The sequence below is a fragment of the Citrobacter sp. RHBSTW-00029 genome (assembly GCF_014104295.1).
Classification (GTDB): Bacteria; Pseudomonadota; Gammaproteobacteria; order Enterobacterales; family Enterobacteriaceae; genus Citrobacter; species Citrobacter youngae.
This window is the reverse complement of sequence record NZ_JABXRT010000001.1, coordinates 1035342-1261406: the sequence shown is the minus strand read 5'-3', so window position 1 is coordinate 1261406 and position 226065 is coordinate 1035342. Positions and strand designations below refer to the sequence as shown.

General features: G+C 50.1%; 252 protein-coding genes, 7 tRNA genes, 3 pseudogenes and 1 riboswitch (1 of these 263 cut by a window edge). Of the genes and pseudogenes, 116 read left to right on the top strand and 146 right to left on the bottom strand.

Annotated features, from left to right (window positions below; all coding sequences use genetic code 11):
- Positions 1-221: 221 nt before the first annotated feature.
- From HV041_RS06150 to HV041_RS06100, 11 genes are all read left to right on the top strand, one after another.
- A complete protein-coding gene (locus HV041_RS06150) occupies positions 222-593 on the top strand; it encodes a hypothetical protein (RefSeq protein ID WP_001515608.1) in 372 nt (123 codons plus the stop codon).
- A 56-nt stretch (positions 594-649) separates the two neighbouring features.
- Positions 650-1477: a DUF2303 family protein gene (locus HV041_RS06145; protein ID WP_182294082.1), complete on the top strand. Its 828-nt coding sequence runs from the start codon at positions 650-652 to the stop codon at positions 1475-1477.
- Between the two features lie 128 nt (positions 1478-1605).
- Positions 1606-2145 (top strand): HD family hydrolase, encoded by a 540-nt coding sequence (locus HV041_RS06140; protein WP_182294081.1) that lies wholly within the window; start codon positions 1606-1608, stop codon positions 2143-2145.
- The gene (locus HV041_RS06135) at positions 2133-2309 is read left to right on the top strand and encodes a hypothetical protein (RefSeq protein WP_001253786.1); all 177 of its coding nucleotides are present in this window, start codon (positions 2133-2135) and stop codon (positions 2307-2309) included. Before HV041_RS06140 ends, HV041_RS06135 begins: the two co-directional genes overlap by 13 nt.
- 135 nt (positions 2310-2444) lie before the next feature.
- Positions 2445-3137, top strand: a complete 693-nt coding sequence (locus tag HV041_RS06130; RefSeq protein WP_182294289.1) for a hypothetical protein — start codon at positions 2445-2447, stop codon at positions 3135-3137.
- Positions 3134-3298, top strand: coding sequence for a hypothetical protein (locus HV041_RS06125; RefSeq protein ID WP_182294080.1), 165 nt, complete (start codon positions 3134-3136; stop codon positions 3296-3298). The genes HV041_RS06130 and HV041_RS06125 overlap by 4 nt, the downstream gene beginning before the upstream one ends.
- Positions 3295-3579, top strand: a complete 285-nt coding sequence (locus HV041_RS25000) for a hypothetical protein (protein ID WP_226814011.1) — start codon at positions 3295-3297, stop codon at positions 3577-3579. The genes HV041_RS06125 and HV041_RS25000 overlap by 4 nt, the downstream gene beginning before the upstream one ends.
- A 3-nt stretch (positions 3580-3582) precedes the next feature.
- On the top strand, positions 3583-3876 hold the full coding sequence (locus tag HV041_RS06115) for a hypothetical protein (protein WP_182294079.1): 294 nt from the start codon (positions 3583-3585) through the stop codon (positions 3874-3876).
- A complete protein-coding gene (locus HV041_RS24995; protein ID WP_226814012.1) occupies positions 3873-4238 on the top strand; it encodes a hypothetical protein in 366 nt (121 codons plus the stop codon). Before HV041_RS06115 ends, HV041_RS24995 begins: the two co-directional genes overlap by 4 nt.
- Before the next feature lie 38 nt (positions 4239-4276).
- The gene (locus HV041_RS06105; RefSeq protein ID WP_182294078.1) at positions 4277-4504 is read left to right on the top strand and encodes a DUF4224 domain-containing protein; all 228 of its coding nucleotides are present in this window, start codon (positions 4277-4279) and stop codon (positions 4502-4504) included.
- Positions 4504-5514: a tyrosine-type recombinase/integrase gene (locus HV041_RS06100; protein WP_182294077.1), complete on the top strand. Its 1011-nt coding sequence runs from the start codon at positions 4504-4506 to the stop codon at positions 5512-5514. The genes HV041_RS06105 and HV041_RS06100 overlap by 1 nt, the downstream gene beginning before the upstream one ends.
- 126 nt (positions 5515-5640) lie before the next feature.
- Here HV041_RS06100 and HV041_RS06095 read toward each other — a convergent pair.
- The 6 genes from HV041_RS06095 to uvrY all read right to left on the bottom strand — a co-directional run bounded on the left by HV041_RS06095 (position 5641) and on the right by uvrY (position 9182).
- Positions 5641-5727 (bottom strand) — tRNA-Leu (locus tag HV041_RS06095).
- A gap of 12 nt (positions 5728-5739) precedes the next feature.
- Positions 5740-5813 (bottom strand) — tRNA-Cys (locus tag HV041_RS06090).
- 52 nt (positions 5814-5865) lie between these two features.
- A tRNA-Gly gene (locus tag HV041_RS06085) sits at positions 5866-5941 on the bottom strand.
- A gap of 151 nt (positions 5942-6092) precedes the next feature.
- Positions 6093-6641: a CDP-diacylglycerol--glycerol-3-phosphate 3-phosphatidyltransferase gene (gene pgsA, locus HV041_RS06080; protein WP_003030490.1), complete on the bottom strand. Its 549-nt coding sequence runs from the start codon at positions 6639-6641 to the stop codon at positions 6093-6095.
- Positions 6642-6696: 55 nt separating this feature from the next.
- Positions 6697-8529 carry an excinuclease ABC subunit UvrC gene (uvrC, locus tag HV041_RS06075; protein ID WP_182294076.1) on the bottom strand — a complete coding sequence of 611 codons (1833 nt, stop codon included), beginning with the start codon at positions 8527-8529 and terminating at the stop codon, positions 6697-6699.
- Complete coding sequence (gene uvrY, locus HV041_RS06070) at positions 8526-9182, bottom strand: UvrY/SirA/GacA family response regulator transcription factor (protein WP_048211324.1); 657 nt, start codon at positions 9180-9182, stop codon at positions 8526-8528. The genes uvrC and uvrY overlap by 4 nt, the downstream gene beginning before the upstream one ends.
- Before the next feature lie 350 nt (positions 9183-9532).
- On the opposite strand from uvrY, the gene HV041_RS06065 reads away from it, so the two are divergent.
- Both HV041_RS06065 and HV041_RS06060 read left to right on the top strand, forming a co-directional pair.
- On the top strand, positions 9533-9646 hold the full coding sequence (locus tag HV041_RS06065; protein WP_101743137.1) for a hypothetical protein: 114 nt from the start codon (positions 9533-9535) through the stop codon (positions 9644-9646).
- Positions 9643-9867, top strand: a complete 225-nt coding sequence (locus HV041_RS06060) for a DUF2594 family protein (RefSeq protein ID WP_005127733.1) — start codon at positions 9643-9645, stop codon at positions 9865-9867. Before HV041_RS06065 ends, HV041_RS06060 begins: the two co-directional genes overlap by 4 nt.
- A 66-nt stretch (positions 9868-9933) precedes the next feature.
- On the opposite strand, the gene sdiA is transcribed toward HV041_RS06060, so the two are convergent.
- The 8 genes from sdiA to HV041_RS06020 form a co-directional block, all read right to left on the bottom strand.
- Entirely contained in the window at positions 9934-10656 is a 723-nt protein-coding gene (sdiA, locus tag HV041_RS06055) for a transcriptional regulator SdiA (RefSeq protein ID WP_048211322.1), read from the bottom strand.
- Between the two features lie 231 nt (positions 10657-10887).
- Entirely contained in the window at positions 10888-11640 is a 753-nt protein-coding gene (gene tcyN / locus HV041_RS06050) for an L-cystine ABC transporter ATP-binding protein TcyN (protein WP_005127735.1), read from the bottom strand.
- The gene (gene tcyL / locus HV041_RS06045) at positions 11637-12305 is read right to left on the bottom strand and encodes a cystine ABC transporter permease (protein ID WP_061068102.1); all 669 of its coding nucleotides are present in this window, start codon (positions 12303-12305) and stop codon (positions 11637-11639) included. The genes tcyN and tcyL overlap by 4 nt, the downstream gene beginning before the upstream one ends.
- Before the next feature lie 21 nt (positions 12306-12326).
- Positions 12327-13313, bottom strand: coding sequence for a D-cysteine desulfhydrase (dcyD, locus tag HV041_RS06040; protein WP_115643231.1), 987 nt, complete (start codon positions 13311-13313; stop codon positions 12327-12329).
- 155 nt (positions 13314-13468) lie between these two features.
- On the bottom strand, positions 13469-14269 hold the full coding sequence (tcyJ, locus tag HV041_RS06035; RefSeq protein ID WP_005127738.1) for a cystine ABC transporter substrate-binding protein: 801 nt from the start codon (positions 14267-14269) through the stop codon (positions 13469-13471).
- 100 nt (positions 14270-14369) lie between these two features.
- Positions 14370-14921 (bottom strand): flagella biosynthesis regulatory protein FliZ, encoded by a 552-nt coding sequence (fliZ, locus tag HV041_RS06030; protein ID WP_040232441.1) that lies wholly within the window; start codon positions 14919-14921, stop codon positions 14370-14372.
- A gap of 57 nt (positions 14922-14978) precedes the next feature.
- Positions 14979-15698: an RNA polymerase sigma factor FliA gene (gene fliA / locus HV041_RS06025; RefSeq protein ID WP_005127740.1), complete on the bottom strand. Its 720-nt coding sequence runs from the start codon at positions 15696-15698 to the stop codon at positions 14979-14981.
- Between the two features lie 162 nt (positions 15699-15860).
- Entirely contained in the window at positions 15861-17345 is a 1485-nt protein-coding gene (locus tag HV041_RS06020) for a FliC/FljB family flagellin (protein WP_005127741.1), read from the bottom strand.
- A 255-nt stretch (positions 17346-17600) separates the two neighbouring features.
- Here HV041_RS06020 and fliD point away from each other — a divergent pair, with 255 nt between their 5' ends.
- The 4 genes from fliD to amyA all read left to right on the top strand — a co-directional run bounded on the left by fliD (position 17601) and on the right by amyA (position 21354).
- Positions 17601-19004, top strand: coding sequence for a flagellar filament capping protein FliD (gene fliD / locus HV041_RS06015; RefSeq protein WP_048211317.1), 1404 nt, complete (start codon positions 17601-17603; stop codon positions 19002-19004).
- A 15-nt stretch (positions 19005-19019) separates the two neighbouring features.
- Positions 19020-19427 (top strand): flagellar export chaperone FliS, encoded by a 408-nt coding sequence (gene fliS / locus HV041_RS06010; RefSeq protein ID WP_005127744.1) that lies wholly within the window; start codon positions 19020-19022, stop codon positions 19425-19427.
- Positions 19427-19798: a flagella biosynthesis regulatory protein FliT gene (gene fliT, locus HV041_RS06005; protein WP_048211316.1), complete on the top strand. Its 372-nt coding sequence runs from the start codon at positions 19427-19429 to the stop codon at positions 19796-19798. Before fliS ends, fliT begins: the two co-directional genes overlap by 1 nt.
- A gap of 68 nt (positions 19799-19866) precedes the next feature.
- Positions 19867-21354, top strand: a complete 1488-nt coding sequence (gene amyA, locus HV041_RS06000) for an alpha-amylase (RefSeq protein ID WP_121584785.1) — start codon at positions 19867-19869, stop codon at positions 21352-21354.
- Positions 21355-21394: 40 nt separating this feature from the next.
- On the opposite strand, the gene yedD is transcribed toward amyA, so the two are convergent.
- On the bottom strand, positions 21395-21808 hold the full coding sequence (gene yedD / locus HV041_RS05995) for a lipoprotein YedD (RefSeq protein WP_121584786.1): 414 nt from the start codon (positions 21806-21808) through the stop codon (positions 21395-21397).
- 137 nt (positions 21809-21945) lie between these two features.
- Between yedD and yedE the strand changes: the two genes are divergently transcribed.
- The 3 genes from yedE (at position 21946) to HV041_RS05980 (ending at position 25005) form a co-directional block, all read left to right on the top strand.
- Complete coding sequence (gene yedE / locus HV041_RS05990) at positions 21946-23199, top strand: selenium metabolism membrane protein YedE/FdhT (RefSeq protein ID WP_323604746.1); 1254 nt, start codon at positions 21946-21948, stop codon at positions 23197-23199.
- Positions 23196-23429: a sulfurtransferase-like selenium metabolism protein YedF gene (gene yedF / locus HV041_RS05985; protein WP_000790504.1), complete on the top strand. Its 234-nt coding sequence runs from the start codon at positions 23196-23198 to the stop codon at positions 23427-23429. The genes yedE and yedF overlap by 4 nt, the downstream gene beginning before the upstream one ends.
- 289 nt (positions 23430-23718) lie before the next feature.
- Complete coding sequence (locus HV041_RS05980) at positions 23719-25005, top strand: hypothetical protein (RefSeq protein WP_182294075.1); 1287 nt, start codon at positions 23719-23721, stop codon at positions 25003-25005.
- An 89-nt stretch (positions 25006-25094) separates the two neighbouring features.
- Here HV041_RS05980 and fliE read toward each other — a convergent pair whose 3' ends face one another.
- Entirely contained in the window at positions 25095-25409 is a 315-nt protein-coding gene (gene fliE / locus HV041_RS05975; protein ID WP_005127749.1) for a flagellar hook-basal body complex protein FliE, read from the bottom strand.
- 216 nt (positions 25410-25625) lie between these two features.
- Between fliE and fliF the strand changes: the two genes are divergently transcribed.
- The 14 genes from fliF (at position 25626) to rcsA (ending at position 37130) form a co-directional block, all read left to right on the top strand.
- Positions 25626-27305: a flagellar basal-body MS-ring/collar protein FliF gene (fliF, locus tag HV041_RS05970; RefSeq protein ID WP_048211312.1), complete on the top strand. Its 1680-nt coding sequence runs from the start codon at positions 25626-25628 to the stop codon at positions 27303-27305.
- Entirely contained in the window at positions 27298-28293 is a 996-nt protein-coding gene (fliG, locus tag HV041_RS05965) for a flagellar motor switch protein FliG (RefSeq protein ID WP_048211311.1), read from the top strand. The genes fliF and fliG overlap by 8 nt, the downstream gene beginning before the upstream one ends.
- Positions 28286-28993: a flagellar assembly protein FliH gene (gene fliH, locus HV041_RS05960; protein WP_048211310.1), complete on the top strand. Its 708-nt coding sequence runs from the start codon at positions 28286-28288 to the stop codon at positions 28991-28993. Before fliG ends, fliH begins: the two co-directional genes overlap by 8 nt.
- On the top strand, positions 28993-30363 hold the full coding sequence (gene fliI, locus HV041_RS05955) for a flagellar protein export ATPase FliI (RefSeq protein ID WP_005127755.1): 1371 nt from the start codon (positions 28993-28995) through the stop codon (positions 30361-30363). Before fliH ends, fliI begins: the two co-directional genes overlap by 1 nt.
- Positions 30364-30384: 21 nt before the next feature.
- Positions 30385-30828, top strand: coding sequence for a flagellar export protein FliJ (gene fliJ, locus HV041_RS05950; RefSeq protein WP_005127756.1), 444 nt, complete (start codon positions 30385-30387; stop codon positions 30826-30828).
- The gene (fliK, locus tag HV041_RS05945) at positions 30825-32042 is read left to right on the top strand and encodes a flagellar hook length control protein FliK (protein WP_121584788.1); all 1218 of its coding nucleotides are present in this window, start codon (positions 30825-30827) and stop codon (positions 32040-32042) included. The genes fliJ and fliK overlap by 4 nt, the downstream gene beginning before the upstream one ends.
- Before the next feature lie 104 nt (positions 32043-32146).
- Entirely contained in the window at positions 32147-32614 is a 468-nt protein-coding gene (fliL, locus tag HV041_RS05940; RefSeq protein WP_048211308.1) for a flagellar basal body-associated protein FliL, read from the top strand.
- A gap of 4 nt (positions 32615-32618) precedes the next feature.
- A complete protein-coding gene (gene fliM / locus HV041_RS05935; protein WP_005127760.1) occupies positions 32619-33623 on the top strand; it encodes a flagellar motor switch protein FliM in 1005 nt (334 codons plus the stop codon).
- Positions 33620-34033, top strand: coding sequence for a flagellar motor switch protein FliN (gene fliN, locus HV041_RS05930; protein WP_005127761.1), 414 nt, complete (start codon positions 33620-33622; stop codon positions 34031-34033). Before fliM ends, fliN begins: the two co-directional genes overlap by 4 nt.
- Positions 34034-34035: 2 nt before the next feature.
- Positions 34036-34410 carry a flagellar biosynthetic protein FliO gene (gene fliO / locus HV041_RS05925; protein ID WP_048211307.1) on the top strand — a complete coding sequence of 125 codons (375 nt, stop codon included), beginning with the start codon at positions 34036-34038 and terminating at the stop codon, positions 34408-34410.
- A complete protein-coding gene (gene fliP, locus HV041_RS05920) occupies positions 34410-35147 on the top strand; it encodes a flagellar type III secretion system pore protein FliP (protein WP_048211306.1) in 738 nt (245 codons plus the stop codon). Before fliO ends, fliP begins: the two co-directional genes overlap by 1 nt.
- Positions 35148-35156: 9 nt before the next feature.
- Positions 35157-35426 carry a flagellar biosynthesis protein FliQ gene (gene fliQ, locus HV041_RS05915; RefSeq protein ID WP_003030425.1) on the top strand — a complete coding sequence of 90 codons (270 nt, stop codon included), beginning with the start codon at positions 35157-35159 and terminating at the stop codon, positions 35424-35426.
- 8 nt (positions 35427-35434) lie between these two features.
- Positions 35435-36220 carry a flagellar biosynthetic protein FliR gene (gene fliR / locus HV041_RS05910; RefSeq protein WP_048211305.1) on the top strand — a complete coding sequence of 262 codons (786 nt, stop codon included), beginning with the start codon at positions 35435-35437 and terminating at the stop codon, positions 36218-36220.
- 286 nt (positions 36221-36506) lie between these two features.
- Positions 36507-37130, top strand: a complete 624-nt coding sequence (gene rcsA, locus HV041_RS05905; protein ID WP_048211304.1) for a transcriptional regulator RcsA — start codon at positions 36507-36509, stop codon at positions 37128-37130.
- Between the two features lie 47 nt (positions 37131-37177).
- On the opposite strand, the gene dsrB is transcribed toward rcsA, so the two are convergent.
- Positions 37178-37366: a protein DsrB gene (gene dsrB, locus HV041_RS05900; protein WP_005127768.1), complete on the bottom strand. Its 189-nt coding sequence runs from the start codon at positions 37364-37366 to the stop codon at positions 37178-37180.
- A gap of 162 nt (positions 37367-37528) precedes the next feature.
- On the opposite strand from dsrB, the gene yodD reads away from it, so the two are divergent.
- The gene (gene yodD / locus HV041_RS05895; protein WP_048211303.1) at positions 37529-37756 is read left to right on the top strand and encodes a YodD family peroxide/acid resistance protein; all 228 of its coding nucleotides are present in this window, start codon (positions 37529-37531) and stop codon (positions 37754-37756) included.
- A 206-nt stretch (positions 37757-37962) separates the two neighbouring features.
- Here the strand turns inward: yodD and HV041_RS05890 are convergent, their stop codons facing one another.
- Positions 37963-38145, bottom strand: coding sequence for a DUF2158 domain-containing protein (locus HV041_RS05890; RefSeq protein WP_061068109.1), 183 nt, complete (start codon positions 38143-38145; stop codon positions 37963-37965).
- A gap of 77 nt (positions 38146-38222) precedes the next feature.
- Complete coding sequence (locus HV041_RS05885) at positions 38223-39134, bottom strand: DUF808 domain-containing protein (RefSeq protein ID WP_048211301.1); 912 nt, start codon at positions 39132-39134, stop codon at positions 38223-38225.
- A 178-nt stretch (positions 39135-39312) separates the two neighbouring features.
- Here HV041_RS05885 and yedA point away from each other — a divergent pair, with 178 nt between their 5' ends.
- On the top strand, positions 39313-40233 hold the full coding sequence (gene yedA, locus HV041_RS05880) for a drug/metabolite exporter YedA (RefSeq protein WP_061068110.1): 921 nt from the start codon (positions 39313-39315) through the stop codon (positions 40231-40233).
- On the opposite strand, the gene HV041_RS05875 is transcribed toward yedA, so the two are convergent.
- The 3 genes from HV041_RS05875 to HV041_RS05865 all read right to left on the bottom strand — a co-directional run bounded on the left by HV041_RS05875 (position 40225) and on the right by HV041_RS05865 (position 42872).
- Positions 40225-40692, bottom strand: coding sequence for a very short patch repair endonuclease (locus HV041_RS05875; protein ID WP_101743177.1), 468 nt, complete (start codon positions 40690-40692; stop codon positions 40225-40227). The genes yedA and HV041_RS05875 overlap by 9 nt on opposite strands.
- A complete protein-coding gene (locus tag HV041_RS05870) occupies positions 40673-42103 on the bottom strand; it encodes a DNA cytosine methyltransferase (protein ID WP_121584789.1) in 1431 nt (476 codons plus the stop codon). Before HV041_RS05870 ends, HV041_RS05875 begins: the two co-directional genes overlap by 20 nt.
- A gap of 73 nt (positions 42104-42176) precedes the next feature.
- Positions 42177-42872, bottom strand: a complete 696-nt coding sequence (locus HV041_RS05865) for a phosphohydrolase (protein ID WP_121584790.1) — start codon at positions 42870-42872, stop codon at positions 42177-42179.
- A gap of 439 nt (positions 42873-43311) precedes the next feature.
- Here HV041_RS05865 and ompC point away from each other — a divergent pair, with 439 nt between their 5' ends.
- Positions 43312-44493 carry a porin OmpC gene (gene ompC / locus HV041_RS05860; protein WP_115601809.1) on the top strand — a complete coding sequence of 394 codons (1182 nt, stop codon included), beginning with the start codon at positions 43312-43314 and terminating at the stop codon, positions 44491-44493.
- A 591-nt stretch (positions 44494-45084) separates the two neighbouring features.
- On the opposite strand, the pseudogene HV041_RS05855 reads toward ompC, so the two are convergent.
- Positions 45085-46644: pseudogene (locus HV041_RS05855) on the bottom strand (EAL domain-containing protein).
- A gap of 262 nt (positions 46645-46906) precedes the next feature.
- Here HV041_RS05855 and HV041_RS05850 point away from each other — a divergent pair.
- Positions 46907-47050 (top strand): annotated as a pseudogene (locus tag HV041_RS05850) (DinI-like family protein); the annotation flags it as partial.
- 68 nt (positions 47051-47118) lie between these two features.
- On the opposite strand, the gene HV041_RS05845 reads toward HV041_RS05850, so the two are convergent.
- The 31 genes from HV041_RS05845 to HV041_RS05700 all read right to left on the bottom strand — a co-directional run bounded on the left by HV041_RS05845 (position 47119) and on the right by HV041_RS05700 (position 70349).
- Entirely contained in the window at positions 47119-47634 is a 516-nt protein-coding gene (locus HV041_RS05845) for a tail fiber assembly protein (protein WP_086523761.1), read from the bottom strand.
- Between the two features lie 2 nt (positions 47635-47636).
- Positions 47637-48902 (bottom strand): phage tail protein, encoded by a 1266-nt coding sequence (locus tag HV041_RS05840; protein ID WP_182294074.1) that lies wholly within the window; start codon positions 48900-48902, stop codon positions 47637-47639.
- Positions 48895-49458 (bottom strand): phage tail protein I, encoded by a 564-nt coding sequence (locus tag HV041_RS05835; RefSeq protein WP_137379073.1) that lies wholly within the window; start codon positions 49456-49458, stop codon positions 48895-48897. The genes HV041_RS05840 and HV041_RS05835 overlap by 8 nt, the downstream gene beginning before the upstream one ends.
- Positions 49448-50368: a baseplate J/gp47 family protein gene (locus tag HV041_RS05830; protein WP_182294073.1), complete on the bottom strand. Its 921-nt coding sequence runs from the start codon at positions 50366-50368 to the stop codon at positions 49448-49450. Before HV041_RS05830 ends, HV041_RS05835 begins: the two co-directional genes overlap by 11 nt.
- A complete protein-coding gene (locus HV041_RS05825) occupies positions 50352-50705 on the bottom strand; it encodes a GPW/gp25 family protein (protein ID WP_101743195.1) in 354 nt (117 codons plus the stop codon). The genes HV041_RS05830 and HV041_RS05825 overlap by 17 nt, the downstream gene beginning before the upstream one ends.
- 39 nt (positions 50706-50744) lie before the next feature.
- A complete protein-coding gene (locus HV041_RS05820) occupies positions 50745-51863 on the bottom strand; it encodes a contractile injection system protein, VgrG/Pvc8 family (RefSeq protein ID WP_182294072.1) in 1119 nt (372 codons plus the stop codon).
- Position 51864: 1 nt separating this feature from the next.
- A complete protein-coding gene (locus HV041_RS05815) occupies positions 51865-52080 on the bottom strand; it encodes a tail protein X (protein ID WP_086523767.1) in 216 nt (71 codons plus the stop codon).
- Positions 52055-52525 carry a phage tail protein gene (locus HV041_RS05810; RefSeq protein ID WP_101743198.1) on the bottom strand — a complete coding sequence of 157 codons (471 nt, stop codon included), beginning with the start codon at positions 52523-52525 and terminating at the stop codon, positions 52055-52057. The genes HV041_RS05815 and HV041_RS05810 overlap by 26 nt, the downstream gene beginning before the upstream one ends.
- On the bottom strand, positions 52522-54225 hold the full coding sequence (locus tag HV041_RS05805; RefSeq protein WP_137379072.1) for a hypothetical protein: 1704 nt from the start codon (positions 54223-54225) through the stop codon (positions 52522-52524). Before HV041_RS05805 ends, HV041_RS05810 begins: the two co-directional genes overlap by 4 nt.
- A 102-nt stretch (positions 54226-54327) precedes the next feature.
- On the bottom strand, positions 54328-54627 hold the full coding sequence (locus HV041_RS05800) for a phage tail assembly protein (protein WP_115643213.1): 300 nt from the start codon (positions 54625-54627) through the stop codon (positions 54328-54330).
- Between the two features lie 57 nt (positions 54628-54684).
- Positions 54685-55191, bottom strand: a complete 507-nt coding sequence (locus HV041_RS05795) for a phage major tail tube protein (protein ID WP_086523770.1) — start codon at positions 55189-55191, stop codon at positions 54685-54687.
- A complete protein-coding gene (locus HV041_RS05790; protein ID WP_086523771.1) occupies positions 55188-56657 on the bottom strand; it encodes a phage tail sheath C-terminal domain-containing protein in 1470 nt (489 codons plus the stop codon). The genes HV041_RS05795 and HV041_RS05790 overlap by 4 nt, the downstream gene beginning before the upstream one ends.
- A gap of 38 nt (positions 56658-56695) precedes the next feature.
- Positions 56696-57313 (bottom strand): phage baseplate assembly protein V, encoded by a 618-nt coding sequence (locus HV041_RS05785; protein ID WP_182294071.1) that lies wholly within the window; start codon positions 57311-57313, stop codon positions 56696-56698.
- On the bottom strand, positions 57306-57860 hold the full coding sequence (locus tag HV041_RS05780; RefSeq protein WP_182294070.1) for a hypothetical protein: 555 nt from the start codon (positions 57858-57860) through the stop codon (positions 57306-57308). The genes HV041_RS05785 and HV041_RS05780 overlap by 8 nt, the downstream gene beginning before the upstream one ends.
- 11 nt (positions 57861-57871) lie before the next feature.
- Complete coding sequence (locus HV041_RS05775) at positions 57872-58528, bottom strand: hypothetical protein (protein WP_115643208.1); 657 nt, start codon at positions 58526-58528, stop codon at positions 57872-57874.
- A gap of 1 nt (position 58529) precedes the next feature.
- The gene (locus HV041_RS05770) at positions 58530-58886 is read right to left on the bottom strand and encodes a head-tail joining protein (RefSeq protein ID WP_137345671.1); all 357 of its coding nucleotides are present in this window, start codon (positions 58884-58886) and stop codon (positions 58530-58532) included.
- A complete protein-coding gene (locus HV041_RS05765) occupies positions 58886-59221 on the bottom strand; it encodes a capsid cement protein (protein WP_101701292.1) in 336 nt (111 codons plus the stop codon). Before HV041_RS05765 ends, HV041_RS05770 begins: the two co-directional genes overlap by 1 nt.
- A 72-nt stretch (positions 59222-59293) precedes the next feature.
- Positions 59294-61396, bottom strand: coding sequence for a ClpP-like prohead protease/major capsid protein fusion protein (locus HV041_RS05760; RefSeq protein WP_182294069.1), 2103 nt, complete (start codon positions 61394-61396; stop codon positions 59294-59296).
- Positions 61353-62864, bottom strand: coding sequence for a phage portal protein (locus tag HV041_RS05755; protein WP_182294068.1), 1512 nt, complete (start codon positions 62862-62864; stop codon positions 61353-61355). The genes HV041_RS05760 and HV041_RS05755 overlap by 44 nt, the downstream gene beginning before the upstream one ends.
- An 8-nt stretch (positions 62865-62872) precedes the next feature.
- A complete protein-coding gene (locus tag HV041_RS05750; protein WP_053389961.1) occupies positions 62873-63088 on the bottom strand; it encodes a hypothetical protein in 216 nt (71 codons plus the stop codon).
- Complete coding sequence (locus HV041_RS05745; RefSeq protein ID WP_182294067.1) at positions 63085-65202, bottom strand: phage terminase large subunit family protein; 2118 nt, start codon at positions 65200-65202, stop codon at positions 63085-63087. Before HV041_RS05745 ends, HV041_RS05750 begins: the two co-directional genes overlap by 4 nt.
- Before the next feature lie 3 nt (positions 65203-65205).
- Positions 65206-65712, bottom strand: a complete 507-nt coding sequence (locus tag HV041_RS05740; RefSeq protein WP_115644301.1) for a DUF1441 family protein — start codon at positions 65710-65712, stop codon at positions 65206-65208.
- Between the two features lie 289 nt (positions 65713-66001).
- Positions 66002-66175: an addiction module toxin, GnsA/GnsB family gene (locus tag HV041_RS05735; RefSeq protein WP_003841960.1), complete on the bottom strand. Its 174-nt coding sequence runs from the start codon at positions 66173-66175 to the stop codon at positions 66002-66004.
- 203 nt (positions 66176-66378) lie between these two features.
- Positions 66379-66609: a hypothetical protein gene (locus HV041_RS05730; protein WP_101743208.1), complete on the bottom strand. Its 231-nt coding sequence runs from the start codon at positions 66607-66609 to the stop codon at positions 66379-66381.
- A 73-nt stretch (positions 66610-66682) separates the two neighbouring features.
- The gene (locus HV041_RS05725) at positions 66683-66871 is read right to left on the bottom strand and encodes a cold-shock protein (RefSeq protein ID WP_115644299.1); all 189 of its coding nucleotides are present in this window, start codon (positions 66869-66871) and stop codon (positions 66683-66685) included.
- Between the two features lie 10 nt (positions 66872-66881).
- A complete protein-coding gene (gene cspG, locus HV041_RS05720) occupies positions 66882-67094 on the bottom strand; it encodes a cold shock protein CspG (protein WP_003841958.1) in 213 nt (70 codons plus the stop codon).
- 372 nt (positions 67095-67466) lie between these two features.
- Entirely contained in the window at positions 67467-68003 is a 537-nt protein-coding gene (locus tag HV041_RS05715) for a DUF2514 domain-containing protein (RefSeq protein ID WP_182294066.1), read from the bottom strand.
- Positions 68000-68548, bottom strand: coding sequence for a lysozyme (locus HV041_RS05710; protein ID WP_182294065.1), 549 nt, complete (start codon positions 68546-68548; stop codon positions 68000-68002). Before HV041_RS05710 ends, HV041_RS05715 begins: the two co-directional genes overlap by 4 nt.
- Positions 68520-68798: a phage holin gene (locus HV041_RS05705; protein ID WP_001568784.1), complete on the bottom strand. Its 279-nt coding sequence runs from the start codon at positions 68796-68798 to the stop codon at positions 68520-68522. Before HV041_RS05705 ends, HV041_RS05710 begins: the two co-directional genes overlap by 29 nt.
- Before the next feature lie 155 nt (positions 68799-68953).
- Positions 68954-69139 (bottom strand): hypothetical protein, encoded by a 186-nt coding sequence (locus HV041_RS24990; RefSeq protein WP_249424101.1) that lies wholly within the window; start codon positions 69137-69139, stop codon positions 68954-68956.
- Positions 69136-70349 (bottom strand): IS3 family transposase gene (locus HV041_RS05700; RefSeq protein WP_182294064.1). Its coding sequence is split into 2 segments (ribosomal slippage): positions 69136-70055 and positions 70055-70349, totalling 1215 coding nucleotides; the frame shifts between segments, so codons are not numbered across the junction. Before HV041_RS05700 ends, HV041_RS24990 begins: the two co-directional genes overlap by 4 nt.
- A 399-nt stretch (positions 70350-70748) precedes the next feature.
- Between HV041_RS05700 and HV041_RS24885 the strand changes: the two genes are divergently transcribed.
- Positions 70749-70919, top strand: a complete 171-nt coding sequence (locus HV041_RS24885; protein ID WP_162835200.1) for a YnfU family zinc-binding protein — start codon at positions 70749-70751, stop codon at positions 70917-70919.
- A 407-nt stretch (positions 70920-71326) separates the two neighbouring features.
- On the opposite strand, the gene cspA is transcribed toward HV041_RS24885, so the two are convergent.
- On the bottom strand, positions 71327-71542 hold the full coding sequence (gene cspA / locus HV041_RS05695) for an RNA chaperone/antiterminator CspA (RefSeq protein WP_040230721.1): 216 nt from the start codon (positions 71540-71542) through the stop codon (positions 71327-71329).
- A 296-nt stretch (positions 71543-71838) separates the two neighbouring features.
- Between cspA and cspF the strand changes: the two genes are divergently transcribed.
- Positions 71839-72051, top strand: coding sequence for a cold shock-like protein CspF (gene cspF / locus HV041_RS05690; RefSeq protein ID WP_072041427.1), 213 nt, complete (start codon positions 71839-71841; stop codon positions 72049-72051).
- Positions 72052-72337: 286 nt separating this feature from the next.
- On the opposite strand, the gene HV041_RS05685 is transcribed toward cspF, so the two are convergent.
- The gene (locus HV041_RS05685; protein ID WP_052463721.1) at positions 72338-72769 is read right to left on the bottom strand and encodes an antiterminator Q family protein; all 432 of its coding nucleotides are present in this window, start codon (positions 72767-72769) and stop codon (positions 72338-72340) included.
- Between the two features lie 14 nt (positions 72770-72783).
- On the bottom strand, positions 72784-73590 hold the full coding sequence (locus tag HV041_RS05680; protein ID WP_249424100.1) for a DUF968 domain-containing protein: 807 nt from the start codon (positions 73588-73590) through the stop codon (positions 72784-72786).
- A 135-nt stretch (positions 73591-73725) separates the two neighbouring features.
- Here HV041_RS05680 and HV041_RS05675 point away from each other — a divergent pair.
- A protein-coding gene (locus tag HV041_RS05675) for an IS3 family transposase (protein WP_148735742.1) occupies positions 73726-74939 on the top strand; the annotation gives its coding sequence in 2 pieces (ribosomal slippage) (positions 73726-74020 and positions 74020-74939; 1215 coding nt in all).
- A gap of 142 nt (positions 74940-75081) precedes the next feature.
- Here HV041_RS05675 and HV041_RS05670 read toward each other — a convergent pair.
- From HV041_RS05670 to HV041_RS05620, 11 genes are all read right to left on the bottom strand, one after another.
- Positions 75082-75441 carry a RusA family crossover junction endodeoxyribonuclease gene (locus tag HV041_RS05670; RefSeq protein ID WP_137379063.1) on the bottom strand — a complete coding sequence of 120 codons (360 nt, stop codon included), beginning with the start codon at positions 75439-75441 and terminating at the stop codon, positions 75082-75084.
- A gap of 2 nt (positions 75442-75443) precedes the next feature.
- Positions 75444-75644 (bottom strand): hypothetical protein, encoded by a 201-nt coding sequence (locus HV041_RS05665; protein ID WP_137379062.1) that lies wholly within the window; start codon positions 75642-75644, stop codon positions 75444-75446.
- Between the two features lie 128 nt (positions 75645-75772).
- Positions 75773-76018: a hypothetical protein gene (locus HV041_RS05660; RefSeq protein WP_137379061.1), complete on the bottom strand. Its 246-nt coding sequence runs from the start codon at positions 76016-76018 to the stop codon at positions 75773-75775.
- Between the two features lie 43 nt (positions 76019-76061).
- The gene (locus tag HV041_RS05655) at positions 76062-76295 is read right to left on the bottom strand and encodes a DinI-like family protein (protein ID WP_032943871.1); all 234 of its coding nucleotides are present in this window, start codon (positions 76293-76295) and stop codon (positions 76062-76064) included.
- A 229-nt stretch (positions 76296-76524) separates the two neighbouring features.
- A complete protein-coding gene (locus tag HV041_RS05650) occupies positions 76525-77484 on the bottom strand; it encodes a DUF523 and DUF1722 domain-containing protein (RefSeq protein ID WP_137379060.1) in 960 nt (319 codons plus the stop codon).
- Positions 77485-77740: 256 nt separating this feature from the next.
- Positions 77741-78079 (bottom strand): DUF977 family protein, encoded by a 339-nt coding sequence (locus tag HV041_RS05645; RefSeq protein ID WP_016150447.1) that lies wholly within the window; start codon positions 78077-78079, stop codon positions 77741-77743.
- 5 nt (positions 78080-78084) lie between these two features.
- Entirely contained in the window at positions 78085-78501 is a 417-nt protein-coding gene (locus tag HV041_RS05640) for a PerC family transcriptional regulator (RefSeq protein WP_048221169.1), read from the bottom strand.
- A gap of 19 nt (positions 78502-78520) precedes the next feature.
- The gene (locus HV041_RS05635) at positions 78521-79261 is read right to left on the bottom strand and encodes an ATP-binding protein (RefSeq protein WP_048235132.1); all 741 of its coding nucleotides are present in this window, start codon (positions 79259-79261) and stop codon (positions 78521-78523) included.
- 2 nt (positions 79262-79263) lie between these two features.
- The gene (locus tag HV041_RS05630) at positions 79264-80064 is read right to left on the bottom strand and encodes a DUF1376 domain-containing protein (RefSeq protein WP_094169096.1); all 801 of its coding nucleotides are present in this window, start codon (positions 80062-80064) and stop codon (positions 79264-79266) included.
- Between the two features lie 54 nt (positions 80065-80118).
- Entirely contained in the window at positions 80119-80673 is a 555-nt protein-coding gene (locus tag HV041_RS05625; protein ID WP_071698683.1) for a toxin YdaT family protein, read from the bottom strand.
- A gap of 2 nt (positions 80674-80675) precedes the next feature.
- Positions 80676-80906 (bottom strand): YdaS family helix-turn-helix protein, encoded by a 231-nt coding sequence (locus HV041_RS05620; protein WP_071698699.1) that lies wholly within the window; start codon positions 80904-80906, stop codon positions 80676-80678.
- A gap of 89 nt (positions 80907-80995) precedes the next feature.
- Here HV041_RS05620 and HV041_RS05615 point away from each other — a divergent pair, with 89 nt between their 5' ends.
- From HV041_RS05615 to HV041_RS05590, 6 genes are all read left to right on the top strand, one after another.
- A complete protein-coding gene (locus tag HV041_RS05615) occupies positions 80996-81433 on the top strand; it encodes a helix-turn-helix domain-containing protein (RefSeq protein WP_079223866.1) in 438 nt (145 codons plus the stop codon).
- Between the two features lie 207 nt (positions 81434-81640).
- Positions 81641-81853 carry a hypothetical protein gene (locus HV041_RS05610; protein WP_086523794.1) on the top strand — a complete coding sequence of 71 codons (213 nt, stop codon included), beginning with the start codon at positions 81641-81643 and terminating at the stop codon, positions 81851-81853.
- A gap of 48 nt (positions 81854-81901) precedes the next feature.
- Complete coding sequence (locus HV041_RS05605; protein WP_225622103.1) at positions 81902-82240, top strand: Rrf2 family transcriptional regulator; 339 nt, start codon at positions 81902-81904, stop codon at positions 82238-82240.
- A gap of 141 nt (positions 82241-82381) precedes the next feature.
- Positions 82382-84853, top strand: a complete 2472-nt coding sequence (locus tag HV041_RS05600) for a 3'-5' exoribonuclease (protein ID WP_182294063.1) — start codon at positions 82382-82384, stop codon at positions 84851-84853.
- 70 nt (positions 84854-84923) lie between these two features.
- Entirely contained in the window at positions 84924-85166 is a 243-nt protein-coding gene (locus HV041_RS05595; protein ID WP_072041425.1) for a DUF4224 domain-containing protein, read from the top strand.
- A complete protein-coding gene (locus HV041_RS05590; RefSeq protein ID WP_052463722.1) occupies positions 85141-86184 on the top strand; it encodes a tyrosine-type recombinase/integrase in 1044 nt (347 codons plus the stop codon). Before HV041_RS05595 ends, HV041_RS05590 begins: the two co-directional genes overlap by 26 nt.
- Positions 86185-86250: 66 nt before the next feature.
- Here the strand turns inward: HV041_RS05590 and HV041_RS05585 are convergent.
- Positions 86251-86340 (bottom strand) — tRNA-Ser (locus tag HV041_RS05585).
- A 93-nt stretch (positions 86341-86433) separates the two neighbouring features.
- On the opposite strand from HV041_RS05585, the gene mtfA reads away from it, so the two are divergent.
- The gene (gene mtfA, locus HV041_RS05580; RefSeq protein ID WP_121584795.1) at positions 86434-87231 is read left to right on the top strand and encodes a DgsA anti-repressor MtfA; all 798 of its coding nucleotides are present in this window, start codon (positions 86434-86436) and stop codon (positions 87229-87231) included.
- A gap of 99 nt (positions 87232-87330) precedes the next feature.
- Positions 87331-87406: transfer RNA gene (locus tag HV041_RS05575), tRNA-Asn, on the top strand.
- A gap of 42 nt (positions 87407-87448) precedes the next feature.
- Here the strand turns inward: HV041_RS05575 and cbl are convergent.
- Both cbl and nac read right to left on the bottom strand, forming a co-directional pair.
- Positions 87449-88399, bottom strand: a complete 951-nt coding sequence (gene cbl / locus HV041_RS05570) for an HTH-type transcriptional regulator Cbl (protein ID WP_121584796.1) — start codon at positions 88397-88399, stop codon at positions 87449-87451.
- Positions 88400-88500: 101 nt separating this feature from the next.
- On the bottom strand, positions 88501-89418 hold the full coding sequence (gene nac, locus HV041_RS05565; protein WP_101742071.1) for a nitrogen assimilation transcriptional regulator NAC: 918 nt from the start codon (positions 89416-89418) through the stop codon (positions 88501-88503).
- Between the two features lie 326 nt (positions 89419-89744).
- Here nac and HV041_RS05560 point away from each other — a divergent pair.
- The 4 genes from HV041_RS05560 to HV041_RS05545 all read left to right on the top strand — a co-directional run bounded on the left by HV041_RS05560 (position 89745) and on the right by HV041_RS05545 (position 94721).
- A tRNA-Asn gene (locus HV041_RS05560) sits at positions 89745-89820 on the top strand.
- Between the two features lie 217 nt (positions 89821-90037).
- Positions 90038-91354 (top strand): shikimate transporter, encoded by a 1317-nt coding sequence (shiA, locus tag HV041_RS05555; protein WP_061068116.1) that lies wholly within the window; start codon positions 90038-90040, stop codon positions 91352-91354.
- 118 nt (positions 91355-91472) lie between these two features.
- A complete protein-coding gene (locus tag HV041_RS05550) occupies positions 91473-92927 on the top strand; it encodes an AMP nucleosidase (protein ID WP_005128994.1) in 1455 nt (484 codons plus the stop codon).
- 15 nt (positions 92928-92942) lie between these two features.
- The gene (locus tag HV041_RS05545) at positions 92943-94721 is read left to right on the top strand and encodes an aminopeptidase P family protein (protein WP_121584797.1); all 1779 of its coding nucleotides are present in this window, start codon (positions 92943-92945) and stop codon (positions 94719-94721) included.
- A gap of 55 nt (positions 94722-94776) precedes the next feature.
- Here HV041_RS05545 and ptsG read toward each other — a convergent pair whose 3' ends face one another.
- The 14 genes from ptsG to yceD form a co-directional block, all read right to left on the bottom strand.
- Positions 94777-96210 carry a PTS glucose transporter subunit IIBC gene (gene ptsG, locus HV041_RS05540; RefSeq protein WP_005128998.1) on the bottom strand — a complete coding sequence of 478 codons (1434 nt, stop codon included), beginning with the start codon at positions 96208-96210 and terminating at the stop codon, positions 94777-94779.
- Between the two features lie 293 nt (positions 96211-96503).
- On the bottom strand, positions 96504-97301 hold the full coding sequence (locus tag HV041_RS05535; protein WP_121584798.1) for a metal-dependent hydrolase: 798 nt from the start codon (positions 97299-97301) through the stop codon (positions 96504-96506).
- 10 nt (positions 97302-97311) lie between these two features.
- Positions 97312-98316 (bottom strand): DNA polymerase III subunit delta', encoded by a 1005-nt coding sequence (gene holB, locus HV041_RS05530; protein WP_048211241.1) that lies wholly within the window; start codon positions 98314-98316, stop codon positions 97312-97314.
- Entirely contained in the window at positions 98313-98954 is a 642-nt protein-coding gene (gene tmk, locus HV041_RS05525) for a dTMP kinase (RefSeq protein ID WP_048211240.1), read from the bottom strand. The genes holB and tmk overlap by 4 nt, the downstream gene beginning before the upstream one ends.
- The gene (yceG, locus tag HV041_RS05520; protein WP_061068119.1) at positions 98944-99966 is read right to left on the bottom strand and encodes a cell division protein YceG; all 1023 of its coding nucleotides are present in this window, start codon (positions 99964-99966) and stop codon (positions 98944-98946) included. Before yceG ends, tmk begins: the two co-directional genes overlap by 11 nt.
- Positions 99967-99968: 2 nt before the next feature.
- Positions 99969-100778 (bottom strand): aminodeoxychorismate lyase, encoded by an 810-nt coding sequence (gene pabC, locus HV041_RS05515; protein ID WP_061068120.1) that lies wholly within the window; start codon positions 100776-100778, stop codon positions 99969-99971.
- A gap of 130 nt (positions 100779-100908) precedes the next feature.
- The gene (gene fabF, locus HV041_RS05510) at positions 100909-102150 is read right to left on the bottom strand and encodes a beta-ketoacyl-ACP synthase II (protein ID WP_005129014.1); all 1242 of its coding nucleotides are present in this window, start codon (positions 102148-102150) and stop codon (positions 100909-100911) included.
- An 86-nt stretch (positions 102151-102236) separates the two neighbouring features.
- Positions 102237-102473: an acyl carrier protein gene (gene acpP / locus HV041_RS05505; RefSeq protein WP_000103754.1), complete on the bottom strand. Its 237-nt coding sequence runs from the start codon at positions 102471-102473 to the stop codon at positions 102237-102239.
- A gap of 155 nt (positions 102474-102628) precedes the next feature.
- Complete coding sequence (fabG, locus tag HV041_RS05500; RefSeq protein ID WP_003036255.1) at positions 102629-103363, bottom strand: 3-oxoacyl-ACP reductase FabG; 735 nt, start codon at positions 103361-103363, stop codon at positions 102629-102631.
- A 12-nt stretch (positions 103364-103375) separates the two neighbouring features.
- Positions 103376-104305 carry an ACP S-malonyltransferase gene (gene fabD, locus HV041_RS05495; RefSeq protein ID WP_061068121.1) on the bottom strand — a complete coding sequence of 310 codons (930 nt, stop codon included), beginning with the start codon at positions 104303-104305 and terminating at the stop codon, positions 103376-103378.
- 15 nt (positions 104306-104320) lie between these two features.
- Positions 104321-105274, bottom strand: a complete 954-nt coding sequence (gene fabH / locus HV041_RS05490) for a beta-ketoacyl-ACP synthase III (RefSeq protein WP_005129019.1) — start codon at positions 105272-105274, stop codon at positions 104321-104323.
- A 78-nt stretch (positions 105275-105352) separates the two neighbouring features.
- Positions 105353-106432 (bottom strand): phosphate acyltransferase PlsX, encoded by a 1080-nt coding sequence (gene plsX / locus HV041_RS05485; protein WP_071887359.1) that lies wholly within the window; start codon positions 106430-106432, stop codon positions 105353-105355.
- A gap of 122 nt (positions 106433-106554) precedes the next feature.
- Positions 106555-106728 carry a 50S ribosomal protein L32 gene (gene rpmF, locus HV041_RS05480; protein ID WP_003036242.1) on the bottom strand — a complete coding sequence of 58 codons (174 nt, stop codon included), beginning with the start codon at positions 106726-106728 and terminating at the stop codon, positions 106555-106557.
- A 16-nt stretch (positions 106729-106744) separates the two neighbouring features.
- On the bottom strand, positions 106745-107266 hold the full coding sequence (gene yceD, locus HV041_RS05475) for a 23S rRNA accumulation protein YceD (RefSeq protein ID WP_003036239.1): 522 nt from the start codon (positions 107264-107266) through the stop codon (positions 106745-106747).
- 197 nt (positions 107267-107463) lie between these two features.
- Here yceD and HV041_RS05470 point away from each other — a divergent pair, with 197 nt between their 5' ends.
- On the top strand, positions 107464-108048 hold the full coding sequence (locus tag HV041_RS05470; protein WP_048211235.1) for a nucleoside triphosphate pyrophosphatase: 585 nt from the start codon (positions 107464-107466) through the stop codon (positions 108046-108048).
- A 116-nt stretch (positions 108049-108164) separates the two neighbouring features.
- Here HV041_RS05470 and rluC read toward each other — a convergent pair whose 3' ends face one another.
- Positions 108165-109118 (bottom strand): 23S rRNA pseudouridine(955/2504/2580) synthase RluC, encoded by a 954-nt coding sequence (gene rluC, locus HV041_RS05465; protein ID WP_168216503.1) that lies wholly within the window; start codon positions 109116-109118, stop codon positions 108165-108167.
- Between the two features lie 699 nt (positions 109119-109817).
- Here rluC and rne point away from each other — a divergent pair.
- Entirely contained in the window at positions 109818-113078 is a 3261-nt protein-coding gene (gene rne / locus HV041_RS05460; protein WP_121584800.1) for a ribonuclease E, read from the top strand.
- Between the two features lie 41 nt (positions 113079-113119).
- Here rne and HV041_RS05455 read toward each other — a convergent pair whose 3' ends face one another.
- The gene (locus HV041_RS05455) at positions 113120-114055 is read right to left on the bottom strand and encodes a LysR family transcriptional regulator (RefSeq protein WP_116360495.1); all 936 of its coding nucleotides are present in this window, start codon (positions 114053-114055) and stop codon (positions 113120-113122) included.
- 111 nt (positions 114056-114166) lie between these two features.
- On the opposite strand from HV041_RS05455, the gene HV041_RS05450 reads away from it, so the two are divergent.
- A complete protein-coding gene (locus tag HV041_RS05450; protein ID WP_119922042.1) occupies positions 114167-115366 on the top strand; it encodes an MFS transporter in 1200 nt (399 codons plus the stop codon).
- A gap of 78 nt (positions 115367-115444) precedes the next feature.
- Here HV041_RS05450 and flgL read toward each other — a convergent pair whose 3' ends face one another.
- The 11 genes from flgL to flgB all read right to left on the bottom strand — a co-directional run bounded on the left by flgL (position 115445) and on the right by flgB (position 125296).
- Entirely contained in the window at positions 115445-116398 is a 954-nt protein-coding gene (gene flgL / locus HV041_RS05445) for a flagellar hook-associated protein FlgL (RefSeq protein WP_048211231.1), read from the bottom strand.
- A gap of 14 nt (positions 116399-116412) precedes the next feature.
- Positions 116413-118071 carry a flagellar hook-associated protein FlgK gene (gene flgK / locus HV041_RS05440; protein ID WP_048211230.1) on the bottom strand — a complete coding sequence of 553 codons (1659 nt, stop codon included), beginning with the start codon at positions 118069-118071 and terminating at the stop codon, positions 116413-116415.
- Positions 118072-118135: 64 nt separating this feature from the next.
- A complete protein-coding gene (flgJ, locus tag HV041_RS05435; protein ID WP_121584801.1) occupies positions 118136-119086 on the bottom strand; it encodes a flagellar assembly peptidoglycan hydrolase FlgJ in 951 nt (316 codons plus the stop codon).
- On the bottom strand, positions 119086-120162 hold the full coding sequence (locus HV041_RS05430; protein WP_005129044.1) for a flagellar basal body P-ring protein FlgI: 1077 nt from the start codon (positions 120160-120162) through the stop codon (positions 119086-119088). Before HV041_RS05430 ends, flgJ begins: the two co-directional genes overlap by 1 nt.
- A gap of 33 nt (positions 120163-120195) precedes the next feature.
- Positions 120196-120894 (bottom strand): flagellar basal body L-ring protein FlgH, encoded by a 699-nt coding sequence (gene flgH / locus HV041_RS05425; RefSeq protein ID WP_003836756.1) that lies wholly within the window; start codon positions 120892-120894, stop codon positions 120196-120198.
- A 57-nt stretch (positions 120895-120951) separates the two neighbouring features.
- On the bottom strand, positions 120952-121734 hold the full coding sequence (gene flgG / locus HV041_RS05420) for a flagellar basal-body rod protein FlgG (protein WP_005129045.1): 783 nt from the start codon (positions 121732-121734) through the stop codon (positions 120952-120954).
- 13 nt (positions 121735-121747) lie between these two features.
- Positions 121748-122503, bottom strand: coding sequence for a flagellar basal body rod protein FlgF (locus HV041_RS05415; RefSeq protein ID WP_005129046.1), 756 nt, complete (start codon positions 122501-122503; stop codon positions 121748-121750).
- A gap of 20 nt (positions 122504-122523) precedes the next feature.
- Positions 122524-123735, bottom strand: coding sequence for a flagellar hook protein FlgE (flgE, locus tag HV041_RS05410; protein WP_040230673.1), 1212 nt, complete (start codon positions 123733-123735; stop codon positions 122524-122526).
- 26 nt (positions 123736-123761) lie between these two features.
- Entirely contained in the window at positions 123762-124460 is a 699-nt protein-coding gene (gene flgD, locus HV041_RS05405; protein ID WP_040230672.1) for a flagellar hook assembly protein FlgD, read from the bottom strand.
- An 11-nt stretch (positions 124461-124471) separates the two neighbouring features.
- On the bottom strand, positions 124472-124876 hold the full coding sequence (flgC, locus tag HV041_RS05400; protein ID WP_005129054.1) for a flagellar basal body rod protein FlgC: 405 nt from the start codon (positions 124874-124876) through the stop codon (positions 124472-124474).
- 3 nt (positions 124877-124879) lie between these two features.
- A complete protein-coding gene (gene flgB / locus HV041_RS05395; protein WP_003036189.1) occupies positions 124880-125296 on the bottom strand; it encodes a flagellar basal body rod protein FlgB in 417 nt (138 codons plus the stop codon).
- 157 nt (positions 125297-125453) lie between these two features.
- Here flgB and flgA point away from each other — a divergent pair, with 157 nt between their 5' ends.
- The 3 genes from flgA (at position 125454) to flgN (ending at position 126926) form a co-directional block, all read left to right on the top strand.
- A complete protein-coding gene (gene flgA / locus HV041_RS05390) occupies positions 125454-126113 on the top strand; it encodes a flagellar basal body P-ring formation chaperone FlgA (protein ID WP_005129055.1) in 660 nt (219 codons plus the stop codon).
- 93 nt (positions 126114-126206) lie between these two features.
- A complete protein-coding gene (gene flgM, locus HV041_RS05385; RefSeq protein WP_005129057.1) occupies positions 126207-126500 on the top strand; it encodes a flagellar biosynthesis anti-sigma factor FlgM in 294 nt (97 codons plus the stop codon).
- A gap of 3 nt (positions 126501-126503) precedes the next feature.
- Positions 126504-126926 (top strand): flagella biosynthesis chaperone FlgN, encoded by a 423-nt coding sequence (flgN, locus tag HV041_RS05380; protein ID WP_048211225.1) that lies wholly within the window; start codon positions 126504-126506, stop codon positions 126924-126926.
- A gap of 88 nt (positions 126927-127014) precedes the next feature.
- Here flgN and murJ read toward each other — a convergent pair whose 3' ends face one another.
- The 4 genes from murJ to rimJ all read right to left on the bottom strand — a co-directional run bounded on the left by murJ (position 127015) and on the right by rimJ (position 130966).
- A complete protein-coding gene (gene murJ, locus HV041_RS05375) occupies positions 127015-128550 on the bottom strand; it encodes a murein biosynthesis integral membrane protein MurJ (RefSeq protein WP_003036176.1) in 1536 nt (511 codons plus the stop codon).
- Between the two features lie 223 nt (positions 128551-128773).
- Complete coding sequence (locus HV041_RS05370) at positions 128774-129697, bottom strand: Gfo/Idh/MocA family oxidoreductase (RefSeq protein WP_115643185.1); 924 nt, start codon at positions 129695-129697, stop codon at positions 128774-128776.
- 1 nt (position 129698) lies between these two features.
- Positions 129699-130346 (bottom strand): YceH family protein, encoded by a 648-nt coding sequence (locus HV041_RS05365; RefSeq protein ID WP_048211222.1) that lies wholly within the window; start codon positions 130344-130346, stop codon positions 129699-129701.
- 35 nt (positions 130347-130381) lie between these two features.
- Complete coding sequence (gene rimJ, locus HV041_RS05360; RefSeq protein ID WP_005129064.1) at positions 130382-130966, bottom strand: ribosomal protein S5-alanine N-acetyltransferase; 585 nt, start codon at positions 130964-130966, stop codon at positions 130382-130384.
- A 260-nt stretch (positions 130967-131226) separates the two neighbouring features.
- On the opposite strand from rimJ, the gene mdtH reads away from it, so the two are divergent.
- The 9 genes from mdtH (at position 131227) to HV041_RS05315 (ending at position 138147) form a co-directional block, all read left to right on the top strand.
- Positions 131227-132435 carry a multidrug efflux MFS transporter MdtH gene (gene mdtH, locus HV041_RS05355; protein ID WP_048211221.1) on the top strand — a complete coding sequence of 403 codons (1209 nt, stop codon included), beginning with the start codon at positions 131227-131229 and terminating at the stop codon, positions 132433-132435.
- 116 nt (positions 132436-132551) lie between these two features.
- Positions 132552-133112 (top strand): lipoprotein, encoded by a 561-nt coding sequence (locus tag HV041_RS05350; RefSeq protein WP_061068127.1) that lies wholly within the window; start codon positions 132552-132554, stop codon positions 133110-133112.
- A 105-nt stretch (positions 133113-133217) separates the two neighbouring features.
- The gene (gene pyrC / locus HV041_RS05345; RefSeq protein WP_121584802.1) at positions 133218-134264 is read left to right on the top strand and encodes a dihydroorotase; all 1047 of its coding nucleotides are present in this window, start codon (positions 133218-133220) and stop codon (positions 134262-134264) included.
- Positions 134265-134338: 74 nt separating this feature from the next.
- The gene (gene dinI / locus HV041_RS05340; protein ID WP_048211218.1) at positions 134339-134584 is read left to right on the top strand and encodes a DNA damage-inducible protein I; all 246 of its coding nucleotides are present in this window, start codon (positions 134339-134341) and stop codon (positions 134582-134584) included.
- A 339-nt stretch (positions 134585-134923) separates the two neighbouring features.
- Positions 134924-135178, top strand: coding sequence for a biofilm formation regulator BssS (gene bssS, locus HV041_RS05335; RefSeq protein WP_003036154.1), 255 nt, complete (start codon positions 134924-134926; stop codon positions 135176-135178).
- 279 nt (positions 135179-135457) lie between these two features.
- Positions 135458-136576 (top strand): N-methyl-L-tryptophan oxidase, encoded by a 1119-nt coding sequence (gene solA / locus HV041_RS05330; RefSeq protein ID WP_121584803.1) that lies wholly within the window; start codon positions 135458-135460, stop codon positions 136574-136576.
- Between the two features lie 52 nt (positions 136577-136628).
- Positions 136629-136742, top strand: a complete 114-nt coding sequence (locus HV041_RS05325; protein WP_003846814.1) for a YceO family protein — start codon at positions 136629-136631, stop codon at positions 136740-136742.
- Positions 136743-137003: 261 nt separating this feature from the next.
- Entirely contained in the window at positions 137004-137570 is a 567-nt protein-coding gene (locus HV041_RS05320; RefSeq protein ID WP_121584804.1) for a cytochrome b, read from the top strand.
- A gap of 1 nt (position 137571) precedes the next feature.
- Positions 137572-138147, top strand: coding sequence for a YceI family protein (locus HV041_RS05315; protein WP_048211216.1), 576 nt, complete (start codon positions 137572-137574; stop codon positions 138145-138147).
- A 47-nt stretch (positions 138148-138194) separates the two neighbouring features.
- On the opposite strand, the gene HV041_RS05310 is transcribed toward HV041_RS05315, so the two are convergent.
- Complete coding sequence (locus tag HV041_RS05310; RefSeq protein ID WP_040230660.1) at positions 138195-139247, bottom strand: rhodanese-related sulfurtransferase; 1053 nt, start codon at positions 139245-139247, stop codon at positions 138195-138197.
- A gap of 219 nt (positions 139248-139466) precedes the next feature.
- On the opposite strand from HV041_RS05310, the gene HV041_RS05305 reads away from it, so the two are divergent.
- Together HV041_RS05305 and mdtG are read left to right on the top strand one after the other, a co-directional pair.
- On the top strand, positions 139467-140387 hold the full coding sequence (locus HV041_RS05305; RefSeq protein WP_005129093.1) for a Kdo(2)-lipid IV(A) acyltransferase: 921 nt from the start codon (positions 139467-139469) through the stop codon (positions 140385-140387).
- Positions 140388-140541: 154 nt separating this feature from the next.
- Positions 140542-141762 (top strand): multidrug efflux MFS transporter MdtG, encoded by a 1221-nt coding sequence (gene mdtG, locus HV041_RS05300; protein WP_005129095.1) that lies wholly within the window; start codon positions 140542-140544, stop codon positions 141760-141762.
- Between the two features lie 93 nt (positions 141763-141855).
- Here the strand turns inward: mdtG and HV041_RS05295 are convergent, their stop codons facing one another.
- A complete protein-coding gene (locus HV041_RS05295; protein ID WP_121584805.1) occupies positions 141856-143187 on the bottom strand; it encodes a sensor domain-containing diguanylate cyclase in 1332 nt (443 codons plus the stop codon).
- Positions 143188-143849: 662 nt separating this feature from the next.
- Between HV041_RS05295 and HV041_RS05290 the strand changes: the two genes are divergently transcribed.
- Positions 143850-144230 (top strand): MysB family protein, encoded by a 381-nt coding sequence (locus HV041_RS05290; RefSeq protein WP_061068133.1) that lies wholly within the window; start codon positions 143850-143852, stop codon positions 144228-144230.
- Here HV041_RS05290 and HV041_RS05285 read toward each other — a convergent pair whose 3' ends face one another.
- The 3 genes from HV041_RS05285 to mdoG all read right to left on the bottom strand — a co-directional run bounded on the left by HV041_RS05285 (position 144231) and on the right by mdoG (position 148589).
- Entirely contained in the window at positions 144231-144458 is a 228-nt protein-coding gene (locus HV041_RS05285) for a YceK/YidQ family lipoprotein (protein ID WP_048212561.1), read from the bottom strand. It lies immediately after the preceding gene.
- Positions 144459-144532: 74 nt separating this feature from the next.
- Positions 144533-147061 carry a glucans biosynthesis glucosyltransferase MdoH gene (mdoH, locus tag HV041_RS05280; protein ID WP_040230656.1) on the bottom strand — a complete coding sequence of 843 codons (2529 nt, stop codon included), beginning with the start codon at positions 147059-147061 and terminating at the stop codon, positions 144533-144535.
- Positions 147054-148589 carry a glucans biosynthesis protein MdoG gene (gene mdoG / locus HV041_RS05275; protein ID WP_121585491.1) on the bottom strand — a complete coding sequence of 512 codons (1536 nt, stop codon included), beginning with the start codon at positions 148587-148589 and terminating at the stop codon, positions 147054-147056. Before mdoG ends, mdoH begins: the two co-directional genes overlap by 8 nt.
- Positions 148590-148860: 271 nt before the next feature.
- On the opposite strand from mdoG, the gene mdoC reads away from it, so the two are divergent.
- On the top strand, positions 148861-150021 hold the full coding sequence (gene mdoC, locus HV041_RS05270) for a glucans biosynthesis protein MdoC (RefSeq protein WP_048211212.1): 1161 nt from the start codon (positions 148861-148863) through the stop codon (positions 150019-150021).
- A gap of 20 nt (positions 150022-150041) precedes the next feature.
- Here mdoC and HV041_RS05265 read toward each other — a convergent pair whose 3' ends face one another.
- The 6 genes from HV041_RS05265 to csgB form a co-directional block, all read right to left on the bottom strand.
- Positions 150042-151529 carry a phospholipase D family protein gene (locus HV041_RS05265; RefSeq protein ID WP_086523385.1) on the bottom strand — a complete coding sequence of 496 codons (1488 nt, stop codon included), beginning with the start codon at positions 151527-151529 and terminating at the stop codon, positions 150042-150044.
- Positions 151465-152007, bottom strand: a complete 543-nt coding sequence (ymdB, locus tag HV041_RS05260) for an O-acetyl-ADP-ribose deacetylase (protein WP_101742051.1) — start codon at positions 152005-152007, stop codon at positions 151465-151467. The genes HV041_RS05265 and ymdB overlap by 65 nt, the downstream gene beginning before the upstream one ends.
- Positions 152008-152107: 100 nt before the next feature.
- Positions 152108-152428 carry a type 1 fimbrial protein gene (locus HV041_RS05255; protein WP_048211209.1) on the bottom strand — a complete coding sequence of 107 codons (321 nt, stop codon included), beginning with the start codon at positions 152426-152428 and terminating at the stop codon, positions 152108-152110.
- A gap of 151 nt (positions 152429-152579) precedes the next feature.
- Positions 152580-152912, bottom strand: coding sequence for a curli assembly chaperone CsgC (csgC, locus tag HV041_RS05250; RefSeq protein ID WP_121584806.1), 333 nt, complete (start codon positions 152910-152912; stop codon positions 152580-152582).
- Between the two features lie 60 nt (positions 152913-152972).
- Positions 152973-153422, bottom strand: a complete 450-nt coding sequence (gene csgA / locus HV041_RS05245; protein WP_048211207.1) for a curli major subunit CsgA — start codon at positions 153420-153422, stop codon at positions 152973-152975.
- A gap of 40 nt (positions 153423-153462) precedes the next feature.
- Positions 153463-153918: a curli minor subunit CsgB gene (csgB, locus tag HV041_RS05240; RefSeq protein WP_048211206.1), complete on the bottom strand. Its 456-nt coding sequence runs from the start codon at positions 153916-153918 to the stop codon at positions 153463-153465.
- A 760-nt stretch (positions 153919-154678) separates the two neighbouring features.
- On the opposite strand from csgB, the gene csgD reads away from it, so the two are divergent.
- Genes csgD through csgG form a run of 4 tightly spaced genes read left to right on the top strand, consistent with a single transcriptional unit; the run spans position 154679 to position 157030 of the window.
- Positions 154679-155329 (top strand): biofilm master transcriptional regulator CsgD, encoded by a 651-nt coding sequence (gene csgD / locus HV041_RS05235; RefSeq protein WP_005129125.1) that lies wholly within the window; start codon positions 154679-154681, stop codon positions 155327-155329.
- 4 nt (positions 155330-155333) lie between these two features.
- Positions 155334-155732, top strand: coding sequence for a curli production assembly/transport protein CsgE (csgE, locus tag HV041_RS05230; protein ID WP_061068136.1), 399 nt, complete (start codon positions 155334-155336; stop codon positions 155730-155732).
- 25 nt (positions 155733-155757) lie between these two features.
- Positions 155758-156171: a curli production assembly/transport protein CsgF gene (csgF, locus tag HV041_RS05225; RefSeq protein ID WP_005129126.1), complete on the top strand. Its 414-nt coding sequence runs from the start codon at positions 155758-155760 to the stop codon at positions 156169-156171.
- A gap of 25 nt (positions 156172-156196) precedes the next feature.
- On the top strand, positions 156197-157030 hold the full coding sequence (csgG, locus tag HV041_RS05220) for a curli production assembly/transport protein CsgG (protein ID WP_048211204.1): 834 nt from the start codon (positions 156197-156199) through the stop codon (positions 157028-157030).
- 45 nt (positions 157031-157075) lie between these two features.
- On the opposite strand, the gene HV041_RS05215 is transcribed toward csgG, so the two are convergent.
- The 4 genes from HV041_RS05215 to ghrA form a co-directional block, all read right to left on the bottom strand.
- The gene (locus HV041_RS05215) at positions 157076-157558 is read right to left on the bottom strand and encodes a DUF1097 domain-containing protein (protein WP_048211203.1); all 483 of its coding nucleotides are present in this window, start codon (positions 157556-157558) and stop codon (positions 157076-157078) included.
- Positions 157559-157659: 101 nt separating this feature from the next.
- Positions 157660-158214 (bottom strand): molecular chaperone, encoded by a 555-nt coding sequence (locus tag HV041_RS05210; RefSeq protein WP_005129133.1) that lies wholly within the window; start codon positions 158212-158214, stop codon positions 157660-157662.
- Positions 158215-158237: 23 nt separating this feature from the next.
- A complete protein-coding gene (locus HV041_RS05205; protein WP_048211201.1) occupies positions 158238-158975 on the bottom strand; it encodes a phosphatase in 738 nt (245 codons plus the stop codon).
- 116 nt (positions 158976-159091) lie between these two features.
- Positions 159092-160030, bottom strand: coding sequence for a glyoxylate/hydroxypyruvate reductase GhrA (gene ghrA / locus HV041_RS05200; RefSeq protein WP_040230648.1), 939 nt, complete (start codon positions 160028-160030; stop codon positions 159092-159094).
- A gap of 236 nt (positions 160031-160266) precedes the next feature.
- Here ghrA and HV041_RS05195 point away from each other — a divergent pair.
- Positions 160267-160354: transfer RNA gene (locus tag HV041_RS05195), tRNA-Ser, on the top strand.
- A gap of 170 nt (positions 160355-160524) precedes the next feature.
- Complete coding sequence (gene yegS, locus HV041_RS05190; protein WP_061068138.1) at positions 160525-161424, top strand: lipid kinase YegS; 900 nt, start codon at positions 160525-160527, stop codon at positions 161422-161424.
- 21 nt (positions 161425-161445) lie between these two features.
- Here yegS and fbaB read toward each other — a convergent pair whose 3' ends face one another.
- The gene (gene fbaB / locus HV041_RS05185) at positions 161446-162498 is read right to left on the bottom strand and encodes a class I fructose-bisphosphate aldolase (RefSeq protein WP_005129139.1); all 1053 of its coding nucleotides are present in this window, start codon (positions 162496-162498) and stop codon (positions 161446-161448) included.
- Positions 162499-162750: 252 nt separating this feature from the next.
- On the opposite strand from fbaB, the gene HV041_RS05180 reads away from it, so the two are divergent.
- From HV041_RS05180 to HV041_RS05170, 3 genes are read left to right on the top strand one after another with little or no spacing between them, the layout of a single operon-like run.
- Positions 162751-164028 carry a nucleoside permease gene (locus HV041_RS05180; protein ID WP_182294062.1) on the top strand — a complete coding sequence of 426 codons (1278 nt, stop codon included), beginning with the start codon at positions 162751-162753 and terminating at the stop codon, positions 164026-164028.
- Positions 164025-165029: an ADP-ribosylglycohydrolase family protein gene (locus tag HV041_RS05175; protein ID WP_048211197.1), complete on the top strand. Its 1005-nt coding sequence runs from the start codon at positions 164025-164027 to the stop codon at positions 165027-165029. Before HV041_RS05180 ends, HV041_RS05175 begins: the two co-directional genes overlap by 4 nt.
- A complete protein-coding gene (locus HV041_RS05170) occupies positions 165026-165991 on the top strand; it encodes a PfkB family carbohydrate kinase (protein WP_121584808.1) in 966 nt (321 codons plus the stop codon). The genes HV041_RS05175 and HV041_RS05170 overlap by 4 nt, the downstream gene beginning before the upstream one ends.
- Here HV041_RS05170 and HV041_RS05165 read toward each other — a convergent pair.
- Genes HV041_RS05165 through thiM form a run of 3 tightly spaced genes read right to left on the bottom strand, consistent with a single transcriptional unit; the run spans position 165965 to position 168348 of the window.
- Complete coding sequence (locus HV041_RS05165) at positions 165965-166711, bottom strand: GntR family transcriptional regulator (RefSeq protein ID WP_005129153.1); 747 nt, start codon at positions 166709-166711, stop codon at positions 165965-165967. The genes HV041_RS05170 and HV041_RS05165 overlap by 27 nt on opposite strands.
- A gap of 51 nt (positions 166712-166762) precedes the next feature.
- Positions 166763-167563 carry a bifunctional hydroxymethylpyrimidine kinase/phosphomethylpyrimidine kinase gene (gene thiD / locus HV041_RS05160; protein WP_048211195.1) on the bottom strand — a complete coding sequence of 267 codons (801 nt, stop codon included), beginning with the start codon at positions 167561-167563 and terminating at the stop codon, positions 166763-166765.
- A complete protein-coding gene (thiM, locus tag HV041_RS05155; RefSeq protein ID WP_048211194.1) occupies positions 167560-168348 on the bottom strand; it encodes a hydroxyethylthiazole kinase in 789 nt (262 codons plus the stop codon). The genes thiD and thiM overlap by 4 nt, the downstream gene beginning before the upstream one ends.
- A 204-nt stretch (positions 168349-168552) precedes the next feature.
- Here thiM and HV041_RS05150 point away from each other — a divergent pair, with 204 nt between their 5' ends.
- The 14 genes from HV041_RS05150 to HV041_RS05085 all read left to right on the top strand — a co-directional run bounded on the left by HV041_RS05150 (position 168553) and on the right by HV041_RS05085 (position 179206).
- Positions 168553-169791: an integrase family protein gene (locus HV041_RS05150; protein ID WP_182294061.1), complete on the top strand. Its 1239-nt coding sequence runs from the start codon at positions 168553-168555 to the stop codon at positions 169789-169791.
- Between the two features lie 383 nt (positions 169792-170174).
- On the top strand, positions 170175-171722 hold the full coding sequence (locus HV041_RS05140) for a hypothetical protein (protein ID WP_182294060.1): 1548 nt from the start codon (positions 170175-170177) through the stop codon (positions 171720-171722).
- A 627-nt stretch (positions 171723-172349) separates the two neighbouring features.
- The gene (locus HV041_RS05135; RefSeq protein ID WP_075849084.1) at positions 172350-172817 is read left to right on the top strand and encodes a DUF5681 domain-containing protein; all 468 of its coding nucleotides are present in this window, start codon (positions 172350-172352) and stop codon (positions 172815-172817) included.
- Positions 172814-173164 (top strand): hypothetical protein, encoded by a 351-nt coding sequence (locus HV041_RS05130; protein WP_075849082.1) that lies wholly within the window; start codon positions 172814-172816, stop codon positions 173162-173164. The genes HV041_RS05135 and HV041_RS05130 overlap by 4 nt, the downstream gene beginning before the upstream one ends.
- A complete protein-coding gene (locus HV041_RS05125) occupies positions 173161-173751 on the top strand; it encodes a hypothetical protein (RefSeq protein WP_181599100.1) in 591 nt (196 codons plus the stop codon). The genes HV041_RS05130 and HV041_RS05125 overlap by 4 nt, the downstream gene beginning before the upstream one ends.
- A gap of 69 nt (positions 173752-173820) precedes the next feature.
- A complete protein-coding gene (locus HV041_RS05120) occupies positions 173821-174237 on the top strand; it encodes a hypothetical protein (RefSeq protein WP_220471083.1) in 417 nt (138 codons plus the stop codon).
- Complete coding sequence (locus HV041_RS05115; RefSeq protein WP_181599098.1) at positions 174237-174434, top strand: hypothetical protein; 198 nt, start codon at positions 174237-174239, stop codon at positions 174432-174434. Before HV041_RS05120 ends, HV041_RS05115 begins: the two co-directional genes overlap by 1 nt.
- Positions 174409-174678, top strand: a complete 270-nt coding sequence (locus tag HV041_RS05110; RefSeq protein ID WP_181599097.1) for a hypothetical protein — start codon at positions 174409-174411, stop codon at positions 174676-174678. Before HV041_RS05115 ends, HV041_RS05110 begins: the two co-directional genes overlap by 26 nt.
- 25 nt (positions 174679-174703) lie before the next feature.
- Positions 174704-174838: a hypothetical protein gene (locus HV041_RS25180; RefSeq protein ID WP_256435912.1), complete on the top strand. Its 135-nt coding sequence runs from the start codon at positions 174704-174706 to the stop codon at positions 174836-174838.
- Between the two features lie 39 nt (positions 174839-174877).
- Complete coding sequence (locus tag HV041_RS05105; RefSeq protein ID WP_182294058.1) at positions 174878-175585, top strand: phage baseplate protein; 708 nt, start codon at positions 174878-174880, stop codon at positions 175583-175585.
- Complete coding sequence (locus HV041_RS05100; RefSeq protein WP_181599095.1) at positions 175582-175767, top strand: hypothetical protein; 186 nt, start codon at positions 175582-175584, stop codon at positions 175765-175767. The genes HV041_RS05105 and HV041_RS05100 overlap by 4 nt, the downstream gene beginning before the upstream one ends.
- A 319-nt stretch (positions 175768-176086) precedes the next feature.
- Entirely contained in the window at positions 176087-177313 is a 1227-nt protein-coding gene (locus HV041_RS05095; RefSeq protein WP_182294057.1) for a hypothetical protein, read from the top strand.
- Position 177314: 1 nt separating this feature from the next.
- Positions 177315-177497, top strand: a complete 183-nt coding sequence (locus tag HV041_RS05090) for a hypothetical protein (protein ID WP_181510718.1) — start codon at positions 177315-177317, stop codon at positions 177495-177497.
- Between the two features lie 179 nt (positions 177498-177676).
- Positions 177677-179206: an AAA family ATPase gene (locus HV041_RS05085; protein WP_182294056.1), complete on the top strand. Its 1530-nt coding sequence runs from the start codon at positions 177677-177679 to the stop codon at positions 179204-179206.
- A gap of 555 nt (positions 179207-179761) precedes the next feature.
- Here HV041_RS05085 and HV041_RS24985 read toward each other — a convergent pair.
- Positions 179762-181222: a DEAD/DEAH box helicase family protein gene (locus tag HV041_RS24985; protein WP_048221071.1), complete on the bottom strand. Its 1461-nt coding sequence runs from the start codon at positions 181220-181222 to the stop codon at positions 179762-179764.
- A gap of 101 nt (positions 181223-181323) precedes the next feature.
- Positions 181324-181530, bottom strand: coding sequence for a hypothetical protein (locus tag HV041_RS05075; RefSeq protein WP_008324553.1), 207 nt, complete (start codon positions 181528-181530; stop codon positions 181324-181326).
- A 259-nt stretch (positions 181531-181789) separates the two neighbouring features.
- On the opposite strand from HV041_RS05075, the gene HV041_RS05070 reads away from it, so the two are divergent.
- On the top strand, positions 181790-182293 hold the full coding sequence (locus tag HV041_RS05070) for a hypothetical protein (protein ID WP_008324552.1): 504 nt from the start codon (positions 181790-181792) through the stop codon (positions 182291-182293).
- Between the two features lie 764 nt (positions 182294-183057).
- Here HV041_RS05070 and HV041_RS05065 read toward each other — a convergent pair.
- Complete coding sequence (locus HV041_RS05065; RefSeq protein ID WP_182294055.1) at positions 183058-183282, bottom strand: hypothetical protein; 225 nt, start codon at positions 183280-183282, stop codon at positions 183058-183060.
- A 171-nt stretch (positions 183283-183453) separates the two neighbouring features.
- Between HV041_RS05065 and HV041_RS05060 the strand changes: the two genes are divergently transcribed.
- The 6 genes from HV041_RS05060 (at position 183454) to HV041_RS05035 (ending at position 187845) form a co-directional block, all read left to right on the top strand.
- The gene (locus HV041_RS05060; RefSeq protein ID WP_008324549.1) at positions 183454-183801 is read left to right on the top strand and encodes a hypothetical protein; all 348 of its coding nucleotides are present in this window, start codon (positions 183454-183456) and stop codon (positions 183799-183801) included.
- Between the two features lie 9 nt (positions 183802-183810).
- The gene (locus tag HV041_RS05055) at positions 183811-184125 is read left to right on the top strand and encodes a hypothetical protein (protein ID WP_046275909.1); all 315 of its coding nucleotides are present in this window, start codon (positions 183811-183813) and stop codon (positions 184123-184125) included.
- Positions 184126-184340: 215 nt separating this feature from the next.
- Positions 184341-184916: a recombinase family protein gene (locus HV041_RS05050; protein ID WP_049014278.1), complete on the top strand. Its 576-nt coding sequence runs from the start codon at positions 184341-184343 to the stop codon at positions 184914-184916.
- A 314-nt stretch (positions 184917-185230) separates the two neighbouring features.
- A complete protein-coding gene (locus HV041_RS05045) occupies positions 185231-185491 on the top strand; it encodes a type II toxin-antitoxin system HigB family toxin (RefSeq protein ID WP_049014279.1) in 261 nt (86 codons plus the stop codon).
- Positions 185492-186700, top strand: coding sequence for an ImmA/IrrE family metallo-endopeptidase (locus HV041_RS05040; protein ID WP_182294054.1), 1209 nt, complete (start codon positions 185492-185494; stop codon positions 186698-186700).
- Between the two features lie 17 nt (positions 186701-186717).
- A complete protein-coding gene (locus tag HV041_RS05035) occupies positions 186718-187845 on the top strand; it encodes a beta family protein (RefSeq protein WP_049014284.1) in 1128 nt (375 codons plus the stop codon).
- A 79-nt stretch (positions 187846-187924) separates the two neighbouring features.
- On the opposite strand, the gene HV041_RS05030 is transcribed toward HV041_RS05035, so the two are convergent.
- Both HV041_RS05030 and HV041_RS05025 read right to left on the bottom strand, forming a co-directional pair.
- On the bottom strand, positions 187925-189442 hold the full coding sequence (locus HV041_RS05030; protein WP_088731933.1) for an SIR2 family protein: 1518 nt from the start codon (positions 189440-189442) through the stop codon (positions 187925-187927).
- A gap of 141 nt (positions 189443-189583) precedes the next feature.
- A complete protein-coding gene (locus HV041_RS05025) occupies positions 189584-190885 on the bottom strand; it encodes a tyrosine-type recombinase/integrase (protein WP_088731931.1) in 1302 nt (433 codons plus the stop codon).
- A gap of 67 nt (positions 190886-190952) precedes the next feature.
- Positions 190953-191048, bottom strand: a riboswitch (TPP riboswitch).
- Between the two features lie 205 nt (positions 191049-191253).
- Here HV041_RS05025 and HV041_RS05020 point away from each other — a divergent pair.
- The gene (locus HV041_RS05020) at positions 191254-191586 is read left to right on the top strand and encodes an RcnB family protein (RefSeq protein ID WP_086523387.1); all 333 of its coding nucleotides are present in this window, start codon (positions 191254-191256) and stop codon (positions 191584-191586) included.
- A gap of 58 nt (positions 191587-191644) precedes the next feature.
- Here HV041_RS05020 and HV041_RS05015 read toward each other — a convergent pair whose 3' ends face one another.
- From HV041_RS05015 to apbC, 6 genes are all read right to left on the bottom strand, one after another.
- Positions 191645-192652, bottom strand: coding sequence for a hypothetical protein (locus HV041_RS05015; RefSeq protein ID WP_121584810.1), 1008 nt, complete (start codon positions 192650-192652; stop codon positions 191645-191647).
- Between the two features lie 12 nt (positions 192653-192664).
- Entirely contained in the window at positions 192665-195145 is a 2481-nt protein-coding gene (locus tag HV041_RS05010; RefSeq protein ID WP_121584811.1) for a fimbrial biogenesis outer membrane usher protein, read from the bottom strand.
- A gap of 12 nt (positions 195146-195157) precedes the next feature.
- A complete protein-coding gene (locus HV041_RS05005) occupies positions 195158-195841 on the bottom strand; it encodes a fimbria/pilus periplasmic chaperone (protein WP_086523388.1) in 684 nt (227 codons plus the stop codon).
- Positions 195842-195888: 47 nt separating this feature from the next.
- The gene (locus HV041_RS05000) at positions 195889-196437 is read right to left on the bottom strand and encodes a fimbrial protein (RefSeq protein WP_182294053.1); all 549 of its coding nucleotides are present in this window, start codon (positions 196435-196437) and stop codon (positions 195889-195891) included.
- Positions 196438-196714: 277 nt separating this feature from the next.
- The gene (locus tag HV041_RS04995; protein WP_075551362.1) at positions 196715-196996 is read right to left on the bottom strand and encodes a DUF2574 family protein; all 282 of its coding nucleotides are present in this window, start codon (positions 196994-196996) and stop codon (positions 196715-196717) included.
- 263 nt (positions 196997-197259) lie between these two features.
- Positions 197260-198369, bottom strand: coding sequence for an iron-sulfur cluster carrier protein ApbC (gene apbC, locus HV041_RS04990; protein ID WP_048211189.1), 1110 nt, complete (start codon positions 198367-198369; stop codon positions 197260-197262).
- Between the two features lie 164 nt (positions 198370-198533).
- Between apbC and metG the strand changes: the two genes are divergently transcribed.
- Positions 198534-200567, top strand: coding sequence for a methionine--tRNA ligase (metG, locus tag HV041_RS04985; RefSeq protein ID WP_048211188.1), 2034 nt, complete (start codon positions 198534-198536; stop codon positions 200565-200567).
- A 115-nt stretch (positions 200568-200682) separates the two neighbouring features.
- Here the strand turns inward: metG and HV041_RS04980 are convergent, their stop codons facing one another.
- The 3 genes from HV041_RS04980 to HV041_RS04970 are packed head-to-tail and all read right to left on the bottom strand — an operon-like array spanning position 200683 to position 203601.
- A complete protein-coding gene (locus HV041_RS04980; protein ID WP_005129173.1) occupies positions 200683-201153 on the bottom strand; it encodes a DUF1456 family protein in 471 nt (156 codons plus the stop codon).
- A 46-nt stretch (positions 201154-201199) separates the two neighbouring features.
- Positions 201200-201919: a two-component system response regulator BtsR gene (btsR, locus tag HV041_RS04975; protein ID WP_005129174.1), complete on the bottom strand. Its 720-nt coding sequence runs from the start codon at positions 201917-201919 to the stop codon at positions 201200-201202.
- Positions 201916-203601 carry a sensor histidine kinase gene (locus tag HV041_RS04970; RefSeq protein WP_048211187.1) on the bottom strand — a complete coding sequence of 562 codons (1686 nt, stop codon included), beginning with the start codon at positions 203599-203601 and terminating at the stop codon, positions 201916-201918. Before HV041_RS04970 ends, btsR begins: the two co-directional genes overlap by 4 nt.
- A 225-nt stretch (positions 203602-203826) precedes the next feature.
- Here HV041_RS04970 and mlrA point away from each other — a divergent pair, with 225 nt between their 5' ends.
- Positions 203827-204558 (top strand): HTH-type transcriptional regulator MlrA, encoded by a 732-nt coding sequence (gene mlrA, locus HV041_RS04965; protein WP_048211186.1) that lies wholly within the window; start codon positions 203827-203829, stop codon positions 204556-204558.
- Positions 204559-204609: 51 nt separating this feature from the next.
- Entirely contained in the window at positions 204610-204717 is a 108-nt protein-coding gene (locus HV041_RS04960; protein ID WP_003027354.1) for a protein YohO, read from the top strand.
- Here the strand turns inward: HV041_RS04960 and HV041_RS04955 are convergent.
- The 5 genes from HV041_RS04955 to bglX form a co-directional block, all read right to left on the bottom strand.
- On the bottom strand, positions 204698-205429 hold the full coding sequence (locus HV041_RS04955; protein ID WP_048211185.1) for an ABC transporter permease: 732 nt from the start codon (positions 205427-205429) through the stop codon (positions 204698-204700). The genes HV041_RS04960 and HV041_RS04955 overlap by 20 nt on opposite strands.
- Complete coding sequence (locus HV041_RS04950) at positions 205413-206360, bottom strand: ABC transporter ATP-binding protein (protein ID WP_121584812.1); 948 nt, start codon at positions 206358-206360, stop codon at positions 205413-205415. The genes HV041_RS04955 and HV041_RS04950 overlap by 17 nt, the downstream gene beginning before the upstream one ends.
- Positions 206353-207546 carry an ABC transporter permease gene (locus HV041_RS04945; protein ID WP_165712394.1) on the bottom strand — a complete coding sequence of 398 codons (1194 nt, stop codon included), beginning with the start codon at positions 207544-207546 and terminating at the stop codon, positions 206353-206355. Before HV041_RS04945 ends, HV041_RS04950 begins: the two co-directional genes overlap by 8 nt.
- Complete coding sequence (locus tag HV041_RS04940) at positions 207534-208451, bottom strand: ABC transporter substrate-binding protein (RefSeq protein WP_048211182.1); 918 nt, start codon at positions 208449-208451, stop codon at positions 207534-207536. The genes HV041_RS04945 and HV041_RS04940 overlap by 13 nt, the downstream gene beginning before the upstream one ends.
- A gap of 194 nt (positions 208452-208645) precedes the next feature.
- Complete coding sequence (gene bglX / locus HV041_RS04935; protein WP_075551361.1) at positions 208646-210943, bottom strand: beta-glucosidase BglX; 2298 nt, start codon at positions 210941-210943, stop codon at positions 208646-208648.
- A gap of 232 nt (positions 210944-211175) precedes the next feature.
- Here bglX and dld point away from each other — a divergent pair, with 232 nt between their 5' ends.
- Positions 211176-212888, top strand: coding sequence for a D-lactate dehydrogenase (gene dld, locus HV041_RS04930; RefSeq protein WP_101741576.1), 1713 nt, complete (start codon positions 211176-211178; stop codon positions 212886-212888).
- 64 nt (positions 212889-212952) lie between these two features.
- On the opposite strand, the gene pbpG is transcribed toward dld, so the two are convergent.
- Both pbpG and HV041_RS04920 read right to left on the bottom strand, forming a co-directional pair.
- On the bottom strand, positions 212953-213900 hold the full coding sequence (pbpG, locus tag HV041_RS04925; protein WP_048211180.1) for a D-alanyl-D-alanine endopeptidase: 948 nt from the start codon (positions 213898-213900) through the stop codon (positions 212953-212955).
- Between the two features lie 179 nt (positions 213901-214079).
- Positions 214080-214667: a Yip1 family protein gene (locus HV041_RS04920; RefSeq protein ID WP_005129189.1), complete on the bottom strand. Its 588-nt coding sequence runs from the start codon at positions 214665-214667 to the stop codon at positions 214080-214082.
- A 162-nt stretch (positions 214668-214829) separates the two neighbouring features.
- Between HV041_RS04920 and HV041_RS04915 the strand changes: the two genes are divergently transcribed.
- Positions 214830-215405 carry a DedA family protein gene (locus tag HV041_RS04915; protein ID WP_121584814.1) on the top strand — a complete coding sequence of 192 codons (576 nt, stop codon included), beginning with the start codon at positions 214830-214832 and terminating at the stop codon, positions 215403-215405.
- 30 nt (positions 215406-215435) lie between these two features.
- Here the strand turns inward: HV041_RS04915 and mdtQ are convergent, their stop codons facing one another.
- A complete protein-coding gene (gene mdtQ, locus HV041_RS04910; RefSeq protein ID WP_048211178.1) occupies positions 215436-216875 on the bottom strand; it encodes a multidrug resistance outer membrane protein MdtQ in 1440 nt (479 codons plus the stop codon).
- 168 nt (positions 216876-217043) lie between these two features.
- Between mdtQ and HV041_RS04905 the strand changes: the two are divergent.
- A pseudogene (locus HV041_RS04905) lies at positions 217044-217336 on the top strand (SAM-dependent methyltransferase); the annotation flags it as partial.
- Positions 217337-217395: 59 nt separating this feature from the next.
- Here the strand turns inward: HV041_RS04905 and dusC are convergent.
- On the bottom strand, positions 217396-218340 hold the full coding sequence (gene dusC, locus HV041_RS04900) for a tRNA dihydrouridine(16) synthase DusC (RefSeq protein ID WP_048211177.1): 945 nt from the start codon (positions 218338-218340) through the stop codon (positions 217396-217398).
- Between the two features lie 215 nt (positions 218341-218555).
- Between dusC and HV041_RS04895 the strand changes: the two genes are divergently transcribed.
- From HV041_RS04895 to preA, 7 genes are all read left to right on the top strand, one after another.
- Entirely contained in the window at positions 218556-218954 is a 399-nt protein-coding gene (locus HV041_RS04895) for a CidA/LrgA family protein (RefSeq protein ID WP_005129194.1), read from the top strand.
- Positions 218951-219646, top strand: coding sequence for a CidB/LrgB family autolysis modulator (locus tag HV041_RS04890; protein WP_048211176.1), 696 nt, complete (start codon positions 218951-218953; stop codon positions 219644-219646). The genes HV041_RS04895 and HV041_RS04890 overlap by 4 nt, the downstream gene beginning before the upstream one ends.
- A gap of 148 nt (positions 219647-219794) precedes the next feature.
- Positions 219795-220679, top strand: coding sequence for a cytidine deaminase (gene cdd, locus HV041_RS04885; RefSeq protein ID WP_005129196.1), 885 nt, complete (start codon positions 219795-219797; stop codon positions 220677-220679).
- Positions 220680-220842: 163 nt separating this feature from the next.
- Positions 220843-221562, top strand: a complete 720-nt coding sequence (gene sanA, locus HV041_RS04880; RefSeq protein ID WP_048211175.1) for an outer membrane permeability protein SanA — start codon at positions 220843-220845, stop codon at positions 221560-221562.
- A 2-nt stretch (positions 221563-221564) separates the two neighbouring features.
- Positions 221565-221804 carry a DUF2542 family protein gene (locus HV041_RS04875; RefSeq protein ID WP_048211174.1) on the top strand — a complete coding sequence of 80 codons (240 nt, stop codon included), beginning with the start codon at positions 221565-221567 and terminating at the stop codon, positions 221802-221804.
- Positions 221805-222037: 233 nt separating this feature from the next.
- Positions 222038-223279: an NAD(P)-dependent oxidoreductase gene (locus tag HV041_RS04870; protein WP_121584816.1), complete on the top strand. Its 1242-nt coding sequence runs from the start codon at positions 222038-222040 to the stop codon at positions 223277-223279.
- Entirely contained in the window at positions 223273-224508 is a 1236-nt protein-coding gene (gene preA, locus HV041_RS04865) for an NAD-dependent dihydropyrimidine dehydrogenase subunit PreA (RefSeq protein ID WP_121584817.1), read from the top strand. The genes HV041_RS04870 and preA overlap by 7 nt, the downstream gene beginning before the upstream one ends.
- A gap of 57 nt (positions 224509-224565) precedes the next feature.
- Here the strand turns inward: preA and mglC are convergent, their stop codons facing one another.
- Positions 224566-225576, bottom strand: a complete 1011-nt coding sequence (mglC, locus tag HV041_RS04860; RefSeq protein WP_003027393.1) for a galactose/methyl galactoside ABC transporter permease MglC — start codon at positions 225574-225576, stop codon at positions 224566-224568.
- A 15-nt stretch (positions 225577-225591) separates the two neighbouring features.
- Positions 225592-226065, bottom strand: partial view of a galactose/methyl galactoside ABC transporter ATP-binding protein MglA gene (mglA, locus tag HV041_RS04855; protein ID WP_048211171.1) — the 3' end only. Its footprint extends 1047 nt past the window's final position; the window shows 474 of its 1521 coding nt (coding positions 1048-1521); its start codon lies off the right edge, out of view — the gene reads right to left on this strand; the stop codon is at positions 225592-225594.

Sequence of the window (226065 nt, the reverse complement as noted above, 5' to 3'; positions counted from 1 at the left end):
GAATACTGCGTGAAGTGTTGGCGGTACCAGTTACATCCCATCAATTAGCTGGTACCGCCCTTTTTACACAACAGAAAAGGGTATCACCGTGTGACGGGCTCATAACCCAATCCACCCGGGCAAGAGGATGGCGATTGCAGTCGCCTACAAATGCAGGTGCCCTTCTCTGTTGTGTATGGAGAAAGTTCGGCGGTGGCAGCCGCCTTAACGAGGGTAAAACCATGAGTAATGACCGCATGACCGTAGTGCCAGATTTTCTTGGCGAACTGGATGCCGGCGTCTTCATGAACAAAATCGCGGCAGCACTTAATACCACCGCGCTTGGCGTTCTGAACAACGGCAACAAAGGCAAAGTAGTCCTCACCTTTGATTTTGAGCGCATGGGAAACTCCGTCGAAGAGAAGCGCGTCAAGATCAAGCACAAGCTGAACTACAGCACCCCGACACCGCGTGGTAAAGCCTCCGAAGAGGACACAACCGAAACCCCTATGTGGGTCAACAAAGGCGGGAAGCTCACCATCCTGCAGGAAGATCAGGGGCAACTATTCGGGATCACCGGCGCGGTGGATGGAAAGCTTAAAGCGGCTCAGTGATCCGCAGCAACAAACTCACTGATACCACTTCGAACATCAGCAATTAAGGAATTTTTATGTCTCAGTTAGACAGCGGCACATTCAAGCAGGTCAAAGACCTGGTTCTTTCCGGTTATCACCTGAATGATATTCATGGCCTGGCTTGCCCGACCGCATTACTGCCAGATGGTACTGCCGTTGAAAGCCTCGAGCGCTTTTCTCTGGAGCGTTTCCGCTTTCGTGGCGCAATGACCACAACCAGTATTGACGACTTCGCACGTTATTCTAAAGGTTACGCCAGCGCTAGCGAGCCAGCTCGTTGCTTCATTGACGCTGACAACATGACCGCCCGTTCAGTGTTCAACATCGGCACCCTGGATAATCCAGGTCACGCCGATAACGTTGCTTCAATCACCCTGAAGAAAACCGCCCCGTTCCGAGCGTTACTGCAGATCGATGGTCAACGCCTGAAGCAAAAGCAAATCGCGGAATGGCTGGAAGACTGGAGCGATTACCTGCTGGCGTTTGATGCTGATGGCAATACGATGCAGATTTCACAGGCGGCTCAGGCTGTGCGTCGTATCACTATTCAGCAAGCAACACAGCAGGACCATGAAACTGGTGATTTCGCTGGTAAAAAATCTCTGATGCAAAGCGTTGAAGCAAGCAGCAAAGACGTAATGCCTGTGGCGTTCGAGTTCAAATGTGTGCCGTATGAAGGTCTGGGTGAACGCCGCTTTAGCTTGCGTAACAGCCTGCTGACTAGCGATGAACCCTGCTTTGTTCTGCGCATCGTCCAGTTGGAAGCCCAGGAAGAAGCGATCGCCAACGAATTCCGTGATTTGCTGATCAGCAAGTTCGACGGTGAATCAGTGGAAACTTTCATCGGTAACTTTAAAGCGTAATTGCTCTGCATTAAATCCCCGGCGCCGCGGGGATTTATTGAAGCGTAATTCAATTAATTATCGCCACCCGGCGAGGGATTCGTACAACCAAAATCTGCGCGGTGCAGCGCGCTAATATGGAGAAAACCATGAGCTATATTCAGACATTATCCGGCAAACATTTTAATTACCTCGATATCCAACAGGACGATATCGTGATCGAAGATATCGCCACCGCGTTGTCTCATATCTGCCGCTTTGCAGGGCATCTTCCTGAGTTTTACAGCGTCGGCCAGCATAGCGTTTTAACCAGCCACCTCGTTCCGCAGGAGTTTGCATTAGAAGCACTGCTTCATGATGCCGCCGAAGCCTACCTGCAGGATATCCCCTCGCCTCTTAAGCGCCTGCTACCGGATTACCAGGTGATCGAAGCTCGCGTAGACGCAGCTATTCGCCAGAAATTTGGCCTACCGACGGAACAACACCCAACTGTGAAATATGCCGATCTGGTGATGCTCGCCAGCGAACGCCGCGATTTTGAGGTTGACGAAGGTTCCGTGTGGCCATGCCTCGAGGGAGTTATCCCAACGGATTTATTCATTATCAATCCAGTCCGTCCTGGCCAGTCATACGGCATGTTCATAAATCGCTTTAACGAGTTGATGGAGCAGCGCCAATGCGCCGCATGAAGGTAAAAGAACTCGTAGCGGAGGCTTTTGCCTCCGTTGCTGAACTGCCACCAAAGCATGCACCGCTTATGCGCGAAGTCGCCACCAGACTGGACGCTACGTTCGCAGCATTAAAAGAGTCTCTGGTGCAACTGGAACAGGAACGTAAAGGTAAAACACCATGACCGTATTTGAATATCTCCAGGCTCATCCGAATACCACCAGCGGTGAAATCGCCAAAGGTATGAACTTGGGTGCAGTAACAGCCTAACCATGATGTTTAACCAGCTGTTGAGTAAAGCCAGGAAAGGAACAGTCCAATGACCACTATCGGAAAACCGACATACGAAGAACTAGAGAAAAAATGTGCATTGCAGCAATCAAAACTGGCTGCGATTAACGAGTTGATGAGTGTCGTGGAAAAGGCCAGTGATATCGCAAAAGCTGGTATCGAAGAGCTGCAATCACAAAACGCAGACCTTGCAGTACAGCTCGCTAACGCCGAGAGCAAGTGCAGGGATCTGGCGGCGGAGAATTCGGGGCTGAAATCCGGGCAGTCATTTTTCATGTACAGCGATGAAACGGGATTTGAAATTCATAAAGCCCAGGATGCAGCCATTGCATCTGCCAAAGACATGATCGCTGTATGTCGCGAAGAGGCGGCGCAAGACGGTTGGCCGGAAGATGCCGACACCATCTGCTGGGGGGTGATTATGCAGAAAGCGATAGAAATGGATTTCGAAAAACCTTCCGAGCAAAACGGCTGGATTGGCTGGTCTGAATACAAGCTTAGCCCTGATATCGAAACCCCAGCAACCGACGCTTTCCTAGCTGAAGTGCGGGCGCAGGGTGTGGAAGCTTTGGTATTGCGCCGCAAAACTGCTGCAAGAATTGCTAGAGAACGTGATGATTTACGTGCTGCTGATGATCTCGAGGGTGAAGCCTGCCGCGCTCAGATGTTTGCTGATGATATTCGCCAGGAGGCCAGACTTCGCAAAGGAGTCGCGCTATGAGCGATTACATGAAGCCAGGTGAAGTCCGCTGCTGGAAATGCGGAGAGTGGATATTCAGCAACGAACTGGAGAGCGCTGACGGATTTTGCCCTAATTGCTCAGCAGAAATTTGCACTGATGAACCGCCATATATCAACGATGAGCAGGAGACTGCTCAATGACAGCACTCAACAAACAGGCGCTGCGTGAAGAATTCCAGCTCATGCAAGACCATTACAGCGACCCGGCAGACCGCAAGCGCCAGGTGATTTACATCGCCGCAGAAGCGCTGCTGGATGAGCTGGAAGTCAAAGACTCCACGATAGCAGAACACCGCAAGGTGCTAAACAGCCTAGCAGCTGTAGCCCGTCGCTACCTTCCGGATTATGACGAGCATCCTGAAATTCAGGCCGCTGACGAATTACTTGATACCGCCGCTGGCATTGGCGTGAAGGGGGATTGAGCTATGTGGCGAGGAACAAATCGCGGCGGCAGCCAGATGATACTCACTTCCTACGAATACGACCCGGAAACCAAAAAATCAAAGTCTGCTTATCTCCTACGGCATCACAGCAAAGTTAAGCAAACAACGCTTGAGCAAAAACTTGTTGTTGAGAACGATGCGTTTGGTCGGTTTAAACCGATGGTCGAGCTTGCCGACTTTCCTGAAAGATTAAGCGAACGAGAAGCGATGCTGAAGCTGGCCGACTGGCTACACCGACTTGGCGTGGCGATTGAAGATAACTGGAGTACACCATGACAACCAACAAACTACCTGAATGGCGCAAGTCGCTAAACGAGGCTGTAGAAAACTATCAATCCACTCGCGCCTGGTATGAAGAAAATCAGGACAGCCCATCAGCCGAGCAGGATATGGACGCGGCGGCGGGTGAGATTGAAAAGTTGATAAAACAGTATGGGGTGCTCATCGTTTTAAATTTGCTGGATGAGATAGACGAGCTACAGGAACACCGCAAGGCTGATAGCCAAGCGCAAGCCACGCTAAATCGCCTTGCTGTGATTCTTCACGGCTCAGAGGTTGATTTAAACCTGCTAACGGCAACGGCTCAATCGCTGATGGATCGTTGCAAGGCTGGCAACTCTTCAGTAGCTACAGAATGAAGTAACCGGATGCAGCCGGTTTAAGTGGAGAACTATCTATGAGCGGACAGAACCAACGTTTTCTTACTCCTGATGACCTCTATCAATTAACTGGTTATCGTCGCCCTTCCCTACAGTGTAAAGCTCTGAGTGATAGTGGGGTATTTTTTATCCTACGTAAGGACGGCAGACCAGGAACAACATGGGATCATGTATCAAACCCGGTTGGCCTTAAGTTGATAGTGAACAATCCAGAGGAAGAAGAACCAAACTTTAAGGATATGTAATGTCTAGAGCTCGCAAAAACCCTGAGGATAACTGGATGCCTCCTCGCGTTCGACGGGGAAAATCTGCTTATGAGTTTCGTACAACAGATGGTCGTACCGTCAGGTTGTGTAATCCTGATCTAACAAAATCGCAGGTATGGGCAGCTTACGAAAACTTCATAAACGATTTAAAGGTTAGTACGAACTTCAACGCACTTTGTGAAGAGTTCTTTAATTCCGGTGATTTCCACGAGTTAGCAACTGAAACACGTAAAGACTACAGAAAATACGGTTCAAAGGTAAATGTTGTCTTCGGGAAAATGAAGCCGGATAACATCAAGCCAGAGCACATCAGAAAATATATGGATAAACGAGGTGTTAAGAGCAGGGTTCAGGCAAACCGCGAGAAAGCATTTATGTCCAGGGTGTTTCGGTGGGCATACGAACGAGGAAAGGTGAAGATGAATCCTTGCCATGGCGTAAAGCAATTTAAAGAGCAGGCTCGGACCCGTTATATTAGCGATAGGGAATATGATGCACTTTATAGCGTTGCTTCTATTCCCGTTAAAGTTGCAATGGAGTTGGCATATCTATGTTGCGCCCGCCAGGGAGACATTCTTGACCTCAAAAAGAGTCAATTATTGAGCGAAGGAATTTTAATTCAGCAGAGTAAAACCGCAGTTAGCCAGATCAAGGCCTGGACAAAACGTCTGGAGGATGCCGTTAATCTTGCTGACAGCATTCATCTCAACAACGGTATGGTAAGTATTTTTGTCATCCACCAGCCATCAGGTCTGCGATATACACGCGATGCTTTTAATGCACAATGGATGAAGACTAAAAAAATTGCTGCTGAAAAATATCCAGACCTCGATTTCCAGTTCACTTTCCATGATCTAAAAGCCAAAGGAATTTCTGATCTTGAAGGTACTCTGAGTGAGAAGCAGGAAATTTCAGGTCATAAAAACGCGTCGCAAACAGCGAGATATAATCGAAGAATTTCAGTTGTTCCGGTCGTCGGGGGGCAGTAATGCCCTCTTTTTTATGGCGAAGCTGAATGGCGAAACCATGGTGAATATAGGGCACAAAAACAAAAAAACCACCCGTAGGTGGTTTCACGACACTGCTTATTGCTTTGATTATTCTGTTCTTTCCCATGGTACCCGGAGTGGGACTTGAACCCACACAGCGCGAACGCCGAGGGATTTTAAATCCCTTGTGTCTACCGATTCCACCATCCGGGCTCGGGAAGAAATTGGAGGCGCGTTCCGGAGTCGAACCGGACTAGACGGATTTGCAATCCGCTACATAACCGCTTTGCTAACGCGCCGAAATCTTCTGGCTTTACAGCTAAACATCCGCAAATGCCGATGTTTTAAATTTGGAGCGGGAAACGAGACTCGAACTCGCGACCCCGACCTTGGCAAGGTCGTGCTCTACCAACTGAGCTATTCCCGCATCACCAAGTAACTTTGTTAATCACTTGATTTTGTTATCGTCTGGCAATCAGTGCCGCCGTTCGATGCGTTGCATTCTACTTACCTGACGCAATGAGTCAACGATATTTTTCACCACTGACGATCGTTTGCTGAAATTTGCGGCGAAACGATCACTGATCAAGCAAATCTCCCCGTGCAGCGCTCAAATACTGGAACATTGACCATAAAGTCAGAATCGCGGCGACAAAGAAAAGTGCAATCCCGGCATACTCTACCCAGATATTTGGGCGCCACAGCAGCCATGCCAGCGCCGCCATTTGCGATGTCGTTTTGACTTTACCGATCCACGACACCGCCACGCTGCTACGCTTGCCAAGTTCTGCCATCCATTCACGCAGCGCTGAAATGATAATTTCACGCGCGATCATCGTGGCGGCAGGCAATGTCACCCACCAGCTGTGGTAGTGCTCCGTCACCAGCACCATCGCAATAGCCACCAGGACTTTATCTGCCACCGGATCGAGGAACGCCCCGAAACGGGTGCTTTGGTTCCAGCGGCGCGCCAGAAAACCGTCAAACCAGTCGGTAACGGCCGCGATACAGAAAATCAGCGCGCAAACGAAGGGAGCCCAGGTGAATGGCAGATAAAACGCCAATACAAAGAATGGGATTAGAATGACGCGAAACAGCGTGAGCAATGTAGGGATATTAAATTGCATATGACGGATAACTATCTGTTGTCAGTGAAATTACCCCTATGTTGCTACAGAGGGCTTAATGTTTCAACGAGTAGAAGATCTTTTCTGCCAGAGCTTGCGAAATACCCGGCACTTTTGCAATTTCTTCGACACTGGCGTTACGAAGCCCTTGCAAACCCCCCATATATTTCAACAACATTTGTCGGCGCTTAGGGCCAACGCCTTCGATGGTTTCCAGCGTACTGGTGCTTTTCACCTTCGCCCGTTTTTTACGGTGTCCGCTGATGGCGTGATCGTGAGACTCATCGCGGATATGCTGAATAACGTGCAACGCAGGAGAGTCCGGCGGCAGGCTAAACCCCTCGCCTTCCGGTTCGAAGAACAGGGTTTCCAGGCCAGCTTTGCGATCTGCCCCTTTTGCCACACCCAGTAACAGAGGATGCTGTTTATCCCAGGGCACGTCCAGTTCAGCAAAAACAGCTTTCGCCTGCCCTAGCTGGCCTTTACCACCGTCGATCAAAATAACATCTGGGATCTTACTTTCTTCTATTGCCTTACCGTAACGCCGACGCAGTACCTGGTTCATCGCCGCGTAATCATCACCCGGCGTAATACCCGTAATGTTATAGCGACGATACTCTGCGCGCAGCGGCCCGTTAGCGTCAAAAACCACGCAGGAGGCAACGGTCTGCTCGCCCATCGTGTGGCTAATGTCAAAACATTCCATGCGTTTCACCGCAGGCAGTTTCAGCACGGATGCCAGCGCCGTCAGACGTTGGGTAATAGTGGACTGCTGGGAAAGTTTGGTGGTTAACGCCGTAGCCGCATTGGTACGTGCCAGCTTCAAATATCGGGCGCGATCGCCTCGCGGTTTCGTCTGGACGTTAATCTTCCGCCCGGCCAGTTCAGACAAAGAGTCAGCCAACAGCGTCTTATCGCTAAGATTAAAATCAAGCAGGATCTCCCCAGGCAAGGTACGCACCTGGCTACCCTGTAAATAGAACTGCCCAACGAAGGTTTCAACTACCTCGCCCAGCTCCGTTCCCCCTGGTACTTTAGGAAAATAGCTGCGACTGCCTAACACTTTACCCTGACGAATGAACAAGACGTGTACACAGGCCATTCCGGCATCAAATGCCACGCCGATAACATCCAGATCGTCGCCAGTATTGGAAACAAACTGTTTTTCAGTGACACGGCGAACCGCCTGAATTTGGTCGCGGATGCGTGCGGCCTCTTCAAACTCAAGGTTCTGGCTGGCCTTCTCCATCCGGGTTATCAGTTGCGTTAACACCTGATCGTCTTTGCCGGATAAAAACAGCCGTACATAGTCGACCTGCTGTGCGTACTCTTCTTCACTCACCAGACCGGCGACACATGGCCCAAGGCAGCGGCCAATCTGATATTGCAAACACGGGCGTGAACGGTTGCGATAAACGCTATTTTCGCACTGACGTATTGGGAAAATTTTCTGCAATAGCGCCAGCGTCTCGCGGACGGCATAACCGTTAGGAAACGGTCCAAAGTATTCACCTTTAGCATGCTTGGCGCCGCGATGCGTCGCCAGACGCGGATGGGTATCGCCACTGAGGAAAATAAAGGGATAGGATTTATCATCGCGCAGCAATACGTTATAGCGCGGCTGGTACAGCTTGATGTAATTGTGCTCAAGCAATAATGCTTCAGTTTCGGTGTGCGTCACCGTGACATCAATCTGCTGAATTTGTGCCACCAGCGCTTCGGTTTTACGCGACGCGAGATTGCTGCGGAAATAGCTGGAGAGCCGTTTTTTCAGGTCTTTCGCTTTACCGACATAGATAACCGTCCCGGCGGTATCGTACATACGATAGACGCCAGACTGGCTGGTCACGTTTTTCAGAAACGCTTTAGCATCGAACTGTTCGGTCACAGGCTTGTTAATGTCTCCGCATTACACAGGCCATGGCGAATTGCCAGGTGAGTCAGCTCCACATCGCCATGAATGTTTAATTTACTGAACATTCGATAGCGGTAGCTGTTCACTGTTTTGGGACTAAGATTCAGTTGTTCTGAGATCTCATTGACCTTCTGGCCTTTGGTGATCATCAGCATAATCTGCAACTCGCGTTCAGACAAACTGGCAAACGGGGTTTCCGTTTTCTCTGGCTCAATCTGGCTAAGCGCCATTTGTTGCGCAATATCGGAAGCAATGTAGCGCTGCCCGGAAAAAACCGAACGAATCGCGCTCACGACTTCCTGAGGGGCGGCCCCCTTGCTGAGATAGCCCGCGGCTCCCGCCTGCATAACTTTTGCCGGCAATGGGTTTTCGGTATGAACAGTCAACATGATCACTTTAATGTCAGCCGAGGAACGCGCAATTTTGCGGGTTGCCTCCAGACCGCCAATACCGGGCATATTCATGTCCATCAGCACAACGTCGACGGCGTTAGTGCGGCACCATTTGACCGCATCTTCGCCGCAGCACGCCTCGCCGACAACTTTAATGCCTTTTATATCTTCCAGAATGCGTCGTATCCCTGCGCGCACCAGTTCGTGGTCATCAACAAGAAAAACGTTGATCAAAGGAATATCTCCAGAATAGGGATAACGCTACCGATAGTTAATCGGTCCTATGTTAACGGGTTTTATCTCAACTTTGAAATCTAAAAAACGCCCGACTTTCGATTTTGCTCTCGTTTTTGGAAATTAGATTGTACGAACCGTGGAAACTTTCACGGTTGAAGGCTGTTTGCCCGCGCTTATATCTGCATAGCTGTTTCAGAATAGTGACAAAAAATTCATATTCTTACGCTGAATGCTAAATAGGAAGGTAAGCTTGTAACAATAATTAACGAGTAAAATACTCGGAATAAACAATGAATGGAGAAAATATATGCACTGCAACATCTTGTTTATTTTAATCTCATTGGGTTTTGTTTGTGCAAAAAACAACCTCAGATATTTTTAGCCGAGCTTATGGTATACTCCGCCGCCTTGACGTTTGCCATCGCACTTTTTCATTGAAACATAACGAGGAAAATAAATGAGTACGCCTGATTTTTCCACTGCTGAGAATAATCAAGAACTGGCTAATGAAGTCACCTGCCTGAAGGCCATGTTAACGCTGATGCTGCAGGCTATGGGACAAGCCGATGCAGGACGCGTGATTCTTAAAATGGAAAAACAGATCGCGCTGATTGAGGACGAAACACAGGCCGCGGTATTTACCAGCACTGTTAAACAAATTAAACAGGCCTATCGTCAGTGATAAGAAACCGGCTGACAGCGATGCTCTCAGCCGGTTTTGCGTCTGACACTCAGAACGACATTTTATTCAGATAAGCCCTGTTGCAGCGGCATAACAAGCAATCTGTGTTTTGTTTGGCGCGTTAAACTTCTTCTGCATATTCTTCTGATGAAAGTTAACGGTATTTTCAGAGATCGACAGAATCATTGCTATCTCGGAAGAGGTTTTCCCCTCAGCGGTCCATTTCAGAATCTCTTTTTCGCGCTTGCTAAAACGCATCTCCGGCGCCATGACCATGTCATCTTCCAGCCGCATAAGTACTGACAGACTTTCTCGTACCAGCAGTTGCATCCTGAGTTCGACTTCATCCTGGGCATAGCGGCCATTACGCACACTTGCGCGTGAAACGGACAAAAAACCTAGCGCCCGATTTGGCAACATTAAGCATTGCGTCATCCCCTTGCGCAGACCGTGATTACGCGCGGCGTCCCACAGCGGTTGTGCGTCACGGAACAAGGCGTCATCCCACGGTAAGTGGCCCTGACTGAAGTTTTCGGGTTTCAGTACCGGATCGATAGCGAAATAATTTTCTGATTGGTAGTGTGCGACCCATGCTTTGGGATACGTCGTATGAAGTACCGTTTTAGGTCGGGTAAAGGGTACGGGATGCCGGACACAGAGCGCATAAAAATCGAACTCTAAGTGCTGCGTCTGAAGTTGTAATTCGTTATAGACATCCTCTGCCGCCGCCATTTCCTGAAAGCGTAACAGCATGCTCCGTCGCCAGGTGAAGAAATCATGATCCTGCATACTAAGTGGTAATGCCCCTGAGATTGATAATCATCCAAATGTACGAAACAAGCTAACACATAAATGTATTTTATATATGCAAATTATCGGACAAATAAGAAATTACTTGAGTGTAATGTAACAGCCCACAATGCTGACAGGATGAAGCAATAATAATAAAGCAGTAATTATAAATAGTTATGCAACAAGCACTCACCAAAAAAACTATTTCGATGAGTGCTCTCTGACCTTTTATTGCATCAGGAATTTTTCAAGAAACTGACGGGTTCGCGGTTGCTGCGGATGCGTGAATAATGATTTTGCAGGCCCCTGCTCCACTATCTTGCCCTGATCCATAAATATCGCCCGGTCAGCAACGTCACGCGCAAAACTCATTTCGTGCGTCACAATGACCATGGTGCGTTTTTCCTGCGCCAGTTGACGAATAGTATTAAGCACTTCGCCAACCAGTTCCGGGTCAAGCGCGGAGGTCGGTTCATCAAAAAGAATAACTTCCGGACGCATAGCCAGCGCCCGGGCAATAGCGACACGCTGCTGCTGACCGCCGGATAACCGCCGTGGATAGCTGCTCTCTTTACCCGCAAGCCCAACCTTTGCCAGAAGTTCACGCGCGCGCGCTGTCGCTTCCGCCTTCGGTTCGCCCTTCACAATTACCGGACCTTCAATAATGTTTTCCAGTACTGTGCGATGTGGAAATAAATTAAAGTTCTGGAACACAAACCCCACATGCTGGCGCAACTGGCGAATCTGTCCTTTCTGCTGGCTTAAGGAACGTGCGGTATCAATGGTAATATCTCCAACCTTGATGGTGCCCGCCTCCGGTTGTTCCAGCAAATTTATACTGCGCAACAGCGTGGTTTTGCCTGAACCGCTCGGCCCGATAATCGCCACGACTTCACCAGGCTTAACGTCCAGATCAATGCCGTGCAGTACCGTTTGCCCGTGAAATTTTTTCACCAGGTTTCTGACTTCAATAGTACTCATTTCGGATCTCTCTCCTGGCGGTTGAGTTGTTCTTCAAAATAGTTCTGCAGCGCAGAAAGCACCGTCGCCATGACCCAGTAAATCAGCGAGGCCGCCAGATACATAGTAAACACTTCCAGCGTGCGTGAAGTAATCAGCTGCGCCTGGCGGAACAGTTCCGGTACCTGGATGGTCGCGGCCAGTGATGTGTCTTTCACCAGACTGATAAAGCTGTTGCTCAGCGGTGGAAGCGCAACCCGCGCAGCCTGCGGCAGGATCGCCCTGCGCATCGTCTGCCACGGTGTCATACCGATACTCGCCCCGGCTTCCCACTGACCTTTATCAATGGAGGAGATGGCCGCACGCAGCGTTTCTGCCGCGTAAGCCGCAGTATTCAGCGACAGACCGATCATAGCAGCCGGGATCGGGTCCAGCTCAATACCAAACTGCGGCAGACCGTAGTAGATCATAAACAGTTGGGCAATTAACGGCGTACCGCGAAAGATAGAGATATAAAAGCGCGCCAGCCAGCGCACAGGCAACAGTGACGATAAACGCATTAGCGCCAGGATGAACCCCAGCACCAGGCCAAAAAACATCCCGCCGATACTCAGTTGGAGCGTAAATACCGCCCCTTTCAGCAGATATGGCAGCGAATCAATGACCAGTTGGATACTTTCTTGCATTAGTGTTTTTCTACCTGGTTGTCATACATGTGGATGGTAGGCAAACAACGCAGGTGCCCCACCGGTATGAATAAAGAGGATTGGCCCTTCATCTTTAAAGCGTTTCTGGCTGATACCGTCAATCAGGCCTGCCATCGCTTTACCGGTATACACCGGATCCAACAAAATGCCTTCCAGACGCGCCAACAGTTTTACCGCCTCCATGCCTTCTTCATTTGGCGTACCGTAACCCGGCGCAAAGTAATCATCCCACAGTAAAATATCTGCCGCCGCAGTCAGCTCCAGCTCACTGGCAATGGCCTGCTGCAGCGCAACGACTTTTGGTTTTTGGTCAGCAACGCTGCGCGAAACGGTGACACCGATAAGCTCAACGTTCGGCATCAATTGTTCCAGTCCTACCGCCAACCCGGCGTGCGTTCCTGCACTGCCCGACGCCACCACGACGGATGAAAGTTCTACGGCCCCTTCACACTGCTGAGCAATTTCCAGCGCGCTTTCGACATAACCCAATGCACCCAACGCGTTAGAACCGCCAACCGGGATCACATACGGGCGGAACCCCTGCGCTTCAATCCGCGTCGCCAGTTCCTGAAGCTGCGCATTCGGATCGGTCAGCGCATCACACATCTCAATCTGTGTATTAAACAGATCCAGCAGCAGACGGTTACCGTTACTGAGATAATTTTCCGCAGTCGTGCCTATTGGATTTTCTAACAGCGCCACACAGTGAAGCCCCAGCTTCGCCGCGACCGCCGCCGTCTGACGCACGTGGTTCGACTGGATAGCCCCTGCGGTGATCAATGTGTCTGCGCCTTCACGCAGCGCGTCCGCCGCCAGAAACTCCAGTTTGCGCAGTTTATTGCCGCCCATCGCCATCGGCGTGACGTCATCGCGTTTAATAAAAATATCGCGGCCGAGATAATCAGAGAAACGCGGGAGATATTCGAGCGGCGTGGGCGCACCAATAAATTCCAGACGGGGAAAGCGCGTTAAGTTATGCAGTGGCATAGAGCCTCCGGTGTTTACTCATCATCTTGTGGGCAACAAGCAGCCCAAAAGCCTGAGAGTAGAAGTTGTTGTGATGTTCTTTTTATTATGCACGTTCAGGCGCAATGGAATAAAAAAAGGCGCTGTTAAAGGCGCCTTTTTTATCCGGATGATGATTATTTAGTCACATCCGCTCCAAACCATTTTTCGGACAGGGCTTTCAGCGTGCCGTCTTTTTGCATATCGGCAATGGCTGCATCCACAGCTTTCAGCAGATCTTCATTGCCTTTACGTAGCGCCACACCAGATTCCTGGCGGGAGAAAGCTTCACCAGTCACGGCCAGTGTGTCTTTGGTTTTCTTCACCAGATCCAACGCTGCCAGACGGTCAACCAGAATGGCATCGATACGGCCTACGCGCAGATCCTGATATTTGGTCGGATCATCATCATAGGTACGAATATCTACGCCCTGCACGTTCTGACGCAGCCACTCTTCATAGTTGGTTCCCAGACCAACGCCGACTTTTTTACCTTTCAGATCGGCAGCAGTCTTAATAACGCCTTCGTTACCTTTCTTCACCAGCGCCTGGATACCAGAAACCGTATACGGGGTAGAGAAATCGTATTTTTTCTTCCGTTCGTCAGAGATGGTTACCTGGTTTATCACCACATCGATACGTTTGGAATCTAACGACGCCAGCATGCCGTCCCATTTGGTCGGCTTGAGCGAGGCTTTCACACCCAGATGTTTAGCCAGCTCCTCGGCAAATTCCACTTCAAAACCGGTCAGTTTGCCATCGTCGCCCTGGAAACTAAACGGGGGATAAGTCCCTTCAAGCCCCACCAGCAGCGTGCCGCGCTCTTTCACTTTATTTAACAGACCTTCGTCCGCAAATGTTTTTGCGCTCATACCCGCGACAAGTGCAACAGCCATTACACCCATCAGCGCCTGACGTCCCAGAAGTGCTAATTTCATAGTTACCCCGAATATTGTCATTAGTGACCATCATTTATGACCGAAGTGTAGAACGTTCGCCGTAATTCACAAACACGACTCTGTTACACCTTATTCGTTTTTAATATATATCAGAACTGGCTGTCCAGGCGGATTTCTGCATATGCCCCATATGTGTATGGGCTTTAAACTGCTCATACTTACGTAGCGCAATGCGGTAGTTATTGGTGCTGGTTTCTGGCAGCCACGGGGCGAGGTTTTCGTCGAGGAATCCTTCCTGCAGCAGGTCATGAGAAATTTTTTGTTCGGTCAGATGATTGCCGAGACGACGCAGGCGAACAACATATTCGCGCACCGTGCCGTGGCTCATTTCGGTTTGCTCAAACAAAAATTGTTTAAAGCCGATGATGTCAAAGAAGTCGCTTTGCTCTTTGCAATGCAAATCACCGCAGAAACGGCATAACGCCACCCACTCTTTTTTCTCCTGCGCCCATTCAGCATCATCAAGCAGCGTGTCCAGGCGGGAGATGGCTATCTTATTCACAATCTGCCCGCGACGAACCAGCGTGATCCTGTCAAGCAACTTAAAGCAATGGGCGCAATGCGTCTGGCTGTGTTTGAAATCTTTGAGGTAGCGGCTTAGTGGCCGTCTTTTTGATTGCTGCACCGTCATGAGAACTCCTGGTAGTCAATACGTTATGCGGCATTGTTCAGGGGCAAAGATTACCCCTTATAGCTTACCCAGCTTGGTGCGTAGACGTTTGATAGCCTGGCTGTGCAACTGACTGACCCGTGATTCGCCCACTTCCAGAACAGCACCAATCTCTTTCAGATTCAGCTCTTCCTGATAGTACAGCGTCAATACCAGCTTCTCGCGCTCCGGCAATGCATCAATCGCATCCATCACGCGCTGACGGAGGTTCCCCTCAAGAAGCTGTTGTAACGGGTTTTCTTGCTGATGTTCTTCTGTCACCAGCTCAATACTATCGCCATGCTCTTCCCGCCACTCGTCGTAGGAGAAGAGTTGGCTATTATTGGTATCAAGCAACATCTGACGATACTCTTGTACAGGGATCCCCAGACGCTCCGCCACTTCAGTTTCCGTCGCGTTACGCCCTAATTCCTGCTCCAGTTGCCCCATCGCCTGTGCCACTTCGCGGGCATTGCGCCGAACGCTACGCGGCACCCAGTCCCGGCTGCGTAGTTCATCCAGCATAGCCCCACGAATACGCTGCACTGCGTAAGTGGTAAATGCCGTTCCTTGCAAAGCGTCATATCGGTCAACTGCATTCAATAACCCGATGCCGCCCGCTTGTAGCAGGTCATCCAGTTCCACGCTCGCCGGCAAGCGCACCTGAAGGCGCAATGCTTCGTGACGCACCAACGGTACATAACGCTGCCACAGCGAGTGTTTATCCATTACACCTTCAGCGGTATACAGTGAATTCACGATAAACAGCCCTGCGTTAAATGAGTTATCGGCATGATTATCCGTTTCTGCAGGGGTTTTAATCGGGTGAATAGTGGGTGAAATGGGGGGTTATTTGGGGGTTACGGGTAAAGCGGAATGTAAAAAACCCCGCCGGAGCGGGGTTTGCGCGATAAGTGTAAATTAACGCAGCAGAGACAGGACGTTCTGCGTGGTCTGGTTGGCCTGCGCCAGAACAGAAGTACCCGCCTGTTGCAGAATGTTTGCACGAGACATGTTGGACACTTCGGTCGCGTAGTCAGCATCTTCGATACGGCTACGGGCTTCAGACAGGTTGTTTACGGTGTTACCCAGGTTAGTGATGGTAGAGTTGAAACGGTTCTGTACCGCACCCAGGTCGGAACGCAGGTCAGCAACTTTCGCCAGCGCCGCATCGATTTTAGCCAGCGGGCTTTCAGTTTTCGCGGTAGCGACTTCGTTTAGAGCCGTACCTGATTTGAAGTTGTGATCTTTTACGCTGGATGCCAGATACTGTTTTCCACCTACGGTAGCGATTTCAGTTTTACCGTTCACACCACCAAACTGAACAGCGGCTTCTTTGCTAACACCTTTATCGTCGGTATATGCAACAGTTTTAGCAGTGATTTTGCCGTCTTTATAATCAGCAGCGTAGTATTTGTCATCAACTTTGAGAGCATAGCCGCCATCAATAACTTTACCGTTTTTGTCTTCAAAAGACATTTTCACCAAAGTGGTATTGGTATCAGTTGCACCAGTAACGCCTGCATCAACCAGCGCTTTTGCTGCATCTGTTGTAACTGGGGTATCAACAACCTGATTTTTGGTAACAGTTTTAGTTTCTGCTTTGGTAATGGTTGTATCTTTAGCGCCAATGACCACGGCACCTGTATCGGGGTCAATGGTCGCCTTATACATACCATTACCTTTACCAGGATCAGTACTGGTTGAGTCTGTGATGTTTACATAATGCTGACCATCTTTAAACTCAACTGTCGCTTTACCCTCGCCTGCAGTACCACCCACAGCTGCATCAATTTCACCCTGAGTTGGTGCAGTGATGGTTACACCGTCTTTATAGGTACCTGCACCTACAACTGTAGCGGTAGTCTTATAACTATCCTGCACGCTCAGGCTATCCAGACCCAGCGTTTTGGAGTTGATTTCTTTCAGGTTGATATCGATGGTTTCGCCATCGTTAGCACCAACCTGGATGGTCAGGGTGTTGTCTTTCGCCAGTACTTTCACGCCGTTGAACTGGGTCTGACCGGATACGCGGTCGATTTCGTTCAGACGCTGAGTGATTTCAGCCTGGATGGAGTCGAGGTCAGACTGGGAGTTGGTACCAGTAGAAGACTGAACCGCCAGCTCACGAACACGCTGCAGGTTGTTGTTGATTTCAGACAGAGAACCTTCAGTGGTCTGTGCGATGGAGATACCATCGTTGGCGTTACGGGACGCCTGAGTCAGACCTTTGATGTTAGAGGTGAAACGGTTTGCAATCGCCTGACCTGCAGCATCGTCTTTCGCGCTGTTGATACGCAGACCGGAAGACAGACGCTCGATAGCGGAGCTCAGAGAAGACTGAGATTTGTTCAGGTTATTCTGGGTCAACAGCGACAGGCTGTTTGTATTGATGACTTGTGCCATGATCTTTTCCTTATCAATTACAACTTGATGTTATTGGGCTGTTGCCCACGGTTTCTGACCGTAACCCATGTATCGGCACCTTAAATTCGAACTTTAGAAAATTTTTACTTTCCGCCCATTTTTTTCTTAGCCCCGGAAATACCCGCTTTAATTACCACTATTCCGCGCATTATTTTTGCAAAACTATTATTAAACTTTGCGCGCAGATTGCCGATATAGCGGTTAACTACTGTTTGCAATCACAAGGAATTAGGCATGCCTTCATTTACATCACTGGGCGTTGGCTCGAACTTACCACTGGACACATTGCTGACAAACTTAACCACTGCTGAGAAAAAGCGCTTAACGCCCATTACCCAGCAGCAGAGCGCTAACACCTCGCGTCTGACCGCGTACGGTACGCTGAAAAGTGCATTAGAAAAATTTCAAACGGCGAATACCGCACTGAACAATGCCGACCTGTTTAAAAGCACCACGGCAACCAGCAGCACAGAAGACTTAAAGGTCAGTACAACCGCCGGTGCTGCTCCCGGTAAATATACCGTCAGCGTGTCCAAACTGGCACAAGCACAGTCGCTATCAACCACGTCCAAAATTACCTCGACCAAAGAACAGTTGGGCGATACCAGTGTTGATGAACGCACCATAACGATTTCACAACCGGGTCGTAAAGAACCCCTGGAAATCAAGTTAGGCAAAGGCGAAACCTCTCTGGAGGATATTCGTGACGCCATTAACGATGCGGACAGCGGTATTTCGGCAAGTCTGGTAAAGGTTAAGGAAGACGATTATCAGTTAGTGTTAACCGCGGAAAGCGGCACTGAAAGCGAAATGACCATCTCAGTCTCGAATGATTCGAAACTGAGCGATTTACTGTCCTATGACAGCAAAGCGGGCAGCGGCAAAATGAAGCAACTGGTCGGTGCGCAAAATGCGCAACTGACCGTCAACGGCATTGATATTGAACGTCAAAGCAATACCGTAACTGACGCACCGCAGGGCATCACGCTGCAACTGACCAAAGAAGTCAAAGATGCCTCTATCACGGTAACAAAAAGTGATGAAAAGGCCACAACGGCAATTAAAGCCTGGGTGGAAGCCTATAACTCACTGGTCGATACCTTTGGTACGCTGACTAAATATAAAGAAGTTGAACCGGGTGAAGCGGCCAGTGCAGATAACGGCGCATTACTGGGCGACAGTGTTCTCCGTACCATTCAAAACGGTATTCGTGCGCCATTTGCTAACAGCGGCAGCGAGTCCCCGTTTAAAACCATGTCTGAGATTGGCATTACTCAGGATGGCGGCACTGGCAAGTTAAAAATTGATGAAGAAAAACTGGCTAAGGCACTGAAAGATAACACAGCAGCGACCCGTGAACTGTTGGTGGGTGACGGCAAAGAAACCGGTATTACCACCAAGATTGCCACCGAAGTAAAAAGCTATCTGGCCGATGACGGTATTATCGACAATGCGCAAGATAATATTAACGCCAACCTGAAACTGCTGACTAAGCAGTATCTGACCGTGAGTAACAGCATTGATGAAGTCGTGGCTCGCTATAAAGCACAGTTTACCCAACTCGATTCCATGATGAGTAAGCTGAACAGCACCAGTACCTATCTGGGCCAACAATTTTCAGCGATGAATAATTCCTGATAACACGAGGTAAGCATGTATACCGCGAGCGGTACCAAAGCCTATGCACAGGTCAGCGTGGAAAGCGCCGTGATGAGCGCCAACCCGCATCAGTTGATCGAAATGTTGTTTGATGGCGCACATAGCGCCCTGGTGCGCGCTCGTCTGTTTATGCAGCAAGGCGATATCGTTGCCAAAGGTGAGGCATTAAGCAAGGCAATCAATATCATCGATAATGGTCTGAAGGCGGGCCTGGACCACGAAAAAGGAGGAGAGATCGCCACCCATCTTTCTTCGTTGTACGACTATATGGTTCGCCGTTTATTGCACGCAAATCTGAATAATGATTGTCAGGCGATTGAAGAAGTCGAAGGGTTGCTCGGAAACATCGCGGATGCCTGGAAACAGATCTCACCAAACGCGTCGTCCCAGGAGTCCCGTTAATGACCTCAGCCGTGGAGTTTATCAACCGTTGGCAGCGCATTGCGCTGCTCAGTCACTCGCTGCTGGAACTGGCGCAGCGAGGTGAATGGGACCTTTTACTGGAACAGGAAGTTAGCTATCTGCAAAGTATTGAAGTGGTCATGGAAGAACAAACTCCATCTGGCATCACGCGAAGCGTTCAGGATTTGATTGCCGGGTATATTAAACAGACGCTGGATAACGAACAGTTGCTCAAAGCATTACTGCAGCAGCGTCTGGATGAACTCAGCACGCTGATCGGTCAGTCAACCCGCCAGAAGACGCTAAATAACGCCTACGGTCGGCTTTCCGGTATGTTACTGGTTCCGGATGCGCCAACTGCCCCACAATAATTTCCCGCTTCGTCTGAATAATCTTCCATACTCCAGAGGTCGGCCAAACGGCTTCTGGAGCACGGAAGATGAAAAACCCCACCTTATTGCAGTACTTCCACTGGTATTACCCTGATGGCGGCCAGCTCTGGTCGGAACTCGCCGCACGCGCGGACGGACTGAATGATATCGGCATCAATATGGTATGGCTGCCTCCTGCCTATAAAGGTGCGTCCGGCGGATACTCCGTTGGCTATGACACCTACGATCTGTTTGATTTAGGCGAATTCGACCAGAAAGGCACTATTGCCACCAAATACGGCGATAAAAATCAGTTACTGGCGGCAATCGACGCGTTAAAGCACAACGATATCGCGGTACTGCTGGATGTGGTGGTCAACCACAAAATGGGGGCCGACGAGAAAGAACACATTCAGGTTCAGCGCGTAAACGCCGATGACCGCACGCAGATTGACGATGAGATTGTCGAATGCGAGGCCTGGACGCGGTACACCTTCCCTGCCCGTGCGGGTCAGTACTCTCAATTCATTTGGGACTACAAATGCTTTAGCGGCATCGATCATATTGAAAATCCCACCGAGGACGGCATTTTTAAAATCGTGAATGATTATACCGGCGAAGGCTGGAACGATCAGGTCGATGACGAACTGGGCAACTTTGACTATCTGATGGGCGAAAATATCGATTTTCGCAATCATGCCGTGACTGAAGAGCTCAAATACTGGGCACGCTGGGTGATGGATCAAACCCATTGCGATGGTTTTCGCCTGGATGCCGTCAAACATATCCCGGCATGGTTCTATAAAGAGTGGATCGAGCACGTCCAGGAGGTGGCACCCAGGCCGCTGTTTATCGTCGCGGAATACTGGTCCCATGATGTCGATAAACTGCAAACCTATATTAACCAGGTCGAGGGGAAAACCATGCTGTTTGATGCCCCTTTGCAAATGAAGTTTCACGAAGCGTCCCGCCAGGGTCGCGATTATGACATGAGCCAGATTTTCACCGATACGCTGGTGGAGGTCGATCCCTTTCATGCGGTGACGCTGGTTGCGAACCATGACACCCAGCCGTTACAGGCGCTGGAAGCCCCCGTCGAGGCGTGGTTTAAGCCGCTGGCCTACGCGCTGATCCTGCTGCGCGAAAACGGTGTGCCGTCGGTGTTCTACCCCGATCTTTACGGGGCACATTACGAAGACACTGGCGACGATGGCGAAACTTATCCTATCGACATGCCCATCATCGAACAGCTTGATGAACTGATCCTCGCACGTCAGCGCTTCGCTCACGGCGTACAGACGCTCTTTTTCGATCATCCTAACTGTATCGCCTTTAGCCGCAGCGGAACGGACGACGATCCCGGCTGCGTGGTTGTTCTGTCTAACGGCGATGACGGAGAAAAGACCATCAATCTCGGCGCGAATTACGGCAATAAAACCTGGCGTGATTATCTGGGGAATCGCGAAGAAAGCGTAGTGACCGATGAAAACGGCGTGGCGACGTTTTTCTGTGATGGCGGCAGCGTCAGCGTGTGGGTGATTGAAGACGTGTTGTAGCACTTAACCCCGGTGGCGACAGGCTACCGGGGCGCAATACTTATGGCAGCGGTGTAGCTAACGGCGTTTTCTTTAACACCTCGGCACACTCCAGCGTCGGGCGTTCTACCCGTTGCAGCGTCATACCGTCATAATCCAGCGTATTGCCATCGCGATCAATTTCATACAGCTCGCGTTTCACCGTCACGTTGGTGAGGTCACCGGAGAGCATGGTCAATTTACCGGGGACGGCAATCACTCGCTGCCACTGACGGCAATCCAGCGTATCCCCCTCTTTGGTGACAATCAGACTGGCGATCGCTTCCGGGCTCACCAGCGCGCGCTGCGGACCTTTCGACTGCCAGTAACCTGCCAGACCGGCAGGGGCTGGTGTTTTCACCACGTCATTATAATTTTGTACCTCGGCGCAGCCGGCAAGTACCAACAATGCACCAACGATTGCTAATTTTTTCATCATTCATCCTGCATGCGAAGAAAAGGGGATTGTGGCATTAAAGCCCTGATGTCGCCAGCCTTTCGGCAGCCCGGAGAAAGATTGATCCAGACGGTGTTACCTCTTATTACTCATAGTCAAAAATTCTGACAGGTGTAATATCCACGCTTCTTGTTACATACCTTCTGAGTTCAGAGGCACAACGCATGTCATGGCAACACTTCAAACAGGCCTGGTTAATTAAATTTTGGGCCCCTGCCCCTGCGGTTATCGCAGCGGGTATTCTCTCCACCTACTATTTCGGCATTACGGGAACCTTCTGGGCCGTTACCGGCGAATTTACCCGCTGGGGTGGGCAAATCCTGCAACTGTTTGGCGTGCACGCCGAAGAGTGGGGATACTATAAACTGATCCACCTCGAAGGCTCGCCCCTGACCCGTATCGACGGGATGATGATCCTCGGTATGTTCGGCGGCTGTTTCGCTGCCGCGCTGTGGGCCAACAACGTCAAATTACGCATGCCGCGCAGTCGGATCCGCATTCTGCAGGCGGTGGTCGGCGGGATGATCGCCGGTTTCGGCGCCCGTCTGGCAATGGGCTGTAACCTGGCCGCGTTTTTTACCGGCATTCCACAGTTCTCGCTGCATGCCTGGTTCTTCGCGCTGGCGACGGCAATGGGCTCATGGTTTGGCGCCCGCTTTACCCTGCTGCCGATGTTTCGTATTCCGGTCAAAATGCAGAAAGTGTCCGCCGCCTCCCCGCTGACGCAAAAGCCGGAACAAGCGCGTCGTCGTTTCCGCCTCGGTATGCTGGTATTTATCGGCATGATCGGTTGGGCACTACTGACCGCAATGGACAAGCCGAAGCTGGGTCTGGCCATGTTGTTTGGCGTTGGGTTCGGCCTGCTGATTGAACGGGCGCAAATCTGCTTTACCTCGGCCTTCCGCGATTTGTGGATTTCCGGGCGCACCCATATGGCAAAAGCCATCATCTTCGGCATGGCGGTGAGCGCCATTGGTATCTTTAGCTATGTGCAACTGGGCGTTGAGCCGAAGATTATGTGGGCCGGTCCAAATGCGGTGATCGGCGGCTTACTGTTTGGTTTCGGGATCGTGCTGGCAGGCGGGTGTGAGACTGGCTGGATGTACCGTGCGGTTGAGGGCCAGGTACATTACTGGTGGGTGGGACTGGGTAACGTTATCGGTTCGACCATTCTGGCTTACTACTGGGATGACTTTGCCCCTGCCCTGGCCACTCGTTGGGATAAAGTGAATCTGCTCGACACCTTTGGGCCGCTCGGCGGGCTACTGGTGACTTATCTGCTGTTGTTTATCGCGTTGATGCTCATCATCGGTTGGGAAAAGCGTTTCTTCCGCCGCGCCGGGCTGACGCCTGCTAAGGAATCCGCATGAAAAATATCGTCCCTGATTATCGCCTCGACATGGTCGGTGAACCGTGTCCTTACCCGGCTGTTGCCACGCTGGAAGCCATGCCGCAGTTGAAGAAAGGTGAAATTCTGGAAGTGGTCAGCGATTGCCCGCAGTCAATCAACAATATTCCGCTGGATGCGCGTAACCATGGGTATACGGTGCTGGATATTCAGCAGGATGGGCCAACTATTCGCTATCTGATTCAAAAATAACCCAGCGCTCCCACAGCGATACGCTGCGGGAGCGTCAATATGAGTCGTTGTTGCCGCAACGCTTTTTCTCTCGCCTTTTATACAACAACAATGCACTGGCAGCCTAAAATCAATGACACTATAGTTACCATAATCTGTATAATGCCAGCCTCTACCCAATGTGCACCTTTGTTTACTCCAGCCCACACCATTCATGAATCATCCTGTAGACATATGGACACAACATTGACCTGCATTAATTTATAAATTTTTGTTAAATCACAAAGGTTCACTAAAATAAGGAAGCCTGATGCGTAAGTCTACCCTCATAGGGGCCGTAATCATTACTGCTCTATGGTTGGTCACAGCGATAAGCCTGTATAGTTATAATCATGGTTCACCGTCTGACAAAAGTCACTGGAATCAAAGATGGGAAAACGCCGAGGCATCAGATCATTTTTTCAACACATTAAAACGCTATGATACCCTTCCATTCAACCAACATTATTTTGCTATATCCCGCCCATGTGTTGATTTAGTTAACCCATGCACAGTTACAGATAACCCATCAATACCAGGCTCAGCAGTTCTGCCCTCTCCGAGAATAAATAACGAAGCCATATATATATCCTTCCCACCCGGTTCAATGGTAGTTGCCTATGGTGTAATAAAAATGGCCTCACTGATATCGGGGATACCGATATCCTGGGAGATGTTGCAATGGGTCAATATGTTATTTTGGATTATTTCGATTATTCTTATTTACTTTGCCATCTCAACAATAACCAGAACATCAAAACATAGTGAGATAATTTCCTTCCTGTCCGTCATTCCGATGTTATTTGCCGTTGAACCGATGCACTCTCATCAACTATCAATGTGGGCACATCAAACATTCCAGATTTTTGCAGCCGCCGCATTTCTGATAGTGGCTATGGGCATAAACCGCAGGACGGTGATTGCACTTGGCATCATATCAGCCCTTGCATGCTGGATTGAGTGGACCGCATACCTGATGTGTATCGCATTATTCGTCGTTGTTCTTATTCATGACTTCAAGCTAAAATCCGGATATAAAAATACAATCATTTACACTCTGATAGCAATTTCAGGTGGTTTGACACTGCTTTGGTATTATTCGTTCATGGTTGGACTTGGGCCATACTTTAACGAATTATCCAGTCGGGCAAGCATCCGGGGAATGGAGAAAACATATATTGGCTGGAGTGAATGGTGGCTATCTGTATATCAGGCATATGGTCCATGGTTAATTTCCTCGATTCTTTTGGCATTCGCCTCATTATTTATCAAGAAAAGCAATAGTTTTAGCAAAGATCAATACATTAAAATTTCCATTTTAATCGCAATCATTTGCTTTATGCTGATAGAAAATATTGCTATGTTTGAACACGCGGCGACATACACATTTGACAGGATTAAAATTGGATTTCTTATTACTTTTCTTATTGCCTTGTCCGCAATGAGAATAGAAAAAATCGGAAAAGTCGCATTTCTTCTTATTGCTATCATTTGTGTCATTACATCCGTGTACAGTATCAGTCAATATATTGATTTTTATCCCAGATACTGGAGATAAAAAATGCGGCCGATAATAAGGCCGCACTATCATAACATGAGCATTCACTATGCTGGCACAAACTGGAATAGTGAAAAAACCAACAAAACCTACACCTGCATCGACATGACTTCCTGGTAGGCTGATACCAGTTTGTTACGCACCTGAATGCCCATCTGCATCGAAACCGACGCTTTCTGCATATCGGTCATCACATCATTCAGCGCAATGCCTGGTTCACCCAGGGTAAATTTTTCAGCCTGAACGCGAGAGGCGGTTTGCACATCGCTGATTCTGTCCAATGCCGCGTGCAGCTGACCGGCAAAACTCACGGTCGATTGTGGCTGCACATCCTGCATTTTCGCTGACATTGCCGTGGCCTGTAGCTGACTGATAACCCCTTCAATCCCCTGTATTGCCGACATTCTGATCCCCTGGATGATTTTTTACGTAGCAGAGATTACCAGCTCGTCAATAAGATAAAGGCGCTAAATAACGATAAAAAACCTCGGTTTTTAACGCATAGAAAAATTCGAAACCGCAAATAATGAGACCGTCAATTTTTCGAGTTTGCTGACCCGGGAGTGAGTCTTGTTCCACTTTGCAAAAAACGCCGTCCACGATAAGCCACGAGGTGCGAGATGAGTGCGACAGCATCGACTGCAACCCAACTGAAACCTCTCGAGTGGTTAAATCGCCTGCGCGCGAATCCCAAAATCCCTCTGATTGTGGCGGGTGCCGCTGCCGTCGCCATCATCGTTGCGATGGTCCTGTGGGCCAAAGCACCTGACTACCGCACACTGTTCAGCAACCTATCCGATCAGGACGGTGGCGCGATTGTCACGCAGCTGACGCAGATGAACGTTCCTTATCGTTTCACTGAGGGAAGCGGCGCCATTGAAGTCCCTGCTGATAAAGTTCATGAACTGCGTTTACGCCTGGCACAGCAAGGCCTGCCGAAAGGCGGCGCGGTGGGCTTTGAGTTACTGGACCAGGAAAAGTTTGGTATCAGCCAGTTTAGCGAGCAGGTCAACTACCAGCGAGCTCTGGAAGGCGAATTAGCCCGTACCATTGAAACACTGGGGCCGGTAAAACGCGCCCGTGTCCATCTTGCGATGCCCAAACCGTCACTGTTCGTACGTGAACAAAAAGCTCCTTCTGCCTCCGTCACGGTAAACCTGGAGCCGGGTCGAGCACTGGACGAAGGTCAGATTAGCGCGGTAACGCATCTGGTCTCCAGCGCTGTCGCAGGCTTGCCGCCGGGCAACGTGACGCTGGTCGATCAGGCAGGACATCTGTTAACCCAGTCGAACACCAGCAGCCGCGACCTGAACGATGCGCAGCTGAAATATGCCAGCGATGTTGAAGGTCGCGTACAGCGTCGTATTGAATCAATCCTGTCGCCCATTGTCGGTAACGGCAACGTACATGCACAGGTTACTGCCCAGCTGGATTTCGCCAACAAAGAGCAAACCGAAGAGAAGTACAGCCCAAATGGCGACGACTCACAGGCTGTTCTGCGTTCACGCCAGCTTAACGTCAGCGAGCAGATAGGAAGCGGAGCGCCTGGCGGCGTACCGGGCGCACTGTCTAACCAGCCCGCGCCGGCGAATACGGCCCCGATTAATACACCACCGGCAAATCAGCAAAACCCGCAGAATGCGCAAACCACGCAAACGGCGAATAACGCCAATGCCGGACCGCGCAGCACGCAGCGTAACGAAACCAGCAACTATGAAGTTGACCGTACCATTCGTCACACCAAGATGAATGTGGGTGATGTACAGCGCCTGTCGGTGGCGGTAGTGGTCAACTATAAAACGTTACCGGATGGCAAACCGCTGCCGTTAACCGCCGACCAAATGAAACAAATTGAGGACCTGACCCGCGAGGCCATGGGCTTCTCTGAAAAACGCGGCGATACCCTGAATGTCGTGAACTCCCCCTTCACCGCAAGTGATGACGCGGGCGGAGAGCTTCCATTCTGGCAGCAGCAGTCCTTTATTGATCAGCTAATGTCCGCTGGCCGTTGGTTGCTGGTTCTGTTGGTGGCCTGGATCCTGTGGCGTAAAGCGGTTCGTCCTCAGTTGATGCGTCGCAGCGAAGAGGTCAAAGCCGCACAAGAACAAACACGTATTCGCCAGGAAACGGAAGAAGCGGTTGAAGTTCGCCTCAGCAAAGACGAGCAGACCCAGCAGCGCCGTAACAACCAGCGGCTGGGTGCTGAAGTCATGAGCCAGCGTATTCGTGAAATGTCAGATAACGATCCGCGCGTCGTGGCGCTGGTCATTCGCCAGTGGATAAATAACGAACATGAGTAATCTTAGCGGCACCGATAAAAGCGTCATCTTATTGATGACCATTGGCGAAGATCGCGCGGCGGAGGTCTTTAAGCACCTTTCCACGCGCGAAGTACAGGCCCTCAGTACGGCAATGGCCAACGTGCGTCAGATCTCCAACAAGCAGTTGACGGAGGTTCTGGCCGAATTTGAACAAGAAGCCGAGCAGTTTGCCGCACTGAACATCAACGCCAACGAATACCTGCGCTCCGTGCTGGTAAAAGCGTTGGGCGAAGAACGTGCCTCCAGCCTGCTGGAAGACATTCTGGAAACTCGCGATACCACCAGCGGCATTGAAACGCTCAACTTTATGGAGCCACAAAGCGCCGCCGATCTTATTCGCGACGAGCACCCGCAGATTATCGCCACCATTCTGGTTCACCTCAAACGGGGCCAGGCCGCCGATATTCTGGCGCTGTTCGACGAGCGCTTACGCCACGATGTCATGCTGCGTATCGCGACTTTCGGTGGCGTACAGCCTGCCGCACTGGCAGAACTGACCGAAGTGCTGAACGGGTTGCTCGACGGCCAGAACCTCAAGCGCAGCAAAATGGGCGGCGTGAGGACAGCAGCAGAAATTATCAACCTGATGAAGACGCAGCAGGAAGAAGCGGTTATTACCGCGGTACGCGAATTCGACGGCGAGCTGGCGCAGAAAATTATCGACGAGATGTTCCTGTTCGAAAATCTGGTGGATGTCGACGATCGCAGCATCCAGCGTCTGTTGCAGGAAGTGGATTCCGAATCGCTGCTGATAGCCCTGAAAGGTGCCGAGCAACCATTACGCGAGAAGTTCCTGCGCAACATGTCGCAGCGTGCCGCCGATATCCTGCGCGACGATCTTGCCAACCGCGGTCCGGTACGTTTGTCGCAGGTGGAAAACGAACAGAAAGCAATTCTGCTTATCGTACGTCGTCTGGCCGAGACCGGCGAGATGGTGATCGGCAGCGGCGAGGATACCTATGTCTAACGATCTGCCATGGAAAGTCTGGACGCCTGACGATCTCGCCCCGCCAATGGCGGAGTTCATACTGGCCGATCATACCGACGATCAGCCGTCCGACGAGACAGAGGAGCCACAGCTATCTGCGGAACAACAGCTTGAGCAGCAGTTGGCGCAAATGCAGCTCCAGGCCCATGAGCAAGGATATAATGCCGGCCTGGCTGAAGGTCGGCAAAAAGGGCACGCACAAGGTTATCAGGACGGACTGGCCCAGGGTCTGGAGCAGGGTCAGAACCAGGCTCGCGCCCAACATGCGCCGATTCATGCCCGCATGCAGCAACTGGTCAGTGAGTTTCAGAATACACTGGATGCCCTGGACAGCGTCATTGCATCGCGCCTGATGCAAATGGCACTGGAAGCGGCGCGCCAGGTTATCGGCCAGACCCCCATCGTGGATAACGCCGCACTGATTAAGCAAATCCAACAGCTGTTGCAACAGGAGCCGCTGTTTAGCGGTAAACCGCAGTTGCGCGTCCATCCGGACGATCTGCAGCGGGTGGAAGAGATGCTGGGGGCGACCCTCAGTCTGCACGGCTGGCGACTGCGTGGCGATCCAACGTTGCATCACGGTGGCTGTAAAGTCTCTGCTGACGAAGGCGATCTGGACGCCAGTGTTGCCACCCGCTGGCAAGAACTCTGCCGTCTGGCAGCGCCGGGAGTCGTGTAATGACCACTCGCCTGACTCGCTGGCTCAACACGCTGGACAACTTCGAAGAAAAAATGTCGCTGCTGCCTGCGGTGCGTCGTTACGGGCGTCTGACCCGCGCCACCGGGCTGGTACTGGAAGCCACAGGTCTGCAGTTGCCGCTGGGTGCCACCTGCGTCATTGAGCGTCAGGATGGCAACGAAACCCAGGAAGTCGAAAGCGAAGTGGTTGGCTTTAATGGTCAACGCCTGTTTCTGATGCCGCTCGAAGAGGTCGAAGGCGTTCTGCCGGGCGCGCGCGTTTACGCGAAAAACATCGCCGGCGAAGGGCTGCAAAGCGGGAAACAATTACCGCTGGGCCCTGCCCTGCTGGGGCGTGTTCTCGATGGCAGCGGGAAGCCGCTTGATGGGTTGCCTGCACCCGACACCACGGAAACAGGGGCGCTAATCACCCCGCCATTTAACCCCCTGCAACGTACCCCGATTGAACACGTGCTGGATACTGGCGTACGGCCTATCAATGCGCTGTTAACCGTCGGGCGCGGTCAGCGAATGGGGCTTTTCGCTGGTTCCGGTGTGGGTAAAAGCGTCCTGCTCGGCATGATGGCACGCTATACCCAGGCTGACGTCATTGTTGTCGGTCTGATTGGCGAGCGTGGACGCGAAGTTAAAGATTTTATTGAAAATATTCTTGGCGCCGAGGGACGTGCACGCTCGGTGGTGATTGCCGCTCCGGCGGACGTTTCCCCGCTGTTGCGTATGCAGGGTGCAGCCTACGCCACGCGCATCGCCGAAGATTTTCGCGATCGCGGCCAGCACGTGCTGCTGATTATGGATTCCCTCACCCGTTATGCAATGGCACAGCGTGAAATTGCACTGGCGATCGGCGAACCTCCGGCAACGAAAGGCTATCCGCCGTCGGTGTTTGCTAAATTACCCGCACTGGTTGAACGGGCTGGTAACGGTATTCATGGCGGCGGTTCCGTGACCGCATTTTATACCGTACTGACCGAAGGCGACGACCAACAGGACCCTATTGCTGACTCCGCCCGTGCCATTCTCGACGGTCACATTGTCCTGTCCCGTCATCTGGCCGAGGCGGGTCACTACCCGGCCATTGATATTGAAGCCTCAATCAGCCGCGCAATGACCGCATTGATCAGCGAGAAACATTATGCGCGGGTACGCAACTTTAAGCAGCTACTGTCCAGTTTCCAGCGTAACCGCGATCTGGTCAGCGTAGGCGCCTACGCCAAAGGCAGCGATCCCATGTTGGATAAAGCCATTGCCTTATGGCCACAGCTGGAAGCATTTTTACAGCAAGGCATCTTTGAACGAGCCGACTGGGAAGACTCCCTGCAGGCTTTGGATCTGATTTTCCCAGGTGTGTGATTAAGCAGGAGAGCATAGGTCATGGCACAACATGGTGCGCTGGCAACACTTAAAGACCTGGCTGAAAAAGAAGTCGATGACGCAGCTATCTTATTAGGCGAGATGCGCCGCGGATGTCAGCAGGCGGAAGAGCAGTTGAAGATGCTGATCGATTATCAGCATGAATATCGCAACAATCTTAATAGCGATATGGGTCAGGGTATTACCAGTAATCGCTGGATTAACTATCAACAATTTATTCAGACGCTGGAAAAAGCGATTGAGCAACATCGCCAACAGCTCAACCAATGGACGCAGAAAGTGGACCAGGCGTTGAGCAGTTGGCGCGATAAAAAGCAGCGACTGCAGGCATGGCAGACTCTGCAGGACAGGCAAACCACAGCCGCGTTACTGGCTGAAAACCGCCTGGATCAGAAAAAAATGGATGAATTTGCTCAGCGTGCAGCTATGAGGAAACCCGAATGATTACTTTACCCCAACTGATTACCACCGACACCGACGTAGCCGCAGGTCTTCAGTCAGGCAAAGCGGTAGATTCCCCCGAGGATTTTTTAGCGTTGCTGGCAGGTGCATTAGGTGCAGGCGATGCACAGGGTAAAGACGCCCCGCTGTCACTGGCCGATTTACAGGCCGCAGGCAGCAAACTGCAAAAAGGGTTATTGCAAAAGAATGGTGATACCGCACAGACGCTAAAATTAGCCGATCTGCTGACACAAAAAGAGGTCCAGACCGAGGCGTCGCTGGCCGACCTGACTGATGCACAACAGTTGCTGTCTGCGCTCACGCCGTCACTGAAGGTTAATGCCCTGACAACACTGGGCAAAACCGCACAGCATGATGAAAAAACCGCCCGTCTGAGCGATGACGATCTCGCCAACCTGAGTGCGCTGTTCGCTATGCTGCCGGGGCAACAGGTAACCACTCCGGCTGTTGATGCCACCCCAGCCCCGGCGGATGCGACGCTGTCGGTGTTGTTACGTGGTAATACCCCCAGCACGACTGCCGATAGCGCCAGTGAATTACTGACCGGCGAAGGGAAAAAAGGTAAAGCAGATACAGCGATGCATGCCAGTGGCGCGGATCAGACCAACAATGCTGGTTTCACCCCATTAACGGCAGCGGCAGCAACGCGCGCAGAGATTGAAAGTTCACCGTCACCAACCAGCGTTGGCGCAACAATAGCTCCGCTGGCTGGCACACAGACACATGCGCAGCCGTTACCGACTGCCGCGGCTCCGGTATTGAGCGCCCCGCTGGGAAGCCATGAATGGCAGCAATCACTGAGTCAACACGTCACGCTGTTCACCCGCCAGGGCCAGCAAAGTGCGGAACTGCGTTTGCATCCGCAGGATCTGGGGCAAGTGCAGATTTCCCTCAAGCTTGATGACAACATGGCGCAACTGCAAATGGTCTCGCCTCATAGCCACGTTCGCGCGGCGCTGGAAGCGGCATTACCCATGCTGCGCACGCAGTTGGCTGAAAGCGGGATCCAACTGGGGCAAAGCAGTATCAGCAGCGAAAGTTTCGCCGGTCAGCAACAGTCGTCTTCACAGCAACAACAGGCTGGGCGTGCGCATGGACAAGATATTTTTGCTCCCGAAGATGATGCTGTTCTGGCCACACCTGCCGCACTGCAAGCCGCGGCTCGCGGTGATGGTGCAGTAGACATCTTCGCCTAACGCCAGAGGTAGCATGATTATCCGCGTCTTTTCCACGCTTTGTCGTGGTCAGGACACGGGATAATCAGCCTATAAGCTGTACCGAAACAGGAAGCCCGTATCTGATGACTGACTCCGCGATTAACAAAAAGAGTAAACGCGCTATTTGGATCCCTCTGCTGGTGTTAATTACGCTCGCCGCCCTCGCTACTGCGGGCTATAGCTACTGGCGCATGCAGCAGCAACCGTCCGCCAGCGTAAAAGCGGAACCGGCTCCACCGCCTGCCCCAGTGTTCTTTGCACTGGATACGTTTACCGTCAATTTAGGTGATGCGGATCGCGTGCTGTATATCGGTATCACACTGCGCATGAAAGACGAGGCGACACGCTCGCGTCTGAACGAATATCTGCCAGAAGTGCGCAGCCGTCTGCTGCTATTGTTCTCTCGCCAGAACGCCGCCACGCTCGCAACAGAAGAAGGCAAACAGCAGCTGATTGCCGCTATCAAAGAGACGCTCGCGACTCCGCTCGTTGTCGGGCAGCCGAAACAGGTTGTCACCGACGTTCTTTATACAGCTTTTATTCTGCGGTAAAGACATGGGCGACAGTATTCTTTCTCAGGCTGAAATCGACGCATTGCTTAACGGCGATAGCGAAACTAAAGACGAACCCATTTCCGGTATCGCAAATGAAAGCGATATTCGTCCTTATGATCCCAACACTCAGCGCCGCGTCGTTCGTGAGCGTTTGCAGGCGCTGGAGATCATTAACGAACGCTTTGCGCGCCAGTTCCGTATGGGGTTATTTAACCTGCTACGCCGCAGCCCGGATATTACCGTGGGCGCGATCCGTATCCAGCCCTACCACGAGTTTGCACGTAACTTGCCGGTTCCGACCAACCTGAACTTAATCCACCTGAAACCGTTACGCGGGACAGGTCTGGTGGTGTTCTCACCAAGTCTGGTGTTTATCGCCGTAGATAACCTGTTCGGCGGTGATGGTCGTTTCCCGACGAAAGTCGAAGGCCGTGAATTTACGCACACTGAACAACGCGTCATCAACCGCATGCTGAAACTGGCGCTGGAAAGCTACAGCGACGCGTGGAAGGCTATCAACCCACTGGAAGTGGAATATGTCCGTTCCGAGATGCAGGTGAAGTTTACCAATATCACCACCTCCCCGAACGACATCGTGGTGAACACCCCGTTCCACGTTGAAATCGGCAACCTGACCGGTGAATTTAACATCTGTCTGCCATTCAGCATGATTGAACCGTTGCGCGAACTGCTGGTAAACCCACCGCTGGAAAACTCGCGTAATGAAGATCAGAACTGGCGCAATAATCTGGTGCGTCAGGTTCAGCATTCTGAGCTGGAACTGGTAGCAAACTTTGCTGACATTCCGCTGCGGCTGTCCCAGATTTTGAAGCTGAAACCCGGCGATGTACTGCCGATTGAAAAACCCGACCGCATTATTGCTCATGTGGACGGCGTACCTGTGCTGACCAGCCAATATGGCACCGTAAATGGTCAGTATGCGTTACGCGTAGAACATTTGATAAACCCGATTTTGAATTCGCTGAATGAGGAACAGCCCAAATGAGTGACATGAATAATCCGTCCGATGAGAACACTGGTGCATTGGACGATCTGTGGGCTGACGCGTTAAACGAGCAAAAAACAACGACCACCAAAAGTGCGGCCGATGCGGTATTCCAGCAGTTAGGTGGCGGCGATGTCAGCGGTGCACTGCAGGATATCGACCTGATCATGGATATTCCGGTCAAGCTGACCGTTGAATTGGGCCGCACCCGCATGACCATCAAAGAGCTACTGCGCCTGACGCAGGGTTCGGTCGTCGCGCTGGACGGTCTGGCGGGCGAGCCGCTGGATATTCTGATCAACGGTTATTTGATTGCTCAGGGTGAAGTTGTGGTAGTCGCAGATAAATACGGTGTACGTATTACTGACATTATTACCCCATCTGAACGTATGCGTCGTCTGAGCCGTTAACGATGAATACCCAGGCCACCGTCGCTCAGCCCGCAGCTGTACCCGGCTCACCGTTAGTGCAGGTCAGCGGCGCGCTGCTGGGGATCATTGTGTTGATCCTGGGAGCCGCCTGGCTGATTAAGCGCCTGGGATTTGCCCCCAAAAGCGTCGGCACGCGTGGACTGAAAGTTTCAGCCAGTACCTCATTAGGTCCACGTGAGCGGGTGGTAATTGTTGAGGTCGAAGACGCGCGTCTGGTGCTGGGCGTTACAGCGTCGCAGATCAACGTTCTGCATACCCTCCCCCCGGCACCTGCCAGTGCAGAAGAAAAAGCGGCCTCCCCTGCGGATTTCCAGGCCATGATGAAGAGTTTGCTGAAGCGTCCTGGGAGATCCTGATGCGCCGTTTGTTATCCCTCACGCTGACGGGTGTGTGGCTGTTCAGCCCAGCAGCCCTGGCCCAACTACCGGGTCTGGTTAGCCAGCCGCTGCCCGGCGGCGGACAAAGCTGGTCATTGCCCGTCCAAACGCTGGTGTTTATCACCTCGCTGACGTTCCTGCCCGCTATTTTGCTGATGATGACCAGCTTCACCCGCATCATCATCGTTTTTGGCCTGTTACGTAATGCGCTGGGAACACCGTCAGCACCGCCGAACCAGGTTTTACTTGGACTGGCGCTGTTTTTGACCTTTTTCATCATGTCGCCGGTGATCGACAAAATCTACGTTGATGCGTATCAACCCTTCAGCGAAGAGAAGATCTCCATGCAGGAAGCCATGGAGAAAGGCGCACAGCCGTTGCGTGAATTTATGTTACGTCAGACCCGCGAAGCCGATCTGGCTCTGTTCGCCCGCCTGGCAAACAGCGGCCCGTTACAGGGGCCTGAAGCCGTACCGATGCGCATTTTGCTGCCGGCTTATGTCACCAGTGAGTTGAAAACGGCATTCCAGATAGGTTTTACCATTTTCATTCCATTTCTGATAATCGATCTGGTTATCGCCAGCGTCCTGATGGCGCTCGGGATGATGATGGTGCCACCTGCCACCATTGCACTCCCATTCAAGCTCATGCTGTTTGTGCTGGTTGACGGCTGGCAGCTGCTTGTCGGCTCGCTTGCACAAAGCTTTTACAGTTAGAGGCGCGAAATGACTCCTGAATCGGTCATGATGATGGGCACTGAGGCGATGAAAGTTGCCCTTGCCCTTGCCGCACCTTTGTTGCTGGTTGCCCTCGTTACGGGTCTTATCATCAGTATCCTGCAGGCGGCAACCCAGATTAACGAAATGACGCTGTCCTTCATTCCGAAAATTGTCGCGGTCTTTATTGCCATCATCGTTGCCGGTCCGTGGATGCTTAATTTGCTGCTCGACTACGTGCGTACGCTGTTCAGCAATATTCCCTACATCATCGGGTAAACGACGCTATGTTGCAGGTGACCAGCGTTGAGTGGCTCCACTGGCTGAATCTTTACTTCTGGCCCCTGCTGCGCATACTGGCGCTCATTTCAACGGCTCCGATACTCAGCGAACGCGCCATCCCCAAACGGGTAAAACTGGGGCTGGGGTTAATGATTACCATGGTTATCGCTCCGCTGCTTCCCCCCGTAAACGTGCCTATCTTTTCTGTCGGCGCGATATGGCAGGCGATGCAGCAAATCCTGATCGGCATCGCATTAGGGTTCACCATGCAATTTGCGTTTGCCGCGGTGCGTACCGCCGGGGAAATCATCGGTCTGCAAATGGGTCTCTCCTTCGCAACCTTCTTCGACCCTGGCAGCCGCCTGAATATGCCCGTTCTGGCACGTCTGATAGATTTGCTGGCGATGCTGCTGTTCCTCACCTTTAATGGTCACTTGTGGCTTATCTCGCTATTGGTGGATACCTTCCATACTCTGCCTATCGGTGGCAATCCGGTTAATAGCAATGCCTTTCTCGCGCTGGCGCGGGCGGGGGGACTCATCTTCCTCAATGGTCTGATGCTGGCTCTGCCGGTGATGACGCTGCTGCTCACACTCAACCTCGCACTCGGTTTGTTAAACCGTATGGCGCCGCAGCTATCGATATTTGTCATTGGTTTCCCACTCACCCTGACCGTGGGTATTTCATTAATGGCCGCGCTAATGCCATTAATTGCCCCCTTCTGTGAGCGCTTATTCAGTGAGATTTTTAATTTGCTGGCTGACATCATCAGTGAAATGCCTTCAAAATAATAACCCTTATTTTTACCCTGTTTTACTAAGGATTGTCCTAAATTCAAATACAGGCAACATCCACCAGGATAACGCTGTCGCGGTTTATTTGTTTTTGCCTCACTCACATAACGCAACATTTACTTTACTTTAAGATGTTTCCTGGCAAATTATACGCAACTTTACGGGATAGTAAATTCGCCTGAAAACAGCGAAAGCGTCATATTGGGTCGTTATTATTCCGTTTAGTTGTGATGAAATAATCAGGTAAGGGGAATTATCGTTACGCATTGAGTGAGGGTATGCCATGTCAACGATTATTATGGATTTATGCAGTTACACCCGGCTAGGGTTGACCGGATATCTGGTAAGTCGGGGGGTGAAGAAAAGGGAAATCAACGATATTTCAAGCGTTGATGAACTCAGCGTCGCCTGTGTCTCACTGCAGCCGTCTGTGGTGTTTATTAATGAAGACTGCTTTATTCACGATCCGGATAACAGCCAGAGAATTAAGCAAATCATTAATCAACATCCCAGCACTTTATTTATTGTATTTATGGCGATTGCCAATGTCCATTTTGATGAGTATCTCTTAGTAAGAAAAAATTTATTAATCAGTTCTAAGTCGATTAAACCAGATTCACTGGATGAACTTCTTGGCGATATTCTGAAAAAGGAAGTGGATATTGTCATTGATGTGAACCTGCCAACACTATCATTAAGCCGTACCGAATCCAGCATGCTACGTATGTGGATGGCCGGTCAGGGAACAATACAGATATCCGATCAAATGAATATCAAGGCGAAGACAGTCTCATCCCATAAGGGGAATATAAAACGAAAGATCAAGACACATAATAAACAAGTTATCTATCACGTTGTACGACTCACAGATAACGTCACCAATGGTATCTTTGTGAATATGCGTTAGGACATTCTGACTGGTGGGTTTACCACCAGTCAGAATCAGCGTCTGGATTACTCCACTTTTTCCACAAAGATCCCATCCTGATGGCCTGACTCATTAAAGAACCAGATACCGAGCGGGTAGTCTTCCAGAGAAACCAGGTACATGGTGCCTTCACTAAACTCTTCAATCGCCAGTACCCGGCCTGGCCGACGCGGCCCACCGTCCGTTTTGACTGTAACCCGATCATTCACCTTCATCGTTTTCCTCCTGTGGCTTTGTGCCAGTGTAGAACAAATTCCTTTTCCTGGCAGCGCCCTGCTCGCGTGACTGCGGGTTTTCTCGACGGTCTATACTTAACTTGTACGCATCAGAGATTCTGATACGTGCCCCGGTATCCTTAACGGTTGAGAGGTATGAGAATGAAAACCGCGAAAGAGTACAGCGATACGGCCAAACGTGACGTCAGCGTCGATGTGGACGCGCTATTGAAAGCTATCAACGAAATCTGCGAGAGCGAAATTCATCGCAGCCATGATGACCCCGATCGCGTCAGCGTTGATGGCCGGGATTATCATACATGGCATGAACTGGCCGACGCGTTCGAGCTTGATATCCATGATTTTAGCGTGACGGAGATCAATCGCTGACTTTGGGCGAAAAAAATCCCGGCCCGTATCGGGTCGGGATCAAGCTTGCTTATGCAAGAAGCACTTGAAAATTCGTTACACCAGGAAATCTGATGCGAAACCAACCTTATCTGCAATTTTTTTGCCTGACAAGTAAATAATTCTCACCAAAATGATAAATATAACTAATGGTTGAGAGATCACCAGGTTACGCCAGCCTGCGTTATTCAGGCATCCTGGCGTAGCGGACTGCGTTCGCCAGGAACCAGTTCATCTTCACGAAATGCCTCCCGTTTGACGCCAAAACCGTCATACCAGCGGCACTCCACCATTCCGCTGGCATACCCGGTAACGATCATGCGTGGGCCACCCTCTTTCGCGGTGACTTCCTCACTGACAGAAAAGACCATACCCGCCTCCTGTATCAAGAGAAACCTTTTCACCTTAGACGACAAAGAGACGTTTTGCGTAGTCTGGCAGGCGACAATTAGTGCGAAACTCCGCGTAACCTGGCAACCATTTTTACCAGCACCACCACGATCCCACCGATAATAAAGCCGAGTACCAGATTAAGCAGAGTCGGAAGCATCAGAGCAATGAATGAACTCTGCTGTTGGGCAAATTGCTCAATCGCATGATGCAGCGGCGCAATGCCGTGTACCACAATGCCGCCACCGACTAAAAACATCGCCAGCGTGCCGACCACGGAAAGTGATTTCATGAGCCAGGGAGCAACCACCAGCAATCCCTTACCCAGGGCCTGAGCCAGTGCGCTGCGCTTTTCTGCCAGCCAGTAGCCAATATCATCGAGCTTCACAATAATACCGACCAGACCATATACGCCAACGGTCACCACCAAAGCAATACCCGACAAAACCAGTACCTGATTCAACAACGGCGCATCCGCCACAATACCCAACGTAATGGCCACAATCTCTGCAGATAAAATAAAGTCAGTACGTATCGCCCCTTTGATTTTATCTTTCTCAAAGGTGAGAGGATCCTGCGCCGCCAACGATGTCAGACGCTGCTGACGCTCCTCTGGGGTCTCTTTTTGTTTTCGCGCTTCCAGGGTGTGAAGCACTTTTTCCACGCCCTCAAAACAGAGGAACGCCCCACCAATCATCAATAAGGGGGTGATCGCCCATGGAATGAAGGCGCTGATCAATAGCGCCAGCGGCACCAGGATAACTTTGTTGACGAAAGATCCTTTAGCCACACTCCAGACCACCGGAAGCTCGCGGTTCGCCCGCACGCCCGATACCTGTTGCGCGTTAAGCGACAAATCGTCTCCCAGCACACCCGCCGTTTTTTTCGCGGCCAGTTTTCCCATCACTGAGATATCGTCCAGAAGCGTGGCGATGTCATCAAGCAAGGTGAGTAAGCTACTTCCTGCCAAAATTTTAATCCTCAATATTATTGTTTTGCAGCCATAAGTATGAAGTAAAACACGCCATGCTGAAACAGACCTTTCTGGTCAACAATTATTTAACAACAGCAGGCAATTATAAGTCTCGCCAGCATGATAGTTTTGACGTTTACTATGTTGCACCTTTTTATTTCCACCGTGAGGGATTATGCGTTTCAGGCAATTGTTACCGCTTTTCAGTGCGCTATTTGCGCTGTACATCATTTGGGGTTCCACGTACTTCGTTATTCGCATTGGCGTTGAAAGTTGGCCCCCGTTGATGATGGCTGGCGTACGTTTTCTCTCTGCTGGAGTGTTATTAACACTTTTTTTACTTCTTCGTGGACACAAGCTACCGCCTCTGCGCCAGCTCCTGAACGCCGCGTTAATTGGTATCCTGCTGCTGGCCGTGGGTAATGGGCTGGTTACTGTTGCAGAACATCAAAATGTTCCTTCCGGTATTGCCGCCGTAGTGGTTGCCACCGTCCCGCTGTTTACGCTGTGCTTTAGCCACTTTTTTGGCATCAAAACACGCAAACTGGAATGGATGGGGATCGCAATTGGACTCGCCGGGATTATCATGCTTAACAGCGGTGGTAACTTGAGTGGTAATCCCTGGGGGGCAGTATTAATCCTGATTGGTTCAATGAGCTGGGCATTTGGCTCCGTGTACGGCTCACGTATAACCTTGCCCGTTGGCATGATGGCCGGTGCTATTGAAATGTTAGCCGCGGGTATTGTACTGATGTGCGCATCGCTGCTCAGTGGAGAAAAGCTGACCACGATGCCAACCTTCTCCGGTTTTATGGCGGTGGCATATCTCGCCCTGTTCGGCTCAATTATTGCGATTAACGCTTATATGTTCCTTATTCGTAATGTAAGCCCGGCGTTAGCCACCAGCTATGCCTACGTCAACCCGGTAGTGGCGGTTCTGTTAGGTACGGGGCTGGGAGGTGAAAGCCTGGCGTTGATCGAGTGGCTGGCGCTCGGAGTCATTGTTTTTGCCGTGGTATTGGTGACGCTGGGGAAATACTTATTCCCTGTCAAAGCTGACGCGGTCGCAGCCCCCTCGGAAAAGTCGTTACAGTAAATGAATGCCCTGAGTGTCGATCTGCGCGGTGGCGCCGCCGCCGCAGATCCACTCGATAACCCGTTCAGACAGTGCCTCATTATCCAGTTTATCACGCCCACGCAGGGCGCATTCCCAGACAATCAAGACCCGCCATCCCAACGACTGCAATTTTTCGCAGTCCCGCTTATCACGCACCACATTTTTTCCTATCTTCTCCAGCCAGAACGCCGTGCGGGTTGCCGGGACTTTAAAGAGATAGCAGTTGTGCTGATGCCAGAAACAGCCGTGGGTAAAGAGAACGCAACGGTAGTCATCCACCACAAAATCGGGGCGACCGGGCAACGTTGCATCCTGCGCGCGAAACGTTACCCCCTGCTCCGTCAGGATGTCGGCCAGACGTTTTTCGATCGCCGTATCGCGGGTCCCTATCGCCCGCATATTTTTACTGCGTGTCGCCTTATCGTGAACGTCTGCCATGCTGCTGTTCTTTCTCACGGAGCGCAACAGCCTGTTTGATCTTCGGCTCCAGCAGTTTGGCTACCGCCGCAAATGCCGGGACGACCACCGAATTACCGAACTGGCGGTAAGCCTGGGTATCTGATACCGGAATGCGAAACTGGTAACCCTGAGGAGACTCAAACCCCATCAGGCGAGCGCACTCTCTTGGCGTTAATCGACGAGGACGATGTCGCTGATTGGCGGGATCATCGAAATCCTGTTCACCCAGCGCCATATCCCAGCCACGGTCTATCAAAATTTCAGCCCCATCCTTATAGTAACGTGCGGATAATGTACGCGTTACGCTATCGGGATTGCCGGGATAGACCATACCGTAGCCAAACCCATTGCCCCGTGCCTGATGTTTTTTCGCATAGCGATACAGGTATTTCCACAGGACCGGTGTCAGCACATATTTCGCATCAACAGTCGGTTCAAGCAGCTCTGCGAGCGTCGTTCGACGCTGAGGGTAGCGGCTGACAATATCGCGCAACGTAAAGTCTGACTTCAAGCTCAGATCACGTCGAAAGCCGACGAGCACGATACGTTCGCGATGCTGGGGTAAAAAATGTTGCCCATCGATAATCTTCGGATCATCCGGGCCATTATCGGCTGCATCCGCCACGTCATAGCCCAGTTCATTCAGCGTTTGCATGATGATGCGAAAGGTTTTTCCCTGGTCATGACTCTTCAGATTTTTAACGTTTTCGAGCACAAATATAGCCGGTCGCCGCGCGTCGATAATTCGCACCACGTCAAAAAAAAGCGTGCCTTGCGTATCACAGGCAAAACCGTGGGCACGCCCTAACGCGTTTTTCTTTGATACACCCGCCAGAGAAAATGGCTGGCAAGGGAAGCCGGCCAGCAGGACATCATGCTCGGGAACATGTTGACGAATATGCTCTGCAGCCTGCTCGTCACTCACCCCCTCATGATGGCTGAGCGTAATATCACGAATATCTTCATTAAAGTGGTGCTGCAGAGGATCGCAGTAGTGATTCGCCTTGTAGGTGCGCACCGCATGCTTGTTCCACTCGCTGGTAAACACGCACTGCCCGCCGATCGCTTCAAAACCGCGACGAATTCCGCCAATACCAGCAAAAAGATCGATAAAGCGAAAAGCATAATGTGGATGATGCGCAGGCGGTGTCGGTAGCATGGCGTTCAGATGAGCCAGCTCAGCGTCGCTGAGCCGATGCCATGTTTCATTGGCGACCACACGCTTAAAGATGGCCGGACTCCAGCGATTCTCACCAACACCATTCAGATGAGCAACCAGCGTTTTCACATCGTATATTTCAAGCAACTTAGCCAAAATCACCTGTGCGGCGGCCTCGTTATCATCTGTCATCGGGTTCATGGAGCCTGCTACTGATAAATTATCCTGCATACGTTTAACCGGGCGAAATGGATAGTCGACAGGTTAACATAAATTGGTGCAATTGACGTTTCAGCAATGACGACTACTGATATGCTTTAAGGGGTTGAATCGCCGCAAGATCCAACATTTCATATTCTCCTTTTAATTCTGCGCTGAGTTTTGCCATATACGTCAATAAAAAGTCAGCATTATGCTGTGCTAAATGCCGCCCTTGTTCAGTTTGCATTGTCAGTGGCAACGTCAGCAGTTTGGTCTGGAAATGATCAAGCGCGTACTGTTTATCATCGAGGCTACGCTGCCGGGCAAACGGATCCTCCGCATCAAACAATGCCACACCCAGCGAGGCAGAAACGGCGAACACGCGCGCCAGACCGATAGCCCCCAGCGCCTCAAGTCGATCGGCATCCTGAACGATTTTGGCTTCAAGTGTCGTGGGCGTAATTTTTGTGCTAAAACTGTGCGCTGCGATAGCGTGACTCACCGCATGCAGCCGATCCTGAGGAAATTCAGGAAAGTCCTGTGACAGTACACGACAGGTTTCCTGGGCTGCCAGTACCGATGAGCGATGACGTTCCGGATGATTTTTCGGTAAGCTGACAAGATCGTGGAAATAGCACGCGGTCAGCACCACCAGCCAGTCTACGTTCGCATCCGTGCTCAGCTTTTGAGCCGTCTGCCACACGCGGCGAAAGTGAAAGATGTCATGGGCAGCGTCGTGCCCTGAATGATTTTCACGTAACCAGGCTTCAAATCTCGACTGCCAGTCGTGGAGTTCCATGCTCTCTCCCTTTACATAAAGAAAACCACCTTAGCAATAATTTTTACCCTGAACCACTGTCTGCCTTCTTTTATATCAAAATTCAATTATTAAATAATATTCATAACAAATATCAATTTATAATCTCCACATACAGCATTGATAATAAATTATCCTGACAAGCATAAAAACAATAATAAAAACATATAAAATACACACAACAAATATCAAGCCACAAGATATAAATCAATTGATAATCATGTATTTATGTGTTGAATAAAAACAATAAATACATATAAAAATAATTTAAAAAACTCAAATGGAAATATTTTGAAATATCTAAAATATAATTGTTACATGTTATATTTTAAATTAAATGAACTTCATAGATAGTATCGAAATGTAGTTTTCAGGACATCACTACATATTCATTTTAATTATTAAATAAAGGGAATACATAATGAAAAGAAAAGTACTGGCACTGCTTCTCCCAGCTTTATTAGCTGCAGGCGCAGCAAATGCGGCTGAAATTTATAATAAAAACGGCAATAAACTGGATCTGTACGGAAAAGTCGATGGTCTGCGTTATTTCTCTGACGATACAGATAACGACGGCGATCAAACCTATGCGCGTCTGGGCTTTAAGGGCGAAACGCAGATCAACGATATGCTGACTGGCTACGGTCAGTGGGAATATAACGTTCAGGCCAACGGCACCGAAGGTGACAAAGGCGATTCCTGGACTCGTTTGGCTTTCGCAGGCCTGGGCTTTGCTGAAAACGGCACCTTCGATTACGGTCGTAACTACGGCGTCGTGTACGACGTTGAAGCCTGGACCGATATGCTGCCAGAATTCGGTGGTGATACTTACACTCAGACCGACGTGTATATGCTGGGTCGTACCAACGGCGTTGCTACTTATCGTAACCACGGCTTCTTTGGTCTGGCTGATGGCCTGAACTTCGCCCTGCAGTATCAGGGTAATAATGAAGGTAGCAGCGTAGGTCAGGAAGGTTCTGGTAATAGTGAAAACCGCAAACTGGCGAAAGAAAACGGCGACGGTTTCGGTATGTCCACTTCTTATGACTTTGACTTCGGTTTAAGCCTCGGTGCAGCGTACTCCAGTTCTGATCGTACTGATGACCAGGTTGCTCGCGGTTACCAGGATGGTATAAACAAACGCAACAACTACGCTGGCGGCGAAACAGCTGAAGCCTGGACTGTTGGTGCGAAGTACGACGCTAACAACGTTTACCTGGCAGCCATGTATGCAGAAACCCGCAATATGACCTATTACGGCGGCGGTAATGGCGAAAGCAATGGCGGTATCGCAAACAAAACGCAAAACTTTGAAGTTGTAGCTCAATACCAGTTCGATTATGGTCTGCGTCCGTCCATCGCTTACCTGCAGTCCAAGGGCAGTGATTTAGGTGGTCAGGAAGTGAGCCATGGTAACTGGCGTTACGTCGACAAAGATCTGGTCAAATATGTTGATGTGGGTATGACTTACTACTTCAACAAAAACATGTCCACCTACGTTGATTACAAAATCAACCTGCTGGACGAAGACGACAGCTTCTATGAAAGCAATGGTATCGCGACTGACGATATTGTTGCCGTTGGTTTAGTCTACCAGTTCTAATTTTGCACAATACGTATCAGGCCTGCTTCATATGAAGCGGGCTTTTTGTTTATTTGAAGCGGATTTTTATGTCACCAAGGCAATAGAACGACAAACTTGTGAGGATACTCAAAGAAAAAAACATCCGTGACTGCTGTCGTTGAAAGCAAGGCGTGCAAGTGTTTGAATAGTGGCGGAGAGAGGGGGATTTGAACCCCCGGTAGAGTTGCCCCTACTCCGGTTTTCGAGACCGATTTCATTGGTAATACTTTCAATAACTTAACTTTTCTCGCTGGTATATCCACAATATTTCCACTTCATAAAATTCAACTAGTTACTCATTTATCCATACTTAATATACCAACACTTTATGAGCTAAAACCTATACCTCAAAGTACGGCTTAGAGGTGAAAATGTGTGGGAGATTTTCCCAGTCAATGTCGCGTGAAGACTATCTCGCCTGCTCTCTGAAGAAGCTGTACGCGGCATTCCATACAATTTTGAACCAACTAGCCGATTGAATGCGGCAAGATATCAAAATCCTTCTTTATATAGCCTGCGGTTACGCGTGTTATATAGAATGTGAAAACAATGAAAATAAAGTAATAAATATTAAGGCAAATTGGCATCCTCGACTAACTCTGTCAATTTATCTATAGGTAACGGCTTTGAGTAATACCATCCCTGTACACCGCACTCAGGGAACATTTCAGTTAAATAATTAACCTGAGTTGATGTTTCTACACCTTCGAATACGACTTTATGGGTTATATCTTTAAAAATCTCAACTAATCCTGATAATACATTATTACTTATAGAGTATTCATCAATAGAGTCTGTAATTGATTTATCAATTTTAATTTCATCTATTTGCAAACTTGACAGCCAGTTTAAATTTGAATAGCCTGTCCCGAAATCATCAATGGCTATTGAAATGCCTTTATCATTAAATAAAGAAATTACCTTTTGGAGTGAATTTAGATCCGCACTTTGTCTTTCTGTTAATTCCATCATTATCATTCCAGGCTCTATATTTAATTCATCGATCATCTGAAACACTTTTCCTTGAAAAGATTCAGACAAAAGATCTTGAGAACTAACATTAATGCTTATAAAAACATTAAATTTTTAAGAAAGAGACCTGGCTTCTTTTACTACCATTCGAAATACAAGGTTACTTACATCTTGAATTAAACCATGCTCCTCAGCAATAGGAATAAATATATCAGGTGGAATACTACCAATATCATAATCATCCCATCTAATTAGTGCCTCCACACCAATAATCTTACCAGTTTTTATTTTATAAATAGGTTGATATACAAGATATAATGATTCACTTCTTATGGCGTTTTTTAATCTTGATGCTAATGATTGTTTACGTGCAACCCTTTGGTTATAAACAACACCTAAAAGGACACCTGTTACAGTAGATGTGAATGCAATCAACAAGAATATTAACGAATTATCGAAACTCACCCAAGGAAATTTAACTCCTCCCATGACACAGATGTCATGCTTCCCATTACAACTTTGCGTAGTAATAAGTCCTAATTGATAGGTCTTATCATGTTTAGCCCCCTCAAGCAGATCGACTTGATCACCAAACTTAAACAAATGAAGAGAGTGGTCTCTATTGCCGACAATGGCAGAAAACCCCTTCTCTTCATGGTCTGTAACAAATCCGTTAAAAGCAAATGGTGAAATCGTTATAGCTAACTTCTGGTTGCTTAGTAAATCAGCTTTAACATTATTTTCCAACAACACGCCAAAAAACCACGTCAAATTATCCTTTTCGACTTTTCTATCGTATATATTGAGTGATAATGGTGCTGGCAACTTTCCCCACAACGCAGTACAAGTAATTGCCCCATTAGAAATAAATGATATATCCTTTATAAGTGCATAAGGCCATAGAGCGACTCTTACAGCATGAAGTTGTAGTTCACTACAGGGACTATAAGCATCAAATATCTCATAATCATCATTTATTTTATCAATCTGTTGAATGAGACTAACACTTCTATTCAATACTCGTTCTGTATATGAATCGATACGTTCCTTATATATATAATAAGTAGAAACCTCAGTTAACGAGGAAAAAATCAAGAATGAAAATGTGATTGATATCACATAGGGCTTAAGTTTAGTCAATTTGTAATTATTTATCATATCAACCTCTAATATATCTTAACCCTTTGTGACACCATACATTCCACTATCAATTTACAATGTCGAAAATACAATTAAAATAGGTTATCGGCCATAATGGATTTTTCTTTATACTTTTCATTAGAAACTAACATCATAATATAGTACAAAACTATATAAGTGAGATCTATGTCTGCATTTCAATCAAGTAAATGTCCCCCTACATTTACAAACATTGTGATAATGATAGCACCCATGGGGGACTGAGTATGAGGGAGAGTTCTTCCCCGATGCTGATATTCGGATAAAACCGATGATGACACTGCCGGCGATCAACACTGATGCCAGCAAGCAGGAGAAAGAACAGATAAGTCAGACAGTTCAGGAAATGTTTGAAGAAACTGAATTCTGGTCAGTAAGCGCATAAAGCCTTTCAACATCCGCTACAGCATCGCTTCGTAAAAGCTGCAGCGGATTGATTCCCAACACAGCACCCTATTGTTCAGGTTTGTCCGGCCAGGCAATTTCCAGCGGATTACTGGTATCAATCCTGCTTATCAGTACCGAATATCTTTCCCATTCAGTGAGCAGTGCTATTTCTTTATCGGTTGCCATGCCTAACCTGACTGCCCGTTCAAGTGGTGTAATCGCGGCATCGGCTTCCATAAGCAGCGCCTGTTTTTTTGCTTCTGCCTGCCGCTTTAGTTCTTCATCTGTGTACTGGCGTGGAATAACTTTTTCCCCGTCAAAAACCCATCCCCCGAAGATGTCACAACCATCAGGAATACTGTCAACATCAACAACCGTCAAACCACCGGGATAAAGCCGTGATGCATCTTCGCTGATACTACGAATAATGCCAGTATCGTTTTCGATTGCCAGGCTGTATTTCTTTGTGAATTGAGACAGCGATTTATACCAGTCCTTTCCTGTGGCATCTATAAAATACTGAATGCCATCACCTAAAAATAATTCATCAGGAATGTAGCGTTGCAAGTTAATCAGTTTCATTTTTAGTTCTCAATAATAGCCCAGACATTATTACGACGCGTTTGCAATGAACGGTATAAGGCCACGCCAACCTGATTACCCTCGTTACCGTTCCCCCCTGTAAGAAAACATCCAGATGGAGCTTCTACAAGTCCGCCGTCCATAGTCATGCTGGCCTGTGCGCCGCGCTGTACACGGTTGACAAAGTTTTGGTTAACCCATTCATAGGGTGCTCGCAAGTTAATATTATTGTCACGGGCAACCAGTTGAGCAGTTAACCAGTCGCTCAACAAACCGCCCCATCGCGCCCCCTCGATATTTCCGTCACCCCATACAATCGTATTACCAACATGCATAATATCCGGGCAGTAAAACTGTCCATTTTTACCAAAAACAAAATCACCGCCGCCGTCATCGCCATTACTGATGCGAATACCGTCGCCACCTTTGTCCTTGAAGATATAAGCACGAATAGAACCGTCTTCATTCTGGATAATAAAACTCAGCCGGTAATCACCCTTGAGTGTCAGGTTTCCGGTCATCGTGTCGCCATTTTTATCAACGGCATTAGCAGCTTTATCAACCGTAGGCTTTAAGCCGATATTCTGGACAAACAATGGCGGATTCGGAATATCAGCGCCGTTCCGGTCTTTTGCCAGTCGCGCATTCGCATTATCCATCGCGATTTTGACAGCCAGTGGAGTCGCTGACTGTGTTTCACTGGTGCTGTTCACCGCACTGTTAAGCTGGAGCAATCCCTTTTGTTGTGTAGAACCATCAACGACACCAATTGACTCCCGCGATGTTTTTTGTGCTTCCGCGCCACGCGCTTTTATCTCTTTCAGGTTCTGGTCTATACGCAGAAATAATCCGTCTCCTGTGGAAACATTCAGCGTGATGCTTGAGGTATCTGATACTGCCAGGCGAAACTGCATATTTACACTGACACCACCAACAGGTTTATCGATCGATGGGCAGTTTGCCACCGCGTAAAGTTCTCCGGTATCCGTCATTAAACCGACTTCACGAACGGTAAATCCACCAATCCCGGTCGGCAGAACGATTTTCGCCATTAACTGCGTGGACTGTTCCGGGGACACAACCAGATCAGCGATATCTCCCCGGTAAGTTTCATTAATCAACCGGACTTGCGCCGGATCAGGCCTGACCTGCTTGCCATTACTGTCACCCACCACAAAGTGAGTCAGTGCAATCAGACGACCACTGGCAAGCGCCTCTGCCTCCAGTTCTTTACCCCGGTTAGTGATAATTGAGTAGTAATCAGCCATGAGATTCCCCGGCAAAAATGTCCACATCGATATGCGCTGTTGTCGCACCCGAAAAATAAAAAGCACCGTCCATACCCACATTCGCCATCACATCAATTTTGCTCAGATAGCTACGCAGGTTCTTGGCACGGTCAGTAAGCTGGCGGATCTGATGATAGAGAGCGTCACTGACCCCTTCACTGCTCTGTACTTCGATCCGGAAGGTGTAAGGTACAGCGCGTGGGGTGTCTTCCCACCACTCAACCACGGTCGTGGGCAGGTTCACTGACCCAAGAGAACGGCGTACCGCCCCGGCCGTTCCCCTGTGCTGATGAACATAAGCGGCATCTTTTATCACCTGCCGCTTTTGCGCCTCTGTCCAGCTGTCATCCCAGAAATCAACAGCATGCTCCCAGGCCAGCCAGGGGAGAAGATGCGCCGGGCAGGTATCAGGGTTTTTGGACTTGCGCACCATATTGGTATCAAGAGTGGCGATTTGCTCAGCGCTGGCCTGCTCCTGCGCCCGCTCTTCATGAAATGCGCCAGGAGGCAGCAGGGATCGAAACTTAGCCGTCATTGCTGCTGACCTCCCTGCGGGTGACATTGATGGCCGTACACCACGGTGCTTTACCCGCTTCCGCTTCCAGATCTGCCACCGGAGAAATCAGTCTTACCCTGACCACACCGGATTGCTGCAGAGCTGCATAAATGGCGGACAGGGGGACGACGGTTTTAATCCGATGGGAAAGCGTGGTGTATGACCGTAAAACATCGATGGCATTATTCAGCACTGTACTGGCGTCCGGTCCTTCCGGAATTTCCAGTTCTGCCGTAACAGCATAGTTTGCAATCGTGGCACTTTTTATCGTCACATAGTCCGTTAACGGGCGGATTTCATCCGCATTCAGTGTTCTGTTAACCTTATCAAGCAGGGGCTGTCCCGCTGTCCCATCCCCGGTACGGGACAGGACATAGACATCAACGTAGCCGGGCCGGTTATGGGTTTCCGGCCCATAGGCATCTGCATCCAGCACATCCGTATCGGCAGACTTTGCATGAAAGCGGTAAGCGTTACGCGCGCCTGCTGTATTCAGCTGTGCCCATGAAAGCTGGATACGTTCGCGAAATGCCGCATCGCCTTCCAGCTCAGGCTCCACAGGCGGAACAGCAAGTGGATCGCCGGGCTTAATCACCTGCCGCTTAACGTTGAATGCGGCACCTATCTGGTCAAGGTCAGCCTCTTTTGCACTCGCGAGAAATACCGCCCGCACGGCATCATTAACCCGCTGAAAAGCCAGCGTCAGCTGATAGGCATTCACCTCCCCCTGTTTAAACGTCGGATCGGATTCCACCAGCGCATCAAACTGCTCATCAAGTTCCCGCAGGCGCGCCAGCCACCGGGTGAAGATTTCCGTCGCATCCGGCACCACAATGGCATCCGGTACGTCCAGTTCTGACAGGTTGATCACGTCATAGCTGCTTGCCATAAATCGTTATGTCTCCCGTTCTGACAGGTAAATTGGTTTCCTTGTTGATCCCCTCGATATCCAGTACACAGCCGGACTTCCCTTCAGGAAAGGAAACAAGCACACGGGTTACCTTCAGCCGCGTTTCCCACCGGGCCAGTGCGGTCGCAGACGCGGCGATTATTTGTAGACGGGTCATATCATCCCGTGGGTTATCCACCAGCGAAAACAGATCACTGCCATAGTCACGGACAAGAACCCGGCTCCCGATGGGCGTGGTCAGTATGTCGCTGACGGACTGGCGCAAATGGGCGACGCCGGACAGGCGTTTTCCGGTCCGGTTGTTTACACCGTTCATGATTAAATTCCGTTGCTGATTCGCCGGATGGCGGGAGGGTTAACCGAAGTAGGACGGGCCTGTTTTGTCCTGCTTTTCTGATTTTTTCGAAGCCGCTGCGGGTTTACGAATGTCCACGACAAGGTTGTAGGTGTAGCTGAATCCTGCTGACGTCAGAGAAAAGACCAGAGACTCAACCACCCAGGCCCGATCCTCACGGGAGCCAAAACCGGAAGTCGTCACACCTGCCTCTGCTGTCAGCGGAACATGTTTGGGGCGACATGGCCCCGTGAGCGTCATTTTCTGCTCGTTACGTTTCGCCTGAGTTTTCCTGGAGTTTGCCTGTTGCTCGGCAGTGGTTTTCTCCGACTGGGTATAGGGATTGATCATCGCCGGGCCATCATGTTCAACCGTGGAGGTCTTTGTCGTACCATCCTCCTCGTCGTAATAACGCACACCGATTTTCTCTTTGGCTTTTCCTCCGCTCCCCGTAGCTTTCCCCGTCGAACTCCCCCGCTCACCTTCACTGTAGGACCAGTTTGATACTTCATCCGGTTTGATGGTTATCCCGCCAGTCTGTTTCCCTGAAGCCGTTACCGTGGCTCCCTGCTGCAAAAAAAGCCAGTAACCGCCTGATGGTTTGCTCACTGCATTGTAGTCACGCGCAAGCCTTGCGAGCAGGTTGGCATCAGATTCCGCCACCTGATCGATGTGGCTGATATGAATATCTTTCAGTGCGTCGGCCACGCGGGGAATAAGCCCGTTGTCGGTGGCCACGGTTTTGACAATATCGGCAAGGCGAAGGTTATCCCAGCTCCGTGTCTTCTGGCTTGTCACGTCTCCGGGTTGTTTCTGTGCATTCATCGGCGCGGCGGTCGCATAAAGCTCGATACGCCTTGGCGGGCCACCGCTCGAGACGCCACTGACAACAAACCAGCCTTTATCGATCAGTTGTTCATTGAATCCCAGAGCGACCTGAAGCCGGGCACCTTTGGTGGGAAGCGCCAGCGTTTCAGAGATGAGACTGATTTTCAGTTCATCTGCTTTTGCTGTTGCCCCACCATAATCCGTCAGGGTCAGTTCACTCAGGCACTCTTGCAGCACCCGGGTTATATCTTTCCCTTCGGCCTGTATGCTGAATGCCGGCGCATATTCCGGCCTTGCTGTCTGATCTGCCATATTAATCCCATAAACTAAATGGCGATTCCGCAACGGGCATCACCAGATCCGGCAATGTGATGTACAAGCCGGAAGGATACACAGCTCCCTGCTCCGCCAGCCCCTGATTGGCCTCCAGAACCTGAGTCACTGAGTCTGAAAGATTTTCAGTACCGTAATGCACGGCGCAAATCGCATCCAGTACGTCCCCGTCACGGGTTTGATAGATCGTCGGCATAGTGTTTCAGCGTCATCGTCCAGTTTTTATTTCGGTGACCGCCACCCGGTAAAAACTTACTCGTCGTGTCTGAAAAGTCGGTCACCACCCACCACCCCAGCACATCACCTTCTCCGCTGACAAGCTGCTGGGGTTTAGCCTGATCGGCAAGATCAAATAAATCATTCACCCCTTCCACGCCTTTACGGAAAAAGGCGTGAGACTGCCCTTCAAGCCTGACAGTACGCCCGGGCTTTCCGGTGTACTGAAGAAGGTCCTGTTTGCCAATGCGTTCCTGTTCACTCCAGCGCCAGCTGGCCTCACGGGTGAGCTGATGATAAGCCGTTGTATCAATCGAAAAGGCAAAATTCCCCAGCATCATCATGACGCGGGCTTCCTGCCCACCCCGTAATGCGCTGGTACTGCGCTGACCGGAATCTTCAAAGATCGGGATAATTTCACTCACCAGAGAAATCCCCCATCCAGAAGGCTGTTATCACCATTAAAGGCAGAATTGTTTTTCGTCATCGTTGTCACTTCATCGGCAATGGCTTTCTCATCCTGTCCCGGCGCGGCATTAATTTCGAATCGATATTCGAATTTTCGGTTGTCTGTAACCTGCCTGGATGGTGGCTGTTTATCCAGATTGTCCATACGCTGAAGTAAGGTATCCCAGTACCCGATATCTCCCCCCGACGAATCAGAGGGTGGTTGCACTGAACGCCCCTTGTTCCTCTGTAGCGCTGTATTCCAGTTTAAAAGCGTATCGCCGCCTTCTGGTGACAGATACCTTTCGAGTGATTTGTTAAAAGTCTCATCGTCAGAATCAAAGCCAAATAGCCCACGAGTTGATTCCCAAGAGCGTTTAACTTTTTCCGGCAGATCCGGGCGATCTTTCAGTTGCTGTTCGAACCATTCCCCCTGTCCGTTTTGACTGGCCCTGAAGCGCGCTCTTTCTACCCCATTAGCAGCAAGCGTTTTGAGTACATCACGTTGGTCATTCAGGTCATCTGGCAACAGCCAGGACAGTTTTTTAGCCAGGGCGTAAATAATTTTGCCGACAAAAACCACCCCCTGCCCGAAAGACAGAACGCCGGGATAGAGATCGTTTCGCAGAAAAGTCACAATGCGCCTGACACCACCACCTTTGAACCAGTCGGCAAGATCATCCGTCAGGCGCCTGATATCAGGCGCCAGTTCATTTCCCAGTTGGCCGGAAATTTCTGCGACCGCAGAAGAGAAAACGGTGCGGAGATTATTGATAGCCTGATTACCCGCAACAGCCCCATCAGCGCCCTCTTTGGTCACAAGGTTGTAGCGCCGCTGTTCGTCCATCAGGTCGCGGTAGCTCCGGCCAGACTGCTTGATAAGCATCAGCAGTTTGCTCGCTTCCCCGCCAAAAAGAGAATCCAGTGCAAAGGAAGCTTTTGACTCATCCTGAAGGCTGAGCGCCCGTTCAACAATTTTGTCGAATTGCGCCATATCACTGAGCCCGGCAAAATCACCTGCTTTGAACCCGAGCGTTTCAAAGGCATCCTGCAGCGAGCTCTGCTTACCGTTCTGTTTATACTCCCCGGATTTGTGCAGATACTCTTCAAAGAGATCGCCAATGTTTTCCGCATTCATGTCGTACTGCTTTGCCAGAGAATCCCAGGCATTAAACGTGGCCACGTCCACGCCGTAACTTTTTGCCACATTAGTGCGGGTTGCCGTTTCAGCATTGGTGGCAGCTGGCGCTATCAGTGTGCCAAGTGCTGAAGCCACCACGCCGCCACCGCCAATAGCCAGCCCGGATCCAAACATCCCGCCCACCTGCCCGGCGATCCCCAGACCGCGCCGGAAAAGGCCTTTACCGGCACCTTTGAACGCCTGAATGCGTTGTGATTTTTGCATCTGCACATTCAGTTTCTGTTGCTCTGCCTCCGTTTTGCGGATTTCCCTGGAAACATCGGTATAGCGGCGCTTCAAATCGCCCAGGCTTTCACCGGCCAGTTTGGCGCGTTTGATTTCTGCTGCCAGTTTGGTCTGGTCTTTTGTCAGTCGCTCAGACTGCTTTCCGACATCTTTCAGGCTTTTTTGCAGACCATCTGCAGACCGTTTCCATGAATTATCCAGGTTTCCGCCAAAGGTAATGACGGCCTTAAGGTTCTGGCTTATTGCGCCCACGGTTCATCGTCTCCAGTTCGTCGGTCAAAAAAACAGAGAAAGTGCTGAACGGCATATCGAGGTATTCCGCCATCGGGAAATGCAGCCGCCGCCCCAGAAATCTTATTGCCCGGAGGAGTCCGCCTTCGGTCGCTTCGCGGGCGGGAGCATAAAAACGTTAAAGGCATCCAGCAGTTGTGAGTAATCTGCCGCCGTCATCAGCCAGAGATCCTGTTCACTGAGATTGCACAGCAGCGCAATCATGCGGGCTTCTTTCTCTTCTTCGTTGCCGCGGTCTTTGGCATGAGTGATGCGATCACGAACCAGCGGTTCACGCATGGTGACTTCATCGATCACAACCCCGTTATCAAGTGATACGGGGGAATACAGTTTTATAACGCGGGTTTCACCAGGAAAGCTCATAGGATGCTCCATAAAAAATGGCCCGCAGGCCGTTACAGTGGTGAGATAACAGTGAAATTAGAGACGCACTTTGGCAGCCAGACCTGAAAGGACATCAACGCCATTCACCCGGCGGGCAAAACGCTCTGTATCAATGGCAAACAGTTCTCGCCCGTCCAGTGACTGACGGTAGTAGCTGACAGCAATATCAACCGTCACAGCATTTTCGGAAAGCGTGTCCTTACCCCGCGCATCCGGCGTGACGGTCTGTACAAACCCCTCAATTTCCTCAACCGTACCGCGCGCAGTACCGTTACCGAGATAGCCCTGATAAGCCGTAAAGCGTGAACGGCTGCCACTGACAAAACCGAAGCTGGCCAGCATGTCCGTATCTATCCCATAAAATTTAACCTGACAGGTCAGTGCTTCCATGCCGTCATCAACCGGGGTGGGCGCATCCTGTGCGCCGGTACGCATATCCGTTTTAACAATTGCCAGAGACGGCGGCGTAAATTCATGCGCCCCCTGAATACGGATCCCCTGCCGGAAGAAGGTCCAGACGCGTAGTGTGTTTTTATCGCTCATGCTGCAAGCATCTCCTCAAGCGCATAGTTATTGTTCACCCGGACGCGCAGGCTGATAAGTTCAGTCGGCGATTTCGGACCAAAGTCATAGTTGATGTACAGGACACCCGACGCCATGGTTTCCGCTGTGTTCAGTTCTTCATCCAGCCAGGCCCGCCCACCGAATATGGCGCCAAGCCCGACCAGTTGCCGCATATAGGCATTGATGGTGCCGATAATGTCATCCGCATTTTCCCGGTCCAGTGGGCGGTCAACATACTCCAGCATGGTTTCCTGAATGCTGTCCTCAATAACATCAGCAGTACGGCGGACAGATTCAAAACGCCACTGAGGATTGGTTGCACACAGGCGGTTCCCCCAGTGTTTAAAACCCGCCCGGCGGATAATGGTGGACACGTTCTGCATGTTGAGCAGGTTTGCATCGCAGTTCTCATCCCCGAGGATAAATTCATCGATCTGCTCAACACCGAGGATGTTGTTGATGTCCTGGTTCGACTTGCTCCACCACCAGCCTTTTTCAAAGTCGATGCGGGCGCGTAACCCGGCAGCAAACGCAGAGTAAGGGCGATAAACCAGCTGGCCATCTGCATCACTCGCCTGGACCCGCGGGCGCAACAGTTCAGTTCGTGCGCCATAGGACTGGCGGCGCTGTACCACTTCCTGCAGCGTCGCACCGGAGGCGCAGTCAACATATGCGACGGCGCGCAATTTCCCGGCCACGGTTTCCAGCCCCTTACCAACTGCATCGTCCTCACTGAAACCCGGTGCAATCACAATACGCGGCTGGTACGTGGTAACAGATTTCGCTGATGACAGCGTGCCGATCCCCTTCAGTACCGCCGCGCGTTGTTTTGCCACATCGTTTTCATCTGCAACACGCACCACCACCGTCAGCGCATTACGCTGATCGTTAATGTCTGTCAGTGCCTGTTTCAGCGTACCTTTTTCACCCAGGCGGGATAACAGCGTGGTGCCAACGACCGCCACCGGCGTATTAAGTGGAAAGGGTTCATCTTCCCCCCCCGCTAATTGCAGGCTGAAGGGCTGGACAATCCCGTCACCTAGTCCGACCGCACTGACTTTTGCGCCATCAACACCACCGACAGCCTCAGCAACGTCTCCGGGTTTAGCCGTGATCGCACCGTGCTCATCACATCCCAGCGTGATTTCCAGTGTGAGCGATTCAGGATCCCAGCGAGCTGACGTCGCAACCGCAGCAGGATTTTCGGCTGCCGGCTGTCCGGCCAGCGCAGCGACATTGATGACATTGCCTTGCCGCCCCTTAATGGTTGCAGTGAAGTCGATAACGTTATCGAGAATGGGTGTACCGGATGATCCCGATGCGGCGGTTCCGCCCGACGCATCCGGTGCCGTTCCTACCAGGCCGATAATGGCTGTCTGGATCGTGGTAACCGCCACCGTACCCGAGGTGAGTTCAATAGTTTCAACGCCATGTAACTGAGACATGCTTTTTCTCCAGGCATAAAAAAACCTGCCGCAGCAGGTCACATTTTCTGATTGGGTTTATCGGTGAGCCCACCGCTGTCGCCGGGGTGATCGTGGTTGTTAAATACTTCACGTATCTTGCTCATACTGCCGGATTTATCCGTTATCTCCTTTGACGCGCCGATATTTCCTGCAACCAACGTGTCAGCATTAATCTGGGTTTTGCCCTGGACCGTCAGGGTATCCGTAATTTCAACCGGACCATCCAGCGTACCTTTACCGACAATTTTGTAGGTTCCGCCATCAGCCAGCGTAATCGTCAGGGCATGCGCTTCCCTGTCATAACGGATCTCAGTCCCGTCGCTGTAACGGGTAATGTGCTCACTGTCGCTTCCTTCCGGCACCGGCAGCTTTCCCGTATTCCAGCCGGGAAACACCCGTCCGTTGTTGAGTTCTCCGGCTTCGGACAGGACCGTAACCGCATCCCCCACGGCATAAGGATTTGAATCAGCGCGGTTTGTTCCGGAAAACCCCTGGCACAACGGCAGCCAGGTTGTGATGATATCCCCCAAATCCACCCGGCATTTAGGGATACTATCGTGCCTGACGGAGTGAATAACGCCGCGCCGGACAAGGTTCGACAGTCTGCGCTGCAGGTCGCCTGCTATCTCACTCATCGGGCGGAGCCTCCCAGATAAGCTGATAGTCATCCACGTGATTTCGCCCCGTATCAGGTGCAACACCCAGCCAGGCCTGCTGCAGGGGCATGCCAGTGTGTGCAAAGGGATCAGCACCAAATGCAGCCGCCTGGGTGAATGAAATACGCCAGACCAGATAATCATCCATTCGCGGATCAAACTCATCACGTTCAGCCGTGGTGAATACCGCAGGCTCAATATGGCCCAGACCAAACTGCTGTCCGTCAATCCATTGGGTGATATCGGCCGCAGCGGTTCTGACAAAAATTTCAGGCTGGCTCACACCCGATCCGGCGGCATCCACCACCACGAAGAGATCACAGGTTAAATTAACGCTCAGTTGTCCCTCATTTCCTCCTCCCTGTTCCCAGCTGTTAATCGAGAAATACACCGCGGGCGTGGTCAGCCCCGAAAAGCGGGGAACATTTCTTTCCGGATACGCACCGGCATCACGCACCCATCCGATTTTTTCTAATGCCTCAGTCACAGCATCGTGATACCGCCCCAGCAACAGTGGCTCGGCCATCGTTCGTTACCTCAGACAGAAATACGGGCTTTTACGCGCCCGCGAATGTCGGTTTCAAAGTGATGCATAAAAATCTCCATCGCCTGGGCAAATGCGTTGTCCTCGACGTAGTTCAGCATCGGTTCGTAGATATCAATTTCTGCTTCGCGTGTCCGGCGGGTCAGGGGATCACGAATAACCACCGTCCGGCGGTTATCCCGTTTTGAACGGGACACCTCCCCGTTTTCAAACGACCGTTCGCTCAGCAGATTACCTTTCGGGGAAAATCCGGCGTTTTCGGCCTGGCGGCGCGCTTTAATAAAACGCCCCGTGTTGCGGTCACGCCGGGTATGGTGCGGTCGCAGCCGCCCGTTGATTCGTCCTTTAAGGTCTTTCACCTTAATGGCATTCAGCCCGAACCAGAGCCGGAAATTATCCAGCTGCGATCCCCTGTCCAGACGAAAAGACAGCAAACGGCGCCGGACCAGATCCATACTGCGTGGGGCCAGCCCGTCTTTCAGATCCGCCATCGCTTTCTTTCGCAGCGTGGCGGCAGTACGCCTGAGCGCGCGCGAGTATGCTGCACGGAACTGTTTTTGCGTCGCACCGATACTGTCCGCAATTCGCCAGATAACATCCACATCAATATCGACGGGTAAATCCCGCCGCAGTCGAGACTCCCGCGCCATATCAGCTCCATTTATCGATCTGAGGCTGTGTTTTGCCGGGTTCCCCATATGCCAGCGTGACGCGGGTCCGCCCTTCTTCATCCGCGCCGATATGTGTCACCCGGTAAGGGATGGTGTTGATCACCACACCGTCATGTTTTTCGAGACCGGAAATATCCGCAGTCATTGCACTGAACGCCGGGGAATGGTTCTGAATTTCCCCGCCGCCAGGCACACCCGACAGCGCATCCGGTGATTCGAAAATCACGGTCACCAGACGCGGGCCTTCACCCGTTTGCAGGCAAACAGGGACTTCTTCGGCAAACGCCCGGTTAATCCGGGCATCTGCTTTAGCCAAACGTTCCCGGAACCGGCTCATCAGAACCCCAGCCTGACGGCAACATCAGCATCATCCGCCTCAGCTGCTCCCCAGGCGGAACCGACAACCGGGTTTGGCGTTGCATCATCGCCTTTTGCCACCGTCAGTTTGCCGCCAGCCAGATACAATTTCTGGCCTGCCGCAATTTCTTCTGCCGCTTTAGGCAGCACAAAAACACCGGCCATATGCAGTGTTCCCCACTCGCCAGCAGGAATATCGCTGTGTGCCACCCCGGCAATTCCGCCGACCGCCACCAGCGCACCGGATGAAACGGCATCAACACCCGCATTGTGATAATCCAGTGTGGTACCGTCCTGCTGATAGTTCTTCGCCATGTTTTTTCTCCATAAAAGGAAAAGGCGACCAGCGCCGCCTTCAGGGATAAAAAAACCGCCAGGCGGCGGTCATTATTTTTTGGTGACTTTAACCAGCCCGCGCCAGTCGAGCGGAGCCACCCCCGCATCAATGCGCACCTTGAATGCGGCGCCGTCCACAGTGAAGCCCTGCTGCTGTTCCAGATATGGCGTGTCGATACCGTCCAGATAGGCCACTTCAATGGTGTCGCGCCCCTGCGCAGCAGTCAGGTAATAATCGGTCGGGCTGCTGTCATCCAGGCGGGCCTCAGAAGCCACTGTCACAAAGTTCTGGATCGGGTTAACGATCCCGCTGTTCGCGTCTGCGCCTGGTACGCTGGCGGATTTGATGAGCTGGTTTGCCCGTGACTCAATTGCCACTGGCGTCAGCATGTAGGCGGGACGAATATTCAGACGACGATCGCCGGATTTTTGCAGCAGCATTGCCTTACGTGCAACATCCAGCCCTTCAATACTCAGATCGGCTGCAACAAGGTTGCCGTGATCGGCGTGGAACAACGGCTTACCGTCCGACATTTTCGGGTTACTGGTCAGTACAGCCCAGACCAGATCGCCGACGGTGGCTCGCGCAGCAAGCCCCATTGCCTGCGGGATTCGCGTCAGCATATCCAGGTCGTCGTTGATGATAGTCTGGCGGTCAATGCTGAAAAGCTCACCATAGGTGGCCAGTGCAATCGGCTCACCGCGATCTTTAATGGTGACATATTTATATTCCGCCCCGGCGCGAACCTTACGCAGCGATGCCAGTGATTCCAGGCCAACGCGGTGCGCGGTTTTGAAATCGGTCAGTGTGCCTTTACGGGTCCACTGTTCGAATGTTTCGCTGGCCTCATCCCAGCCAAGTAATGCCGCCTTATGCGCAACATCCATCAGGATATTGCCGAAGTCGCTGCTGCTGTGGGTGAACGCCAGCCCAACCATCGCCTGTGCTGTACCGACACCAGAAATACCGATACCACGATCCACCAGCGAGGCGCGGGCCAGTTCGCGCAGGGTATACCCGTTGTAGGCGTTATCTTTTTCCGCCTGCGCATAGCCCGCACGGTTCATTACCGCCGCACGAATGGAATCACCAACAATGTTCCCGTTACCCGCGTGGATGTGAACTGCACCCGCTCCGGCACTCGGGGTAGTCCCTGCCGCCAGCGCATTGAGCAATTTGGTGCGGGCCTGTTCCGCTGAGCAGGAAATATCCGTGATGCATTCTGCTTTCAGCGAGCCGAAAGCAGGAAACGCATCAAACACAGCGGAAACTGCGCTTACTCGTTCAGTATTCGCTGCCTGCATCTGCTGCTGGAGCTGGGCGGCCAGCGCGGTAATGTCGATATTTCCTGCCATCGGTTGCTGGGTGGGTTGCGGTGCAGGTGGGTTATTTGCAGCCTGCGGAGCCGGGTTTTGTGTGGGTTGCGGCTGACTTGCAGGGGCTTCGGCGCGCGGCCCAAAAAGGTTGTTAATCTGTTCTGGCATATTCTGATAATCCTTCAGTTTATTTTGATTCACACAGGCCGCGGCCTGCAGTTCTGGTTCAAGCGTGTCAGCGAAACCTTTTTCCACCGCCTCCGCGCCATTAAGCCAGGTTTCAGCTTTCAGCATCGCCTCCAGTTCTTCCTGCCCCAGCCCGGTCTTGTTCATGTAGGCACTGAGCATCAGCGCTTCATTACGATCAAGCCAGGCAGCGTAATCACGCATATCATCGGAATCCCCGGCGATCCCGCCCCACGGTTTGTGCACCATCAGCCAGGCGTTTTCCGGCATATGCACCGTGGCGCCAGGCAGACAGACAATCATTGAAGCCATACTTGCAGCCACGCCATCTACCCAGATATCCAGCTTCGCTTTCAGACGGGACAAGGTGTTAAAGATGGCAAATCCCTGCATCACATCGCCGCCCGGGCTGTGGATATGCAGATCGACGGCACTGGCCTCAAACACTCCGGCCTCTTTACATTCGGAGACAAACTGCTGAGCGGTAATCCCCCAGCCGCCGATCACGTCATAGAGAAATATTTCCACGCGCCCTGCAGCCAGGGCGCGTATCTCATACCAGCACTGACCGTTTGCGGCATCGATACCAGCCACACTGGCACGGGGATTAATCATCGTCCCGCGACGGGGCGGGCTTATCATTTGCTGCATCAGGGAGCACTCCTTTATCGTTGGCGGCGTCTGAGTCAAACACCAGCCCGTTTTCTCGGTTGAATTGGGTTTCCCGGAGACGCTGACGTTTCACCTCCTGCGGATTCTTACCACGTGCGCGCGTCCATTCGGCTTCTGTGCCTGCCCCTCCACGGACAATTGCCTTCCAGGCAGCAGCCTCTTTTCCCGGATCAATCCATGGCATGACTGGCCCAAGATAGAGCGCGTTGTAAAGGGATTTTTTGTCGACATCTTTGGGGATGGTAACGCCGCTGAGCAACGTCATTGCCAGCCAGTTTCGGTATACAGGACGGCTTTGCTGCCCAACAAACCACTGCTGCAGCACGTTGTAACCTTCAAAACTCTCAACCAGCTCCTGCCGCTGTGAACTGTAGGTACCGTTGTAATCCCGCGCGATGCTGGAATAACTGCCACGTGTCCCCGCCGCCACAGCGCGCATCTGACCATTTCTGAACTCATACAGATGAACATTCGGGCGATTCGACTCCACCATGCCCAGATCCTCGCCTGGCTTTAGCTCGTCATAAATCATCCCCGGCGCAATATCGTAATGGCGCTGTCCACCCGGTGTTGAAAACTCGGTTTCTGTATCAAGAGACTGAGCATCCCCACGTTTGATATAGAAACCCAGCGCCGCCGCAATACGTGCCGCCACGCGCTCACTCTCTTCATAATCCTTAATATCGGAGAGTCGGGTGATCACGCCATGGATGAGGCTAATCCCCCTTAACTGGTGAAGCCGTTTACGCATAGCCAGGTGCAGCATGCTGTCAGCCGAAACAGTTTTTAAACCAGCATTGAGTCCGGCAAAACTGGCAGGATGGTTCTTATAAACTCTGTAACCCGTCGGTCGGCCCCAGGCATTGACAATAATCCCCTGGCGGATCTGCTGCCCGGAGGTACTATTCAGGTTAAACGGAACAAAATCCGCCTCCAGCAGTTCAAGAGAAAACGGTACCTGGGTTGAATGCTGCAACCCGGCTATATTTCCCCGTACCATCTGTGTAAACACCTCGCCATCACGCAGTGCTGAACGTAACAAAAGCCGCTCTGCTTCCGGACGGGTAAACATCCCGGTCACTTCCGGACGAACCGACCATTCCGCCCAGAGCGCGGATAACTGACCAGCAAACTCAGAGTGGAGATTACCTTCAAGATCCAGCGGCTGCGGTTCAACGTGGATCCCGTGAGCACCGATGACCCGATCCTCCATCTTGTCAAAAAGACCAATCACTAGATCATGGTTTTCATCCAGCCAGCGGGCCTGTTCTCGTAATGAAGTACCGGCTGCAAATACAGCGGTGTCCGCCGACCGGGATTCACGTTTCCCCTTATGCAGGCGAGTCGGATTTGCTGCCTCATAGGCTCTGAGTCTGAGTCGGTTTTGTGCGCGTGATGCCGCCCACCCGGGCGATATTGCGCCCAGTGCCTTTTCAAAAAATCCCATGATTTGCCTTACAGAAAGTTAGCGAGTTTGAACGAGCCGCTGCGGTTTGAGACAGCGCGCCAGCGCCTTTCCCAATATTCAAGCTCGTCACGCAGGGCTTTTGGGTCATGGTTGGTAATTGCCCGGCCATTAACCCCGGTGAATGACACGCTTTTACCGTCCAGAGAATCCCGGTAAGCCTGGCGCACAGTTACCAGCATCTGCTGAATTTCTGATTTCGTCACAGCCAGCCTCCGTTGTCACTGACACCCAGCCAGCCACCAGAAAGCGGGCTGGGCTGTTCCGTTACAGAAACAGGAGACGAGCGTACAGGTACCGTTTTTTTCACAGCAATCTCCCTGGGGCGATCCCCGTCTATAATGTTTGAATTACTCTCCTGAGCGGCAGCCCAAGTCGGGGGCTGTTCCCAGTCCCGGATTTTTTCATAACCACGCAGGACAGCGACGGCATGGGCATAACAGAAAAGGTCAAAGGCTTCGTTATTGCCTTTTCCGGGCTTGCGCCATTTTCCGTCCGTGCCACGTTCTTCGTAGGTCAGTTCTTCGTAGAACCACTCCCCCAGCCAGTCAGGAAAATGGATATACCCGGCACCGGGTGTTTCACGTTCAAGGTTGTTACTGAGTTGATCTTTCAGCAGGTCTGTCTGCAACAGATATACCGGAACCTCACCACGCGCATCCGCCCGTCGATCGCTTCGGCCTGTGTTGTCAGGGTGCGTTTTGGTAATGATTTTCTGGCGTCGGGTGCTGTCACCTTTTATCAGGTAAACCCGTTTACCCAGTCCGTCACGACGACACTGTCGCCAGAATTTATAGGCGTTATCCGTTACCCCATCTTCCCCGCCACTGTCGACAGCCATTGCGAGAATGGGCATCCGTCGCGAAGGGTCTGACTGCAGCGCATAGGCTTTTTCGAGAACATCCGTGATGAGCAGTTGCCAGTCTTCCGGATAGGATCCGGGATGCACCTGCTGCGCCTCACCATTTTCATCACAACGCAGGGACTGGCGGATGTTATAGCGGTCCACCAGCCAGCGTTCGCCGTTTTCACCGTACCCGATGATCTGGACGACAAAACGGCGTTTCTTCCCGCCCTGCACATCCACCGACGCCAGAAGAAAACGGACTTTCGGCGGCACAAGCCGTTTGCCATAGTCTTCTGCCCGCAGCATCAGCACGTCAGCACGTCGCTGCTCACTGGCTGCACGGGGAAGATAAGGCAGCCCCCAGTCAGTATTAATTACCGTCTTGAGCGTTTCTTCGCTGCCGGTAGCTTCATAGTCCTGTTCCGCCGTCAGTAATTTGTAGACCAGTTGCGCCCATGTCTGGTATGCCGCGGCAGGTCCCTCCATCCAGAACGAAGCAATGCGCGAGCGACGGGCTTCTCCTATGATGTTGCCATCACGGTCGATAGTTTGCCCCTCACGCAACCAGACACCCTTTCCGTTCAGTTCCCGTTTCCTGTCGGCGGTAATCATGCCGCTACAATGCGGACAATCAATATGCGCCGCTTCACTGGCTTTTACCGGGTCAGGCGTTTCCCGGTAGCCTGTCATCGCCTCCATGGCCGGTTGAAAGTATTCCCCGCAATGTGGGCATGGCCAGTACCAGCGACGACGATCGCCGCGGTTATATAAAGACAGGATCCCGGTCGTGGGAGGTGCTTCGTGAGGTGACTTTCTTCGCCACTTCGTATTGGTGATTTCCCTGCCCGGTGAACTCTCGACCAGCGTCATCCCCGCTGACATAAAGGTGGTGGTACGTTTTGAAGCAAGCGAAAATCCGTCCCCTTCCCCGTCAATATCTTCCGGGAAGCGATCGTAATCCGTCAGCGCCACACACTTAAAATCTGAGGAGGACATGATGTTGATAGACGGCCAGCCTATCTTCAGGTAGTTCCCGGCAAGGAAAGTCCGGTCATGCACGTTGTTGTCGTTGCGTGATGGACTCAACCGGCACGCCACCTCCGGGCTGACACGAAATGTTCGGGCCAGGCGTTTTTTTGAGTGTTCGCGCGCTTTCTCTTCCGTCATCTGAATGATGAGCATGTCAGACGGATCACAGACAACGTTGTACACCACCCAGCCATCAATCAGGCCAATAGTTTTACCCGTTCGGGCAGGGCCAACAAAAATGACAGCATCATATTCTCGTGATGCCAGGCAGTTCATCGGCTCCACAACATAAGGGGCTAGATTAGGATCCCACTCAACGGAGTTACCCACGCCGACCGGAACACGCATATATTTATGTACGGCTTCGGCTACAGGCATTCGACGCGGTGCTCTGATGATCCCGGCAGTGTTTTTTCTTAGCTCCGCCGCCGTGGCCTGTCGCATGGCTTACTCCTCTTCTGGCGAACTGTCCTCCTGTTCCGGCGTATCTGCCTGCTCAACCTTCAGGGCTATCTGATCCCGCAGGTCATCGATGACTTTTTGCACCCGAACGACAGCTGCGGGCGTCATCGCACAATCACGTTCAAGAATATCCGGCAGCGTTTCCAGCACCTGAACGACGGCTTTTGCCATCGATGAAAATTCTCGGGTCACTGTCGATGCCGGGATTAACTCACCTGTTTCCTGCTGGAATTTAAGCCTCTCGCGTTCAGACTGAAACCATGCCTTACGATCCGGCGGCAACATCTTATCGATATCCACCAGCTCGGGTGCCGTGGTACGGCCCAGCAGTTCCCGGAGAATATCCACGACAGAATAAAGCTTGAGACGAGAATTACTGCCAGGAGCAGGCTCAATGTTATTCAGCTTGCTGGAGATCGTCTGACGATGAAGATCGGTCACCGCTGCCAGCTGATTGATATTGAGGCGAAGGTTTTTCAGTTCGTTATCCATGATGATGAACAATATTTAACCATTTCGACATCGTGAATAATTTCACGACTGAAATATCAACAAGTTAAGGAAATGATGATGATGCCGATAAAATGCAAAAAACTAGCCGTTTTCCGCGTGTCCTCGCCCCCTCGGTGTTCAGAATCGCCAGAAGGACCCGTTAAAAGGTAGGCAGAAAATCTATGCTTAGAAGTGAAGGCTTTGACAACGTTCTAAATTTTATGACAGAAATAAAAAAGCATTACCTTTCAAGATAATGCTTTTTCACTCGAACTGAGTCTTATACCAATTAGATTAATGTAATTTTAATATCATAGCTTTCAAGCCCAGTCATTTTTTCACGAGCAGTAAACTGGATGTCGGAAACTTCTTTTCCCGTCTTTTTTTTGAGTTCAATAATTTTTTTTGTGATGAATTCAGAAATATCCGCTTCAGTTTTTCTTTTTAAATCTTCGACGTTCATTGTTTACCTCTCTTGATCTCTAACGTATCAACGCCAAGCATGTTACATTCCCCGTGGAGCACTTGTATAAGCGCTGACATGTTTAAAAGATAGAATGGAAAGACTCAATTATCAAGAGGTTGCAGTACAATCTTCATGCAAAAGAGCTCGCGCCCCACAAACTACTGTACTAAAATCCGGGTAGGTCACGAAACATCCAGTTCTCATTTCAAAAGCTTCGATGCAGCCTCGAGAATCTCTTCGGAACTGACATCACGGTCAGAAGCCACATAAACTATTTTATGGTCTCCAGTCAGAGATGGGAATCCCGCAGACATCACGGATAAATGAGCTTTTTCTCCATTGGGAAACTCACGCATTATCGTCGTAACACCCTTCATTACAGATACAACTACTGCCGGTTCTGAGTTAAAAAAAACAATTACTTTTTTCATAATTATACCGTGATGGTTCTTACATAAATGAACAGTTAAGCATACAAAAAAGGCTCCATAAGGAGCCTGAAATTTATTTTCTAAAATCTAACGAAGACTGACCAGAACGAATGTATAGTGCAACATTATCAAATGTTATCATTGTTGATTTGCAAAAAATACATTTTGCTCCGAAAGGATTTTTTTCAGTAACATCAAAGTTTGACGTTCTGTACTGAGATCCGTGACAACACGGGCATCTGAAGTGAATATTATTATTAATAACAGTTACCTTATACAGCCACGACATTAACTGCCGAGGGCCCTTTGGGTCCCTGTTCAACACTAAATTCAACTTCCTGATTCTCATTCAGAGTTTTGAAATCATTGCTCTGGATAGCAGAGAAGTGTACAAACACATCTTTACTGCCGTCCTTAGGGGTGATAAACCCAAAACCTTTTTCAGGATTGAACCATTTTACTAAACCAGTCATTTTATTAGACATAATCATTACCTTAATTGAGTGAGCCCTTGGGCAGATTGGTCCGAAAAAAATTATCAGAGAGAAAAGCTAACAAGGAAATCTCAACAGGAACAAGGAATAAAATTACTTCAGCGACTGCTTCAGATAAATTCGTAACAAACCAGAGATTCATTAACGCATGATTAACCAAACATAGCAAGATTTAGTTTTGTAAGGAAATAACACATAACTTTGAGCATAAAAATTAATTTAAATAGCTTAAATCGAAAATCATGTCATGCTGCTTAAGACCTTTATCTAGCATCCTAAGTTGTCAGGGATTTTGACTCAGGGATGAGTCGTATTTCATTCATTGGATAATTCATATCCATCACATGTAAAAGTGCCAACCTCTTAATTTTTATCTTTATTTTTCCTTTTTTCTATGCGTCCATTATTGGTATTTCTCATAGCCTCATATACGCGTTCACAAGTCAATCCGGCATAGAAGCGGTCGTCAGCAATCTCAGCATAATATTTAGCTTCTGCTGCAATATTTCCGAGCATGTCGGCGAGCATTGTGACGTCGGCTCTGGCTGTTTTGCTTCTGACGGTAGCGGCAAGATCTGCGGTGTGCTTTGCGGCGTCCAGGCTGGTGGCAAGTTTTGTTGCTTCGGTGCGCAACTGGCTAACAGTGGCAGACAAGCCAGCAGCAGTGGCAGCAGATTTAGCGACTTGTGCTTGTGCATCTTTAACGGCCTCATCCCGAGCAATAATTCGCCCTTGTTCAATCATGCGGGCTGCGGTCTGCGCGTTCGCCATTTGCGATGATTCCACACTATCACGTTCCGCCCACTTACTTTCCCAGCCACGGTTACTCCAGGCATTTCCGCCGATGAATGCGACGGCCACCAGCAGCAAAATGGCAATAAACTGATAGCGCAGGCTCACTGGTCTATCCCCCAGCACGTCAGCGCGCTTTCCTGATCTCGTCGTTCTACCTGCCCATAACAGCCATTTTTCTGGCCTTTGGTCAGGCGACAATCGCGGCCACCGTCTTTAATCCACCAGCGAATAGCTTCACAGGCTCCTTTACGGTCGCCCGCATTGATCCGCTTATAGAACGTGGAAGGGAAACATTTTCCAGGGCCGATGTTGTATGGGCAGAAAGAAGCAATACCTGCTTTCTGTGGTTCGGTCAGCGGTACTTTGATATTTCGTTCTACCCAAGCCAAAGCTTTATCGCGTTCAATGGCGTTTACCTGGGCACATTTCTCAGCTGACAGCTTCATGCCTTGAACTACTGGCTTACTATCAACCATCGTAGCGCCACGGCAAATGGTCCACACTCCGCCGCCGTCACGATATGCCGTCAGGCTGTTACCCTCCTTCTCATCCAGAAACTGATCGAGAATCACGGGCGCGGATGCCCCGGCAAGAATCAAACCAACGACCGCTGCGCTCAGCTTATTCCTCAGCTTTGGTGGCATAACCATTGCGCCGATCCTCCCGTTCTTTCCAGCGGAAATACCAGTTCACTGCACAGGTAATAACAGTGCATGCGATACCGACAATAATTGCCCAGTCGCTCAGGCTTAACCCTGCAATTCTGTCGGCCAACATCCAGGACACCTCTTTTGCTGTTTTGGCTGTTTCGGCATATGCCTTCGCTGATACACCGCAGCCGGTCAGCGTGGTTCCTGTTCCATATGAAAGTCTGCTGTAAATGGTGCTCATTCTGGTCATAGCCTCACCTCCGATTTTTCGGATGGCGCTGTGTGTGTATGAAAAGGGTCAGGCTTCACGTGCTGGATTTATCAACAAAGCACGTAGTGAGTGATACCCGTGAGCCTGAAATGAAAAAGGCCGCCATGCGGCAGCCTCGGAGTAAGTACGGGTGTTTACATTGGTGGAGTGATTGGGCCTTGTAGCACCTCAGCTTCACCGTTATGGCAAATGTCATCGCCTCTGGTCAGATGCCAGACACCTGTGATTGTTTTACCTGTTTCCAGATCATCAACAGTGTCATTCGTATAGTACGCTACCTGTACAACACCGACATGCTGAATCCAGTATGTAGTGGTCAAGTAATAATGGCCACAGTTTTACAGTAAAAATGGTATCTGTTCTCAGACTCTTCCGGCGTCAGTCCACCGTTATAATGGTGAGGTCTGACGCTGTTGTAGTAGTTCAGTATGTAATCATTAATTTGCTGCCGGGCCTCGTCCTTGCCTGCATAACCATGTGCTGGCACCCATTCTGTTTTCAGACTGCGGAAGAAGCGTTCCATTGGACTGTTATCCCAGCAGTTTCCCCGTCGACTGACGCTTTGTTTTATTCTGTAACGCCAGAGAAGTTGCTGATATTTCAGACCTGTATATTGGCTTCCCTGGTCGCTATGGAACATGACATCACGCGGTTGACCACGCGTTTCATAGGCCATCCGCAGGGCACTGCTTATCAGTGCGGTATCGGCATGTACTGACAGACTCCAGCCGACAACCCTGCGGGCAAAAAGATCCATGACGACCGCCAGATAGCACCAGCGATTTCCTGCCCAGAGATACGTAATGTCTCCGCACCACACCCGGTCTGGTTCGGGCACAGCGAACTGACGCTCGAGCAGATTCGGCAGGCAGGTATGCTCCTGACGGGCATTTTTGTACTGATGTTTTCCGGGCTGATAACTGCTCAGGTTCAGATATTTCATCAGACGTCCGGCACGGTAACGGCTCATCGCGACGCCGTTTTGGGTCAGCATGTCAGCCAGAGTGCGTGCCCCCGCAGAGCCCCGACTCTGGTTCCACGCCCGACGTATTTCGCTGCACAACCTGACGTGTACCGGATTAACCATATCGCGTCGTTTTCGCCAGTACCGGTAACTGCTGCGGTGTATTTCCAGCGCGGAGCACAGGCTGACAACCGTGTGGCTGTCACTCAGTCTGGCAACTATCGTGAACCGTTCAGCGAGTCGGACATCAAGAGCGCAGTAGCCTTTTTTAATATCGTATTTTGTTCCTCCAGACGGCGAACCTGCTTTTCCAGCTCGCGGATACGTTGCTGGTCTGGAGTAATGGGCGTGGCAGTGGGCGTAATCCCCTGGCGCTCTCGTCTGAGCTGGCGTACCCAGGACTCAAGCGTGGTAGAACCAACATTCATTGCTTCACTGGCTTGTCGATATGAGTAGCCTTTATCAACAATCAGCTGTGCACATTCCAGCCTGAACTCAGGGGTGAAAGTACGTTTAGTTTTCTTGTTCATTAAGTCACCTGTTTTATGTTGTGGTGAGAATATCACCTTTAATCAGGTGGCCAAATTTACTGTGCCACTACAGTAATACCCTTCCTTCATATCTCCCCCAATAACTAAAAATCATATTGTAAAGGAAGACTCATATGCTGTTTGTGCAAGAAAACACAACGGACAAGGGTGAGACGTCCCATTAGGTCACTGTCCGTTTTCTCAGATAGGGGCATTCTCATACTCAGGTTCTTTACGAGACTTTTTCTTAGTGCTATTCACCGCTAACCACTATCTTCTCGGCGACTCATTACAATCAATCTATGCGCGTTACCTTACTAATGGCTATATCAATTCAGTCACCGATATTTTTATCAGCTTCCTATCTTTTCATAAAATTAAGATTTCCTGGGCAAATTAAGGTAAAGTTGAAGTCCATCCATCAAGGAAAAGCCTATGTCAGAACGTAAAGACTCTAAATCACGCCGTAACTATCTTGTCAAATGTACCTGCCCAAACTGTACCCAGCAATCTGAACACAGTTTTTCAAGAGTACAAAAAGGTTCCCTTTTAATCTGTCCTCATTGCAATAAAGTATTCCAGACGAATCAAAAAGAAGCAGCCTGAATCTGTTTGAGATACCGTTTCTCGCACAGAATCACTACGTCTGTATTTTAAGATTATTCAAGTTACAGATAATAAAAAACCCGCTGGCTGCGGGTTTAGTATTTTCATATTCAATGAATAGTAATTATGATGATATCTGGGAAAACCATCCCCTTGCATACTTTAGTAGTGTAAGGCAAGCAGTTAGTCTCTACCGTTAAGCTTTCCGTGCAGTGAACCTACACTCAACGACAATGGTCAGTATACTTTCTTTTCAAGATAGAGATGAAATATGCTCACCGTTGCCTTTAATGCTGGATCAGTAACATTCTAACGCTACTGATCCAACAATACATCCATTACTTCTGTCAGTATATCTACTCAGGCCTTAGCCGTCATCGTTATCGCATACAGACAAAAAAAGGATTTTACTCTGTGATAACTACACTGCCGGCAACCGGACCTTTAGCACCATTCTCAATGGAGAATGAGACTTTTTGGCCTTCAAACAAGGTGCGGAAATTATCGCTCTGGATAGCAGAGAAATGAACAAATACATCTTTACTACCATCTGCAGGAGAGATAAAACCGAATCCCTTATCAGCATTAAACCATTTTACTAAACCAGTCATTTTATTTGACATTTTCATTCCTTAATTTGGCCTTCCGGCGAACATGGTTTTATTACAGAAACTACTTAGCGCTTAGTGGAGAGACTCAAAGAAGGGATAAATATACAACACCTGAAATGAGAACTGCTTTAGTAAACTACTTTGTATTTTGTCTGATCTTAAAACCGACACAATCATTAACGCATGGGCGTATATAATAATCAATATTTATTTTAGCCATCCAGATCTCACGATGGCCGAAAAGTATTTCTGGCATTATCTATGAGCATGTGTATAGTGCACCTCGTTATTAGCTTTAAGGAATTTTTTTGTCTCGTAAAATGACAGGTATTGTCACAGCCTTTGACTGCAAAAGCGGAAAAGGTCTAATCTCCCCCTCCGATGGTCGCAAAGATGTGCAGCTTCACATTTCAGCTCTAAACCTCCGTGACTCAGAAGTACTCCTTCCCGGATTACGCGTTGAGTTTTGTCGAATAAATGGTCTTCGAGGCCCGTCGGCAGCGAACGTATATCTCTCATGACTTGTAGCCCCCTCTGACTTCTGGAATCATAATAGATAATTTAAAAACAGGGAGAGTTTCATATGTATCCGAAAATCTACTTAAACGACTGGCTGACAGGTCTTAAGAGCTCATGCTGCACGCTGATAGCGACTATACTTCTTTTCATCTAACCTGTTAGTTCGCCGCGTCCTGCTGGCCCCAGCTTGAAAGCAGGGGCTAGGAATCATGGTATCATCTGGAAAACACTGCAAATTCAAGCAGATGTTATTACAAATTGCGGTGCGAAATAACAATACTTAACAGACTAAATAGCTTTTTGGAATTCCACAACCCTTTTTGCTTTATATGTGCCAGTATTTTTTCTCGGGCATTCTATATCCATCTCCAGAGTTACATCCACCATCGCCAAGCAACCTTCAATAAAACCCTCAGCAGCCTGCAGTCGCTTTAATACTTGCGTATGGGAAATTCCCAACTTTTTCCCCATAACACGAACGGGAATACAATGGACGTAATACCATTCAAGCATCACACACAAAAGAGGATCATGTTTCTTAAGTCTGGCCATTGCGCAATTAATAATTAACCCATCGTTATCACTGCAAGACAATCTGGTTTTGCATGTCTGGGGCAACAGCCCCTTGAATCCTGCTGCTACTGGAGAATAGTTCACTCCTGAACTATCACTAGCGACCCAACCGCCCCATCGTTTTAAAGCCATCTGAATATCTCGCATGTTATCTCCTCTATTCATGCCAGTACGCCGATTGCCAGCGCACGATCTATAACGCGAAAAACAAGCATCAACTGGTCACCATATTTCGCTTCAAATGCCACAGGATCAGCATGCAACTCATCGTGATGTTCTCTGCACAGTGGTATAACAAACAAGTCGTGCGCCTTTGTTCCCATCCCCCCCTGTCCATGGCCAATCAGGTGATGCGGATCATCTGCCGGTCGCCTACAACATTCGCAGGGTTGAGTTTTAATCCATGCCAGATATCTGGGAGCCATCCAGCGGATCCGCTTTGGACGTTTCATAAAGGTTTGCGGGGACTCAGGATCGACCAGAACACTAATTACGGGCTTAACCGCTGGCACCTGTGCTGGTGCCATGTTCACGGTTACTGTGCTGGCTTTGGCTGTAATGATGCTGGTGGAGGACACGCCAGGTTCGATATCGCATTCACGCATGACTGGCTGATGCTCTTCTGAAGGAATACGAAGCGCCCGGCAGGCTACTGATTCGGGAATTGCGTCGGTAACCCCCATACGTACCGCCCACCAGCAAAGCTCCGCAAGCGACAGTTCTCTGGATGGATCCTGATTAAGCGCCACCATAATGCTATTGATAATCCAGCTAATAACATTACGTCTCGCCAGCTCTGCAAGTTGCTCGCTGTAGTGGTCACGCAAATGGTTATCACAATGTCCACACAGAAGAACCGATCCGGGTTCATGACGCAGAGTGGTTAACTCGTGATAATGGTAATCGCTGTGTGGCCATTGGCAGCAGCCTCCGCCATAACGCAGAAGCCAGTAATCAAGGCCACTCAAACCACCAACTGCCTTAATAACTTTTTCATCCAGGAAGAACGGTCGCAGGGACTCGTCATACGCAAGCGGCTGGCGAACGTCAGGAACACGGCCTGCAGGTGTAGTGGCACAGTAAATTTGGCCACCTGATTAAAGGTGATATTCTCACCACAACATAAAACAGGTGACTTAATGAACAAGAAAACTAAACGTACTTTCACCCCTGAGTTCAGGCTGGAATGTGCACAGCTGATTGTTGATAAAGGCTACTCATATCGACAAGCCAGTGAAGCAATGAATGTTGGTTCTACCACGCTTGAGTCCTGGGTACGCCAGCTCAGACGAGAGCGCCAGGGGATTACGCCCACTGCCACGCCCATTACTCCAGACCAGCAACGTATCCGCGAGCTGGAAAAGCAGGTTCGCCGTCTGGAGGAACAAAATACGATATTAAAAAAGGCTACTGCGCTCTTGATGTCCGACTCGCTGAACGGTTCACGATAGTTGCCAGACTGAGTGACAGCCACACGGTTGTCAGCCTGTGCTCCGCGCTGGAAATACACCGCAGCAGTTACCGGTACTGGCGAAAACGACGCGATATGGTTAATCCGGTACACGTCAGGTTGTGCAGCGAAATACGTCGGGCGTGGAACCAGAGTCGGGGCTCTGCGGGGGCACGCACTCTGGCTGACATGCTGACCCAAAACGGCGTCGCGATGAGCCGTTACCGTGCCGGACGTCTGATGAAATATCTGAACCTGAGCAGTTATCAGCCCGGAAAACATCAGTACAAAAATGCCCGTCAGGAGCATACCTGCCTGCCGAATCTGCTCGAGCGTCAGTTCGCTGTGCCCGAACCAGACCGGGTGTGGTGCGGAGACATTACGTATCTCTGGGCAGGAAATCGCTGGTGCTATCTGGCGGTCGTCATGGATCTTTTTGCCCGCAGGGTTGTCGGCTGGAGTCTGTCAGTACATGCCGATACCGCACTGATAAGCAGTGCCCTGCGGATGGCCTATGAAACGCGTGGTCAACCGCGTGATGTCATGTTCCATAGCGACCAGGGAAGCCAATATACAGGTCTGAAATATCAGCAACTTCTCTGGCGTTACAGAATAAAACAAAGCGTCAGTCGACGGGGAAACTGCTGGGATAACAGTCCAATGGAACGCTTCTTCCGCAGTCTGAAAACAGAATGGGTGCCAGCACATGGTTATGCAGGCAAGGACGAGGCCCGGCAGCAAATTAATGATTACATACTGAACTACTACAACAGCGTCAGACCTCACCATTATAACGGTGGACTGACGCCGGAAGAGTCTGAGAACAGATACCATTTTTACTGTAAAACTGTGGCCAGTATTACTTGACCACTACAAGGCAAACGCTCCATACCTGCTGGCTGGCTTTCCACCAGTACACGCTCAGAACTGAATAATGACATCAGCTCACTGCCCGGCTTGAGCAGCACAATTCCAAGTTCACGCGCAACCACGGGTTTAAGCAACGCCCTCATTCTGCAATCTCCCCGATAATTATTTGCCCCTTCTCTCCCCATAATTTAGTGACGCGTGAATCCCAGATGTGAGCATCATCTTCGTAAATGGCATCCATCAGGGCTTTCATCATGTTGTCGAAATCAGGTTTAGCCTGGTGTGGTTTACCATTGAACTCAGCCCGTTTCTTTTTGCTCCAGCTCGCTGGCATCGGAAGAATGAAGGTGACATGTGAACCGCTTTCCGCCAGCTCAACACCCCGCAGACGAACTTCATCACAGAAAGCCCAGTAACGCAGAACCTCGGGGCGTTTTTTCCATTTGTCAGCACGCGTCATTCTGGGCTTGCCCATTGGGGTAATATCGTAGACTTTCACATTCACCTCCAGATCCGTTGTTGCCAGGTTCTGTCCTGACGAGGAGGCCTAGATACTTCCGGCAAGAACGCGCTGATCGTCCAGTGAATAAAGTCATTATCCAGACTACGCTTGGTCTTAATCTGCTTTGCTTTATAGCGGGCTTCCAGTTCGTCAGCCTGCTCAGTGGTGAGTTGGGTGTGTTGAAACCAGCTTTTCTTCATAACGCACCTCTGGATGCGGCAAAAAGAAAATCGCTGGCGTTGGTTAACGTCAGTATGTGGGATTGCTTGAATTGATCTTGCGCCATGGGCTTTTCTCCTGTGGCGCAGCAGGTATAGGTTGTTCAGGCCTATGACGGGAGTGTAACAGATTTCTGGGTAACGCGATAACCAGCCCTTTCCAGCATCTGAGTAAACAACGTAGGTGTACCAATAATTTCATCATCCTGAAGAGGCATGAAAGACACCATGCTACCGCGACGGTACATCAGTGCGCGCTCACACTCAGGAAATGATCGCAGCCTGGCAACGATGACTCCATCGTGACATCTGATGACTGCGTAGCCTTTTTTGGGCAATTCTAATTTTTCTTTCACTTAAACTCCCCCATGCAATCGGGATAAAGTAATACCCAAAAAACTAATAAAACCAGTCGTCAGCGCTTTCCCAGGTCTCCTGGAGGATTTCCTCCACCTTCGTTTTATCGCCCTTATCGCCACCAAAAACTGTCAAGCTATCACCGCCAGCCGTGCGGATAACTAGAGAACAATTTCCATATTGATTCTGAAGTCGCTTAAGCAGCTCTTTCTCAAGTGCGGGTATGGCTCCGCGCGGCAGGTCTTTTGATTTGTTGATCGTAAGTTCTACCTTCATAATTCCCTCTACATCAAAATACTGTACATTCATACAGTATACCTATTGAATCTCATATTCAAGTGGTTAATAGCACTTTTTGCCAAAGCCATGCCGTTGTATACACTGAGCTTTTCCTAGCATTAGGGATTCACTAAATCTGAGTGGCAACACTGTATAGATAAGAAAAAACCCGCCGGAGCGGGTTAAAGATCCAGAGATTAAATAGTTTAAAGGCTGTATTCAAAAACTAATTAACCATCAGGCGTAGGGCTAAATCATCCGGGTAGGGGTCAAAATAGTTCTGAGTAAGCAAATAGCGATCTGGATATTCAGCCAGATAGTGCTTTAGCAAAGTAAGTGGAGCGAGTATCGGCAAGAGTCCACTGCTATAGTTGAGAATAACGTCACGCAGTTCTCCGCGCTGACGTGTATTCAACTGGTTACGGAAGTATCCCTGGATGTGCATCAACACGTTGGTATGGTTTTTCCGTGAGGACGGCTTCTTGAGGATTGCCATTAACTTTTCTCGGTAAAGAACAAAAAATGCTTCCAAATCATTCCACTCATGCATCGAAGCAACAAAAGGCCCAATTTCACGATAGCCTGCTTGGTTATGAGCCAAAAGCTGGAGCTTATAGCGACTATGGAAACTAAGTATCCCATGACGCGTAAGGCCATTAGCCCTTAAGATGTTAAGTTCATTGAGAGCAAAGATGCGCTCGACAAAATTCTCCCTCAGTACCGGATCGTGCAAACGTCCATCTTCCTCAACCGGCAACCACGGATATGCTTCCATTAACGCACCAGTAAAAAGGCCCGTGCCTTCTTTCCGCCCACGATTTCCCATTTCGTCATACAACCTCACTCTCTCCATACCGCAACTCGGTGATTTGGCACAGACAATAAAGCCAGACAAGGTGCTAAGCCCTCGGATATATGGAGTTGTGAATTCAGTCATTTTGTCAGTTATATCCTCACCAGGCTCGTGACTAAAACGCATGCGAATATAACCTTCATTGGTTTGAACCAGGCGCAATGCTGGGCGGGGAACAGATAAACCAATGGACATCTCCGGACAGACAGGCTTGAAAGTTACCCACTGAGCCAGTTCATCCATCGCAAAACCCATTCGTTTATGGCCGCCGTCGAACCGCACAGCTGTTCCGGTCAAGCATCCGCTAATCCCGATAGCTGGTTGAGTGTTCATATCGATACCCTCGTTAATTCAATGCCCACTTCGCGAAAGGAAAATCGTGACTGTTCAAATGATAATACCTAATCTATTTATATCATTCTTATTACAGATAAGCATAACCATGAGGACATCGCCAGCGTAATGAAAAGGAATCAGATAGAGCCGTAAAGTTGAGGTTCCTTCACTCATCCTTAAATCTTACGCCTACCACTAGCAGGACATGCTCAACGTCGAGTAGTGAAAGCCATGTTCCGCCGTTTTTCGGTTGTCATGCTGGCATCCTCCCCACGATATCTATAACCCGGCGCATAACTGCACTTCCCCGAAAATCTGCAGGTAACTCAATAACAGGTTTACTCGATCCGTATGAAAAACGCTGGAGATCGAAATCAATCACAGCCTTCTGATCCCTGAACAAACCAAGACGACCGTAACGAATGAGTTCGCCGCGTTCGGCTGCGACGCGGAAATACTTCTCAGCAGTCTGACGATGCAGCGACAACATCTGTGATGCCTCGCTAACGGTTAAGCGTCCACGGATTTTCACCTCTTCAATGATCACCCGAATAAGTGCCGCCTGCTCTTCTGGTGTATTTGGTCTTGGCATGCTGATCATCTCCGGGCCATACGTAGACATTCATTACGTTGCTGCGCTATACGTGACACTTCAGCTGAACTACGGGCTATGTCTAACATGTCGGTATATACCTTTGCCGCGCGCCGCCAGAGTCCCCGTGACTTAAGGTCTTTCGCCATTTTCTCCGCTAATTGCGTTTCAGCCGGATCGCTTTTCTCTTCCATGAAGGGCAGCTTTACGTCAGGTAATTCTGCATCCGGAGAGATGTTATAAACATACTGAGTTCCGTTGTGAGTGCGCAGGACTGTGCCGCTGACAGTCAGCGCGCGCAGAAACTTACCAGCGGTACCGGATGGAATATCCAGCGCTTCACACACATCACGTAATACGCAGTTCGGGGTATGGCGTACCACTATCGCTACCCGATCTTTCTGAGAGATTTCTATGGTCATTGGTCAATACTCGTTTTAGTTACTTCACGACCCGTAAATGGGTCACATTTTTGCGATAACTTCCCCAGGCGAAATTTACCCAGATACCGTCATCCATGGTTAAGCGGTCCATGACCCGCTCACCCAGAACTTTTGATAATTCGTCATAATTCAGGTTTGTAAGTACACCCACTGGTTTCATTGACGCCATACGGCGATCGATTATCTGATTAAGTAATACCCACTCATTGCGCGTATCACGTTGAACACCAACCTCATCAAGAACAAGCAAATCAACCTTGCACAAATCATCCAGCAAATCAGACTCAGACTGGCCCTCGTCATAGCACTTGCGGGCGCGAAGCATCAAATCAGGTACTGTCACAACCAGAACGGAATAATCGTGCTGAAGCAGGTAGTTCCCGATTGCCGCGGCAAGATGATTTTTCCCTGTTCCGCAACTGCCGCTGAATATGAAACTGGTAAAGCCATTCCCAAAGTTATGGGCGTAGCTCTTTGCCATCGTCAGCGCGTGTTTCTGCCCGTCGTTGCTCACCTGGTAATTTGCAAATGAACACCCCCTGTGCAACTCGCAGATCCCTGAGCGCCCAAAAATCCTTTCTGAACGGTTACGCTGATTTTGTTTTTCCAGCTCAGCTGCGCGCTTTCGCCCTTCTTCCTGCTGCCAGGCCATTAATTCCTGACTGCTGGTAAATTTCGGCTGAACACCTGCAGGCATGAGATTACGTAGACGGCCAAGTAAGTCATGCGTCGATTTCATCGTTACCCCCTGAATCCCGGCGGGATCTGAGTGTCAGGTTGTGAAACGCCAAAGCCAGCCTGTCGACGTGTACCTGCCGATGGTGAGGAAGATTTGGCGCGTGATGTTTTCAGGCTGGAAGCAAAAGTCTGTTCCCACTGGATGTGGTGTTTAACTTTCCCTTCACATTTCCAGTAGTCCCGGAACTGCTGTAATTCGACGGAGGTATACCCTGGTAGATCCCCAAGGTTTATTCCCCACTGCGCAGCCTGGCGTACAAAGTCATCACCAGGTGTCCAGTCATCTGTGATCGGAAATTTGCCTATGGGCGGTAAAAAGTCACCTGGCGCGTGTAACTCTCTCTCTTGGTTTTCTTTTAGATCTGTATCTGTATCTGGATCTTTATTAGTTGGGTTTCCGTTGGTATTCTGTTTTAACGGCTGCTCAACACCCGTTGAACACCCGTTGTTATTTTGTTGGTTATTCGCTCCTTTTTTAGCTTTTCTCGCCTGAGCGGATGCCTTTCCAGCTGCTGACTTTTGGCTGATTGAGTTTTTAACCGCCTCCAGATCACGCTCTATACGCTCCTGTACCCATTCGGTTCCGTTATCGTTAAAAAACTCTTTCAACGAAGGTTCAACGGCATCCCAACGGTCGTTACTCAGCCGTGCAATTTTCGATAGACGGTTTTTGGGGATCGGGCGACCTGTTTGCCAATAATTGAACATCAGTAGCAGGTATGCGCCATGCTCTTCTGTAGACAGATGCATGGTGTCCGCCAGGTAATCAGCAATGTAAAGTTGCATGTAAGGCAGAGCTGCCATGGTTACTCCCTTGTCCGGTTTCCCGGCGCGTAATGGTTATTGCTCAAAACTCGATTAAAACAATTGCGGCGCTACAGCGCTTAAACTCGCCAGTAGTGGTCCCGCCGCGTCAGCAGGTAACATGTTGAACAATGCGATTGCTGCTTCACGAATTTCCTTCTCCAGTTTCTGTAACGGAGCGCCGATTAATTTCGCATGGTGTGCCTCACTGCACTCTTTGATAGCGTTCGCCACCAGCTCCGCTTCTGTGCTCGCATTACTTAGCCCGTGCTTCCTGGCAATCTGAACTGGCATAGCTGCAATGATTGAGCCTGACAGCTGCATAACGTAAGCCGTATACTTTTCTGACCCTCCTTCGTTTTTCAGATATCGGAATAAATTCTGCTTATTAACAGCAATTCCGCGGCCATCTGCCTTGGCCCACTCTTCAGCCACCAGCTGAGCGATCCGTTCCTGTGCCTGTCCTGGTAATGTCGATTCCCATTCACGAACGGCAGCCAATATGGCACGGTGCTGGATGCCGTCACGGCGCTGGGGTTTAAAATGATTTTCCGTTTTCAACGGAATAGCTAAACGCTGGCTATGATGTTGATACGTGGCTGATTGCATGATTAAGCCTCCTTTTGAGGTAAACCATCAGTGGGGTTTGGATAAAGATCCGGTCTGATTTCATGTGGGGTGACTTTCCAATCCAGCGCCCTGCAGGCGTTTAGAACCTCTGTGCTGGCGACTTGAGTGCGAAACCAGACTGAAACTGTCTGTGAGTTTTTGCCTAAGCGGCGAGCCAGTTCTGATTGGCTGCCACACAGTGAAAGTATTTTCTGTTGAATGTGATCTTTCATGCTTCCTCCCAATTTAAGAATCACATAATTGATAAATAATTTGTCAATGTCAAGAAACTTAATCAATCACATCTGATAAGAAAGTTTGTATGCTTGCTTATGGGTTTGATTTGGATACGAACATGAACTTCGAAGAAAGACTGTTACGAGCTCTTGATGAAGCTGGAATATCTCAATCTGAGTTGGGTCGCAGGGTTGGGGTAAACTCACAAACGGTTAGTAACTGGTGCAATACCGGCAATTTCCCACGCAAGGAGAAACTGGCCCTATTTCCAGAAGCTCTAGGTAAGCCGTTGTATTGGTTCTTTTTAACCGATGAAGAAGAGTCTTATCTTAAAGCGACCAGTGAAAGTAAAACGGTACTGAATGAGAAACAAGCTGCGCTACTGGAGATTTTTGACCAGCTACCAGAAGTCGAACAAACCCGCTTCATTGAACTAGCCAGCAATCGACTTGAAGAGCTTGATAAATTCATGGCTGAATTTCTCAGCAAGAGAAAGATCGAGCCATCCCCCACTAAAGATTGATTCCAACCATACAAGAGGTCGCTTAAGGCGGCCTTTTTTATTGCTTCCCATCGCCAAAAGAACCCACAAAAACAATCATTGAAATAAATTATGTCAAATCTCCGTTGACTGATGACATATTTATTTGTAGTCTGATTTTAGAAAATCAGTCATCAAGGCAGGACGCCCACGAAGTAGCTGCCGGCGGCATACGAATCACCGGATGAGATGGCAGGCATTAACACGCAGCAGGTTCAACGTTCCGCCAGCCTGGCGACAAGGGCAACACAAGAGGATAAATCCATGATCGATTTCGCACGTAAACCAGTGCGGTGTCAGGCCGTACATCTAAATCGCATTGAAGTCATCATTCGACTGATTTGCTACACGCTTGCCCAGAAGGGCGACCCGTCTGCCGACCAACAGACCGTAGTTCGTTAATAACGAGTTTGACCAATGGCTGTTGCCAGCATCAGTAAGGAAGTGACTATGGAGTTTGGAATGAAACGTGTGGTGGCATCTGTTCAGGTGGTTGCCATCCTCAACAGGATTTACAACGGCAGCCCTGTTTCCATCGCATCTATCAGTAAGGAATCAAAACTGTCTGTGTCTTACCTCGAGCAGATTTTCTCGAAGCTGCGCAGCAGTGAAATCGTCACCAGCCAGCGTGGCGCTGGTGGCGGGTACCACCTTAGCAAAGCAAACCCCAGCGTGGCTGACGTCGTTCGCGCCGTTACTCACACGCCTGATTCATTTGAGCCCGTGCTGAATGCTCTGGAGTGGGTCCCCGTCGCACAGCTGGCGCAGGGAAAATCCCCCACCCCATAAAGCACAAAACCCGCGCAAGGCGGGTTAAGTACCCGGTCAGCCGACCAAAGCTTTCCGGAACGAGTTTTGACCAATAACCACTACCTTAGGCGGCGATCATCAGCTGCCGGGTATCTTACAATCCTATGGAGCCCGAACGCAATGTTAACGTATGCGTATCTTATTAAAGCCAAAGCGAAAGCAACTGAGGCAAAAAACCTGTTTTGCTGGTTCTCTGCGAAATCAGATTCCCGTGCAGAACGCGAAATCCTCAATATTCTCGAAGATAACGATATTGCCGTCGGTCGTGGCGCCGACTATCAATTACCTGTCCGCACCAACTGGTTTGTTGTTGACGATCTACCTGAGGAAAGCACACTTGATGACACATGGTGCGATCGTTACGAACTGGCAGAAGACCAGCAGACGTGGCAACTGAAACAGAAGCCGGATAATGAAAATCTGGAGGCTTCCAGCCAGCAAAAACCTGAAACTTCCAGTGCCAATGTATCCACCAGCGATGCGCCAGCATTGCTCCGCCCCATATCTCGCCTGCGCCTGTCTCAGCGGCTGATTGCGCACCTGTTAAATGACGGCGAAGAGAAGGAAATCAGTGAAGCGCGGCACGTCGAGATCGGACAGATGGAACTGGACGATAATGATCTCTATATACAAAACCTGTTACTGGCCGTTGCAAATGTGCCAGCGGCGAAAGAGCTTTCTGCCCATGTCGAGTGGAACCTGGCAAACGCCATAAAAGAAGTCTTCGACCGTGAGCAGGTTTATACCGTCGCTTCATTTGAGGAATTTATTACCGAATGGATTACGGAACCGAAAATGCGGACTCAAACCGTGCAGGAGTGGATTAACGATAAGAAAGCACGAATTGTGGGTGATGAGCCCACCGTTCCACCTGTAACGCCAGAACTCATTACCGTTGCGACCCTCCCGCTACGCCAGCGCCTTTTAGCTCAGTTTATTTCTGATGAATATGCTTACCATATTGATACTGAACAGAAGAAAACCATTCAGGAACTTGAGCTGGATGTGGATAACAGCTACGTGCAAAATCTGCTGCTTGCTGCAGAGAATGTAGAACCATTCAGGAAAGCGCCAGAGATCGATATCTGGAAAATTGTCAGCGCGCTAAAAACTATTTTCCCGGTTGATGGTAAACGAGTGGATCTGTCTACCGTAATTCAGTTCTTTAAGGCCTGGTTCAACACTGAACACATTGATCGCGGGTTGCTGGTTAAAGAGTGGTGTAAGGGCAATCGTGTGTCTCAGATTCAGCGCTCTGATGCCGGAACCAACGCTGGTGGGGGCAATAAGACCGATCGCAACCCGGAACTTGTCCACTCGCTGGACACTCTGGACATTGATATTGCGCTGGCCACACTTCCAATGGATTTCAACATCTACGATATCCCGGGTGGCGTTTTCCGTCGCGCAAAAGAGATCATTGCTAAAAACGAAAGCCCGTTCAAAGAGTGGTCCGTCGCCCTGCGCAAACGCGCTGGCATCCTGGATTATTCCCGTGCCGCTATTTTCGCGCTTATTCGCAGTGCAGAAGAAAACGCTCACCATTTCCCGGAACTGCTGAGCCGTCACATCAATAAGAACCTGACTGAAACCGACCACCAGCACCCAACTGAAGAAACCCTGGCGGCAGCCGGTCACGTGCCAGAAAAAAGCTGGGAAAACGAAATTAACGAGAAAGTCACAGCTGAACAGAACGCTGTAGTCGAACAACCAGCAATCGCCAACATGGGCAACGGAGTGTTCTCCATCGATGGCCTAATGGGGAGCCAGCCAGCGCCAGCGCTTTCTGTCGTAGACCAGGTACGCCAGCGCGCCGTCGAGGATAAAATACATCATGCCAATACAGAGGAAGCCACCAGCGATGTGCAGATGGAAGAAACTGACAACAACGAAATCAAAGCTAATCCGGAAGTGTCTCAGAGCGAAACAGCAGTTTTGCCAGTTAAAAGCGCTGATGCAACTGGTGACACGTCAGCTTCCCTGAATAATGAACCCGTTCACCATATTAATACAGATCCCCTGAACGCTTTTTATACTCACCTGATGCTTGATATGGAAACTATGGGCAACAGCCCTGATGCCCCAATAGTCTCTATCGGCGCTGTATTTTTTGATCCTTCAACTGGTAACACTGGAGCCGAGTTTTACCAGATTGTCAGTCTAGAGTCATCGATGTCGTTTGGCATGAAACCGGATGCCTCGACAATTCAGTGGTGGTTAAAACAATCTTCGGAAGCCCGTTCTGCGATTCTTGTTGATGGAGCCATGGGGTTGCGCGAAGTCCTTGAGCTTCTGGCCGACTTTATTGCTGAAAATGCTGCTAACGGTAGTCACTCCGTTCAGGTATGGGGTAATGGCTGTTCGTTTGATAACGTCATTCTCCGCCGCGCGTATGTGTTAACAGAAACGCCCTTCGCTGTTCCGTTCTGGAATGACAGGGACGTAAGGACCATGGTTGAACTGGGTAAATCTGTCGGTATCAATCCGCGCTTCGACATCCCGTTTGAAGGTGATTTGCACAATGCACTTTCTGACGCCCGGCATCAGGTCAAATACGTCTCTGCAATCTGGAAACGTCTGACCGCAAACTGATTTTCTAATTTCACAATTTATGGTTCCTGCCTGGTATGTTTTTACAGGCAGGCCATCAGAGAGATGAGCTATGCACGAACTTACACTGTCTCCTCAGGAAATTGCAGAAATTACTGGCTATCAGCGCTACACCCACCAGCAGCGACAGCTGCGGTGTCACGGCATACCGTTCACCACTGATGGGCGGAACCGCCCAATTGTATTGCGCAGAAGTATTGGTCCCGGAGTTTCTGAATTACCTAAGGTCGATGAATATGTTGCACTTGAGCCAAATTACGACGCAATCAATGGGCAGACCAAGAAAAGATCCTAAAGACAAGCACCTCCCGCCACGCGTAACTAAAAACCGTTATAGCTATGTGTGGAAGCCAAAAGGAACAAAACAAAGCGTAACTCTTGCACCTATTACCGGGACAAGTATGTCCCGGCTATGGGCGCGTTATGAGGAAGAGAAAGCCAAGCGTTCAGACGTAATGACATTTTCTAAATTATGGAAGTTATTCACCAGTAGCCCAGCTTTTGCTGAACTGGCTCCACGGACGCAGACTGATTACAGATCGTATGAAAAAAACCTGGTCCCAGTGTTCGGGAATATGCGAGCAGATGACATAAAAATTGAGATGGTCAGGATCTATATGGATAAACGTGGCCAACGCAGCATTAACCAGGCAAACCAGGAACTCGGCGGGATGTCGCGTGTTTTCTCATGGGGATATGAACGAGGGTACGTGAAAGGAAATCCGTGCAAAGGAGTGCGCAAGTTCTCTTTAAAAGCCCGTGACGTGTACGTGACAGACGAAGAATATCAGGCAATTTATGAAGAGGCGGCACCAGCTCTCCGGGTTGGCATGGAGATATCTTACTTATGCGCAGCTCGCGTTTCCGATGTACTTTCTCTCAAATGGTCGCAAGTAAGCGAGGAAGGCATTTTTATCCAGCAGGGAAAGACCGGGACTAAACAAATAAAAGTCTGGACTGAACGGCTTCATAACGCCATCGAACTTGCAAAAACTCTGGGTGGGCGGGAAACGGTTATCTGTAGCAGCAAAAAAACTAAATACTCGAAAAGTGGGTTTAATGATCTGTGGGAAACGGCAAGGGAAGCAGCAGGAAAAAAACTAGATAGAAAACTGCCGTGTACTTTTCATGATCTCAAAGCCAAGGGAATATCTGATTACGAAGGCTCGAGTAAGGATAAACAACTATTCTCAGGTCACAAAACTGAAAGCCAGGTTGTGGTTTATGACAGAAAAGTGAAAATTTCTCCCACATTGGATCTTCCAGTCTTGGGCAAATCAGAAGATGATGATGGCGAGTTTTATACCAAGTGAATATACCAACACTATACCAAGTGTGACATGAGTCGTTGAAAGGAATTGAGCTAAGTGTTTGAATAGTGGCGGAGAGAGGGGGATTTGAACCCCCGGTAGAGTTGCCCCTACTCCGGTTTTCGAGACCGGTCCATTCAGCCGCTCTGGCATCTCTCCGTTCTGGTGGTTGCCATGATGCCAGGTAATTTGGCATTTTAACAGACCCAGTTCCGTCAATTTCGTTCAAGTGACGAGTTTGCGAGCAAAACGATGATTAAGTGGCCCTGGAAAGAGCAAGAAACAGCCCGGAATGATGACTGGCCCTGGGATGATGCCCTGGCAATTCCTCTTCTGGTGAATCTTACTGAACAAGAACAAGCCAGGCTTATTGCCCTGGCTGAGCGTTTTTTACAGCAAAAAAGATTGGTTGCACTACAAGGATTTGAACTGGACGCACTGAAAAGTGCACGTATTGCTCTGCTTTTCTGTTTGCCTGTTCTGGAATTAGGCATCGAATGGCTCGATGGTTTTCATGAAGTCCTTATTTACCCTGCCCCGTTTGTCGTGGATGACGAATGGGAAGATGATATTGGGCTGGTGCACAATCAACGGATTATTCAGTCAGGCCAAAGCTGGCAACAGGGTCCGGTGATCCTGAACTGGCTTGATATCCAGGATTCCTTCGATGCTTCCGGCTTTAATCTGATTATTCACGAAGTGGCACATAAACTTGATATGCGTAATGGCGATCGCGCCAGCGGCGTTCCGGCTATTCCGCTGAGGGAAATTGCGAACTGGGAGCATGATCTCCATGCCGCGATGAACAACATCCAGGATGAAATCGATCTGGTGGGTGAAACGGCCTGCAGTATAGATGCCTACGCAGCAACCGATCCTGCAGAATGCTTTGCGGTATTATCCGAGTATTTCTTCAGCGCCCCCGAGTTGTTTGCACCACGTTTTCCGGCATTGTGGCAACGTTTTTTCCAGTTCTATCGCCAGAACCCAATGCTTCGGTTGCGCGATAGCCAGGAAGAAGACCATTTTCGCTCATCAAATGTACATTAATACTGAATCTGAAGATTAATTAACCAATTGATATGACGTATTAATTTTACTGTTGACACGTCATGGTGAGGTCAGTAATATGCGCCTCGTTCACACGATTCCTCTGTAGTTCAGTCGGTAGAACGGCGGACTGTTAATCCGTATGTCACTGGTTCGAGTCCAGTCAGAGGAGCCATATTTAAGAAGCCTGCTTAGGAAACTAAGCAGGATTTTTGCTTTATATCTGATAATCAATCATCACTTCATCAGGCTCCATCGCCTGGCGTTTAATCTCTTCCACAGATAAACCTGCGTTGCATAGCTCGATGAATCGCCAGACGTAATTGCGCTGCAACTGACCACGTTTGAGCCCCAGCCAAACGGTGTTCGCATCAAATAAATGCCGGGTATCAAGGCGGGTTAACGTCCCCTCCTCCTGCTCTCCGCTGGATTGCTCCGCCACCAGCCCGATTCCCAGCCCCAGCGCTACATACGTTTTAATCACATCCGAGTCCTGTGCACTGAGGATAATATCCGGCACCAACCCTTTACGCGCAAATGCCTCATCAATACGTGAACGCCCCGTAATACCCTGCCGATAGGTAATGAGCGGCCAGTGCGCAATAGACTCAAGCGTAAGCGGGGAAGCCTTAACTAATGGATGATCGAGTGGAACAAGCAGGCTGTGCTGCCAACGAAACCAGGGAAACGCCACCAACAGCGGATCGTTGCTGAGTCGTTCACTGGCAATACCAATGTCTGCGCCACCATTTTGCAGGAGAACGTCAATTTCTTGCGGCGTCCCCTGGATAAGCTCCAGGCGAACCTCCGGGAAGAGCTCACGAAATGCTTTGATCACCGCTGGCAGACTATAGCGTGCCTGCGTGTGTGTGGTCGCAATGGTCAGCACACCAGACGTGTCATTGGTAAACAGGTCCGCCAGTCGGCGAACATTACTGGCTTCATTAAGAATGCGCTCAGCGATCACCAGCAACGCCTTCCCCGGTTCGGTCATGCCAAGTAAACGTTTACCACGACGAATAAAAATTTCGATGCCAAGTTCATCTTCAAGTTCACGAATATGCCGACTTACCCCCGACTGCGAGGTATAAAGAATATTCGCGACTTCCGTCAGGTTGTAATCCTGACGGGCCGCCTCGCGGATTATTTTAAGTTGCTGGAAATTCACTTTTCGCTCCGGGTACATCAGACATTACACTATTGTTAAAGTCTGATGCCCGGCATAACAAATAATAAAAACCTGCATCTTATTCCTGGCTGGAATAAGGTCTAACTCACCAGCTGTAGTTCCCGATTTTCCAGAGCCGGACGGCTAACCAGCGACAACAGGATCTCTTTCACCGCCTGAGCCTGTGGTGTCAAACTGCCTCTGGCTGACATGTTAAGCGAGAGGGGCAGATTCATGGAGGGCGTTGTAATCCGCGCCATCCAGCCATTCGCTGCATGGCATAATGCCCGGGCTGCCGATTCAGGTAAGACTGTCACCCCCATACCGCTGGCAATCGCGGCCGTTAGGGTGGAGATAGAATCAATTTCACCTATTACTTTGGCCGTTAAGCGGCGCAGTGAGAAGGCTTCGTCAACACGGAGGCGGACCGCACTGTAATCCCGTGGCAGAAGCAAATTCATCTGCGCGACTGCCGTTAAATCGACACCAGGCCCTGGACATTCGCACGTCCCCACCAGGTAAAGATCCTCTTTGAGTAACGGTTGACTGGAAATACCCGCGATCGGCGAGCGCTCGTAAAGCACCGCTATATCTAATTGACCACTGAGCAGTTTATCGTTCAGCACCGCCCCGCTGTTTTCATGCAAATAGACCAGTACATCGGGCAGCTCGGCGCGAACGGTCTGTAATAACGGCATGGTAATTGATGATGCCGCAGTGCCTGGCGCCAGGCCAATAGAGACGTGTCCACTCAGGGTCTGCCCTACATTATTGACCGCAAGCTGTGCCTGTTCACACTGCCGTAATATCGTCCGGGCGTGCGTATACAGCACTTTCCCCGCTTCCGTCGGCGTCACCCCGCGTTTGGTGCGGATCAACAACTGTTGATCCAGCTCCCCCTCCAGCGTAGCAACCTGCTGGCTCAGCGCGGGTTGAGCGATATGCAATACTTCCGCTGCCTGGGTCAGGCTACCAATATCGACGATTTTTACGAAGTATTTCAGTCGTCTGAAGTTCATTTTGCCTCCTGTCGGAATACCAGAACCCATGCTGGCAATCATGAAACTCAGGATTGCAAGATGCTTGCCAGTTTCATCTGTAGACGATTATTTAATGTTAAGCTCCCGTTAAGTAAGGGATGGCGCAGGAAAGTGATCGCTTCTACTGATTCCGCGTTTTTCCGGGCTGCCCCACAAGAGGTAGACCCGCACCAGAATGGGGCAAATGTCTAAAAAGCATGAAAGATCGCCGCTTTGTTGAATTTGTCAGCAAACGAACACACAATTTCATTTACCCCTTTGACAACCCCCATCGCCCCCGCTAATATGCGCCTCGTTCACACGATTCCTCTGTAGTTCAGTCGGTAGAACGGCGGACTGTTAATCCGTATGTCACTGGTTCGAGTCCAGTCAGAGGAGCCATATTTAGAGAAGCCCGCTTAAGGAAACTTAAGCGGGCTTTTTGCTTATTAATTTCTTCAATCGTCTTATTTTTCATCTTGTCCTCTTGTAAGGGATAAAATCGTTTTATCTTCTCGTCTGTCGCGGTAGTCTCATTACAGTCGTTTATACCTCGACTGCAATGTGCATAACCTAACTCCAATACTAATAATTAAAAAACAGTACAGACAGGATAACTATGGATTCCACCCTCACCTCCACGGGTCCCCAGCAGGACACCTCATCGCTTAACCGTGCCCGACGTGCCGCACTCGGCAGCTTCGCGGGTGCCGTGGTCGACTGGTATGATTTTCTGCTTTATGGCATCACCGCCGCGCTGGTCTTTAATCGCGAGTTTTTCCCGCAGGTTAGTCCGGCGATGGGAACACTTGCCGCATTCGCCACCTTTGGCGTCGGATTTTTGTTCCGTCCGTTAGGCGGGATAATCTTCGGCCACTTCGGCGATCGTCTGGGCCGCAAACGTATGTTGATGCTTACCGTCTGGATGATGGGTATTGCCACTGCGCTGATCGGGATTATTCCCTCTTTTGACACCATTGGCTGGTGGGCTCCTGTGCTACTGGTGACGCTGCGCGCCGTTCAGGGATTCGCCGTTGGCGGTGAATGGGGTGGCGCGGCGTTGCTCTCGGTCGAAAGTGCGCCGAAAAATAAAAAAGCCTTCTACAGTAGCGGCGTTCAGGTCGGTTACGGCGTCGGGCTACTGCTCTCTACGGGGCTGGTCTCGCTGATTAGCTCGCAAACAACCGATGAGCAGTTCCTGAGCTGGGGCTGGCGTATTCCGTTCCTGTTCAGCATTGTGCTGGTTCTGGGCGCGTTGTGGATGCGCAACAGAATGGATGAATCGGCTGAATTCGAACAGCAAAAACAGGCCCCTCAACCGGTGAAAAAGCGGCTGCCGGTTATCGAGGCGCTCACCCGTCACCCAGGAGCATTTCTGAAAATTATCGCCCTGCGTCTGTGTGAGCTCCTGACGATGTACATTGTTACCGCATTTGCTCTCAACTACTCCACGCAGAACCTGGGGCTGCCGCGCGAATTGTTTCTGAATATCGGGTTACTGGTTGGTGGGCTGAGTTGTTTGACCATCCCCTGCTTTGCCTGGCTTGCCGATCGCTTTGGCCGTCGGCGCGTCTATATTACCGGTGCGCTGGTCGGTACGCTGAGCGCCTTCCCATTCTTCATGGCGCTGGAAGCGCAGTCCATTTTCTGGATAGTGTTCTTCGCGATTATGCTGGCCAACATTGCGCACGATATGGTGGTCTGCGTACAGCAGCCTATGTTTACCGGCCTGTTTGGCGCAAGCTATCGCTACAGTGGCGCAGGCGTGGGTTATCAGGTTGCCAGCGTTGTCGGCGGTGGTTTTACGCCTTTTATTGCCGCTGCATTAGTGACTTTCTCCGGTGGCGACTGGCACAGCGTTGCCATTTACCTGATGGCCGGATGCCTTATTTCGGCCGTGACCGCAATGCTGATGAGAGATAAGCAACACGCGTAAACCTTTGTGCGAAGGCCATCGGGTCTTCGCATAATCTTCCTCAACGTCTGACTTTTGTTTCACATTCCTGTGACATACTATCGGGAGAGCAGTACATCTGTGGAACAAGGAGACAGACATGAACAATAAGGGCTCCAGCCTGACCCCGGCTCAGGCATTGGATAAACTGGACGCGCTGTACGAGCAGTCGGTTAAAGCACTGCGTAGCGCCATTGGTAAGTATATTGAAACAGGGACGCTCCCTGACGACATCGCCCGCCAAAACGGTCTTTTTGTTTACCCATCGCTTTGTGTCACCTGGGATGGCAGCGCCACCAATCCCCCCAAAACCCGCGCCTATGGCCGTTTTACCCATGCAGGCTGCTATACCACAACCATCACCCGCCCGTCGCTTTTTCGCCCTTATCTTGAAGAACAACTGACGCTGCTGTATCAGGATTATGATGCGCATATTTCCGTCGAGCCGTCGCAACATGAAATTCCCTATCCGTATGTCATTGACGGCTCTGAACTGACGCTCGACCGCTCGATGAGCGCCGGATTGACGCGCCATTTTCCGACCACCGAGCTGTCACAGATTGGCGATGAAACTGCGGATGGTACCTATCATCCGGCGGAGTTCTCCCCGTTGTCGCACTTCGACGCGCGACGAGTCGATTTCTCGCTGGCGCGACTGCGTCACTACACGGGAACGCCGGTTGAGCACTTTCAGCCCTTTGTACTGTTCACCAACTACACCCGCTACGTCGATGAGTTCGTGCGCTGGGGTTGCAGCCAGATCCTCGATCCGGACAGCCCGTATATCGCGCTGTCATGCGCGGGCGGGATCTGGATCACCGCGGAAACTGAAGCGCCGGAAGAGGCCATCTCCGATCTGGCGTGGAAAAAACACCAGATGCCCGCCTGGCATTTAATTACCGCCGACGGTCAGGGGATCACGCTGGTTAATATCGGCGTCGGCCCTTCTAACGCCAAAACCATTTGCGATCATCTGGCCGTACTGCGTCCTGACGTCTGGCTGATGATTGGTCACTGCGGCGGTCTGCGTGAAAGTCAGGCAATTGGCGACTATGTTCTGGCCCACGCTTATCTGCGTGACGACCATGTACTGGATGCCGTATTGCCGCCGGATATTCCGATTCCGAGCATTGCGGAAGTGCAACGCGCCCTGTATGACGCTACCAAAGAAGTCAGCGGCATGCCCGGCGAAGAGGTTAAGCAGCGTTTACGTACCGGAACCGTCGTCACCACCGACGACCGTAACTGGGAGCTACGCTATTCCGCTTCTGCGCTACGTTTTAACCTCAGCCGCGCGGTAGCTATCGATATGGAGAGCGCCACCATCGCCGCTCAGGGCTACCGCTTCCGCGTCCCTTACGGCACGCTGCTATGTGTTTCCGACAAACCACTGCATGGCGAGATCAAACTGCCTGGTCAGGCCAACCGTTTTTATGAAGGTGCCATTTCTGAACACCTGCAAATAGGTATCCGGGCTATCGACCGTCTGCGTGCTGAAGGCGACCGACTGCACTCCCGTAAATTACGTACGTTCAACGAACCGCCGTTCCGTTAAGGCCTGAAGGTAACTATGCACAACTCAACTCCTCTTTCCGCCCTGCGCAGTCTGCTGTTAGCGCAGGGACTGGATGGCATGATTGTTCCACGCGCCGACGCTCACCAAAGTGAAGATTGTACGCCACATGACAATAAACTGGCCTGGCTCACCGGCTTTAGCGGTTCCGCTGGTCTTGCATTGGTACTTCGCGATCGCGCGCTGATGTTTGTCGATGGGCGCTATCAGGTCCAGGTGCGTAACGAAGTCTCTCTCGATGATTTTGAAATCCATCATTTGCACGAGGAACCTCTGGCCGACTACTTGCAGGCTTACGTCACCTCTGGTGCGCGTATCGGCTTTGAACCTCTGCTGATGGTCAACAGCCAATTTGAAGCACTGTCGGCCACTCACTGCAAATTGGTTCCGATGGAACGCGATCCCTTCGACCAGATCTGGCTCGACCGTCCAGCCGCCCCCTGTGGTGTAATTCGTGAAATGCCCGTTGAGATAAGCGGCGAAAGCAGCGCACATAAGCGCGAACGAATAGTGGAACAACTGGCCCAGCATCAGGCCGACGTGCTGGCGATCACGCTGCCGGATAACATCGCCTGGCTGCTGAATGTGCGCGGTTCGGATCTGGCTATGGTGCCAGTGCCGTTTTCGTTTGCCCTGCTCCATCGCAGCGGCGAACTGGAGTGGTTTGTTGATAATAATAAGACGCAGCAGCTGCCTGCATCGTTGCTGGAGACGATCACGCTGGCCCCGCAAGAAAACTTTCTTCCGCGCTGCCAGCAACTTGCCCAAGGAAAGCGTTTCCTGGTTGATAAAGACTATGCGCCAGTCGCGCTGCGGTTCGCCATTGAACAAAACGGAGGAGAGGTTCTCTGGACCCCCGACCCCATCACATTGATTAAAGCTCATAAAAATGATGTTGAACTGGCAGGGTATCGGGAATGCCATGAACAGGATGGCGCCGCATGGGTAAACTTTCTGGCCTGGCTGGCGCATGAGGTTCCGCTGCGCGAGGCAGCAGGAAATCCTGTCACTGAACTGGAAGCACAAGCCAAGCAGCTGGCGTTTCGCCAGCAGCAGCCAGGATTTATAGAGCAAAGTTTCAGTACTATTTCCGCCTCTGCCAGCAATGCGGCGATGTGTCATTACCATTCCAGCGAGAAAACAAACACCCCCATCACCACACAGGCAATGTACCTGAATGATTCCGGCGGCCAGTATCAAAATGGCACTACGGATACAACAAGAACGCTCGCCTTTGGTCCACAGGATCCGCAGCGTCGTCTGCATTACACCGCCGTGTTGAAAGGCTTTTTATCGCTTATCTCACTGCAGTTTCCCACCGGTACTCAGGGACATCAACTGGATGCCTTTAGTCGTCGGGCGTTGTGGGATTTAGGTCTGGATTTTGATCACGGTACCGGCCACGGTGTGGGTCATCAGTTACTCATCCATGAGCAACCCCATCGCATCGCCAAAAAAGTAAACCCCTGGCCTCTGGTTGTGGGCAATATCATTACCATCGAGCCGGGTTATTATCTGGCCGGACAATATGGGATCCGTATTGAGAATCAGGTGGAGATTATCAACAGTCGCCCTGGTTTCTGTCGTTTCTCAACGCTGACGCTGGTGCCGATTGATTTGAATCTGGTTGAACTGCATTTGCTCAGCGATGCAGAAAAACAGTGGATTGATGATTACCACCAGCAGGTCAGAGAGACGTTATCCCCCCGCGTGAACGCAGAGGCTCGTCCGTGGCTGTTCGCCGCCACCGCGCCGATTCGCGTTCAGGCCAATTAAGGCAATAAAAAAGGCAGCCCGCAGGCTGCCTTAGTTCTCCCCAACGTCTTACTGCTTAGCTGTTACGGATGTACTCATCCATTTCAGTTTTCAGGTTATCGGACTTGGTACCGAAAATAGCCTGAACACCAGAACCCGCGACAACAACGCCCGCCGCACCCAGTTTCTTCAGGCCAGCCTGATCCACTTTGGCAACATCAGCAACGCTGACGCGCAGACGCGTGATGCACGCATCGAGGTTAGTGATGTTTTCTTTACCGCCGAACGCGGCAACCAGGGCAGGCGCCATTTCGCCAGTCGCGCCCGCTTTGTTGTCTTCAGTCGCATCTTCACGACCCGGCGTTTTCAGGTCCAGCGCTTTGATCAACACACGGAAAATGGTGTAGTACACGATCGCATAACCGATACCGACAATCGGGAACAGCCACAGTTTGCTGCTGTTACCGGACAGAACGATAAAGTCGATCAGACCGTGGGAGAATGATGTACCGTCGCGCATACCCAGCAGAATACAAATCGGGAATGCCAGACCAGCCAGGATAGCGTGGATGATGTACAGGATCGGCGCCACGAACATGAAGGAGAACTCGATCGGCTCGGTAATACCGGTCAGGAACGAGGTCAACGCAGCGGAGATCATGATACCGCCCACTTTCGCGCGGTTTTCTGGTTTAGCAGAATGCCAGATAGCGATAGCAGCAGCCGGCAGACCGTACATTTTGAACAGGAAGCCACCGGACAGTTTGCCCGCAGTCGGGTCACCCGCCATATAGCGAGGGATGTCGCCGTGGAATACCTGGCCTGCAGCGTTGGTGTATTCACCGATCTGCATCTGGAATGGAACGTTCCAGATATGGTGCAGACCAAACGGCACCAGGCAGCGCTCAATGAAGCCATAGATACCGAACGCCACGACCGGGTTCTGGTATGCAGCCCACTGGGAGAACGTCTGAATAGCAGTACCGATCGGCGGCCAAATGAAGGACAGAACCACACCTGTGAAGATGGCAGCCAGACCAGAAATAATAGGAACGAAGCGCTTACCGGCAAAGAAGCCCAGATACTCAGGCAATTTGATACGGTAGAAGCGGTTGAACATATACGCTGCGATCGCACCGGAGATAATCCCCCCGAGAACACCCGTATCAGCAAGGTGTTTAGCGGCGATCTCTTCAGCAGGTAAATGCAGAACCAACGGCGCAACAACAGCCATGGTCTTGACCATGATGCCGTAAGCAACAACGGATGCCAGAGCGGATACGCCGTCGTTGTTGGTGAAGCCTAACGCAACACCGATAGCGAAAATCAGCGGCATGTTCGCAAAAACAGAACCGCCTGCTTCTGCCATTACGTGCGATACAACGGCTGGCAGCCAGCTGAAGTTAGCGGAACCGACGCCCAGCAGGATACCTGCGATAGGGAGTACGGATACCGGCAGCATCAGCGATTTACCGACCTTTTGCAGGTTAGCAAATGCATTCTTAAACATAATTAGGAGTGCTCCTGAGTATTTGTGCTTTTCTACGTTCTCACGCATTGGCGAGGGGGGAGAACCTCGCCGTGGACAGGGTATCTAAGTACCCTTTATTTATTACACAGAGTAAAATAATTCAGTTCGTTTTTGTTTGACGGCTATCACAATTCAGCTGTGGATGGCCTAAAAACTCGCACATTCCGATAAAATGAGTATCTGAATGTTTCAAACTGGTTATTCACCGCCCATTTAATGGCGGTGAACTTTACTCGCTTTGTTTATTAATTACGAGCTTTAAAAAAACTCAGTTAGCGTACTGATTGCAGGCGAGAGGCGTCGATGTGAAACAGGCGGGCAAAGTTATCTGTGGTGATTTGCGCCAGTTCTTCAACGGCAACACCTTTCACTACGGCCATGTACTCTGCAACGTCACGAGTCATGGCGGGCTGGTTCTCTTTTCCACGATGCGGTACAGGCGCAAGGTAGGGAGAATCCGTCTCGAGCAATAACCGGTCCAGAGGCACATAGCGGGCGGCATCACGGAGCTGCTCTGCATTTCGGAACGTGACGATGCCGGAAAACGAGATATAAAATCCGAGATCCAACAATTTGCCCGCCGTTTCTCTGTCCTCTGTAAAACAGTGTAGTACGCCGCCACAATCCGTCACTTTTTCTTCGTGCAGAATAGACAGCGTATCAGCACGCGCATCGCGGGTATGAACAATAACCGGCTTGTGTAACTCACGGCCAATCTGGATGTGGTGGATGAATGATTCCTGTTGGCGAACTTTAGTTTCCGGGGTGTAAAAATAATCCAACCCCGTTTCACCCATCGCAACTACGCCCTCTTCGGCGGCAAAACGACGCAAATCCTCGACATCATAGGTTTCGTCCTGATTTAACGGATGCACGCCGCAGGAGAAAACCACATTGTCACGCTCACCAACCAGTTCGCGCATACTGCGGTACCCCGGTAGCGTGGTGGCAACGGCAAGGCAGAATTTCACATCGCGTGCGGCCGCTTTCGCCAGCACGTCATCCACGTCCTTATGCAGAGAATGATAATCCAGGCCATCAAGATGGCAGTGCGAGTCGACTAAAAACATAATGTCTCTCTCAAAGATGGGGAACAGGCAGTATGGTGCCTGGTTGCAGATAATGCTCAGTACGGAGAATAAGATCGGTTAATACCAGTTCACGGTTTACGCCTGTCACGTTCAGCAATTGCTGACGACAGTGACAAACGTCACCGAGTATCGCCTGTATCTGCGCGACGGATAACCGCTCAGCGATGGACGATATCAACGTCAGAGCATCAGGATTGGTTAAATGGGCAACACCATACGGACGTTTGAGGGCATCTGTAAACAACGTTGCCAGCCAGTGTAAACGGGTCGCAGCTTGCTCATGGTTGAGTGCTGCCAACAGGATATACCAGTCGTCGGACTGCAATGTGTTCGCCAGTGCCGCACAGAAGTCAGTCCGGTGCGCCCAGCTTTCGGCCTGTAACAGCGAGAGTGCCGCACCGGGCGAACCTGCACTAAGGCGTAACGCGCTCAACAACGCTTCTGACGACGCTGTTACTTCACGGGCAAGCCAGGAAATTGCATACGACTCAGGCGGCGGCGCAAGATGGTGTAACCGGCAGCGGCTACGTAATGTCGCCAGCAGGCGAGCTGGCTCTGTGCTGGCAAGAAAAAACCAGGTTTGCGCGGGCGGTTCTTCCAGCGTTTTCAGCAACGCATTGGCGGCGGCATCGGTTAACTGAGCGGCATCCGGGATCCACACCACTTTCGCACCGCCAAGGCGTGAATGCTCGTACAGCTTCTCGCTGACTTCACGTACCGCATCAATACCCAGCGTGCTTTTGCCTTTTTCCGGCAGCAACGAATAGTAGTCCGGGTGTGTACCTGCCTGCATCAATTGACAGCCACGGCACTGTCCGCAGCTTTTATGTCCTTCTGGCTGCTGGCACATTAAATAGCGGCTAAGAGCGTAAATCAGCGCGTCGTCACCCATGCCGGGTAACGCCTGAATCAGTAGCGCATGGTGACCACGACCCGCCTGGTAGCTGGCTACCAGTTTTTCAAAATCCGGTCGTAACCATGGATACCATTTCATGCGCCCTGCTCCTTCACCCACTCGGTGATGGTAGTGCGGATATCCTCCATCACGACATCAAGCGGCTGTGTTGCATCAATTGTACGAATGCTGGCGTCTTGGGCAGCCAGTTCAAGGTAGCGTGCGCGGGTGCGATTAAAGAAATCGAAAGACTCCTGTTCAATACGATCCAGTTCGCCACGTGCTCGAGCGCGTTTTAGTCCTACCTCAGGTGTCACATCCAGATACAGAGTCAGGTCAGGGCGAAAATCACCAAGCACGGCATCACGCAGTGTTGCCAGCATGTGTTGATCGATGCCACGACCGCCGCCCTGATACGCCTGGGTCGACAGATCGTGACGATCGCCAATAACCCATGCGCCTTTTGCCAGCGCCGGCTTAATCACCGTTTCAACCAGTTGTACGCGCGCGGCATAAAACATCAGGACTTCGGCTTTATCGGTAATCACCTCATCGCCGACCGATTTAATGTCCAACACCAGACTTCTTAATTTCTCCGCAAGCTGCGTTCCACCGGGCTCGCGGGTAAATACCATGTCGCGAATCCCGAGTTGCTCAAGAGTCTCTACCACCACATTACGCGCAGTAGTTTTTCCGGCGCCTTCCAGGCCCTCGATAACGATATAGTTACTGCCCATTTTTTTCCTTAAGCACTTTCAGATAATCCTGCACGGAGCGGTTGTGGCTGACAAGATTAGTGTTAAACGTGTGGCCGCCTTTACCGTCAGCCACGAAATAGAGATACGGCGTTTTGGCCGGATGCGCTGCGGCCTGCAACGAAGCCTCACCCGGCATGGCAATCGGGCCCGGCGGCAAACCTGTGATGGTATAAGTGTTATAGGCTGTCGGCATTTCCAGATCCGCACGCGATAATTTGCCATTATACCGTGCCCCCATACCGTAAATCACGGTCGGATCGGTCTGTAACCGCATACCGATACGTAAGCGGTTAATAAAGACCGAGGCCACCTGATCACGCTCACTGGCAACAGCGGTCTCTTTCTCAATAATTGAGGCCATCGTCACCAGTTGATTTTTGTCTTTATACGGCAAGCCGTCAGCACGACTTTCCCAGACGGTGTCCACCGCTTTAACCATTTTTTGATGCGCACGTTTTAGCAACGCCACGTCGGTGGTATTCGCGGTGTACATCCAGGTATCTGGCCAGAACCAGCCTTCCACCCATTGCGGGTTTTCCAGCTTCAGCGCCTGGGCAACGGTCTCGTAGTTATCATCACTCAGCGTATGCTTGATATACGGCGCATCGCGCAGTTGTTTGAGGTAATCGCTCAGGCGCATCCCTTCAACCAGGCGCAACGGGAACTGTGCCTCTTTACCGCTTTCCAGCAGTTGCAGCATGTCCCGCACCGTCATGTCGGGCGTAAAACGGTAGGTTCCGGCTTTAAAATGCGACAGGTCGGGTTCCACACGTAGCAGCCACTGGAACACGCGCGGGCGATTGATAACCTTGTCCGCATACAGCTGTTCGCCAAGGGCCAGACGGCCCGTACCCGCTTTCAGCGTAAAAATCGTCTCTTCTTTAATCAATAACTTACTGTCCGCCAGATGGCGAACTTTCCACATTCCCACTCCCGCGGCAATGCCCAGCACAACCAGCAATAACAGGACAACGAGTAACAGTTTTTTCATGACTAATTCGGGTGCTCACAAAGTGGGGCTAAAAAATCGAATAACAAACGTGATGACAGCAATGTGTCGCCACAGGCACGCACGGGAATAACAGGCATTAACGCATTACAGACGACGATTTCATCGGCCTGCATAACCTCTTCCAACCCGGCATACTTTTCGACAATACTGAACGGCGATTGTGCCAGCATCCGGATACAGAATTGTCGCATAATGCCGTTCACGCCGGCCTGATCCAGCCGGGGAGTGTAAACCACATCACCCTTACGCCAGAACAAATTAGCCGCACAGCATTCCGTAACCCATCCCTCACTGTCAAGAACCAGTGCTTCATCTGCGTCCGTCTGCTCAAGATGAGAGCGAATCAACACCTGCTCGAGTCGATTCAAATGTTTAAGTCCGGCAAGCATCGGATTGCGCCCCAGACGAACAGGACTTAACGCCAGCACGATGCCTTGCTTTCGCCAGCTATCATAATGCGCAGGGTAAACAGAGACGGAGAGGATACGGGTCGGCTCATGGCAGCTTGCCCCACTGTAACCGCGACCGCCACTGCCACGACTGATAATCACTTTCAGTACGCCACGCGCATGCCCTGCAGCCAGTTTTCCCATTTCAGCTTGCAGTTCTGACCACTTATCGAAGGGGATAAACAATGTTTGGCATGCGTCCTGTAAACGCTGGAGATGCGCTGCAAAAAAGCAAATTTCGCCGTCGGTAATACGCGCAGTGGTAAAGCAGCCATCGCCAAACTGCGTCGCCCGATCGCTTGCAGCCAGCATATCCTGCTCACGGCCATTAATTAAGAACATAGTGGCTCCTTATTCGTGGTCCGCTAGTTTGGCAGGATGAGTCAACCAGGACAAGGACTGAAAGCTGAATAAAAAAAGGCCCGACAAGCGGGCCTTTTCTCTTAGAGCCAGGTAAGTTACCTGCTGGTGCTTAGATCTTTTTGAAGATCACAGAACCGTTGGTGCCACCGAAGCCAAAGGAGTTACACAGTGCGTATTCCATACCGCTAACCTGACGCGCCTCGTGCGGAACGAAATCCAGGTCACAACCTTCATCTGGGTTATCCAGGTTGATGGTTGGTGGAACAGCCTGATCGCGCAGCGCCAGAATAGAGAAAATAGACTCTACCGCGCCCGCAGCACCCAACAGGTGTCCGGTCATGGATTTGGTTGAACTAACCATCACGCTACGTGCAGCATCACCAAACACCGATTTCACGGCCTGGGTTTCTGCTTTATCACCTGCTGGTGTGGACGTACCATGCGCATTGACATAGCCAATACGACCAGGTTCAATCGCCGCATCACGCAGCGCATTGACCATCGCCAGTGCAGCACCTGCACCATTTTCCGGAGGTGATGTCATATGGTAAGCATCGCTGCTCATACCAAAGCCAACCACTTCAGCATAGATTTTTGCGCCACGTGCTTTCGCATGCTCGTACTCTTCCAGCACCACCATACCTGCGCCGTCGCCCAGCACAAAACCGTCACGCTCTTTATCCCACGGACGGCTTGCCGCTTGCGGGTTATCGTTACGCGTAGACAGCGCACGTGCTGCGCCAAAACCACCCACACCCAGCGGTGTACTGGCTTTTTCTGCACCACCCGCAACCATCGCGTCCGCATCGCCGTATGCAATGATACGCGCGGCATGACCGATGTTGTGCACGCCTGAAGTACAGGCCGTGGCGATGGAGATGCTTGGCCCTTGCAGGCCGTACATGATGGTCAGATGACCCGCCACCATGTTAACAATCGTCGACGGAACGAAGAACGGGCTGATCTTACGCGGTCCACCATTTACCAGAGAGGTATGGTTTTCTTCGATAAGACCGAGACCGCCAATACCGGAGCCGATAGCGGCGCCAACACGGTGAGCGTTCTCTTCCGTAATTTCGAGGCCAGAATCCTGCATGGCCTGAACGCCAGCGACAATTCCATATTGAATGAAGGCATCCATCTTGCGCTGTTCTTTGCGCGAGATAATGTCGTCACAGTTAAAATCCTTTACTAAGCCAGCAAATTTCGTTGCATAGGCGCTAGTATCGAAATGGTCGATCAGGCTGATGCCACTCTGACCGGCAAGGAGAGCTTTCCAGGTAGACTCTACGGTATTGCCGACAGGAGACAACATGCCCAGTCCGGTCACAACTACACGACGCTTAGACACGGTTGTCCTCCAGGGAGGGAAAAATAATTCAAGTGGGAAAAAAAGATAAAACTCAGGCGGTCGAATGACCGCCTGGAGATGTTCACTTACGCCTGGTGGCCGTTGATGTAATCAATGGCAGCCTGAACGGTAGTGATTTTCTCAGCTTCTTCGTCCGGAATCTCAGTATCAAACTCTTCTTCCAGAGCCATTACCAGCTCAACGGTGTCAAGAGAATCCGCGCCCAGGTCTTCAACGAAGGAAGCATTGTTAGTAACTTCTTCCTGCTTAACGCCAAGCTGTTCGCCGATAATTTTCTTAACGCGTTCTTCGATAGTGCTCATACTCTTAAATTTCCTATCAAAACTCGCTTTCGCGATGGTTTTCGTAGTGTATAAAATGTTGAAAAATTTGCAACTAAATCCCGGCAGGTCTTACCACGATTTTGCGCTATTTTGAGGCCATTCACCCTAATAACGCAAATATTTTTCAATCGTGGTTAAACCATGTACATCCCGCCGTTGACGTGCAAAGTCTCACCTGTGATGTAACTTGCTTCGTCGGAAGCTAAAAATGCAACCGCACTGGCGATTTCCTGAGCGCCACCAAGGCGACCCGCAGGAACCTGCGCCAGAATACCCGCACGCTGATCATCTGACAGCGCACGCGTCATGTCCGTTTCAATAAAGCCCGGAGCAACAACGTTTACAGTAATACCACGGGACGCGACTTCACGCGCCAGTGATTTACTGAAGCCGATCAGACCCGCTTTCGCCGCAGCGTAGTTAGCCTGACCCGCATTTCCCATGGTACCAACCACAGAACCGATAGTGATAATACGACCATGACGCTTTTTCATCATAGCTCGCATTACCGCTTTTGACAGACGGAAAACAGATGACAGGTTGGTTTCGATGATATCGTTCCACTCGTCATCTTTCATGCGCATTAACAGGTTATCACGAGTAATCCCGGCATTATTGACCAGGATATCGACTTCACCAAATTCTGCACGAATATTTTCCAGAACCGATTCGATAGATGCAGGGTCGGTCACATTCAACATCAGACCTTTGCCATTTGCACCTAAGTAATCGCTAATGGCCTGCGCGCCGCTTTCGCTTGTGGCAGTACCGATAACTTTCGCGCCACGGGCAACGAGTGTCTCAGCAATTGCGCGGCCAATGCCACGGCTTGCACCGGTAACCAGCGCGATTTTTCCTTCAAAACTCATGGTTTTCCTCTTTTATTGCTCTAGCGCCGCAGACATCGCCGCCGGCTCATTCAGTGCCGAAGCAGTCAGGGTGTCAACAATACGTTTCGTCAAACCGGTGAGGACTTTACCCGGACCGACTTCATACAGGTGCTCTACGCCCTGAGATGCCATAAATTCAACGGTCTTAGTCCACTGAACCGGGCTGTAAAGCTGACGAACCAGCGCATCGCGGATAGCATCGGCAGTGGTTTCGCACTTCACGTCAACGTTGTTCACAACGGAAACAGTCGGCGTGTTAAAGGTAATTTTTTGCAGTTCAACAGCCAGTTTCTCGGCTGCAGGCTTCATGAGCGCACAGTGAGATGGAACGCTAACCGGTAACGGTAACGCACGCTTAGCGCCAGCAGCTTTACAAGCTGCACCTGCACGCTCTACAGCTTCTTTGTGCCCGGCAATAACCACCTGACCCGGTGAGTTAAAGTTTACCGGTGAAACCACCTGACCTTCAGCAGACTCTTCGCACGCTTTCGCGATAGCGGCATCATCCAGACCGATGATAGCAGACATGCCACCTGTGCCTTCCGGTACGGCTTCCTGCATAAATTTGCCACGCAGTTCAACCAAACGTACGGCATCGGCAAAACCGATAACACCCGCACATACCAGCGCAGAGTATTCACCCAGGCTGTGACCTGCCATCAGCGCAGGCGTTTTACCACCCTGCTGCTGCCATACGCGATACAGCGCGACAGATGCGGTCAACAGCGCTGGCTGCGTCTGCCAGGTTTTGTTCAGTTCTTCTGCCGGACCTTGCTGAGTCAACGCCCAAAGATCATAGCCCAGCGCCGCTGAAGCTTCAGCAAAAGTTTCTTCAACAATTGGGTAGCTTGCTGCCATATCAGACAACATTCCAACGGTTTGGGAACCCTGACCGGGGAACACAAATGCAAATTGCGTCATGTTAAAATCCTTATACTAGAAACGAACCAGCGCGGAGCCCCAGGTGAATCCACCTCCGAAGGCTTCAAGCAATACCAACTGCCCTGCTTTAATTCGCCCGTCGCGGACGGCTTCGTCCAACGCGCACGGTACGGAAGCAGCGGACGTATTGCCATGTCTGTCCAGCGTGACGACGACATTATCCATCGACATCCCCAGCTTTTTCGCTGTTGCGCTGATAATGCGAAGGTTTGCCTGATGCGGCACCAGCCAGTCCAGCGCAGAACGGTCGAGGTTATTTGCTTCCAGCGTTTCATCAACGATGTGCGCAAGCTCGGTCACCGCGACTTTAAAAACTTCGTTACCCGCCATCGTCAGGTGAATCGGGTTTTCCGGGTTCACGCGATCGGCATTAGGCAGCGTCAGCAGTTCACCATAGCTACCGTCAGCGTGCAGATGGGTGGAGATAATACCTGGCTCTTCTGATGCGCTCAGTACAACTGCACCCGCGCCATCACCAAAAATAATGATCGTCCCACGGTCGGTTGGATCACAGGTGCGCGCCAGCACATCCGATCCGACAACCAGCGCATGTTTGACCGCGCCAGATTTTACATACTGATCGGCAACACTAAGTGCATAGGTAAAACCAGCACAGGCCGCTGCAACATCAAACGCCGGACAGCCTTTAATCCCCAGCATACTTTGGATCTGGCACGCCGCGCTTGGAAATGCGTGGGTTGATGACGTGGTAGCAACCACAATCAGACCAATTTGTTCTTTGTCGATGCCGGCCATTTCAAGTGCACGGTTAGCAGCGGCAAAGCCCATCGTCGCAACGGTTTCATTTGGCCCAGCAATATGGCGTTCGCGGATACCTGTACGAGAGACGATCCACTCATCAGATGTCTCGACCATTTTTTCCAAATCGGCGTTAGTACGCACTTGTTCAGGCAGATAGCTGCCAGTACCAATAATCTTCGTATACATGTACGCTCAGTCACTTTTTGGTTATATACCGCCACGAGCAAATCGCTGGTACGTTGACAGCACCCTCAGCCGGCACTGTTACCTGTGCACTCGTGAGTTGATACTTTCGCCACCGTCCAGCAGTTCGAATCCAGCTGGGTATACAGATTCCAGGCGAGCGGCAATTCGCTGAGGAACTTGTCGCTGCACCGCCTGCACTGCCTGTTCAATCGCGACTTCAAATGCTCGCTGATTGGCAGCACCATGACTTTTAATCACCGTGCCGCGCAATCCTAACAGACAGGCGCCATTATACTGGTCGGGGTTGAGGTGACTAAATCGCCTTGTCAGGCTTTTTTGTAACCAACGTTTTAATAACAGCAGCCACCACGACCGTTTTTTGCCCTCACCCTGAGATTTCAGCAGTGAAAGGAACATTCTGACAACACCTTCCATCGTCTTTAATGTGACATTACCTGTAAAGCCGTCACAGACCAACACATCCGTTTTGCCAGTCAGCAACTCATTGGCTTCAAGATAGCCTATATAATTGATAGAAGGGATTGTTTTTAGCACAGCAGAAGCGTCCCGAATACTGTCGAGACCCTTAGTTTCTTCTTCGCCTATATTGAGTAACGCAACGCGAGGCCTGGCAATCCCAACCACCTCTTCTGCCAACACGGAACCCATAACGGCAAATTGCACCAACATCGTACTGTCGCAATCCACGTTGGCGCCTAAATCCAGCACCACCGTTTTGCCCTTTTGCTGATGCGGTAAAACCGTAACCAGCGCAGGACGCTCAATACCCTCAAGGGGTTTGAGCAAGAGTTTCGCAAGACCCATTAGTGCGCCCGTATTACCAGCGCTGACACAGGCTTGCGCTCGACCTTCTTTCACGAGCTCCAGGGCAACACGCATTGAGCTTCCACGACTGGCGCGGATTGCTTGCGAGGGCCGGGCATCACTGGCAATAACTGACTGAGCAGGGATAATCTGCAGACGTGAACGTTGTTCGAAGTCAGCTTTGGCAAGTAATGGCGTGATTGTATCGGGATCCCCGACTAAAAGAAGAGTGAGTTGCGAATTAGAATTCAGTGCCTGCAATGCTGCAGGCACTGTCACGGTAGGGCCAAAATCTCCCCCCATGACATCTAACGCCAGGGTTAGACGTGTCAAGGTATCGTCGCTGCCCGGTTAGGTGTTTCCCCAGTTACCCGGGGAAAGCCTCACTAAGCTTCATCACGCGTGTACTCTTTGTTTTTCTCACCAAAGTGGGAAATCCATTGAGTCATGCGTGATTACTTAGCGATTACCTTACGGCCACGGTAGAAACCGTCGGCAGTGATGTGGTGACGCAGGTGTTGTTCACCAGAAGTTTTGTCTACAGACAGGCTGGTGACTGCGGTCAGAGCGTCATGAGAACGACGCATGCCACGTTTGGAACGGGTTGGTTTATTCTGTTGTACGGCCATGGACCTTACTCCTCAATTACTTACGCTTTAAGCTGGCTAATACGGCAAATGGGTTTGGTTTTTGCGCTTCATCAGGCAATTCGCCAAAGACCATGTCCGCCTCGGACACTTCACAGTGTTCAGAATCATGCACCGGAACTACCGGCAAGGAGAGGATAATCTCATCTTCAACCATTGCAAGCAGATCGATTTCACCGAATTCGTTAACCTCAATCGGCTCATACGCTTCCGGGAGTGCTTCAGCCTGCTCGTCAGAACGGACAGGACTAAAACAATATGTTGTGTGAACATGAAGTGGGAACGGTTTCCCGCAACGCTGACACTCGAGCGTAACCGAAACCTTCGCATCACCGGTTATAACGGCAAGGCGCTGGTTATCGATAGCGAACGACATGGAGCATTCCACATCACTGTCCACACTGACTACAGAATCGGCGACGCGCTCTACCAGATCAGAAGTATAGATACCTTCATAATCGAGGCGTTTTTGAGCCGTACGAACCGGATCAAGAGTCAGGGGTAATTTTACCTTTTGCATAGGGCGCGCATATTAACTTTGTAACGTCATATAGTCAAAGAAAAAGGCAGCCTGTGGTTGCCTTTTGCCAATAATTCGCACACATTGCGGGTCATCGACTTAAAATCGATCACGACAAGCCATCGCAGCCAGCTTGAAGGACGCAGTCCATAGTTTAAAATGGCTCTCATCATTACGCTATATGCGGGGGAAAAAATATGCCTCAACTTATTCTTGCGTCTACCTCTCCCTGGCGTCGCGCTTTGCTCGAAAAATTGGCCATCCCGTTTGAATGCGCAGCTCCAGAGGTTGATGAAACCCCCTTACCCGGCGAAACACCCCGACATTTAGTGTTACGCCTTGCACAGGAAAAAGCGCAATCCCTTGCCCATCGGTTTCCATCACATTTGATAATTGGGTCTGATCAAATTTGTGTTCTTGATGGTGAAATAACCGGCAAGCCGTTAACGGAAGAAAACGCCAGACAACAATTAACCAAAGCCAGTGGAAATATTGTCACGTTTTATACCGGACTGGCGCTTTATAATTCAGCTAACGGTCATCTACAAACCGAAGTTGAACCGTTCGATGTCCATTTTCGCCATTTAAGCGAAATGGAAATTGAAGATTACGTGCGTAAAGAACGCCCGTTACATTGCGCAGGTAGTTTTAAAAGTGAAGGATTAGGTATCGCACTCTTTGAGCGTCTGGAGGGCCGCGACCCTAACACACTGATTGGCTTGCCGCTGATCGCGTTGTGTCAGATGCTGCGCAGGGAAGACATGAACCCGCTGAACGCCTGATTAAAGAACTCCTGTACAGGCGTAATCAAGTAGGCCTGATAAGCGCAGCGTCATCAGGCGCGACGTAAATGTCTTATCCGGCCTACGGGTTTAACGCGATAAAATCGCAACGCGCATCAGGCTTTGCTGCGTAATACCTCAAGGCAGCGTTTCAGTTGATTATCCATCGGCGCTTCAACACGCATAACCTCACCCGTACCGGGATGAGTAAACTTCAACGCAGCAGCGTGCAGAAACAGACGGTTCAACCCCGTACCCGCCAGTTGCTTATCGAACTCACGGTCGCCATAGCGGTCATCAAAAGCAATCGGATGTCCGGCATATTGCGTATGCACACGAATCTGGTGCGTGCGTCCGGTCACGGGGCTGCAGCGCACAAGCGTGGCAAACGCATAGCGCTCCTCCACTTTAAAACGGGTTTCCGACGGTTTCCCTTCCTGATTTACCCGCACGATACGCTCGCCGCTTTGCAGAATGTTCTTTAACAAAGGTGCCTGCACAGCTTTGACATGCGGTTGCCACTGACCCCTTACCAGCGCCAGATAGTCTTTTTGCATCCCTTTTTCACGCAATTGTTCATGCAGTGAACGCAGCGCCGAGCGCTTTTTGGCGACCAGCAAAACACCGGAGGTATCACGGTCCAGGCGATGCACCAGTTCAAGGAAACGCGCTTCCGGACGTAAGGCACGTAAACCTTCGATCACACCAAAGCTTAATCCGCTGCCGCCATGGACGGCGGTGCCAGAAGGTTTGTTAAGCACCAAAATATGGTCATCTTCATACAAAATGACATCCGTCAGCGCAGCGACCTTCTGCAAATTCGGAGAAATCGCTTCTTCTTCACGCTCAGCGACACGCACTGGCGGAATACGCACAATATCCCCGTCTTCGAGTTTGTACTCGGGTTTGATGCGTTTTTTATTCACCCGCACTTCGCCTTTACGCAAAATGCGATAAATCATACTTTTCGGCACGCCTTTGAGCTGGGTGCGCAAAAAGTTGTCGATGCGTTGCCCTGCTTCATCGGCAGTAATGGCAACTATTTTTACGGCTGGAGTCTCTGTTTTCATGGGGGCCGATTTTAAATAGCCATCAAGATTCGCGCCACACATTTTTCTATGCTTATATTAACTGCTATACCCGATTACTTAAGTTTGACAGAACCGATTTGGTGGTTATTAAAGCAATCACCAGGCGGAAGTGTAAAAACTGTGAGTAACCGGGTGATAAATGGCAAAAGTCATCTTGCTATAACAAGGTTAGCAGTGGAATAATGAGCTTGTTTCCGTGTTGAATCTTGTTAAAACAAGAACTTTTCCGGAATGACCCAATTTTGCCCGACCGATCATCAACGCAGCAATGGCGTAAGACGTATTGATCTTTCAGGCAGTTAGCGGGCTGCGGGTTGCAGTCCTTACCGGTAAGTGCTCTATGGATTTCGCGTTGTAGGAAGGCGGCAAGTCTGGGAACCCCCAGAAGCTTACTCCTGTAAGTGTCTGGGGTGAGAAGATGAAGCCAACGCACCAACAGCGTGAAAGACGACAAGCACAATGGAAGCTTCTCTGGAGAGTAATACCCAGACTGTTCCCCTGATAATTGCGCTGTGTTTCCGTATGAAATACAGGCAACCGACACTCTGCGCCTCTTTGAGCTGACGATAACCGTGAGGTTGGCGACGCGAATAGACACGAGGCCATCGGTTCACACCCGGAAAGGCATTTCTCTGCCCGCAGCTTAGTCGTCAATGTAAGAATAATGAGTAAGTTACGATGAAAAGAATGTTAATTAACGCAACTCAGCAGGAAGAGTTGCGTGTCGCCCTTGTAGATGGGCAGCGTCTGTACGATCTGGATATCGAAAGTCCTGGACACGAGCAGAAAAAAGCCAACATCTATAAAGGTAAAATTACCCGTATTGAACCGAGTCTGGAAGCTGCTTTTGTTGATTACGGCGCTGAACGTCACGGTTTCCTCCCGTTAAAAGAAATTGCCCGCGAATATTTTCCTGCAAACTACAGTTCCCATGGCCGCCCCAACATTAAAGATGTGTTGCGTGAAGGTCAGGAAGTTATCGTTCAGATAGATAAAGAAGAGCGCGGAAATAAAGGCGCAGCACTGACAACCTTTATCAGTCTGGCAGGCAGCTATCTGGTTTTGATGCCAAACAACCCGCGTGCGGGCGGTATCTCTCGTCGCATTGAAGGCGATGACCGTACCGAGTTAAAAGAAGCGCTGGCAAGCCTCGAATTGCCTGATGGCATGGGGCTTATCGTACGTACCGCGGGTGTCGGTAAATCGGCCGAAGCACTGCAGTGGGACCTGAGCTTCCGTCTGAAACACTGGGAAGCCATTCAAAAAGCGGCTGAAAGCCGTCCTGCCCCGTTCCTGATCCACCAGGAAAGCAACGTTATCGTGCGTGCCTTCCGCGACTATCTGCGCCAGGACATCGGCGAAATCCTCATCGACAACCCAAAAGTCATGGAGATGGCGCGTCAGCACATCGCTGCGCTGGGTCGTCCGGATTTCAGCAGCAAAATCAAACTGTACACCGGTGAAATCCCGCTGTTCAGCCACTACCAGATTGAATCCCAGATTGAATCCGCCTTCCAACGTGAAGTGCGTCTGCCTTCCGGCGGCTCAATCGTTATCGACAGCACTGAAGCGCTGACTGCTATCGATATCAACTCCGCTCGCGCAACCCGCGGCGGCGATATTGAAGAAACGGCGTTTAACACTAACCTTGAAGCTGCCGATGAAATTGCGCGTCAGTTGCGTCTGCGTGACCTTGGTGGCCTGATCGTCATCGATTTTATCGATATGACCCCGGTTCGCCACCAGCGTGCGGTAGAAAACCGTCTGCGTGAAGCCGTTCGTCAGGACAGAGCGCGTATTCAGATCAGCCATATTTCTCGCTTCGGTCTGCTGGAAATGTCCCGCCAGCGTCTGAGCCCGTCGCTGGGTGAATCCAGTCACCACGTCTGCCCGCGTTGCTCCGGCACCGGTACCGTACGTGATAACGAATCACTGTCGCTGTCTATTCTGCGTCTGATCGAAGAAGAGGCGCTGAAAGAGAATACACAGGAAGTTCACGCTATTGTTCCTGTGCCGATCGCATCCTACCTGCTTAACGAAAAACGTACCGCGGTCAATGCCATCGAGACGCGTCAGAACGGCGTGCGCTGTGTGATCGTGCCAAACGATCAGATGGAAACCCCGCACTACTCCGTGCTGCGTGTACGCAAAGGGGAAGAAACGCCGACCCTGAGCTACCTGCTGCCGAAACTGCACGAAGAAGCGATGGCGTTGCCGACGGAAGAAGAATACGTTGAGCGTAAGCAACCTGAACAACCGGCACTCGCCACTTTCGCGATGCCTGATGTTCCGCCTGCCCCTGCACTGCAGGAGCCAGCCGTGAAAGCTGCCGCGCCTAAAGCTGCTGCCGCGACCGCACCTGTCGCTGCGCAGCCGGGTTTGATTAGCCGTTTCTTCGGCGCGCTGAAGTCCATCTTTGGCAGCAGTGAAGAAGTGAAACCGGTTGAACAACCGGCACCGAAAGCTGAAGAGAAAACGGAACGCCAGCAGGATCGTCGCAAACCGCGTCAGAACAATCGTCGTGACCGTAACGAGCGTCGTGATAATCGTGACAACCGTGGTGACCGTGACAACCGTAATGAGCGTTCAGAAAACGGCGAAAACCGCGATGAAAATCGTCGTAATCGTCGTCAGGCGCAGCAGCAGACTGCTGAAACTCGTGACAACCGCCAGCAGTCCAGCGATGTAGCAGACAAAGCGAAATCCGGTGACGAGCAGCAGGCTCCGCGTCGCGAACGCAACCGCCGTCGCAACGATGACAAACGTCAGGCGCAGCAGGAAGTTAAAGAGCTGAACCTGGCTGAACAGCCTGCGCAGGATTCCGAGCAGGAAGAACGCGTGCGTCAGCCGCAGACTCGTCGTAAACAGCGTCAGTTGAATCAGAAAGTTCGATTCACTGACAGCGCGCCGGTTGAAGCTGAAGCGGCGACCGCAGCCATTGTTGCTGAAACCGCCGTTGCTCAATCTGTTGAACAGTCTGCCCCGGCTCAACGTACCGAACTGGCTAAAGTCGATTTACCCGCAGTCGTTGCATCAGAGCAAGAAGACAACAACGAAGCACGTGATAATAACGGTATGCCTCGTCGCTCACGTCGTTCTCCTCGCCATCTGCGCGTAAGCGGGCAGCGTCGTCGTCGCTATCGTGACGAACGCTATCCGGTTCAGTCGCCGATGCCGTTAACGGTTGCCTGTGCTTCTCCGGAATTAGCGTCCGGCAAAGTCTGGATTAGCTACCCTGTTGCCCGTACTCAGGACATGCAGGTTGAAGAACAGCGCGAACAGAAACTGGAGCTGGAACAAAACGCATCTGTGGCAGTAGAGCCTCAAGCCGCTGCAGCTGTCGTTGAGCACATTGTGGATGTCCCTGCACAGGCAGACGTCGCGCAACCCGATGTTAGCGTAGTGGAAACGCAGACCGTTGTGGCTGAAACGGCACACCCGGAAGTGATTGCTACTCCGGTCGAGCAGCAACCGCAAATTATCGCTGAATCTGACGCACCGGTTGCCGAGGAGATCGCTGCGAAAGCCGAACCTGTGGCTGAAGTTGTGGCTGAAGTTGTGGCTTCGCCGGTTATCGAAGAACCTGCGGACGTCGTTGTCTCCCAGCCTGAAGCGGTTGAAGAGATTGTCGAGGTTGTGGAAACAGCGCCTGTTGTTGAAGAGGTTGCAGCGCCGCAAGAAGTTGTTGCAGCACCTGTCGTCGAAACCGCAGTCGTTAAGTCTGACACTGTCGCAACCCGTGTTGACGCAGAACATCTTCACAGCCATGCGACCGCACCGATGACCCGCGCTCCGGCTCCGGAATATGTGCCTGAAGCGCCGCGTCATAGCGAGTGGCAGCGCCCGGCATTCGCCTTTGAAGGCAAAGGCGCTGCAGGCGGACACAGTGCCAGCCATCAGGCAACCGCGCCAGCAACGCGACCGCAGTCTGTTGAGTAAGTCCTAAGCAATGAAAAAGCCGACCTCAGGGTCGGCTTTTTTTATACGTCGTGAACGCCCCTCATCCCTGCTACCTGTGGCATAACATCTTTCATCAACGCCAGAAATTTGCGTAAGCGGGTTGGATAATAACGAGCCCAGGGATAAACCAAATGCACGGGCAATGACGACGCATGCCAGTCAGGTAATAGCGTAATCAATCTTCCGCTGGCGATATCGTCTTCAACCATCCAGCTTGAGACAAGCGTAACCCCCAGCCCCGCAAGTGCAGCATTTCTGGCGACATAAATACTGTCGGTACTTAATCTGGGAGAAATATTTAACGTGATAGCTTCGTTACGCCGGTGGTGAAGTAACGACACGCTGTGCTGATAAAATGTATTTACCGCGATCCAGGGCAGCGCCGATAGCTGTTCAGGGTGAGTCAAAATCCCAAATTGCGCGAGAAGCTCAGGGCTTGCCACCATACTTCGCGGGACTTCAGCCAGTAAAACCGAGACCGTAGCAGGATCAACCTCAGCCCCAACCCGGATAGCGCAGTCGATATTGTCGCTGAGAAAATCAACGGTCTTATCATTCAGTATCCACTCAACAGATAACTGTGGATAGCGGGAAAGGAACTGCAGAAGCGGCTCAAGGAGTTGTTGTTGGCCAAACGCATGTGGCGCCCGAACCCGCAACGTCCCCACCGGTTCATCCTCCGTGATGTTCAGTCCGTCCTCCAGCGCCAGCCAGGCATCAATAATGTGTTTGGCATGCTGATACCCTCGCTCACCATCATCAGTCAGCTTCATTGCATGGGTGGTACGCATAATCAGCTTAACGCCCAACAGCGTCTCAAGGGATTGTAACCGCCGACTGACGGTTGCCTGGGTGGTGCCCATTTGCTTGGCCGCCGCTGAAAGCGAACCGGCCTCGACGATGCGCACAAACGTGCGCATCAATTCCACCCTATCTATACGTTCAGTTTTTATCATTTAGTCGTTATTCATACGTGTAACGTATAACTGTTTTACCACTGCGCTCGCTACCGTGCTACCGGTTGAAGGATAAAAATAGCCACACATCCCGTGATTGAGGAATCATTTGTGAACACACACACCGCACTTTCCCGTTGGGTCATTTTTGTTCTGGCACTGGGCGCTGGGTTCAGCGTTGCCGCAATCTATTATGCCCAGCCTCTTTTACCTTTAATGGGTCAGGATCTGGCCTTAAGCGTCACCGGCATGGGGCTGGTGCCAACGCTCACCCAGGCAGGATACGCGCTGGGCATTTTGTTTTTGTTGCCGCTGGGCGACCGTTATGACCGCCGGACATTAATCCTGCTAAAAAGCATCTCTCTTGCCGCGCTGCTGTTGGCCTGCAGCTTTACCGGTCAGTTGCATTCGCTACTGCTGGTTAGCTTACTGATGGGGATGGCAGCGACCATGGCTCAGGATATCGTGCCGGCCGCAGCCATCCTTGCGCCTGAAGGCAAGCAGGGAAAAACAGTAGGTACCGTCATGACCGGTCTTCTGCTGGGGATCCTACTCTCGCGGACCATCAGCGGGATGGTAGGTGAAGCCTATGGCTGGCGGGAAATGTATCAACTTGCCGCCGTCAGTATTGCCGTGATTGCCGTACTGATGTGGAAAATGCTGCCCCGCTTTACGGTCCATTCCACGCTGAGTTATCCGGCATTAATGTTCTCCATGGCGCAACTGTGGCAGCGTTATCCTGCACTGCGCAGGGCGGCGTTGGCTCAGGGCTTCCTGTCCATTGCCTTTAGCGCCTTCTGGTCAACACTGGCGGTTATGCTCTCTGAGCATTACCACATGGGCAGTGCGATGGCGGGAGCATTTGGTATTGCAGGGGCAGCCGGGGCGCTGGCAGCCCCTATGGCAGGTCATCTGGCAGATAAAGTAGGTGCCGGACGGGTAACACAGTTGGGGGCGCTGTTAGTCACGCTTTCATTTGCCCTGATGTTCTTGCTTCCGGCCCTGCCAGTACAGGGGCAGTGGCTGCTGATTGCCCTGTCAGCGATAGGCTTTGATCTCGGACTGCAATCCAGCCTGGTCGCCCACCAGAACCTGGTTTATAGCCTGGAGCCTCAGGCAAGAGGTCGTCTGAATGCGTTGCTATTTACCATGGTGTTTATCGGCATGGCGCTGGGTTCTGTACTCGGAAGTCAGGCCTATGCGCTGGCAAACTGGGAAGGCGTGGTGACACTGGCCACTTTCAGCGGCGTTGTTGCGCTGGTAATTAGACTGACCGGTAAATTGCCTGTTAGCCAGACAACTGCAGCCTAAAAAAATGCCCGCTCCGGGGTGTATGTGGAGCGGGCAGACAAACATATCCAGTTTCATGATATGTTTCAAAAAGGATCGTTACCGGTTGAGCTGGAACAGTGACATTCCCTGCATATCGGTAAACGTTTTATACGATGCCTGTAGCGCAGCCTGCTGCATAACATACGAAGAAATCGCCGCATTCCAGTCAACATCAACCAGATTGCTCATCTGCTGCGTTTGACCCAACGCGCGATCGGCCCCCAGCGAGTCCAGAGCGCTAAGTTCACTGAGTTGCGTACCGAGTTCAGCACGAACAGACAGCACGTTATTCAGTGAGTTCTTCAGACCACGGTTGGATTTATCGATGGCTGCTTTGGCTGCATCTCTTGCCGCATCATCGCCTTCAATCGGCGTATTCAGGGCCGCAATAGCGGAATCCAGCATGGCGAATAAGTTCGTTTCTGACTTGCTTCCATCTGGCTCCGGAACCGCGTTGCTGGTCACCGAGTCAAAAATCTTATCCCCGGTATGACCAATCACCATTGACCGAGCGGCATCGACCTGTTGGGTGATATTTTGCGTTCCACCACTATAGGCACCATCAGTCTGGGCAAATGGTGGGGCTTCCGTTTTGTATCCGCCAAAGATATAACGACCATTACCGTCGGTACTGTTCGCCAGATTCATTAACTGATCGCGGATCCCTTGCAAATCAGTTGCCAACGATGCCCGGTTATCATCACTCAATGTCCCATTGCCAGCATTGACAATTTTTTCCTGTGCCGCGGTAATAGCGGTCGTCGCCCGGCTTAACACGTTCTCTTCCAGTGACACTTTTTGCGTCGCGAAAGTACGCGCCAGCGTATATTGGCTGTTCTGTGCCTGAGCCTGTGAAAGCACCACGGCCTGTGATGCGGCAATCGGATCGTCAGACGGGTTGTTCACGCGTTTCCCCGTTGACATCTGCTCGCCAAATTTCAACCATTCAGCCTGAGAGTTGGTGATGCCGCGCATATTCTGCTGGTACATCATCTGAGTACTGATACGCATTGAGTTCCTCTCCCTTAGCGAATATTCAGCAGTGCATCAAAGAGCGAATTCGCCGTTTGCAGTACCTGAGCGTTGGCCAGGTAATACTGCTGATAACGCTGCAAATTCCCGTACTCTTCGTCGAGGTTAACCCCGGAAATAGACTGTTGCTGATTTGAAAGCTGCGTGACCACGTTGTTTTGCGTGGTGCTGCTGGTTTTTAAGGTCGCCGTTTTGTTCCCGACATCGCTCACCAGCGTAGCGTAAGCATCGTTAAAGGTTTTATTCCCGATGGTTGCCTTGGTTTGCAGATCCAGCAGTTTCTGGCCGTTACGGTTATCGCTTTTACCTTTATCAACATTGGGATCAGTGTCATTTTTGGACACTTCAGCCATGGCGATTTTCGACTCATCGGTCACCGCCACTTTCATATTAATAATGGCGTCACCCACGGGTTTCACCGTAAAGCTGTCATTTGCCAGCGCACCATTTTTGACGGTGATTTCCAGCCCATCAAAGGACATTTTTCCGCCAGTAACCGTCGGCTTAAAGCTGGTATTGTCAGCCAGACGGGTTACCTGCCAGTCAGTACCATCAAACGTAATTTTATAGTCGGTTGCCTGCACCGACGAGCTATCCGTCATTTTAACATCAAGCGCACCGGTCCCTTTATTCTTCGTATTGCTAAGGACTGCCGGGCCACCAATATCGAAAAAGTTTTTGCCCGGGTCGCCGTTGGCATCAAAACCTTCTTTGTGCTGCGTGTTAAACGCATCAGCAAAGGCGAGGGCCAACTGACCAAGGGTATTACGCGTCTGGTCGAGTTCCTGCGAACGGAACGTCAACAGCCCGCCCAGCGAACCGGTCGTGATCAGTTTTTCCGGGATGGCAACTTCTCCGGCCACGCCGTCAACATAAGCGACGGTCGTGCGAGAGGGATCATCGCTGGAAGGTACAGCGGCCAGCTGGCGAGCATTGCTGCCTTGCACCAGCGAATAGCCATTCGCCATGGTCACGTTGTAGGTGCCGCCGTCCTGAATGCTGACTTCCACACCAACAATCTTGTTCAGATCACTCACCAGTTGATCGCGCTGATCGAGCAGATCGTTAGGTGATGCACCCGCACCAACGCCGGTCAAACGGGAGATTTGGTCGTTAAGGCTGGCAATTTGCTTCGAATAGTTGTTGATTTGATCGACGCTGGCCTTAATCGCAATATTGACCTGCTTATCCTGATCGCGCAGATATTGGTCCGTCGTTCTGAACTGATTGACTAAGCCATCAGCTTTACCGATAAGTGCCTGACGCGCCGCCGGATCTTCTGCGTTACTCACCAACGTCTGCAGGCTGGTAAAAAAGCCCTGCATCGACGTTGAGATCGAACTGGTTTTGCTGGCGAGCAGGTTGTCGATTTTTGACATTTGCTCGTAACGTGTCGTCAGACCGCTGCTCTGGTTCTGCGCCGCACGTAACTGATTAGTGATAAATGAGTCATACTCACGCTGTACGCCAGAAACATAGACACCATTGCCGACCCAGCCCCCCGCACCCAGCGTGCTGTTCGCTTGCGCCATAATTGTCGTTTGTCGGGTATAGCCGGCAACGTTATAGCTGGAGATGTTATTACTGGCAGTGTTCAACGCGGCCTGCGCTGCGCTGAGTCCACTCATCGCGTTATTAATCAAGCTGGACATGGAGGTTCCTTGTAATCCTTCAATACTCGGTATTATCGGCAGCAGGTCAGCAGACTTGAGCTATTTAAAAGAGATTATCGAGATTCGTGCTGTAGGTTTTACTCACCTTTTCGCTCATCGATTTTAGCTGCTGGATCATGCTGGTTAATTTGCGCGCATAGTTAGGGTCAGTGGCGTAACCAGCATTCTGCAATGCCTGGGCACCCTGCTCAGCGGTCGCGGCACCGGTCACCGCGGCGTAACGCGGATTGCGGGATATCAGACCGACATAATCCGACAGTGCTTCAAGATAGGAGCTATAAACACGGAATTTCGCTTTCACTTTTTTCGCCTCACCGTTTTCGTATTCGGTGGTGGTGATTTCAGTGGTCGGCCCTTTCCAGCTTCCCGAGGCTTTCACACCAAAAATGTTAAAGCTCGGCTCGCCATTCTCCCGTCGAATTTGTCGTTGCCCCCACCCGGACTCCAGCGCAGCCTGCGCCAGAATCAGATGATGAGGAACCCCACTCTGCTGACTGGCCAGTTTTGCCGGCAGCGAAAGTTGAGCCAGGAAGTCTTTGCTGTCACCCGACAGCGGCTCATCATTGCTTTCTGTGGTTCTGGGCATCGCTTTACGCACCAGTTGCGTCAGCGTCTGATTTTGATAGCTGGTCACCGTTTCCAGCGAGAATTTCATCGGTACCTGCGGCGCATCATCCGCAGGTTGCCCCTGTCCTTGCGTCATCTGCTTGACCATCATTTCTGCCAGCCCCAGACCTTTTCCTGCGGTCATCTGCTGGGCGATCTGTTGGTCATACATGCTGGTGTATAAACGCGTGGAGTCGCTGCTAAACACACCGTCTTTTGGCAACGCCTCGCGCATACTTTTCAGCATCATCTGCACGAACATCCCTTCAACCTGGCGGGCGACCGGGCGGATATTTGCCGCCGGATCCTGACCCGCTTTCGCTTTCAGTTCGTTCAGTGATTGTGCATCCCAGGCTGCGCTGGTCAGCAGTTTGCTATCACCAATCATCAGATGATTTCCAGTTTGGCGCGCAGACAACCCGCACTTTGCATGGATTGCAGGATAGACATCAGGTCCATCGGTGTTGCCCCCAGCGCATTCAATGCACGTACGACGTTGTTCAGGTTGGCGCTGGAACGCACGCTCTGCAACGAACCACCGCTCTGGCGCAGATCGATCTGCGTTTGTGGCGTCACTACAGTTTGCCCACCGCCAAACGGTGTATCCGGCTGGCTAACATTCGCCTGGCGGTTAACCGTAATCGACAGGTTGCCTTGCGCCACGGCACAGCTGTCCAGCGTTACCTCGCGGTTCATGACCACCGATCCCGTACGCGAGTTAATAATTACCTTCGCGTCCTGCGGCGTGACGTTCACCTCCATATTCTGAATGTCGGCGAGGAAGCGCACCTGCGAACTGTTGCCGCTTGGCACCCGCACCTGGATCGTCCGGGCATCCAGCGCCGTTGCGCTGCCAAAACCGCGCGAGCGGTTAATGGTGTCGGTAATTTGCTGCGCCATGGTGAAATCTTCATTATTCAGCTGCAAATTAATGGTGTTACCGCCGCCGAACTGGCTGGGTAATTCGCGTTCGATGGTCGCGCCGTTGGTAATACGTCCGCCATTGAGCTGGTTTACCTGCACGCTGCTGCCACCCGCAGCCGCGCCTGCACCGCCAACCAGAATATTCCCCTGCGCCAACGCATATACCTGGCTATCGACCCCTTTCAGCGGAGTCATCAGCAGCGTACCGCCGCGCAGGCTTTTAGCGTTCCCCATGGAAGAGACCACCACGTCAATGGTTTGCCCCTGACGACCAAAGGCCGGGAACTGCGCGGTGACCATTACCGCTGCCACGTTTTTCAGCTGCATATTGGTGCCGGTGGGCACGGTGATCCCCAACTGCGACAGCATGTTGTTGAGCGTTTGTGTCGTAAATGGCGTCTGGGTAGTCTGGTCACCCGTACCATCCAGCCCGACCACCAGCCCATAACCAATCAGCGAGTTTTCCCGCACGCCCTGCACGCTGGTCAGGTCTCGAATACGGTCGGCATGCGCGAAGGCGGTTACCAACACCAGTACCATTCCAACAAAAGTTTTAAACACTGGAGACCTCGCTTACATCGGCGACAAGTTAAGGAAGAAACGCTGCAACCAGCCCATATTTTGCGCTTCATTGATGTAGCCGTTGCCGACGTACTCAATCCGCGCGTCCGCAACCTGCGTTGACGGTACGGAGTTACTGCCACTGATGGTGCGCGGGTTAACCACCCCGGAGAAGCGAATGAATTCAGTGCCCTGATTAATGGCGATCTGTTTTTCACCCACGACATGTAAGTTGCCATTCACCAGTACCTGATCGACCGTTACGGTCAGCGTACCGCTGAAGGTATTTCTGGCGTTCGCGCCGCCTTTACCGTTAAACGAGTTGCCACCAGAAGCCTCTACGTCGGCACGCTCGTTGCCAAATAACCCCTGCAGATAACGTGGTACCGTGTCAAACCCAAAGTTAGTTTTGCCATCACGACTGGCATTCGCCGAGGAGCTTTTGCTCGCGCTGACGTTTTCCTGCAATACGATAGTCAACGTATCGCCAATATTGCGCGGACGGCGGTCTTCAAATAACGGCTGGTAGCCATAATTAATCGGCTGCGCAGACTGAAATATTGATCCATTCGCCACCGGCGTCGGGCCTGGAACTGGCTGGGCAGTCGTCGCGCCCTGCACGAGCGGAGTGGCCGGGATCCAGGCGCATCCTGTCAGTGAAACCACCAGCAGGGCCAAAATCGGGTATGGGTGAAGCGCGTATTTTCGCATTGCCTTCATCTTCAAAATCAGTACGCCGGTGAGGCTTTCACCCCACCGGACGTCACTTTAGAGTTGCGTCAGTTTTTGCAGCATCTGATCGGTGGTCGATACCGCTTTACTGTTGATTTCATAAGCACGTTGAACCTGGATCATGTTGACCAGTTCTTCCGCCACGTTGACGTTAGAGGTTTCCACATAACCCTGGTACAACAGGCCCGCACCGTTCAGCCCCGGCGTGCTTTCGTTCGGTGCACCGGACGATTGCGTTTCGGTGTACAGATTCTCACCAATACTTTCCAGACCGGTATCATTCATGAAGGTCGTCAGGTTGAGCTGTCCTACCTGAACTGGAGCAGCCTGACCCTGCTGGGTGACACTGACAATCCCGTCGCGCCCAATAGTGATACTGAGCGAGTTAGCCGGGATAGTGATTGCAGGCTGCACCTGAAAACCACCCGCCGTTACCAACTGACCGTTCTGATCCACCTGGAAAGAGCCATCACGGGTATAGGCTGACGTGCCATCTGGCAGCATGACCTGGAAAAACCCCTGGCCTTTAATCGCCACATCTTTACTGTTGTTGGTCTGCGACAGGTTACCCTGGCTATGTAAACGTTCGGTCGCAACCGGACGCACACCGGTACCAATCTGCAAACCAGACGGCAGCGTTGTCTGTTCAGAAGACTGAGCGCCAGGCTGGCGAATCGTCTGGTACAGCAGATCTTCAAACACCGCACGCTGGCGTTTAAAACCATTAGTACTGACGTTTGCCAGGTTGTTGGCAATCACATCCATGTTGGTTTGCTGCGCGTCCAGGCCGGTTTTGGCGATCCATAATGAATTGATCATAAAATGTCCTGTATTAACTCATCGACAGCAGTTGGTTGGCGCGGCCCGCGTTATCATCCACGCTACTGATAATCTTCATCTGCATTTCGAAGCGGCGAGCGCTGGCGATCATATCGCTCATCGCCGCAACCGGTTTGACGTTACTGCCTTCCAGTACGCCCGACATCACGCGGATGCTGGGGTCGGCTTGCAGTGTCGGTCCCCGGGTAGCCTGCGCTGCCGCACTCAGACGGAACATACCGTCATCACCACGTTGCACTTCACTTCCCGTCGCTTTAACCAGCTTCAGACGTCCTACTGGCGCCACCGTATTCGCGGGATCGCCTGGGTTGAGCGCCGAAATCGTTCCGTCAGCGGCGATAGTCACTTCCGACCCTTCCGGTACCGCTATCGGCCCAGCTTCGCCAATCACCGGATGTCCCTGAATGGTCAGTTCACCGGTTGGACTCACCTGAATTGCGCCATTGCGGGTGTATCCTTCGCGGCCATCAGCGGTCTGCACAGCCAACCAGCCATCCTGCTGCAAAGCCACATCCAGCGGACGGGAGGTATAATCCATCTGGCCTGGCGTCATGTCAGCTCCAGGCGTGGAGGCGACCACCAGCGTACGCGTTGGCAGCGAAAGCCCTTCTACGGGAACCGCACGCAGCGCGTTGAGCTGAGCACGAAAACCCGGTGTGGAGGCATTTGCCAGGTTGCTGGCCGTCACCGCCTGTTGATTCAGCGTCTGACTGGCCGCGCCCATGGCGGTATATATTGCGTGATCCATTAAGCCATCCCGTCAGGCGCTTAGCGCAGGTTGACCAGTGTGTTAAGGATCTGATCCTGGGTTTTGATGGTCTGCGCATTCGACTGATAGTTACGCTGAGCGACGATCATATTCACCAGTTCTTTACTCAAATCCACGTTAGAGGCTTCCAACGCACCGTTGGTCAGTTTGCCGAAGTTCCCCGTACCCGCGGTACCCAGCAGTGCCACACCGGAGGCCTGCGTTGCCGCCCAGACGTTATCGCCCTGAGATGCCAGACCTTCGTTGTTGGCAAAGTTTGCCAGCACGATCTGTCCCAAAACCTGTTTCTGTTCGTTGGAGTAGTTACCGACTACGGTACCGTCATTGTTAATCTGGTAGCTCACCAGATCGCCTGGTTTGTAGCCGTCCTGGTTAGTGGCAACAATGTTGTTTGCACCGGTGTTCTGCTGCATGGAGTTCTGGAAACTCATTGCGAAGGTGACGGCAGGTGCGCCATTGAGCGCAGCTGTGGTGATATTGAATGTACCGCCGCCGGTTAGCGCCCCATTGGTATCAAATTCCAGCGTGGACGTTGGTGCGGTTGGTACAGCAGCCTTCGGGTCGCTGCTATCAATGGTATAGACAGCCCATTTGTTATCAGGCTGTTTTACAAAATAGGCGTTAACTTCGTGGGCATTGCCCAGGCTGTCATAAACGGTGACAGGGCCTTTTTTGTTATAGCTGTCAGCATCTTTCGGATCGAACTTTGTCGTTGTCGGGATTTTATCCGATGAGTTCAGGTTGATCTGCATTGAGGCCTTGCTGGTTGCCTGTGCCGCCATCAATGTATTAGGGATCGTGATCGGCCCTGGGTTCGCACCTTGCTGAACTGTCGGCGGCGTACCGGTCGCTGGATAGCCCGTCAGTTTCAGTCCCTGCATGTTAACGATATTGCGGTTTTCATCGAGCTTGAACTGACCGTTACGGCTGAAGAAAACAGAACCATTGCTGTCAACCATACGGAAAAAACCGTTCTGGCTGATAGCCACATCCAGGCCACGTCCAGTGTTGGTGGTGGTACCATCGGTAAAGTCCTGGGTAATACCCGCAACTTTAACGCCCAGACCCACTTTAGAACCGGCGAACATGTCGGCAAAGGATGCCGTGCCGGATTTAAAACCGTAGGTGGCGGAGTTGGCGATGTTGTTACCAATGACATCGAGGTTGGTCGCTGCAGCGTTCAGACCGCTGACCGCTTGTGAAAAGGCCATGACTTACTCCTGATAAGTGTGAAGGCTTAAATTATCTGCCGTACTTCGTCGAGGGTGGTGGTTCCATAGGTGCCCAGGTCCAGCGTATTACCGCCGTTACTGCGGATAACACCCTGCACCAGCGCAAACTGTAGAGGCTGCGCCACAAGTTGCGTTCCGGCGTTGCTGGCCGCAATCGAAACGTTATACGAACCGCTCGGCGCATCCGTGCCGTCCGTCATGGTGCCATCCCAGGTAAAGGTGTGAACGCCCGCTTTCAACCCGCCAATATCAATGGTGCGTACCACCTTGCCGTCTTTATCGGTAATGGTTGCGGTAACCTTATCTGCCGGTTGCTGCAGCTCAACGCCAAATGGTGTCGTGGTCGTCGTTGCCCCTTCTTCCGCACCTTTACCGGTCAGAATGGTGGTTCCCGGGATCATGACGCCATGACCAATCAGAGTACTGGCCTGCAACGACTGGCTGCTATCGATCTGCCCGGAGATCGATCCCAGCGTGGTATTCAATTTTTCAATGCCGCTTACGGTACTGATTTGCGCTAACTGGGTAGTCAACTCATTGTTTTGCAGCGGGTTGGTCGGATCCTGGTTTTTCAACTGCGCGACCAGAAGCGTCAGAAAGCTGCTTTGCAGATCGGCCGCGTTGCTCCCTGTCAGCGAACTTTTGCCAGTGGCAGCATTAACACCCGACGTACTCGGGTCATTCATTTTTACAGCAACGGACATGTGCGCCTCCTTTACTGGCCCAGCGTCAGCGTTTTAAGCATCAAGCTTTTTACGGTATTGAGCACTTCAACGTTTGCCTGATAGCTGCGTGAAGCAGACATGGTGTTAACCATCTCGCCGACCACGTCGACATTCGGCATTTTTACGTAGCCATTCGCATCCGCCAGCGGATTGCCCGGCTCATAAACCAGCTTGTCCGGCGCCTGACTTTCAATGACGTCAGAAACTTTTACGCCACCGGTTGCTGCGCCTGGCGCTGCATCGACCTGAAAAACAACCTGCTTTGCGCGATACGGCTGACCATCAGGTCCGGTCACGCTATCGGCGTTCGCCATGTTGCTGGCAGCCACGTTCAGACGCTGAGACTGAGCCGTCAGCGCAGAACCTGCGATATCAAAAATATTGAGCAACGCCACGGGTTAGTTCCCTCCTTGCAGCACGTTCATCATGCCCTTGATTTGCCCACCTAACGCGGTAAGCCCCATCTGGTACTTCAGGCTGTTATCCGCAAACTGCGTACGCTCCCTGTCCATATCCACCGTGTTGCCATCCAGAGACGGCTGGTCAGGAATGCGATAGAGCAACTCCGTAGAAGGAGCCGAGACAGTCTGGGCAGGAATGTGTTGTGCAGAGGTCAGCGTCAACGAAACACCGCCCGTTTCTTCCCGCCCGCGCACCATGACTTTTTTTAATTCACTGGCGAAATCCAGGTCGCGCGCCTGATACCCTGGCGTGTCGGCATTGGCAATGTTGGCCGCTAATATTTCCTGGCGTTGGGCGCGCAAATTCAGCGCTTCCTGTTGAAAACGTAAGGCGGCGTCGAGCTTATCGAGCATATCTCCTCCGCAAATGACAAAATTCAGCCGACAGCTTAAATCCCATCACGCGCGCGTTATCGCCGGAATAAACGCAAAATGCGTCGCTATTTGTTGCGTTGATGACTGCGTCACACAGGTAGAATCCTGCCACTACCTGAAAAAGCGCGAGGTTTTGATGCAAACGTTTAAACGTGGAATAGTTGTGGCAGCACTGCTGTTCAGCCCTATGACGCTGGCACAAGACCTGAATTCGCAGTTAACCGCGTGGTTTTCCCAGCGCCTGGCCGGGTTTAGCGATGAGGTGGTCGTCACTGTCCGTACGCCGCCAAACTTGCAGCCCAGCTGTGACCAGCCTGCGCTGAGCGTGTCCGGCAGTGCGAAACTGTGGGGTAACGTGAACGTACTGGCTCGCTGCGCCAATGAAAAGCGCTACCTGCAGGTCACGGTGCAAGCCACCGGCAACTATGTTGTCGCAGCGGCCCCTGTTGCCCGAGGAAGCGCACTGAACGCGGCCAGCGTAACGCTAAAACGTGGTCGTTTGGATCAACTGCCGCCACGCGCCGTACTGGACGTTAATCAGGTTCAGGATGCCGTGAGCCTGCGCGACCTGGTTCCCGGTCAGCCAATCCAGCTCACAATGTTGCGCCAGGCGTGGCGGATAAAAGCGGGTCAACGCGTGATGGTTATCGCCAACGGAGACGGCTTTCGGGTCAATGCCGAAGGTAAAGCGCTCAACAATGCAGCCGTCGCGCAAAACGCACGGGTGCGGATGATTTCTGGTCAGGTGGTGAGTGGAATCGTCGATTCTGATGGGAATATTCTTATTAACCTATAATAGGTTAAAGATTTTTTAGCGAGTGCCGATAGATAATCAACCAATGATTAAAGCGGGTCGCTATAGCGTAACCCCTCGATGAGGATAGAAAAAATGAGTATTGATCGTACCTCACCATTGAAGCCAGTAAGCACTGTCCAGCCACGCGAAACCAGCGACTCGCCGGTACAAAAAGCGCGGAAGGAAAAAACAGCGACGACAAACAGCACCAGCGTAATGCTGAGTGACGCTCAGGCCAAACTGATGCAGCCCGGCACCAATGACATCAACATGGAACGTGTCGAAGCGCTGAAAACCGCGATCCGTAACGGCGAGCTGAAAATGGATACCGGAAAAATTGCCGACTCGCTGATCCGCGAGGCACAGAGCTACCTACAGAGTAAATAAAGTATGACTCGTTTGTCAGAAATACTTGATCAGATGACGACCGTCCTCAATGACCTGAAAACGGTGATGGATGCTGAGCAGCATCAGCTTTCTGCAGGGCAGATCAACGGTAGCCAGCTACAGCGAATTACAGAAGAAAAAAGTTCTTTGCTGGCCACCCTCGATTATCTGGAACAGCAGCGCCGCCTGGAAAATGATGCCACGCGCAGCGCCAATGATGAGATTGCCGAGCGCTGGCAGACTATCACCAGGAAGACACAGCATTTGCGCGATCTCAACCAGCACAATGGTTGGCTGCTCGAAGGGCAAATCGAACGCAATCAACAGGCAATTCAAGTGCTGAAACCGCACCAGGAGCCGACGCTGTATGGCGCGAACGGCCAGACCTCTGCGGCACATCGCGGCGGGAAGAAATTCTCTATTTGATGATTGCCTGATGGCCTTGTGCTTATCAGGCAACGCTATTCTGTTGGCCGGATGCGGCGTTGCGCCGCCATCCGGCATCGGATGTTCATTACGCCGTCCGGCGTACAAACTCTTTCACTTTAAAGCCCAGCACGGCGAGCGCAGCAAAGTAAGCAGCAATACCTGCCACCACGACCGCCATCAGACGCAGCAGGCGCCACAACATCGTTCCCTGCGACCAATCTGGCATGATGTAGAGCATCCCAACCAGCACCGCCGACATCACCAACACGGAAATCACCAGTCGCGCCAGGAACCAGGTCCAGCCCGGTTGCGGGGTGAAGATTTTCTGCTTACGCAACTGCCAGTACAGCAGTGAAGCGTTCAGACACGCGGCAAGACCAATCGACAGCGACAGCCCGGCATGCTTTAACGGCCCGATAAACGCCAGGTTCATTACCTGGGTCATAATCAGCGTTACAATGGCAATCTTTACCGGCGTTTTAATATCCTGGCGCGAATAGAAACCTGGAGCCAACACTTTCACCACGATCAAGCCAATCAAACCTACCGAATACGCCACCAGCGCACGCTGGGTCATCGCAGCATCAAAGGCAGTAAATTTACCGTACTGGAACAGAGACACCGTCAGCGGTTTGGCCAGAATACCCAACGCTACAGCACTCGGTAATGCCAACAGGAAACACAAGCGCAGGCCCCAGTCCATCAGGCGACAATACTCATCATGATTACCGCTGGAAAAGCTTTTGGACAGCGATGGCAGCAGGATAGTCCCCAGCGCTACGCCAAGCACACCGGACGGAAACTCCATCAGACGGTCGGCATAGTACATCCACGAAACTGAGCCAGAGGCCAGAAACGAGGCGAAAATCGTATTGATGATCAGTGAAATCTGGCTGACTGATACCCCAAGGATCGCCGGGCCCATCTGCTTGACGACGCGCATCGCCCCCGCATCGCGGAAGTTCACACGCGGCAGTACCAGCATGCCAATTTTCTTCAGATGCGGAAGCTGATAAATCAGCTGTAGCACGCCACCCACGGTAACGGCCCACGCCAGCGCCAGCACTGGCGGATGAAAATAAGGGGCCGCAAACAGCGCGAAACCGATCATGCTGATATTCAGAAAAGTCGGGGCAAACGCAGGAATAGAAAAGCGGTTCCAGGTGTTAAGGATCGCACCAACCAGTGAGGCCAGTGAAATCAGTAGAATATAGGGGAAAGTGATCCGCAGCAGTTGAGTGGTCAGCGCAAATTTATCCGCTGTGTCGGCAAACCCCGGCGCGGTAACTAAAATCACCCATGGCGCAGCAAGCATCCCGGCCACCGTGACGACGGCCAGCGCCAGCGTCAACAGCCCGGAAACATAGGCGACAAACACGCGGGTGGCGTCTTCGCCCTGCTTACTTTTGTATTCGGCAAGAATCGGTACAAACGCCTGAGAGAACGCTCCCTCAGCAAAAATGCGGCGCAGCAGGTTAGGAAGTTTGAATGCCACAAAAAAGGCATCTGTCGCCATCCCTGCGCCAAAGATTCTGGCGACAATCGCATCACGCGCAAAACCCAGCACACGTGAGAACATCGTCATCGAGCTGACGGCTGCCAGCGATTTTAATAAATTCATCTATGTTGTATTCCAGACTCTGAGGCAGAACCCCGCATAATCAGCCCATTTACCGGATAAGACATAAGCGCCGATATCCGGTAATTTCGCAGTGCCTGCTGGCAACGCCTTTGCGTCTTATCAAGCCAACAAACCAGTCAAGGGCTGAAAAGAGGTGTTATTTTTGAGTTGGCATATAGTACCTGGATTACATTGAATTACTACCGCCAGATGTTACAGGGGGTTATTCCGCCATCGCCTCCCGCCACAGCATTTCGACAACGCGCTGGGCCAGTAGCGCCTGTTCGCCTGCCGTCTGCGGAACCGTCTGATTTTGCACGCACTCAATAAAATGACGTGCGCATCCGGCAAAACCACGCTGTTCCAGGGTAGTTTGCCAGCCTGCTACCGGCTTGTGCACTACGCCTTGCCCACGTTCCTCGCGCCATTCACGCATATCCGTAACGTCAATCAGGCCACCGTCCGTCACCGCCTGCACGCTCTCGCGTTGGCTACCAGCACGGCGGTGCATACTGGTGGTTATCTGTAGCTGATCGGCAGAAAAATGATGTTCAGCATAAAGCATTTCACCGATGTCATTTGTTAACAGCGTGCCGCCATTAAGTTGAACCTTTCCTCCTGCCAGCCACAGCGCGGTGTCTATTACGTGCAGATAATCATCCAGCAGCGTAAAACGCAGATCGTGCGGCCCGACGCTGTTCGTACGGTGCTTGTCCATACGGACTGACGCCGCATTGCCCAACTGCACCTGTAGATCCTGATACAGCGGCGCAAAGCGACGATTAAATCCAACCATTAGCGTCAGTTTTTTCCGCGCCGCCAGCTCCACCAGTTGTTCAGCTTCGCGCAGATTTTCTGCCAGCGGCTTGTCCACACAAACATGAACGCCGGCATTCAGCAACTCACTCACTACGGCGTAGTGAGTGGCGGTACTGGAATGAACGAAAACGGCATCGCAGGTTGCCGCTAAATTCTGTACGGAATCAACGTATGGCATTCGCCAGGTTTCACAAATACGCTGCGCTTTTTCCCGCGAGGGAGACCATGCGCCCTGCAGCGTCCAGTCCGCAGATGCGCCCAACACTGGCAACCATGCCTTTTGCGCGATGCCCCCTAACCCGACCACGCCAATACGCAATTTTCCCACGTTAGTCTCCCAGGTGTGCCAATAACGAATCGAGCCGCTGTTTCAACTCTGCCACTTCGGTTTCCAGCGCTTCAACACGCGCCTGCAAATCTCCGGACGCCGCCTGCGGTTCATCTGCCGCAGCGAGTGACTCATCAACCTCGCCACAAAACAGGTGCATATATCGACTTTCTCGTTTCCCAGGTTCACGCGCCAGGCGGACCACATAAGGGCCATCTTCCCGGGTAGCCAGTTTCTCCAGCGTCGACTCCACTTCCGCCATATCGCTGAACTCATACATGCGGGATGCGCGGCTACGTAATTCACCCGGTGTTTGAGCGCCACGGAGTAACAGCGTGGTGATCAATGCCACTTCACCCGCGCTAAGCTTAAGATTGCCAAACTCTGAATTACAGAACCGCTGTTCGTATTTGGTCACGCGATTACCAAAGCCGCTAACCGTACGCAGAAAATGCCTTTTTACCAGGTTATCAAGCTGATCCTGCACGTCGGCTTCCGATAGATTCATCACCGGTTCACGGTTGGTTTTTTGATTACACGCGGTCACCACACCATTCACGGAAAGGGGATATTGTTCCGGTGTAGTAACCTGCTTTTCTAATAAGCAGCCAATCACACGGGCTTCGGTGGCGGTTAATTCGTATTTCATCGTCTTCTCCATTATTCAGGCCGTGCGCCTGAAACTTAGCGACCGGGGGTCCATTCTGATGTTGTCAACGCCGTCAGCACATGATCGCGCCACTGTCCATCAATCAGCAGATAGTCTTTTGCATACCCTTCTTTCTCAAAGCCGAGTCGCGCCAGCAAATCGCCGCTACGCTTATTGTGTGGCATGTAGTTCGCCATAATGCGGTGAATATGTTGCGTCCGCTGCACATAACGAATAGCGGCGGTCAGGGCTTCGTACATCAGCCCCTGCCCTTGCCACTTCTGCGCAATGGAATAACCGAGATAACAGGCGTGGAAAGATCCGCGCACCACGTTCGAGAAGTTCGCAACGCCGATAATTTCTTTTTCGTCAGGATCGAGCAACGCGAAATACCAGGCTGTGCCTTGTTTATGGAATTCAGAGATCATGCTCAGACGCGCCTGCCAGCCAGAGGGGTAGCAGTGGCTTTCATCGCGGATAGGTTCCCAGGGCTTTAAGAAATGACGATTCTCTGCGTAATAATCTGCCAGACGCCAGGCATCACGCTCATGCACCAAACGCACGACCAGGCGGTCCGTGGTTAAGCGCACTTTTGGCACGTTACTGCGATAGCCAAACATTCTATACCTACTCCTTCCCGTAACGTCTTCAATACGCAATTCGCATTACTATACCTGTGCAAATACACCGTGTGAAAAGAGCAAAATGCCATTTTTTGAATTATTCACACTTTTTGATGAAAACTCTCTATCAAGACTGACTTTTGATAAAAAAATATTGTCCCGCCAAGGGTGGGAAAAGCACAAACGACACCGCAGAATAGAAGGTGCTTATCTTTTAAACTCTCCACCGAGTGACGAGTTTTTTCCCTGGAGGGGAAATGTCGCAAGTCTCGCAGGCAAGGAACCTGGGTAAATATTTCCTGCTCATCGATAATATGCTGGTCGTGCTGGGTTTCTTTGTCGTTTTCCCACTGATCTCTATCCGTTTCGTCGACCAAATGGGCTGGGCCGCCGTGATGGTCGGTATCGCACTTGGATTGCGCCAATTTATCCAGCAAGGTCTGGGGATTTTTGGCGGCGCAATTGCTGACCGCTTTGGTGCCAAACCGATGATTGTGACCGGTATGCTGATGCGTGCCGCCGGGTTCGCCACGATGGGGATTGCACACGAACCCTGGCTATTGTGGTTCTCCTGTTTCCTCTCCGGTTTAGGTGGTACGTTATTCGACCCGCCCCGCTCGGCGCTGGTGGTCAAACTGATCCGCCCGGAAAAGCGCGGGCGTTTTTTTTCTATTCTGATGATGCAGGACAGTGCCGGTGCCGTGGTCGGCGCATTGCTCGGCAGTTGGCTGTTACAGTACGATTTCCGTCTGGTTTGCGCCGTAGGCGCGATTTTGTTCGTTCTGTGCGCCGCATTTAACGCCTGGCTACTTCCGGCATGGAAGCTATCTACCGTGAAGATTCCCGTGCGCGAAGGCATGAGCCATGTGATGCATGACAAACGCTTTGTCACCTATGTCCTGACGCTGGCGGGCTATTACATGCTGGCGGTACAGGTTATGTTGATGCTGCCGATTATGGTTAATGACATTGCCGGTTCGCCGGCCGCCGTGAAGTGGATGTATGCCATCGAAGCGTGTCTCTCTTTAACGCTGCTCTACCCTATCGCCCGCTGGAGTGAAAAACGTTTTCGTCTTGAACATCGGCTGATGGCAGGCCTGCTGATCATGTCTCTTAGCATGATGCCCATCGGTCTGGTCGGGAATTTACAGCAGCTTTTCACCCTGATTTGCACCTTCTATATCGGTTCTATCATCGCCGAACCGGCGCGCGAGACGTTGAGCGCGTCGTTGGCAAATGCGCGCGCACGGGGCAGTTACATGGGCTTTAGCCGCCTCGGATTAGCCATCGGCGGTGCCATCGGTTATATCGGTGGCGGCTGGCTGTTTGACATGGGTAAAGCACTGTCACAGCCAGAACTCCCGTGGATGATGCTCGGCATTATCGGCTTTATCACCTTCCTCGCGCTGGGTTGGCAGTTTAGCCATAAACGCCCGTCACGCGGCATGCTGGAACCTGATGCCTGATAGCTGACCAGACGTCCCGGACTCAATTTCAGTTTTTTCTGCTGGTGCCCGGGCCGCTGGTGCTGGATGCTGCTTTGTGTCACGATTACGCCACAAGTATCATGTTGAGGAACCCCATGAAAAAGATTTTTTTTGCTGCTGCACTGATTGTCAGCGGCCTGTTGGTTGGTTGTAATCAACTCACACAATACACGGTTAGCGAGCAAGAGATTAATCAGGCACTGGCTAAGCATAACGACTTCTCGAAAGATATTGGTCTGCCTGGCGTTGCTGAAGCCCACATCGTACTGACCAATCTCGCCAGCCAGATTGGTCGCGAAGAACCGAATAAAGTGACTCTGACAGGCGACGCCAATCTGGATATGAATTCCCTTTTTGGTAGCCAGAAAGCGACCATGAAGTTGAAGTTAAAAGCATTGCCAGTCTTCAATAAAGAAAAAGGCGCGATTTATCTGCAAGAAATGGAAGTGGTCGATGCGACCGTCACACCAGAGAAAATGCAATCTGTACTGCAAACTCTGATGCCCTACTTAAATCAGTCGCTGCGGAATTACTTTAACCAGCAACCGGCCTACATTCTGCGTGAAGACAGCAGCAAAGGCGAAGCATTGGCGAAAAAACTGGCGAAAGGGATTGAGGTTAAACCGGGTGAAATCATTATCCCGTTCACCGATTAATAAACAACAGGGCGCTAATGCGCCCTTTTTTTTCGTGCAAACGAAAACGTTTCCGCTTATCCTTTGTTTCCGGCAAAAAAGACTATCCTCAGCCGGAGCATATTAATGACTGCACCATCCCAGGTTTTAAAGATCCGCCGCCCAGACGACTGGCACCTTCACCTTCGCGATGGCGACATGTTGAAAACTGTCGTGCCTTATACCAGTGAAACTTATGGTCGCGCGATCGTTATGCCAAACCTCGCTCCGCCGGTCACGACAGTTGATGCGGCCATTGCGTACCGTCAGCGCATTCTGGACGCTGTACCCGCCGGACATAGCTTTACTCCGTTAATGACCTGCTACTTAACGGACACGCTGGATCCTAATGAACTTGAGCGTGGATTCAATGAAGGCGTCTTCACCGCCGCGAAACTTTATCCCGCTAATGCAACAACCAACTCGACACAGGGTGTAACCTCGGTCGATACCATTATGCCGGTACTGGAGCGCATGGAAAAATTGGGGATGCCACTGTTGGTGCACGGTGAAGTGACGCACGCTGATATCGACATTTTCGATCGCGAAGCACGTTTCATCGAAACGGTGATGGATCCCTTACGTCAGCGTTTAACCGCGCTAAAAGTGGTGTTTGAACATATCACGACCAAAGATGCCGCCGAATACGTGCGCGATGGCAACGAGCTTCTTGCAGCAACCATCACACCGCAGCATTTAATGTTTAACCGCAACCATATGCTGGTCGGTGGAATTCGTCCGCATCTGTACTGCCTGCCAATACTCAAACGTAACGTTCACCAGCAGGCGCTGCGTGAACTGGTTGCCAGCGGATTCAGTCGTGCATTCCTGGGTACCGACTCCGCACCGCATGCGCGTCATCGTAAAGAGTCCAGTTGCGGCTGTGCGGGCTGCTTTAATGCGCCAACCGCGCTGGGCAGCTATGCCACTGTGTTCGAAGAGATGAACGCCCTGGACCATTTCGAAGCCTTCTGCTCACTCAATGGCCCACAGTTCTATGGTTTGCCGGTGAATGAGACCTTTATTGAGCTGGAACGCGTGGAGCACCTGGTCCCGGAGAACATTGCGTTGGAAAACGATACGTTGGTGCCTTTCCTTGGCGGTGAAACGGTACGCTGGTCAGTAAAACGCTAAAAAAGTGTAGCCTCCTGTTGTCAACTGGCGCAGTTAACTGTATAAATAACCAGTATAAACAACAGGGGGCTATTATGCGTATTGAAGTCACTATTGCCAAAACTTCACCTTTACCAGCCGGTGCTATCGACGCGCTGGCAGATGAACTCTCCCGCCGTATTCATCATCATTTTCCGGATAACGAAGGTAACGTTACCGTTCGTTATGCCGGTACCAACAACTTGTCGGTTATTGGCGCAACAAAAGAGGACAAAGAACGCATCAGCGAAATCCTACAGGAAACATGGGAAAGCGCGGATGACTGGTTCATCAACGAATAAAAAATGATATGCAGTGATGTTTGTTTGCCGGGTCGCCCCGGCTTTTTTATGCGTGCATCCTTTAAATCAATCTTGCATTCACCACGCTAGCAGATAATTTATATTAAACACATTGATTATCTTTTAATCAAAACACCAAAATAATTGCACAACATGCTAAAAAAAAATGAATGACATGTTGTTTTATTAATCATATAACACTGAAAACAAAAAATTTATGCGCCGCCCTCTTTAAATTTTCAATGAATACCCTTATTTATTGATATACTGAAGTTGCTTCAGAAAAAAACGCATTGAACCTCGAAAACCGTTGTCTAGTAACACGAATTAGGGGGCATGATGGAAAAGAATAATGAAGTCATTCAGACTCATCCGCTTGTAGGATGGGACATCAGCACTGTTGATAGCTACGATGCGCTGATGCTGCGTTTGCACTACCAGACCCCGAATCGTCCGGACCCGGATGGGACTGAGGTCGGTCAAACGCTCTGGTTAACCACTGATGTTGCCAGGCAATTTATTTCGATATTAGAAGCCGGAATCGCTAAAATTGAATCTGGCGATTACCAGGTAAATGAGTATCAGCGACATTAAACCTGATACATCACACCATCAAAAGGCACCTTCATGGTGCCTTTCTTATTTGCAGGTTGAATATTCCGGGTCAGTTATTTACTCTGCTATACCTGTCATACTTCAAGTTGCATGTGCGTTGGCTTTATTACTCGGCCCATCCCTGGGATTCGCTGCGTCGCCGCGTGATTCGGCCTTACGGCCTCACCCCTTCGGGGGCGCTGTTCAAAACGGCGCGGGCGTTTGGTCCTGCAACTCGAATTATTTAAGGTATACTATCGCGATTGCAGAGAGAAGCGGATGAAATACGACTTAATCATTATTGGCAGCGGTTCCGTGGGCGCCGCAGGCGGATACTACGCCACTCGCGCCGGTCTCAACGTTCTGATGATCGATGCGCATATGCCACCGCATCAACAGGGCAGCCACCACGGCGATACACGATTAATTCGTCATGCGTATGGCGAAGGTGAAAAATACGTTCCGCTGGTGCTACGTGCGCAAACATTGTGGGATGAACTTTCCGCACAAAATGAAGAGCCTGTTTTTGTTCGCTCTGGCGTTATCAACCTGGGTCCTGCAGATTCGACCTTTTTAGCGACCGTAGCGCAAAGTGCCAAACAGTGGCAACTCAATGTCGAACAGCTGGATGCAGCAGCCATCATGACTCGCTGGCCAGAAATTCGCGTGCCTGAAAACTATATCGGGCTGTTTGAAGCCGAATCCGGTTTTTTGCGCAGTGAGCTAGCCATTAAAACCTGGATTCGCCTGGCTGAAGAGGCAGGTTGTGCACAGCTGTTTAAATGCCCCGTCACGGCGATTCATCACCACGGTGATGGCGTAACGGTTGCAACAGCCGATGGTGACTACCACGCGAAAAAAGTCGTCGTCAGCGCCGGTACCTGGGTCAAGGCATTACTGCCTGAACTGCCGATACAACCGGTGCGTAAGGTGTTCGCATGGTATCAGGCTGACGGGCGCTACAGTGTCAAAAACAAATTCCCGGCATTTACCGGCGAACTGCCTAATGGCGATCAATACTACGGTTTTCCGGCTGAGAATGACGAGTTAAAAATTGGCAGACATAACGGCGGACAGGTCATTCATTCACCTGAAGAACGTAAACCGTTTGCCGCTGTCGCCAGCGATGGTTCGGAAGCCTTCCCATTCCTGCGCGCTATTTTGCCTGGCATTGGCTGTTGTCTGCATGGCGCATCCTGTACTTACGATAACTCGCCAGATGAAGACTTCATTATCGATACACTGCCAGACCATGACAACACGCTGGTGATTACCGGACTCAGCGGACACGGTTTTAAGTTTGCTTCCGTACTGGGCGAAATTGCGGCTGATTTTGCCCAAGGCAAACCGTCAGCCTTTGACCTGACGCCATTCAGGCTGTCCCGTTTTAAGCGATAATTGATCAATGGCCTCGTTGGTGAGGCCATTTTTAATGACAGGAATAACATTGATGCGCCGCATCTTTCACTATCTGGTCAATAATATTCGCGAGCATTTCATGCTCTACATTATTTTATGGTCGCTGCTGGCGATTATGGACGTCATATATATTATGTTCTTCTAATCGATATGCGCTGACATTAATTGACAAAAACTGATAATTACTTAATTTCATTGCAATAAACTGAATAACATAATTTTCATCCCTCCTTGTTTTCAAGCCCTTCTCAATGGCCACTCACACTAACGATTTGATGATTGCGCCTTTAATCAATCAATTTTATTGAAATAAAAACAAATATCATCACCATTGTTATTTATTAGTTGCATTAATGTCTTTTACGCGCCATTTTCATTCACTTCTGAAATATCTAACGGTGTATTTATGCAATTCAATAATAGTCCACAGCGCTATGGCGTGGTGTCTGCCGCATTACACTGGCTGGTCGCTATTGCCGTCTATGGCATGTTTGCTCTGGGTTTATGGATGGTAACACTCAGTTATTACGATGGTTGGTATCACCAGGCGCCTGAACTGCATAAAAGTATCGGTGTGTTGCTGATGATGGGACTGGTTGTCCGCATTTTCTGGCGGGTTGTTTCCCCTCCCCCTGCCGCGCTGAAAAGCTATTCCCGTCTAACCCGCATTGCAGCGGCATTGGGCCACCTCACGCTATATACCCTGCTTTTTTCTATTGTCATCAGCGGCTATCTGATCTCTACCGCGGACGGTAAGGCAATAAGCGTATTTGGTTGGTTCGATGTTCCCGCCACGTTTGCCAACGCAGGCGTGCAAGCTGACATCGCCGGTAGCGTGCACCTGTGGCTCGCGTGGGCCGTGGTGGTTTTATCACTTCTGCATGGGTTAATGGCCCTGAAACATCACTTTATCGATAACGACGATACCCTTAATCGCATGTTGGGAAAACCGTCATCTGACTATGGAGCTTAAAATGAAAAAAAACCTGCTGGGACTCACACTCGCCTCTTTATTATTCACGACCGGCTCTGCTATCGCGGCGGATTACAAAATTGACAAAGAGGGACAGCATGCCTTTGTTAATTTCCGCATTCAGCATCTGGGATACAGCTGGCTGTACGGCACATTTAAAGACTTCGACGGCACATTTACCTTTGACGAGAAAAATCCGGCTGCCGATAAAGTCAATGTCACCATCAACACCAACAGTGTTGATACCAATCATGCCGAACGTGACAAACACCTGCGTAGTGCAGAATTCCTCAATGTGAGCAAGTTCCCGCAGGCCACCTTTACGTCCACCAGCGTGAAGAAAGAGGGCAACGATTTAGATATCACCGGTAACCTGACCCTGAACGGCGTCACCAAACCGGTAATACTGGATGCAAAGTTGATGGGTCAAGGGGGCGATCCATGGGGTGGCACACGCGCCGGTTTTGAAGCTCAAGGGAAAATAAAACTGAAGGATTTCAACATTACCACCGATCTCGGTCCCGCTTCGCAGGAAGTCGAATTAATTATCTCGGTGGAAGGCGTACAGCAGAAATAACATCCTATTGATGCCGGATGAGGCTTTTGCCGCCATCCGGCATCGTGTTATTGCGCAGGATCGGGAATACCGAGCTTAGTATTTAAACGACCACGCGATTTATTAAAGATCTTATTGCCATTCTCACGCCCCGCGCGACGGCGGCGCTGCTCTTCTTCCGGTAGTTCGCTCTCTTCACAACACAGTTCACTACAGCAGCCTTTATACTTTTGCGCACAGGCTGGACACTGTATAAACAGCAGATGGCAGCCATCGTTTTTGCAATTGGTATGGCTGTCACATGCGGTACCGCACTGGTGACAATGCGAAATCACATCGTCAGAGATCCTCTCTCCCATGCGTTCATCGAAAACAAAATTTTTGCCGATAAAACGCACAGGCAGCCCCTGCTCACGCGCTTTGCGGGCATACTCAATAATGCCGCCCTCAATGTGCCAGACTTTGCTAAACCCGTTATGTTTCATCCAGGCACTGGCTTTCTCACAACGAATCCCCCCGGTACAATACATAACGATTTTTTTATCCTTATGCTCCTGCATCATTTCTACCGCTTTCGGCAGCTGATCGCGGAAGGTGTCTGCCGGGATCTCCAGCGCGTTTTCGAAGTGACCCACTTCATATTCATAGTGGTTGCGCATATCAATAAACACCGCATCCGGATCGTCCAGCATGGCATTCACTTCAGCTGCCTTCAGATAATCACCCACGTTGCTGGCGTCAAAATCAGGATCATCAATGCCATCCGCAACAATTCGCTCACGGACCTTCATGCGCAGAACCCAGAAAGATTTGCCGTCATCATCTAATGCAATATTGAGACGCAACCCGGATAATGCAGGATCAAATGCGTATAACTGTTGGCGAAACGCATCAACGTTACTTTGCGGTACACTGATTTGTGCGTTAATGCCTTCCCGTGCAAGATATACGCGGCCAAACACATTCAGTGTAGTGAACAGTTGATACAGTGCATCACGCGTTTGCTGAGGATCAGCGATGGTGAAATATTTATAGAATGAAATCGTCGTGCGCGGCTCAGATTCCGCCAGCATTTTAGCTTTGAGCGCGTCATTCGAAATGCGGTTGTGTAACACTGGCATGGTGTACGTATCCTGCAATCAGTAAAAATGAAAATCGGCCGGCATGATAAAGCAAACTTCGCCAATTTACATCCACACATTTTACGCTACATTTCATACTTCACGATAAAAACGCAACAACAATTGATGGTTTAATCACCACTCTCCCGTCGTAAATTTTAGATACGCGCAAAAAAATGCGACAATACAGGGAATTGGTCGTTAGAAGACAGGATAGACATGACGAATTTACCCAAGTTTTCGGCTGCGCTACTGCATCCGCGTTATTGGTTAACCTGGCTGGGTATTGGCATCCTTTGGTTAATCGTACAGTTACCCTACCCAGTGCTCTATAAATTGGGATGCGCATTAGGCCGTCTGGCATTACGCTTGATGAAACGTCGGGCAAAGATTGTTTCCCGCAATCTGGAACTGTGCTTCCCGCAAATGAGCGAGCAGGAACGCCAGCAGATGATGGTAAAAAACTTTGAGTCTGTCGGTATGGGCGTAATGGAAACCGGCATGGCCTGGTTTTGGTCCGACAGGCGAATATCACGCTGGACTGAAGTTATCGGAATGGAGCATATCCGGGACGTTCAGGCACAAAAGCGTGGGATCCTGTTAGTTGGTCTGCACTTTTTGACCCTCGAGTTGGGTGCACGCCAGTTTGGCTTACAAGAGCCGGGAATTGGTGTGTATCGTCCTAACGACAATCCTCTGCTCGACTGGCTACAAACCTGGGGGCGTATGCGCTCCAATAAATCAATGCTCGATCGTAAAGACCTGAAAGGGATGATTAAAGCGTTGAAGAAAGGTGAAGTGGTCTGGTACGCGCCGGATCACGACTATGGCCCTCGTGCCAGTGTATTTGTGCCTTTGTTCGCCGTTGAACAGGCTGCGACGACGTCCGGAACCTGGATGCTGTCCCGAATGTCGAATGCCTGCCTGGTGCCATTTGTTCCCCGTCGCAAACCTGACGGCAAGGGGTATCAATTGATCATGCTGCCACCGGAGTGTTCACCACCGCTGGACAATGCTGAAACAACGGCGGCCTGGATGAATAAAATCGTTGAAAAATGCATTATGATGGCCCCCGAGCAATACATGTGGTTACATCGCCGCTTCAAGACACGCCCTGAAGGCTCCCCGTCTCTGTACTGAGTCTTTGTTGCAGTCCTGTGGGCTGCAACACCTTCTCTCCCCTTTTAGGTTTAACTGCTATCCGCATTGCAGCAACTATCAACCAGGCGCATAATTAGCCTGCTTATTTATATTTACTCGATAGCGCAAACAGCGCATCACACTGCGGATCGCTATGTCACCCTCTGATGTCCCCATAAACTGGAAACGCAACCTTACCGTTGCCTGGCTGGGCTGTTTTTTAACCGGCGCAGCATTTAGTCTGGTCATGCCATTTTTACCCCTTTACGTCGAGAGTCTTGGCGTGACGGGTCACAGTGCCCTGAATATGTGGTCAGGGCTGGTATTCAGTATCACCTTCCTGTTTTCAGCGATTGCCTCACCTTTCTGGGGCGGACTGGCCGATCGTAAAGGCCGGAAAATCATGCTTTTACGCTCGGCGCTGGGCATGGCCATCGTCATGCTGCTGATGGGGCTGGCGCAAAATATCTGGCAATTCTTGATCCTGCGCGCCCTGCTGGGTTTGCTCGGTGGATTTATTCCTAATGCCAACGCACTGATCGCAACCCAGGTGCCACGCAATAAAAGCGGCTGGGCGTTGGGGACACTTTCCACCGGCGGCGTTAGCGGTGCTTTACTTGGGCCACTGGCGGGCGGGTTACTCGCCGATCAGTATGGTCTGCGCCCTGTATTTTTCATCACAGCCCTGGTGCTGTTGATCTGTTTTATTCTGACTCTCTTTTTTATCCGTGAACGCTTCCAGCCAGTGAGCAAGAAAGAGATGCTGCACGTTCGCGAAGTCGTGACGTCGTTAAAGAATCCAAAGCTGGTGCTGAGCTTGTTTGTCACTACCCTGATAATTCAGGTTGCAACCGGCTCCATTGCGCCAATCCTGACGCTGTATGTACGGGAGCTTGCAGGTAATGTCAGCAATATCGCGTTTATCAGTGGGATGATTGCCTCTGTACCCGGTGTTGCGGCCTTAATCAGTGCACCAAAGCTCGGCAAATTGGGTGACAGGATTGGTCCGGAGAAGATCCTGATCGTTGCATTGGTTATCTCCGTACTGCTGCTGATCCCAATGTCATTCGTCCAGACGCCCTGGCAGCTAGGCGTGCTGCGCTTTTTACTGGGTGCCGCTGATGGCGCATTGCTGCCTGCCGTACAGACCTTGCTGGTGTATAACTCAACCAACCAAATCGCCGGGCGTATCTTTAGCTACAACCAGTCGTTTCGTGATATAGGCAACGTTACTGGGCCGTTAATGGGAGCTGCTATATCGGCAAATTATGGCTTCCGTGCCGTCTTCTGCGTCACCGCTGGTGTTGTGTTATTCAACGCAATCTACTCATGGAACAGTCTGCGCCGCCGCCGAGGATCTCAGGTCCTGGGATGATTTTGTGTATTCATTCTCAACAGTCCCCCCAACATATTAATTGGCGTAATGTGGGGGATACGCAGAGTGAACTCAATAACGCTTAATATTATTCTAGCTGTTATAGTAAACCACTTTATTTCTACCTGAGTTTTTCGCATCATACAGCGCAGCATCGGCATATGATACGACTTTGTCAGCAGAATAATCATCAGATTTACTACAATATACACCGATGCTGATTGTCATTTTCTCTTTCAGGCCATATATATTGGGCACCGCTGTTTCAGTCTCAACATTTTTTCTTATTCTTTCCGCAACAAACATTGTTTCAGCTTTATCTTTACACTTAATCAGAAGCCCAAACTCTTCACCACCAATTCTCGCAAAAATGTCTGAGTCCCTGATCGATTTATTGACAATATCAACAATGCTCTTTATAACGTGATCGCCTTCCTGATGGCCATAAGAATCATTGATGCGTTTGAATTTATCTATATCCAGTATCATTATACAAACAGCACCTTTTACTAAAGATGATTTTAGTGCCTTATAGAATAATTTCCGGTTATATATCTTAGTCATCGCATCTTTTATTGCTGAATCCGCCTCTCTCTTAAGAATAATGAACGTGTTGTACATTAATATAGATATGATACTTAAGGTGCTGATAACTTCGATTCCCCTACTGACATACCAAATATACATACTATATTCATCCAGACTCAACAGCAGAACATTCGTCAAGATTGCAGAGCAACACAGTAACGCGATGCTTTTCCATAAGATACCATGCATTTTTGTTTTCACTGACAGATACAACAAAACCATTCCCCATGCAATAATCAGTGAATATATGTAGCCAATATGCCAGTGCACCGTTTTATTGTCAGTTTTGTGACTGGTAATTTCAATCGTAACATCAGCGTTATAACTGGATAAGTTATGCGAAAGGAATGCAATTGCCAGCATAATCAACAATGCTATAATTATGTAGCATGGTTCTCTTTCTTTAGTCTCAATAACTGTGGAAGCCGCTTTATAAGCTTTCAATGATACAAAAAGTAATGCGATAAAACTAACTTGCCTAAAATAATAGAAGATAGCAATATCATTTGTGCGTTTTTCTATCAAAACGCTATCATTAATTAAATCCTGAACGATATATATAGTTTCTATAAGATAGATATTATTACTAAGGAATGCCATTCCTAATATCATCAGGTATGTTAGATCTTTCCTGCAAAGGTATTGAAAAAGCATAAAAAGAAAAACAATGCCGTACAGGAAAAATAACCCAACGATGATTATTAAATATGTTGTTTGAGGTACACTCTGCACTTCTAACTGATACTGAGAAAGACACACACCAGCAATAAAATAGCTGACTAAGCAAGTAATGTAAAAGTTCATCAACCTGCTATTGTTTGAATTACTATTATCCATAACAGCCCTGGCAAGAATCCTATTTCGCATTTTATATATTAAGCCATTACTTTTTGCAAATTAATAATTTATCATTCTTTCAATAATGACAATCTTATTTATAACGCATGTTATTATTCATTGAATATTATGGATGTTTTCTTATACTTTGCTATACATTAACATATTCATCACATATATAATGATTAACAATATCATTTATAGATATCTAACTTAAACAAACATCGATACTTTAAGACGTAATACTCACGCGCGTCACTTTTTGCCTTACTCCTTAATTTCAATTAGTTATAATAAAAACCTTATATAAATTATATTGTTTCATCCGCTATAAAGTATGGCTTGCACTCTATTCAATCCCCCCCTTTAAACTATGACATCCTCACTCATGGTGCTCCTGCATAACCGCTTGAGTTTAATACACTCCAACCGATTCTTAAAAACTTAAGGTTTGCTGTTCATGAAACGTATTGGCGGTAGGGTTCCCCCGTGTTTTTGTTGTTCCAGGAAGCACCACAACCGTGTGGTTATGGTAAGAAACACTCGATGCTTCAAGCCGTTGCATACCTGAAACTTCGCGATAAACGAATGCTTTGACAGTTCTCACCACACCACCTATATCTTTTTATTAAGCCAATCACCCATGCGATCAGGATGCGAATATGAATGCCTTGTACCCCACCCTTGAAGAAGCCATTGATGCAGCACGTGAAGAGTTTCTGGCTGATAATCCAGGTCTTGAATCTGACGAAGCCAGCGTCCAGCAGCTGAACGTACAAAAGTACGTGCTACAGGATGGCGATATCATGTGGCAAGCTGAGTTTTTTGCCGACGAAGATGATGGCGAAGGCGAATGTTTACCCATGCTGAGCGGTGAAGCGGCACAAAGCGTTTTTGATGGTGACTATGATGAGATTGATATTCGCCAGGAGTGGCAGGAGGAAAACACGCTCCACGAATGGGATGAGGGTGAATTTCAACTGGAGCCTCCCCTTGACACAGAGGAAGGCCAGACCGCAGCCGATGAATGGGATGAACGATAGTTACTCGTAAGGCCCATGGTGTATATCGAGCGGTAATAGCAACGTATCAAACACCAGCGAAAACGGCAGATCCAGGATGGTGACGTAACGCCACGCAGAGTCCCGGACATCCCATTGCACGCCTGGATAGTATTGATTTCCGTGTCCTTGTCCGGGGATCGTCCGGCTAATAATGCTGCCGCATCCGCTCAGAAGAAAGACCATCATTCCCACAGCCAGCATTCGCACTGGATACCTCATGACTTTTATATTCAGTATAAAAAAATACCGGCTCCAGGCCGGTATTTTTACGTTTCACACGCTTATTTTTTCCTGAGTGCCAGTGGGTTCAGGGAGATCCCCTGATAATAATTAACCCATGAAGAATACTTATCCGGTGAATTCCAGACGCGATAATGTAAACGCGCCATGGTCACCGGATCGCTCAACAGAACCAGGCGACGATCGCGATTCAGTTTCTCCGGCGTTTCATTCAGCGCCTGCTCGACATGGCGATCACGTGCGATTTCAAGCACGTTACTCGCACGATGGCGCGCGGTAGCCATTGCCGTTGCCAGCGCGTTAAACGACGGGTTAAACACAGCGTGCATGAAACCATCATCCAGCGAACGATTACGGTTCAACTCCAGATAGTTATCCGTGTCCACCAGCACCTTCGGCGGAGAATACTCTTCCGGGATCAGGAACAGTTTCCAGCGTTTGGTACGTAACCCAACCGTTGAACGACTGGAAATGACGGAAACAAACGGCGACAGGATTAGTGAAAAGACAATCGGAGCCAGCCAGAACAGGAAACGCAGATCCAGCCAGGCCATCCCTACAGCCCACACCAGGCCCAACAACAGCTGAGATCCGTGACGCATAAACGCCTCGCCCCACGGAGTGGAGTCGTCATCGCGTTGCGGCGAATTCCACACCACTTCCCATCCGAGGAAGGCACTCACCACGAAAACGGTATGGAACAACATACGCACCGGCGCCAGCAGCACGGAGAACAGAACCTCCAGCAGCAGCGACAACGTGACGCGAATAAATCCACCGTACTCTTTCGTGCCTTTGCACCAGATAAGCAAAATACTCAGCAGCTTCGGCAGGAACAACAGCACCATCGTTGAGGCAAACAACGCGATAGCCAGCTCAGGGCGCCACTGCGGCCAGACCGGGAACAGCTGACGTGGTTGCAGGAAGTACTGCGGTTCCGTCAACGCATGGACCACCTGTAATGCGGTCGACAACGCGAGGAACATGAACCACAACGGTGCTGACAGATAGGACATCACACCGGTCAGGAACACCGCGCGATGAACCGGGTGCATCCCTTTAACCAGGAACAGACGGAAGTTCATCAGGTTACCGTGGCACCAGCGACGGTCACGCTTGAGCTCATCCAGCAGGTTCGGTGGCAGCTCTTCATATGAACCCGGCAGATCGTAGGCAATCCACACGCCCCAGCCCGCACGACGCATCAATGCCGCTTCCACGAAGTCATGGGAGAGGATCGATCCCGCAAACGAGCCTTCACCCGGCAGCGGTGCAAGCGCACAGTGTTCAATGAACGGTTTCACACGAATAATCGCGTTATGACCCCAGTAGTGCGACTCACCCAACTGCCAGAAGTGAAGTCCGGCGGTAAACAGCGGGCCATAAACGCGGGTAGCAAACTGCTGGCAGCGCGCGTACAGGGTGTCCATACCAGACGCTTTCGGCGAAGACTGGATAATCCCGGCATTCGGGTTCGCTTCCATCAGGCGTACCAGACCGGTCAGACAGTCTCCGCTCATCACGGAATCAGCGTCCAGCACCACCATATAGCTGTACTGGTTGCCCCAGCGACGGCAGAAGTCATCAATGTTACCGCTTTTACGCTTCACACGACGACGACGACGACGGTAGAAAATCTGTCCTTCGCCCTGCACTTCGGCAATCAGCTCCATCCACGCCTTTTGTTCCGCAACGCAGATATCAGGATTGTAGCTGTCACTCAGAATGTAAACATCGAAATGCTCCGCATTCCCCGTGGCTTTAACTGACTCCCACGTAGCGCGCAGGCCCGCGAATACGCGGTCAACGTCCTCGTTACAGATAGGCATGATTAGCGCAGTGCGGTGCTCGGGATTCAGCGGCTCATCCCCTACCGTTGAGGCAGAGATACTGTACTTGTCACGCCCAATCAGCAACTGCAGGAAGCCCATCAGCGCGGTCCAGAAACCGGCTGATACCCAACAAAAAAGCACGGCAAACAGAATGAGGATACCGGTCTGCAGCACATAAGGCAGCAACTGCATAAAGGAAACCCACAGGTTCTGCCCCATCATATCTGCTGGATTAATGAACGCCCATCCTTGATAAGGAAGGATCGTCTTCATATACCAGGTCGCTACGACCGTTTGCGCCAGCGTCAAGATCAACAGCGTATAACGGCGGATCGTGCCGACGGTACGCCATTTCTGCTCACTTTCTTGTTCTTCTTTCGTCAAACGAGAAAGATAACGCGGTGTGACATCGCGCCCACGCAGGCGATCCCAAAAACGGCCAACCGGGTTAGTACGCCAGGGATCGGGAAACATTGAAGTACGTGTCGCTTTCGGCATTGCCTGCAGCTGGTCACGCCCTTCATCATCCTTTATCAACTGATCTTTGGCCAGAGAGTCTGGCCAGGCTTGCTCAAGGCGAGCTTTTACAGAACCCTGCGGTGAATCATCTTCGCGCGAGTAAGTACGGTGCTCGGCATCCAGCGCCTGATGAACAGCGCGGATGTCAGTTTTCGGCAGTGCCGCTTTTTCGATATCCGAAAGCGGCATTGCGTCAATATACTCAGTTGTCTTATTCATTGGCAGGTAACTGGTAGCTCCAGGTTTCACTCAACGGCTGATCGGCATTGGCCAACGCAGCACGCATTTCAGTGGTTTTCTTCGCATCTTTCACTTTCACGCGCAGCATCAAGCGCCACCCTTTCGTAACCGGGTTGTAACGCACGGTGCTTTCCACGATTTCACCGTTGTCGCCAATGCTGGTTTGCGCGGTAATCGGGGTGTCCTGCGGCAGCTTTTTCATTTCGGTGCCGGTGAAATCCACCACAAACGCGATAGTGCCGTCAGGCTGACGAATAAGATTAGATTGTTTGACATCCCCTGTGGAACGGCGAGTCTGCTGCACCCAGGCATTTTCTGGCGTATGAAGCTTATCTTCATCGCGCGTAAACGTCAGGGTGTACTTAAAGTTCATCTCTTTACCTGCTTCCGGCAGTTGATCCGGAGTCCAGTAGGCAACGATGTTATCGTTTGTTTCGTCGTTAGTGGGGATCTCAACTAATTCAATTTTGCCTTTACCCCAGTCGCCTTTTGGCGTGATCCAGGCACTTGGGCGCAGGTCATAACGGTCGTCGATATCTTCGAAACGGGAGAACTGACGTCCACGTTGCAACAGGCCGAATCCTTGCGGGTTTTCCATCGCAAAGCTGCTCACCGCGAGATGTTTCGGGTTATTCAGCGGACGCCAAATCCACTCGCCGTTACCAGCATGGATAGACAATCCGTTTGAGTCGTGCAGTTCCGGACGATAATTTGTCGTCGGAGATGGCTGGTTCGGTCCGAACAGGAACATACTGGTTAACGGAGCTACGCCCAGCTTGCCCACTTTATCGCGCAGATAGACTTTGGACTGAACATCCACAACCGTGTCACGACCTGGAATAATCACAAAGCGATACGCCCCGGTTGCACGCGGGGAGTCCAGCAGGGCATAAATGGTTAAACGTTTGTCAGTCGGTTTTGGACGTTCGATCCAAAACTCACGGAAGCGGGGAAACTCTTCACCAGAAGGCAGTGCGGTATCTATCGCGAGACCGCGCGCAGACAGACCATAGACCTGGCCTGCGCCAAGTACGCGGAAATAGCTGGCGCCGAGCATGCTGACGATTTCATCGTTTTTGTCTTTGCTGTTGAGCGGATACAGTACCTTAAACCCGGCGAAACCGAGATCTTTTACCGTGTCTTTATCGTGCTGCACATCGCCAAAATTAAAATAATCCGGACTGTATTTGATTTTTTTCACCGCAGTTGCGGTAACTTCGTTGATCTTGACCGGCGTGTCGAAGTACATACCCTGGTGGTAGAATTCGAGCTTAAATGGGGTCTTAAGATTGCTCCAGTATGCTTTGTCGCGATTAAACTGGATCTGCTGATAATCCGCATATTTCATGTCGCGGAAAACGGAGGGCAAGTTACTTTTTGGCGCCTCGTAGCCTTTATCGGCTAAAGATTGAGCTTGCTTTGCAACATCATCAATACTGAACGCCCAGCTCGATGATGTATACAGCGTTAACATTACTGCTGCACCCAACCAACGCATTTTCATCATTTGTAGTTTATGTTTCATAATTAGTAAGCACTTCCCCCTTTGTGTGCTTATATTGATCCGATCCATTTTAATGGATAATCGGGTATTCCGACAACTGAATCCCTGTATTGTTCGCGTGCTGGCTCATGGTTTAAGCAGGTTCGCCTGCCTGTTTTCACTTTGAGTGCTTATCCTGGAGACAGGTTGTTGGACTTCGTGTAGGGTTGCCTTCGAATGTAACCATAATTCGTCTTAGGGATAAGACGAAAAGTCTGAGAATACGTAACTGTCTATGAGCTCTGTATCTCCACCACGTGAATATTTTCTGGATTCCATCCGTGCCTGGCTGATGTTGTTGGGGATTCCCTTCCATATCTCGCTGATCTACTCCACACATACCTGGCATGTGAACAGCGCAGAACCGTCATGGATATTGACCCTCTTTAACGATTTCATACATGCATTTCGCATGCAGGTCTTCTTTGTTATTTCGGGTTACTTTTCATACATGCTGTTTTTGCGCTATCCCTTAAAGCGGTGGTGGAAAGTGCGTGTTGAACGCGTGGGTATCCCTATGCTGACCGCCATCCCGCTACTCACACTGCCGCAATTTATCATGCTGCAATATGTGAAAGGCAAAGCCGACAGTTGGCATACTCTCAGTGGGTACGATAAATACAACGCACTGGCATGGGAGCTGATTTCCCATCTGTGGTTTTTACTCGTCCTTGTCGTTTTAACAACCGTGAGTATGTGGGTGTTTAGCCAAATGAAACACCGGTTGACGAGCCCCGATGGCGTCAGCACGTCCACGATATCGATGACAAAACTGACGTTGATCTTTTTGTTGCTTGGCGTCGGATACGCCGCCGTCAGAAGAACAATTTTTATCGTCTACCCGTCTATTCTCAGCGATGGCATGTTTAATTTTATCGTCATGCAAACGCTGTTCTATGTGCCGTTCTTTATGCTCGGCGCGCTGGCGTTTATCAATCCGCAGTTGAAAGCACTGTTCACAACGCCCTCGCGCAGCTGCACGTTAGGCGCGGCATGCGCTTTTATGGCTTATCTGCTTAATCAACGCTATGGAAACGGCGATGCCTGGATGTATGAAACCGAATACGTGATAACAATGGTGATGGGACTGTGGATGGTTAACGTCGTTTTCTCGCTCGGCCACCGTTTATTGAATTTCCAGTCAGCCCGCGTCACCTATTTTGTCAATGCATCACTGTTTATCTATCTGGTGCATCATCCGTTAACGCTGTTTTTCGGCGCCTATATCACACCGCACATTACATCAAACCTGCTGGGTTTTCTCTGTGGGCTGCTGTTTGTTGTCGGGATTGCGGTAATATTGTACGAAATCCACTTGCGGATACCGGTGCTGAAGTTCCTCTTTTCAGGGAAACCCATCGTTAAGCAGGATAAAAACAAGGCCATTGCCGGATAGCAGGCCTGTCATTGCATGGTTCAAAGCAACCATTCAATCGGTAATACAGAGGCCAGCCTCACCAGAACCCGCTTCCAGAATCCTGTGGCGGGTTCTTTTTTCACTACCCGCTCACTGCCGCCAGGACAATCTACCCAGTTTATCCGGCCCCAGCGGTCCAGGCGCAATTGCCAGGCCACATCACGCTGGCTTTGCATAAAGCGTTTATGAATCAATGACGCCAGCACTTCACTCTCAATCACAAATCCCATTTCCGTATTGAGCAACGTTGAGCGCGGATCAAAATTAAGCGAGCCGATGAAGACTTTGCGGCCATCAATGCTGAAGGTTTTCGCATGCAGACTAGAGCCTGAATTGCCGGTCAACCCGCGATCGTGTACCACCGTACCGCGATCGCGGGTTGGTTTTAGCTCATACAGTTCTACACCATAGCGCAGCAATTTTTTCCGCCAGCGCGCATATCCTGCATGCACAATTGCCACATCATTCGCGGCCAGCGAGTTAGTTAAAATAGCAATCTTTACCCCTTTTCGGACCAGGCGCAGGAGTTGTGCGACTCCGGCACGTGTCGGCACAAAGTAAGCGGAAATAATATCAATACGCTCAGTGGGTGAGCCCATGACGTCAAACAAACGCTGCGGTAATAGCGAGTGACGCGGCGCTTTCCCCTCTCCTTTTGCCGGATCGTCACTGAGCAGGCGCGTTTTGGCCCAAATCAGCGACAGTGAACCCTGGTCAAGATGCGTCATAAACTGGCTGGTCTCCAGTTTGTGCAAATAGCGTCGGGTAATATCGTCGTTATACCAGGATTCAGGCAGTTCAATGCGTTGAGTCGTTTCTGGTTCAGACAACTCCAGGACTCTTTGTAACGTTGAAACTGACTGACATTGCCAGTATCGCTCAAAATCATCCGCGACCTCTTTCACCACTGGACCGATGGCCATCACGTCAAGATCGGAAAACAACGGTTCTTCACCCGCACCGAAATAGGCATCTCCGATATTACGCCCGCCGACCAGCGTCACTACACCGTCCGCGGTATAACTTTTATTGTGCATGCGGCGATTGAGCCGGGCGAAATCGGTTAAATACCCCAATGCGCGAAGGATGCGAAATGAAAAGGGATTAAACAGGCGGACTTCAATATTTGGATGGTTATCCAACAGACGCAGCGTGTCATCAAGGCCCGGAGTGTTGTTATCATCCAACAGCAAACGAACCCGTACCCCGCGTTTCGCCGCGGCCAGCAGAACAGAAAACAGCAGCAGCCCGGACATGTCGTTCTCCCAGATGTAATACTGCACATCCAGCGTTCGTTCCGCCATTTCTGTCAGCCGATAACGGGCTGCGAAAGCATCCAGACTGTCATCCAGTGCCAGAATGCCGCACTGGTCCGGATGGCTTGCGCACAATGGGGTAATGGCACGCTCAAGTCGCGTCATATCAGGCCGTGTTATCATCGCCTTGTTGGGTGAGTAATCTCTTGTATAACCTGGCATTTTCCTCATCAAAACACACGAAGTAGATTTGATCAGGTAGCGCACGGCGGGTGATAAATTTTTGCACCGTATTCACCGCAATCTCCGCCGCCGCTGCACGTGGATATCCGTAGGCTCCGGTGCTGATAGCCGGGAACGCAATGGATTGATAGCCATTGGCCAGTGCCAGTTGTAATGAATTGCGATAGGCCTCTTCAAGGCGTTCTGCTTCATGATGATCGCCGCCCTGCCAGACGGGCCCAACAGTGTGGATCACCGCTTTGGCGGGAAGATTTCCCGCCAGGGTGATAACCGCATGGCCGGTTGGGCATTCGCCCTGTTGCTGTAATACCTGTTTGCAGGCCTCCAACAGTGCAGGTCCAGCAACGCGATGAATCGCTCCATCAACGCCACCGCCGCCCAGCAACGAGGAGTTGGCCGCATTGACAATCACATCAACGGCGATTGTCGTAATGTCGCCCTGTAAAACATGAACACGCGATTGCATAAGTTCCCCCTGACAAAACACTCTCCGTTAAGTGTACAGCAGGGTTTTCTATGAAATCTCACTTTTTAACTATACAGGTGCATATCTACGCCAGAACGATTCATTTATATTCAATATTAAGAATTGCCAGATTTTTCTGTTCATTAAGGTACTGCATTCTCATACTGGCAATTTGCTGGAGGCTTTCAGGGGCCATCGTTATCTGTTGTGTGTTATAGCGACTACTCCGTAACTTGCCATCACGTATACATGACACTTCAATCTGCTGTTGTTGCGAGCTCACATCACAAGGCGATTCAACTATTGCGCCACGAAAATGGATAATCCCGCCAGATGTGATTTGCTGCGCCGTTGCGGGGAAGATAAAAAAAGAAGTAACACATAAACTGGTACTTAAAATACGTTTTAATAAGGTGCTCATAAGGGTTCCTCAATGATAAACCATCCTTGAGGGATCGAAGTGATCCTTCACCGCTGCGATTAACGACCAAATAAAAACGTTTTCACGTCTCTATATTCATAGAACAGCACCGCTTTCCCAGCCACACCTTTAAAGCAAATACAGCAAAAAATCATGAGCGATTGCTTGAATCAGGCCACTGCTGGGACAGATGCAATGACTGCCCATCCGAAACGGTAACGACAATGTTGACCGTATCTTCAGGTGAAATATTAAAGCTCAGTTTTGTTAATTCAATCGGCCGATTAGCAGGGATCGACAGGCTTGTTTTCTGTTGCGTTTGGCTTTGCCCTCCCGACCCTTTACGTATGGCAAGAACTTGTACCTCGCACACGCAGGGTTGCGATAATGTCACCTGCGGAATAATGGTATACATCTCACCTTGCTGGGTTGTATTAAAGGTTATTTGATTTGAAAGCACGGCAATGAGTAATAGCGTATGCATAATATGCTCCCGAAAAAAAACAGGGCTTTCGCCCTGTTTATTATCAGTTATAAAACTGAATTAGTGCTGGTTAGCTGTCGCATTGTTGCCATAACCAACCTGCTGAATCAGAACATTCGAGTCAGATGCAGTCTGATTAACCACCGCACCATTACGACCACCGAACTGAGTTACACTGATGTCAGCATTTTTTGCATTCCACTGATTGATATCAGCGCTGTTCTGGAAGCCAGTCTGTTTCAGGCTAATGGTACTGTCATCAGCACCTTGCCCGACGGTAGCACCGTTACCATGTCCGTGTTGTGTGATGGTCACGTCTGATTTACGTGCATCACTTTGCAGCGCATTCGCAACGTTACTTGACCCATATTGGTAAATACTCAATGAAGAGTCCGGGCCATAATTACTACCGCCACCATGATGATTGCCGCCCCATTGCGGAACAACACCAGCCAGAGCACTGCCAGAAACTACGATTGCTGCGAATGCTGCCACTTTTAAAAGTTTCATGGTAAACCCCCATCGGATTGATTTAAACGTCGTTTACGGATTAGCGTTGAGTAACGCGAATTGCCATTTGCGACTGTCTCTGCACCACAACTGCTGTTTTTTGTGTACCGTACTGGGTAATATTTGCTTTATTACCAGAACCTTTCTGGATAATCATCGCTGTATTACCGTAAGAACTTTGTTTAATACTCGCATCATTGGAGCTGCCCGTTTGATCAATATATGCAAAATTATATGATCCTGTCTGATCTGTTCTCGCCCGGTTACCTGAACCTTCTTGCGAAATGACCGACAATAACTTGCTGCCCTCCTGGCGAGTATTTGCACTGTTAGCAGTGCCAACCTGACCAATAATGGCTGCCTGATTAAATGAAGACTTACTTAATTCATTTACCGCAAAGTTATATTCTGAATTAGCTAAATCATAACTGGTTGCGGATGCAATCCCAGGCACACCCAGTATTGTAAACATCATAAATAACAACTTGTTTTTCATGCTGTCACCCTGGACCTGGTCGTACATGAAGTTAAATTAATTACCACTCAAATTGTTGTTAACATGACTTACATTTGTTAACGCCACGTTACGATGAAGAGTATGTCCGTTGAAACATTTTAAATAACTCACCCGCGAGTGGTATTTTGATATCCAGATTCACCCCAAAGTACTAATTAACAGTGAATAACACCGCTACAGGTATAGGTTTTATTTTTATTTCTCAATCAGAAATGAATTTCTATGCAGTCACTGAAAAAGTGCATTTTCCGCGATTTCAGGGCTTCGCAGCACCGTGTCGCGATAGTCATCGATGCAAGTCGTGACAAAGGTCAGTTTTTTCCTCTTAAAATTGTCCAACGTAAAGTGGGACAAAGAATTTAGAATTCATTAGAAATCTAAAACTCGCCAATCATTAATTAAAACCCTATAAATCAATAAATTATTATAATTTGTATGATTTTTTAAATCTATGCAGTAACGGTAAAATGTACAACTTTCCTATCAAATCTAAACTCCAATAAAACCTAAAAATCACATTTTAATATATAATTTTACATCCTGTTACATGTTTAACACTTGCTTTAAGATTTGTAATAGCTAGATTGAAATCAGTTGAAGTCCATTTGTTTTAATATTTTCACCCCTTTGGGTCGATATTTTATTTCTACACAGCAGTGCAACATCTGTCAGTACTTCTGGTGCCTCTATTTTAGTAGAGACAGCTGTCAGGTGTGCGACTAAAAAGTGGAGTTTCATCATGTTTAATGAAGTCCATAGCATTCATGGTCATACATTATTGTTGATCACGAAACCTTCTTTGCAGGCAACTGCATTATTACAACATTTAAAACAATCACTGGCGCTAACCGGAAAACTACATAATATTCAACGTTCTCTGGATGATATTTCCTCCAGCTGCATTGTTTTACTGGATATGATGGAGGCAGATAAAAAACTGATCCATTACTGGCAAGATAATTTGAGCAGAAAAAACAACAATATAAAGACGTTATTGTTGAATACCCCTGATGACTACCCTTATCGGGATATCGAAAACTGGCCACATATCAATGGCGTGTTTTACGCAACTGAAGACGAACAGCGTGTTGTTAGCGGCTTGCAGGGTGTCTTACGCGGTGAATGTTACTTCACGCAAAAGCTTGCCAGTTATCTGATCACGCATTCTGGAAATTATCGTTATAACAGCACGGAATCAGCGCTGCTGACACACCGTGAAAAAGAGATACTTAATAAATTGCGTATCGGCGCCTCAAATATTGAAATCGCTCGCTCACTATTTATCAGTGAAAATACGGTAAAAACACATCTTTATAATCTTTTCAAAAAGATAGCTGTCAAAAATCGTACGCAGGCGGTCTCATGGGCCAATGATAACCTCAGGCGATAAAGCCATGAAACGCTATTTGACCTGGATTGTGGCAGCAAATTTATTCTTTGCTGCCGGGAATTTGCACGCGGCTACAAGCGTAGAAGTGGAGGTTCCCGGACTGTTAACTGACCACACTGTCTCTTCAATCGGGCATGATTTTTATCGTGCATTTAGTGACAAGTGGGAAAGTGAGTACACAGGAAATTTAACTATCAATGAAAGACCCAGTGCGCGTTGGGGAAGTTGGATCACCATAACGGTCAATCAGGACGTTATCTTCCAGACTTTTTTATTCCCCACGAAAAGAGACTTCGACAAAATTGTCGTCTTCGCATTGGCACAAACTGAGGAAGCATTAAATCGCCGGCAAATAGATCAAACACTATTAAGCACGAGCGATTTAGCGCGCGATGAATTCTAAAACATGATTTTGTCCGGAGGCTTTCATGCGTGTCAAACATGCAGTGGTTTTACTCATGCTAATTTCACCATTAAGTTGGGCCGGAAACATGACGTTCCAGTTCCGAAATCCAAACTTTGGTGGCAACCCGAATAACGGCGCTTTTTTGTTGAACAGCGCTCAGGCGCAGAACTCCTATAAAGATCCGAGCTATAGCGATTACGGAATTGAAACACCGTCAGCGCTGGATAACTTTACTCAGGCGATTCAGTCACAAATTCTCGGCGGCCTGCTCACCAACATTAATACCGGTAAGCCGGGAAGAATGGTGACCAATGATTTTATCATTGATATCGCTAACCGGGACGGGCAGTTGCAATTGAATGTTACCGACAGGAAATCGGGAAAAACATCAACGATCGAAGTGTCGGGTTTACAAACACAGTCAACCGATTTCTAAGCCATAGCCACGAAAGGAAAAAATCATGCAGCGCTTACTTATAATGGTTGCAGTATTTTTACTCAGCGGATGCTTAACGTCCCCACCGCAAGAAGCCGCTAAACCGACATTAATGCCTCGCGCCCAAAGTTACAAAGACTTGACGCATCTCCCGATGCCTACGGGTAAAATCTTTGTATCGGTTTACAATATCCAGGATGAAACTGGTCAGTTTAAACCTTATCCGGCAAGTAACTTCTCCACTGCCGTACCGCAAAGTGCCACGGCAATGCTGGTTACCGCACTGAAAGATTCGCGTTGGTTCGTGCCGCTGGAGCGTCAGGGATTACAGAACTTACTGAACGAACGAAAAATCATCCGTGCGGCACAGGAAAACGGCACGGTTGCCATTAACAACCGAATTCCGCTGCAATCATTAACCGCAGCTAACGTGATGGTGGAAGGTTCAATCATCGGCTATGAAAGCAACGTTAAATCAGGTGGTGTCGGCGCGCGTTATTTCGGTATTGGTGCCGATACGCAATATCAACTCGACCAGATAGCGGTAAACCTGCGCGTAGTTAACGTCAGTACCGGTGAGATCCTTTCTTCGGTCAATACCAGTAAAACCATCCTGTCTTATGAAGTGCAGGCAGGGGTATTCCGTTTCATTGACTACCAACGGCTTCTGGAAGGGGAAATTGGTTATACCTCTAACGAACCGGTCATGCTTTGCCTGATGTCAGCCATTGAAACTGGCGTTATCTTCCTGATAAATGACGGTATCGATCGCGGCTTGTGGGATTTGCAGGATAAGAAACAAGTTGATAACGACATTCTGGTCAAATACCGCCATATGTCGGTACCTCCAGAGTCCTGATACTAAAGAGAGAATAAAAAGCGTGAGGGAACCCTCACGCTTTTTTTATTTACTGGTCAGCGTGGATGAAGCCGGGTTTTCGCGACGTGATGCCAGCCACAATCCGCTGTTTTTCATCGCATAGCCGAATACCAGACCTAGCGCCAGAGACGGCACAACCAGTTGCCAATCTCCTTGCCCTGCAAACGTTGCGCATGCGCCAATAAACGTGCCTGGCACAAATGAAAGCAGCCATTGCTTTGCCTGAATACACATCATAAATGCGACAATTCCCGTCATGACATAGCCAAGGATGTCCATATGCGGGGCAAGTGCACTACCATTAATAATCACCAACGCCCACACCACACCGCTTAGCAGCGTACACGCCGAGATCCACAGCCCTTTCAGTCCACCTTGTGGGCAGGCAAAATAGGCTGTACAGCCCAGGAAGCCAGCCCAACTGAGTAAACCAAGAGAAACGGCCACCCACCCCCAGAGTCCGGAGAGAATGCCCGTTGTGATTGCAATAGAGAGAAGTATGTTCATGCCGCGCATCTTAGCAGAAAAACGGCATGGTAATGAGATCGTGCACACAATTCATGCAAGATGATGAATGGCGTTGCAGTATATAGTGACTTAAATCACATTTATTCGTCTGTATCTTCCTGTAATTCATCCCACATTGCACTAATTGCATCGCGCGTCAGTGGCGCCATAGTTCGCCAGAAAGCGGTATTCGCATGCGCCTCAACTTTACCAAGGAACGTGTCGCACCAGGGAAGCAGGTAGTCAACAAACAAGGTTTCCAGTGCTTCACTCTCATCTTCTGCGGACTGGTCTTCAAGCCAGGATGCCGCCAGCAACAAGGTACCAATATGATCGGCTGGTGTATCCGCCAGCGGCATTCCACGCGCAGACAGGAATGCACGAACATCCGCTTCCTTCGCCCCTTCTACCCAGGCGCTACGATAAGGCGGCACTGAACACTCTTTCCCGACAAACAGCGCGTTGTAATCTGCAGCAAGCTGGGGCATATCACAGCTTTTCTGCAAACGGGCCAACAGCTCATCCTGTTCCAGTGGCCAGTTAGCAGACAGTTTACCTTCGCTAATCAAGGTAAACAGGGGAACCAGTAAAGGGTCCTGCGGTTGGCGGTAAAACAGCGAGCCCAGTACACGGCACAGGATAGAAAACTCGTTCATTGATATATTCCAGTTAGTAACAATTAAAGTTCAGCAAATTCCGCGATAGGCTCCATGCCCCGCGATTCCAGAAACGACAGCAAGCGTTTTGGTGAAACGTTCAGAATTCGGTCTTCCGGGAAGCCCACATCATCCAGAATCTTACGGCATTCACCGAACTCTCCCAACGTGAATGCGGTATGGGAATCTGAACCCAGGGCCACCCAGCCACCTGCATCACGTACTGCCGCAGCCACAGCGCGACAGTTATCTTCACTGCCCTTACGCGAATGCAAAAACGAGGAATTATTGATTTCCAGCGCGACCTGATATTTTGCCGCCGCCTGTGCAATTGCGGTGATATCGACGGGATATTTGGGATTTCCTGGATGGCTGATAATATGCACATTGCCGCTCGCCATCGTGGCGATCATCGCCTGGGTATTCGTGTCTTTATCGTGAGGTGCAAAAACCGGCTCATGGAAGCCTGCAATAATCAGATCGAGTGAGTCAAACATCGGCCCTGAGCAGTCAATTTCACCTTCTATATTCTTAATATTCGCCTCAATGCCGCGCAGGATCCCTACGCCATCTACAACACGCGGCCAAATACGCATGTTAATAAAGTGCCAGTGATGAGGCGCATCCGCCATGTCCGGTCCATGATCGGTAATGGCAAACAGCTTGATGCCTTTGCGATGAGCTTCAGCGATGTAATCACTTAAGGTGCTGTAGGCATGGGTGCTGGCAACGGTATGCATATGCAGGTCAACGGGATACATAACTCTCTCCTGTAGTCGTTTTCCGTCAAGGATAGCAGGTATCGCCGCCATTAATACCCTAAATAATTCGGGTTGTATTTAGTCGAAACCCGGCGCTGGCCGGGTTGACATTGATATCAGTAACCCCGAACGCGATCGACCTGACCGGTAACCGCTTTTCCACTTTCCAGGCTCAGGATTGTACGAGAAATATAATCCACCGCTTCCGCTGGGCGCGTTACCGCAGCAATGTGCGGCGTCATCGCCACACGTGGGTGTTTCCACAATGGGTTGTCTTCCGGTAGCGGTTCTCGGCTATAGACATCCAGCATCGCACCTTTCAGTTTTCCGCTATCCAACGATGCCAGAAGATCGTCTTCATTGAGATGAACACCACGCGCCAGGTTCAGCACATAGGCTCCATCCTGTAATTGATTCAACAGTCCGGCATTAATAATGCCTACCGTTTCTGCCGTATTGGGCAGAAGATTAATCAGCACTCGCGTCTGGCTTAAAAATGCACTCAATTCTTCGGTGCCCGCAAAACTTTCCACACCAGGCCAGGATTTACGGGTACGGCTCCAACAACGCAGTGGGAACCCCCATGCCTGCAGGCTCTCTGCCACTTTAGCCCCTAATACACCAGCTCCCATGATGCCGATGGTAAATTCATCACGGGTGTACTCTTGCAACGGCTGCCACTTCGCCTGGGATTTTAATGCCTGATAGTCATCAAAGCGGCGGAACCAGTGCAACACCTGACTCACCGCATACTCCTGCATTTGCAGACCCATACCGGTATCTTCCAGACGGAAAAGTGGAATCGAGGTATCCAGCATCTCCGGGTGTGCTTTAAGCTTACTGAGGATGGAATCCACTCCGGCTCCCAATGCAAAGACAGCTTTTAACTTTCGCCCTGCCAGCATTTCAACCGGCGGATGCCAGACCAGCGCATAGTCGGCATGGGCATTATCACCCGCTTTCCACTCGCGAACGTTAGCGCCAGGGATGGCTTTCGTCAGCGCCTTTACCCACCAGGCCGTATCAAATGTAGGGTGATAGAAAATTATTTCCATATTGTCTCCTGAACATTGTTATGCGGAACATTCTCGCACTTATTATCATCATTTTCCGAGGGAACATCAGATTAGCAAATTTCAGAGTGCTGGCAAAAAAAACAATTCCCGCTCATTTAAGCCCCATGTTGCTTGAAGTTTGTGTAAATGCACGTTTTTTTGAAAAAGTAGATTGACGCCGGGGCGGTATTTCCCCTACATTAGCGCCCGTTCCAGCAGTACAGGAACAACAATATGGTGAGGTGTCCGAGTGGCTGAAGGAGCACGCCTGGAAAGTGTGTATACGGCAACGTATCCGGGGTTCGAATCCCCGCCTCACCGCCATATTCGAGAAAGAGCTCGTACGCATGTACGGGCTTTTTTTCGCCTCTGTCCCATACAGACTATCAACCGCCCTCAGAACCCGTCGATGGATCTTCGCTTTCAGTCAGTTCCTACGCCATATATGCATTCCTGACATACACTAGTTAAAACGATAAAAGTGAGGCAACAGGATGATAGCATTCCCGGCCAGCTTACTGATCCTGAATGGAAAAAGTGCTGATAACCTTCCCCTGCGTGACGCTATTGCTCAACTGCGCAATGAGAGTGTCGAAATCCATGTTCGCGTGACCTGGGAAAAAGGCGATGCACAACGTTACGTTGATGAAGCGCTCCGGTTGGGCGTAGCAACGGTGATTGCCGGCGGTGGTGACGGTACCATCAACGAAGTATCCACTGCGCTGATCCACTGTCAGGGGGAGAATGTTCCGGCGCTCGGGATTTTGCCATTGGGAACGGCAAATGATTTTGCTACCAGCGTTGGCATTCCTGAAGCGCTGGACAAGGCATTAAAGCTGGCCATTGCCGGGAATTCGGTAGAGATTGATATGGCGCAGGTCAACGATAAAACCTGCTTTATCAATATGGCGACCGGAGGGTTCGGTACTCGGATCACTACCGAAACACCGGAGAAACTCAAAGCCGCCCTTGGCGGTGTGTCGTACTTTATTCACGGGTTAATGCGCATGGATACGCTGAAGCCAGACAGTTGCGAAATTCGCGGCGAAAACTTTCACTGGCAGGGGGATGCGCTGGTGATTGGTATTGGCAATGGGCGTCAGGCCGGTGGTGGACAGCAACTTTGCCCGACAGCGCTCATTAATGACGGCCTGCTGCAACTGCGAATCTTTACCGGTGAGGAGCTGATTCCGGCACTGCTATCGGCGATAACTCAGTCCGAAGACAATCCGAATATCATTGATGGCACATCATCATGGTTTGATATCCGTGCGCCACATGAAATTACCTTCAATCTGGATGGTGAACCGCTCAGCGGGCAAGAGTTTCATGTTGAAATCCTGCCTGCAGCCCTGCGCTGCAGGCTACCGCCGGGTTGCCCATTATTGCGCTAATCCGACGGCACTCTACTGACATCAGGCAATCGTGACTTTGTTATCCAGATAAACATCCTGGACGGCATTAATCAGCTTCACGCCGTCAGCCATGGTTTTCTTGAACGCTTTACGTCCAAGAATTAACCCCATGCCACCGGCACGCTTGTTAATCACCGCGGTACGTACCGCATCGCTGAGATCGGTTTCTCCGCCGGCCGCACCACCGGAGTTAATGAGTCCGGCGCGTCCCATATAGCAGTTCGCCAGTTGATAACGCACCAGGTCAATCGGGTTATCACTGGTCAACTTGCTATAGACACGATCGTCGGTATAGCCGAAGTTAACCGCTTTATACCCGCCGTTATTCTCCGCCATTTTCTGTTTAACGATATCCGCGCCGATAGTTGCCGCCAGATGGTTTGCCTGCCCGGTCAAATCAGCCGAAACATGATAATCCACACCGTCTTTCTTAAACGCAGAGTTGCGCAAATAGGCCCACAGTACCGTCACCATGCCCAGCTCATGGGCGCGCTCAAAGGCTGCAGAGATCTCTTCAATCTGGCGGCGCGACTCCTCTGAACCAAAATAAATGGTTGCCCCCACCGCGACCGCGCCCATATTGAACGCTTGCTCCACGCTGGCATACAGCGTCTGGTCAAAGGTATTCGGGTAGCTAAGCGTTTCGTTATGGTTAATTTTCACCAGGAATGGAATGCGATGCGCATAACGGCGGGAAACAGACGCCAGCACGCCATAGGTTGACGCGACGCAGTTGCAGCCCGCTTCAATCGCCAGCTCAACAATATTTTTCGGATCAAAATACAGCGGGTTTGCGGCAAACGATGCCCCAGCAGAATGTTCCACACCCTGGTCTACAGGCAGAATCGACAAATAACCGGTCCCGGCGAGCCGTCCGGTGTTGTACAGCGTCTGCATATTACGCAGCACGGCGGGGGGACGGTTATTGTCAACCATCACGCGGTCGACGTAATCATGTCCTGGCAGGTAAAGTTGGTCAGAAGGAATGGTCATACAACGATGCTGTAAAAGGTTGTCGGCATCTTTGCCAAGCAACTGCGCAATATCAGTCATAGCTATGCTCCCGTAAGTTCCGATTTGATCTCGGAAGTGGATTGTCCTGACCCGCCTGATGGCGGGCAGCAATAAGTCTGGTACTGACTGCGCATTTTTTCCATCTTTAGCGCACTTTTCAGCGATTTCCGCTGGCTCGATTCAGGCATCAAAAAATGATACAGCGGTCAAATTTAGACCATAAAGGTATTTAAAAGGTATTGTTGAGTGGTACTATCCAGACGTACCTTACCTGTCATGAAGGATTTAAAGATGAAAACTACAGTTAAGCTGTCGTTCATGATGTTTGTGGAGTGGTTTATCTGGGGCGCCTGGTTTGTGCCGCTTTGGCTCTGGCTGAGTAAAAGCGGCTTTACTGCTGGTGAAATTGGCTGGTCTTATGCCTGTACCGCCATTGCCGCGATCCTCTCACCGATCTTCGTCGGTTCGATCACTGACCGCTTTTTCTCTACGCAAAAAGTACTGGCAGTGCTGATGTTTGTCGGCGCGATTTTGATGTATTTTGCAGCGCAGCAGACGACGTTCGGCGGATTCTTTACGCTATTGCTGGCGTATTCACTCACCTATATGCCGACGATTGCACTAACCAACAGTATCGCCTTCGCCAACGTCCCGGATGTCGAACGTGATTTTCCGCGCATTCGCGTAATGGGCACGATCGGCTGGATTGCTTCCGGCCTGGCTTGCGGGTTCTTACCGCAAATGCTCGGCTATAACGACATTTCACCGACCAACATTCCGCTGCTCATTACGGCCGCGAGTTCCGCGTTACTGGGTATCTTCGCTTTCTTTTTACCGGATACGCCACCGAAAAGTACCGGCAAGATGGATTTCAAAGTCATGCTGGGTCTGGATGCGCTGATCCTGCTGCGTGATAAGAACTTCCTGGTCTTTTTCTTCTGCTCTTTTCTGTTTGCCATGCCGCTGGCGTTTTACTACATCTTCGCCAACGGCTACCTGACAGAAGTTGGGATGAAAAATGCGACCGGCTGGATGACGCTGGGCCAGTTCTCTGAAATTTTCTTCATGCTGGCACTGCCGTTCTTCACCAAACGCTTTGGCATTAAAAAGGTACTGTTGCTTGGTCTTATCACTGCCGCGATCCGCTACGGATTTTTTGTTTACGGCGGCGCGGAAGAATATTTCACCTACGCCCTGCTATTTCTCGGCATTCTGCTACATGGCGTTAGCTACGACTTCTACTACGTTACGGCCTACATCTATGTCGATAAAAAAGCGCCAGTTCACATGCGCACCGCAGCGCAAGGGCTTATCACTCTCTGCTGTCAGGGATTCGGCAGCCTGCTCGGCTACCGCCTGGGTGGGGTGATGATGGAAAAAATGTTTGCTTATAAAGAGCCGGTGAATGGCCTCACCTTTAACTGGGCTGGCATGTGGGGATTTGGCGCGATCATGATCGCCGTTATCGCCGTGCTGTTTATGATTTTCTTTCGCGAGTCAGACAAAGAAATCACCGCCATTAAGGTGGACGACCGCGATATCGTATTGCAACAAGGGGAAATTAAATGAAAGCAGAACGTATTCTCGGTGCTCTTTATGGGCAGGCGTTAGGGGATGCGATGGGTATGCCGTCGGAACTGTGGCCACGAACCCGGGTAAAAGCTCACTTCGGTTGGATCGACCGTTTTTTGCCCGGTCCGGCGGAGAATAATGCCGCCTGCTATTTCAGCCAGGCGGAGTTCACTGATGACACCTCCATGGCGCTGTGTCTGGCAGATGCCCTGCTTGAGTGCGACGGAGAAATTGTACCCGACGTCATTGGTCGCAATATTCTGGCCTGGGCAGAGCGCTTTGATGCCTTTAATAAAAACGTGCTGGGTCCGACCTCAAAAATTGCGCTCAATGCCATCCGCGATGGTAAGCCCGTTGCTAAGCTGGAAAACAACGGTGTCACCAATGGGGCGGCTATGCGCGTGTCGCCGTTGGGATGTCTGCTGCCCGCGCGCGATCTCGATGCCTTTATCGACGACGTAGCATTAGCTTCCAGTCCAACGCATAAATCGGATCTGGCTATTGCTGGCGCAGTTGTGGTCGCGTGGGCGGTATCACGCGCCATTGATGGCGGTAAATGGTCGGAGATTGTCGACGCACTGCCCGCCATTGCCCGGCATGCCCAGCAAAAGCGGATCACCACCTTCAGCGCGTCTCTCTGTGCACGCCTTGAACTGGCGCTGAAAATCGTCCGTAATGCCGACGGCTTTGAGTCTGCCAGTGAGCAGCTGTATCAGGTGGTGGGGGCTGGAACCAGTACGATTGAATCCGTACCTTGCGCCATCGCGATGGTCGAACTGGCGCAGACCGATCCCAATCGCTGCGCCATTCTGTGCGCGAACCTCGGCGGCGATACCGATACCATCGGAGCGATAGCAACCGCCATTTGTGGCGCGCTGCACGGCGTCGGCGCGATTGACCCGGCCCTGAAACATGAGCTTGATGCGGTAAATCAGCTGGACTTTATCCGCTACGCCAGTGGATTACTGCGCCTGCGTGAGCAGCGGGAGGCGCTATGAGCACCGCGCGTCTGCAACAACTTCTCTCGCAGTTACGTACACAGCGGCCAGTAACGGTGGTGGGTGCGGCGGTGATTGATGTCATTGCCGATGCGTATGCTCTTCCCTGGCGCGGCTGTGACATTGAGCTTAAGCAGCAAGGGGTGAACGTTGGCGGCTGCGCGCTCAATATTGCCGTGGCGCTTAAACGTTTAGGTATCGAGGCCAGCAATGCGTTACCGCTGGGTCAGGGCGTGTGGGCCGATATTATCCGCAACCGTATGGCGAAAGAAGGATTGCACAGCCTGATCGATAATGCCGAAGGTGATAACGGCTGGTGTCTGGCATTGGTAGAGCCGGACGGTGAACGCACATTTATGTCCTTTAGCGGCGTTGAGAATCAGTGGAATGCCGCCTGGCTGGCACAGCTGGATATCCCGCGTCATAGCCTGGTGTATCTCTCGGGTTATCAGCTAGCGTCCCCGTGCGGTGAATTGCTGGTGCAGTGGCTGGAAGGTCTGGAAGAGGTGACGCCGTTTATCGATTTTGGCCCGCGCATCGGCGACATTCCCGAGCCCTTACTGGTACGAATTATGGCCTGCCGTCCGCTGGTGTCACTTAATCGTCAGGAGGCGGAAATTGCTGCCGAGCGATTTGCATTGAGTCAGGATGTGGAAGGTTTTGGCGCAGAATGGGTGCAGCGTTTCACCGCAGCGGTGGTCGTGCGTCACGATAAAGACGGCGCATGGTATTTCAGCGCACAGACATCCGGCTGCGTACCGGTATTTGCAACGGCGGTCGTTGACACCATTGGCGCAGGTGACAGCCACGCCGGCGGCATGCTGGCTGGGCTGGCATCAGGCTGGTCGCTGGGCGATGCCGTCCTGCTTGGCAATGCAGTAGCATCCTGGGTGGTGGGTCACCGCGGCGGCGACTGCGCCCCCTCACGCGAGGCGTTACTCCTCGCACACAAAGACGTATAGGTCGCTTCGACAGTAACTGATACTGTATTCAATAGGCCGTTGCTGCTGATCAAGCGCTACCTGCTTGATCACCAGTACCGGCACTTTGCTGTCCATCTGGATATGTGACTGAAACTCGGCGTCCGGCATCCGCGCGCTAACGCGTGAGCGTGTGCGCTGTGGAAAGATATGCTGGCTGCGGAAATAGTCGTACAGTGAAACGCCAATGGCATCCACGTCATGGATAAGATGGGCGGGTACCCATGATTCTTCAATAGACACAGCATCTTCATCAACATAGCGAATGCGCTTGAGCAAGAAGACCTCACTGCCGACAGCAATGGCCAACTGCTGAGCCACCTCTTCCGGGCAGGGCACCACGCGTTTATTCACCCACAGCGTATCCGGCTTTTTACCGCGTAACACTACCTGTTGTGAAAAACCGCGCGCTTCTTTGAGCGAATACTCGAAGATGTTATTGATTTGCGTCCCGTAGCCACGCGCACGCGTCACCACCCCCTCTTCTTCCAGCGCCTGCATCGCTTTGCGCACCGTAATGCGTGAAACGCCGGTCAACTGGCTGAGGTCGCGCTCGCCAGGCAGGATATTGCCATGCTCCAGGATCCCACTGCGCACAGCGTTCTTAACCGTTTGAGCGAATTTCATATACAGCGGCGTGTTGTCCGCCGCTGAAATACGTTCATTCAGTTGCGCGATAAGCTGGGTATGCGCTTGTTCCATTTATCTTTTTCCTGGCAGCCGTTTCTGCAGCCAGTATACCATTTCTGCTCATCACCACCACGCGTGGAAATGATGCACCGGACCAATCCCCTCGCCCACTTCCAGCGTATCCGCCTGCGCCAGCGCCGCAGAGAGCCACAACTTAGCCTCCTGTACCGTATCAGCCCAGTTAACATGGCGTGGACGCAGTGCCGCCAGCGCTGCTGACAACGTGCACCCTGTTCCGTGCGTATTTTTTGTCACCACCCTTGGCGCGGTGAAACGCTGTTCGCCATCGCGGGTAAACAGCCAGTCAGGGCTTTGCTCATCATCAAGATGACCCCCTTTCATTAATACCGCCTCACAGCCCAGCGCCCGCAACGCGCGCCCCTGCTCTAACATTTCCTGCTCCGTTCGGGCATGCGATGCCCCGAGCAACGCCGCCGCCTCCGGCAGATTAGGGGTAATAATCGACACTTGCGGTAACAGACGGGTACGCAGCGTTTCAACCGCAGAGGAAGACAATAGCGGATCGCCGCTTTTTGCCAACATTACCGTATCCAGTACGACGTTTTGTACCCGATGACGCTGTAAACGTTCGGCAACGGCTTCGACAATATCGGTTTCTGCCAGCATGCCGATTTTGGTGGTATCGATGCGCACATCGCTGAACACCGAGTCCAGCTGTGCAGCAACAAAGTCAGGTTCAATGCGATACACCGACTGCACCCCACGCGTATTTTGTGCCACCAACGCGGTAATAACTGAGCAGCCGTATGCGCCAAGCGCCGAGAAGGTTTTTAAATCGGCCTGAATACCCGCGCCACCGCTTGGATCGGTTCCGGCGATCGTTAATGCGTTAATCCGTTTCATGCTTGCTCCTGGGCGTTCAGGTTATAGAGAGCGTCGAGAAATGCCGGAACAAAACTTCCCGGTCCCGTCGATTGTTCAGTGGCGCGTTGTCCGGCTTGCTTCATCCAGCTACAGGCAGAAGCAACATTATTCAACCGGTCGCCCTCCAGGGCGCAACTGGCTGCGACTACCGCTGACAATGCACAGCCGGTGCCCACTACGCGCGTCATCAACGGGTCACCGCCGCTCACGCAGACGGTACGCTGACCATCGGTAACATAGTCAACTTCGCCGGTCACCACGACAATGGTTCCAACCTGGCGTGCCAGTGTTTGTGCTGCCGGAAGGGCTACCGCTGGCGTATCAGTCGTGTCTACACCGCGCCCCACTCCGTTCATCCCCGCCAGCGCAAGGATTTCTGAGGCGTTACCGCGAATAGCCGCTGGCTGTAGCGCCAGTAAATCCAGACAGAAGCGACGACGAAACGCCAGTGCGCCCACGGCAACGGGATCGAGCGTCCAGGGGGTTTTCGCCTGCTGCGCCTGTTCAACGGCGGCACGCATTGCCGTTGCCCGCGCCTGAGTCAGTGTCCCAACATTAATGAGCAGCGCCTGGGCAATAGCAGCAAACTGGCTGGCTTCCTCAGGTTCGATCACCATCGCGGGCGATGCGCCAAGTGCCAGTAACGTATTGGCAGTGAAGCTTTGCACAACCTCGTTGGTCATACAGTGAGTGAGGGGGGAAAGCGTTCTAAATTGGTGTAAGGTGTGGGCCGCAAGTGCGCGGCTGTGCAGGTCAGGCTGCATGGTTCAGCTCCTGCCCGCGTGAAAGAAGGGACACGAGCAGTGTCAGACTTCCCTACGCTGGCATTATCCAGATCAGGTTGTACACCATGTGATAAACCGCATCTGTTACGGGATACACAGGCACTTGTAAACTTTTAAAAACATATTTACGCGGATTTATCTGGGTGCTTAAATGGGTACATTGTCAAAAATTGGGTAATTGAAATGAAAGCACCGAAGAAAATCACTAAACAATCCCAGGTAGACGCACTAACACTACCCGCCGATAAAAACGTTATGCGGATCGCCGTCATGAACGGCGGGTTAACGGGTCTGTCGCTAGTTTTACGTCGTACGTCTTCCGGCGGCGTCACTGCCAGCTATATCACCCGCCGAGACGGTAAGGATATATCCATTGGCTCTCGCACGTCCTGGACGCTTGCAGCGGCACAGGAGCGCCATCGGGAGATCATGACCAACATGGCGCGTGGAATTGACGCAAGGACGGAAGCGATCTCCGTACCGCACGACCTAAACGCCCTGTTCCGCGCTTATATTAATAATCCTGCTTTTGCGCCTGCTGATTCAACAGTTAAAACCTACGTTTGTACCTGGCAAAAGTATTGTAACCGCTTGTCGGCTTACGGCGAAACCACGATCGAAAACTTCACGCGCGCCAGTGCTCACAGTCTGATCCGTACCGTCGCCGAAAAGCACAGCGTAAACAGCGCTAAAAAACTGCGTGACATTCTGCTAGCACTGCGTCACTACCTGGAAAGCCAGTTCGATATAGAAGCGTTTGAAACGCTTATGACGCTGCAAAAACTGTTAGGCAAAAACAATACCGAGCTTGAACGGTCGCGACAGCCACGCACGAACTATCTGGAAAAAGACCAGCTTCGCGCGTTATGGAAGTATTTGTGCGAAGACGAAACCAGACCTGCGCATCTGGCTGCACGTATGCTTATCTGCGCACCATTGCGTAAAGGTGAAGTTGTCGGCGGGCGATGGGAGGAAGTCGACGAGGATGCGGGCTTATGGCGGATCCCTGGTTCACGTACTAAAACAGGTTTTCCGCTCAACGTGCCGATCAGTCCAGCAATGGAAGAGATATTCGAAGCGGCACGCAGATGCGTTGACGGTGGTTTTATTTTCGGAATCAGTTCGTCGGCGATTAATCACCGCTTGCCGGAAATGCGTGCGGCCTGCGGTAACGCCGAAATGACGGTACATGATTTGCGTCGCACTGCTTCGCAATTGTCGGCTAGCGATGAACTGAACGAACCAGGGAGCGGGTTAACGTTTATTGAGGCGGATCTAATTTTAAACCACGTCAAAGGTGCAAAGAGCCAAGCAAGCGCCATCGCGACCACATATCAACCTGAAACACTACAAAAAATGGTTACTGATGCGATCGATAAGTACCAGAATTGGTTAGAGAAAGAGATAATAAGCATCCCGTAACATATTGATTTAAATGAAAAAGTTATTGCCTTAGTGAAATGCGATGGCCATACTAAAAACACGTAAATATGCTTATTGAGGTAACTGCTGTGTTTTTAAATAAAACTGAAGTCGCACATCGTATAGGGGTAGGTAGGACCAACGTCGATTACATCATCAAGACTGATCCGACATTCCCTAAACCTGTTCAACTCACCCCATCACGCCCGCATTGGCTGGATGTCGCAATCGATGCCTGGGCGCTAGCGCGCAGTGAGATGGTGAACCAAAAACAGGAAAGAGGCCGCGCAGCATGAGTCAAAAGGGAAATAAAAAAGCCCGTCCTGCCAGACGAGCTTTTTTTAATTGGTCTAAAACGCGTAGTTTAACAACAAGAGGCCTGTATGCCGCGTGCTAAACCAGCTTTAAAAAGTGTACCGAATAACGGGACAAATGACAACCGCCTGAAAGAAGAGAGCGATCGCAGCCTGGAAGAAGCAATCTCCGAAGTTGAAGCGCACTGTGCCGCTGTCGTCGCGGGCAAAAAAGTAGCCGGTAACAGCTACCGTTTAGACGTCGCCAACTGGCGATCTGTCGACCTGATGAATCCGCCAGGGCTGGCGGGCGAAATTGTCGACGCTATCGAAGCACGTAACATGCGACCGTTACGATGGGCGGCAATTCCGGCAGCGCTTCAGCTAATGGCTATCGCCGCAGGGATCGGTAAGCGCAAATCGCTTAACGGCGCAAAGATGAACATTATCACGATCACGATCGCCGAATCCGCAGCCGGTAAAGACGCGGCACAAAGTTTTATCGGCGACGTATTGCTACGTATAAGTAAAACGGCGCACCTGTTCAACCGTCCGCGTACTGACAAAGATATGATAATGAACGCCCTAGACGCCGATGGAAAAGCGCTGTACGTCGTTGACGAAGCCCACGACCTGATCGGCAGCATTAACGATAAAGGTTCTTCTCAGTACACTAAATCTATTGGCCCGCTTATCCTGGCAATGGCTACGGCGAAACTGTACACGCTGTCGGGTACGCATAAACGTGAAGTGAACGCACTGATCAACACGGCGCGCGAAAAGGCCGTTAAACGTCTTGAGCGCATCGATAAGCAGATCGACGCAGACGAAAGCAATAAAGACCTGCACAAAGCACGCGCGGGCCTGGTGAAACAATTAGCGACGCTGGACGTGCAACAAACTATTGTCGACACCGGCATTAAAGATCCGCTCGTCTGTTTAATGTTAAGCAGCACGCCAGGTAATTTCGAAAAAGTAATCGACTACAGTAACATTGCAAGCGGCCTGATCGGTCGTGGCTTGTTGTTTCACTGCGGCGATGAAGCAGCGCGATCACGTGCAGACGAAATAAACGTCGACAGCACTGTCACAGATGCACTTGCCGATCGTGTTCGTGATTTAACGACGTTTGGCAGGTCGTTAAAAGTGCAACCCAATACGCGCGCTTTTTTAAAAACTATCTTCGAATACCTGGAAGACGATGACCGCCGTAACGCGCCGATCGTTGGTGCGCTGTATCGCCGTGCTTATGAACGCGTAATTTCTATCGCGTCGTTGCTGGCTACCGACGAAGGGGAAGTCACCGACGAACACGTTAAATATGCCTTTGCACTTGTAATGCGCAACATCGAAGACGTCACTAGACTGTCGCAGCAGAACGAAATCGAAGACATCCAGACCGCGTTACAGCAACGTGTAATTGACGTAATTAAGCATTCGCCGGTAGGCGTTAAGTTTTCGGCGATAAATAAGCAGATTATGCGCCGTAGTGTTTTTGCAGAAGCGGCAGAACGTTCGCGCATTAACGGCTATAAAGATCCGCTCGCGCTTGCGATCGCTGCACTGGAACGACAACGCGTCATTGAATGCGTGGAGATCAGAAACGGTCTAAATATTCGCTTATTACGACGAGCATAATTTATGTAATAAAGCCCGCTTCGGCGGGTTTTTTTATTGGTTTCGCAAAATCTTGTACCCCGTAGCTGTCCCCTTTGCAGCCCGCTACTGGCGCGGTTCTCAGCGATTACAGGGGACATGGGGTACAAACGCATTGTCCCCCTTACAGCCCGCTATTGGCGCGGCCTGGATGGGTAAAGGGTACAATATTTATATAATTTTATTATTATTTATATAAAAGCCTAAAAACCACTGTGTTTTAATTCAGTGGTTTTAATGGGTTCAAAAATATTATTATCCTTTTAGAATCGTTTTTTGTCCCCTTTACCCTTCAAACCCTTGTCACGTCTAGCTTTGAAGGGGTACAGCTTATTGTCCCCCTTTGTACCCTCATTACTTGAAACCCTGTAACCACGCGGGTTTAAGAGGGGACAACATTTTAAACCATCTTTGTACCCCGTTGCATACCCCATAAGCGGTTGTCACTTACCATATACATCACTACGACACCGACGAATCCGCGTCGACCTGTTCCGCGTTTTCGAACAGGTCAAACAGGTCGTTAACAGGTCAATACAAATTTCAGGCATCCGCGATACCCATCGTACGCTTGACGGCGTAAACCACCGCAAAAAAGGAATCACACCGATGCCACGCGCGCCTAAACAACCTGTTAAACAGTCAACCGCTAAAGGTCGGGCGAAAACTCAATTCAAGAAAGGACAAAGCGGGAACCCCGCAGGCAGACCAGCGGGACGCATGAACTTTGACCGCATGATCCGGCTATGGGTCGCCGATCACAACGCTGAACACCCCGATGCGCCGCTGGACGCGTCCGGCCTGCTAAAAAATATCGGCAAACGTGCAGCCAGCGCGAAGGCTGAAACCGTATTTAAATCGTTGCTGGCGCATATGCCGAAGCCATCGATCGACCCCATCAACATGGACGACATCGACTTAAGCGATCTGGACAGTCTGACGGAGCGCCTTGTCGGGCAGTTATTCGGCGGCGCTAACCCGGACAGCATTAAATTCGCGCTTGATTGCGTGCAGCGCCTTTCCGACATTCGCGCCGCTGAAGCGGAACGACGCGCGCTGGAGGCGTTAAGCAAATGAGAACAGGAACAACCGCAGCACGTCTTAAAAACATACGCCAGCGCCTGGCAGCGGCGAACGCAGAGCGGGATCTTGTCGTTGGTAAGCCGACCTGGAATACGCACCCGCAATTTGTCGAAGCGGTGCGAGAATTTAAAATTCATATCGGCGATCCACTTGACGTGTTAGGCCCCGATTGGGAAGCGTTCTTCCTGCCGTGGGAAGTCATGATGGCTGGCTACCCGGATCGCGACCTGCAACGCGAATTTACGCAGCACCGCCAGGCAGACGCGAAGGAGTTAAACCCGCCATCATGGTCATTCGGCGAAATGGTCGTCCGCCAGCACAAGGAGGACACCAGCGCATGATCATAAACACCAACCAACCACGACAAACACGCATCGGCATGACCAGGCAAGAACGCGAAGAACGCGCTGCGGCTGCGGCACGTCATCGGCAATTAGACGAACTGCGCGCCCGCGTACGGGCTTCAATGGCGGGCGGCGATGAAACACCGGCAGATCCTGACACGTACCGACAGGCGGGCTTACAGGCCGCTAAAACGTGGGACACTGTCGAACGGCGCGCACCGACAGGCAACCGGCAGATAGTCAAAGGCCGCATCGAGTCGGGTAACGGCGGAAATAAACGCGCAGGAAGCGATGTAACGCCGTTGCGCGGCTTACCGGTACAACCACGCAAAGAGGCAGGCGTGCGCAGCGTGGCGGACGTCCTGCGCACGATTACGACCATTGAACGCACAGGCACGCGCCTTACGGTTATTTATAACGACGGCGAACGCGAAACGCTGGACGATGCACGCACATTCCTGATCGAAATTATTTCTAAAGAATTGCGTCACATCGTTTTACCGCATGAACTCAACGCCGCCGCCGCACACAACGCAATAAGCGGTTGTCAGCTAGCAAGTTACGGGACTAAGTTACTGATTTAGATCGATTTTTTGTCTTTACTTGTCCCTGAGTTGTCCTTAATCTGTCCGTGTCCTGTACGAATAGCAAGCGTGCAGGGCATTGATCCCGCATGTTACCCAAGCCCGAAAGCGTTCACGCCGTTAGTAGGGCTTTTCACCACGGAAGCCGACACCATGCTAACCCCGAAAAAAACCGTAACAGTGTTAACCCTGGACAAAGGCAGCAGCAACGAAACGGAAATCGAGATCCGCAGCATTGTTGACTGTTCCGTCCTGCCACCTGCGGCACGTTCGCAAGCCTGTATGCAGCTTGCGCGCTGGTTCGCCGACAAAGTCGCGGAAGGCGAGAAATTCAGCCTTTGCAACGCGCCCTACGCCCTGGTTAAAGAATTTCGCCGCGCTTCAGAACGGCGAGGCATCAAAGTTAGCGCCGGTATGCCTCGCAACGAATACGGCGAACTTATCGGCCTGGGTCACATTGAACTGAAACTTAAAGGATCCCATTGATGAAAACGAACAGCGTAGAAACAAAGCGCCACGTACTGAACAGCCAGCCAGGTAAACAGCACGCGTTTACCTGCGCAAGTGTTACCCACGTCGAGATGGCCTTCGCGGGCTATATGGCGCAACATCACCCCGAAGTACGCACCGACGAAGTCGACGGATGGATCACGGCATATGCCAACAAAAACGCAATTGTATAAGGCGCTGAACATGGTCAACGAGAACGAATTACGCGCACGCCGCCACCTGATTATTTTGCTGGCTAACGGCGTACAAGATGCGCTGGTACTGGACGCCGATAAGCTGGACGACCGCATGAATGATTTATTCATTGAGAAGGTCGGATGTCGCAATTTTGACAGCGACAAGGAAGAAGCAAGCTATGTTGAAGGCGTCGAAATGATGATGTTTGTAGACGCTATGCAGCGCCTTACCCGTGCTTAAACAGTCAAACGGAGACTAAACCACCATGACCGCACGCCGCTACATTTACCGCCGCAGTCGCGCAGAAATCGCCCGCACTATTCGCCTCGCAATGAAACGGCGGGAAGAACGACGCACCGCAGCCGCTGCACAAAATACCGTAACCGAAGCCGCCAAATAAGGCGGCTTTTTTCTTCCACTAATAAAGTGACAACCGCTTATGGCTGACTTAACTCAATACCTGGGAGATCGTAAGTGGTCGCCCATTAGTTTCCTGTTCACTGACGCAGGCGACAGCATCTTCCGTATCGACGGGACTAACCTTGCGTCGATGTCGTTCGACTGCGTCGACAACGAAACGCATCATTGGTCGAATAACATTACGGCGTACCCCGTAGAAGGTGGCGTCGACGTAACGGACAACATTAAAGCGCAGCAACGAGAATTAACGTTAACCGGCTTTATCAGCAATACACCGATTCACGGACTACTCGACGAAGTGGCAAACTTCGCCGATAAATTCCTGAATGGTAGAAAGCGCACGGCGGACGCGTACAACCAACTGAAGGCGCTGTCAGAACTTAAAATCCCTGTAACCGTGACCACGCGTTACGAAGTGTATGAAAACATGGCGCTTGCAGACGTGGCGATCGTTCGCAAATCTGACGAAGGCGACGCGCTGGTCGTCGACATGCAATTCCAGCAGATCGAGAGCGTCAAAGCGCAAACCGGCAAAGTCCCACCAGGTATCGGCGCGCCTGGTTCACAGTCGGATAACGCCACGAAGACCCGCGCGGGTTCAAAGGTTGATGCCGGTAAGTCGATAGGTCGTTCGATGAAAATTGATGACCCCAACACGCCAGCACCGGTAAAGCGTCAACGTTCTGGTTTACTTTCGGCAATCGGCGGACAGGGGCATCACAAATGACCTACGAGCAGATCGCAGCGAGGCTTGCCATTGGTCCCGCTACTGTCGGCGACATTGTCCGGGCAGGTGCAAACGAAGGTCAGATCGCCGACCTTATACGCGCAGGCATCGTCGTGGTACTGCAATTCAGCGAAGATAACGACGCCGTGATCCTCGGCGGATATGCAACGCCGGCCCCGTAATAATTCGCGACCGGCCCCGCCATTTAACAGCCCGCTCGACGCGGGCTTTTTTGTGCATATAGTTTAATTGTGACTGTTTAAAGCATCTACATCATTGATGCTTTTAATATATGCATCATATATTCATTACACGTTTTAAGTGGTTGCCACTTAAACGCAAAAACGCCGCTACTGCGTCAACAGTAACGGCGTCTTCTAATCTCACAAATGAGGTAAGCATCTGTGAAACTGATCGATACTTTACCGCCTGCGCTGGATGTCGTCCATTACAAGCAAACGACCTTCCCTGTAAGCCCGCCTTTCTTCGGGGAACAACGACATGATCAAAAATGATCGCGACGTCGTACGACTGAGGATTCCTGAAGGCAAGAAATCAGTCACGCAGTCAGTGAAAACCACCGCCCCCGCTGGCGGGCTGTTCCTCCTGAAACGCATCACCCCTGCCGGTAGCGAGGTGCTAACCTGGTTTTTCAGACACGGCGGCAAACGTTACGCTGTCGGTAACTCAAAAACGGCCTACGCTACTGCCTGCGAGCTTTACGGCTTAAAGGTGGCGCAAGTGCTACGCAACGAAGTAAAACCCGCAGACGTACGCCCACGGTGGACAATGGACACGCTGTTCAACAAGTGGATCGACGCTGAAGGGACACCAGGCGCAGCGATAGACCTTTCTCGTCTATGGCGCAAGCATTGGTCGCCAGTATGCGGCAAACTTGTAGCGGTAGAAATGAACTACCGGCGCATTGTGGAGATCGTAAATGACGTGCGCGCCGGTATGATTGATCGTGATGGCAAGGTACAGGCTAATGCCTTAAGCCGTGGCGCGCGTTTTATCCCACGCATGTTCACTTACGGCTTCAAACACGGTATAGCGAACGAACAAGATGAACCGATCTCTGTTCCACAAACCCTGAAGGCCAGCATCGACAAAAACCAGCTTCCGCCGAAGACTGAACCGCGACAGGCTACCTTAACCGCGCAACAATACCGCGAATTGTTTCACCAGTTGCCCGACAACGCGGCAGGAAATGCGCTGCGGGTCGTTATGCTGACAGGTCGGCGTAAGCGTGAGGCACTCGAAATGGTTCGGCAGGAACTACGCGGCGACGTTTGGGTTATTTCAGGAAAGCGCGCGAAGAACGGCAAACCGCAGGAAGTGCCGATCTTTACCAGCCTTCGCACGGTGCTGGAGCGTTCGACTAACGAAATCGGGCGCTTATGGGATGCGGGCACAACGACGCCGAACTTGATATTAAACCGGCTGAACATGATGGCCAGTTACGAAGACGAGAACGGCGAACGTATAGAAACACCATGCACAGTGCATGACCTGCGCCGGTCGTGGGCTGAATTACTGCGCACTGAATGTAAATTAGACCGTGAGACTGTCGATCTGATGCTGGCGCATACGCCACAGAACGCCGACAGCACGTCTACCACATACCAAAAATTGCGCCTGGATATGCAGAGCGCCGCAGTGATGAACGGTTGGAGAAAGTGGGACGAGTGGTGCAACAGCGAAATGTGTAAAGCGGAGGGATTTTAAAATGGTCAAACGTTTATTTTTAGCGGCAGTGCTGGCGGTGTTCACGGTATCCGCGTTCGCCGAAACAACGGAACGTTGCCGGATTAACTCGGCGGGCGACAAGGTCTGCACAGGCAAGTACGGCAAGATCACGAAGCGATGCCACACATCCGGCAACGGTACAGAAACATGCACCACGTATTAACGGCGTGAACAGTCATTCGCAAACCATTAACGACGAAAGCCCGCTTTAAGCGGGTTTTACACATTATCATCAGAGGATACTAAAGAGGCGTTTTACGGGAAATATGAATCTGATAACATGGAAGGAATGAATCACACTAACAGAAGTGCTCGTTTTTTAACCACGCAAGGAAGAGTGCAATGCCTCCAAATCGCAAGAGCATTACAAACCAAAAAATCAATTCAATTAAAATTCATAAATTAAAATGTATAAATGAATTGAATGAGATTTTTTTCAGTCCGCATCCCCTAACCGCCATTCTTGGTCCGAACGGTAGTGGTAAATCTACCATCCTCCATGCTTTGGCGAGTATATATATGCCGGAAGAGGGTTTCCGAGGTGAAGATAATAAACTAGGTGATTTTTTCCCACGAAGCCCACAGGCAGAATGGAACGGAAGCAGCTTCAATATCAATATATCATATCGCCGCGGTGCCGAACTAATTGAAAATGAGAACAAAAATTACGGAAAATCTGATAATAGAGGCTCTCGATGGGTTCAAATATATGCCAGACGCCCTATGCGAGAAGTTTACTATTTAGGCATTGATAAATGTGTTCCGATGATTGAGTCGGAGAAAAACAATAATGTTAAGTATGAAACAAATAATGTAAGCAATGATTTAATTACCGCTATGCTTGCTAACGCATCTTACATACTAAACAAACAATACACTAGCTTTAATCAACATCAAAAACCCAACGGTTCTACATTCATCGGCGTAGAAATTGCTGGGCTCGCATATTCGTCACTTAGCATGAGCGCAGGCGAACAGAAAATATTCCTTATCCTTGAAACTGTTTTTAAAGCGGATAAAAATGCTCTCATTTTAATTGATGAACTCGATTTATTGCTACATGATGAAGCGTTAAAAAAGTTAATTTTCGTTTTATCTGAACATGCAAAGGATAAAAATAAACAGATTATTTTCACTACACACCGTGAATTATTAATAAGCATGGCTGACAGAGTTAATATACGTCATATTGTGTCGCTAGATGCTCGTTCTTATTGCTTTGAAGAAACCAAACCTGATGCTATAAATAGATTAACCGGTGAACAAGTCACTCCTATCGAAATTTACGTTGAAGATGATGTTGCAAGCGCGATTACTAGAAAAATTTGTTCTTCGCTTCAGGCTAGTAGATATGTGAAAATATTTATGTTTGGAGCAGCGACCAACGCTTTTACACTGCTTTCCAGTTCTCTCATTAGGAATGAGGATGTTTCAAGAAAAATATATGTATTAGATGGTGATGAATATAACACGGACCAACTAAAATCCGCAGCAGTAGATAGGGTACTAACAGGTACAGAAGAAAGAACTGCCCAATTAAAAGAACTGGCTCGAAATAAAGTTATACAATTTAATCTGCCTGATAATGTTAAGCCTGAAGCATTTCTTCATCGATTAATAACAACGATTTCCACTGATGGCTTGGAAAACGATGCATTAGAAATTATTGAAATTGCAAATAATATCCGCTTTGAACTGGATGCGCACAGATATATAACTAATATCATTAATAGATTAGGTTTAGAACGAGCATCAGGGTTAGCTAAGATCATCGATCTCGCATCAAAACATCCTGATTGGAACCATTACACCCAAAGCGTTTCTGATTGGCTGACCCCCTTGGTAGAAGAATTAAGAGAGCGTGAAGACTAACCGGTTGCTACCATAAAAAAAAATCCACTGGACTGATAAGTCATTCGACCTTTACACAGCGGCTTAAGAGAATGCTGGCTTTACGATGTTGGTTAGCACTCTCAGTCAATGCTACATGTAAAGGTCAATGAAGTGGATTTTACCGGATGCGAATAATGGGTGCTTTTTTGGGTGCATTAGGACGAAGGATGCCGCCAATACTGGCTATGACATCCCCCAGATCAGGTGGTACGGGTATTTCTCAGCCCATCAGCGATGGGGCACCCCGAGTCATGAAAATTGAATCTCTATACTTTTTGCCAGCTTAGGGGAAGTTGCTTGCTGAAGCAAGCCCGCCCTTCCGGTTATCGCTTCTTCACGCTGTACCCCAGCTTGTACCTCAGTTTGTACCCCACCACAGAAACAAAAAAAGGAGCCGTTAAGCTCCTTTGTGACATAACCCAAGATCTCATGGATTCCGAGATTCAGTTTTGCGTTCTGTTTTTCTACGTCGTTCAAAGGTGCGGATTACACCCCAGATAAACAGGAACAGCACATACCAGTAAAGCGCGGTGATCATACGCGAGTGTCCTGGTTCCAGTAGGTTGCTACCGTCCTCAGAGACACCGCCATTTCTTCCGCAGCCTTTTTCTGAGTTAGTCCTTGCGCCTTGTATTCCAGAACCTTCAAACGCGTTTCATGCTGCTTTCCAGCTTTCTTGATTCCAAGGCATTCGATGGTTGAGCCAGGGAAGTAATGGTTTTTGAGGTATTCCGCTGCCGCCATGTCGGGAACGACAAACACGAGAGGGTGATCGGTATCAGTGTTGCGAATGGATGTTCGGCTAAGAAACTGGTAGCACCGTTCAAAATACATTGCCTGCCGCTTCTTCTCCATCACCGTTTCAAAATCCCAACCGATACGTTCGCAATAGTCTGCCCATCGCTTACGGTCTTTATCGCCCAGATTTGCACATCCGAGGAACACGGCACAATGAATGCTCTGATAGCTGTTTATCCCGTAGCTGGACATTGAAACGTCAACACCACCCATGCGATCACCAAGTTCAGTGAGTCCAATGGTCTTAAAATCGCAGATAGCTTTGTCGTTGTTGGTTGCAAAGATAAAATCCTTTCCGACGATTTGGCGTATTTCCCTCAAGTGGTTGTTAAAGATATTAGCGAGTTCTGACTGCCCCGCTCTTTTGATATCTTCTGAGAGGACAGCAACGATTTTGATAGGCACGTTTTTATGTTTGCGTCTCTCGGGATCAGGCTGAAGGTGTTCACCCGCTTCCTGAACCGCCATCTGAGCGACGTTCTCTGCCATCCAGACAAACCCACTGCGATTCACGCCAGCGCCGAGCACAGTGAAGCTCTTCGCCCATGTTGCGGCCTTCAGTATCGGATTATAGGTGTAGGCAAAGAAGCTGTATGACGAATCACATTCGGTGTGCATCACACCACAACCGTCGAGCGCCACGTAAAGAACCTTCTTCAAGTTATCACTGTTAGCGTGCTTCTCGTGGTAATACTTGTACAGATTGTCGTAGTGCTCTTCGCGCAGGTACAGAAGCCCGTTTCGTTCTTCCAGCCATTCCAGGAATGGGAAGTTTTCTGCCGTCCTGTCAGCATGACGGATCGTTGCTTCTGCTCCAAACCAGCCATCAGGGATCTCGTCAATCACCACATTGTGTTCTGCCAGTAGAGAACGCATCTCAAGATTGAACGTAGCGAGGTGGCAGTAGTTGGTGAAACATTCATGGGTTGTTATCACAACATTTATCTGGAAGCTATCAGCCAAAGTACTTTTCAGGTTGAGAGTCGCCCCTTCAACGAAAATGTGATGGTTTGAGATTCTAAAATGATTCAGATCTTGCTTGAACTGATCGGCTAAAGCGTGGGTTGGTACTACGATTAAGAACTTTTCTGGGACAGCTTCGTTCTTGAAGCTCAGGATGTACTCTTTCAGACGGTGGCTCTTTCCTGAGCCGCAAATCGCATTAACGAAGTTTACTACTGGTTTCTTTTCGGTCATTCGGTTCCTCTCGGTTTAGGACTGCTGTTATTAATTCACTCACCAGCGCAGCGGCTGACTTGTCTTCACGGTTGGCACGTTCAACAAGCGCCTTGTGGGTTTCATCGGTGAATCGGATGTTCATTCGGTTGTTCCTCGTTACGTAAACTCTCTTGAAGCTGCTCAATGCGGTAGCTGATCAAGGCCACCCTGAACATCTTGCGTCGTTCGTCGGAGAGATTTTTGTTGTGGGAGTATTGCTGGCAAATCTTGGGAAGGAGCTTTCCGCTACGCAGAGCTTCGAGCACATCAGTTTTCGTTTGGTACATGTACCTCCTTATTATAACGATTGTTAACTACCTACTATTCATTGTACATCGAATCGGTTGCAAAGTCAACTATTTTATGATCATTTTCAACACGTTAATAAAACAAGCACGATTTGAGATTGCATTTAACATAAATAAATGTTAGTTTTGCCAACCTTTATTTGAACGCTTCTTTTTAAAAAAACAAGCAAATAAAAAATGAACGTTAACAACTCAACTATGAGGATTTATTGACTACAAAACATACAGGAGGATTAATATGACAGATAACCAGGGACTTTCCCCAACCGAAGTTGAAGCACTCTTCACAGAGACATTTACCACCCACTCCAGCACTACCCCAACGCAAGTAACGAACACCATCGAACAGATGTTTGATAGTCTCGTGCCGTATTTCACCGAAGTAACGCATCCACAGAAACGCAGCAGACACCCCAAGGTGCTGACTTTCACCACCGATCATAAACAGATGTGGGCATACCTCAGAAGCCAACAGAGCGAGATAGCCGGATGTGTGATGTTCGACCTAAGTTGTGCGGCCCGTGACCTCGGTATGACGCAAAAACGAGTGATTACCGTCATTGGCGATCTGGAAAATGCGGGCTGGATAATCTGTCGGGACATTGGCAACCCCGGCACTGGAACCTATCAGATCACCATCCAGGACATTGAAACCATCGTTTCATTATGTAGCTCCATTACTTACGCCCAGCCGACTACCCTAACGATGGATGCGTTAAGAGGCGCTCGCCTGCTCCATTAAGTCGCTAACGCGGCGGCAGCTCCGATAATGTTAGCAATGAGATTTCCGGCTTATTATGCAAGTAAGCCGATCTTATGGCTATGCCATTTGCACAAGTAACCTGATACAGAGGGTGCAGAAAAGTCTAAAGTCTCTTTAGAGTTATTTGCATCTTCGGTAAAAGTGAAGGCTTACAATGGAACACTATCGGTGTGGAGTGGTTGCATAAACTCATTTTTTTAAGCGTATCTTGCACAGTTAACGCATGGGCGAGTTGTACGAGCACATAAAATGGAATCAATAACTGTTTATTATTTAAACAGTAGTTAGCGGTTTTGTTGGTTTTAATGTTCATTATGTGAGCAATGCGAGCATAGCAGATTACTTTTACAGGAGAATCACTCCTTAAAATCGCTTCTGGTGCAAAGGTTGCTCTCCTGTAATTGATATCTTTCATGCTCCGCATTACATGCTACTCATGCAGCATACTTTTCATGGTCGCAGTGCTCACCATGAAACAACTCTCCATAGAGCCGGAAAAGTTGACTAAATTACAAGCGATAATCAACTAATAAATGATGATTATTAATAGGTTTAATCTATGCTAATTCTACTCATATTAACCAGTCTATAACACTCTTACAGCGCTTTAACCTATTGATGAAAATCCCTCCACCCCTTATTCTATAAGGGTTTCAGCACAATCGAAGAAAAAAACATGATTCTTTTGCTAAGCAACTCCACCTAACTTGGAAATTTAAACAAACCTATATTTTAAGCCCCCTTCACTCTGAATCTACAGTATCAAACGTCTTCGCATACGGGCATTTTCCTTTGGTAACGTAGGTGAACAGATAGATGCTGTTTTCGTAGGTGCAAAGCGTCTTACCATTCTCGGTCGTATCCTGCTGGGGATCGGTTATTGTGATCTGTCCTGCTGCTGCCATCTGTGAAACCAGTAACCCAAATATCACTATCAGTGCTCTTCTCACTGCATTTCTCCTGTGCATGCTCTTTCGTCTATCAAGACTCATCCATAGCGAAGAACTGTGCAAGACATTATAGTTTCAACATTGATCAATTTTATCGATCGATAAATGATAAACCGATCGTTTTTATCAATTGATGGTTTTATACTGATTCCCGATGAATGTCTAACACCAATCGAAAAAAGGAACGCTATGAAGGGGATAACTCTTGCTGCACTCTTACTGCTGCCTCTGTCAACTTATGCAAGCTCCTATCAATGTGAAGCTCTTCAGCAAGGGCAACTGGGTAGCAATGGGAAGACAGTCACAGCACAATCCAGCATTGAAATTGATGGTTCTCAGATGCACTTCAGTTTAAATAACGCAAGCTGGGATCTCTCGTACATCGGGGAGAAGCAAATTGCCAAGCTCTATAGCACCGACAACGGCAGTGTCGCCGTGTCTTTCATTGACGGCAACCCGCTCATTTTTGTTCTGCATCTGGTTAATGATGACGGTAGAAAAGGCACTTACAACCTCAGCGAATGCTCTGAGCTATAAGGGGCGGTAATGAAAAAACTATTCGCAGCCGCCATATTTTTGTCAGTGATACCGAACGCTTATGCATTGAGTCATGGAGATACCGCCACCCTAAAAGAAGGAACATTTAACTGTAAGAAGCTGACCGACTTTTACGAGATGATCAGTTACATCCAGGACAAAGACCAACAGGGTATGATGGGCCTCATCACTTCCGGTAAATGCCGTCTCCTAAAAGAATCGATGACAGTTGAGATTCAGAACGTAGACGATAAGGGGTTTGTTTTCTTCATTACCCCAGGTGGTCATGGTGGATGGTCAGCCACACAGTTCTTCAAAGAATAATCATCTCATGCAACGACTGGCGTGTGTGATCACGCCATTTTCATCTTCGCTCGTCAAAACGAATTCAACTCCTCGTTTCAAGTCTCAGAACCATCTCCTTTTAAGACCACATCGACGCAACCACAGAATGCGGTTTCGCCTTATCTCAAAAGGTTGATCTTTTATTTTGAGACAGTTATTATTTTGATACTACCTTTTGAGACTTAGAGAACATCATGACTACTGTGATCGGATACGTGCGAGTTTCCACCAGCGACCAGAACGTTGAAAACCAGAAGCAGCAGATTGCCGATGCTGGTTATAGCGTCACTCGCTGGTTCAGCGATGAAGCGGTGAGTGGTGCAGTTAAGGCAGGAGAACGTCCAGGGTTTGGTGAACTACTAAGCTATGTGCGAGAAGGCGATACGCTGATCGTGATTGCTATAGACCGCCTGGGGCGTAACACGATTGATGTTCTTTCCACCGTGGAAATGTTGCAGACAAAAGGCGTGAAAGTTGTCAGCTTGCGTGAAGGGTTCGACCTATCAACACCAGTTGGTAAAGCGATGCTGACTATGATGGCAGGACTTGCCAGCCTGGAAAAAGATCTGATAGCAGAACGTAGAACAGCAGGAATAAAACGTGCACAATCAGAAGGTAAGCATTGCGGCAGACCTATTAAAGCGACAGTTGAACAGGTACAAGAGTTGTTAGCACAAGGTTTACCACCAGCAGCAGTCCAAGAAAGGTTAGCGATCAGCAAAGCCACCTTCTACCGATTAAAGACATCCGGTCATCTCTCCGATATTTGAAAATTGTGTAGTTTAAAATTGGGGGGCAGGAAAAAAGTGCTGAGCAGTCTAAGTAAACGCGTAGATCATCAATCAATTCCGCCTCTATCATCCATGATGTAAATAAATTCACAAACATCCATTTGGGATAGGAATGCAATAACACCCATCCTTGGATCGGTTTGATAAATATGAATATTTCATTGATTCAGTACATAAAAGACCCTATTGTTATCATAGAAACTGTAGCCCCTCACACATTGAGTTCCACTTTTGGGAACACATTGACATAGCAATCAAAGAACACTAAGATGTTCCCATATTAGGAACAAATTATGAAGTTGCTTGGAAGAAATCGGTTGAACCAGCTTAAAAGTAAGAGTTCCGCCACTAAAGTTTGGGTAACCGCATGGTCATCTGAGATTGATTCATGCAGTTGGAAATCCGTTGATGAGGTGAAAGATCGATTCCCATCAGTCGTTTGTATTGAGAATTGTATGTTCACATTCAAAGTTGATGGCTGTGATATGGTCATTGAAACCATCATGGATTTCAATGCGTTGACTGTATTGATTATTGCTGTAAAGGTCACATGAATGGATATTAAAGTTATAAAGACAGAACAACAGCATCAGGACTACCTGGAGCGAATCCATTCTTTGATGCTTATGATGCCACCGACTCGCTCGGACGAGCATGAAGAACTCGAGCTTCTAATCACGGTCGTAGAAGCCTATGAAAACTCGAAGTATCCGATTGAGCCACCTGATCCTATTGATGCAATTTTGTTTAGGATGCATGAAAAGGGTTTAAAACAGGTTGATCTCGTTCCCTATTTGGGAACAAGAAGCCGTGTTTCTGAAATTCTTTCCCGGAAGCGCCCCTTAACAGTCTCAATGATTAAAGCCTTGTCCATTGGATTGGGGATTTCTACTGATACACTGATAGGCATAAATTCAGATGATAATCAATCTCATGAGGAAGGTGTAGATTGGTCCAAATTTCCCTTAAAAGAAATGATCAACCGTGGATGGATTGCTGAAAACGGAAATGCTCTAAAAAGTTCGGCTGAAGACATTATCAAAGGTTTTATAAACCAGTTAGGCTGGCAAAGCGGAACCCTTTCTTTCAAAAGAACATTGTCTGGTGATGCTTACTCGCCTTCAACACAATATGCATTGTATGCGTGGGTTAGTAGAGTTGTGCAGCAAGCGCGGAAGAAAAAAAACTCTCTCGGGATTTTCGACCCAAATGTGTTATCGGCAAGTTTTCTACGAGATCTCGCACAGTTAAGCTGGTTCGAAAAAGGCCCACTTCTTGCGGTAGAATTTCTCGAGAAACATGGGATAGCAATTATAATAGAGCCAAGTTTAAAAGGTACTCGTATTGATGGTGCCGCATTAAAAGATATTGATGGACAACCTATCATTGGCCTTAGCCTAAGATATGATCGTCTTGATAATTTCTGGTTTACTTTGCTTCATGAAGTCGCTCATATCTGGAAGCATGTTCATAATGAAGAAACATTTCTGGATGATTTAGATGCATCTTCGGATGATAAAAAAGAATCAGAAGCAAATAGGTTGGCAAGGGAAGCATTTATACCAAGAGCCGTCTGGAAAAGAAGTGATGCTTATATATCCCCAACAAAAGAAAACATAGACATTTTATCAAGGGAGTTAAAAATAACACCAGCAATCATTGCGGGAAGATTAAGAAGAGAGTTAGGAAATTACCGTCTTTTTGCAGATCTCATCGGTCAGGGTGAGGTTAGTAGAATTTTATCTACAGCAGTTATCGAATAGCTTCCGGAGGCCGTTATATGTATCCTACTTATGTTCCTATACTGAAAGCAAAGCCTGGTGAATTTGCGGCATTAGAAAAACTTAAAACTGCATATTCACAAAGGATAACACCTTTTTTCGAGATCCCTAAATTCACACAAAAAATGCGTGAACAGGCTTATTATCGTGACTCCACCCAGCCTAAAAAACATTATCTCGATAAGATTTCAAATGAAATTTCAAAATCATGTAAAAGTTCGGCAATCTTTTTTGATCATTTTGAATGGAAGCCAAATGAATATACCGAAACAGGAGAGCATGTATACGGTTACATGTATCGTAAACTCTCAGAAAGTGGCTTGAAAGTTCATCCAGTTGTGGGATTTGACCGATGGGATGATGTTGATTATCAGAATGCGTTGTGTAATTTATCCATTGCAGACGACACATATTTTTGTTTGCGTATTGACTCGGAAACAATAGAAGATGCTTATGATGAAGATTATTTCAAAGATAGCATTGACAGCATAATTCAGGGATTAAATCTCACAAACCAGCAAATCATCATTTTGCTTGATTTTGGCGATGTTACTAAAAAATCTATCGTTTCATTACTTGCAGATCTGCAACATCTTCTTAAGATTGTCAGTGAATATAAATTTAGCACTGTGATGATGGCTGGTGCTTCATTTCCAATGATTATTAACGAAGCCGTTAAGGATGAAGATTCTACTGACTATGTCGAACGCCGTGAAATGGTTGTTTGGAAAACACTTATGGAAGATAGTAATCACAACCTCATATTCGCGGATTATGGGATACGAAATCCTTCAGCAGCAGATGACATTATTGCAACTCATGCAAATGGGAAAATTCGTTACACTATTTCTAATAGATATTTTGTGGCTCGAGGACATTCTAAGCAAAAAGGCAATAAAGGTGAGCAAATTTATGACCTCGCCAAGGTTATTGTAAATTCGTCTCATTACTTAGGGCCGGAATTTTCATGGGGCGATGAGAAAATACTTGATTGCAGTATGAAGAAATTGAAAGGCAGGCCACAGGACTGGATCGGATTTGATACTAATCATCACATCAGCTATGTTGTTGAAGAAGTCTTAGAATTCAACCGTATCAAAGCAGCAAAACATGCAGAAGAAATATAAATTGTAAATTGACGATGCCCACTGATGTGGGCATCTTCTATTTCATATAGTTATACAACACTAACTGACAGTTATATTGCTAATGAGGATCACCATATTTTTTATAGTCGTACACACAGAGTAAACGCCTATAATCTGTTCCTTTTTTGTCTGGCATCGAACGTAAAAGCCCTTCGACATCATCAGGAACAATAATATTGTTCCATGTTGACCATATAATAGAATTTATTTTATTAGTTCGAGTTATTGATTCATCGGAATAAATATCACCCCAATTATCATGCGTATTTTGCACAGCAATTGGCAAACCAGCAAGATACTCTTCGATTTTTCTTCTTTGTTGATTTTTAAGCGGTTCACACTTAGCAAGCTCATGGCAAACCTGACAGAAGCCATATATTGGAAACCATTGGGTAGATGTTATATTTATTTTGTCGATCAATTGTAACAATTGATGGTTTGATTCATCAATTATATCAAAATAATCCGTCATGAAATTCGACGAGTTCTTATGCTCGTATTTTATAGAATTATTTGATCCTATTACTAATATTTTATCGCTATTATTCAGAGAGTCGATATCCTCTGTAATATTGACTTTTATACTGGTACCATCATCATGTACACCAGAATATATATCCTTAACAATACTTTGAACTTTCCGTATATCCATAGCAGACACTGGTAGATTCAAGTTAGATAGTGATCTATATATTTCTATAAAATCATCTGTCTTTATTTTATTAATTCTTATTGTGGAAAAACCTTCTAAATCAATGTCATGCTCAGTAATATCATGTGATGCTGAATCTTTTTCAAACTCAACCAAGAGAAAGTTATTTCTAATACGTTGTGCAGTAAGTGAGTTTGGTTCGACATAAGTAAAAATAGTTTTCAGTAAGCTCTTTATGTTTTCATCACCAATTCCATACCCCATGAATATAATAGGGTTATGAATGAAAATTGAGAGTAATTGAGCACGAATTAACTCATACTTGTTATCAAAATGAGCATAGTCATCTTCAGTTATGATGATTTTAGATGGGTCTTTAATACAGCCATGAATCTTGTATACTGAACCATAGGGATTGCTCAACAATATATCATTCCCTACTAACGGTTCAAAGCTAAATACGTCTTCAACAAGACCATCATAGTTTGTAGTTATAACTGAGCCTACATTTTTCCTGATTTTCTTTAACTCTGCCAATTCCTCTTTTTTATTCTCTCTATAATCAAGGCTCCCTACTAACTTTGAAATGTATATTTTAAATCTGCTCAGATTATTTTCACGTTCCATCTCAGCATAGAAATAATCATTTATCTCTTTAAATTTACCATTACGATCTTCACCTAATGCTTGGTTAAATGCTTTTTCTAATTTAGTAGCAATTAGGGAATAGTTATATTTACCATCAACTTGGCATTCAGCTTTAATATCTAAATAAAACTCATTATTTCCTTTCAACTCAAAAGCAATATACTTTAACAATCCATCCCATGTATGCGAATTGTTAAGATATCTCAAACTAACACCTGCTCCGATGAAAAGCACTGGGTGGTTGCGATACTGGCCTATAAATTCCCGGATATTCATGTCACCCCCTCTGATAAGTCAGAACATTCTATCTTGACTGCTTGACAAATCAATCATGTAGACAAACATATATGAGCTAAGATAGCCCAGTAGCCATCGCTGACTTTGCGTCCCTACGATTGATTTCTCATGTCTTCGATGTTAGACCCAGCAAAGTCCATCAACTACATAGGAGACTGTAGATAGAGGAAACGTATGTAAATATCGTTTAGTGATCCCTCCGCTCTTCTCATGGCCTACTGTTTGCTGCAGGTGCAGGATGTTTTTCACCCATCCAGCCATAGCTGTAGAACAAACTGAGTGACGGATGGAATGCAGTAATCGCCGTTGTCCATAATCGTCCAGATAAGGAATACCCAACTGATCTCGAACATCAGCAAAGACTTTACCGATCTTAGTCATGTTTGTACCTGCCACTTCTGAAAAAATCCGCTCTTTCCACTGGCGATCAACGTACTCCATGAAACCCCATTCGATTAACTTAGGGTGGATGACTACCTGCCTCGTAGCGTTCTCAGTTTTCCCCTGCCCTCCTTCAGCAATCAGGAAATAGTAACGCTGGCTATCTTCGTCAAATTTAATCTGTGACTTCTCCAGCTTTCCTATCTCGCCTCTTCTCGCTCCCGTGTATGCCAATAACAACGTGATCCATTTTTGCCAATTATCGGGTTGCTTAAGCGCCCACCCTACAAACTTTTTCATCTCGGCTGTACTGTATGCGCCAAATCTTGCTTTCGATGGTGCAGCCACTACTCCATCAGTTGGCGATTTCAGCAAAACGTCTTTGCTTTCAGTAAGAAAAGTTTTGAACAGTGATTTGTAGAGCTTTAGATGTTTATGGATGGCTTCAACCCCAACCAGTTCATCAGCTGGGACATCGTCACATTCTATCAATTGCTGAATGCTCATTGAGCGATAAGGCTGTACAACGCGCTTAGGGAGGTTCTCAACAACTTCCATCACCTGTTTAATGTCCTGTTTGCTAATCGTCGCTACATCAGTTTCCCCTCCCAAGACCGTTAACAGCACTTCCATGTATCGCTCATTTGCCATTGAGATCGATTTCGTCCAGTTGCGTCCCTTTTCGTCTTTGTACATCGTCCACGCATCCGAGAGAGTTAGCACTTTTTCCGGTTCGGCTGGCGGTTGAGATTCCACGATTTCAACAGGAGGAGCGATCTGCTGGTGGGCCAAAAATGGATTTCTCGCAGCCTTGCGTTCTGACGCAATCAGATTAGACAAAAATGATTCGAACACGAGGAGCGGCGTAGCTAATGATTGAACAAAAGGAATGTGTGGCGTAACGCCAATCATCAAAGCAGATGCTTCACGATAGCTGTCAGTGAGGAGAGATTTCTTATACATCTTGCCATTTGAAAGCCGGATTTGCAGGTAGTAGTTGCCGTTTCGCTGAAACGTGTATGGAAGAGTTTTGTACCCCATGAATACACCCTTTTTGTACCTCAAGTGCATTACGCACCGACAAAAAGAGAGTCAATCTCATGATAAGTAGGCCGAATTTCGGCCCCCTACGCTGGCATTATCCAGATCAGGTGGTACGGGTATTTCTCAGCCTTCACGCGGAAGGGCACCCCGAGTCGTTGAAACACAAATATGATATTCAGGTTTCAGCAACAGGATACTGTCTGCACGCCATGTTGTAAATTGCAGGCCAACATTGCCTACATATCTGCACTTCATTTACACTTTTTACGAAATAACTGGGGTACACACAAAATAGTGCTTGTCAGATATCCTGTAAGCCAGAAATGATACACGACTGATTTTGATGACCCGAAGAGGTAGAAAGGATGGGTATGAAAAATAAAATGTTGCTGGGCGCACTTCTGCTTGCGAGCAGCGTCGTCTGGGCCGCGCCAGCCGCAACAGCAGCCCCCACCGGTATCGATAAGTATGAGCTGAGCAGCTTTATTGCTGACTTCACCCATTTCAAACCCGGTGACAAGGTTCCACCACTGTATCTCACCGAAGAATACACCATTAAGCAGTGGAATCTGCGCAACCTGCCCGCACCGACGCCAGGCACCCACTGGACCTACATGGGCGGCGCATATGTGCTGGTCAATGATGCCGACGGTAAAATCATTAAAGCCTACGACGGCGAGATTTTTTATCACCGGTAAAAAAACACGCACTCGTTCTTATGGGGGAGTGCGTAAATAGCATAAAACTTGACCTATATTAATCGTAACCGATCACCACTTTGACACGGCTTAATATGTGACCGGAGTGGTATTCCCCGTATGGAAAATACTTAAATTTTAATGGGATAATGTAACTATCAGCTATCGTTTGCCCCCATTTAGCAATCTCATATCGATTATTATCAAGGTTTACTGTTACACCATTCAGTTCCATTTTAAACCCGATATTCCCAGCACTATCATCACCAATATATTCATTCCCCAATACATCACCAATGCGGTTTTGAGACTCAAACCGGTAATATATGTTCCTGGATGAATACCCTAACGTATTATCGCATTTAATTTCAATTTTATTATCAGCATTTTCTGCAATGGCATTCTGCACACTACTGTAATTTATATCATTAATTTTCACAGATGTATCAGGAAAGTAACAGGTAGTGGGTGTGTAATTAAATTCAACTTGAACATTTTGTGCTAAGTTATACTTTCCTCTATCCGTTCCATTTGCCTCAACAAAACGCAGCGTGGAGTTTAGTGACACAGGATTGTTAATGACTGCGGCGACAAATGCCTCAGGCGCGGTTATAATCTTATATTCAACGCCGTATTTTAAGGCCGCATTAATATCAGAACCCATATAATTGAAATAATACACAGTACCAAAAACACCTTTCTCTTCTTGTTTCTTAAATGAACCACTAATGTTTTTTCCTATTCTCACTGCCACATAGACATAATCATTACCCTCCCCTGATGAAACCTTAAAATATTTCACTTCATTATTTTCTATTGGTGTTACTTGCAACCCACTACTCGCATATTGGCAGTGATATTTTTGCGAACTAAGAAAATTGACATATTTTAATGTAGATGGGGTAAACTCATTAAACTTTGCTTTATTTAGATCCACTTTAATTGCCTCCCCCGTCGCGGTGAGATTATTACTTCCTGTATTAACTAAAGAATAATCACCTGAATAACACATCGCCGAAACATAAAACGACGTTAAAAACAAGAACAGACCAATGACAAATCGCATAATTGGCTCCAATCACCGACAAATATAAACTTTACTTTCATCAATCGTTTTGCCGAAAGTGATTGAGCATGAAAGTCCCTGTTGTTTATCGACCGCCACTTTTATCACCGATGGCACTTCATTGGTGCGAATAAAAAGCTGGCTTCCCTGGCCTACTACGCCAATATTGTGTCCATGATTGTCTTCAACTTCATAACCAAACGTCAGCGGTAAACCATCAGGGCGCTGCGCCCGGATATACCACGGTTTACGCTGGTCAGTATCAAATGTTGTCAGCACTACCGCACCGCGATATGGCGCAACGTTGCGGCGGTTCCCCTGCAGATCGGTTTCACTATTGGTATTGGACACATCCAGCATCAGATGGTTTTCGCGATAAGGCGTTAAGCCGTCGTAAACCACCACGCCATTGTGGTCAGTGGTGCGATATTTCTGCCCGTTCACATACGCCCCTTCCAGACCAGGCGCATGCATGACGGCAAACGTTTCTGACAGTCTGTTGGCTAAATTCACGCCACCAGACCAGGCCACAAGGCCACCTGAAATACTGCCGCCAGTTTGTGTGTATTTAGACGACTGACTGTAGCTGCCGTTAAGCGTCGCAACTGGCGCATTCCACGTCAGATTGCCGCCTGCTGTTGTTTCGCTACCCTGCCGTTGATGGCTCAGATTCACCCCATAGTTAAACTGATCGCGACTGCCTGCGGTGCCCGAAAGTCCGGTATTGTTGGACGCAAAACCATCATCATCAAACGTCGTGGAATTAGACACATATAAATGCCTGCGTGGAGCGCTAATATCATCTCCCCAATCGAAAGGTATAGAGATAAAGACGTTAAAACGTTTATCTTCATGATGCTCTTCATCGTAAGTCTGGCTGGCGGAAAAGGTATAGCTAATCCGTTGCCAGCTATTGGAATAACTCACCTGATAATCTTTACTGTTACCGCTCCGTCCCCAGTAATCGCGCCACAGCGTACTGAGCGAAAACGAGCCCCAACCTTGCGGCAAAGACTGGCTGACGTTAGCCGAAAAGCTGTTTTTACGACCAAAATCATTCTGGTAATAATCCGCGATGTCGTACACATCATTTTCATCGCGATGGTAGTTGTTCTTATTGTTTGCCCAGACATGATCGTTAAATGTCCGATAATCCCGTGATGAGTAGCGATAAGCTGCCAGGCCAAAACGGGTGGCGGTTTGCGTCAAATATTTGTTATAGGCAATCTGGTAGCTCTGCCCGTCAAACACATCACCATTATCCTGTTTGCTGTGCGATTGTGTCGCATCGACGGAAATCGCGCCGATACGTGTATTCCAGCCGGTTCCAAGCGTAAACGCATTGTAGTTATCTGCCAGCATGGTGCCGCCATACAGCGTTAACAGATTATTCAGCCCGTATTGGTAGCTCATCTGCGCAAAATCGGTCTGGTTGCTGGCGCCTTCGATATGGCTACGTCCAGCGGCAAAATCATATTTTGAGACCCCCGGCTGCAGCATATTGGGCACCGCAGCGTACGGTACCAGATAGGTTGTTACCGAGCCGTCAGCCTCTTTGATACTGACGTCAAGATCCGCTCCCCCTCCAGCCAGCTGCAAATCAGCAATGGAGAACGGGCCAGGCGGAACCTCTTTCTGGTAAACCACAAAACCGTTTTGTTCGATGGTAACCAGCGCGTTGCTTTGCGCAATCCCCTGAACCAGCGGCGTAAAATTCTGCTTTGAGTTTGGCAGCATCTGCATATCGCGATACAGCCGCACGCCACGAAAGCGCACTGCGTCAAAAATATCTGATGAGGTATACATATCCCCGGCACGCAGAGTGCCCAGAATTTGCGGGATGCCACGTTCCAGATACAGGGTATTACTTTTCCACTCCCCGTTGCTGTCATCGGTTTTGTTATAGCTGGCATCGGAATGCAACTGCCAGCCCAGCAGATTTAACCCACTGGTAAAGCGTGCATAGGTACTTTTACTGTTACCAGAATCCTTATAGTCGCTGTAATACTGGCTGGCATAGTACGAGGTATAGAAGGCATTGATGCCACGATCCCAGTTTTCCGGAGGAACATAGCCATTCTCAAGCTCATCGACATACGCCTGTGGTACGCTGAGATCAAGACGAAACGTGCCGATATTCCAGGCGAAACTGCCTCCCTGTACCGCCTGCTTTAGGGTTGGGCATTCATTCTGCTGGTCCAATGCTTGTGTATTTATCCCCAGACGCGTTAATACGCCACGGGATAAACAGGTGTCATCCGGATTATCCTTAACGGTTATTTCATACTTACCACGCCACTGCTTATTGACGTAGATATCAATATCATATTGGCCTGGCAGTGGTTGGTTATCATCGAGGCGAAAATTTGAGACTTTTTCGCCTTTCATACCGCCCATCATAAAGTGGGTGTCAAACGTATCTTCTGCGGCCTGGGCGTCAATGCCAACCAACAACAGTAGTATTGCCGAAGCAAGCGGAGTCATCCTTAACATAACCAGCTCCTGTTATTTTAGGCTGACGTTATCACTAATATAATTGCCGTGATCGTCAATAATGGTCATTTTATACTGATTGGCATTAGTATTTTTCAATGCCACATTCGCACTGGAGAGCGGAGCAAGCATAATACTTTCATTGTTGATTTTGACATTATTAGCTTTAACTTCTGTCACCGTAACCCAGTTAGCAGCATCATTTCTGATAGAATAACTATTACCACTGCGTGTTAACGCCAGTTTATGGAAAGTATTTTTATTAACGGCGGCAATACCTTTTGGCCGATAAAAAAGTTTAATTCGATTCTGCATGGCGAATTTGAGTACATTTTTTCCGGCGCTATCGGGATTATTCGGTGGAATATCCAGTACATTAAGAAAAAATAAACTCTCTTTATCGTTAGGCAGCGTATTCGGCATTTTTTTAATTTTCAGTTGCTGGCCTGAATCTCCGGGAATCTTCGCTACTGGAGGTGTAAGCATAAAGGGTACGTTAATTTTTTCCGGCGGTAATGACGTATTGCCGTCATCAATCCATGATTGCACCAGTGACGAACGCTCCCCTTGGTTCATCAACTGTACCAGAACTTCATTTTTTTCTGCTGGGTAGATTACGCGAGTACCATAAATCACGATCCCTGCGTGTCCAGAAAAAGAGCATATCACAAGCATTGAGATAAATATTCGTTTCATACGGTGCCATCCAAAATAATGCCGGTAATAATTACCGGCAAAATAATTTATTCAGCCGAAACAGAAAAAGTGACTGTGGCGCTAAGTTGACCATTTTTAACCGGATTTAAATTCAATCGAGAATAGTCGGCATCAAAATTCAAAGTATAGATCTCCCCTTCCCCTCCCAGCGTTTTATTTAAAGATGAAATATCAATAACGCCAGTTTTATCAATATGCTTTTCGTCCATTTTAAGTTTGAAACCAACGTTAGTATCCACCCCTGTTGACGGTTTAATAATGCCGCCATCACCAAAAACAACATTTGTGATATTAATGCTTGTTAACTTCGAATTCCCAGGGCAAATTATCTTCATATTTGTTGCTTTTTGGGCATTGCCTTCAACCACCTCCCCGACCGCTTTATTGGCGAAAAGTGATGCATCAACGGCATTCAATTGAAGAATTTCAGAGTCTTTGCCACTGTCAAAATAGCAAGAAGATCCTTTAATTTCCCCATTAATAGTTAGAGTACCCTCTTCATTATTAGCAGCAAAAAACCCAGCGCTCATAAATACAGCAGACAAGACAGCAGCAGAAATAATTGAACGTTTCATAATATCTTCCTTAATGAATTAATTTCGATTTGTTAAGAGGGGTTATCTCTTGAAATTAAATTCTCACAGGTGAAACGTTGCCGCAATGTAAACACGTTGTTTTATTGATTTAAAACAAGTTACAAATCGCAATATACATGCAACAAATAAATCAGGATTTTTATTATTTTCAGAATTAATAAATTTATGCGATTAACTGCCTGGAGAAATTTATTTTATGCATAGAAAACCATATATCATTCATTAAAATGATATATGGTTAATAAAGGCGTTCTTTTTAATCGTAGCGATTGAGTACGATCTGTCGCGTGGTATCGCCAGGGACTGTAACCACTTCCGTCACCACCCCACGTGCAGGTGAAGAAGCGACATTGTTAACAGTTGAAAAATGGAACGTCTTACCACACCGCTGTTGCACGTCGTTATTCACAACATCGGTACTACAGGTTGGTTCGGTTACTCGTCCACTGATTGTTAAGGTCGCGGTATCGGAAGCAAACGCAGATGCACTTATTCCATAAGTCAGAATTATAGTTCCCATCAGCGAGCTAATTTTCATTTTTATCGTCACCTCTGTGGTTAACATCAAATAACATGCAGATGGCCTGTCAGCGTAATACGGGTGAAACGCGCTGTTCAATCCAATGGAAATTATAGATTAATGAGATCAATTTGATCAATTCTAATGATGCATTGAGGGCGTTCATTCAGAAAAAGACATGGTTTATTAAGGCAGTATGAAATATATCGTGGACTTTTTAGCTCGATATATTCACCACATCAATATATCATTGATGTGGTGAATATTTGTAACACTGTTAATTACACGGCGCGGAAGGCGATCTCACCAGGGATAACTTCTCCCTGCCAGTAAAGCTGGGCAGCAACACGCCCTGCCAGGCTGCGGTAAATCGCGGTGAATTCACTGTCAGGACGACTGATAACCGTCGGCATACCGCGGTCGAGATCTTCACGCAAGGAAATATGCAGCGGCATTTGTCCCAGCAGTTGGGTATGATACTGCTCGGCCAGTTTCTGCGCGCCACCCGTGCCGAAAATCGGTTCATGATGACCGCAGTTGCTGCAAATATGCATGCTCATATTTTCAACAATACCCAGCACTGGTACTTCCACTTTTTCGAACATCACGATGCCTTTTTTCGCATCGATCAGCGCAATGTCCTGCGGCGTAGTCACCACAACAGCACCCGTTACCGGAATGTTCTGCGCCAGCGTCAACTGGATGTCACCCGTACCCGGCGGCATATCCAGTACCAGGTAATCCAGATCTGGCCATAAGGTTTCCTGCAGCATCTGCAGCAGCGCTTTACTGGCCATCGGGCCGCGCCACACCATCGCGTTATCGTCAGTGACCAGATAACCAATGGAGTTCGTCGCCAGACCGTGAGACATGATCGGCGCCATATGGGTGCCATCTGGCGAGGTTGGACGCTGGTTTTCCGCGCCGAGCATTGTCGGGATAGACGGGCCATAAATATCGGCGTCCAGAATACCTACCTTCGCTCCTTCCGCAGCCAGCGCCAGCGCCAGGTTCACGGCGGTAGAGGATTTACCCACACCACCTTTGCCGGAACTAACGGCGATGATGTTTTTTACACCATTTATACCCGGCTGGTTTTTCACACGCTTCAGCGTCGCGATGTTATGCGACAGCTTCCAGTCAATGGCTTTCGCACCGGTAATGCGCAGCAGATCGGCGCTACATTGCTCTTTTAAGTCCTCAAACGCGCTATGCCAGACAAACGGCATGACCAGCTCAACGTGCAACGTGTCATCCATCCAGGCGACGTGATGCAACGCTTTAAGCGTCGTCAGATTATGCTTCAGGGTTGAATGCTGAAAATTCGCCAGCGTCCCGGCAACCATCGCGCGCAGGGTCTCTGGTGATTTGGCCTGGGATTGTGCGTTCATCCCGACTCCTTTTTGTTGTTCTGAATATACAATAGTCACCAGGTAGTTTACTCCAACCGCAACAATTATTCATTTACGGATAAATGCCCTTATCGCTTGGCGCAGTAATTACCATTTTGGTACTATCAAAGCCCTTTTCACTACAAAAGAAGTAATTGCCCACTATGACTCAAGTCGCGAAGAAAATTCTGGTAACGTGCGCGCTGCCGTACGCCAACGGCTCAATCCACCTCGGCCATATGCTGGAGCACATCCAGGCTGATGTCTGGGTCCGTTACCAGCGAATGCGCGGCCACCAGGTTAACTTCATCTGCGCGGACGACGCACACGGTACGCCAATCATGCTGAAAGCACAGCAGCTTGGGATCACGCCAGAGCAGATGATCGGTGAAATGAGTCAGGAGCATCAGACTGATTTTGCAGGTTTTGACATTAGCTATGACAACTACCACTCAACGCACAGCGAAGAGAACCGTGAGCTGTCTGAGCTGATTTACACACGCCTGAAGGAGAACGGTTTTATTAAGAACCGTACGATTTCCCAGCTTTACGACCCGGAAAAAGGTATGTTCCTGCCGGATCGTTTCGTTAAAGGCACCTGCCCGAAATGTAAATCTCCGGATCAGTACGGCGATAACTGTGAAGTCTGCGGCGCAACCTACAGCCCGACTGAACTTATCGAGCCGAAATCCGTTGTGTCTGGCGCGACGCCGGTAATGCGTGACTCCGAGCACTTTTTCTTTGACCTGCCGTCGTTCAGCGAAATGCTGCAGGCGTGGACGCGCAGCGGCGCGTTGCAGGAGCAAGTGGCGAACAAAATGCAGGAGTGGTTTGAATCCGGCTTGCAGCAGTGGGATATTTCCCGCGATTCACCGTACTTCGGTTTTGAAATCCCGAACGCACCGGGCAAGTATTTCTACGTCTGGCTGGATGCGCCAATTGGCTACATGGGCTCGTTCAAAAACCTGTGCGACAAGCGCGGCGACACAACCAGCTTTGATGAGTACTGGAAGAAAGATTCCGACGCCGAGCTGTATCACTTCATCGGTAAAGATATCGTCTACTTCCACAGCCTGTTCTGGCCTGCCATGCTGGAAGGCAGTAATTTCCGTAAGCCGACTAACCTGTTCGTTCACGGGTATGTCACGGTAAACGGCGCGAAGATGTCCAAGTCTCGCGGTACCTTCATTAAAGCCAGCACCTGGCTGAAACACTTTGATGCCGACAGTTTGCGTTACTACTACACCGCGAAACTCTCTTCGCGCATTGATGATATCGACCTGAATCTGGAAGACTTTGTCCAGCGCGTTAACGCCGATATCGTTAACAAAGTGGTCAACCTGGCGTCGCGTAACGCGGGCTTTATTGCTAAGCGTTTTGACGGCATTCTGGCTGCTGAACTGGCCGATCCGGCACTGTACAAAACCTTTACCGACGCCGCAGCGGTAATTGGCGAAGCGTGGGAAAGCCGTGAATTCGGGAAAGCAATCCGCGAAATCATGGCGCTGGCCGACGTGGCGAACCGCTACGTTGACGAACAGGCACCGTGGGTCGTGGCTAAACAGGAAGGCCGTGACGCCGACCTGCAGGCAATTTGCTCCATGGGTATTAACCTGTTCCGCGTTCTGATGACGTACCTGAAACCGGTACTGCCGACGCTTGCTGAACGTGTTGAGGCATTCCTGAACAGCGACCTGTCCTGGGATGCCATTGAGCAACCGCTGCTCGGTCACAAGGTCAACACCTTTAAGGCGCTCTACAACCGTATCGACATGAAACAGGTAGAAGCGCTGGTGGAAGCCTCCAAAGAAGAAGTGAAAGCCGCAGCCACACCGGTGACCGGCCCGCTGGCGGATGACCCTATCCAGGACACTATCACCTTTGACGATTTCGCCAAAGTTGATCTGCGCGTGGCGCTGATTGAAAACGCCGAGTTCGTGGAAGGTTCCGACAAACTGCTGCGCCTGACGCTGGATCTTGGCGGTGAGAAGCGTAACGTCTTCTCCGGTATTCGCTCCGCCTACCCGGATCCGCAAGCCCTGATTGGTCGCCAGACTATTATGGTGGCGAACCTGGCGCCGCGTAAGATGCGCTTCGGTATCTCTGAAGGGATGGTGATGGCAGCAGGCCCTGGCGGAAAAGACATCTTCCTGTTAAGCCCGGATGACGGTGCGAAACCTGGTCAGCAGGTGAAATAACAAAAAAGCCGGAGATTATCTCCGGCTTTTTTTTGTTTTTTTCCGGCTGTCGGCTTCGCCTTACCCGGCCTACAAATCCCGTAGGTCCTGCAAGCACCGCGCCGCTGGCCAAAAATCACGACTTCGCGTTATGTACTCGCGCAGTTAAACCGCGCAAGAAATAGCGCAAGAATTGATCGCCACATTCGCGATAGTTCTTATGGTCCGGTGCACGCATCATCGCGGTGATTTCCGGCATCGATACGCGAAATTTCTGTTCGGTCATGATGGCCAGAATATCATCAGTTTTCAGTGAAAACGCGATACGCAGTTTTTTCAGCACCGTATTGTTGTTAACACGACGTTCAATCGCCAGTTCCGGCGCAGAATCATCTTTGCCACGCAGATGATAGATAAGACCGTTCAGGAAACCGGAGAGAATGATATCCGGGCAGCGAACAAACCCGTCCTCATCTTCTTTTGTCATCCAGGTGTCGAAACCTGCTGAGGTGGATTCCATCTCAGCAAGCGCAAGAATGCGCACCATATCGTTATTGTTCGCTTTCAGGGTGTAGCGCAGGCTACGAAGAATATCGTTACTTAGCATAGAGCCTTCAACTGTCGGTGATGCAATAGCGCGCAGTGTACCAGTTTTACAGGCCAATCGCCTCTTTTAGACTTTTGAGGTACCGACGGCTCACCGGGACAGTCAGTCCGTTACGTAAAATCAGCTCAGCCTGACCGTTATCTTCCAGACGGATCTCCTGCAAATGGGCCATGTTGACCAGGTATTGTCGGTGGCAGCGCAGCAGCGGAGTACGGCTCTCCAGCGTTCTGAGCGTCAGCTCGGTGAATCCTTCTTTGCCATCGCTACTGGTCACATAAACGCCGCTCATCCGACTGCTGACAAACGCCACATCATCCATTTGCAGCAGATAGATTCGGCTATGACCGCTACATGGAATGAACTTAAGCGCCTGCTGATGTTCCGGCAGTAACGACACATCCTGCTTCGTGCGCTCCTGACGTAAACGGATCAGCGTTTTCTCCAGCCGCGTTTCTTCAATCGGCTTAAGCAGATAATCAAAGGCATGTTCTTCAAAGGCTTTCACTGCATATTCGTCAAAAGCGGTGAGAAAAACGATATACGGGCGATGCTCGGGATCCAGCATACCCACCATTTCCAGCCCGCTGATACGCGGCATCTGGATATCGAGGAACAGCACATCCGGACGCAGCTTATGTACTGCACCAATGGCCTCTACCGCATTCGAACACTCTCCGACTATCTCGATGTCGCTTTGCTCCTGTAACAGGATCCGCAGGTTCTCCCGCGCTAACGGTTCATCATCGACAATCAGCACTTTGATCATGCCAGTTCCTCCAGGGGAAGTCGTAAAGTAATTCGGGTAAAGAGGTCAGGCTCACAGGCTACGCTGATGCCAAAATCATCGCCAAACCGTTCCCGCAGGCGTTTGTCCACCAGACTCATTCCAAGCCCGCTGGACTCAGTCGTGGGCTGATACAGTCCGGCATTATCTTCAATATCCAGCATCAGATACTGCCCTTCCTGACGAGCCGTGATAGAGACTTCTCCGGTATCAAGTAGCTGGGAAGTGCCATGCTTAATCGCATTCTCGACTATCGGTTGCAGAGTAAACGCAGGCAATTGCTGATACGAAAGCGCTTCCGGGACCGTTAAGGTCACCTGCAGACGGGACTGGAATCGTGCCTTTTCAATTTGCAGATAGGCATTTACGTGTTCAATTTCATCAGCCAGCGTCACAATTTCCGACGGTCGTTTTAAATTCTTACGAAAGAAAGTCGAGAGATATTGCACCAGTTGGCTGGCCTGTTCGCTGTCACGACGGATCACGGCTTTAATCGTATTCAACGCGTTAAACAGAAAATGGGGATTAACCTGAGCGTGCAGAAGTTTGATTTCTGACTGCGTCAGCATCGCTTTTTGTCGCTCATATTGTCCGGCCAGGATTTGCGCGGAAAGCAACTGGGCGATCCCTTCTCCCAGCGTGCGGTTAATTGAGCTAAAGAGACGGTTTTTAGCTTCATACAGTTTAATCGTCCCCATCACCCGCTGGTTTTCACCACGCAACGGGATCACCAGCGTCGACCCTAATTTGCATTGCGGATGCAATGAACAGCGATAAGGCACTTCATTACCATCGGCATACACGACTTCTCCGGTTTCAATCGCCCGTTGAGTATATGAAGAGGATATGGGCTTGCCTGGCAGGTGATGGTCATCACCAATGCCGGTAAACGCCAGTAGCTTCTCGCGGTCAGTAATCGCCACCGCACCGATATCCAACTCTTCATACAGCACCTGAGCGACCTTCATGCTGTTAACCTCGTTAAATCCCTGTCGCAGAATCCCCTCCGTAGAGGCGGCAACTTTTAGCGCAGTGGCAGAAAACGCCGAGGTGTATTTTTCAAACATCGCGCGTTTGTCGAGCAGAATACGCATAAACAACGCAGCGCCAACGGTATTGGTCACCATCATCGGCGCGGCAATGTTACTGACCAGGTGCAAGGCATCCTCAAAGGGACGCGCAATCAGCAAAATGATCAGCATCTGCACCAGCTCGGCGACAAAGGTAATCGCGCCCGCAGTCAGTGGACTAAACACTTTATCAGTACGGCCACGTCGGGTAAGGACACTGTGTACCAGTCCCCCAAGCAGGCCTTCCACGATGGTCGAAATCATGCAACTGAGCGCCGTCATGCCCCCCATCGAATAGCGATGAAGACCGCCGGTCAGGCCAACCAGTCCCCCAACAACAGGACCGCCAAGCAGACCGCCCATCACCGCGCCGATGGCGCGAGTATTCGCAATGGAGTCTTCAATATGCAGCCCAAAGTAGGTGCCCATGATGCAAAAGATGGAGAAGGTGACGTAACACAGAAGTTTGTGCGGCAGTCGTATAGTGACCTGCATCAGCGGGATAAACAGGCGCGTCTTGCTCATTAGCCACGCGATAACGAGAAACACGCACATCTGCTGAAGCAGCAGCAACACCAGATTAAACTCGTACATACCCGCCAACCACACATTTCTTAAAAGCGCGTAACATACATGGGCTGCGCGTAACTTTCTTTGAACTGTTGCAAAAAAACAGGAATTTGTGAGAACGATCACTCGAAAGCGCGAGTATGACGACAATCTCACCCTTCTTTTGATCAAAAAACAGACAAAACTACCTGGTTCGCAAAAGAGCGTCTAAAGTAAAACTGGGACCTCGCGAGCAAGAGTGAGACAACGATGGCGCTTTACACGATAGGTGAAGTGGCTTTGCTTTGTGATATCAACCCTGTCACTTTACGTGCATGGCAGAGGCGTTACGGATTACTAAAACCTCAGCGTACAGACGGGGGGCATCGCCTGTTTAACGATGCGGACATTGACAGGATCCGTGAGATAAAACGCTGGATAAATAATGGCGTTCAGGTCAGTAAAGTTAAAATGTTACTCAGCAATGAGAACATTGATGTGCATAACGGTTGGCGTGAGCAACAAGAAACGCTATTGAGCTATTTGCAAAGTAACAATTTGCACAGCCTCAGGTTGTGGATCAAAGAGCGTGGTCAGGATTACCCTGCGCAAACGCTCAATACGCATTTGTTTATTCCCTTACGCCGACGTCTGCAATGCCAGCAGCCCATTCTTCAGGCGCTATTGGGGATCCTTGACGGTGTGCTCATCAATTATATTGCGATTTGCCTAGCCTCGGCGCGTAAAAAACAGGGTAAAGATGCCCTGGTAGTCGGCTGGAATATCCACGATACCACCCGCTTATGGCTGGAAGGCTGGGTTGCCAGCCAGCAAGGATGGCGTGTTGATGTACTGGCCCACTCGCTCAATCAGCTACGGCCCGAACTGTTTGAAGGACGCACCCTGCTCGTCTGGTGCGGAGAGAACCAAACCCCTGCACAACACCAACAACTGGATGAGTGGCGCGCGTTAGGTCACGATATTTATCCACTCGGTATTTAATATTTTATTAACAAACGTGTACAATCCTTGAATTCACATAAGGAGTACAAAATGAGCGCAGCTAAAATCGGTGTTATAACCCTCTTCCTGCTGATGGCCATCGGTGGTATCGGCGGCGTGATGCTGGCAGGTTATACCTTTATTTTACGTGCCGGGTAAGGTAGTACGCTAATCGCTCAAACCCGCGATCGACAATGACTGCGGCCAATGCGACCAGCAGCGCCCCCTGGATCACATAGGCGGTATTAAACCCGCTTAACCCGATAATAATCGGTGTTCCTAACGTATTCGCACCAACGGTAGAGGCAATCGTTGCGGTGCCAATATTAATAATCACTGACGTGCGAATCCCGGCCATAATAACCGGTGCCGCGAGCGGAAGTTCGATTTTGCGTAGCCGCTGCCCCTGACTCATGCCCATACCGCTGGCGATATCTATTACGCTGGCAGAGATCCCTCCCAGCCCTGCCAGCGTTGCCTGTAAGATCGGTAACACCCCATACAGGATCAGCGCGATAATCGCAGGCTCCGGGCCAAACCCCATCACCGGTACGGCGATCGCCAGCACCGCAACTGGCGGAAAAGTTTGCCCCACGGCGGCAATGGTTTCCACTATCGGCCTGAATTCCGCGCCCCAGGATCGGGTTACCGCTACACCTGCCCCAACGCCAATAATGACAGCAATCAGGCTTGAAATGCCCACCAACGTGAAATGCGCCAGCGCCAGTGCCATAAAGCTCTCTTGCTGATAAACAGGACGCGGCAATTGGGGAAACAACGCGCTGAACAGTGTCTGGCTGTGGGGCAATCCCACCAGCAACACCAGGAACAGCGCAATGAGCCACAGCAGAGGATCAAACAGATGTTTCACTGTGCGGTGTCTCCGAAAGCAGATCGTGAAAATGCAACGTACCACGGGCCACGCCATGGGCATTAACCACCGGCAACACATCACAGCCACGGGCGACAAAAACAGATAACGCATCACGTAACGTCATCTCGTCCACCAACGGCTCACCGGCCAACTGTTCACCACGACGGGTAAAATCTCCCACCGTGCGCAATGACAGCAGTCTTACACCCAGTTCACTGTGGCCAAAAAAGGTCCGCACGAAATCATTCACCGGAGCCGTCAACATCGACAGCGGCGTGCCCTGCTGCACCACCTGGCCCGCATCCATTAACACCAGGTGCTCCGCCAGTCTCAGCGCTTCATCGATATCATGCGTCACCAACACGATGGTACGACCCAACAGACGGTGGATACGCCTCATCTCCTGCTGTAGCGCACTGCGTGTTACCGGATCCAGCGCGCCAAAAGGTTCGTCCATCAGCAGGACCTGAGGGTCAGCCGCCAGCGCGCGTGCCACACCGACCCGCTGCTGTTGGCCGCCGGAAAGCTGATGCGGATAGCGGTGACGCAAATCCGCTTCCAGCCCCAGCAACGCCATCAGTTCTTCTGTTCGGGCATCAATACGCGCACGTGACCACTTCTGCAGCTGTGGTACGGTGGCAATGTTCTGGGCGACAGTCCAGTGTGGAAATAAGCCAATCGACTGGATGGCATAGCCCATACGTCGTCTTAATTCCAGCACCGGCAGGCTACGGATCTCTTCCCCGGCAAAACGGATCTGCCCACTGTCATGCTCGACCAGCCGGTTGATCATTTTCAACGTGGTGGATTTCCCCGAACCGGAGGTCCCAATTAATACCGAAAAGCTCCCTTCGCCTAAATGCAGATTGAGATCGCTCACGGCCTGTTGCTGGTTATAGGTTTTATTGACATGGCTAAATTCAATCATCGTTTGTCACCTTCAGCAGCGCTAAGCCTAAATCAAACAGCGCATCAATCAGCACTGCCAGTACCACCACCGGAATCACACCCAGTAGCACTAAATCAACGGCGCTACTGAGCAGTCCCTGAAAGACCAACGCGCCAAATCCGCCAGCCCCAATCAATGCGGCAATGACCGCCATCCCCACCGTCTGTACCATCACCACCCGCAAACTACGCAGGAAAACGGGTAGCGCTAACGGAAGCTGCACCGAAAGAAAACGCTGACGCGCGCTCATCCCCATCGCCCGCGCACTTTCCATCACATCACGCGGAACCTGATTCAGCCCGGCCACCACGCCACGAACCAGTGGCAATAAGGCATACAGCACCAGCGCAATCAGCGCCGGCGTCAGGCCCGTTCCCGCTACGCCGAGCCAGCTAAGCCACGGGAAATGCTTAACCAGTCCGGCAAGCGGCGCGATCAACAAACCAAACAACGCGACGGAGGGGATCGTCTGGATGATATTAAGCACAGCAAATATTGGCCCCTGACGCGAAGCAGAAAAGGTGCACCAGATACCCAGCGGCACGCCAATACACAGCGCAGGCACCACAGTACCGAACAGAATAGTCAGGTGCTGCGCCAGAGCATCATCAAAGACATCATGGCGGTTGGCATATTCTTTGAGCAGAGAAAGATCGTTAAGGGTGCCGGTCAGCAGCAGCGCCACTGGCACAATGACAATTTGCGCATGCAGCACCCAGCGCCACAGCGGCTGAGCGGTGATACGCCGAATGGCGTCACTGCCAGCCAGCAACAACACCCCAACCCCAAGCCAGAAACCGCTCCCCAGGCTGGTTCTGGCGACAGAAGTTCCCGTCTGAGCCAGATGCGTTGCCGTTTTCCCGGCCATAAACAACGCCGCTATCACCAGTAACTGGACAACAACCAGCGTCAATACACTGCCGGATTTACCGGGTATGAAGCATAGAACCACGAGCAGTAAAAGTGTCGCCGCCAGTCCCCACGCCATGTGGGGCCAGACCTCCCAGAGTTGGCGACCTTCACCGGAAACCAGACGATTAGGGGCATAACTGATGAAAGGAAGCGCGGCTGCGGCCACGGTCAGAACCACCAGCAGCAACAGCACCCGATTAACGGATATCTTCGACACAACACGCACCTGCTGCAAATCCGTTACTTCACCCATCCTTTTTGCTTCAGGTAATCTGCCGCGACTTTTTTCGCATCCAGCCCCTCAACGGCGATACTGGCGTTGAGCTGCTGCAGCGTTTTTTCATCCAGGCTGGCAAATACCGGCTGTAGCCATTCCCCCATTTGCGGGTAGTCTTTCAGCACCGACTCACGCACGACGGGCGCTGGCGCGTAAATCGGCTGAACCCCTTTAGGATCGCTTAATGTTTGCAGCCCCAGCGCGGCAACAGGGCCATCGGTTCCGTAAGCCATTGCGGCATTAACTCCGGAGGTCTGCTGCGCCGCAGCTTTAATTGTCACTGCGGTATCGCCCCCTGCCAGCGACAACAATTGGTTCTGATTGAGTTTGAAGTCATACGCTTTTTCAAATGCGGGCAGCGCGTCTGCACGCTCAATAAACTCAGCAGAGGCCGCCAGTTTGAACGTCCCCCCCTCTTTCAGGTAGCGGCCTAAATCCGCAAGAGAGACAAGTTTGTTTTTTTCAGCGATATCCTGACGTACTGCAATAGTCCAGGTATTGTTGGCTGGCGCAGGCGTTAGCCAAATCAGTTTATTTTGCTCAGCGTCCAGTTTTTTCACTTTGTCGAAACCGGCCTGCGCATTTTTCCACGCGGGGTCGTTTTCATCTTTAAAAAAGAATGCGCCATTGCCGGTATATTCCGGATAAATATCCAGTTCACCGGAAGTGATGGCCCCACGCACCACGGGCGTAGTGCCCAGTTGTACTTTATTGACAGTTTTCACGCCGTGGCTCTCAAGCACCTGCAAAATAATATTGCCGAGCAGCGCCCCTTCGGTATCAATTTTTGACCCCACAGTGACGGGTGACGCGGCCTGTAAAGGCAAGCTTATCGTGGCCAGTAACGCCAGCGAACCCACCCATACCTTTGAGATTATCATGCTGCTCTCCTCATCCTTTTGCTGCCCTTTTCAGAGACTTGAGGAAAAAGCATAGTCGAAAAATCAGGGCTTAACCTGCAATTGGGGAGTAAGAGAGGGATTCGTTAACCGTAACGTGATGAGAAATAAGAAGCAGACGCGGCGCGTACGCCTAAAGATAAAGGCCGGAAACCCGGCCTTTAATCGCTAATCAATTACAGCAGCTCAAATTCGCCCTGCTTCACTCTGGCAGAATCCACGCCGATAAAGACGTTAAACTTGCCCGGTTCGGCATCGTATTGCATACGCTGATTCCAGAACTTCAGCGCTTCAATGTCTATCGGGAAGCTGACGGTCTGGGTTTCACCTGGCTTGAGGTTCACTTTCTCAAAACCTTTCAGCTGTTTGACCGGACGACTCATTGAAGCGGTCACATCCTGCAAATACATCTGAATAACCGTTGCACCTTCGCGCTTGCCGGTGTTGGTCACCTGCACGCTGGCCGTCACGGTCCCGTCACGCTTCATCGTTGGGGAGGAGAGCTTCACATCAGAAACCGTGAACGTGGTGTAGCTCAGACCATAGCCAAAGGGATACAACGGACCATTCGCTTCATCAAAGTAGCGCGACGTGTACTTGTTCGGCTTGTCCGCATTATACGGGCGACCGGTATTGAGATGGCTGTAATAGACCGGGATCTGTCCGACAGAGCGCGGGAAAGACATCGGCAGTTTACCTGACGGGTTGTAATCACCAAACAGCACATCGGCGATGGCGTTACCGCCTTCCGTCCCGGCAAACCAGGTTTCGAGGATCGCATCAGCCTGTTGATCTTCTTTAACCAACGCCAGCGGACGACCGTTCATCAGCACCAGCACCAGTGGTTTACCGGTTGCTTTCAGCGCGGCAATCAGGTCACGCTGACTCTGTGGAATAGTGATATCGGTGCGGCTGGAAGCTTCATGCGCCATACCCTGCGCTTCGCCGACTACCGCAACCACCACGTCAGACTGCTTCGCTGCGTTCACGGCTTCATCGATCATCGCCTGCGGCGAGCGCGGGTCAACCTTCACCGCCTCTTCATACAGATTGAGGAAATCGACAATGCCTTTGTCGTTGGTGATATTCGCCCCTTTGGCGTACAGCACTTTGCCCTTATCACCGACGGCATTTTTAATCCCAGTCAGTACCGTTACCGACTGATCGGCAACACCGGCAGCGGACCAACTGCCCATCACATCACGCTTGCTGTCGGCCAACGGACCGACGACTGCCACGGTGGCGGATTTTTTCAGCGGCAACGTTTCCAGACGGTTTTTCAGCAGCACCAGGCTTTCTCGCGCTACTTCACGCGCCTCTTTACGGTGCAAACGGCTTTCCGCGTTGGTGTCCTGTGGGTCAGATTCTTTGGCCCCCAGATGACTGTACGGGTCATTAAACAGCCCCATATCATATTTTACATTCAGTACATGACGCGCGGCATCATCGAGTTCCGCCATCGTAACCTTGCCCGACTTAATCAGCCCCGGCAGATACTTACTGTAATACTCATCGCTCATACTCATATTGATGCCGGACTTGATCGCCACACGCACTGCATCTTCAGGATCGGAGGCGGTACCGTGCTTAATCAGTTCCTTAATCGCGCCGTGATCGGAAACGGTAATACCCTTAAAGCCCCATTCATCACGCAGCACGTCTTTTAGCAGCCAGGCATCAGAGGTGGCGGGCGTCCCATTCAATGAATTAAGCCCCACCATCACCGCACCGCTACCGGCATCCAGTCCGGCCTTGTATGGCGGCATATAGTCGTTGAATAAACGCTGCGGACTCATATCCACAGTGTTGTACTCTTTTCCGCCCTCAACGGCGCCATAAGCAGCGAAGTGCTTGACGCTGGTCATCACTGAATACCTGTCGGCCGGGCTTTTCCCCTGCATCGCTTCCACCATGGTTTTGCCCATGATGGCGGTCAAATACGTATCTTCACCAAAACCTTCGGATGCACGGCCCCAACGCGGATCGCGAGAGACATCGACCATCGGCGCCCAGGTCATATTCAGACCATCGTCTGCGGCTTCATACGCAGAAATACGGCCAACGGTTCTGACCGCATCGAGATTAAAAGAGGACGCCAGGCCGAGACTTATCGGGAACACAGTACGTTGGCCGTGCAATACGTCGTAGGCAAAAAAGAGAGGAATTTTCAGGCGGCTGAGTTCCATCACCTGATCCTGCATCTTACGGATATCCTGGCGCGTGACGGTGTTAAAAATCGCCCCAACCTGTCCATCTTTGATCATTTCACGGATGGCTTCTTTCGGGTTATCAGGTCCGACGCTTATCAACCGCAATTGCCCAATTTTCTCATCCACGGTCATCTGTTTGAGTAAATCGGTCACAAACGCATCCCGCGCTTCAGGCGTCAGTGGATGGTTACCAAACAAGGTGTCCGCCAGCGCTGGTTGCAACGCCAGGCCCACAGCGACACCTACAGAACATAGCCATTTCATGTTGATTCTCTCTTAATTTCTACCCGACGAGGCAGCGAAAATATAACAAAAACCGCAGCTTGCCGTAAGCCTAAACGGGAGTGGGGAAGAAAGCTAAGGATATTCTCTGAATTTTCAAAACCAGCATGAATCAGTGGGATACAACACAGAGACAATGCGAATGAGAAAGCGTATTGTCATACATAGCGCTATGCTTGTTCCTGATATTGAGTCCCACCACAAGGAGTGGAGAATGTCTTCCATTACAACAATTGATAATAAAGCGTTTCTGACTGAATTGACCCGACTGGTCGGCCATTCACACCTGCTCACCGAACCGGCCAAAACTGCCCGTTATCGTAAAGGCTTCCGCTCGGGCCAGGGCGATGCGCTCGCCGTCGTATTCCCTGGCTCGCTATTAGAGCTGTGGCGTGTCCTCAACGCCTGCGTCTCGGCTGACAAAATAATCCTGATGCAAGCCGCCAATACCGGTCTGACCGAAGGCTCTACGCCTAGCGGCAATGATTACGATCGCGACATCGTTATCATCAGCACTCTGCGCCTCGATAAGCTGCACGTCATCGGCAACGGTGAACAGGTGCTGGCTTATCCCGGTACGACACTTTATTCGCTGGAAAAGGCGCTCAAACCTTTTGGCCGTGAACCGCATTCGGTGATCGGCTCTTCCTGTATCGGTGCTTCCGTGATCGGCGGTATCTGCAACAACTCTGGCGGATCGCTGGTGCAACGTGGTCCGGCATACACAGAAATGTCGCTCTTTGCACGCATTGACGAACAAGGTAAATTGCAGCTGGTCAACCATCTGGGTATCGAGCTGGGTCAGACTCCGGAGCAGATCCTGAGCAAACTTGATGACGAGCGGATCAAAGATGATGATGTCCAGCACGATGGGCGTCATGCACACGATCATGATTACGTCACCCGCGTCAGAGATATTGAGGCCGATACGCCGGCACGCTATAACGCAGACCCTGAGCGTTTGTTTGAATCTTCTGGTTGCGCCGGAAAGCTTGCGGTGTTCGCCGTGCGCCTGGATACCTTTGAGGCTGAGAAAAACCAGCAGGTATTTTATATCGGTACCAACCAGCCAGAAGTGCTGACAGAAATCCGTCGTCATATTCTGGCCAAATTTGAACATCTGCCGGTCGCGGGTGAATATATGCACCGCGATATCTATGACATCGCCGAAACCTATGGCAAAGATACGTTTCTGATGATCGACAAACTCGGCACTGACAAAATGCCGTTTTTCTTTACGCTGAAAGGCCGCACCGATGCGATGCTGGAAAAAGTGAAAATTTTCCGCCCGCACTTTACCGACCGGGCGATGCAGAAGTTTGGCCATTTATTCCCCAGCCATTTACCGGCACGGATGAAAAGCTGGCGTGATAAATACGAACATCACCTGCTGTTAAAAATGGCCGGTGGCGGTGTAGCTGAAGCACAAAGCTGGCTGACTGAGTTTTTCAAAACTGCCGAAGGTGATTTCTTTGCCTGTACGCCGGAAGAAGGTAGCAAGGCATTTTTGCACCGCTTCGCAGCGGCGGGCGCGGCCATTCGATATCAGGCCGTCCATGCGGATGAAGTGGAAGATATTCTGGCGCTGGATATTGCGCTGCGTCGTAACGATACCGAATGGTATGAGCACCTGCCGCCGGAAATAGACAGCAAACTGGTGCACAAACTCTATTACGGCCACTTTATGTGCTATGTCTTCCATCAGGATTACATCGTGAAGAAAGGTGTGGATGCTCACGAACTGAAAGAGCAAATGCTAGTGTTACTGCGTGAGCGCGGGGCACAATATCCTGCAGAACATAACGTGGGGCATCTGTATAAAGCACCTGAAACATTGACGCGTTTTTATCGCGAAAACGACCCGACCAACAGTATGAATCCGGGTATTGGCAAAACCAGTAAGCAGAAGTACTGGAAAGAATCGTAGGCCCGATAAGCGTAAGCGCCATCGGGCACGTTGCCGGGGGCGCTTCGCTTGCCCGGCCTACGGTTTAATCGTTTTGTGCGGTTTGCTCACCTGTCGCTGAACCCGCTGCCGCCATCTGGGCGGCTTTTTGCTTTTTATAGCTCAGCGCCGCGGCCGGAACAGGCATCACCTTGCCGGTTTCGATCCAGGTGCGTAAACGACTGGCATCAGCAAAGTGGGTATATTTGCCAAAGGCATCCATGACCACCAGCGCTACCGGCTTGTTATTAATAACCGTACGCATCACCAGGCAGTGACCAGCGGCATTAGTAAACCCAGTTTTGGTGAGCTGAATGTTCCAGTTATCACGGTACACCAGATGGTTGGTGTTACGGAACGGCAACGTATAAGCCGGATTAGCAAAGGTCGCCATGTCTTCACGCGTCGTACTCAACTGACCAATCAGCGGATACTGCTTGCTGGCAATCAGCAGTTTAGTTAAATCACGCGCCGTCGAGACGTTATGAATCGATAACCCGGTCGGTTCCACAAAGCGCGTCTGGGTCATTCCCAACGACTTCGCCTTCGCATTCATCGCCTTGATAAATGCGTTATAACCGCCCGGATAGTGGTGCGCCAGGCTTGCCGCTGCGCGGTTTTCTGAGGACATCAGCGCCAGTAGCAGCATATTCTTACGACTGATCTCACTGTTCAGACGCACACGAGAGTAGATGCCTTTCATTTCCGGCGTCTGACTGATGTCAACTTTCAGTTTTTCATCCAGCGGCAGTCGTGCATCAAGCACCACCATCGCCGTCATTAATTTGGTAATCGACGCAATCGGACGCACGAGGTCCGGGTGGTTCGAATAGATAACTTTGTTGGTATTCAGATCAACAATCATCGCACTACCAGAAGCAATCTCAGGTTGAGATGCCGCTGCAGTAGTCGCCGTTTTCGCTACGGCTTGGGGTGCAAAAGGAACGGCCAGCACCAGGGCAAGACTTAATAATGAAACTCGGAATTTCAGCATGATGAGGTTTCTGATAATGGTTCACGCACGTCATAACGCACACCGCCTGAAATAAGGATTATCTCAGGCTAGCTCTGGCATCATAGCGATCCGGCAGGTTTGCCGCTACAGAAGAATCATCTCGAAATGCTGCGTTGCTGACTTTTACGCCAACAACGCAGCACAGACAGGTTGTACGCCTAGAACAATCGGTACCCGTAACCCCACAGGATCACCGTAATCGCCAGCAGAACCTCCAGCACCAGCACGCCAATCGCCAGCGTTGAACTGGAAAAGCTCAGCCCTTCTTCTTTAGTGATATTCAGGAACGTTGGAATACCGAGATAGAGTAAATAGCCGGTGTAAAACAGCGCGATGGTTCCCACGAGCGCACACAGCCAGACCAGCGGATACAGCGCCACCAGCCCGCTTAAAAACAGCGGCGTGGCAACATATCCGGCAAAGACCATACAATGCGCCAGCGACGGGCGTCGCGAGTAATTACGCGCCATCCACCAGATAACTCTGCCCATGATGGCCACACCCGCCAGCATCACGCCGTAAAACAGAATTGCCATCGCAAATCCGGTAAACAGGGATAACTTCAGTATATTGCCGTCGCCAAAATTCCAGCCAATTTGCGTGGTGCCAATAAACGCACAAATCACCGGGATTGCCGCCATCAGCAGTACATGGTGGGTATAGTGATGCGAAACACTTTCGTTTTCGCTGTTGATCACGTGCATTTCACGATCGGGATGGGAAAACAGCCCCCAGACATGGTTCATACCGCCCCCTTCTTGTCAGCTCCGGACCTCAACACTTCAAGTATAATTCAGCTTTTGATTATTTTATGTACACATGAAAAATACCGATACGCTGAGTTGCTGCTTTTCCGGCATGAACTATTCACTGGGTGTATGCTATGGAACGTGGAGGTCATACAACGTATGGATATAACGCATTATGTTGAGCAATACGGCTATGCGGCGCTGATTATTGGCAGCCTTGCCGAAGGCGAAACCATTACCTTGCTAGGCGGTGTTGCTGCGCATCAGGGAATTCTTAAATTTCCGCTGGTGGTACTCTCCGTCGCGTTGGGTGGGATGATTGGCGATCAGTTACTCTTCTTACTTGGGCGTCGTTTTGGCGGCAAAATCTTACGTCGTTTCTCGCGTCATCGGGCAAAAATCCACTACGCGCAGAAGATAATCCAACGGCGTCCCTACCTGTTTGTGGTCGGCACGCGCTTTATGTACGGTTTTCGCGTCATTGGCCCGTTGCTGATTGGGGCCAGCCACCTGCCACCGAAGATTTTCATCCCACTGAATATCCTGGGGGCGTTTGTCTGGGCATTGCTGTTTACCACGCTCGGCTATGTGGGCGGTGAAGTGATTGCCCCATGGTTGCATAGCCTCGACCAGCATATTAAACATGGGGTGTGGTTGGTTCTGGTTATCGGCGTTGTAGTGGCTGCCCGCTGGTGGATGAAACGGCGAAGTAAACGCAAAGAACACGCAAATTGACCCGACAGAGGCTTCTGCCGGGTCAGACTATCAGGAGGCGCGGTAACCGCCGCCCAGTGCGCTGGTCAGCTGTATAGAAGCATCCAGCCACTGTCCCTGTAGAACCAGACCATTAAGCTGTTCGCGTAATGCCGGAATTTTGGCCTCGCTAACCCGGGAACCTGCAATGATACCGGCGCTATATCGTGCCTGCGCAAGCCCCACGACGCGCTGTGCGTCATGTTCAATTTGCTGCTGATGCTGGTTCTTCTGCGCCAGCGTTTCTACCTGTGATGCCGCACGCGCCACGTCATTCACCGCATCGACCACTGCCTTGTTGTAATTTGCCACCGTCAGGTTACTCTGCGCTTTCGTGATATCGAGATTCGCATTCAGTCTGCCGCTATCAAAAATAGGCAGCGTCAGTCCAGCCGTCACGCCCATCTGCTGTGCGGAATGGCGGAACAAATCGCTCAGATGCAGCGCATCCTGCTGTAAAAACGCCATCAGGTTAACGTCCGGATAGAATGCCGCTTTTGCCGCATCAATGCTGCTCAGCGATGACTCGATGTACCAATGTGCGGCCTGTAAATCAGGGCGGCGGGCCAGCAGCGAATAACCAAGCTGTGACGGTAGCTGGCTTTCTACCGCCGGTAGCGTCGTTGCTTTAAGCTTCATGACGGAAGATTGCGAGTTGGTCAGTGCGCTCAGCCGCGCCTCTATCACCTTCATTTTGCCGCTGACATCGTTCAGCTGCTGCTCCGTTTTACTGGAATCGATATCCGTTTCAACACCTTCGACAGAAGAGGTAATCCCGTTTTGATACAGTTGACGATCGACGGTGATGACGTTCTGTTGCTCGGTTTTAATCTGCGTCAGCACGGTTTTAAGCGCCGCCTGTGTCTGCCACTCCCAGTACAAACGCGATACGCCGCTCGCCAGTAGCTGGCGAGTTTGCTCACGTTCAGCCTCACGCGCTTTCACCTCGCCAATACGCGCCGCCACTTCAGCCCGGTTTTTACCCCACAGATCCAGGTTCCAGCCTGCGGTTAAACCAAAGGTTCCATTGGTGTACCACGGCCCGGTCGTGCCTGCAGCAGGATCGGTAATGGCAAACGGTCCCATTAAACCTTCTGCCGACATTCTTTGACGTTCAACGTCTGCGGAAAAATCAACTTCTGGACCATCCTGCGCCTTAACCGCTTTAGCCTGCGCTTCTGCCAGTTGAATGCGCTGTTCTGCTACCTGCATGTCTGGAGAATTCTTCAGGGTGCTGTCAATCAACGCATTCAGCTGTGGATCGTGATACGCCTTCCACCATTGGCTGTCCGGCCAACCATTTTTTAATGCCGCGGGCAACGCGGAGTCAACGTTCACAGCGGGCGTCTGCTGTGACAGCGATTGACGATTGTCATGCATAGGTGCACAACCGACCATCAAAATAAGCAGCGGCAAACATGCCGTTGCAACAAGAACAGAGTTACGATTCATGGGAATATACAGGTAAGAAAAGATGCACAGAGAGTACGACTTACCGCATTCTCTTTTTTAGTTACGCGTGGCAATACATCTTTTGAAATAAAATCACATAGTAAAAAAACATATACATGGTAAATGGTTCTGTCAAAATAATTCCAATAAATTATAAATGGAGGCGTAATGTCACAAAATATCTATGATGACCCGACATTCTTTGCCGGATATGCCACGCTGGATCGTTCAGTAAAGGGACTCGACGGCGCACCAGAGTGGCCAACAATACAAGCCATGTTCCCTCCCCTACAGGGAAAAAATATTCTTGATTTAGCTCACTGGCACTGCATTATTTGCACGATATAGAACGATTATTGCAAACCATTTACCAATCATTAATACCGTGCGGAATGCTGGTTTTCTCCGCTGAACATCCTATTTATACCGCGCCGCTCAGCCAGGGGTGGATTAAAGATAAAACCAGGTTTGGATGAATGGGGTCCATCGGTTGAACAAATTGCCGCCATCCGGCAATAAATCAGGCAACACTTGTGATGGCCTGAATCGCGCGTGCAATATCCGGTGAATTATTCAAAGCCCGAATTTCCTGAAACAGTTCTGTCGCTTCAACATATTCTTTACGAAGATAGCCCAGCCACTGTTTGATACGCGCCACATGATACAGCCCGGTATCACCTTGTTTTTCCAGTCGGGTATATTTTTGCAGTAACGTCACGACTTCAGGCCATGGCATACGCGGTTCATTATATTTCACCACGCGACTCAAATTCGGGATATTAAGCGCACCGCGCCCGATCATGACGGCATCGCATCCGCTGATGGCCATACAGTCCTGTGCGCTTTGCCAGTCCCAGATCTCACCATTCGCGATAACCGGGATATTGAGACGCTGGCGAATCTCGCCAATGGCCTGCCAGTTAATGTACTCGGCCTTATAGCCCTGTTCTTTGGTTCGACCGTGTACCACCAACTCGCTGGCACCGGCCTGCTGGACGGCATCAGCAATTTCGAATTGCCTGTCACTGCTGTCCCAGCCCAGACGCACTTTTACCGTCACCGGTAAATGGGCCGGAACCGCATCACGCATGGCCTTAGCGCCACGGTAAATCAGCTCAGGGTCCTTCAGTAACGTTGCGCCGCCGCCGCTGCCATTCACCAGTTTCGACGGGCATCCACAATTTAGATCGACGCCATACGAACCCAGCTCAACCGCGCGGGCTGCATTTTCTGCCAGCCACTGCGGATACTGCCCCAGCAGTTGTATACGCACCGGCGTACCGGATGTCGTGCGGCTGGCGTTAAGCAGTTCAGGGCAAATGCGGTGAAAGACTTTTACCGGCAGTAGTTGATCTACCACGCGAACAAATTCGGTGATACAGAGATCATAATCATTTACTTCAGTCAGCAGCTCGCGCACCAGTGAGTCGAGCACGCCTTCCATCGGCGCCAGTAAAACACGCATATTGTTACCCGCAAAAAAGAGAGGCGCTATGGTAACGTCTCTATGCAGGAGATTAAAGCGTCTCAGCGCCGGGCACAGATTTGGTTATGCTGATCGGGGGTATTGCCTGATGTTCCTGATATCTATTTCCACTATGCTTAGAATTCATGATGTGATCGGTAGCACGTTTTAAAGTTTAATTGTATGATGAATCAGTCTCGTCAAGGGTTTCAATTATGAGCAAGTCACTGAACATTATCTGGCAATATTTACGCGCATTCGTCCTCATTTATGCCTGCCTCTACGCAGGTATTTTTCTTGCATCACTGCTGCCTATAACGATTCCAGGCAGCATTATCGGCATGCTGATTCTGTTTGTATTACTGGCATTACAGATCTTACCAGCAAAATGGGTAAACCCAGGGTGCTACGTACTGATTCGTTACATGGCCCTGCTGTTTGTCCCGATTGGCGTGGGGATCATGCAGTACTTTGACTTGCTACGCGCACAATTTGGTCCGGTCGTGGTGTCCTGCACCATCAGTACACTGGTCGTATTCCTGGTAGTGAGCTGGAGCTCGCACATTGTTCACGGCGAACGCAAAATCGTTGGCCAAAAAGGGTCTAAACAATGATGTCGTATATCTGGTGGTCGTTACCCCTCACCCTGGCGGTATTTTTTGCTGCACGTAAGCTGGCAGCGCGATTTAAAATGCCGCTATTGAACCCGTTGCTGGTCGCCATGGTGGTGATTATTCCCTTTCTGATGCTGACCGGTATCCCCTACGATCACTACTTCAAAGGCAGCGAGGTGCTGAACGATTTACTGCAACCTGCTGTCGTCGCGCTAGCCTATCCGTTATATGAGCAGCTGCACCAAATCCGTGCCCGCTGGAAATCAATCATTGCTATCTGTTTTGCCGGGAGCGTTGTGGCGATGGTAACAGGTACAACAATCGCTTTGTTGATGGGCGCATCACCGCAAATTGCCGCGTCTATTATGCCTAAATCGGTAACCACGCCTATCGCTATGGCTGTGGGTGGCAGTATTGGCGGCATTCCAGCTATCAGCGCCGTATGCGTTATTTTTGTCGGTATCCTCGGCGCCGTATTTGGCCATACCCTGCTTAATGCGATGCGTATTCGCACCAAGGCCGCTCGTGGGCTGGCCATGGGCACCGCTTCGCACGCCCTGGGCACGGCTCGTTGTGCAGAACTGGACTACCAGGAAGGCGCGTTTAGCTCACTGGCGCTGGTGATTTGCGGGATTATTACCTCATTGGTTGCCCCATTCCTGTTCCCGGTTATCCTGGCAGTGGTTGGCTAATCTGCATTTTTAAGCTGTTTATTTGCGATGCGTTGCACATTTTTCATTTAAGTTTCATCAGTTGCATAAACAATGAGATTTGGATCACATATAAAGCCCTATCAGGCCCGTAAACTACGGTTCCATTACATTGTTATGAGGCAACGCCATGCATCCACGTTTTCAAACTGCTTTTGCCCAACTCGCGGATAACTTGCAATCAGCCCTGGCCCCTATTCTGGCGGATGTACATTTCCCCGCCATGCTGACGGCTGAGCAGGTTTCTTTGCTTAAACGCGAATCGGGACTGGACGAAGACGCGCTGGCATTCGCTCTGCTGCCTTTAGCTGCGGCCTGCGCGCGTACTCCGCTGTCCAACTTCAACGTTGGCGCAATCTCACGAGGTATCAGCGGAACCTGGTATTTCGGTGGGAATATGGAGTTTCTTGGTGCCACAATGCAGCAAACCGTTCACGCCGAGCAGAGCGCCATCAGCCATGCCTGGTTACGTGGCGAAAAAGGACTCGCTGCGATTACCGTCAACTACACCCCTTGCGGGCACTGCCGTCAGTTTATGAATGAGCTGAACAGCGGACTGGATTTACGTATTCACCTGCCTGGGCGTGAACCACACGCACTACGCGACTATCTGCCGGACGCTTTTGGGCCAAAAGATCTCGACATCAAAACGCTGTTGATGGATGACCAGGATCACGGCTTCGCGCTGCAAGGCGATGCGCTGACCCAGGCGGCGATTGCCGCCGCCAACAGATGCCACATGCCGTACAGCAAATCCCCGAGCGGCGTGGCGCTGGAGTGTAAGGATGGTCAAATTTTCAGCGGCAGTTATGCTGAAAACGCCGCCTTCAACCCAACGCTGCCACCGTTGCAGGGTGCATTAAACCTGCTGAGTCTGAACGGTTACGACTATCCGGACATTCAACGTGCGGTGCTGGCAGAAAAAGCGGATGCGGCGCTTATCCAGTGGGACGCGACATCTGCCACTCTGAATGCGCTGGGCTGCGACAATATCGAGCGCGTACTACTCGGTTAATGGTTTCAATAACGCCAGTTCGTAGGCTGGATAAGGTGTTTACACCGCCATCCGGCAATACGCAGAATGCCTAAAATCCCCTCAATCAGACTGCTGTTTCTTGCGCTCCGCCGTTGGGTACAGTAGCCTGATTGAAATTCCATCCAAATAACGAGTTTTCTGCATGTTAAAGCGCGTGTTTTACAGCCTGTTAGTCCTGGTAGGCTTGCTGCTGTTGACTGTGCTTGGACTCGACAGATGGATGAGCTGGAAGACGGCCCCCTATATCTATGACGAATTACAGGATCTCCCCTACCGTCAGGTTGGCGTTGTCCTCGGCACGGCAAAATACTACCGTACCGGCGTCATCAATCAGTATTATCGCTACCGAATTCAGGGCGCATTAAATGCGTATAACAGCGGCAAAGTAAACTATCTGCTACTTAGCGGCGACAACGCGCAGCAAAGCTATAACGAACCGATGACGATGCGTAAAGACTTGATTGCCGCGGGCGTCGATCCCGCTGACATCGTGCTTGATTACGCAGGATTCCGTACGCTTGATTCGATTGTACGCACCCGCAAAGTATTCGATACCAACGATTTCATCATCATTACCCAGCGATTCCACTGTGAGCGTGCGTTGTTTATTGCGCTACATATGGGGATTCAGGCCCAGTGTTATGCGGTACCTTCGCCAAAAGATATGCTTACCGTGCGGGTGCGCGAATTCGGTGCTCGCTTTGGTGCGCTGGCCGATCTCTACCTTTTTAAACGCGAGCCACGTTTTTTAGGTCCGCTGGTGCCCATCCCGACCATGCATCAGGTACCTGACGATGCTCAGGGATATCCGGCAGTCACTGCAGAACAATTACTCGAATTACAAAAGAAACAAGGAAAATAAGCATGGATGTACAAACTCTCTTCGTCGTATTGGCCTTTCTGCTCATTCCCCTCTTTTGTTTCCGTGAAGCCTGGAAAGGCTGGCGTACTGGCGCGGTAGATAAAATTAAGAAGAATGCGCGTGAGCCGGTTTATGCCTACCGGAATGAAGCCCCATTACAGTTCTGGTCTTATGTATTAGTTTATGCCGGATGCGGATGTTTATCTTTCGGTATGGTTATTTATTTAGTCTTTTATCGCTAAAGAGATTACCGTTATATTAGCACTTGAGAATAGCTAATATTATGATAATGGTTACCATTTCAATATAAGGGATTAATGCTGCCCGCCAGCATTTCCCTCAAACTATCTTCTATTTGTGAATCCTTTCACAGAATACTCTTCCTGCAGTGCTTAGCCTTAAGAATAGCCTTTCACTTTTTATATTTTGTTATTAACGGTTTGCCTTAATTTACTCAAGCATTAAGGAAGAAAATATGCCACAACAAAATTATCTGGATGAGCTCACGCCTGCTTTTACCCCTTTATTAGCCATAAAAGAGGCTTCCCGCTGTTTATTATGTCACGATGCCCCTTGTAGCCAGGATTGCCCGGCGCAAACCGACCCGGGGAAATTTATTCGCTCCATTTATTTCCGTAATTTTAAAGGCGCAGCCGAAACTATCCGCGAAAATAATGCGCTCGGTGCGGTGTGCGCCCGCGTATGCCCAACCGAAAAATTATGCCAGCGCGGATGTACGCGTTCAGGAATTGATAAACCTATTGATATCGCGCGTCTGCAGCGCTTTATAACCGATTTTGAACAGCAGACCGCGATGAAAATATATCAGCCGGCAACAAAAACGCTGGGCAAGGTCGCCGTCATCGGTGCGGGCCCGGCAGGATTACAGGCCAGCGTAACGCTGAGCAATCTTGGTTATGACGTAACCATCTTCGAAAAACAGGCTCAGCCAGGTGGCTGGTTGCGCTATGGCATCCCTGAGTTTCGTTTGCCGCAATCGGTTTTGGATCTTGAAATTGCCCGAATCATTGAAATGGGAGTGACCATCACGTGCAATTGCGAAGTTGGCCATGCCCTTTCCATTGAGCAACTCAAAGCTGAATATCGCGCTGTACTGGTTACCGTAGGGATGTCTTATGGTTCAACGTTACCTCTGTTTGAGAGAGCGAATCACGTTGAAATTGCCGTCGATTTCCTGCAGCGCGCCCGACAAGCCAGCGGCGATATTACCGTCGCAAAAAGTGCATTGATCATCGGTGGCGGCGATGTGGCGATGGATGTCGCCAGTACACTGAAACTGCTGGGCTGCCCGTCCGTCACCTGTGTCGCGCGTGAAGAACTAGCCGAATTCCCTGCCAGCGACAAAGAGTTCAACAGCACCCAGGCATTAGGGGTATCAATTATTGACGGTTTCACGCCTGTGGCGGTTAGTGGAAATCGCGTAACCTTTAAGCACGTACGCCTGCCAGGAGAACTCTCGCTTGAAGCCGAACATATTATTCTTGCCGTCGGTCAACATGCGCAGCTTGATGATTTTGCCGCGTTAAAGCCACAGCGCAATCTTATCGATACGCACAATTACCAAACCGCCGATCCGGTTATGTTTGCCGCGGGCGATATTGTTAAAGGCGATAAAACCGTTGTATACGCCGTGAAAACCGGAAAAGAAGCCGCTCAGGCCATTCATCACTATTTAGAGGGAGCTTGCTCATGTTAACGAAAGATCTTTCTATTACCTTTTGCGGCGTCAAATTTCCCAACCCGTTCTGCCTCTCTTCTTCTCCGGTAGGCAACTGCTATGAGATGTGCGCCAAAGCCTATGATAGCGGCTGGGGCGGCATTGTTTTTAAAACGATCGGGTTCTTTATTGCCAATGAAGTCTCCCCGCGCTTTGACCATCTGACCAAAGAAGATACCGGCTTTATTGGCTTCAAAAACATGGAGCAAATTGCCGAGCATCCGCTGGAGGAGAATCTGGCTGCTATTCGGCGACTGAAACAAGACTACCCGGATAAGGTCCTGATTGCGTCGATCATGGGTGAAAACGAAGAACAGTGGCAGGAACTGGCCCGCCTGGTTGAAGAGGCAGGTGCCGACATGATCGAGTGTAACTTCTCGTGCCCGCAAATGACCTCGCATGCTATGGGCAGCGATGTAGGACAAAGCCCTGAGCTGGTTGAAAAATATTGTCGGGCAGTGAAACGCGGCTCGTCTCTGCCAATGCTGGCTAAAATGACGCCGAATATTGGTGATATGTGTGAAGTGGCGCTGGCGGCAAAACGCGGAGGTGCGGACGGTATCGCGACCATCAATACGGTTAAATCCATCACTAATATCGACCTGAACAGGAAAATCGGAATGCCGGTTGTCAACGGTAAATCCAGTATTTCCGGCTACTCCGGCAAGGCCGTCAAGCCTATCGCCCTGCGATTTATCCAACAGTTGCGCACGCATCCCGAACTGCGCGATTTCCCGATTAGCGGCATCGGGGGAATTGAGACCTGGGAAGATGCCGCCGAGTTTTTACTGTTAGGCGCGGCCACGCTGCAGGTGACCACCGGGATCATGCAGTATGGCTATCGGATTGTGGAGGACATGATCAGCGGGCTGTCACATTACCTCGCCGATCAAGAGTTTGACTCACTGGAGGAGATGGTGGGTCTTGCTAATAGTAATATCATCCCCGCCGAGGAGCTTGACCGTAGCTACATCGTTTATCCGAACATCCATCTGGATAAATGCGTTGGCTGTGGGCGCTGCTACATCTCATGTTACGACGGTGGGCATCAGGCGATGGAATGGAATGAGGAAACCCGTACACCACACTGCAATACGGAAAAATGTGTGGGATGCTTATTGTGCGGTCACGTTTGCCCGGTAGCCTGTATTGATCTGGGCGAGGTGAAATTTAAACCCGGAGAGAAAGAACATGCGTTAACGTTGTAACGCAGATAAAAAAGCCCGGTGCAGATTGCGCTGCACCGGGCTTTTTACATTGTACGATTACTTCTTACGCGCGTATTTCAGTGAATCCAGCGCGACCGCGAAGATGATAATGCCGCCCTTGATAATATACTGCCAGTAAGGGTTTACGCCGATGTAGGTCAGACCGTAGTTGATGACGGTGAAGATAATCACACCGGTCACCACACCAAACACGGTTCCTACCCCGCCGCTAAACGACACGCCGCCAACCACGCACGCGGCAATCGCATCCAGCTCATACATAAAGCCGAGGTTGTTGGTCGCCGAGCCAATACGCCCAGCTTCGAGCAAACCACCAAAAGCATAGAACACGCCAGACAACGCATAGATGATCAGCAGGTTCAGCGCGACGTTTACCCCGGACACTTTCGCCGCTTCAGGGTTACCGCCGATAGCGAAAATATTTTTACCAAAACGGGTCTTGTTCCACAGCACCCATACAAAGGCCACGGCAATCAAGGCGTAGAAAGTAATGTAGGAGAGTCGGAAACTGCCCAGCGCAATAAAGCCCTGCGCAAAGGTTGAGAACCCGCTGTCAAAGCCAGAAATTGGCGATGCGCCGACGAAGTCGTAGTACAGGGAGTTGATCCCGTAAACGATAATCATCGTACCGAGGGTGGTAATAAATGGCGTCACGTTCAGGTAAGCAATGATAATACCGTTCACCAGACCGATAATGGCACCAATCACGCAGACAATCAGCACCACCACGATGATTGGCATCGTCGCCATTTCCGGGAACACCTTGTTGGCGTTCTCCATCGACTGCAGCAGGGTTGCCGCCACAACCGCCGCCAGCCCGACCTGACGCCCTGCAGACAGGTCGGTCCCCTGGGTAACAATCAGCCCGGCTACGCCCAATGCGATAATAATACGCACCGAGGATTGCGTCAGAATATTACTCAGGTTCAGTAAACTTAAGAAAGTGGGATCCTGGAAAATAATAATCGCCAGCAAAACCAAAAGAACAACGTAAATTCCGCCTTCTTTCAGATAAGTAAGAAAACTTTTCTTATTTAACGCACTCATGAGGAGCCCCTAATCTTAAAGGTGCAAAGACGCAAGACGGAGGATTTCGTTTTGCGTTGTGGTTTTGGTTTCAACAATTCCAGCGACGAGGCCATTGCTCATCACCAGAATACGATCGGTAATACCTAACAACTCCGGCATTTCAGAGGAAATAATAATGATCCCCTTTCCTTTTTTCGCCAGTTCAGCAATCAACTGATAAATCTCAAATTTCGCGCCGACATCGATACCGCGTGTAGGTTCATCCAGCATCAGGATTTCAGGCTGCGTTAACAACCAACGGCCAATGACCACCTTTTGCTGATTACCACCAGAAAGCGAACCTATTTGCGTACGATGCCCTGGCGTTTTTACCCTCATCGAGTCAATTACCCACTGGGTATCGCTCTTCATGCGGGAATTATCCAGCAGGCCGACTTTATTTTTATAGTTCTGGATATTGGAGATTAACGAGTTAAAACCAATGTCCAGATAGGCATAAATACCGGT

Coding starts and splice junctions, on each gene's coding strand:
- shiA (WP_061068116.1), top strand. CDS start 90,038: ATGGATTCCACCCTCACCTCCACGGGTCCCCAGCAGGACACCTCATCG.
- HV041_RS05210 (WP_005129133.1), bottom strand. CDS start 158,214: ATGAACGAGTTTTCTATCCTGTGCCGTGTACTGGGCTCGCTGTTTTAC.
- csgG (WP_048211204.1), top strand. CDS start 156,197: ATGCAGCGCTTACTTATAATGGTTGCAGTATTTTTACTCAGCGGATGC.
- HV041_RS05290 (WP_061068133.1), top strand. CDS start 143,850: ATGAATGCCTTGTACCCCACCCTTGAAGAAGCCATTGATGCAGCACGT.
- HV041_RS06060 (WP_005127733.1), top strand. CDS start 9,643: ATGAGTACGCCTGATTTTTCCACTGCTGAGAATAATCAAGAACTGGCT.
- HV041_RS05470 (WP_048211235.1), top strand. CDS start 107,464: ATGCCTCAACTTATTCTTGCGTCTACCTCTCCCTGGCGTCGCGCTTTG.
- HV041_RS05605 (WP_225622103.1), top strand. CDS start 81,902: ATGGAGTTTGGAATGAAACGTGTGGTGGCATCTGTTCAGGTGGTTGCC.
- HV041_RS24995 (WP_226814012.1), top strand. CDS start 3,873: ATGACAACCAACAAACTACCTGAATGGCGCAAGTCGCTAAACGAGGCT.
- rluC (WP_168216503.1), bottom strand. CDS start 109,118: ATGAAAACAGAGACTCCAGCCGTAAAAATAGTTGCCATTACTGCCGAT.
- flgG (WP_005129045.1), bottom strand. CDS start 121,734: ATGATCAATTCATTATGGATCGCCAAAACCGGCCTGGACGCGCAGCAA.
- flgA (WP_005129055.1), top strand. CDS start 125,454: ATGCAAACGTTTAAACGTGGAATAGTTGTGGCAGCACTGCTGTTCAGC.
- pgsA (WP_003030490.1), bottom strand. CDS start 6,641: ATGCAATTTAATATCCCTACATTGCTCACGCTGTTTCGCGTCATTCTA.
- HV041_RS25180 (WP_256435912.1), top strand. CDS start 174,704: ATGACCGCACGCCGCTACATTTACCGCCGCAGTCGCGCAGAAATCGCC.
- nac (WP_101742071.1), bottom strand. CDS start 89,418: ATGAACTTCAGACGACTGAAATACTTCGTAAAAATCGTCGATATTGGT.
- fliL (WP_048211308.1), top strand. CDS start 32,147: ATGACTGACTCCGCGATTAACAAAAAGAGTAAACGCGCTATTTGGATC.
- yedF (WP_000790504.1), top strand. CDS start 23,196: ATGAAAAATATCGTCCCTGATTATCGCCTCGACATGGTCGGTGAACCG.
- flgB (WP_003036189.1), bottom strand. CDS start 125,296: ATGCTCGATAAGCTCGACGCCGCCTTACGTTTTCAACAGGAAGCGCTG.
- pbpG (WP_048211180.1), bottom strand. CDS start 213,900: ATGCTGAAATTCCGAGTTTCATTATTAAGTCTTGCCCTGGTGCTGGCC.
- HV041_RS06130 (WP_182294289.1), top strand. CDS start 2,445: ATGACCACTATCGGAAAACCGACATACGAAGAACTAGAGAAAAAATGT.
- HV041_RS05775 (WP_115643208.1), bottom strand. CDS start 58,528: ATGGCGCGGGAGTCTCGACTGCGGCGGGATTTACCCGTCGATATTGAT.
- HV041_RS05170 (WP_121584808.1), top strand. CDS start 165,026: ATGAGCACCGCGCGTCTGCAACAACTTCTCTCGCAGTTACGTACACAG.
- HV041_RS05065 (WP_182294055.1), bottom strand. CDS start 183,282: ATGCACAGGAGAAATGCAGTGAGAAGAGCACTGATAGTGATATTTGGG.
- flgM (WP_005129057.1), top strand. CDS start 126,207: ATGAGTATTGATCGTACCTCACCATTGAAGCCAGTAAGCACTGTCCAG.
- HV041_RS05150 (WP_182294061.1), top strand. CDS start 168,553: ATGAAAGCACCGAAGAAAATCACTAAACAATCCCAGGTAGACGCACTA.
- HV041_RS05110 (WP_181599097.1), top strand. CDS start 174,409: ATGCCAACAAAAACGCAATTGTATAAGGCGCTGAACATGGTCAACGAG.
- fliH (WP_048211310.1), top strand. CDS start 28,286: ATGTCTAACGATCTGCCATGGAAAGTCTGGACGCCTGACGATCTCGCC.
- HV041_RS05545 (WP_121584797.1), top strand. CDS start 92,943: ATGCACAACTCAACTCCTCTTTCCGCCCTGCGCAGTCTGCTGTTAGCG.
- HV041_RS04995 (WP_075551362.1), bottom strand. CDS start 196,996: ATGAAAATTAGCTCGCTGATGGGAACTATAATTCTGACTTATGGAATA.
- pyrC (WP_121584802.1), top strand. CDS start 133,218: ATGACTGCACCATCCCAGGTTTTAAAGATCCGCCGCCCAGACGACTGG.
- fliZ (WP_040232441.1), bottom strand. CDS start 14,921: ATGACGGTGCAGCAATCAAAAAGACGGCCACTAAGCCGCTACCTCAAA.
- HV041_RS05415 (WP_005129046.1), bottom strand. CDS start 122,503: ATGGATCACGCAATATATACCGCCATGGGCGCGGCCAGTCAGACGCTG.
- HV041_RS05650 (WP_137379060.1), bottom strand. CDS start 77,484: ATGAACACTCAACCAGCTATCGGGATTAGCGGATGCTTGACCGGAACA.
- sanA (WP_048211175.1), top strand. CDS start 220,843: ATGTTAAAGCGCGTGTTTTACAGCCTGTTAGTCCTGGTAGGCTTGCTG.
- HV041_RS05090 (WP_181510718.1), top strand. CDS start 177,315: ATGGTCAAACGTTTATTTTTAGCGGCAGTGCTGGCGGTGTTCACGGTA.
- cdd (WP_005129196.1), top strand. CDS start 219,795: ATGCATCCACGTTTTCAAACTGCTTTTGCCCAACTCGCGGATAACTTG.
- HV041_RS04940 (WP_048211182.1), bottom strand. CDS start 208,451: ATGATAATCTCAAAGGTATGGGTGGGTTCGCTGGCGTTACTGGCCACG.
- pabC (WP_061068120.1), bottom strand. CDS start 100,778: ATGTTCTTAATTAATGGCCGTGAGCAGGATATGCTGGCTGCAAGCGAT.
- HV041_RS05620 (WP_071698699.1), bottom strand. CDS start 80,906: ATGAAAGATCACATTCAACAGAAAATACTTTCACTGTGTGGCAGCCAA.
- mdoC (WP_048211212.1), top strand. CDS start 148,861: ATGAGCTCTGTATCTCCACCACGTGAATATTTTCTGGATTCCATCCGT.
- mlrA (WP_048211186.1), top strand. CDS start 203,827: ATGGCGCTTTACACGATAGGTGAAGTGGCTTTGCTTTGTGATATCAAC.
- yedD (WP_121584786.1), bottom strand. CDS start 21,808: ATGAAAAAATTAGCAATCGTTGGTGCATTGTTGGTACTTGCCGGCTGC.
- fabD (WP_061068121.1), bottom strand. CDS start 104,305: ATGACGCAATTTGCATTTGTGTTCCCCGGTCAGGGTTCCCAAACCGTT.
- tcyN (WP_005127735.1), bottom strand. CDS start 11,640: ATGAGTACTATTGAAGTCAGAAACCTGGTGAAAAAATTTCACGGGCAA.
- yceG (WP_061068119.1), bottom strand. CDS start 99,966: ATGAAAAAACTGTTACTCGTTGTCCTGTTATTGCTGGTTGTGCTGGGC.
- csgF (WP_005129126.1), top strand. CDS start 155,758: ATGCGTGTCAAACATGCAGTGGTTTTACTCATGCTAATTTCACCATTA.
- HV041_RS05815 (WP_086523767.1), bottom strand. CDS start 52,080: ATGCCGACGATCTATCAAACCCGTGACGGGGACGTACTGGATGCGATT.
- HV041_RS05890 (WP_061068109.1), bottom strand. CDS start 38,145: ATGGTCTTTTCTGTCAGTGAGGAAGTCACCGCGAAAGAGGGTGGCCCA.
- HV041_RS04945 (WP_165712394.1), bottom strand. CDS start 207,546: ATGGGTGAAGTAACGGATTTGCAGCAGGTGCGTGTTGTGTCGAAGATA.
- HV041_RS05785 (WP_182294071.1), bottom strand. CDS start 57,313: ATGAGTGAGATAGCAGGCGACCTGCAGCGCAGACTGTCGAACCTTGTC.
- HV041_RS05180 (WP_182294062.1), top strand. CDS start 162,751: ATGAAAACTACAGTTAAGCTGTCGTTCATGATGTTTGTGGAGTGGTTT.
- HV041_RS05535 (WP_121584798.1), bottom strand. CDS start 97,301: ATGTTTTTAGTCGACTCGCACTGCCATCTTGATGGCCTGGATTATCAT.
- yceD (WP_003036239.1), bottom strand. CDS start 107,266: ATGCAAAAGGTAAAATTACCCCTGACTCTTGATCCGGTTCGTACGGCT.
- HV041_RS05820 (WP_182294072.1), bottom strand. CDS start 51,863: ATGGCAGATCAGACAGCAAGGCCGGAATATGCGCCGGCATTCAGCATA.
- rcsA (WP_048211304.1), top strand. CDS start 36,507: ATGTCAACGATTATTATGGATTTATGCAGTTACACCCGGCTAGGGTTG.
- HV041_RS06125 (WP_182294080.1), top strand. CDS start 3,134: ATGAGCGATTACATGAAGCCAGGTGAAGTCCGCTGCTGGAAATGCGGA.
- HV041_RS05430 (WP_005129044.1), bottom strand. CDS start 120,162: ATGGTACTGGTGTTGGTAACCGCCTTCGCGCATGCCGACCGTATTCGA.
- HV041_RS05595 (WP_072041425.1), top strand. CDS start 84,924: ATGCACGAACTTACACTGTCTCCTCAGGAAATTGCAGAAATTACTGGC.
- HV041_RS05625 (WP_071698683.1), bottom strand. CDS start 80,673: ATGCAATCAGCCACGTATCAACATCATAGCCAGCGTTTAGCTATTCCG.
- HV041_RS05175 (WP_048211197.1), top strand. CDS start 164,025: ATGAAAGCAGAACGTATTCTCGGTGCTCTTTATGGGCAGGCGTTAGGG.
- fliQ (WP_003030425.1), top strand. CDS start 35,157: ATGACTCCTGAATCGGTCATGATGATGGGCACTGAGGCGATGAAAGTT.
- fliF (WP_048211312.1), top strand. CDS start 25,626: ATGAGTGCGACAGCATCGACTGCAACCCAACTGAAACCTCTCGAGTGG.
- fliM (WP_005127760.1), top strand. CDS start 32,619: ATGGGCGACAGTATTCTTTCTCAGGCTGAAATCGACGCATTGCTTAAC.
- murJ (WP_003036176.1), bottom strand. CDS start 128,550: ATGAATTTATTAAAATCGCTGGCAGCCGTCAGCTCGATGACGATGTTC.
- cspG (WP_003841958.1), bottom strand. CDS start 67,094: ATGTCTAATAAAATGACTGGTTTAGTAAAATGGTTCAATCCTGAAAAA.
- HV041_RS05265 (WP_086523385.1), bottom strand. CDS start 151,529: ATGAGGAAAATGCCAGGTTATACAAGAGATTACTCACCCAACAAGGCG.
- HV041_RS05025 (WP_088731931.1), bottom strand. CDS start 190,885: ATGGGGTACAAAACTCTTCCATACACGTTTCAGCGAAACGGCAACTAC.
- HV041_RS24885 (WP_162835200.1), top strand. CDS start 70,749: ATGTCAGAACGTAAAGACTCTAAATCACGCCGTAACTATCTTGTCAAA.
- HV041_RS05735 (WP_003841960.1), bottom strand. CDS start 66,175: ATGAACGTCGAAGATTTAAAAAGAAAAACTGAAGCGGATATTTCTGAA.
- fliP (WP_048211306.1), top strand. CDS start 34,410: ATGCGCCGTTTGTTATCCCTCACGCTGACGGGTGTGTGGCTGTTCAGC.
- HV041_RS05870 (WP_121584789.1), bottom strand. CDS start 42,103: ATGCAGGATAATTTATCAGTAGCAGGCTCCATGAACCCGATGACAGAT.
- HV041_RS05685 (WP_052463721.1), bottom strand. CDS start 72,769: ATGCGAGATATTCAGATGGCTTTAAAACGATGGGGCGGTTGGGTCGCT.
- HV041_RS05730 (WP_101743208.1), bottom strand. CDS start 66,609: ATGAAAAAAGTAATTGTTTTTTTTAACTCAGAACCGGCAGTAGTTGTA.
- HV041_RS05635 (WP_048235132.1), bottom strand. CDS start 79,261: ATGAAATCGACGCATGACTTACTTGGCCGTCTACGTAATCTCATGCCT.
- HV041_RS05095 (WP_182294057.1), top strand. CDS start 176,087: ATGATCAAAAATGATCGCGACGTCGTACGACTGAGGATTCCTGAAGGC.
- HV041_RS05325 (WP_003846814.1), top strand. CDS start 136,629: ATGCGCCGCATCTTTCACTATCTGGTCAATAATATTCGCGAGCATTTC.
- yodD (WP_048211303.1), top strand. CDS start 37,529: ATGAAAACCGCGAAAGAGTACAGCGATACGGCCAAACGTGACGTCAGC.
- csgA (WP_048211207.1), bottom strand. CDS start 153,422: ATGAAACTTTTAAAAGTGGCAGCATTCGCAGCAATCGTAGTTTCTGGC.
- HV041_RS05455 (WP_116360495.1), bottom strand. CDS start 114,055: ATGATAAAAACTGAACGTATAGATAGGGTGGAATTGATGCGCACGTTT.
- dsrB (WP_005127768.1), bottom strand. CDS start 37,366: ATGAAGGTGAATGATCGGGTTACAGTCAAAACGGACGGTGGGCCGCGT.
- mdtG (WP_005129095.1), top strand. CDS start 140,542: ATGTCACCCTCTGATGTCCCCATAAACTGGAAACGCAACCTTACCGTT.
- HV041_RS05350 (WP_061068127.1), top strand. CDS start 132,552: ATGAAAAAGATTTTTTTTGCTGCTGCACTGATTGTCAGCGGCCTGTTG.
- HV041_RS05045 (WP_049014279.1), top strand. CDS start 185,231: ATGAAGTTGCTTGGAAGAAATCGGTTGAACCAGCTTAAAAGTAAGAGT.
- HV041_RS06105 (WP_182294078.1), top strand. CDS start 4,277: ATGAGCGGACAGAACCAACGTTTTCTTACTCCTGATGACCTCTATCAA.
- HV041_RS05640 (WP_048221169.1), bottom strand. CDS start 78,501: ATGACCATAGAAATCTCTCAGAAAGATCGGGTAGCGATAGTGGTACGC.
- HV041_RS05040 (WP_182294054.1), top strand. CDS start 185,492: ATGGATATTAAAGTTATAAAGACAGAACAACAGCATCAGGACTACCTG.
- HV041_RS05800 (WP_115643213.1), bottom strand. CDS start 54,627: ATGAGCTTTCCTGGTGAAACCCGCGTTATAAAACTGTATTCCCCCGTA.
- HV041_RS05130 (WP_075849082.1), top strand. CDS start 172,814: ATGAGAACAGGAACAACCGCAGCACGTCTTAAAAACATACGCCAGCGC.
- HV041_RS05125 (WP_181599100.1), top strand. CDS start 173,161: ATGATCATAAACACCAACCAACCACGACAAACACGCATCGGCATGACC.
- ghrA (WP_040230648.1), bottom strand. CDS start 160,030: ATGGAAATAATTTTCTATCACCCTACATTTGATACGGCCTGGTGGGTA.
- HV041_RS05100 (WP_181599095.1), top strand. CDS start 175,582: ATGACCTACGAGCAGATCGCAGCGAGGCTTGCCATTGGTCCCGCTACT.
- fbaB (WP_005129139.1), bottom strand. CDS start 162,498: ATGACTGATATTGCGCAGTTGCTTGGCAAAGATGCCGACAACCTTTTA.
- csgD (WP_005129125.1), top strand. CDS start 154,679: ATGTTTAATGAAGTCCATAGCATTCATGGTCATACATTATTGTTGATC.
- HV041_RS06115 (WP_182294079.1), top strand. CDS start 3,583: ATGTGGCGAGGAACAAATCGCGGCGGCAGCCAGATGATACTCACTTCC.
- HV041_RS05980 (WP_182294075.1), top strand. CDS start 23,719: ATGCGTAAGTCTACCCTCATAGGGGCCGTAATCATTACTGCTCTATGG.
- HV041_RS05705 (WP_001568784.1), bottom strand. CDS start 68,798: ATGACCAGAATGAGCACCATTTACAGCAGACTTTCATATGGAACAGGA.
- HV041_RS04950 (WP_121584812.1), bottom strand. CDS start 206,360: ATGATTGAATTTAGCCATGTCAATAAAACCTATAACCAGCAACAGGCC.
- HV041_RS05365 (WP_048211222.1), bottom strand. CDS start 130,346: ATGAAATACGAATTAACCGCCACCGAAGCCCGTGTGATTGGCTGCTTA.
- preA (WP_121584817.1), top strand. CDS start 223,273: ATGTTAACGAAAGATCTTTCTATTACCTTTTGCGGCGTCAAATTTCCC.
- rne (WP_121584800.1), top strand. CDS start 109,818: ATGAAAAGAATGTTAATTAACGCAACTCAGCAGGAAGAGTTGCGTGTC.
- HV041_RS05835 (WP_137379073.1), bottom strand. CDS start 49,458: ATGACGGCTAAGTTTCGATCCCTGCTGCCTCCTGGCGCATTTCATGAA.
- HV041_RS05215 (WP_048211203.1), bottom strand. CDS start 157,558: ATGAACATACTTCTCTCTATTGCAATCACAACGGGCATTCTCTCCGGA.
- HV041_RS05010 (WP_121584811.1), bottom strand. CDS start 195,145: ATGTTAAGGATGACTCCGCTTGCTTCGGCAATACTACTGTTGTTGGTT.
- solA (WP_121584803.1), top strand. CDS start 135,458: ATGAAATACGACTTAATCATTATTGGCAGCGGTTCCGTGGGCGCCGCA.
- mdoG (WP_121585491.1), bottom strand. CDS start 148,589: ATGATGAAAATGCGTTGGTTGGGTGCAGCAGTAATGTTAACGCTGTAT.
- tcyL (WP_061068102.1), bottom strand. CDS start 12,305: ATGCAAGAAAGTATCCAACTGGTCATTGATTCGCTGCCATATCTGCTG.
- HV041_RS06145 (WP_182294082.1), top strand. CDS start 650: ATGTCTCAGTTAGACAGCGGCACATTCAAGCAGGTCAAAGACCTGGTT.
- fliJ (WP_005127756.1), top strand. CDS start 30,385: ATGGCACAACATGGTGCGCTGGCAACACTTAAAGACCTGGCTGAAAAA.
- acpP (WP_000103754.1), bottom strand. CDS start 102,473: ATGAGCACTATCGAAGAACGCGTTAAGAAAATTATCGGCGAACAGCTT.
- HV041_RS04980 (WP_005129173.1), bottom strand. CDS start 201,153: ATGCTAAGTAACGATATTCTTCGTAGCCTGCGCTACACCCTGAAAGCG.
- fliD (WP_048211317.1), top strand. CDS start 17,601: ATGCCTTCATTTACATCACTGGGCGTTGGCTCGAACTTACCACTGGAC.
- HV041_RS05765 (WP_101701292.1), bottom strand. CDS start 59,221: ATGGCGAAGAACTATCAGCAGGACGGTACCACACTGGATTATCACAAT.
- HV041_RS05295 (WP_121584805.1), bottom strand. CDS start 143,187: ATGGATAATAGTAATTCAAACAATAGCAGGTTGATGAACTTTTACATT.
- fabH (WP_005129019.1), bottom strand. CDS start 105,274: ATGTATACGAAGATTATTGGTACTGGCAGCTATCTGCCTGAACAAGTG.
- fliO (WP_048211307.1), top strand. CDS start 34,036: ATGAATACCCAGGCCACCGTCGCTCAGCCCGCAGCTGTACCCGGCTCA.
- HV041_RS05320 (WP_121584804.1), top strand. CDS start 137,004: ATGCAATTCAATAATAGTCCACAGCGCTATGGCGTGGTGTCTGCCGCA.
- HV041_RS05710 (WP_182294065.1), bottom strand. CDS start 68,548: ATGGTTATGCCACCAAAGCTGAGGAATAAGCTGAGCGCAGCGGTCGTT.
- HV041_RS05050 (WP_049014278.1), top strand. CDS start 184,341: ATGACTACTGTGATCGGATACGTGCGAGTTTCCACCAGCGACCAGAAC.
- apbC (WP_048211189.1), bottom strand. CDS start 198,369: ATGAACGCACAATCCCAGGCCAAATCACCAGAGACCCTGCGCGCGATG.
- HV041_RS04970 (WP_048211187.1), bottom strand. CDS start 203,601: ATGTACGAGTTTAATCTGGTGTTGCTGCTGCTTCAGCAGATGTGCGTG.
- HV041_RS04870 (WP_121584816.1), top strand. CDS start 222,038: ATGCCACAACAAAATTATCTGGATGAGCTCACGCCTGCTTTTACCCCT.
- thiM (WP_048211194.1), bottom strand. CDS start 168,348: ATGCAGCCTGACCTGCACAGCCGCGCACTTGCGGCCCACACCTTACAC.
- bssS (WP_003036154.1), top strand. CDS start 134,924: ATGGAAAAGAATAATGAAGTCATTCAGACTCATCCGCTTGTAGGATGG.
- HV041_RS04920 (WP_005129189.1), bottom strand. CDS start 214,667: ATGAACCATGTCTGGGGGCTGTTTTCCCATCCCGATCGTGAAATGCAC.
- HV041_RS24985 (WP_048221071.1), bottom strand. CDS start 181,222: ATGACCGAAAAGAAACCAGTAGTAAACTTCGTTAATGCGATTTGCGGC.
- fliK (WP_121584788.1), top strand. CDS start 30,825: ATGATTACTTTACCCCAACTGATTACCACCGACACCGACGTAGCCGCA.
- rimJ (WP_005129064.1), bottom strand. CDS start 130,966: ATGTTTGGCTATCGCAGTAACGTGCCAAAAGTGCGCTTAACCACGGAC.
- HV041_RS05790 (WP_086523771.1), bottom strand. CDS start 56,657: ATGTCTCAGTTACATGGCGTTGAAACTATTGAACTCACCTCGGGTACG.
- HV041_RS04890 (WP_048211176.1), top strand. CDS start 218,951: ATGATGTCGTATATCTGGTGGTCGTTACCCCTCACCCTGGCGGTATTT.
- HV041_RS05630 (WP_094169096.1), bottom strand. CDS start 80,064: ATGGCAGCTCTGCCTTACATGCAACTTTACATTGCTGATTACCTGGCG.
- mglC (WP_003027393.1), bottom strand. CDS start 225,576: ATGAGTGCGTTAAATAAGAAAAGTTTTCTTACTTATCTGAAAGAAGGC.
- HV041_RS05825 (WP_101743195.1), bottom strand. CDS start 50,705: ATGAACGGTGTAAACAACCGGACCGGAAAACGCCTGTCCGGCGTCGCC.
- HV041_RS05865 (WP_121584790.1), bottom strand. CDS start 42,872: ATGGAACTCCACGACTGGCAGTCGAGATTTGAAGCCTGGTTACGTGAA.
- HV041_RS06140 (WP_182294081.1), top strand. CDS start 1,606: ATGAGCTATATTCAGACATTATCCGGCAAACATTTTAATTACCTCGAT.
- tcyJ (WP_005127738.1), bottom strand. CDS start 14,269: ATGAAATTAGCACTTCTGGGACGTCAGGCGCTGATGGGTGTAATGGCT.
- HV041_RS05115 (WP_181599098.1), top strand. CDS start 174,237: ATGAAAACGAACAGCGTAGAAACAAAGCGCCACGTACTGAACAGCCAG.
- HV041_RS05755 (WP_182294068.1), bottom strand. CDS start 62,864: ATGGGATTTTTTGAAAAGGCACTGGGCGCAATATCGCCCGGGTGGGCG.
- csgB (WP_048211206.1), bottom strand. CDS start 153,918: ATGAAAAACAAGTTGTTATTTATGATGTTTACAATACTGGGTGTGCCT.
- fliR (WP_048211305.1), top strand. CDS start 35,435: ATGTTGCAGGTGACCAGCGTTGAGTGGCTCCACTGGCTGAATCTTTAC.
- HV041_RS05315 (WP_048211216.1), top strand. CDS start 137,572: ATGAAAAAAAACCTGCTGGGACTCACACTCGCCTCTTTATTATTCACG.
- fliG (WP_048211311.1), top strand. CDS start 27,298: ATGAGTAATCTTAGCGGCACCGATAAAAGCGTCATCTTATTGATGACC.
- HV041_RS05875 (WP_101743177.1), bottom strand. CDS start 40,692: ATGGCAGACGTTCACGATAAGGCGACACGCAGTAAAAATATGCGGGCG.
- HV041_RS25000 (WP_226814011.1), top strand. CDS start 3,295: ATGACAGCACTCAACAAACAGGCGCTGCGTGAAGAATTCCAGCTCATG.
- HV041_RS05140 (WP_182294060.1), top strand. CDS start 170,175: ATGCCGCGTGCTAAACCAGCTTTAAAAAGTGTACCGAATAACGGGACA.
- flgD (WP_040230672.1), bottom strand. CDS start 124,460: ATGTCCGTTGCTGTAAAAATGAATGACCCGAGTACGTCGGGTGTTAAT.
- fliE (WP_005127749.1), bottom strand. CDS start 25,409: ATGTCGGCAATACAGGGGATTGAAGGGGTTATCAGTCAGCTACAGGCC.
- metG (WP_048211188.1), top strand. CDS start 198,534: ATGACTCAAGTCGCGAAGAAAATTCTGGTAACGTGCGCGCTGCCGTAC.
- HV041_RS05055 (WP_046275909.1), top strand. CDS start 183,811: ATGAAAAAACTATTCGCAGCCGCCATATTTTTGTCAGTGATACCGAAC.
- HV041_RS05020 (WP_086523387.1), top strand. CDS start 191,254: ATGGGTATGAAAAATAAAATGTTGCTGGGCGCACTTCTGCTTGCGAGC.
- HV041_RS05550 (WP_005128994.1), top strand. CDS start 91,473: ATGAACAATAAGGGCTCCAGCCTGACCCCGGCTCAGGCATTGGATAAA.
- fabG (WP_003036255.1), bottom strand. CDS start 103,363: ATGAGTTTTGAAGGAAAAATCGCGCTGGTTACCGGTGCAAGCCGTGGC.
- HV041_RS06135 (WP_001253786.1), top strand. CDS start 2,133: ATGCGCCGCATGAAGGTAAAAGAACTCGTAGCGGAGGCTTTTGCCTCC.
- HV041_RS05780 (WP_182294070.1), bottom strand. CDS start 57,860: ATGGCCGAGCCACTGTTGCTGGGGCGGTATCACGATGCTGTGACTGAG.
- HV041_RS05165 (WP_005129153.1), bottom strand. CDS start 166,711: ATGGAACAAGCGCATACCCAGCTTATCGCGCAACTGAATGAACGTATT.
- HV041_RS05000 (WP_182294053.1), bottom strand. CDS start 196,437: ATGAAACGTTCAATTATTTCTGCTGCTGTCTTGTCTGCTGTATTTATG.
- HV041_RS05005 (WP_086523388.1), bottom strand. CDS start 195,841: ATGAAACGAATATTTATCTCAATGCTTGTGATATGCTCTTTTTCTGGA.
- HV041_RS05615 (WP_079223866.1), top strand. CDS start 80,996: ATGCTTGCTTATGGGTTTGATTTGGATACGAACATGAACTTCGAAGAA.
- flgL (WP_048211231.1), bottom strand. CDS start 116,398: ATGCGTATCAGTACTCAGATGATGTACCAGCAGAATATGCGCGGCATC.
- csgE (WP_061068136.1), top strand. CDS start 155,334: ATGAAACGCTATTTGACCTGGATTGTGGCAGCAAATTTATTCTTTGCT.
- dld (WP_101741576.1), top strand. CDS start 211,176: ATGTCTTCCATTACAACAATTGATAATAAAGCGTTTCTGACTGAATTG.
- rpmF (WP_003036242.1), bottom strand. CDS start 106,728: ATGGCCGTACAACAGAATAAACCAACCCGTTCCAAACGTGGCATGCGT.
- fliS (WP_005127744.1), top strand. CDS start 19,020: ATGTATACCGCGAGCGGTACCAAAGCCTATGCACAGGTCAGCGTGGAA.
- btsR (WP_005129174.1), bottom strand. CDS start 201,919: ATGATCAAAGTGCTGATTGTCGATGATGAACCGTTAGCGCGGGAGAAC.
- ymdB (WP_101742051.1), bottom strand. CDS start 152,007: ATGCAATCGCGTGTTCATGTTTTACAGGGCGACATTACGACAATCGCC.
- HV041_RS06100 (WP_182294077.1), top strand. CDS start 4,504: ATGTCTAGAGCTCGCAAAAACCCTGAGGATAACTGGATGCCTCCTCGC.
- thiD (WP_048211195.1), bottom strand. CDS start 167,563: ATGAAACGGATTAACGCATTAACGATCGCCGGAACCGATCCAAGCGGT.
- HV041_RS05105 (WP_182294058.1), top strand. CDS start 174,878: ATGGCTGACTTAACTCAATACCTGGGAGATCGTAAGTGGTCGCCCATT.
- fliN (WP_005127761.1), top strand. CDS start 33,620: ATGAGTGACATGAATAATCCGTCCGATGAGAACACTGGTGCATTGGAC.
- HV041_RS05830 (WP_182294073.1), bottom strand. CDS start 50,368: ATGGCAAGCAGCTATGACGTGATCAACCTGTCAGAACTGGACGTACCG.
- HV041_RS05205 (WP_048211201.1), bottom strand. CDS start 158,975: ATGTATCCCGTTGACCTGCATATGCATACCGTTGCCAGCACCCATGCC.
- flgE (WP_040230673.1), bottom strand. CDS start 123,735: ATGGCCTTTTCACAAGCGGTCAGCGGTCTGAACGCTGCAGCGACCAAC.
- HV041_RS04895 (WP_005129194.1), top strand. CDS start 218,556: ATGAGCAAGTCACTGAACATTATCTGGCAATATTTACGCGCATTCGTC.
- HV041_RS05135 (WP_075849084.1), top strand. CDS start 172,350: ATGCCACGCGCGCCTAAACAACCTGTTAAACAGTCAACCGCTAAAGGT.
- yegS (WP_061068138.1), top strand. CDS start 160,525: ATGATAGCATTCCCGGCCAGCTTACTGATCCTGAATGGAAAAAGTGCT.
- HV041_RS05795 (WP_086523770.1), bottom strand. CDS start 55,191: ATGAGCGATAAAAACACACTACGCGTCTGGACCTTCTTCCGGCAGGGG.
- yedA (WP_061068110.1), top strand. CDS start 39,313: ATGCGTTTCAGGCAATTGTTACCGCTTTTCAGTGCGCTATTTGCGCTG.
- fliT (WP_048211316.1), top strand. CDS start 19,427: ATGACCTCAGCCGTGGAGTTTATCAACCGTTGGCAGCGCATTGCGCTG.
- HV041_RS04915 (WP_121584814.1), top strand. CDS start 214,830: ATGGATATAACGCATTATGTTGAGCAATACGGCTATGCGGCGCTGATT.
- HV041_RS06150 (WP_001515608.1), top strand. CDS start 222: ATGAGTAATGACCGCATGACCGTAGTGCCAGATTTTCTTGGCGAACTG.
- HV041_RS05070 (WP_008324552.1), top strand. CDS start 181,790: ATGACAGATAACCAGGGACTTTCCCCAACCGAAGTTGAAGCACTCTTC.
- HV041_RS05745 (WP_182294067.1), bottom strand. CDS start 65,202: ATGCGACAGGCCACGGCGGCGGAGCTAAGAAAAAACACTGCCGGGATC.
- HV041_RS05610 (WP_086523794.1), top strand. CDS start 81,641: ATGGCAGGCATTAACACGCAGCAGGTTCAACGTTCCGCCAGCCTGGCG.
- flgK (WP_048211230.1), bottom strand. CDS start 118,071: ATGTCCAGCTTGATTAATAACGCGATGAGTGGACTCAGCGCAGCGCAG.
- sdiA (WP_048211322.1), bottom strand. CDS start 10,656: ATGCAGGATCATGATTTCTTCACCTGGCGACGGAGCATGCTGTTACGC.
- dusC (WP_048211177.1), bottom strand. CDS start 218,340: ATGCGTGTTTTACTGGCGCCGATGGAAGGCGTGCTCGACTCACTGGTG.
- HV041_RS04960 (WP_003027354.1), top strand. CDS start 204,610: ATGAGCGCAGCTAAAATCGGTGTTATAACCCTCTTCCTGCTGATGGCC.
- amyA (WP_121584785.1), top strand. CDS start 19,867: ATGAAAAACCCCACCTTATTGCAGTACTTCCACTGGTATTACCCTGAT.
- HV041_RS05760 (WP_182294069.1), bottom strand. CDS start 61,396: ATGCAGCAAATGATAAGCCCGCCCCGTCGCGGGACGATGATTAATCCC.
- HV041_RS05060 (WP_008324549.1), top strand. CDS start 183,454: ATGAAGGGGATAACTCTTGCTGCACTCTTACTGCTGCCTCTGTCAACT.
- HV041_RS06020 (WP_005127741.1), bottom strand. CDS start 17,345: ATGGCACAAGTCATCAATACAAACAGCCTGTCGCTGTTGACCCAGAAT.
- ptsG (WP_005128998.1), bottom strand. CDS start 96,210: ATGTTTAAGAATGCATTTGCTAACCTGCAAAAGGTCGGTAAATCGCTG.
- HV041_RS05740 (WP_115644301.1), bottom strand. CDS start 65,712: ATGGATAACGAACTGAAAAACCTTCGCCTCAATATCAATCAGCTGGCA.
- HV041_RS05770 (WP_137345671.1), bottom strand. CDS start 58,886: ATGAGCCGGTTCCGGGAACGTTTGGCTAAAGCAGATGCCCGGATTAAC.
- HV041_RS05665 (WP_137379062.1), bottom strand. CDS start 75,644: ATGAAGAAAAGCTGGTTTCAACACACCCAACTCACCACTGAGCAGGCT.
- bglX (WP_075551361.1), bottom strand. CDS start 210,943: ATGAAATGGCTATGTTCTGTAGGTGTCGCTGTGGGCCTGGCGTTGCAA.
- mdoH (WP_040230656.1), bottom strand. CDS start 147,061: ATGAATAAGACAACTGAGTATATTGACGCAATGCCGCTTTCGGATATC.
- HV041_RS05310 (WP_040230660.1), bottom strand. CDS start 139,247: ATGCCAGTGTTACACAACCGCATTTCGAATGACGCGCTCAAAGCTAAA.
- tmk (WP_048211240.1), bottom strand. CDS start 98,954: ATGGGCAGTAACTATATCGTTATCGAGGGCCTGGAAGGCGCCGGAAAA.
- HV041_RS05030 (WP_088731933.1), bottom strand. CDS start 189,442: ATGAATATCCGGGAATTTATAGGCCAGTATCGCAACCACCCAGTGCTT.
- flgJ (WP_121584801.1), bottom strand. CDS start 119,086: ATGATTGGTGATAGCAAACTGCTGACCAGCGCAGCCTGGGATGCACAA.
- dcyD (WP_115643231.1), bottom strand. CDS start 13,313: ATGCCACTGCATAACTTAACGCGCTTTCCCCGTCTGGAATTTATTGGT.
- HV041_RS05590 (WP_052463722.1), top strand. CDS start 85,141: ATGGGCAGACCAAGAAAAGATCCTAAAGACAAGCACCTCCCGCCACGC.
- flgH (WP_003836756.1), bottom strand. CDS start 120,894: ATGCGAAAATACGCGCTTCACCCATACCCGATTTTGGCCCTGCTGGTG.
- mdtH (WP_048211221.1), top strand. CDS start 131,227: ATGTCGCAAGTCTCGCAGGCAAGGAACCTGGGTAAATATTTCCTGCTC.
- HV041_RS05645 (WP_016150447.1), bottom strand. CDS start 78,079: ATGCCAAGACCAAATACACCAGAAGAGCAGGCGGCACTTATTCGGGTG.
- HV041_RS05015 (WP_121584810.1), bottom strand. CDS start 192,652: ATGCGATTTGTCATTGGTCTGTTCTTGTTTTTAACGTCGTTTTATGTT.
- HV041_RS05845 (WP_086523761.1), bottom strand. CDS start 47,634: ATGAAACTGATTAACTTGCAACGCTACATTCCTGATGAATTATTTTTA.
- mdtQ (WP_048211178.1), bottom strand. CDS start 216,875: ATGAATCGTAACTCTGTTCTTGTTGCAACGGCATGTTTGCCGCTGCTT.
- flgN (WP_048211225.1), top strand. CDS start 126,504: ATGACTCGTTTGTCAGAAATACTTGATCAGATGACGACCGTCCTCAAT.
- HV041_RS05085 (WP_182294056.1), top strand. CDS start 177,677: ATGCCTCCAAATCGCAAGAGCATTACAAACCAAAAAATCAATTCAATT.
- HV041_RS05600 (WP_182294063.1), top strand. CDS start 82,382: ATGTTAACGTATGCGTATCTTATTAAAGCCAAAGCGAAAGCAACTGAG.
- cspA (WP_040230721.1), bottom strand. CDS start 71,542: ATGTCAAATAAAATGACTGGTTTAGTAAAATGGTTTAATGCTGATAAG.
- HV041_RS05305 (WP_005129093.1), top strand. CDS start 139,467: ATGACGAATTTACCCAAGTTTTCGGCTGCGCTACTGCATCCGCGTTAT.
- HV041_RS05655 (WP_032943871.1), bottom strand. CDS start 76,295: ATGAAGGTAGAACTTACGATCAACAAATCAAAAGACCTGCCGCGCGGA.
- ompC (WP_115601809.1), top strand. CDS start 43,312: ATGAAAAGAAAAGTACTGGCACTGCTTCTCCCAGCTTTATTAGCTGCA.
- mtfA (WP_121584795.1), top strand. CDS start 86,434: ATGATTAAGTGGCCCTGGAAAGAGCAAGAAACAGCCCGGAATGATGAC.
- HV041_RS04875 (WP_048211174.1), top strand. CDS start 221,565: ATGGATGTACAAACTCTCTTCGTCGTATTGGCCTTTCTGCTCATTCCC.
- HV041_RS05035 (WP_049014284.1), top strand. CDS start 186,718: ATGTATCCTACTTATGTTCCTATACTGAAAGCAAAGCCTGGTGAATTT.
- HV041_RS05255 (WP_048211209.1), bottom strand. CDS start 152,428: ATGAGCACCTTATTAAAACGTATTTTAAGTACCAGTTTATGTGTTACT.
- HV041_RS05075 (WP_008324553.1), bottom strand. CDS start 181,530: ATGTACCAAACGAAAACTGATGTGCTCGAAGCTCTGCGTAGCGGAAAG.
- holB (WP_048211241.1), bottom strand. CDS start 98,316: ATGAAATGGTATCCATGGTTACGACCGGATTTTGAAAAACTGGTAGCC.
- fliI (WP_005127755.1), top strand. CDS start 28,993: ATGACCACTCGCCTGACTCGCTGGCTCAACACGCTGGACAACTTCGAA.
- HV041_RS05840 (WP_182294074.1), bottom strand. CDS start 48,902: ATGGCTGATTACTACTCAATTATCACTAACCGGGGTAAAGAACTGGAG.
- dinI (WP_048211218.1), top strand. CDS start 134,339: ATGCGTATTGAAGTCACTATTGCCAAAACTTCACCTTTACCAGCCGGT.
- csgC (WP_121584806.1), bottom strand. CDS start 152,912: ATGCATACGCTATTACTCATTGCCGTGCTTTCAAATCAAATAACCTTT.